At 64.5% G+C, this 217,545-nt stretch carries 231 protein-coding genes, 1 tRNA gene, 1 other RNA gene and 6 pseudogenes (1 of these 239 cut by a window edge); 139 read left to right on the top strand and 100 right to left on the bottom strand.

The features are described 5' to 3' along the window. Positions 1-574: 574 nt before the first annotated feature. The 4 genes and pseudogenes from ACV4UZ_RS10915 to ACV4UZ_RS10900 all read right to left on the bottom strand — a co-directional run bounded on the left by ACV4UZ_RS10915 (position 575) and on the right by ACV4UZ_RS10900 (position 2,472). Positions 575-1,072, bottom strand: a complete 498-nt coding sequence (locus tag ACV4UZ_RS10915; protein ID WP_491600854.1) for a bacteriohemerythrin — start codon at positions 1,070-1,072, stop codon at positions 575-577. Further along, complete coding sequence (locus ACV4UZ_RS10910; protein ID WP_491600853.1) at positions 1,035-1,595, bottom strand: EAL domain-containing protein; 561 nt, start codon at positions 1,593-1,595, stop codon at positions 1,035-1,037. Before ACV4UZ_RS10910 ends, ACV4UZ_RS10915 begins: the two co-directional genes overlap by 38 nt. Before the next feature lie 152 nt (positions 1,596-1,747). Next, positions 1,748-1,924, bottom strand: a pseudogene (locus ACV4UZ_RS10905) (nitrate- and nitrite sensing domain-containing protein); the annotation flags it as partial. 41 nt (positions 1,925-1,965) lie between these two features. After that, positions 1,966-2,472, bottom strand: coding sequence for a nitrate- and nitrite sensing domain-containing protein (locus ACV4UZ_RS10900; RefSeq protein ID WP_491600852.1), 507 nt, complete (start codon positions 2,470-2,472; stop codon positions 1,966-1,968). Positions 2,473-2,926: 454 nt separating this feature from the next. Here ACV4UZ_RS10900 and ACV4UZ_RS10895 point away from each other — a divergent pair. Next, positions 2,927-4,171, top strand: a pseudogene (locus ACV4UZ_RS10895) (ISL3 family transposase). 100 nt (positions 4,172-4,271) lie between these two features. Here ACV4UZ_RS10895 and ACV4UZ_RS10890 read toward each other — a convergent pair. Then, positions 4,272-4,592: pseudogene (locus ACV4UZ_RS10890) on the bottom strand (plasmid pRiA4b ORF-3 family protein); the annotation flags it as partial. A 64-nt stretch (positions 4,593-4,656) separates the two neighbouring features. On the opposite strand from ACV4UZ_RS10890, the gene ACV4UZ_RS10885 reads away from it, so the two are divergent. Beyond that, positions 4,657-5,667 (top strand): IS30 family transposase, encoded by a 1,011-nt coding sequence (locus tag ACV4UZ_RS10885; RefSeq protein ID WP_491599453.1) that lies wholly within the window; start codon positions 4,657-4,659, stop codon positions 5,665-5,667. Here ACV4UZ_RS10885 and ACV4UZ_RS10880 read toward each other — a convergent pair. The 3 genes from ACV4UZ_RS10880 to tnpB (ACV4UZ_RS10870) form a co-directional block, all read right to left on the bottom strand. After that, entirely contained in the window at positions 5,571-5,918 is a 348-nt protein-coding gene (locus ACV4UZ_RS10880; RefSeq protein ID WP_491600849.1) for a plasmid pRiA4b ORF-3 family protein, read from the bottom strand. The genes ACV4UZ_RS10885 and ACV4UZ_RS10880 overlap by 97 nt on opposite strands. Next, positions 5,915-7,462 carry an IS66 family transposase gene (gene tnpC, locus ACV4UZ_RS10875; protein WP_491600542.1) on the bottom strand — a complete coding sequence of 516 codons (1,548 nt, stop codon included), beginning with the start codon at positions 7,460-7,462 and terminating at the stop codon, positions 5,915-5,917. Before tnpC (ACV4UZ_RS10875) ends, ACV4UZ_RS10880 begins: the two co-directional genes overlap by 4 nt. 87 nt (positions 7,463-7,549) lie before the next feature. Next, a complete protein-coding gene (gene tnpB, locus ACV4UZ_RS10870; protein ID WP_043744949.1) occupies positions 7,550-7,897 on the bottom strand; it encodes an IS66 family insertion sequence element accessory protein TnpB in 348 nt (115 codons plus the stop codon). A gap of 272 nt (positions 7,898-8,169) precedes the next feature. Between tnpB (ACV4UZ_RS10870) and tnpA (ACV4UZ_RS10865) the strand changes: the two genes are divergently transcribed. The 6 genes from tnpA (ACV4UZ_RS10865) (at position 8,170) to ACV4UZ_RS10840 (ending at position 12,353) form a co-directional block, all read left to right on the top strand. Beyond that, on the top strand, positions 8,170-8,520 hold the full coding sequence (gene tnpA, locus ACV4UZ_RS10865) for an IS66-like element accessory protein TnpA (protein ID WP_158303983.1): 351 nt from the start codon (positions 8,170-8,172) through the stop codon (positions 8,518-8,520). Beyond that, positions 8,517-8,864 (top strand): IS66 family insertion sequence element accessory protein TnpB, encoded by a 348-nt coding sequence (tnpB, locus tag ACV4UZ_RS10860; protein WP_043744949.1) that lies wholly within the window; start codon positions 8,517-8,519, stop codon positions 8,862-8,864. Before tnpA (ACV4UZ_RS10865) ends, tnpB (ACV4UZ_RS10860) begins: the two co-directional genes overlap by 4 nt. An 87-nt stretch (positions 8,865-8,951) precedes the next feature. Then, positions 8,952-10,499 carry an IS66 family transposase gene (tnpC, locus tag ACV4UZ_RS10855; protein WP_491600542.1) on the top strand — a complete coding sequence of 516 codons (1,548 nt, stop codon included), beginning with the start codon at positions 8,952-8,954 and terminating at the stop codon, positions 10,497-10,499. After that, on the top strand, positions 10,496-11,086 hold the full coding sequence (locus tag ACV4UZ_RS10850; RefSeq protein WP_011385681.1) for a plasmid pRiA4b ORF-3 family protein: 591 nt from the start codon (positions 10,496-10,498) through the stop codon (positions 11,084-11,086). The genes tnpC (ACV4UZ_RS10855) and ACV4UZ_RS10850 overlap by 4 nt, the downstream gene beginning before the upstream one ends. 218 nt (positions 11,087-11,304) lie before the next feature. Further along, positions 11,305-11,841 carry a biliverdin-producing heme oxygenase gene (locus tag ACV4UZ_RS10845; protein ID WP_491600851.1) on the top strand — a complete coding sequence of 179 codons (537 nt, stop codon included), beginning with the start codon at positions 11,305-11,307 and terminating at the stop codon, positions 11,839-11,841. A 251-nt stretch (positions 11,842-12,092) separates the two neighbouring features. Continuing rightward, the gene (locus ACV4UZ_RS10840; protein ID WP_491600850.1) at positions 12,093-12,353 is read left to right on the top strand and encodes a transposase; all 261 of its coding nucleotides are present in this window, start codon (positions 12,093-12,095) and stop codon (positions 12,351-12,353) included. Here ACV4UZ_RS10840 and ACV4UZ_RS10835 read toward each other — a convergent pair. From ACV4UZ_RS10835 to tnpA (ACV4UZ_RS10820), 4 genes are all read right to left on the bottom strand, one after another. Then, a complete protein-coding gene (locus ACV4UZ_RS10835; protein WP_011385681.1) occupies positions 12,304-12,894 on the bottom strand; it encodes a plasmid pRiA4b ORF-3 family protein in 591 nt (196 codons plus the stop codon). The two genes, ACV4UZ_RS10840 and ACV4UZ_RS10835, sit on opposite strands and share 50 nt — an antisense overlap. Then, a complete protein-coding gene (gene tnpC, locus ACV4UZ_RS10830) occupies positions 12,891-14,438 on the bottom strand; it encodes an IS66 family transposase (protein WP_491600542.1) in 1,548 nt (515 codons plus the stop codon). The genes ACV4UZ_RS10835 and tnpC (ACV4UZ_RS10830) overlap by 4 nt, the downstream gene beginning before the upstream one ends. 87 nt (positions 14,439-14,525) lie before the next feature. Next, the gene (tnpB, locus tag ACV4UZ_RS10825) at positions 14,526-14,873 is read right to left on the bottom strand and encodes an IS66 family insertion sequence element accessory protein TnpB (RefSeq protein WP_043744949.1); all 348 of its coding nucleotides are present in this window, start codon (positions 14,871-14,873) and stop codon (positions 14,526-14,528) included. Then, positions 14,870-15,220, bottom strand: coding sequence for an IS66-like element accessory protein TnpA (tnpA, locus tag ACV4UZ_RS10820; protein ID WP_158303983.1), 351 nt, complete (start codon positions 15,218-15,220; stop codon positions 14,870-14,872). The genes tnpB (ACV4UZ_RS10825) and tnpA (ACV4UZ_RS10820) overlap by 4 nt, the downstream gene beginning before the upstream one ends. Before the next feature lie 272 nt (positions 15,221-15,492). Between tnpA (ACV4UZ_RS10820) and tnpB (ACV4UZ_RS10815) the strand changes: the two genes are divergently transcribed. The 3 genes from tnpB (ACV4UZ_RS10815) to ACV4UZ_RS10805 all read left to right on the top strand — a co-directional run bounded on the left by tnpB (ACV4UZ_RS10815) (position 15,493) and on the right by ACV4UZ_RS10805 (position 17,819). Continuing rightward, entirely contained in the window at positions 15,493-15,840 is a 348-nt protein-coding gene (gene tnpB / locus ACV4UZ_RS10815; protein WP_043744949.1) for an IS66 family insertion sequence element accessory protein TnpB, read from the top strand. Between the two features lie 87 nt (positions 15,841-15,927). After that, a complete protein-coding gene (gene tnpC, locus ACV4UZ_RS10810) occupies positions 15,928-17,475 on the top strand; it encodes an IS66 family transposase (RefSeq protein WP_491600542.1) in 1,548 nt (515 codons plus the stop codon). Continuing rightward, the gene (locus tag ACV4UZ_RS10805; RefSeq protein ID WP_491600849.1) at positions 17,472-17,819 is read left to right on the top strand and encodes a plasmid pRiA4b ORF-3 family protein; all 348 of its coding nucleotides are present in this window, start codon (positions 17,472-17,474) and stop codon (positions 17,817-17,819) included. The genes tnpC (ACV4UZ_RS10810) and ACV4UZ_RS10805 overlap by 4 nt, the downstream gene beginning before the upstream one ends. On the opposite strand, the gene ACV4UZ_RS10800 is transcribed toward ACV4UZ_RS10805, so the two are convergent. Continuing rightward, positions 17,723-18,733, bottom strand: a complete 1,011-nt coding sequence (locus ACV4UZ_RS10800; protein WP_491599453.1) for an IS30 family transposase — start codon at positions 18,731-18,733, stop codon at positions 17,723-17,725. The two genes, ACV4UZ_RS10805 and ACV4UZ_RS10800, sit on opposite strands and share 97 nt — an antisense overlap. Positions 18,734-18,797: 64 nt before the next feature. Between ACV4UZ_RS10800 and ACV4UZ_RS10795 the strand changes: the two are divergent. Next, a pseudogene (locus tag ACV4UZ_RS10795) lies at positions 18,798-19,118 on the top strand (plasmid pRiA4b ORF-3 family protein); the annotation flags it as partial. A 100-nt stretch (positions 19,119-19,218) separates the two neighbouring features. Here the strand turns inward: ACV4UZ_RS10795 and ACV4UZ_RS10790 are convergent. Then, positions 19,219-20,463: an ISL3 family transposase gene (locus tag ACV4UZ_RS10790; protein ID WP_491599533.1), complete on the bottom strand. Its 1,245-nt coding sequence runs from the start codon at positions 20,461-20,463 to the stop codon at positions 19,219-19,221. Between the two features lie 455 nt (positions 20,464-20,918). Between ACV4UZ_RS10790 and ACV4UZ_RS10785 the strand changes: the two genes are divergently transcribed. Continuing rightward, positions 20,919-22,355 carry a nitrate- and nitrite sensing domain-containing protein gene (locus ACV4UZ_RS10785; RefSeq protein ID WP_491600848.1) on the top strand — a complete coding sequence of 479 codons (1,437 nt, stop codon included), beginning with the start codon at positions 20,919-20,921 and terminating at the stop codon, positions 22,353-22,355. Continuing rightward, entirely contained in the window at positions 22,318-22,815 is a 498-nt protein-coding gene (locus ACV4UZ_RS10780) for a bacteriohemerythrin (protein WP_148207459.1), read from the top strand. Before ACV4UZ_RS10785 ends, ACV4UZ_RS10780 begins: the two co-directional genes overlap by 38 nt. 105 nt (positions 22,816-22,920) lie before the next feature. On the opposite strand, the gene ACV4UZ_RS10775 is transcribed toward ACV4UZ_RS10780, so the two are convergent. Next, positions 22,921-23,184 (bottom strand): hypothetical protein, encoded by a 264-nt coding sequence (locus tag ACV4UZ_RS10775; RefSeq protein WP_491600847.1) that lies wholly within the window; start codon positions 23,182-23,184, stop codon positions 22,921-22,923. 263 nt (positions 23,185-23,447) lie between these two features. Next, a protein-coding gene (locus ACV4UZ_RS10770) for an IS3 family transposase (protein WP_491599535.1) occupies positions 23,448-24,583 on the bottom strand; the annotation gives its coding sequence in 2 pieces (ribosomal slippage) (positions 23,448-24,316 and positions 24,316-24,583; 1,137 coding nt in all). 145 nt (positions 24,584-24,728) lie between these two features. Between ACV4UZ_RS10770 and ACV4UZ_RS10765 the strand changes: the two genes are divergently transcribed. After that, a complete protein-coding gene (locus ACV4UZ_RS10765; protein ID WP_491600846.1) occupies positions 24,729-24,956 on the top strand; it encodes a hypothetical protein in 228 nt (75 codons plus the stop codon). Between the two features lie 12 nt (positions 24,957-24,968). Here the strand turns inward: ACV4UZ_RS10765 and ACV4UZ_RS10760 are convergent, their stop codons facing one another. Together ACV4UZ_RS10760 and ACV4UZ_RS10755 are read right to left on the bottom strand one after the other, a co-directional pair. Continuing rightward, positions 24,969-25,451: a hypothetical protein gene (locus ACV4UZ_RS10760; protein ID WP_491600845.1), complete on the bottom strand. Its 483-nt coding sequence runs from the start codon at positions 25,449-25,451 to the stop codon at positions 24,969-24,971. A 524-nt stretch (positions 25,452-25,975) separates the two neighbouring features. Beyond that, positions 25,976-26,587 carry a hypothetical protein gene (locus ACV4UZ_RS10755; RefSeq protein ID WP_491600844.1) on the bottom strand — a complete coding sequence of 204 codons (612 nt, stop codon included), beginning with the start codon at positions 26,585-26,587 and terminating at the stop codon, positions 25,976-25,978. 174 nt (positions 26,588-26,761) lie between these two features. Between ACV4UZ_RS10755 and ACV4UZ_RS10750 the strand changes: the two genes are divergently transcribed. From ACV4UZ_RS10750 to ACV4UZ_RS10725, 6 genes are all read left to right on the top strand, one after another. Further along, a complete protein-coding gene (locus tag ACV4UZ_RS10750) occupies positions 26,762-27,490 on the top strand; it encodes a hypothetical protein (protein ID WP_491600843.1) in 729 nt (242 codons plus the stop codon). A 660-nt stretch (positions 27,491-28,150) separates the two neighbouring features. Continuing rightward, positions 28,151-29,032 carry an SH3 domain-containing protein gene (locus tag ACV4UZ_RS10745; RefSeq protein ID WP_491600842.1) on the top strand — a complete coding sequence of 294 codons (882 nt, stop codon included), beginning with the start codon at positions 28,151-28,153 and terminating at the stop codon, positions 29,030-29,032. A 79-nt stretch (positions 29,033-29,111) separates the two neighbouring features. Then, a complete protein-coding gene (locus tag ACV4UZ_RS10740; protein ID WP_491600841.1) occupies positions 29,112-30,635 on the top strand; it encodes a hypothetical protein in 1,524 nt (507 codons plus the stop codon). A 33-nt stretch (positions 30,636-30,668) separates the two neighbouring features. Continuing rightward, a complete protein-coding gene (locus tag ACV4UZ_RS10735; RefSeq protein ID WP_491600840.1) occupies positions 30,669-32,813 on the top strand; it encodes an SUMF1/EgtB/PvdO family nonheme iron enzyme in 2,145 nt (714 codons plus the stop codon). A gap of 1,066 nt (positions 32,814-33,879) precedes the next feature. Then, a complete protein-coding gene (locus ACV4UZ_RS10730; RefSeq protein ID WP_491600839.1) occupies positions 33,880-34,668 on the top strand; it encodes a hypothetical protein in 789 nt (262 codons plus the stop codon). A 48-nt stretch (positions 34,669-34,716) separates the two neighbouring features. Continuing rightward, the gene (locus tag ACV4UZ_RS10725; RefSeq protein WP_491600838.1) at positions 34,717-35,487 is read left to right on the top strand and encodes a hypothetical protein; all 771 of its coding nucleotides are present in this window, start codon (positions 34,717-34,719) and stop codon (positions 35,485-35,487) included. 89 nt (positions 35,488-35,576) lie between these two features. Here ACV4UZ_RS10725 and ACV4UZ_RS10720 read toward each other — a convergent pair whose 3' ends face one another. From ACV4UZ_RS10720 to ACV4UZ_RS10655, 14 genes and pseudogenes are all read right to left on the bottom strand, one after another. Then, a complete protein-coding gene (locus tag ACV4UZ_RS10720; RefSeq protein WP_491600860.1) occupies positions 35,577-37,553 on the bottom strand; it encodes a caspase family protein in 1,977 nt (658 codons plus the stop codon). 114 nt (positions 37,554-37,667) lie between these two features. Beyond that, positions 37,668-38,672 carry a formylglycine-generating enzyme family protein gene (locus ACV4UZ_RS10715; RefSeq protein WP_491600837.1) on the bottom strand — a complete coding sequence of 335 codons (1,005 nt, stop codon included), beginning with the start codon at positions 38,670-38,672 and terminating at the stop codon, positions 37,668-37,670. A 41-nt stretch (positions 38,673-38,713) separates the two neighbouring features. After that, positions 38,714-39,196 carry a hypothetical protein gene (locus ACV4UZ_RS10710; protein WP_491600836.1) on the bottom strand — a complete coding sequence of 161 codons (483 nt, stop codon included), beginning with the start codon at positions 39,194-39,196 and terminating at the stop codon, positions 38,714-38,716. Between the two features lie 4 nt (positions 39,197-39,200). Next, the gene (locus ACV4UZ_RS10705; protein WP_491600835.1) at positions 39,201-39,830 is read right to left on the bottom strand and encodes a hypothetical protein; all 630 of its coding nucleotides are present in this window, start codon (positions 39,828-39,830) and stop codon (positions 39,201-39,203) included. Then, positions 39,827-41,068 (bottom strand): tetratricopeptide repeat protein, encoded by a 1,242-nt coding sequence (locus ACV4UZ_RS10700; protein WP_491600834.1) that lies wholly within the window; start codon positions 41,066-41,068, stop codon positions 39,827-39,829. The genes ACV4UZ_RS10705 and ACV4UZ_RS10700 overlap by 4 nt, the downstream gene beginning before the upstream one ends. After that, positions 41,065-41,880, bottom strand: coding sequence for a DUF4384 domain-containing protein (locus ACV4UZ_RS10695; protein WP_491600833.1), 816 nt, complete (start codon positions 41,878-41,880; stop codon positions 41,065-41,067). Before ACV4UZ_RS10695 ends, ACV4UZ_RS10700 begins: the two co-directional genes overlap by 4 nt. Continuing rightward, a complete protein-coding gene (locus tag ACV4UZ_RS10690) occupies positions 41,873-42,844 on the bottom strand; it encodes a hypothetical protein (protein WP_491600832.1) in 972 nt (323 codons plus the stop codon). Before ACV4UZ_RS10690 ends, ACV4UZ_RS10695 begins: the two co-directional genes overlap by 8 nt. Before the next feature lie 323 nt (positions 42,845-43,167). Then, the gene (locus tag ACV4UZ_RS10685; protein WP_491600859.1) at positions 43,168-43,725 is read right to left on the bottom strand and encodes an SUMF1/EgtB/PvdO family nonheme iron enzyme; all 558 of its coding nucleotides are present in this window, start codon (positions 43,723-43,725) and stop codon (positions 43,168-43,170) included. Next, a pseudogene (locus tag ACV4UZ_RS10680) lies at positions 43,629-44,246 on the bottom strand (RNA-directed DNA polymerase); the annotation flags it as partial. The gene ACV4UZ_RS10685 and the pseudogene ACV4UZ_RS10680, both read right to left, overlap by 97 nt. A gap of 230 nt (positions 44,247-44,476) precedes the next feature. After that, on the bottom strand, positions 44,477-44,719 hold the full coding sequence (locus ACV4UZ_RS10675; protein WP_491600831.1) for a DUF2442 domain-containing protein: 243 nt from the start codon (positions 44,717-44,719) through the stop codon (positions 44,477-44,479). Then, positions 44,694-44,936 (bottom strand): DUF4160 domain-containing protein, encoded by a 243-nt coding sequence (locus ACV4UZ_RS10670; RefSeq protein WP_491600830.1) that lies wholly within the window; start codon positions 44,934-44,936, stop codon positions 44,694-44,696. Before ACV4UZ_RS10670 ends, ACV4UZ_RS10675 begins: the two co-directional genes overlap by 26 nt. Positions 44,937-44,988: 52 nt before the next feature. Beyond that, positions 44,989-45,390 carry a diversity-generating retroelement protein Avd gene (avd, locus tag ACV4UZ_RS10665; protein ID WP_491600829.1) on the bottom strand — a complete coding sequence of 134 codons (402 nt, stop codon included), beginning with the start codon at positions 45,388-45,390 and terminating at the stop codon, positions 44,989-44,991. Positions 45,391-45,498: 108 nt separating this feature from the next. Then, the gene (locus ACV4UZ_RS10660) at positions 45,499-46,890 is read right to left on the bottom strand and encodes a formylglycine-generating enzyme family protein (RefSeq protein WP_491600828.1); all 1,392 of its coding nucleotides are present in this window, start codon (positions 46,888-46,890) and stop codon (positions 45,499-45,501) included. 76 nt (positions 46,891-46,966) lie between these two features. After that, positions 46,967-47,818, bottom strand: coding sequence for a hypothetical protein (locus ACV4UZ_RS10655; RefSeq protein ID WP_491600827.1), 852 nt, complete (start codon positions 47,816-47,818; stop codon positions 46,967-46,969). Between the two features lie 80 nt (positions 47,819-47,898). Here ACV4UZ_RS10655 and ACV4UZ_RS10650 point away from each other — a divergent pair, with 80 nt between their 5' ends. The 3 genes from ACV4UZ_RS10650 to ACV4UZ_RS10640 are packed head-to-tail and all read left to right on the top strand — an operon-like array spanning position 47,899 to position 49,948. Next, positions 47,899-48,990, top strand: coding sequence for a sigma-70 family RNA polymerase sigma factor (locus ACV4UZ_RS10650; RefSeq protein WP_491600826.1), 1,092 nt, complete (start codon positions 47,899-47,901; stop codon positions 48,988-48,990). 25 nt (positions 48,991-49,015) lie between these two features. Next, positions 49,016-49,687: a hypothetical protein gene (locus tag ACV4UZ_RS10645; protein ID WP_491600825.1), complete on the top strand. Its 672-nt coding sequence runs from the start codon at positions 49,016-49,018 to the stop codon at positions 49,685-49,687. A gap of 36 nt (positions 49,688-49,723) precedes the next feature. Further along, positions 49,724-49,948, top strand: coding sequence for a hypothetical protein (locus ACV4UZ_RS10640; protein WP_491600824.1), 225 nt, complete (start codon positions 49,724-49,726; stop codon positions 49,946-49,948). A gap of 47 nt (positions 49,949-49,995) precedes the next feature. On the opposite strand, the gene ACV4UZ_RS10635 is transcribed toward ACV4UZ_RS10640, so the two are convergent. The 7 genes from ACV4UZ_RS10635 to ACV4UZ_RS10605 form a co-directional block, all read right to left on the bottom strand. Further along, positions 49,996-51,549, bottom strand: coding sequence for a trypsin-like peptidase domain-containing protein (locus ACV4UZ_RS10635; protein ID WP_491600823.1), 1,554 nt, complete (start codon positions 51,547-51,549; stop codon positions 49,996-49,998). A gap of 138 nt (positions 51,550-51,687) precedes the next feature. Next, positions 51,688-52,452 (bottom strand): glycerophosphodiester phosphodiesterase family protein, encoded by a 765-nt coding sequence (locus ACV4UZ_RS10630; RefSeq protein WP_491600822.1) that lies wholly within the window; start codon positions 52,450-52,452, stop codon positions 51,688-51,690. A gap of 77 nt (positions 52,453-52,529) precedes the next feature. After that, positions 52,530-52,919 (bottom strand): hypothetical protein, encoded by a 390-nt coding sequence (locus ACV4UZ_RS10625; RefSeq protein ID WP_491600821.1) that lies wholly within the window; start codon positions 52,917-52,919, stop codon positions 52,530-52,532. A 30-nt stretch (positions 52,920-52,949) separates the two neighbouring features. Next, a complete protein-coding gene (locus ACV4UZ_RS10620; RefSeq protein WP_491600820.1) occupies positions 52,950-53,840 on the bottom strand; it encodes a hypothetical protein in 891 nt (296 codons plus the stop codon). A 50-nt stretch (positions 53,841-53,890) separates the two neighbouring features. Then, entirely contained in the window at positions 53,891-54,706 is an 816-nt protein-coding gene (locus ACV4UZ_RS10615; protein WP_491600819.1) for a hypothetical protein, read from the bottom strand. Positions 54,707-54,795: 89 nt separating this feature from the next. Further along, a complete protein-coding gene (locus ACV4UZ_RS10610; RefSeq protein ID WP_491600818.1) occupies positions 54,796-55,245 on the bottom strand; it encodes a hypothetical protein in 450 nt (149 codons plus the stop codon). Between the two features lie 9 nt (positions 55,246-55,254). Next, positions 55,255-55,701: a hypothetical protein gene (locus ACV4UZ_RS10605; RefSeq protein WP_491600817.1), complete on the bottom strand. Its 447-nt coding sequence runs from the start codon at positions 55,699-55,701 to the stop codon at positions 55,255-55,257. Between the two features lie 157 nt (positions 55,702-55,858). Between ACV4UZ_RS10605 and ACV4UZ_RS10600 the strand changes: the two genes are divergently transcribed. Genes ACV4UZ_RS10600 through ACV4UZ_RS10590 form a run of 3 tightly spaced genes read left to right on the top strand, consistent with a single transcriptional unit; the run spans position 55,859 to position 58,640 of the window. Beyond that, a complete protein-coding gene (locus ACV4UZ_RS10600; protein WP_491600816.1) occupies positions 55,859-57,265 on the top strand; it encodes a FliG C-terminal domain-containing protein in 1,407 nt (468 codons plus the stop codon). Beyond that, positions 57,262-58,059, top strand: coding sequence for a MotA/TolQ/ExbB proton channel family protein (locus ACV4UZ_RS10595; RefSeq protein ID WP_491600815.1), 798 nt, complete (start codon positions 57,262-57,264; stop codon positions 58,057-58,059). Before ACV4UZ_RS10600 ends, ACV4UZ_RS10595 begins: the two co-directional genes overlap by 4 nt. Continuing rightward, the gene (locus ACV4UZ_RS10590) at positions 58,056-58,640 is read left to right on the top strand and encodes an HD domain-containing protein (protein WP_491600814.1); all 585 of its coding nucleotides are present in this window, start codon (positions 58,056-58,058) and stop codon (positions 58,638-58,640) included. The genes ACV4UZ_RS10595 and ACV4UZ_RS10590 overlap by 4 nt, the downstream gene beginning before the upstream one ends. Positions 58,641-58,755: 115 nt before the next feature. Here ACV4UZ_RS10590 and ACV4UZ_RS10585 read toward each other — a convergent pair whose 3' ends face one another. Continuing rightward, positions 58,756-59,112: a hypothetical protein gene (locus ACV4UZ_RS10585; RefSeq protein WP_491600813.1), complete on the bottom strand. Its 357-nt coding sequence runs from the start codon at positions 59,110-59,112 to the stop codon at positions 58,756-58,758. A gap of 8 nt (positions 59,113-59,120) precedes the next feature. On the opposite strand from ACV4UZ_RS10585, the gene ACV4UZ_RS10580 reads away from it, so the two are divergent. Continuing rightward, positions 59,121-59,642 (top strand): isochorismatase family protein, encoded by a 522-nt coding sequence (locus ACV4UZ_RS10580; protein WP_491600858.1) that lies wholly within the window; start codon positions 59,121-59,123, stop codon positions 59,640-59,642. A 41-nt stretch (positions 59,643-59,683) separates the two neighbouring features. Beyond that, positions 59,684-60,742: an alkene reductase gene (locus ACV4UZ_RS10575; protein WP_491600812.1), complete on the top strand. Its 1,059-nt coding sequence runs from the start codon at positions 59,684-59,686 to the stop codon at positions 60,740-60,742. Between the two features lie 186 nt (positions 60,743-60,928). Here ACV4UZ_RS10575 and ACV4UZ_RS10570 read toward each other — a convergent pair. After that, positions 60,929-61,789 (bottom strand): annotated as a pseudogene (locus ACV4UZ_RS10570) (IS5/IS1182 family transposase); the annotation flags it as partial. Positions 61,790-61,980: 191 nt separating this feature from the next. Beyond that, positions 61,981-62,409 carry an organic hydroperoxide resistance protein gene (locus tag ACV4UZ_RS10565; protein WP_011385664.1) on the bottom strand — a complete coding sequence of 143 codons (429 nt, stop codon included), beginning with the start codon at positions 62,407-62,409 and terminating at the stop codon, positions 61,981-61,983. Between the two features lie 193 nt (positions 62,410-62,602). Here ACV4UZ_RS10565 and ACV4UZ_RS10560 point away from each other — a divergent pair, with 193 nt between their 5' ends. Beyond that, on the top strand, positions 62,603-63,964 hold the full coding sequence (locus ACV4UZ_RS10560; protein ID WP_148207457.1) for a DcaP family trimeric outer membrane transporter: 1,362 nt from the start codon (positions 62,603-62,605) through the stop codon (positions 63,962-63,964). Between the two features lie 5 nt (positions 63,965-63,969). Then, entirely contained in the window at positions 63,970-65,370 is a 1,401-nt protein-coding gene (locus ACV4UZ_RS10555; RefSeq protein ID WP_491600811.1) for a diguanylate cyclase, read from the top strand. A 52-nt stretch (positions 65,371-65,422) separates the two neighbouring features. Here ACV4UZ_RS10555 and ACV4UZ_RS10550 read toward each other — a convergent pair whose 3' ends face one another. Further along, the gene (locus ACV4UZ_RS10550) at positions 65,423-66,226 is read right to left on the bottom strand and encodes an EAL domain-containing protein (protein WP_491600810.1); all 804 of its coding nucleotides are present in this window, start codon (positions 66,224-66,226) and stop codon (positions 65,423-65,425) included. 16 nt (positions 66,227-66,242) lie between these two features. Then, entirely contained in the window at positions 66,243-66,482 is a 240-nt protein-coding gene (locus ACV4UZ_RS10545; RefSeq protein ID WP_491600809.1) for a hypothetical protein, read from the bottom strand. On the opposite strand from ACV4UZ_RS10545, the gene ACV4UZ_RS10540 reads away from it, so the two are divergent. From ACV4UZ_RS10540 to ACV4UZ_RS10515, 6 genes are all read left to right on the top strand, one after another. Next, a complete protein-coding gene (locus tag ACV4UZ_RS10540; protein WP_491600808.1) occupies positions 66,483-66,995 on the top strand; it encodes a hypothetical protein in 513 nt (170 codons plus the stop codon). A gap of 33 nt (positions 66,996-67,028) precedes the next feature. Continuing rightward, complete coding sequence (locus ACV4UZ_RS10535; protein WP_491600807.1) at positions 67,029-67,343, top strand: hypothetical protein; 315 nt, start codon at positions 67,029-67,031, stop codon at positions 67,341-67,343. A 33-nt stretch (positions 67,344-67,376) separates the two neighbouring features. Next, the gene (locus ACV4UZ_RS10530) at positions 67,377-68,453 is read left to right on the top strand and encodes an IS5 family transposase (RefSeq protein ID WP_491598929.1); all 1,077 of its coding nucleotides are present in this window, start codon (positions 67,377-67,379) and stop codon (positions 68,451-68,453) included. A 1,171-nt stretch (positions 68,454-69,624) separates the two neighbouring features. Next, entirely contained in the window at positions 69,625-69,954 is a 330-nt protein-coding gene (locus ACV4UZ_RS10525; RefSeq protein WP_148207455.1) for a hypothetical protein, read from the top strand. A gap of 10 nt (positions 69,955-69,964) precedes the next feature. Further along, on the top strand, positions 69,965-70,795 hold the full coding sequence (locus tag ACV4UZ_RS10520; protein WP_491600806.1) for a hypothetical protein: 831 nt from the start codon (positions 69,965-69,967) through the stop codon (positions 70,793-70,795). Positions 70,796-70,831: 36 nt separating this feature from the next. Then, the gene (locus ACV4UZ_RS10515; RefSeq protein WP_011385659.1) at positions 70,832-71,311 is read left to right on the top strand and encodes a Ros/MucR family transcriptional regulator; all 480 of its coding nucleotides are present in this window, start codon (positions 70,832-70,834) and stop codon (positions 71,309-71,311) included. On the opposite strand, the gene ACV4UZ_RS10510 is transcribed toward ACV4UZ_RS10515, so the two are convergent. The 3 genes from ACV4UZ_RS10510 to ACV4UZ_RS10500 form a co-directional block, all read right to left on the bottom strand. After that, positions 71,312-71,677 (bottom strand): HVO_A0114 family putative DNA-binding protein, encoded by a 366-nt coding sequence (locus ACV4UZ_RS10510; protein WP_043744907.1) that lies wholly within the window; start codon positions 71,675-71,677, stop codon positions 71,312-71,314. Beyond that, a complete protein-coding gene (locus tag ACV4UZ_RS10505) occupies positions 71,670-72,035 on the bottom strand; it encodes a toxin-antitoxin system TumE family protein (RefSeq protein WP_043744903.1) in 366 nt (121 codons plus the stop codon). The genes ACV4UZ_RS10510 and ACV4UZ_RS10505 overlap by 8 nt, the downstream gene beginning before the upstream one ends. 133 nt (positions 72,036-72,168) lie before the next feature. Next, entirely contained in the window at positions 72,169-73,623 is a 1,455-nt protein-coding gene (locus ACV4UZ_RS10500; protein ID WP_491600805.1) for a site-specific integrase, read from the bottom strand. A gap of 393 nt (positions 73,624-74,016) precedes the next feature. Here ACV4UZ_RS10500 and ACV4UZ_RS10495 point away from each other — a divergent pair, with 393 nt between their 5' ends. Beyond that, positions 74,017-74,331 (top strand): nucleotidyltransferase family protein, encoded by a 315-nt coding sequence (locus ACV4UZ_RS10495; protein ID WP_491600804.1) that lies wholly within the window; start codon positions 74,017-74,019, stop codon positions 74,329-74,331. Beyond that, the gene (locus ACV4UZ_RS10490) at positions 74,321-74,668 is read left to right on the top strand and encodes a HepT-like ribonuclease domain-containing protein (protein ID WP_491600803.1); all 348 of its coding nucleotides are present in this window, start codon (positions 74,321-74,323) and stop codon (positions 74,666-74,668) included. The genes ACV4UZ_RS10495 and ACV4UZ_RS10490 overlap by 11 nt, the downstream gene beginning before the upstream one ends. Before the next feature lie 96 nt (positions 74,669-74,764). On the opposite strand, the gene ACV4UZ_RS10485 is transcribed toward ACV4UZ_RS10490, so the two are convergent. The 16 genes from ACV4UZ_RS10485 to ACV4UZ_RS10410 all read right to left on the bottom strand — a co-directional run bounded on the left by ACV4UZ_RS10485 (position 74,765) and on the right by ACV4UZ_RS10410 (position 86,173). Beyond that, positions 74,765-75,934: a hypothetical protein gene (locus ACV4UZ_RS10485; RefSeq protein WP_491600802.1), complete on the bottom strand. Its 1,170-nt coding sequence runs from the start codon at positions 75,932-75,934 to the stop codon at positions 74,765-74,767. Then, positions 75,931-76,419 (bottom strand): nitrous oxide reductase accessory protein NosL, encoded by a 489-nt coding sequence (locus ACV4UZ_RS10480; RefSeq protein ID WP_491600801.1) that lies wholly within the window; start codon positions 76,417-76,419, stop codon positions 75,931-75,933. Before ACV4UZ_RS10480 ends, ACV4UZ_RS10485 begins: the two co-directional genes overlap by 4 nt. A gap of 128 nt (positions 76,420-76,547) precedes the next feature. Further along, positions 76,548-77,153, bottom strand: coding sequence for a nitrous oxide reductase accessory protein NosL (locus ACV4UZ_RS10475; protein WP_491600800.1), 606 nt, complete (start codon positions 77,151-77,153; stop codon positions 76,548-76,550). A gap of 23 nt (positions 77,154-77,176) precedes the next feature. Continuing rightward, the gene (locus ACV4UZ_RS10470) at positions 77,177-77,866 is read right to left on the bottom strand and encodes a sulfite exporter TauE/SafE family protein (protein ID WP_491600799.1); all 690 of its coding nucleotides are present in this window, start codon (positions 77,864-77,866) and stop codon (positions 77,177-77,179) included. Beyond that, on the bottom strand, positions 77,867-80,275 hold the full coding sequence (locus tag ACV4UZ_RS10465; protein WP_491600798.1) for a heavy metal translocating P-type ATPase: 2,409 nt from the start codon (positions 80,273-80,275) through the stop codon (positions 77,867-77,869). After that, positions 80,275-80,949, bottom strand: a complete 675-nt coding sequence (locus ACV4UZ_RS10460) for a hypothetical protein (RefSeq protein ID WP_491600797.1) — start codon at positions 80,947-80,949, stop codon at positions 80,275-80,277. Before ACV4UZ_RS10460 ends, ACV4UZ_RS10465 begins: the two co-directional genes overlap by 1 nt. Before the next feature lie 34 nt (positions 80,950-80,983). Beyond that, positions 80,984-81,223 carry a hypothetical protein gene (locus ACV4UZ_RS10455; RefSeq protein ID WP_491600796.1) on the bottom strand — a complete coding sequence of 80 codons (240 nt, stop codon included), beginning with the start codon at positions 81,221-81,223 and terminating at the stop codon, positions 80,984-80,986. A gap of 50 nt (positions 81,224-81,273) precedes the next feature. Then, entirely contained in the window at positions 81,274-81,438 is a 165-nt protein-coding gene (locus ACV4UZ_RS10450) for a heavy metal translocating P-type ATPase metal-binding domain-containing protein (RefSeq protein WP_491600795.1), read from the bottom strand. Next, complete coding sequence (locus tag ACV4UZ_RS10445) at positions 81,435-81,923, bottom strand: TlpA family protein disulfide reductase (RefSeq protein ID WP_491600794.1); 489 nt, start codon at positions 81,921-81,923, stop codon at positions 81,435-81,437. Before ACV4UZ_RS10445 ends, ACV4UZ_RS10450 begins: the two co-directional genes overlap by 4 nt. Further along, on the bottom strand, positions 81,920-82,972 hold the full coding sequence (locus ACV4UZ_RS10440; protein WP_491600793.1) for a hypothetical protein: 1,053 nt from the start codon (positions 82,970-82,972) through the stop codon (positions 81,920-81,922). Before ACV4UZ_RS10440 ends, ACV4UZ_RS10445 begins: the two co-directional genes overlap by 4 nt. Continuing rightward, positions 82,972-83,649, bottom strand: a complete 678-nt coding sequence (locus ACV4UZ_RS10435) for an ABC transporter ATP-binding protein (protein ID WP_491600792.1) — start codon at positions 83,647-83,649, stop codon at positions 82,972-82,974. The genes ACV4UZ_RS10440 and ACV4UZ_RS10435 overlap by 1 nt, the downstream gene beginning before the upstream one ends. 139 nt (positions 83,650-83,788) lie before the next feature. Beyond that, positions 83,789-84,922 (bottom strand): ABC transporter permease, encoded by a 1,134-nt coding sequence (locus ACV4UZ_RS10430; protein WP_491600791.1) that lies wholly within the window; start codon positions 84,920-84,922, stop codon positions 83,789-83,791. After that, positions 84,919-85,212 carry a hypothetical protein gene (locus ACV4UZ_RS10425; protein ID WP_491600790.1) on the bottom strand — a complete coding sequence of 98 codons (294 nt, stop codon included), beginning with the start codon at positions 85,210-85,212 and terminating at the stop codon, positions 84,919-84,921. Before ACV4UZ_RS10425 ends, ACV4UZ_RS10430 begins: the two co-directional genes overlap by 4 nt. Continuing rightward, complete coding sequence (locus ACV4UZ_RS10420; protein WP_491600789.1) at positions 85,212-85,400, bottom strand: hypothetical protein; 189 nt, start codon at positions 85,398-85,400, stop codon at positions 85,212-85,214. Before ACV4UZ_RS10420 ends, ACV4UZ_RS10425 begins: the two co-directional genes overlap by 1 nt. Positions 85,401-85,460: 60 nt before the next feature. Then, positions 85,461-85,781 (bottom strand): DUF2946 family protein, encoded by a 321-nt coding sequence (locus ACV4UZ_RS10415; RefSeq protein WP_491600788.1) that lies wholly within the window; start codon positions 85,779-85,781, stop codon positions 85,461-85,463. Between the two features lie 315 nt (positions 85,782-86,096). Beyond that, positions 86,097-86,173, bottom strand: a tRNA-Arg gene (locus ACV4UZ_RS10410). 269 nt (positions 86,174-86,442) lie between these two features. Between ACV4UZ_RS10410 and ACV4UZ_RS10405 the strand changes: the two genes are divergently transcribed. Continuing rightward, the gene (locus ACV4UZ_RS10405; protein ID WP_491600787.1) at positions 86,443-87,192 is read left to right on the top strand and encodes a hypothetical protein; all 750 of its coding nucleotides are present in this window, start codon (positions 86,443-86,445) and stop codon (positions 87,190-87,192) included. A gap of 343 nt (positions 87,193-87,535) precedes the next feature. Here ACV4UZ_RS10405 and ACV4UZ_RS10400 read toward each other — a convergent pair whose 3' ends face one another. The 5 genes from ACV4UZ_RS10400 to ACV4UZ_RS10380 all read right to left on the bottom strand — a co-directional run bounded on the left by ACV4UZ_RS10400 (position 87,536) and on the right by ACV4UZ_RS10380 (position 93,107). Then, positions 87,536-88,612, bottom strand: a complete 1,077-nt coding sequence (locus tag ACV4UZ_RS10400) for an IS5 family transposase (protein WP_491598929.1) — start codon at positions 88,610-88,612, stop codon at positions 87,536-87,538. Positions 88,613-88,656: 44 nt separating this feature from the next. Then, the gene (locus tag ACV4UZ_RS10395; RefSeq protein ID WP_491600786.1) at positions 88,657-89,496 is read right to left on the bottom strand and encodes an LAPAL motif-containing putative phage structural protein; all 840 of its coding nucleotides are present in this window, start codon (positions 89,494-89,496) and stop codon (positions 88,657-88,659) included. A gap of 735 nt (positions 89,497-90,231) precedes the next feature. Further along, positions 90,232-91,074, bottom strand: a complete 843-nt coding sequence (locus ACV4UZ_RS10390; RefSeq protein ID WP_491600785.1) for a hypothetical protein — start codon at positions 91,072-91,074, stop codon at positions 90,232-90,234. A 12-nt stretch (positions 91,075-91,086) separates the two neighbouring features. Further along, positions 91,087-91,521: a hypothetical protein gene (locus ACV4UZ_RS10385; RefSeq protein WP_491600784.1), complete on the bottom strand. Its 435-nt coding sequence runs from the start codon at positions 91,519-91,521 to the stop codon at positions 91,087-91,089. Between the two features lie 593 nt (positions 91,522-92,114). Then, positions 92,115-93,107 carry a site-specific integrase gene (locus ACV4UZ_RS10380; RefSeq protein ID WP_491600783.1) on the bottom strand — a complete coding sequence of 331 codons (993 nt, stop codon included), beginning with the start codon at positions 93,105-93,107 and terminating at the stop codon, positions 92,115-92,117. Positions 93,108-93,263: 156 nt separating this feature from the next. Between ACV4UZ_RS10380 and ACV4UZ_RS10375 the strand changes: the two genes are divergently transcribed. Beyond that, on the top strand, positions 93,264-95,048 hold the full coding sequence (locus ACV4UZ_RS10375) for a hypothetical protein (protein WP_491600782.1): 1,785 nt from the start codon (positions 93,264-93,266) through the stop codon (positions 95,046-95,048). Between the two features lie 335 nt (positions 95,049-95,383). Here ACV4UZ_RS10375 and ACV4UZ_RS10370 read toward each other — a convergent pair whose 3' ends face one another. Continuing rightward, complete coding sequence (locus ACV4UZ_RS10370; protein ID WP_491600781.1) at positions 95,384-96,022, bottom strand: hypothetical protein; 639 nt, start codon at positions 96,020-96,022, stop codon at positions 95,384-95,386. Positions 96,023-96,419: 397 nt separating this feature from the next. Between ACV4UZ_RS10370 and ACV4UZ_RS10365 the strand changes: the two genes are divergently transcribed. The 14 genes from ACV4UZ_RS10365 (at position 96,420) to ACV4UZ_RS10300 (ending at position 111,226) form a co-directional block, all read left to right on the top strand. Continuing rightward, entirely contained in the window at positions 96,420-96,563 is a 144-nt protein-coding gene (locus tag ACV4UZ_RS10365) for a hypothetical protein (RefSeq protein ID WP_491600780.1), read from the top strand. Next, on the top strand, positions 96,560-96,832 hold the full coding sequence (locus ACV4UZ_RS10360; RefSeq protein WP_491600779.1) for a hypothetical protein: 273 nt from the start codon (positions 96,560-96,562) through the stop codon (positions 96,830-96,832). Before ACV4UZ_RS10365 ends, ACV4UZ_RS10360 begins: the two co-directional genes overlap by 4 nt. A gap of 148 nt (positions 96,833-96,980) precedes the next feature. Continuing rightward, positions 96,981-98,369 (top strand): 3'-5' exonuclease, encoded by a 1,389-nt coding sequence (locus ACV4UZ_RS10355; RefSeq protein ID WP_491600778.1) that lies wholly within the window; start codon positions 96,981-96,983, stop codon positions 98,367-98,369. Beyond that, the gene (locus ACV4UZ_RS10350; protein ID WP_491600777.1) at positions 98,366-99,808 is read left to right on the top strand and encodes a DUF294 nucleotidyltransferase-like domain-containing protein; all 1,443 of its coding nucleotides are present in this window, start codon (positions 98,366-98,368) and stop codon (positions 99,806-99,808) included. The genes ACV4UZ_RS10355 and ACV4UZ_RS10350 overlap by 4 nt, the downstream gene beginning before the upstream one ends. Positions 99,809-100,022: 214 nt before the next feature. Beyond that, positions 100,023-100,304: a hypothetical protein gene (locus ACV4UZ_RS10345; RefSeq protein ID WP_491600776.1), complete on the top strand. Its 282-nt coding sequence runs from the start codon at positions 100,023-100,025 to the stop codon at positions 100,302-100,304. Further along, a complete protein-coding gene (locus tag ACV4UZ_RS10340; RefSeq protein ID WP_491600775.1) occupies positions 100,301-100,894 on the top strand; it encodes a tetratricopeptide repeat protein in 594 nt (197 codons plus the stop codon). Before ACV4UZ_RS10345 ends, ACV4UZ_RS10340 begins: the two co-directional genes overlap by 4 nt. A 66-nt stretch (positions 100,895-100,960) precedes the next feature. Next, entirely contained in the window at positions 100,961-101,221 is a 261-nt protein-coding gene (locus ACV4UZ_RS10335; RefSeq protein ID WP_491600774.1) for a DUF4212 domain-containing protein, read from the top strand. Beyond that, complete coding sequence (locus ACV4UZ_RS10330) at positions 101,221-103,314, top strand: sodium:solute symporter family protein (protein WP_491600773.1); 2,094 nt, start codon at positions 101,221-101,223, stop codon at positions 103,312-103,314. The genes ACV4UZ_RS10335 and ACV4UZ_RS10330 overlap by 1 nt, the downstream gene beginning before the upstream one ends. 438 nt (positions 103,315-103,752) lie before the next feature. Next, on the top strand, positions 103,753-103,956 hold the full coding sequence (locus ACV4UZ_RS10325) for a hypothetical protein (protein ID WP_491600772.1): 204 nt from the start codon (positions 103,753-103,755) through the stop codon (positions 103,954-103,956). A gap of 182 nt (positions 103,957-104,138) precedes the next feature. Continuing rightward, positions 104,139-104,645, top strand: coding sequence for an invasion associated locus B family protein (locus ACV4UZ_RS10320; RefSeq protein WP_491600771.1), 507 nt, complete (start codon positions 104,139-104,141; stop codon positions 104,643-104,645). Between the two features lie 10 nt (positions 104,646-104,655). Next, positions 104,656-106,461, top strand: coding sequence for a tetratricopeptide repeat protein (locus ACV4UZ_RS10315; RefSeq protein WP_491600770.1), 1,806 nt, complete (start codon positions 104,656-104,658; stop codon positions 106,459-106,461). Between the two features lie 3 nt (positions 106,462-106,464). Continuing rightward, positions 106,465-107,355, top strand: coding sequence for an FkbM family methyltransferase (locus tag ACV4UZ_RS10310; protein WP_491600769.1), 891 nt, complete (start codon positions 106,465-106,467; stop codon positions 107,353-107,355). Positions 107,356-107,538: 183 nt separating this feature from the next. Next, positions 107,539-110,304, top strand: a complete 2,766-nt coding sequence (locus tag ACV4UZ_RS10305) for an autotransporter outer membrane beta-barrel domain-containing protein (protein ID WP_491600768.1) — start codon at positions 107,539-107,541, stop codon at positions 110,302-110,304. An 85-nt stretch (positions 110,305-110,389) separates the two neighbouring features. Further along, positions 110,390-111,226 (top strand): alpha/beta fold hydrolase, encoded by an 837-nt coding sequence (locus tag ACV4UZ_RS10300; RefSeq protein ID WP_491600767.1) that lies wholly within the window; start codon positions 110,390-110,392, stop codon positions 111,224-111,226. Between the two features lie 164 nt (positions 111,227-111,390). Here ACV4UZ_RS10300 and ACV4UZ_RS10295 read toward each other — a convergent pair whose 3' ends face one another. The 3 genes from ACV4UZ_RS10295 to ACV4UZ_RS10285 form a co-directional block, all read right to left on the bottom strand. Then, positions 111,391-111,816 (bottom strand): hypothetical protein, encoded by a 426-nt coding sequence (locus tag ACV4UZ_RS10295; RefSeq protein ID WP_491600766.1) that lies wholly within the window; start codon positions 111,814-111,816, stop codon positions 111,391-111,393. 112 nt (positions 111,817-111,928) lie between these two features. After that, positions 111,929-112,729, bottom strand: coding sequence for an alpha/beta hydrolase (locus tag ACV4UZ_RS10290; protein WP_491600765.1), 801 nt, complete (start codon positions 112,727-112,729; stop codon positions 111,929-111,931). After that, positions 112,726-113,058 carry a hypothetical protein gene (locus ACV4UZ_RS10285; protein WP_491600764.1) on the bottom strand — a complete coding sequence of 111 codons (333 nt, stop codon included), beginning with the start codon at positions 113,056-113,058 and terminating at the stop codon, positions 112,726-112,728. Before ACV4UZ_RS10285 ends, ACV4UZ_RS10290 begins: the two co-directional genes overlap by 4 nt. 165 nt (positions 113,059-113,223) lie before the next feature. Between ACV4UZ_RS10285 and fliN the strand changes: the two genes are divergently transcribed. Together fliN and fsa are read left to right on the top strand one after the other, a co-directional pair. Beyond that, positions 113,224-113,508, top strand: a complete 285-nt coding sequence (fliN, locus tag ACV4UZ_RS10280) for a flagellar motor switch protein FliN (RefSeq protein ID WP_491600763.1) — start codon at positions 113,224-113,226, stop codon at positions 113,506-113,508. A 56-nt stretch (positions 113,509-113,564) separates the two neighbouring features. Beyond that, the gene (gene fsa / locus ACV4UZ_RS10275; protein WP_491600762.1) at positions 113,565-114,221 is read left to right on the top strand and encodes a fructose-6-phosphate aldolase; all 657 of its coding nucleotides are present in this window, start codon (positions 113,565-113,567) and stop codon (positions 114,219-114,221) included. Here fsa and ACV4UZ_RS10270 read toward each other — a convergent pair. Continuing rightward, on the bottom strand, positions 114,181-115,062 hold the full coding sequence (locus ACV4UZ_RS10270; RefSeq protein ID WP_491600761.1) for a carbohydrate kinase family protein: 882 nt from the start codon (positions 115,060-115,062) through the stop codon (positions 114,181-114,183). The genes fsa and ACV4UZ_RS10270 overlap by 41 nt on opposite strands. Before the next feature lie 40 nt (positions 115,063-115,102). On the opposite strand from ACV4UZ_RS10270, the gene ACV4UZ_RS10265 reads away from it, so the two are divergent. Beyond that, positions 115,103-116,344, top strand: a complete 1,242-nt coding sequence (locus ACV4UZ_RS10265) for an MFS transporter (RefSeq protein WP_491600760.1) — start codon at positions 115,103-115,105, stop codon at positions 116,342-116,344. Here ACV4UZ_RS10265 and ACV4UZ_RS10260 read toward each other — a convergent pair. The 4 genes from ACV4UZ_RS10260 to ACV4UZ_RS10245 all read right to left on the bottom strand — a co-directional run bounded on the left by ACV4UZ_RS10260 (position 116,323) and on the right by ACV4UZ_RS10245 (position 121,858). Beyond that, positions 116,323-117,693, bottom strand: coding sequence for a sensor histidine kinase (locus tag ACV4UZ_RS10260; RefSeq protein WP_491600759.1), 1,371 nt, complete (start codon positions 117,691-117,693; stop codon positions 116,323-116,325). The two genes, ACV4UZ_RS10265 and ACV4UZ_RS10260, sit on opposite strands and share 22 nt — an antisense overlap. After that, a complete protein-coding gene (locus ACV4UZ_RS10255; protein WP_491600758.1) occupies positions 117,690-118,367 on the bottom strand; it encodes a response regulator transcription factor in 678 nt (225 codons plus the stop codon). The genes ACV4UZ_RS10260 and ACV4UZ_RS10255 overlap by 4 nt, the downstream gene beginning before the upstream one ends. A 13-nt stretch (positions 118,368-118,380) precedes the next feature. Further along, a complete protein-coding gene (locus tag ACV4UZ_RS10250) occupies positions 118,381-119,016 on the bottom strand; it encodes a DUF6134 family protein (protein ID WP_491600757.1) in 636 nt (211 codons plus the stop codon). Positions 119,017-119,101: 85 nt separating this feature from the next. Then, a complete protein-coding gene (locus ACV4UZ_RS10245) occupies positions 119,102-121,858 on the bottom strand; it encodes an Rne/Rng family ribonuclease (protein ID WP_491600756.1) in 2,757 nt (918 codons plus the stop codon). 501 nt (positions 121,859-122,359) lie between these two features. On the opposite strand from ACV4UZ_RS10245, the gene ACV4UZ_RS10240 reads away from it, so the two are divergent. The 3 genes from ACV4UZ_RS10240 to ACV4UZ_RS10230 all read left to right on the top strand — a co-directional run bounded on the left by ACV4UZ_RS10240 (position 122,360) and on the right by ACV4UZ_RS10230 (position 127,137). Further along, positions 122,360-123,973, top strand: a complete 1,614-nt coding sequence (locus tag ACV4UZ_RS10240) for an N-acetylmuramoyl-L-alanine amidase (RefSeq protein WP_491600755.1) — start codon at positions 122,360-122,362, stop codon at positions 123,971-123,973. A gap of 129 nt (positions 123,974-124,102) precedes the next feature. Next, positions 124,103-124,435: a hypothetical protein gene (locus tag ACV4UZ_RS10235; RefSeq protein ID WP_491600754.1), complete on the top strand. Its 333-nt coding sequence runs from the start codon at positions 124,103-124,105 to the stop codon at positions 124,433-124,435. 128 nt (positions 124,436-124,563) lie between these two features. Further along, the gene (locus ACV4UZ_RS10230) at positions 124,564-127,137 is read left to right on the top strand and encodes a penicillin-binding protein 1A (protein WP_491600753.1); all 2,574 of its coding nucleotides are present in this window, start codon (positions 124,564-124,566) and stop codon (positions 127,135-127,137) included. A 138-nt stretch (positions 127,138-127,275) separates the two neighbouring features. Here the strand turns inward: ACV4UZ_RS10230 and ACV4UZ_RS10225 are convergent, their stop codons facing one another. The 6 genes from ACV4UZ_RS10225 to ACV4UZ_RS10200 all read right to left on the bottom strand — a co-directional run bounded on the left by ACV4UZ_RS10225 (position 127,276) and on the right by ACV4UZ_RS10200 (position 134,810). Next, complete coding sequence (locus ACV4UZ_RS10225) at positions 127,276-128,217, bottom strand: hypothetical protein (protein WP_491600752.1); 942 nt, start codon at positions 128,215-128,217, stop codon at positions 127,276-127,278. Positions 128,218-128,310: 93 nt separating this feature from the next. After that, on the bottom strand, positions 128,311-130,314 hold the full coding sequence (locus tag ACV4UZ_RS10220) for a hypothetical protein (RefSeq protein WP_491600751.1): 2,004 nt from the start codon (positions 130,312-130,314) through the stop codon (positions 128,311-128,313). Positions 130,315-130,723: 409 nt separating this feature from the next. Further along, positions 130,724-131,125: a response regulator gene (locus tag ACV4UZ_RS10215; protein ID WP_491600750.1), complete on the bottom strand. Its 402-nt coding sequence runs from the start codon at positions 131,123-131,125 to the stop codon at positions 130,724-130,726. Positions 131,126-131,217: 92 nt separating this feature from the next. Beyond that, positions 131,218-131,838 carry an indolepyruvate oxidoreductase subunit beta gene (locus ACV4UZ_RS10210; RefSeq protein WP_491600749.1) on the bottom strand — a complete coding sequence of 207 codons (621 nt, stop codon included), beginning with the start codon at positions 131,836-131,838 and terminating at the stop codon, positions 131,218-131,220. A gap of 11 nt (positions 131,839-131,849) precedes the next feature. Beyond that, positions 131,850-133,706, bottom strand: a complete 1,857-nt coding sequence (locus ACV4UZ_RS10205) for a thiamine pyrophosphate-dependent enzyme (RefSeq protein WP_491600748.1) — start codon at positions 133,704-133,706, stop codon at positions 131,850-131,852. 171 nt (positions 133,707-133,877) lie between these two features. Then, positions 133,878-134,810 carry a LysR family transcriptional regulator gene (locus ACV4UZ_RS10200; protein ID WP_491600747.1) on the bottom strand — a complete coding sequence of 311 codons (933 nt, stop codon included), beginning with the start codon at positions 134,808-134,810 and terminating at the stop codon, positions 133,878-133,880. A gap of 177 nt (positions 134,811-134,987) precedes the next feature. Between ACV4UZ_RS10200 and ACV4UZ_RS10195 the strand changes: the two genes are divergently transcribed. From ACV4UZ_RS10195 to ACV4UZ_RS10175, 5 genes are all read left to right on the top strand, one after another. After that, positions 134,988-136,166: an acyl-CoA dehydrogenase gene (locus ACV4UZ_RS10195; RefSeq protein ID WP_491600746.1), complete on the top strand. Its 1,179-nt coding sequence runs from the start codon at positions 134,988-134,990 to the stop codon at positions 136,164-136,166. 136 nt (positions 136,167-136,302) lie between these two features. Next, positions 136,303-137,052, top strand: coding sequence for an electron transfer flavoprotein subunit beta/FixA family protein (locus ACV4UZ_RS10190; protein WP_491600745.1), 750 nt, complete (start codon positions 136,303-136,305; stop codon positions 137,050-137,052). Between the two features lie 109 nt (positions 137,053-137,161). Further along, on the top strand, positions 137,162-138,172 hold the full coding sequence (locus ACV4UZ_RS10185) for an IS30 family transposase (protein ID WP_491599453.1): 1,011 nt from the start codon (positions 137,162-137,164) through the stop codon (positions 138,170-138,172). A 62-nt stretch (positions 138,173-138,234) separates the two neighbouring features. Further along, positions 138,235-139,173 (top strand): electron transfer flavoprotein subunit alpha/FixB family protein, encoded by a 939-nt coding sequence (locus ACV4UZ_RS10180; protein WP_491600744.1) that lies wholly within the window; start codon positions 138,235-138,237, stop codon positions 139,171-139,173. 226 nt (positions 139,174-139,399) lie between these two features. Then, complete coding sequence (locus ACV4UZ_RS10175) at positions 139,400-139,849, top strand: RrF2 family transcriptional regulator (protein ID WP_491600857.1); 450 nt, start codon at positions 139,400-139,402, stop codon at positions 139,847-139,849. A 4-nt stretch (positions 139,850-139,853) separates the two neighbouring features. On the opposite strand, the gene ACV4UZ_RS10170 is transcribed toward ACV4UZ_RS10175, so the two are convergent. Together ACV4UZ_RS10170 and ACV4UZ_RS10165 are read right to left on the bottom strand one after the other, a co-directional pair. Further along, positions 139,854-140,180, bottom strand: coding sequence for a hypothetical protein (locus ACV4UZ_RS10170; RefSeq protein WP_491600743.1), 327 nt, complete (start codon positions 140,178-140,180; stop codon positions 139,854-139,856). Positions 140,181-140,193: 13 nt separating this feature from the next. Beyond that, positions 140,194-140,682, bottom strand: coding sequence for a DUF3124 domain-containing protein (locus tag ACV4UZ_RS10165; protein WP_491600742.1), 489 nt, complete (start codon positions 140,680-140,682; stop codon positions 140,194-140,196). A 134-nt stretch (positions 140,683-140,816) separates the two neighbouring features. Between ACV4UZ_RS10165 and ACV4UZ_RS10160 the strand changes: the two genes are divergently transcribed. The 49 genes from ACV4UZ_RS10160 to ACV4UZ_RS09920 all read left to right on the top strand — a co-directional run bounded on the left by ACV4UZ_RS10160 (position 140,817) and on the right by ACV4UZ_RS09920 (position 173,286). Continuing rightward, positions 140,817-141,053: a hypothetical protein gene (locus ACV4UZ_RS10160; protein ID WP_491600741.1), complete on the top strand. Its 237-nt coding sequence runs from the start codon at positions 140,817-140,819 to the stop codon at positions 141,051-141,053. A gap of 5 nt (positions 141,054-141,058) precedes the next feature. Then, positions 141,059-141,385 carry a cell division protein ZapA gene (locus ACV4UZ_RS10155; protein WP_085372594.1) on the top strand — a complete coding sequence of 109 codons (327 nt, stop codon included), beginning with the start codon at positions 141,059-141,061 and terminating at the stop codon, positions 141,383-141,385. Positions 141,386-141,400: 15 nt separating this feature from the next. Further along, positions 141,401-141,559, top strand: a non-coding RNA gene (ssrS, locus tag ACV4UZ_RS10150) — 6S RNA. Between the two features lie 15 nt (positions 141,560-141,574). After that, positions 141,575-142,162: a 5-formyltetrahydrofolate cyclo-ligase gene (locus ACV4UZ_RS10145; protein ID WP_491600740.1), complete on the top strand. Its 588-nt coding sequence runs from the start codon at positions 141,575-141,577 to the stop codon at positions 142,160-142,162. Then, positions 142,159-142,977 carry a TIGR00282 family metallophosphoesterase gene (locus tag ACV4UZ_RS10140; protein WP_491600739.1) on the top strand — a complete coding sequence of 273 codons (819 nt, stop codon included), beginning with the start codon at positions 142,159-142,161 and terminating at the stop codon, positions 142,975-142,977. The genes ACV4UZ_RS10145 and ACV4UZ_RS10140 overlap by 4 nt, the downstream gene beginning before the upstream one ends. Positions 142,978-142,993: 16 nt before the next feature. Continuing rightward, complete coding sequence (locus ACV4UZ_RS10135) at positions 142,994-143,599, top strand: MlaC/ttg2D family ABC transporter substrate-binding protein (RefSeq protein WP_491600738.1); 606 nt, start codon at positions 142,994-142,996, stop codon at positions 143,597-143,599. Between the two features lie 82 nt (positions 143,600-143,681). Next, entirely contained in the window at positions 143,682-144,062 is a 381-nt protein-coding gene (locus tag ACV4UZ_RS10130; RefSeq protein ID WP_491600737.1) for a thioredoxin family protein, read from the top strand. 123 nt (positions 144,063-144,185) lie between these two features. Continuing rightward, complete coding sequence (locus ACV4UZ_RS10125; RefSeq protein ID WP_491600736.1) at positions 144,186-144,935, top strand: YebC/PmpR family DNA-binding transcriptional regulator; 750 nt, start codon at positions 144,186-144,188, stop codon at positions 144,933-144,935. After that, positions 144,932-145,432, top strand: a complete 501-nt coding sequence (gene ruvC / locus ACV4UZ_RS10120) for a crossover junction endodeoxyribonuclease RuvC (RefSeq protein WP_491600735.1) — start codon at positions 144,932-144,934, stop codon at positions 145,430-145,432. Before ACV4UZ_RS10125 ends, ruvC begins: the two co-directional genes overlap by 4 nt. Next, on the top strand, positions 145,429-146,061 hold the full coding sequence (ruvA, locus tag ACV4UZ_RS10115; RefSeq protein WP_491600734.1) for a Holliday junction branch migration protein RuvA: 633 nt from the start codon (positions 145,429-145,431) through the stop codon (positions 146,059-146,061). The genes ruvC and ruvA overlap by 4 nt, the downstream gene beginning before the upstream one ends. Positions 146,062-146,161: 100 nt before the next feature. Further along, a complete protein-coding gene (gene ruvB / locus ACV4UZ_RS10110) occupies positions 146,162-147,205 on the top strand; it encodes a Holliday junction branch migration DNA helicase RuvB (RefSeq protein WP_491600733.1) in 1,044 nt (347 codons plus the stop codon). Between the two features lie 106 nt (positions 147,206-147,311). Beyond that, positions 147,312-147,731 (top strand): tol-pal system-associated acyl-CoA thioesterase, encoded by a 420-nt coding sequence (gene ybgC / locus ACV4UZ_RS10105; protein ID WP_491600732.1) that lies wholly within the window; start codon positions 147,312-147,314, stop codon positions 147,729-147,731. Between the two features lie 5 nt (positions 147,732-147,736). Beyond that, positions 147,737-148,462 carry a protein TolQ gene (tolQ, locus tag ACV4UZ_RS10100; RefSeq protein WP_491600731.1) on the top strand — a complete coding sequence of 242 codons (726 nt, stop codon included), beginning with the start codon at positions 147,737-147,739 and terminating at the stop codon, positions 148,460-148,462. Further along, on the top strand, positions 148,462-148,929 hold the full coding sequence (gene tolR, locus ACV4UZ_RS10095) for a protein TolR (protein ID WP_491600730.1): 468 nt from the start codon (positions 148,462-148,464) through the stop codon (positions 148,927-148,929). The genes tolQ and tolR overlap by 1 nt, the downstream gene beginning before the upstream one ends. 9 nt (positions 148,930-148,938) lie before the next feature. After that, positions 148,939-149,874 carry a TonB C-terminal domain-containing protein gene (locus tag ACV4UZ_RS10090; protein ID WP_491600729.1) on the top strand — a complete coding sequence of 312 codons (936 nt, stop codon included), beginning with the start codon at positions 148,939-148,941 and terminating at the stop codon, positions 149,872-149,874. Further along, positions 149,871-151,202, top strand: coding sequence for a Tol-Pal system beta propeller repeat protein TolB (gene tolB / locus ACV4UZ_RS10085; protein ID WP_491600728.1), 1,332 nt, complete (start codon positions 149,871-149,873; stop codon positions 151,200-151,202). The genes ACV4UZ_RS10090 and tolB overlap by 4 nt, the downstream gene beginning before the upstream one ends. Before the next feature lie 168 nt (positions 151,203-151,370). Further along, positions 151,371-151,856: a peptidoglycan-associated lipoprotein Pal gene (pal, locus tag ACV4UZ_RS10080; protein WP_491600727.1), complete on the top strand. Its 486-nt coding sequence runs from the start codon at positions 151,371-151,373 to the stop codon at positions 151,854-151,856. Between the two features lie 168 nt (positions 151,857-152,024). After that, complete coding sequence (gene ybgF, locus ACV4UZ_RS10075; RefSeq protein ID WP_491600726.1) at positions 152,025-153,023, top strand: tol-pal system protein YbgF; 999 nt, start codon at positions 152,025-152,027, stop codon at positions 153,021-153,023. 147 nt (positions 153,024-153,170) lie between these two features. After that, positions 153,171-154,502: a tRNA lysidine(34) synthetase TilS gene (gene tilS / locus ACV4UZ_RS10070; protein WP_491600725.1), complete on the top strand. Its 1,332-nt coding sequence runs from the start codon at positions 153,171-153,173 to the stop codon at positions 154,500-154,502. A 96-nt stretch (positions 154,503-154,598) separates the two neighbouring features. After that, positions 154,599-156,461 carry an ATP-dependent zinc metalloprotease FtsH gene (ftsH, locus tag ACV4UZ_RS10065; protein ID WP_491600856.1) on the top strand — a complete coding sequence of 621 codons (1,863 nt, stop codon included), beginning with the start codon at positions 154,599-154,601 and terminating at the stop codon, positions 156,459-156,461. Continuing rightward, complete coding sequence (folP, locus tag ACV4UZ_RS10060; protein WP_491600724.1) at positions 156,454-157,605, top strand: dihydropteroate synthase; 1,152 nt, start codon at positions 156,454-156,456, stop codon at positions 157,603-157,605. Before ftsH ends, folP begins: the two co-directional genes overlap by 8 nt. 200 nt (positions 157,606-157,805) lie before the next feature. Continuing rightward, a complete protein-coding gene (rpsJ, locus tag ACV4UZ_RS10055) occupies positions 157,806-158,114 on the top strand; it encodes a 30S ribosomal protein S10 (RefSeq protein WP_002725423.1) in 309 nt (102 codons plus the stop codon). An 11-nt stretch (positions 158,115-158,125) separates the two neighbouring features. Continuing rightward, the gene (rplC, locus tag ACV4UZ_RS10050; protein ID WP_491600723.1) at positions 158,126-158,815 is read left to right on the top strand and encodes a 50S ribosomal protein L3; all 690 of its coding nucleotides are present in this window, start codon (positions 158,126-158,128) and stop codon (positions 158,813-158,815) included. A gap of 12 nt (positions 158,816-158,827) precedes the next feature. Continuing rightward, the gene (rplD, locus tag ACV4UZ_RS10045; RefSeq protein WP_491600722.1) at positions 158,828-159,448 is read left to right on the top strand and encodes a 50S ribosomal protein L4; all 621 of its coding nucleotides are present in this window, start codon (positions 158,828-158,830) and stop codon (positions 159,446-159,448) included. Continuing rightward, positions 159,445-159,753 (top strand): 50S ribosomal protein L23, encoded by a 309-nt coding sequence (locus tag ACV4UZ_RS10040; RefSeq protein ID WP_085374940.1) that lies wholly within the window; start codon positions 159,445-159,447, stop codon positions 159,751-159,753. Before rplD ends, ACV4UZ_RS10040 begins: the two co-directional genes overlap by 4 nt. Before the next feature lie 4 nt (positions 159,754-159,757). Further along, a complete protein-coding gene (gene rplB / locus ACV4UZ_RS10035; RefSeq protein ID WP_085374941.1) occupies positions 159,758-160,585 on the top strand; it encodes a 50S ribosomal protein L2 in 828 nt (275 codons plus the stop codon). Positions 160,586-160,598: 13 nt separating this feature from the next. After that, positions 160,599-160,877: a 30S ribosomal protein S19 gene (gene rpsS, locus ACV4UZ_RS10030; protein WP_008615453.1), complete on the top strand. Its 279-nt coding sequence runs from the start codon at positions 160,599-160,601 to the stop codon at positions 160,875-160,877. A gap of 3 nt (positions 160,878-160,880) precedes the next feature. Continuing rightward, positions 160,881-161,267 carry a 50S ribosomal protein L22 gene (gene rplV, locus ACV4UZ_RS10025; RefSeq protein ID WP_491600721.1) on the top strand — a complete coding sequence of 129 codons (387 nt, stop codon included), beginning with the start codon at positions 160,881-160,883 and terminating at the stop codon, positions 161,265-161,267. 4 nt (positions 161,268-161,271) lie between these two features. Continuing rightward, positions 161,272-161,958, top strand: coding sequence for a 30S ribosomal protein S3 (gene rpsC, locus ACV4UZ_RS10020; protein ID WP_068433077.1), 687 nt, complete (start codon positions 161,272-161,274; stop codon positions 161,956-161,958). Between the two features lie 17 nt (positions 161,959-161,975). Beyond that, positions 161,976-162,392: a 50S ribosomal protein L16 gene (rplP, locus tag ACV4UZ_RS10015; protein WP_008615450.1), complete on the top strand. Its 417-nt coding sequence runs from the start codon at positions 161,976-161,978 to the stop codon at positions 162,390-162,392. A 2-nt stretch (positions 162,393-162,394) separates the two neighbouring features. Continuing rightward, complete coding sequence (gene rpmC / locus ACV4UZ_RS10010) at positions 162,395-162,598, top strand: 50S ribosomal protein L29 (RefSeq protein WP_008615442.1); 204 nt, start codon at positions 162,395-162,397, stop codon at positions 162,596-162,598. Positions 162,599-162,612: 14 nt separating this feature from the next. Then, entirely contained in the window at positions 162,613-162,852 is a 240-nt protein-coding gene (gene rpsQ / locus ACV4UZ_RS10005) for a 30S ribosomal protein S17 (protein WP_491600720.1), read from the top strand. A 31-nt stretch (positions 162,853-162,883) separates the two neighbouring features. Further along, entirely contained in the window at positions 162,884-163,252 is a 369-nt protein-coding gene (gene rplN, locus ACV4UZ_RS10000; RefSeq protein WP_068489803.1) for a 50S ribosomal protein L14, read from the top strand. A gap of 2 nt (positions 163,253-163,254) precedes the next feature. Then, the gene (gene rplX / locus ACV4UZ_RS09995; RefSeq protein ID WP_085374944.1) at positions 163,255-163,575 is read left to right on the top strand and encodes a 50S ribosomal protein L24; all 321 of its coding nucleotides are present in this window, start codon (positions 163,255-163,257) and stop codon (positions 163,573-163,575) included. Between the two features lie 17 nt (positions 163,576-163,592). After that, complete coding sequence (gene rplE / locus ACV4UZ_RS09990; protein WP_491600719.1) at positions 163,593-164,132, top strand: 50S ribosomal protein L5; 540 nt, start codon at positions 163,593-163,595, stop codon at positions 164,130-164,132. 15 nt (positions 164,133-164,147) lie between these two features. Further along, positions 164,148-164,453 (top strand): 30S ribosomal protein S14, encoded by a 306-nt coding sequence (gene rpsN / locus ACV4UZ_RS09985; protein WP_009868554.1) that lies wholly within the window; start codon positions 164,148-164,150, stop codon positions 164,451-164,453. Positions 164,454-164,466: 13 nt separating this feature from the next. Next, positions 164,467-164,865: a 30S ribosomal protein S8 gene (gene rpsH, locus ACV4UZ_RS09980; RefSeq protein ID WP_491600718.1), complete on the top strand. Its 399-nt coding sequence runs from the start codon at positions 164,467-164,469 to the stop codon at positions 164,863-164,865. Positions 164,866-164,880: 15 nt separating this feature from the next. Beyond that, positions 164,881-165,414, top strand: a complete 534-nt coding sequence (gene rplF, locus ACV4UZ_RS09975; RefSeq protein ID WP_491600717.1) for a 50S ribosomal protein L6 — start codon at positions 164,881-164,883, stop codon at positions 165,412-165,414. A gap of 11 nt (positions 165,415-165,425) precedes the next feature. After that, positions 165,426-165,788, top strand: a complete 363-nt coding sequence (gene rplR, locus ACV4UZ_RS09970; protein WP_491600716.1) for a 50S ribosomal protein L18 — start codon at positions 165,426-165,428, stop codon at positions 165,786-165,788. A 12-nt stretch (positions 165,789-165,800) separates the two neighbouring features. Then, on the top strand, positions 165,801-166,442 hold the full coding sequence (rpsE, locus tag ACV4UZ_RS09965; RefSeq protein ID WP_082700437.1) for a 30S ribosomal protein S5: 642 nt from the start codon (positions 165,801-165,803) through the stop codon (positions 166,440-166,442). Positions 166,443-166,459: 17 nt separating this feature from the next. Beyond that, positions 166,460-166,663 carry a 50S ribosomal protein L30 gene (rpmD, locus tag ACV4UZ_RS09960; RefSeq protein ID WP_491600715.1) on the top strand — a complete coding sequence of 68 codons (204 nt, stop codon included), beginning with the start codon at positions 166,460-166,462 and terminating at the stop codon, positions 166,661-166,663. Between the two features lie 56 nt (positions 166,664-166,719). Further along, positions 166,720-167,196 carry a 50S ribosomal protein L15 gene (gene rplO / locus ACV4UZ_RS09955; RefSeq protein WP_491600714.1) on the top strand — a complete coding sequence of 159 codons (477 nt, stop codon included), beginning with the start codon at positions 166,720-166,722 and terminating at the stop codon, positions 167,194-167,196. Positions 167,197-167,357: 161 nt separating this feature from the next. Beyond that, complete coding sequence (gene secY / locus ACV4UZ_RS09950; protein WP_491600713.1) at positions 167,358-168,701, top strand: preprotein translocase subunit SecY; 1,344 nt, start codon at positions 167,358-167,360, stop codon at positions 168,699-168,701. A 27-nt stretch (positions 168,702-168,728) separates the two neighbouring features. Continuing rightward, the gene (locus ACV4UZ_RS09945; protein ID WP_491600712.1) at positions 168,729-169,382 is read left to right on the top strand and encodes an adenylate kinase; all 654 of its coding nucleotides are present in this window, start codon (positions 168,729-168,731) and stop codon (positions 169,380-169,382) included. 162 nt (positions 169,383-169,544) lie between these two features. Continuing rightward, positions 169,545-169,922, top strand: a complete 378-nt coding sequence (rpsM, locus tag ACV4UZ_RS09940) for a 30S ribosomal protein S13 (RefSeq protein ID WP_085374952.1) — start codon at positions 169,545-169,547, stop codon at positions 169,920-169,922. A 12-nt stretch (positions 169,923-169,934) separates the two neighbouring features. Beyond that, positions 169,935-170,330, top strand: a complete 396-nt coding sequence (rpsK, locus tag ACV4UZ_RS09935; RefSeq protein ID WP_002725469.1) for a 30S ribosomal protein S11 — start codon at positions 169,935-169,937, stop codon at positions 170,328-170,330. Between the two features lie 102 nt (positions 170,331-170,432). Next, on the top strand, positions 170,433-171,449 hold the full coding sequence (locus ACV4UZ_RS09930; RefSeq protein ID WP_085374953.1) for a DNA-directed RNA polymerase subunit alpha: 1,017 nt from the start codon (positions 170,433-170,435) through the stop codon (positions 171,447-171,449). Positions 171,450-171,641: 192 nt separating this feature from the next. Continuing rightward, on the top strand, positions 171,642-172,064 hold the full coding sequence (gene rplQ / locus ACV4UZ_RS09925; RefSeq protein ID WP_068433093.1) for a 50S ribosomal protein L17: 423 nt from the start codon (positions 171,642-171,644) through the stop codon (positions 172,062-172,064). Positions 172,065-172,179: 115 nt separating this feature from the next. Then, on the top strand, positions 172,180-173,286 hold the full coding sequence (locus ACV4UZ_RS09920) for a methyltransferase domain-containing protein (RefSeq protein WP_491600711.1): 1,107 nt from the start codon (positions 172,180-172,182) through the stop codon (positions 173,284-173,286). Here ACV4UZ_RS09920 and ACV4UZ_RS09915 read toward each other — a convergent pair. From ACV4UZ_RS09915 to ACV4UZ_RS09900, 4 genes are all read right to left on the bottom strand, one after another. Then, positions 173,273-173,983 carry an ATP12 family chaperone protein gene (locus ACV4UZ_RS09915; protein ID WP_491600710.1) on the bottom strand — a complete coding sequence of 237 codons (711 nt, stop codon included), beginning with the start codon at positions 173,981-173,983 and terminating at the stop codon, positions 173,273-173,275. The two genes, ACV4UZ_RS09920 and ACV4UZ_RS09915, sit on opposite strands and share 14 nt — an antisense overlap. Positions 173,984-174,015: 32 nt before the next feature. Next, complete coding sequence (locus ACV4UZ_RS09910; RefSeq protein ID WP_491600709.1) at positions 174,016-176,037, bottom strand: AsmA family protein; 2,022 nt, start codon at positions 176,035-176,037, stop codon at positions 174,016-174,018. Continuing rightward, positions 176,034-176,723, bottom strand: a complete 690-nt coding sequence (locus ACV4UZ_RS09905; protein ID WP_491600708.1) for an HAD-IA family hydrolase — start codon at positions 176,721-176,723, stop codon at positions 176,034-176,036. Before ACV4UZ_RS09905 ends, ACV4UZ_RS09910 begins: the two co-directional genes overlap by 4 nt. Before the next feature lie 97 nt (positions 176,724-176,820). Further along, positions 176,821-177,813, bottom strand: coding sequence for an RluA family pseudouridine synthase (locus tag ACV4UZ_RS09900; protein WP_491600707.1), 993 nt, complete (start codon positions 177,811-177,813; stop codon positions 176,821-176,823). A 210-nt stretch (positions 177,814-178,023) separates the two neighbouring features. Here ACV4UZ_RS09900 and ACV4UZ_RS09895 point away from each other — a divergent pair, with 210 nt between their 5' ends. Then, positions 178,024-180,183 carry a methyl-accepting chemotaxis protein gene (locus ACV4UZ_RS09895; RefSeq protein ID WP_491600706.1) on the top strand — a complete coding sequence of 720 codons (2,160 nt, stop codon included), beginning with the start codon at positions 178,024-178,026 and terminating at the stop codon, positions 180,181-180,183. A gap of 106 nt (positions 180,184-180,289) precedes the next feature. Here ACV4UZ_RS09895 and ACV4UZ_RS09890 read toward each other — a convergent pair whose 3' ends face one another. The 3 genes from ACV4UZ_RS09890 to ACV4UZ_RS09880 are packed head-to-tail and all read right to left on the bottom strand — an operon-like array spanning position 180,290 to position 184,679. Further along, positions 180,290-181,270 carry a lysylphosphatidylglycerol synthase domain-containing protein gene (locus ACV4UZ_RS09890; RefSeq protein WP_491600705.1) on the bottom strand — a complete coding sequence of 327 codons (981 nt, stop codon included), beginning with the start codon at positions 181,268-181,270 and terminating at the stop codon, positions 180,290-180,292. Then, positions 181,267-182,133, bottom strand: a complete 867-nt coding sequence (hpnK, locus tag ACV4UZ_RS09885) for a hopanoid biosynthesis-associated protein HpnK (protein ID WP_491600704.1) — start codon at positions 182,131-182,133, stop codon at positions 181,267-181,269. Before hpnK ends, ACV4UZ_RS09890 begins: the two co-directional genes overlap by 4 nt. Beyond that, positions 182,130-184,679 (bottom strand): MMPL family transporter, encoded by a 2,550-nt coding sequence (locus ACV4UZ_RS09880; protein ID WP_491600703.1) that lies wholly within the window; start codon positions 184,677-184,679, stop codon positions 182,130-182,132. Before ACV4UZ_RS09880 ends, hpnK begins: the two co-directional genes overlap by 4 nt. Before the next feature lie 183 nt (positions 184,680-184,862). On the opposite strand from ACV4UZ_RS09880, the gene ACV4UZ_RS09875 reads away from it, so the two are divergent. After that, the gene (locus ACV4UZ_RS09875; RefSeq protein ID WP_491600702.1) at positions 184,863-186,830 is read left to right on the top strand and encodes a YgiQ family radical SAM protein; all 1,968 of its coding nucleotides are present in this window, start codon (positions 184,863-184,865) and stop codon (positions 186,828-186,830) included. Here the strand turns inward: ACV4UZ_RS09875 and ACV4UZ_RS09870 are convergent. The 5 genes from ACV4UZ_RS09870 to ACV4UZ_RS09850 all read right to left on the bottom strand — a co-directional run bounded on the left by ACV4UZ_RS09870 (position 186,793) and on the right by ACV4UZ_RS09850 (position 194,087). Next, complete coding sequence (locus ACV4UZ_RS09870) at positions 186,793-188,763, bottom strand: PAS-domain containing protein (RefSeq protein WP_491600701.1); 1,971 nt, start codon at positions 188,761-188,763, stop codon at positions 186,793-186,795. The two genes, ACV4UZ_RS09875 and ACV4UZ_RS09870, sit on opposite strands and share 38 nt — an antisense overlap. Before the next feature lie 67 nt (positions 188,764-188,830). Then, positions 188,831-191,443 (bottom strand): bacteriohemerythrin, encoded by a 2,613-nt coding sequence (locus tag ACV4UZ_RS09865; protein ID WP_491600700.1) that lies wholly within the window; start codon positions 191,441-191,443, stop codon positions 188,831-188,833. 116 nt (positions 191,444-191,559) lie between these two features. Beyond that, complete coding sequence (locus ACV4UZ_RS09860) at positions 191,560-192,474, bottom strand: diguanylate cyclase (protein ID WP_491600699.1); 915 nt, start codon at positions 192,472-192,474, stop codon at positions 191,560-191,562. Next, on the bottom strand, positions 192,471-193,625 hold the full coding sequence (locus ACV4UZ_RS09855; RefSeq protein WP_491600698.1) for an EAL domain-containing protein: 1,155 nt from the start codon (positions 193,623-193,625) through the stop codon (positions 192,471-192,473). Before ACV4UZ_RS09855 ends, ACV4UZ_RS09860 begins: the two co-directional genes overlap by 4 nt. A 90-nt stretch (positions 193,626-193,715) precedes the next feature. Beyond that, on the bottom strand, positions 193,716-194,087 hold the full coding sequence (locus ACV4UZ_RS09850; protein WP_491600697.1) for a hypothetical protein: 372 nt from the start codon (positions 194,085-194,087) through the stop codon (positions 193,716-193,718). A gap of 157 nt (positions 194,088-194,244) precedes the next feature. Between ACV4UZ_RS09850 and ACV4UZ_RS09845 the strand changes: the two genes are divergently transcribed. From ACV4UZ_RS09845 to ACV4UZ_RS09835, 3 genes are all read left to right on the top strand, one after another. After that, entirely contained in the window at positions 194,245-194,661 is a 417-nt protein-coding gene (locus ACV4UZ_RS09845; RefSeq protein WP_491600696.1) for a bacteriohemerythrin, read from the top strand. 136 nt (positions 194,662-194,797) lie between these two features. Further along, positions 194,798-195,184: a hypothetical protein gene (locus tag ACV4UZ_RS09840; protein WP_491600695.1), complete on the top strand. Its 387-nt coding sequence runs from the start codon at positions 194,798-194,800 to the stop codon at positions 195,182-195,184. A 97-nt stretch (positions 195,185-195,281) separates the two neighbouring features. Continuing rightward, the gene (locus tag ACV4UZ_RS09835) at positions 195,282-195,764 is read left to right on the top strand and encodes a copper chaperone PCu(A)C (protein ID WP_491600694.1); all 483 of its coding nucleotides are present in this window, start codon (positions 195,282-195,284) and stop codon (positions 195,762-195,764) included. Between the two features lie 196 nt (positions 195,765-195,960). On the opposite strand, the gene ACV4UZ_RS09830 is transcribed toward ACV4UZ_RS09835, so the two are convergent. Together ACV4UZ_RS09830 and ACV4UZ_RS09825 are read right to left on the bottom strand one after the other, a co-directional pair. Next, positions 195,961-196,539: a TlpA family protein disulfide reductase gene (locus tag ACV4UZ_RS09830; RefSeq protein ID WP_491600693.1), complete on the bottom strand. Its 579-nt coding sequence runs from the start codon at positions 196,537-196,539 to the stop codon at positions 195,961-195,963. Then, positions 196,536-197,159: an SCO family protein gene (locus ACV4UZ_RS09825; RefSeq protein WP_491600692.1), complete on the bottom strand. Its 624-nt coding sequence runs from the start codon at positions 197,157-197,159 to the stop codon at positions 196,536-196,538. Before ACV4UZ_RS09825 ends, ACV4UZ_RS09830 begins: the two co-directional genes overlap by 4 nt. Before the next feature lie 267 nt (positions 197,160-197,426). Here ACV4UZ_RS09825 and nosZ point away from each other — a divergent pair, with 267 nt between their 5' ends. From nosZ to ACV4UZ_RS09760, 13 genes are all read left to right on the top strand, one after another. Continuing rightward, positions 197,427-199,631: a Sec-dependent nitrous-oxide reductase gene (gene nosZ / locus ACV4UZ_RS09820; protein ID WP_491600691.1), complete on the top strand. Its 2,205-nt coding sequence runs from the start codon at positions 197,427-197,429 to the stop codon at positions 199,629-199,631. 255 nt (positions 199,632-199,886) lie between these two features. Beyond that, positions 199,887-200,501 carry a c-type cytochrome gene (locus ACV4UZ_RS09815; protein ID WP_491600690.1) on the top strand — a complete coding sequence of 205 codons (615 nt, stop codon included), beginning with the start codon at positions 199,887-199,889 and terminating at the stop codon, positions 200,499-200,501. 58 nt (positions 200,502-200,559) lie between these two features. After that, positions 200,560-201,315: a c-type cytochrome gene (locus tag ACV4UZ_RS09810; protein WP_491600689.1), complete on the top strand. Its 756-nt coding sequence runs from the start codon at positions 200,560-200,562 to the stop codon at positions 201,313-201,315. A gap of 100 nt (positions 201,316-201,415) precedes the next feature. Then, entirely contained in the window at positions 201,416-202,087 is a 672-nt protein-coding gene (locus ACV4UZ_RS09805; protein ID WP_491600688.1) for a hypothetical protein, read from the top strand. Between the two features lie 39 nt (positions 202,088-202,126). Further along, complete coding sequence (gene nosD, locus ACV4UZ_RS09800) at positions 202,127-203,782, top strand: nitrous oxide reductase family maturation protein NosD (RefSeq protein ID WP_491600687.1); 1,656 nt, start codon at positions 202,127-202,129, stop codon at positions 203,780-203,782. Next, positions 203,772-204,542 (top strand): 4Fe-4S dicluster domain-containing protein, encoded by a 771-nt coding sequence (locus ACV4UZ_RS09795; protein WP_491600686.1) that lies wholly within the window; start codon positions 203,772-203,774, stop codon positions 204,540-204,542. The genes nosD and ACV4UZ_RS09795 overlap by 11 nt, the downstream gene beginning before the upstream one ends. Next, on the top strand, positions 204,542-205,504 hold the full coding sequence (locus tag ACV4UZ_RS09790; protein ID WP_491600685.1) for a NapH/MauN family ferredoxin-type protein: 963 nt from the start codon (positions 204,542-204,544) through the stop codon (positions 205,502-205,504). The genes ACV4UZ_RS09795 and ACV4UZ_RS09790 overlap by 1 nt, the downstream gene beginning before the upstream one ends. Before the next feature lie 96 nt (positions 205,505-205,600). Then, positions 205,601-206,446, top strand: a complete 846-nt coding sequence (locus ACV4UZ_RS09785; protein WP_491600684.1) for an ABC transporter ATP-binding protein — start codon at positions 205,601-205,603, stop codon at positions 206,444-206,446. 11 nt (positions 206,447-206,457) lie between these two features. Further along, a complete protein-coding gene (locus ACV4UZ_RS09780) occupies positions 206,458-206,955 on the top strand; it encodes a hypothetical protein (RefSeq protein ID WP_491600683.1) in 498 nt (165 codons plus the stop codon). Positions 206,956-207,091: 136 nt separating this feature from the next. Next, positions 207,092-207,919: an ABC transporter permease gene (locus tag ACV4UZ_RS09775; protein WP_491600682.1), complete on the top strand. Its 828-nt coding sequence runs from the start codon at positions 207,092-207,094 to the stop codon at positions 207,917-207,919. Next, positions 207,916-208,647: a bifunctional demethylmenaquinone methyltransferase/2-methoxy-6-polyprenyl-1,4-benzoquinol methylase UbiE gene (gene ubiE / locus ACV4UZ_RS09770; protein WP_491600681.1), complete on the top strand. Its 732-nt coding sequence runs from the start codon at positions 207,916-207,918 to the stop codon at positions 208,645-208,647. The genes ACV4UZ_RS09775 and ubiE overlap by 4 nt, the downstream gene beginning before the upstream one ends. Next, positions 208,644-209,591, top strand: coding sequence for a 1,4-dihydroxy-2-naphthoate octaprenyltransferase (gene menA, locus ACV4UZ_RS09765; RefSeq protein ID WP_491600680.1), 948 nt, complete (start codon positions 208,644-208,646; stop codon positions 209,589-209,591). Before ubiE ends, menA begins: the two co-directional genes overlap by 4 nt. Further along, positions 209,588-210,448: a bile acid:sodium symporter family protein gene (locus ACV4UZ_RS09760; protein WP_491600679.1), complete on the top strand. Its 861-nt coding sequence runs from the start codon at positions 209,588-209,590 to the stop codon at positions 210,446-210,448. Before menA ends, ACV4UZ_RS09760 begins: the two co-directional genes overlap by 4 nt. Here the strand turns inward: ACV4UZ_RS09760 and ACV4UZ_RS09755 are convergent. Then, complete coding sequence (locus ACV4UZ_RS09755; protein ID WP_491600855.1) at positions 210,438-211,412, bottom strand: MDR family oxidoreductase; 975 nt, start codon at positions 211,410-211,412, stop codon at positions 210,438-210,440. The two genes, ACV4UZ_RS09760 and ACV4UZ_RS09755, sit on opposite strands and share 11 nt — an antisense overlap. 175 nt (positions 211,413-211,587) lie before the next feature. On the opposite strand from ACV4UZ_RS09755, the gene ACV4UZ_RS09750 reads away from it, so the two are divergent. The 6 genes from ACV4UZ_RS09750 to ACV4UZ_RS09725 form a co-directional block, all read left to right on the top strand. After that, positions 211,588-213,270 carry a methyl-accepting chemotaxis protein gene (locus ACV4UZ_RS09750; RefSeq protein WP_491600678.1) on the top strand — a complete coding sequence of 561 codons (1,683 nt, stop codon included), beginning with the start codon at positions 211,588-211,590 and terminating at the stop codon, positions 213,268-213,270. Positions 213,271-213,327: 57 nt separating this feature from the next. After that, positions 213,328-214,404, top strand: a complete 1,077-nt coding sequence (locus tag ACV4UZ_RS09745; RefSeq protein WP_491600677.1) for a YjgN family protein — start codon at positions 213,328-213,330, stop codon at positions 214,402-214,404. A gap of 2 nt (positions 214,405-214,406) precedes the next feature. Then, positions 214,407-215,474, top strand: coding sequence for a M48 family metallopeptidase (locus tag ACV4UZ_RS09740; protein ID WP_491600676.1), 1,068 nt, complete (start codon positions 214,407-214,409; stop codon positions 215,472-215,474). Positions 215,475-215,673: 199 nt separating this feature from the next. Continuing rightward, entirely contained in the window at positions 215,674-216,600 is a 927-nt protein-coding gene (msrP, locus tag ACV4UZ_RS09735) for a protein-methionine-sulfoxide reductase catalytic subunit MsrP (RefSeq protein ID WP_491600675.1), read from the top strand. Between the two features lie 166 nt (positions 216,601-216,766). Beyond that, complete coding sequence (msrQ, locus tag ACV4UZ_RS09730) at positions 216,767-217,429, top strand: protein-methionine-sulfoxide reductase heme-binding subunit MsrQ (RefSeq protein ID WP_491600674.1); 663 nt, start codon at positions 216,767-216,769, stop codon at positions 217,427-217,429. Beyond that, on the top strand, positions 217,393-217,545 hold the 5' end (the start) of the coding sequence (locus ACV4UZ_RS09725; protein WP_491600673.1) for a hypothetical protein. Its footprint extends 312 nt past the window's final position; the window shows 153 of its 465 coding nt (coding positions 1-153); the start codon lies at positions 217,393-217,395; its stop codon lies beyond the right edge, outside the window. Before msrQ ends, ACV4UZ_RS09725 begins: the two co-directional genes overlap by 37 nt.

Genomic DNA, 217,545 nt, shown 5'->3' with positions numbered 1-217,545 from the left:
AGGCCACCCATCGGCATATCGCGACAGAAACCGCAGGAGATCCACTTAGCCGACGACCAAATCTGTCCGAACAAACCCGGCCACCTCTCATCCACACACATATGGAGCGTTCGTTATCTATTTCCACGCCTCCGGTTGCGTCAAAAAGATCGACGGTCCGGGATAGACGGATACAATCATTACCGTCGCCGGAAGAGGTCTCAGGATGAGGTGTTTGAAGAGACGGTGACGGTGACGGAAAATTCCAGGGGAGTAAAGTTCCGGAAGCGCGGTTATCTATCTGCCGATTCGCGAGCTTCGGCCCAGTTGCGCGAAATTCGTCAATTCCGATTTTATCGTCCAGGCAGGTTATTTGTACGGCCGCCTGCATCAGAAAAACGTCGAGATTAAACGGGTGGTTATGGTGGATCCGAGCACCGGTCGGACGGCCATACGGGATTTCACGGTTCCAACTTCAACAGCCTATTGACGGGCCAATTGAAATTTGTATCCAGTCTGGTCACCCGTTCCACTTATGTCTTCCGATCTTTCTCACTGGCTGCATCACCTGTCGCAGCCCCCCGAAGATCCAACATCAATCAATGACTAGCACGGCAAAGTTAGATCGTTGAGCCAGATATTCAGCGAGTTTTTGGTCTTCCATCTTGATGTGTCCGGTAACCCAGTTTCTCAAGGATTGAACCTCGCTCCCAGATAACTTCGAATGGCCCTCTCGTCTCACACGTGCGATTAGTTCAGAAAGTACCCGGATCAGCCCCCTGTGAACCGCCGCATGTTCCTCCCTGTCAGGGTAGTCGGTTTGCTTCATCACATCTTCTTCGCGCTCGAAATGGACACGGGTGAAGTCCGCCAACTCGGACAGTACCGCGTTGATACCTTCATCCGTTGATGGCCCCGCCAACCGGATCACCAAGAAGTCCATCATGGACGCAATCTGGGCATGATCCTGGTCGATGAAGTCCACCCCGAGTTTCTTGCCGTCAAACCATTCCGGTGCCGTCTGTTCCATAGTTGGACCTTTGTTTGAATGGGTGTTAACGGGGAAAATCATTGGCGGCGACAGGCCGACCAAGGAGGTAGCCCTGGGCCTCGTCGCAACCAAGATGCCTGATCAGGTCCATCTGCTGCTCGGTTTCGATCCCTTCGGCCACTACCTTCAACCCCATGCGGCGTCCCAATTGGACGGAACTTTCGACGATGGCCAGCGATCCTTCCTCTTCCAGCGCCTTGGCGATGAAGGACTGATCGATCTTCAATTCGGTAAACGGTCCGTGTTGAAGTTGCTTCAATGACGAATAGCCGGTGCCAAAATCGTCGATAGACAGGGCGAATCGCCGCATCCGCAACCGGGTCAGGATAGCTCCCATTTCGTCACCCCGTTCGGTTCCGCCCACAATCACCGAAAAATCGTTGGCTGACAGTCGCTCCATGGTACCCACCAGTGAGCCGATGGCCGATGTCATCTGGCGCACCACAGCCCATGCCACAGCCAGCGCCACAGCCGCCGCCGCGAGCACACCGAAAATGGTTGCTCCCAGTACGCCGTGGGCGTCTGAGCTAACTCGCGAGGCCAGGGCAAGAACATCGGCGGCCATACGGTCTTCGACCGTTTTAAGGAGGTTGATCCGTTCGGTAGCGGCAGCAAACCAGCGGGGCCTGTGACATCTCCCACATTGCCGGTGGCCGTGCTCTCCAGGCCGATCTTGCGCATACGATCCACCGTCTGAGTAGCAGGGCTGTCCAGGGTCGAACGATAAAATTCCACCTGCTCAGGCGCAGCACTGGCCTGGAATTCGGTAAGGAACTGCCTCTGCTCAGCCACGATGGATACAAAGCGCAGGTAGACGTCGGGCCCAAACTTTCCCGCAGCAAAGGCGCCAGCAGCGGTTGCTCGCTCCTGCCCGGCCTTCTCCTTGCCTTCCATCAGCTTAAGGTAGGCACCAACCATGCTGTCCTACCCAGATGTCACTCGACAAGAGAGATATCTGGCTGACTACGTCCAATTGCAACCGAATAGTCTCGGTGAAGTCGCCGAACGAGGTTCGGGGCGTCAATGGAAAGCGCATCGATGGCATCGCGGGAAGTGACCAGAGCTTCATAGCGCTTGGCGGCAGCCTCAACCTTGGGAGGAAAACTGCGTCCAAGCGCCGTCAGGTCGATGCTGGACACCGAGCGTTCGAGCTTGGCACGGGCCTCATCGGTCAACTTGCGCTGTGCCTTTAGCTCGTCGCGAAATTTTTCGCCCTTGCTCCCGATGAACACCGCCGAGGTACCGCGCTCCTTCTGCACTTCGTGCACTAGGGCGCTGATGTCTGCGGTGAGCGGTGCAATGGCCGCTAGGGCTGCTGTCTCAGATACCACCCGCGCCTTGTCACTGATAACATAGGCGGCCAAGCCAAAAATTAGTGCGGCGGGAAACAGGAACGAGAGGGTGATCTTTCCAGAAATCTTGAGATCAGTAAGCCGGATCATGTACTCCCCCTGTTATTATTTTAGGCATTAGGCATTATCATCATTATCGGCGCTATTTGCTTACCGTAGTTCGCGGGATACCATTTCAATGGCACAGAGGTGCCTGGCGCGTCGCTCTATCCAAAATGATAGGGGCAACAAATGATCCGCGTTACCACTACTACGCCACGGAAAGCCGCCACTGAATTGGTCGACAAGTGAATTGCCTCTTCGACGTTGGAAGTGGAATTGCGCCGGTTCCGGCGTGAGCGCCCTGCCTACCTGTAGCTGAATATCCCCTTGTTCGATTAATCCGCTGACCATCCCCTCGTCCCGACCTGCCGTCTGGCAGGCCATCGAGCGGAGCGGTGGTCAGGGATGGCCGCAGGCCACCGCGTCAGCGGCGTGGGACGCGTCCTTGACCGGCGTGAGCACGATGGCACTCTGCGGTGGTCTGGGAGGAGAGGAGATCGACGTGGACGCCAATACGATCATGGCTTTGGGGCTGGGCGTTTCCCCGCCGTGGAAACTGGTCGAGCAGCGACTGGACACGACGGTTCATCCGCACGTGCTGCACCTGGAGATTGCGGTCGATCGCGGCACCATGTTTGCCTGTCCCCAGTGTGGCCGAGCCTGCAAGGCGCACGACTTCGCGGAGTTCACCTGGCGGCACCTCAACTTCTTCCAGCACCATTGCCACATCACCGCCAAGGTGCCGCGCACCGACTGTCCGGAGCATGGTGTGCTTCGGATCGGCGTGCCGTGGGCGAGAGAAGGCAGTCAGTTCACTCTGCTGTTCGAGCAGGTGGCGCTGGTTCTGGTCCGCGAGGATGCCGGTGCTGGCGGCGGCTCGCATCATCGAGGTCACTGACAACCGTCTATGGCGGATCGTTCATCATTATGTCCGCAAGGCGGTGGAGCGCCTCGACCTGTCCAAGCTCGCCGCCGTCGGCCTTGATGAAACCGCCGCCAAGCGCGGCCATACCTATGTCACCGTGTTCATCGATCTCGACCGCAAGGACAAGCCGGTGGTCTTCGTCACCCCCGGCCGGGGCAAGGAGACCGTCACCGGGTTCAAGGCGTTCATGATGGACCATGGCGGCCAGCCGGGCCGCGTCGTCGAGGTGGTCTGCGACATGAGCCCCGCCTTCATCGCCGCCATCGGGGAAACCTTCCCAACGCCGCCGTCACCGTGGACTGGTTCCATGTGGTCCAGTTGTTCACCAAGGCCCTCGACGAGGTCCGACGCGCCGAAGCCAGGAGCAACAAGCTGCCCAAGGCGCTGCGCTGGGCCATCCTGAAGAAGGCCGACGGCAAGATGACCGAGGCACAGGCAGAGGCTCTGGCCGAACTGGAAGCCTCCGACCTGTTGACCGCCATCGCATGGCGGCTCAAGGAGAAACTCCGCTGGGTGCGCAAGGCCGACACCGTCCAGGCTGCCCGCTGGCGGATCACCAACTTTCTGCGCCATGCACTCGAGGTGATCGGCGACAACACCATCCTCGATCCCGTCCGCAAGGCGTTGGGAACCGTCGAGCACCACCGCCAACGCATCCTCGAACGCTGGACATCAACCCACAGCAACGCCCGACTGGAGGGCTTCAACGGCCTCTTCCAGGCGGCACGCGCTCGCGCCAGGGGCTACCGCAATACCACAACCTTCGCGACCATGATCTACCTGATCGCCGCCCCACTCGGGGATCTCTTCAAATCCATTTGAGGCGTCGAAGAACCAGTGAATTTCAGGCAAAGCACCCTTTGTTCCACCCACTCAAAAGTGGTAGGCGACATATACCTTATGGGTAACCGTCCTCTGACGGCTACGGCGTTGCCTTGGGTTTCCGCTTACGCCGATTGGCAAACTTGGTGAATTCCTTGCGGATAGCGGCTTCGTCGATGGTCGATGGATCAAATCCGGGGCCGCGCCATTCGATCATGTTGTCATGGTCTTCATGGTCGGGATCGGCGATGACTTCGAGGTAATGGGCGTAGCCCCAGGGCCCGCCGCAGTCTTCTGGCGGGCAGGCGCCTTGGGCGTCCAGCAAGCGGGGATAGCTGACCTCGGGATCGGCTTCGGCGAGAGCTTCGAGTTTCACCGTATGCATCCAATCGTCGCCGAAATCGTAAACGTATTGGAATGTTTTGTTCCGTTTGAGGTGGAGGAGGAGATCCTAAGCTCACGATCGAAGTGCAACACCCGCTATAATGGGTGCTGCGATGGGACAACGATACAATCAGCTCAGTCTGGATGAGCGGTGCGAGATTTACCGTCTGCATGCAGACGGTAAATCTCGGCGAGCCATTGCCCGGGCCTTGGGCCGGGCGGCGTCAACAATCAGCCGAGAGCTGGAGCGCAACAGTGGCGCCCAAGTCGGCTACAAGGTGGATTGGGCGATGATCCAGGCCCGCGCCCGGCGGCGGCGCAAGCTTTACAAACTGGAGCGCTCGAGCGCGCTCAGGAAACTGACCTTGGACGGCCTTGCGATGGGATGGTCCCCGGAGCAGATCGCCGGGCGGCTCGAGCTTGAGCAAGGTAGGCCGGTGATCAGCCACGAGTCAATTTACCGCTACATCTACTGGCGCGTGAACAGCCACAAGGACTATCTGCACCGGCTGCTGCCGCGCGCCAAGTTTCAGCGTGGCTGGCGTGGCCGCAAGGGCGGCAGCTCGGTGCATTTCATTCCCCAGCGAGTGCCGGTAGCCGAGCGTCCCGCCGAGGTCGCCGACCGGCGCCAGACCGGCCACTGGGAAGCCGATCTGATGCTGTTCTCCCGCTATCGCCAAGCCGTCCTGGTGGCGCACGAACGTAGCTCGCGCCTGCTTCTGCTCCGGCATCACCTCAGCAAAGCCGCCGAGCCAATCGCCGACAGCCTGACCGCCATGCTGCGGCGATTTCCTGCCGAGCAGCGCCGCACCATCACCTTCGATAACGGCTCTGAATTCGCGGCCCATCGCCGCCTGAAGACAAGGCTTCGCATGAAAACCTATTTCTGCGATCCCCATAGCCCCTGGCAGAAGGGCGGCGTCGAGAACGCCATCGGGCGAATGCGGCGGGGACTGCCGCGAAAAACAGATCTCGCGGCAGTTTCCCAGGCCGATCTGGACGACCTGGCCATGGACTACAACCTCACCCCGCGAAAGTGCCTCGGATATCGAACTCCGCTTGAGGCTTTCCTCGGAAAAGCCATCGATCTCGGTGTTGCACTTGAAATGTGAGTCCATCGATCGGCCAGGGTCGCCGTTTTGGCGGAGAGGGTGTTTGAGTCCGGCCAATCCGGGTCGGGAATGCCATAGGCGACGGCGCGGCCGACGCGGAATTCGTAGAGGTGATAGTTTTCCCAGCCCATGGCGATCTGGATGACAAGGTGCAGATCCGCCAGACGCATGGTGAGTGGCACTTCGATCCGCCGGATCACGGGCAGGTCCATGTCATCGAGTTGGATCTTGAGGCGGGCAATCTCGGTCATGGTGCGATGTTCCAGGGCAGCAGGGCGGCGATGCGGTTTACCGGGTGGTCGGCAATCCGCGTCAGAACATCGCGCAGATAGGCCTCCGGGTCGAGGCCGTTGAGCTTGGCGGTCTCGGTCAGAGTGTAGATGGCGGCGGCGCGGTCGCCGCCGGCATCGGAGCCGGCGAACAACCAGTTTTTTCGGCCCAGTGCCAGCGGGCGCATCGCCCGTTCGGCGGCGTTGTTGCTGATCTCCAGGTGGCCATCGTCGAGATAGCGGGTGAGCGCTGACCAGCGCGAGCGGGCATAGCGGATGGCGGCGGCCAACTCGCTTTTGCCGGAGATGCGGGTCAGGCTGGCGTCGAGGTAGCCTGCCAGATCTCCCATGATGGGACAGGCCTCGACCTGTCGGATGGCGCGACGCTGGTCGGGTGGGATGCCGACAATGGCGCGCTCGACGGCGAACAGGCGACCGATACGTTCCAGCGCCTCCGCGGCGATCGGTGCCGTGGTGGCGACATGGACATCGTGGAATTTGCGGCGTACATGCGCCCAGCAGGCGACCTCCGTCACTGGCGGTGGTTTGCCCTCCTTGGCCAGGTACAACTCGCCGAAGCCGGCATAGCCATCGGCATGGAGGTGGCCACGGAAACCGGCGAGATGCTTCTGTGGACGCTCGCCCTTGCGGTCTGGACTGTAGCGGTAGGCCACGGCGGGTGGAGCCGGTCCATCCCAGGGCCGCTCGTCGCGCAGATACGCCCATAATCGGCCGGTTTTGGTCTTGCCGATCCCCGGCGCCAGCACGGGCACCGGCGTGTCGTCACCATGGATCTGGCCGCCGGCCATGGCATGGGCCTCGGCCGCGTCCACCAGGGGACGGACCAGGGTGGCGGCCTTGCCGACCCACTCGGCCAGGAGTCCACGGTCGAGATCGACGCCATCGCGGGCATAGATCCCCGATTGGCGGTAGAGCGGCAGGTGATCGCAGTATTTAGACACCAGCACATGGGCCAGCAAGGCGGCGGAGGGCAGACCGCGCTCGATCGGCATCGAGGGCATCGGCGCCTGGACCATGCCCTCGCAGGCTCGGCAGGAATAGGCGGGCCGGATGTGGCGGATCACCTGAAAGCGGCCGGGGACGTAATCGAGGATCTCGGTGACGTCTTCGCCGACCTTGCGCATCGCTCCGCCGCAGGAAGGGCAGGTACAGGCGCTATCGTGGACCACCTCGGTGCGCGGCAGGTGTGGCGGCAGCGGCCGCCGGGCACGATTGCGCTTCGGCGCGGGGCCGTCGCTCGCACCGTCCTCGGCTGGCGCCAAGGCGGCGGCGGCACTCGATTCGACCTCCTCCAGCATCAGCTCCAACTGATCGGCGGCGCGGCTGATTTTCTCCGACGAGCGGCCGAACTGCATCCGGCGCAAACGGGCCAGCTCGATCCGCAGCTTCTCCACCTCCAGCGTCTTGCTCATCAGGCCGGCCTGGGCGGCGGCCAACGCATCCGCCTGGGTGGCGATGATGGCCTGTAGCGCGACGATATCGGTGGGCAGGGCGTCTGGAACCATGCCGTCGATTCTACCGTCAGAAGCAGATTCCGACCAGCGCCAGCCCCTCATTTTGTGAGGATTCCCGCCGGGTGTGGCGGGAATGACTCACCCCGCCGATTGCGGCTTCCAGGTGCGGATCGGCATCCTCCAGTCGATCCCCTCCAGCAGCATGCCGAGTTGCGCCGGAGTCAGCCCGACGATGCCGTCCGCCGGCGACGGCCAGACGAAGCGGCCCTTCTCCAGACGCTTGGAAAATAGGCAAAGACCTTGGCCGTCCCACCACAACACCTTGATCAGATCGCCCCGCCGCCCCCGGAACACGAAGACCTGGCCGCCGAAGGGATCGCGAGACAGCTTCGCCTGCACCAGCATCGCCAGCCCGTCAAAACCTTTGCGCATGTCGGTGTGCCCGGAAGCCAACCACACCCGCGTCGACGTCGGCGGCACGATCATCCCAGCGCCGCCAGTACCCGGCGTAACGGCTCGGTCGCCACCTCCGGCCCCACCCGGACCATCACGCCAGTGGGCAGCACGATTTCAATCCGCCCGCTATCGTCCGGCACCACAGCCGGGGGCTCCGAAACCGCGATCGCCAGAAAACCACCATCAGCGATCCCAGTAGCGGCCGCCAGCAATTCCGTAACCGTCCTCTGACGGCTGCCTTGTGCGGCGGGGCGAGTTGAGGCCAAGTGCCAAGCATTATGGTGACTTTAATGCGTGGCACGATGACCCAGGTCGAGGTGATCACGTCGGTTCAGCGCCGTCGGCGTTGGAGTGCGGCGGACAAGCAGCAGATGGTGGCGGAGTCGGCGATGCCGGGCCGGACAGTGTCCAGCGTGGCCCGGCGCCATGGGATCGCGCCACAGCAGTTGTTCACTTGGCGGCGGGAGTTGCTGGCGGCCGCTACTGGGATCGCTGATGGTGGTTTTCTGGCGATCGCGGTTTCGGAGCCCCCGGCTGTGGTGCCGGACGATAGCGGGCGGATTGAAATCGTGCTGCCCACTGGCGTGATGGTCCGGGTGGGGCCGGAGGTGGCGACCGAGCCGTTACGCCGGGTACTGGCGGCGCTGGGATGATCGTGCCGCCGACGTCGACGCGGGTGTGGTTGGCTTCCGGGCACACCGACATGCGCAAAGGTTTTGACGGGCTGGCGATGCTGGTGCAGGCGAAGCTGTCTCGCGATCCCTTCGGCGGCCAGGTCTTCGTGTTCCGGGGGCGGCGGGGCGATCTGATCAAGGTGTTGTGGTGGGACGGCCAAGGTCTTTGCCTATTTTCCAAGCGTCTGGAGAAGGGCCGCTTCGTCTGGCCGTCGCCGGCGGACGGCATCGTCGGGCTGACTCCGGCGCAACTCGGCATGCTGCTGGAGGGGATCGACTGGAGGATGCCGATCCGCACCTGGAAGCCGCAATCGGCGGGGTGAGTCATTCCCGCCACACCCGGCGGGAATCCTCACAAAATGAGGGGCTGGCGCTGGTCGGAATCTGCTTCTGACGGTAGAATCGACGGCATGGTTCCAGACGCCCTGCCCACCGATATCGTCGCGCTACAGGCCATCATCGCCACCCAGGCGGATGCGTTGGCCGCCGCCCAGGCCGGCCTGATGAGCAAGACGCTGGAGGTGGAGAAGCTGCGGATCGAGCTGGCCCGTTTGCGCCGGATGCAGTTCGGCCGCTCGTCGGAGAAAATCAGCCGCGCCGCCGATCAGTTGGAGCTGATGCTGGAGGAGGTCGAATCGAGTGCCGCCGCCGCCTTGGCGCCAGCCGAGGACGGTGCGAGCGACGGCCCCGCGCCGAAGCGCAATCGTGCCCGGCGGCCGCTGCCGCCACACCTGCCGCGCACCGAGGTGGTCCACGATAGCGCCTGTACCTGCCCTTCCTGCGGCGGAGCGATGCGCAAGGTCGGCGAAGACGTCACCGAGATCCTCGATTACGTCCCCGGCCGCTTTCAGGTGATCCGCCACATCCGGCCCGCCTATTCCTGCCGAGCCTGCGAGGGCATGGTCCAGGCGCCGATGCCCTCGATGCCGATCGAGCGCGGTCTGCCCTCCGCCGCCTTGCTGGCCCATGTGCTGGTGTCTAAATACTGCGATCACCTGCCGCTCTACCGCCAATCGGGGATCTATGCCCGCGATGGCGTCGATCTCGACCGTGGACTCCTGGCCGAGTGGGTCGGCAAGGCCGCCACCCTGGTCCGTCCCCTGGTGGACGCGGCCGAGGCCCATGCCATGGCCGGCGGCCAGATCCATGGTGACGACACGCCGGTGCCCGTGCTGGCGCCGGGGATCGGCAAGACCAAAACCGGCCGATTATGGGCGTATCTGCGCGACGAGCGGCCCTGGGATGGACCGGCTCCACCCGCCGTGGCCTACCGCTACAGTCCAGACCGCAAGGGCGAGCGTCCACAGAAGCATCTCGCCGGTTTCCGTGGCCACCTCCATGCCGATGGCTATGCCGGCTTCGGCGAGTTGTACCTGGCCAAGGAGGGCAAACCACCGCCAGTGACGGAGGTCGCCTGCTGGGCGCATGTACGCCGCAAATTCCACGATGTCCATGTCGCCACCACGGCACCGATCGCCGCGGAGGCGCTGGAACGTATCGGTCGCCTGTTCGCCGTCGAGCGCGCCATTGTCGGCATCCCACCCGACCAGCGTCGCGCCATCCGACAGGTCGAGGCCTGTCCCATCATGGGAGATCTGGCAGGCTACCTCGACGCCAGCCTGACCCGCATCTCCGGCAAAAGCGAGTTGGCCGCCGCCATCCGCTATGCCCGCTCGCGCTGGTCAGCGCTCACCCGCTATCTCGACGATGGCCACCTGGAGATCAGCAACAACGCCGCCGAACGGGCGATGCGCCCGCTGGCACTGGGCCGAAAAAACTGGTTGTTCGCCGGCTCCGATGCCGGCGGCGACCGCGCCGCCGCCATCTACACTCTGACCGAGACCGCCAAGCTCAACGGCCTCGACCCGGAGGCCTATCTGCGCGATGTTCTGACGCGGATTGCCGACCACCCGGTAAACCGCATCGCCGCCCTGCTGCCCTGGAACATCGCACCATGACCGAGATTGCCCGCCTCAAGATCCAACTCGATGACATGGACCTGCCCGTGATCCGGCGGATCGAAGTGCCACTCACCATGCGTCTGGCGGATCTGCACCTTGTCATCCAGATCGCCATGGGCTGGGAAAACTATCACCTCTACGAATTCCGCGTCGGCCGCGCCGTCGCCTATGGCATTCCCGACCCGGATTGGCCGGACTCAAACACCCTCTCCGCCAAAACGGCGACCCTGGCCGATCTCCTCCTCCACCTCAAACGGAACAAAACATTCCAATACGTTTACGATTTCGGCGACGATTGGATGCATACGGTGAAACTCGAAGCTCTCGCCGAAGCCGATCCCGAGGTCAGCTATCCCCGCTTGCTGGACGCCCAAGGCGCCTGCCCGCCAGAAGACTGCGGCGGGCCCTGGGGCTACGCCCATTACCTCGAAGTCATCGCCGATCCCGACCATGAAGACCATGACAACATGATCGAATGGCGCGGCCCCGGATTTGATCCATCGACCATCGACGAAGCCGCTATCCGCAAGGAATTCACCAAGTTTGCCAATCGGCGTAAGCGGAAACCCAAGGCAACGCCGTAGCCGTCAGAGGACGGTTACGCAATTCCGGCGGAAAGTGAGCGAAGTGAGACGGGTTTCTTGACAAAAACGGTGACGCCCGCATCCAGAGCGACCGCGCATTCAAGCCGATCCTGCATCATCTGCGACGTTAACTCACTGACGATGGCGCATCGGCTCATGGCCACGCCCGCGACATGGATCAGCTTGATGCGCTATGCCGGATAGACCATCATCCATTGATGCGGCATCTGATTCAAGAAGGGCTTACGTGTCGTGTATATGGAGATATTTTAGTTGCTCTTTATACGTTACACGCCCCAACTGAACGGGCGCTCTTGGAGTTTGTGCCGGAAACTGATGTCCCGCGTCGCAGTGATCTTTTGATGTCAGATATTGAAGAACTTGGAAGAGTTAGTGATCTTGTTACGCCAAGTGTCCCCCAATGGGACCGAAAGGCCCCATTAACACTAAATGATTATATTGGGATGCGGTATGTTATTGAAGGCTCTGCCATGGGAGGTCGTGCTATTCGAGAGAAGTTGATGGTTAATTTAGAGTGCAGCTGTAAGCATGTAATGAGATTTTTTGATGGTCAACATGACCACTCGCATTGGCAACGGTTCTGGGTTTATGTTGATCAATTGGACAGTTTAGATGCGACCTTAACCGCGAGTGCATCGAACGAATTTTTTCATGAAATCAGTGAGTTGTTTGATCGGCATCTGACCTATCGGAACAACCTATTAACGGCGGGATTTAAGCCGAGTTCAGAATAAGCGTATCCCCCTCGTAACGGCCATCTATTTGAGCGGCCCTTGCTCTGAGATTCTTCGTACCCCTCCGGTGACGCTTCCAATTACCCACATTTTGACGGTTTGGCTTGAACCGTTTTAAATGTGACGAATTACAGCGTAATGAAATTTCCTAACTCATCCATTTGAAAAATGCAAAAAATTACCATAAGGGTAACCGTCCTCTGACGGCTGCCTTGTGCGGCGGGGCGAGTTGAGGCCAAGTGCCAAGCATTATGGTGACTTTAATGCGTGGCACGATGACCCAGGTCGAGGTGATCACGTCGGTTCAGCGCCGTCGGCGTTGGAGTGCGGCGGACAAGCAGCAGATGGTGGCGGAGTCGGCGATGCCGGGCCGGACAGTGTCCAGCGTGGCCCGGCGCCATGGGATCGCGCCACAGCAGTTGTTCACTTGGCGGCGGGAGTTGCGTAACCGTCCTCTGACGGCTACGGCGTTGCCTTGGGTTTCCGCTTACGCCGATTGGCAAACTTGGTGAATTCCTTGCGGATAGCGGCTTCGTCGATGGTCGATGGATCAAATCCGGGGCCGCGCCATTCGATCATGTTGTCATGGTCTTCATGGTCGGGATCGGCGATGACTTCGAGGTAATGGGCGTAGCCCCAGGGCCCGCCGCAGTCTTCTGGCGGGCAGGCGCCTTGGGCGTCCAGCAAGCGGGGATAGCTGACCTCGGGATCGGCTTCGGCGAGAGCTTCGAGTTTCACCGTATGCATCCAATCGTCGCCGAAATCGTAAACGTATTGGAATGTTTTGTTCCGTTTGAGGTGGAGGAGGAGATCGGCCAGGGTCGCCGTTTTGGCGGAGAGGGTGTTTGAGTCCGGCCAATCCGGGTCGGGAATGCCATAGGCGACGGCGCGGCCGACGCGGAATTCGTAGAGGTGATAGTTTTCCCAGCCCATGGCGATCTGGATGACAAGGTGCAGATCCGCCAGACGCATGGTGAGTGGCACTTCGATCCGCCGGATCACGGGCAGGTCCATGTCATCGAGTTGGATCTTGAGGCGGGCAATCTCGGTCATGGTGCGATGTTCCAGGGCAGCAGGGCGGCGATGCGGTTTACCGGGTGGTCGGCAATCCGCGTCAGAACATCGCGCAGATAGGCCTCCGGGTCGAGGCCGTTGAGCTTGGCGGTCTCGGTCAGAGTGTAGATGGCGGCGGCGCGGTCGCCGCCGGCATCGGAGCCGGCGAACAACCAGTTTTTTCGGCCCAGTGCCAGCGGGCGCATCGCCCGTTCGGCGGCGTTGTTGCTGATCTCCAGGTGGCCATCGTCGAGATAGCGGGTGAGCGCTGACCAGCGCGAGCGGGCATAGCGGATGGCGGCGGCCAACTCGCTTTTGCCGGAGATGCGGGTCAGGCTGGCGTCGAGGTAGCCTGCCAGATCTCCCATGATGGGACAGGCCTCGACCTGTCGGATGGCGCGACGCTGGTCGGGTGGGATGCCGACAATGGCGCGCTCGACGGCGAACAGGCGACCGATACGTTCCAGCGCCTCCGCGGCGATCGGTGCCGTGGTGGCGACATGGACATCGTGGAATTTGCGGCGTACATGCGCCCAGCAGGCGACCTCCGTCACTGGCGGTGGTTTGCCCTCCTTGGCCAGGTACAACTCGCCGAAGCCGGCATAGCCATCGGCATGGAGGTGGCCACGGAAACCGGCGAGATGCTTCTGTGGACGCTCGCCCTTGCGGTCTGGACTGTAGCGGTAGGCCACGGCGGGTGGAGCCGGTCCATCCCAGGGCCGCTCGTCGCGCAGATACGCCCATAATCGGCCGGTTTTGGTCTTGCCGATCCCCGGCGCCAGCACGGGCACCGGCGTGTCGTCACCATGGATCTGGCCGCCGGCCATGGCATGGGCCTCGGCCGCGTCCACCAGGGGACGGACCAGGGTGGCGGCCTTGCCGACCCACTCGGCCAGGAGTCCACGGTCGAGATCGACGCCATCGCGGGCATAGATCCCCGATTGGCGGTAGAGCGGCAGGTGATCGCAGTATTTAGACACCAGCACATGGGCCAGCAAGGCGGCGGAGGGCAGACCGCGCTCGATCGGCATCGAGGGCATCGGCGCCTGGACCATGCCCTCGCAGGCTCGGCAGGAATAGGCGGGCCGGATGTGGCGGATCACCTGAAAGCGGCCGGGGACGTAATCGAGGATCTCGGTGACGTCTTCGCCGACCTTGCGCATCGCTCCGCCGCAGGAAGGGCAGGTACAGGCGCTATCGTGGACCACCTCGGTGCGCGGCAGGTGTGGCGGCAGCGGCCGCCGGGCACGATTGCGCTTCGGCGCGGGGCCGTCGCTCGCACCGTCCTCGGCTGGCGCCAAGGCGGCGGCGGCACTCGATTCGACCTCCTCCAGCATCAGCTCCAACTGATCGGCGGCGCGGCTGATTTTCTCCGACGAGCGGCCGAACTGCATCCGGCGCAAACGGGCCAGCTCGATCCGCAGCTTCTCCACCTCCAGCGTCTTGCTCATCAGGCCGGCCTGGGCGGCGGCCAACGCATCCGCCTGGGTGGCGATGATGGCCTGTAGCGCGACGATATCGGTGGGCAGGGCGTCTGGAACCATGCCGTCGATTCTACCGTCAGAAGCAGATTCCGACCAGCGCCAGCCCCTCATTTTGTGAGGATTCCCGCCGGGTGTGGCGGGAATGACTCACCCCGCCGATTGCGGCTTCCAGGTGCGGATCGGCATCCTCCAGTCGATCCCCTCCAGCAGCATGCCGAGTTGCGCCGGAGTCAGCCCGACGATGCCGTCCGCCGGCGACGGCCAGACGAAGCGGCCCTTCTCCAGACGCTTGGAAAATAGGCAAAGACCTTGGCCGTCCCACCACAACACCTTGATCAGATCGCCCCGCCGCCCCCGGAACACGAAGACCTGGCCGCCGAAGGGATCGCGAGACAGCTTCGCCTGCACCAGCATCGCCAGCCCGTCAAAACCTTTGCGCATGTCGGTGTGCCCGGAAGCCAACCACACCCGCGTCGACGTCGGCGGCACGATCATCCCAGCGCCGCCAGTACCCGGCGTAACGGCTCGGTCGCCACCTCCGGCCCCACCCGGACCATCACGCCAGTGGGCAGCACGATTTCAATCCGCCCGCTATCGTCCGGCACCACAGCCGGGGGCTCCGAAACCGCGATCGCCAGAAAACCACCATCAGCGATCCCAGTAGCGGCCGCCAGCAACTCCCGCCGCCAAGTGAACAACTGCTGTGGCGCGATCCCATGGCGCCGGGCCACGCTGGACACTGTCCGGCCCGGCATCGCCGACTCCGCCACCATCTGCTGCTTGTCCGCCGCACTCCAACGCCGACGGCGCTGAACCGACGTGATCACCTCGACCTGGGTCATCGTGCCACGCATTAAAGTCACCATAATGCTTGGCACTTGGCCTCAACTCGCCCCGCCGCACAAGGCAGCCGTCAGAGGACGGTTACGGAGTTGCTGGCGGCCGCTACTGGGATCGCTGATGGTGGTTTTCTGGCGATCGCGGTTTCGGAGCCCCCGGCTGTGGTGCCGGACGATAGCGGGCGGATTGAAATCGTGCTGCCCACTGGCGTGATGGTCCGGGTGGGGCCGGAGGTGGCGACCGAGCCGTTACGCCGGGTACTGGCGGCGCTGGGATGATCGTGCCGCCGACGTCGACGCGGGTGTGGTTGGCTTCCGGGCACACCGACATGCGCAAAGGTTTTGACGGGCTGGCGATGCTGGTGCAGGCGAAGCTGTCTCGCGATCCCTTCGGCGGCCAGGTCTTCGTGTTCCGGGGGCGGCGGGGCGATCTGATCAAGGTGTTGTGGTGGGACGGCCAAGGTCTTTGCCTATTTTCCAAGCGTCTGGAGAAGGGCCGCTTCGTCTGGCCGTCGCCGGCGGACGGCATCGTCGGGCTGACTCCGGCGCAACTCGGCATGCTGCTGGAGGGGATCGACTGGAGGATGCCGATCCGCACCTGGAAGCCGCAATCGGCGGGGTGAGTCATTCCCGCCACACCCGGCGGGAATCCTCACAAAATGAGGGGCTGGCGCTGGTCGGAATCTGCTTCTGACGGTAGAATCGACGGCATGGTTCCAGACGCCCTGCCCACCGATATCGTCGCGCTACAGGCCATCATCGCCACCCAGGCGGATGCGTTGGCCGCCGCCCAGGCCGGCCTGATGAGCAAGACGCTGGAGGTGGAGAAGCTGCGGATCGAGCTGGCCCGTTTGCGCCGGATGCAGTTCGGCCGCTCGTCGGAGAAAATCAGCCGCGCCGCCGATCAGTTGGAGCTGATGCTGGAGGAGGTCGAATCGAGTGCCGCCGCCGCCTTGGCGCCAGCCGAGGACGGTGCGAGCGACGGCCCCGCGCCGAAGCGCAATCGTGCCCGGCGGCCGCTGCCGCCACACCTGCCGCGCACCGAGGTGGTCCACGATAGCGCCTGTACCTGCCCTTCCTGCGGCGGAGCGATGCGCAAGGTCGGCGAAGACGTCACCGAGATCCTCGATTACGTCCCCGGCCGCTTTCAGGTGATCCGCCACATCCGGCCCGCCTATTCCTGCCGAGCCTGCGAGGGCATGGTCCAGGCGCCGATGCCCTCGATGCCGATCGAGCGCGGTCTGCCCTCCGCCGCCTTGCTGGCCCATGTGCTGGTGTCTAAATACTGCGATCACCTGCCGCTCTACCGCCAATCGGGGATCTATGCCCGCGATGGCGTCGATCTCGACCGTGGACTCCTGGCCGAGTGGGTCGGCAAGGCCGCCACCCTGGTCCGTCCCCTGGTGGACGCGGCCGAGGCCCATGCCATGGCCGGCGGCCAGATCCATGGTGACGACACGCCGGTGCCCGTGCTGGCGCCGGGGATCGGCAAGACCAAAACCGGCCGATTATGGGCGTATCTGCGCGACGAGCGGCCCTGGGATGGACCGGCTCCACCCGCCGTGGCCTACCGCTACAGTCCAGACCGCAAGGGCGAGCGTCCACAGAAGCATCTCGCCGGTTTCCGTGGCCACCTCCATGCCGATGGCTATGCCGGCTTCGGCGAGTTGTACCTGGCCAAGGAGGGCAAACCACCGCCAGTGACGGAGGTCGCCTGCTGGGCGCATGTACGCCGCAAATTCCACGATGTCCATGTCGCCACCACGGCACCGATCGCCGCGGAGGCGCTGGAACGTATCGGTCGCCTGTTCGCCGTCGAGCGCGCCATTGTCGGCATCCCACCCGACCAGCGTCGCGCCATCCGACAGGTCGAGGCCTGTCCCATCATGGGAGATCTGGCAGGCTACCTCGACGCCAGCCTGACCCGCATCTCCGGCAAAAGCGAGTTGGCCGCCGCCATCCGCTATGCCCGCTCGCGCTGGTCAGCGCTCACCCGCTATCTCGACGATGGCCACCTGGAGATCAGCAACAACGCCGCCGAACGGGCGATGCGCCCGCTGGCACTGGGCCGAAAAAACTGGTTGTTCGCCGGCTCCGATGCCGGCGGCGACCGCGCCGCCGCCATCTACACTCTGACCGAGACCGCCAAGCTCAACGGCCTCGACCCGGAGGCCTATCTGCGCGATGTTCTGACGCGGATTGCCGACCACCCGGTAAACCGCATCGCCGCCCTGCTGCCCTGGAACATCGCACCATGACCGAGATTGCCCGCCTCAAGATCCAACTCGATGACATGGACCTGCCCGTGATCCGGCGGATCGAAGTGCCACTCACCATGCGTCTGGCGGATCTGCACCTTGTCATCCAGATCGCCATGGGCTGGGAAAACTATCACCTCTACGAATTCCGCGTCGGCCGCGCCGTCGCCTATGGCATTCCCGACCCGGATTGGCCGGACTCAAACACCCTCTCCGCCAAAACGGCGACCCTGGCCGATCGATGGACTCACATTTCAAGTGCAACACCGAGATCGATGGCTTTTCCGAGGAAAGCCTCAAGCGGAGTTCGATATCCGAGGCACTTTCGCGGGGTGAGGTTGTAGTCCATGGCCAGGTCGTCCAGATCGGCCTGGGAAACTGCCGCGAGATCTGTTTTTCGCGGCAGTCCCCGCCGCATTCGCCCGATGGCGTTCTCGACGCCGCCCTTCTGCCAGGGGCTATGGGGATCGCAGAAATAGGTTTTCATGCGAAGCCTTGTCTTCAGGCGGCGATGGGCCGCGAATTCAGAGCCGTTATCGAAGGTGATGGTGCGGCGCTGCTCGGCAGGAAATCGCCGCAGCATGGCGGTCAGGCTGTCGGCGATTGGCTCGGCGGCTTTGCTGAGGTGATGCCGGAGCAGAAGCAGGCGCGAGCTACGTTCGTGCGCCACCAGGACGGCTTGGCGATAGCGGGAGAACAGCATCAGATCGGCTTCCCAGTGGCCGGTCTGGCGCCGGTCGGCGACCTCGGCGGGACGCTCGGCTACCGGCACTCGCTGGGGAATGAAATGCACCGAGCTGCCGCCCTTGCGGCCACGCCAGCCACGCTGAAACTTGGCGCGCGGCAGCAGCCGGTGCAGATAGTCCTTGTGGCTGTTCACGCGCCAGTAGATGTAGCGGTAAATTGACTCGTGGCTGATCACCGGCCTACCTTGCTCAAGCTCGAGCCGCCCGGCGATCTGCTCCGGGGACCATCCCATCGCAAGGCCGTCCAAGGTCAGTTTCCTGAGCGCGCTCGAGCGCTCCAGTTTGTAAAGCTTGCGCCGCCGCCGGGCGCGGGCCTGGATCATCGCCCAATCCACCTTGTAGCCGACTTGGGCGCCACTGTTGCGCTCCAGCTCTCGGCTGATTGTTGACGCCGCCCGGCCCAAGGCCCGGGCAATGGCTCGCCGAGATTTACCGTCTGCATGCAGACGGTAAATCTCGCACCGCTCATCCAGACTGAGCTGATTGTATCGTTGTCCCATCGCAGCACCCATTATAGCGGGTGTTGCACTTCGATCGTGAGCTTAGGATCTCCTCCTCCACCTCAAACGGAACAAAACATTCCAATACGTTTACGATTTCGGCGACGATTGGATGCATACGGTGAAACTCGAAGCTCTCGCCGAAGCCGATCCCGAGGTCAGCTATCCCCGCTTGCTGGACGCCCAAGGCGCCTGCCCGCCAGAAGACTGCGGCGGGCCCTGGGGCTACGCCCATTACCTCGAAGTCATCGCCGATCCCGACCATGAAGACCATGACAACATGATCGAATGGCGCGGCCCCGGATTTGATCCATCGACCATCGACGAAGCCGCTATCCGCAAGGAATTCACCAAGTTTGCCAATCGGCGTAAGCGGAAACCCAAGGCAACGCCGTAGCCGTCAGAGGACGGTTACCCATAAGGTATATGTCGCCTACCACTTTTGAGTGGGTGGAACAAAGGGTGCTTTGCCTGAAATTCACTGGTTCTTCGACGCCTCAAATGGATTTGAAGAGATCCCCGAGTGGGGCGGCGATCAGGTAGATCATGGTCGCGAAGGTTGTGGTATTGCGGTAGCCCCTGGCGCGAGCGCGTGCCGCCTGGAAGAGGCCGTTGAAGCCCTCCAGTCGGGCGTTGCTGTGGGTTGATGTCCAGCGTTCGAGGATGCGTTGGCGGTGGTGCTCGACGGTTCCCAACGCCTTGCGGACGGGATCGAGGATGGTGTTGTCGCCGATCACCTCGAGTGCATGGCGCAGAAAGTTGGTGATCCGCCAGCGGGCAGCCTGGACGGTGTCGGCCTTGCGCACCCAGCGGAGTTTCTCCTTGAGCCGCCATGCGATGGCGGTCAACAGGTCGGAGGCTTCCAGTTCGGCCAGAGCCTCTGCCTGTGCCTCGGTCATCTTGCCGTCGGCCTTCTTCAGGATGGCCCAGCGCAGCGCCTTGGGCAGCTTGTTGCTCCTGGCTTCGGCGCGTCGGACCTCGTCGAGGGCCTTGGTGAACAACTGGACCACATGGAACCAGTCCACGGTGACGGCGGCGTTGGGGAAGGTTTCCCCGATGGCGGCGATGAAGGCGGGGCTCATGTCGCAGACCACCTCGACGACGCGGCCCGGCTGGCCGCCATGGTCCATCATGAACGCCTTGAACCGGGTGACGGTCTCCTTGCCCCGGCCGGGGGTGACGAAGACCACCGGCTTGTCCTTGCGGTCGAGATCGATGAACACGGTGACATAGGTATGGCCGCGCTTGGCGGCGGTTTCATCAAGGCCGACGGCGGCGAGCTTGGACAGGTCGAGGCGCTCCACCGCCTTGCGGACATAATGATGAACGATCCGCCATAGACGGTTGTCAGTGACCTCGATGATGCGAGCCGCCGCCAGCACCGGCATCTCGCGGACCAGAACCAGCGCCACCTGCTCGAACAGCAGAGTGAACTGACTGCCTTCTCTCGCCCACGGCACGCCGATCCGAAGCACACCATGCTCCGGACAGTCGGTGCGCGGCACCTTGGCGGTGATGTGGCAATGGTGCTGGAAGAAGTTGAGGTGCCGCCAGGTGAACTCCGCGAAGTCGTGCGCCTTGCAGGCTCGGCCACACTGGGGACAGGCAAACATGGTGCCGCGATCGACCGCAATCTCCAGGTGCAGCACGTGCGGATGAACCGTCGTGTCCAGTCGCTGCTCGACCAGTTTCCACGGCGGGGAAACGCCCAGCCCCAAAGCCATGATCGTATTGGCGTCCACGTCGATCTCCTCTCCTCCCAGACCACCGCAGAGTGCCATCGTGCTCACGCCGGTCAAGGACGCGTCCCACGCCGCTGACGCGGTGGCCTGCGGCCATCCCTGACCACCGCTCCGCTCGATGGCCTGCCAGACGGCAGGTCGGGACGAGGGGATGGTCAGCGGATTAATCGAACAAGGGGATATTCAGCTACAGGTAGGCAGGGCGCTCACGCCGGAACCGGCGCAATTCCACTTCCAACGTCGAAGAGGCAATTCACTTGTCGACCAATTCAGTGGCGGCTTTCCGTGGCGTAGTAGTGGTAACGCGGATCATTTGTTGCCCCTATCATTTTGGATAGAGCGACGCGCCAGGCACCTCTGTGCCATTGAAATGGTATCCCGCGAACTACGGTAAGCAAATAGGCGCCAATAATGATGATAATGCCTAATGCCTAAAATAATAACAGGGGGATTACATGATCCGGCTTACTGATCTCAAGATTTCTGGAAAGATCACCCTGTCGTTCCTGTTTCCCGCCGCACTAATTTTTGGCTTGGCCGCCTATGTTATCAGTGACAAGGCGCGGGTGGTATCTGAGACAGCAGCCCTAGCGGCCATTGCACCGCTCACCGCAGACATCAGCGCCCTAGTGCACGAAGTGCAGAAGGAGCGCGGTACCTCGGCGGTGTTCATCGGGAGCAAGGGCGAAAAATTTCGCGACGAGCTAAAGGCACAGCGCAAGTTGACCGATGAGGCCCGTGCCAAGCTCGAACGCTCGGTGTCCAGCATCGACCTGACGGCGCTTGGACGCAGTTTTCCTCCCAAGGTTGAGGCTGCCGCCAAGCGCTATGAAGCTCTGGTCACTTCCCGCGATGCCATCGATGCGCTTTCCATTGACGCCCGAACCTCGTTCGGCAACTTCACCGAGACTATTCGGTTGCAATTGGACGTAGTCAGCCAGATATCTCTCTTGTCGAGTGACATCTGGGTAGGACGCATGGTTGGTGCCTACCTTAAGCTGATGGAAGGCAAGGAGAAGGCCGGGCAGGAGCGAGCAACCGCTGCTGGCGCCTTTGCTGCGGGAAAGTTTGGGCCCGACGTCTACCTGCGCTTTGTATCCATCGTGGCTGAGCAGAGGCAGTTCCTTACCGAATTCCAGGCCAGTGCTGCGCCTGAGCAGGTGGAATTTTATCGTTCGACCCTGGACAGCCCTGCTACTCAGACGGTGGATCGTATGCGCAAGATCGGCCTGGAGAGCACGGCCACCGGCAATGTGGGAGATGTCACAGGCCCCGCTTGGTTTGCTGCCGCTACCGAACGGATCAACCTCCTTAAAACGGTCGAAGACCGTATGGCCGCCGATGTTCTTGCCCTGGCCTCGCGAGTTAGCTCAGACGCCCGCGGCGTACTGGGAGCAACCATTTTCGGTGTGCTCGCGGCGGCGGCTGTGGCGCTGGCTGTGGCATGGGCTGTGGTGCGCCAGATGACATCGGCCATCGGCTCACTGGTGGGTACCATGGAGCGACTGTCAGCCAACGATTTTTCGGTGATTGTGGGCGGAACCGAACGGGGTGACGAAATGGGAGCTATCCTGACCCGGTTGCGGATGCGGCGATTCGCCCTGTCTATCGACGATTTTGGCACCGGCTATTCGTCATTGAAGCAACTTCAACACGGACCGTTTACCGAATTGAAGATCGATCAGTCCTTCATCGCCAAGGCGCTGGAAGAGGAAGGATCGCTGGCCATCGTCGAAAGTTCCGTCCAATTGGGACGCCGCATGGGGTTGAAGGTAGTGGCCGAAGGGATCGAAACCGAGCAGCAGATGGACCTGATCAGGCATCTTGGTTGCGACGAGGCCCAGGGCTACCTCCTTGGTCGGCCTGTCGCCGCCAATGATTTTCCCCGTTAACACCCATTCAAACAAAGGTCCAACTATGGAACAGACGGCACCGGAATGGTTTGACGGCAAGAAACTCGGGGTGGACTTCATCGACCAGGATCATGCCCAGATTGCGTCCATGATGGACTTCTTGGTGATCCGGTTGGCGGGGCCATCAACGGATGAAGGTATCAACGCGGTACTGTCCGAGTTGGCGGACTTCACCCGTGTCCATTTCGAGCGCGAAGAAGATGTGATGAAGCAAACCGACTACCCTGACAGGGAGGAACATGCGGCGGTTCACAGGGGGCTGATCCGGGTACTTTCTGAACTAATCGCACGTGTGAGACGAGAGGGCCATTCGAAGTTATCTGGGAGCGAGGTTCAATCCTTGAGAAACTGGGTTACCGGACACATCAAGATGGAAGACCGAAAACTCGCTGAATATCTGGCTCAACGATCTAACTTTGCCGTGCTAGTCATTGATTGATGTTGGATCTTCGGGGGGCTGCGACAGGTGATGCAGCCAGTGAGAAAGATCGGAAGACATAAGTGGAACGGGTGACCAGACTGGATACAAATTTCAATTGGCCCGTCAATAGGCTGTTGAAGTTGGAACCGTGAAATCCCGTATGGCCGTCCGACCGGTGCTCGGATCCACCATCACCACCCGTTTAATCTCGACGTTTTTCTGATGCAGGCGGCCGTACAAATGACCTGCCTGGACGATAAAATCGGAATTGACGAATTTCGCGCAGACTGGGCCGAAGCCATCGCGAATCGGCAGATAGATAACCGCGCTTCCACGGAACTTTACTCCCTGGAACTTTCCGTCACCGTCGCCGGTCTGTTCAAACACCGCATCCTCAACCTTCTTTCCGGCGACGGTAATGATTGTATCCGTGTCCGGACCGTCGATCTTTTTGACGCAACCGGAGGCGTGGAAATAGATAACGAACGCTCCATATGTGTGTGGATGAGAGGTGGCCGGGTTTGTTCGGACAGATTTGGTCGTCGGCTAAGTGGATCTCCTGCCGGTTTCTGTCGCGATATGCCGATGGGTGGCCTCATGCAGGGAGGGCGTAGCCCGACTGGAATGAGGCCACCCATCGGCGGCAAAAATCATGCTGCCACCGCCTGGGGCAGTTTGTCAAAGTAGGCCCGGTCCGGCGTCTGCCGTCCCAAGCTCGAATGCGGTCTCCGTCCATTGTAGAAGTCGAGATAGCGGCCAATGGATGCCCGCGCTTCGCTGACGCTGTCGTAGGCCCGAAGGTAGACCTCCTCGTATTTGACCGAGCGCCACAACCGCTCGACGAAGACGTTGTCCCGCCATGCCCCTCGACCGTCCATGCTGATGGCGACGCCGTTGTCGCGCAGCAGACCGGTGAAGGCGGCGCTTGTAAATTGGCTGCCTTGGTCGGTGTTGAAAATCTCCGGCTTGCCGTACTTGGCCAGAGCCGCCTCGACCGCTTCGAGGCAGAAATCCACCTCCATGGTGATCGACACCCGCCAGGACAGAACCCGCCGGCTGTACCAGTCGAGCACCACGGCGAGGTAGACGAAGCCCCGTGCCATGGGAATGTAGGTGATGTCCATGGCCCAGACCTGATTGGGCCGCTCGATCTTCATCCCCCGCAGCAGGTAGGGATGAATCTTATGGCCGGAGGCTGGCTTCGAGGTGTTGGGCCGGCGATACAGCGCCTCCACCCCCATCCGCCGCATCAGGGTGATGACGCGACAGCGGCCGATCTTGAAGCCTTCGGCCCGCAGGAAATCGCGCAACATCCGGCTGCCGGCGAAGGGGAACTCCAGGTGCAACTTGTCGATCCGGCCCATGATCGACAGATCCTCCGCCGACACCGCCTGCGGTTGATAATAGAGACTGCTGCGGCTGAGCCGGAGAACCTGGGCCTGCCGGGTCAGCGGTAGATCGTGGTCACGGTCGATCATCGCTTTGCGCTCAACATGCCGGCCTTGGTGAGCGCGCCGGACAAAAAATCGTTTTCCAGCGCCAACTGACCGATCTTGGCATGCAACTCTTTCAGATCCACCGCCGGGGCCGCCGAGGCCTCGGACGGGCCGGCGCCGAATACTCCCGCCGCCCCCTCCAGCAATTGGCCTCGCCAGGTCGTGATCTGGTTCGGGTGCACATCAAACTGCTGTGCCAACTCCGCCAGCGTCTTGTCGCCCTTGATCGCAGCCAAGGCCACCTTCGCCTTGAAAGCCGGTGTGTGATTCCGTCTCGTCCGCTTCGTCATCTTGCCTCCTGAACTCGCGGTATCATCGCCGCTGTCAGGCAGGAAATCCACTTAACGCCCTGTCCGAATTTCCCAGGCCGGCTCTGATGTAAATCTTTTGCTCTCATGATAAATATTTATACAAAACATAAACGCAGGAGACACAATGAGACTTAATGACTTTGATGGTTTTTATGATGACTTCATCCCTCCTTCGGAGGGTATAGATGTTGGCAATGCCAATGATCAGCACCCAACTTTGATGTACGACGTCAACAAGGCATTTGACGCGATGCGACAGTGCCTGGCGCGGGTCGAACGACTGATCGACCAAGCGGAGCGGAAGCTGGCCGATTCACAACTTCCAGTCGGAATCAGGGTTGTTGAGCGGTAGGCGGGCATCCCCTCAGGCCGCCGCATCTATTTGCACCTGCAACAAGTCCTTGATCATGGACTGCAGTTCAAGGGCGTCATCGTCCTGCTGCCCCTCAAGCGCCTGAAGAACGCGGTGGAGAAGGCGGTCAGATAGACGAAAGGGCAAGCTCGATGACTGCTCTGAAGACATGGCATTGCCATCACGCATCCGCCGGATTTCAGCCAATTTTGTCCTGTCAGATTCGGTCGGGCCGCTTTCTCGCGACAGGTACTGCTTGCCGTAGGCCGAGATGATGGCGGTGGCGCCGCCTTGAGCGTCAAACCATGTGGAAAAATCCTCAGGTTTTACGCCATGTTCGCCCGCCCAGCGGATGATCCGCACAGAGTAGTCCGTCAGCCGTTTAACGTTGATCTCCTTCATGGCCGCTCTGGTCAGATTTCCTGTGTCCTTATTTGGTTGGCTCAGGGTTGTCAGATCGAGCTTGATATCGTGTGTCACGGTCTTGGCCAGCACGGTGAAAAAGTACCGAACTGGTAGCTGGTATGGGTGCTTTGGGGCCTTCACCCGAGCTGTGCAAATAGCCTTGAAGCCGTCTGGATCAGTGTTAATTGCGTGCCAGACGAATGAGTACAACAAGGCGTGGCGGTCTCTGGACGTCGCATGGCGCGACTTCCACTCATTGCACACGTGGGATGTCCACCGCTCAATAGCGCCAACCTCAAGGTCCTTGAGCTTTACAGGGAGATGGATTCTGCGGGGTGGATCATCAAACACCGGCTGGTCACTCGGCGGAGTTTGAACCACTGATGAGCAGCTCGGATCTGGCGCAGTTATAACGCAGGCCGATGACTGAGCCTGAGAGAGCGGAAACCGCTTATAGTATTGTCCGGGCGACGAGCCATGCATCCGGACGTGCCGCTCAAGTGAGGCACGGGATGGGTAGCTTTTCTTGCAGACTTGACATTCTATTGCCATTGCAGGATCCCCTTACCAGGGCTGTGAGCGCGACGGTCTCAGAACCATCGCGCTCACAGCGGTCACCACCAGTTCGCCATCTCTTTCAAGTGGTAAGGGACCTTTTCCGGAGGCAGTGCCGCAACAACCTCTTCAGGAGTTTTATTGAGGGCGTAATGCCGGTAACCATAAGGTAGAGATGAATGCTCACCCAGTAGAAAGCGGTACATGTCCGGTGACCCGCACACATCCCCTGAAGGCCAATCCCCCCAGTTTGATTGGGCGAAATGCCGAACAAGATCCTGGGTGGCGCCCCAGTCGATACCCTGAAGTGACACAATTGGCGACGTTTCGATAATTTCCAGATCTAATGCGTTGATCCACTTGGTAACAGTATCGGTCAGTTCGCTTTGACGCCCCACAATGTGAATGTCACCGAATCCCTCTTCACGACAAATATCCACCGAGGCAATGAACGTATTATCTGCATCCTCACAGGCATTGATTGCCGCCCTGACGGATACTACATTTCCTTGCGCAACAATCAGCGTGTTCCGTCGAATCGTGCATCGCGCAATTTCTTGCGACTGTCGGATCACCTCATCCGGCTGTGTGGTTCTCAAGCGAATCTCCGGTTGACGATATCCGGATCCTTTAAAGTCGTAAGGACTTCCATAAAAAGATGTATCCAACATGGCTCTCTCCTCTGTGTGTTCGCCGTTGTTGAAACAACTGGCATCACCAGGATTAAGCGCTGGAGTTGAATGTAGCAATTCAATGACCTGACAGAGGGGGGTGTGTCAGCGGAGCCATCTATTTGATTTTTTTGGAAATGGTAATCTCCAGGGCTCTCTTGAGGATTGTTCGGCATGGAACCACCTTGGCTGATTGGATACATATTCCCGCCACTCGGCGATATCGTCGGGCAGGAAGCCCGTTGCCGTGCTATTGCGGATCGATTGCGAAAGCCCATCCAGATAGTGGTGGAGCAGGATCCTGAGACGCGGGGCTCAATAATCCGCGCAACAACCATCGACAATGATACGCCAAGTATAACAATATCTAGCCTTGACGTTTGCGGCATTTCAAACGTTATCGATGCCGCATCTCTCGGAGAGATGATAATAATCACACCAAATGAGAGTGTTGCTTTATACTCCTGGCGGATGTGCTCCCACCTAAAGCTGTCGTTAATTAATTTCGTCCAGGCAGACCTCTTGCATGAGCGGATTCATTCCAAGAATTTTATAAGCATTTTCAATTCAAATATGATTGAAATGAGTTCAAAACTTGATGGCGTGATGAACAATACAAATCTTCGCAAAATGCAGAAGTCTGAAGAAGAATACGTAAATTTATCTCGAATGGTTTTCGATATAATACTAGAATATCGACCAACCAATATTGATAATGTTGTATATTTAGCGGAGTCTATGCCAGAGTTTCTTGGCAAGAAACCTGGCGCGATAAGGAAGAAGATAGATCGCGCGCTTGATCATACATTTAGAAAAAGTGATGTGCAGGCTCGACTGAAAGCTAACCTGGAGGATTGGCATCGTGAAAACGGCAAAGTCCCCCCTCCGGCTAAGGTCCGGTGAATGGACCATGGGCGCATCGTGAGGAGCGATTTTGCGATGGCCTAATCGGTGCCGCGGTCCAGGCGGCCTAATGGCATCACATCTTGTACGCGGTGATCGCTATGGCGAGGATCGCAAGCACCGCCATCAGCGCCAGCCGATTACGGCGGGCACGCTGCTGCTGAAGGCGGGATGGTCTGGGCCGCAAGGTCCAAGCCACGGCTCTCCGCTGTTGCTGGAAGATGGGTTCGGAACCATGTACGCTGAGACTTGATTGACATTGGACATCCAGCATGCCGCCGAGAAAAATCCCGGCGACGGGTTATCCGTCGTCAAGTCCGGTTGTCGCGCGAGCTCGGCGCGCTCCGCCGCTTCCGCGATCATCCCTGCCTCCGACCTCTGCCGGAGTACAGATGAACTTTTGCAAGAACCCCCAGTGCGCCAACTACGGCGTTCCGGTGCCCATGCAGAGGACACCGGGCGTAAAGGGAACCTACTGGATAAAAAGATGACTGAGACTACCATCGGCATCGACATCTCAAAAGACAGCCTCGATGCCCACCAGTGCCGCCCTTCTGGCAGGTATGGAAAACTGAGGGATGGTGAGTTTGCTACTGTTCAGCTCCCTTTGCAGTAGCCGGAGGATTTGCTAACCTGCACGAAAGTATCAGGAGGGGACGAATGATTAGAAAGAGTGCTGCTGCCATATCCGTTGTCGCGTTGCTCTCAACGACGGGCTGCCAGACCGACAACATTACCAAACAGGATGTCGGCACTGCAGTCGGCGTCGGTGCCGGCTTGTTGATCGGCTCGCAATTGGGGGGAGGAACTGGCCGCTACGTCGCCATGGGTGTCGGCGCGCTGATCGGCGGCTATCTCGGAAATCAGCTTGGCAAGATGCTGGACGAGAAGGACCAGCAGGCGGTTTCCGCGCAAACAGCCAAGGCCCTGAGTGAATCGAAGGACGGGCAGAGTGTCAGTTGGAGCAATCCGGAAACCGGGGCCAAGGCAAAGATCACCCCGATCAGTACGGCGAGTGAGCAGCGTTCGGTGGCGGTTGTCAGGGAAAAGAGGGTGGCTCCGGTTCCGGCCATGGATCTGATCGGAGAAACCTATGTAGCGAACAAGAGTGCCAATTTACGTGCGGCGCCTAACCAGAGCGCCGATACCCTTGGAGGGCTTCATGCCGGTGAGCGGTTCCAGGCTGTCGGCAAGGTGAGTGGTTCGGATTGGATCATTGTCGGCAAGGACAAGCGCACGGTGGGCTATGTCCACACTTCGCTGGTCAAGAAGGCGCCTCCGCCACCACTGCCCGCACCCGCCCAGTTGCCGTCGGAAGTCGCCACTGACCAGCCCTCTCAGCTAACGAAGCCGGTCAATCTGGATGAGGTCAAAGCCACCGAGGTCGCCGACCTCGATAAGCTTGGTCTGGTTGCCGAAATGGTTCCGGCCAAGACTACCTGCCGGACGGCCAAGATGGAGGTTTCAGGCAAAGGGGAAAGCACCAACAACACGGTTAAATCCTGCAAGGGAACCAATGGGATGTGGGAAGTTCAGATTTGAATGATGGCGGAAGCGCCGTCTCCAGGGCGCCAACCCCTGGGGACGGTGCTGCGGGATGTTTTTGTATACGAGGGGGCGGATGTTTGTGCTTTTGAGGGGGCTCGCAGCCGTATTGATGGTCGGCTTGTTCGGCTGTCAGGTATTCGCCGCAAGTGGTGAGGAGCGGATCGCTGCGTCCGAGAAACTAGGTGTTGCCGTATTTGTTCCAGCGAACGGCGGCGGCTGGTGCAGAAGCACACTCATCTTGAAGGTCGTTGCCAAGGAGATCAGCTTCTTCCAGGGGCGCGGCATGGAAAGCCTTCTGCCGATTCTGCGGACTTCTGTTCTGCCAGGCGCCAGATGTCTGGACGTAAACTCGATGAGCTTTGAAGGTGTCGTGGGGGATGACGACTTCGCCATCCCGGTTTATCGGGCTCAGGCCAGCCAGGAGCAGAATTGGACATTGGTCGTGACAAAACCCGCCCCCGTACCGAAGGCGACTGAAGAGAAAATTGCTGTGGCAAACCTTGCCAAGGTGGAAACTGTGCCGCTGCCTGCCCCCAAGCATTCCGGAATCAATATCGACAGCCTGCCTGCATCTGTTTCGGCAGCCTCGGCGGCAAGCGCGGAGGCTGGTCCTGGGAGCTCATCGCTCGGAGGGCTCATGATGGGCATGATTGTCGCAATGGGCGGCCTCGGGCTTGCCGGCGGCACATTTGTAATGCTGCGTCAACGTCTGCCGCAGAGGTACTTGTTGATAGTGGTCGCAGCTATCACCATTGGGGGCACAGGGGCCGGGGCGGCCCTGTGGCACTCGGCACCACCTACTAGCCGGCTCTCCCCGGTTCAGGAACAACCCGTTGCCGCGGCTATTGCCGTCAGAAGCGATGCATTGCCTCTGGTTGTGATGCCCACTGTCGTGACAGCTGAAGTGTCGCCGCAAGTGGCAGTCGACGCCCCCACCCCCGCTCCGGTGAGTCTAGACACCGTCGAGAAGATCGCCGCACCGGACGCGGTTCCGGAGGGAATGCGTGAGTTGCAAACCAGGGAGGGCTGCCGGGTCGCCGAATACCCAGCCTACTATTCTCCACAGGAGGCGAAGGATATCCGGGAGATTACCTGGAATGGCTCTTGTTCCGGCCCTCGCCGTATGGTCAGCGGAACCGGCGTTCTTCATTATCAAATGAACAATGGCAAGATGTCCTATGACGGCGATATGGTCGATGGCATGCGCGACGGGATTGGAACCTTCACCCTGAGTGGGCAGTTTACCGCCATGGCGCGGTGGGCCAAAGGGCGAGTTTCGTCGAAGGTCGCACTCGATGCGGGCGGGACAAAGCTCACATGCGTCGCCGACGGGCAGACACAAAATCTGGTCGATTGCTATGGGGCGGGCGAGCGTTTCGGAACCGGAGGTGGCAAGGCTCTGGCCGAAAAGATGGATCGCTACGTCAAGAGCGTCGTCGATCAGACCAAGAAAAACTGGCAGGACTATGCGGAAACTGAACGCAATGCTCCTGCCGCCTGTAAAGAGCGTCGGTCTCAGTGCGAGTCACAATGTGGCTCCATCGACGGTTGCTCAACAAAGTGCTACGAGGCGTTTTTGTATTGCGCCAAGCAATAGGCTTGTCGCAGGGCGCGGTTGCGGGGGAATCCAATGGCTAGATTGCTGAAGTTTGTTGCAGCATCCGTTTTGCTGGGCTTATGGCACGGTCCCTCGTTGGCTGCTGCTGGCAATCAGCAAATTGCTTTCTCGCAATCACCCGCTTTTCGCGTCATCGCTGTTGATGGCGGCGGTGGATGGTGCAAGCCCGCAGTCAACCTCACGGTGACGGCCAGCGAGGCTGCTTTCTTCCAAGGTCCAGGGATCACCCGACTGGCGGTTGCACTGGGGAACACCATTCTGCCCGACCTCTGCCCCGAAGCCTCATCAATGGTGATGGATGGTGTTGCTGGCGTAGACGGTCTGATCTTTCAGGGAACCGCGAGCCGGCAGGACGCCTGGAAGCTTAATGTCACAAAAGCCCAACAAAGCCACCCTTCTCCTGAAGTTAACACTCCGACGGTAAAGGCATCTCCACCCCCTGTAGGGCCGGAAATGTTGAGCATATCCCGTTCATCTTCAATGTTTCCCGAGGGGGTTCTAGGGGCTATTGGAGTCATTGGGCTTTTGGGGGTAATTGCTTCGGCAGCGTACAAATCATTTCCGCTTCGTAAAATGATAATGATGGGGTCTTTTCTTCTAACCTTTGGAGCTCTCGCAGGGACTGCTCTGTGGTCGCCGGAGGACACGTCGTTGCTAAACTCTGGAGGCAAGACTTCTGTCGCGAAGTCGTCGTTAAAAGAAGGGCGTCCCTCCCCAAAAGCCGAGGCGAATTGTCCAGATTGCCCGGAAATGGTCGTGATCCCTGCGGGCAGCTTCATGATGGGAAGTCCTGATGGCGAAAAAGATCGGAGTGCTTCCGAGGGGCCGCAGCATAGGGTGACCTTCGTCTCACCTTTCGCCATGGGTAAGTACGAGGTTACGCAGGAAGAGTGGAACGTGCTGATGGAGTATAATCCTAGCAAGTTTCCAGGGGGGCAGCGCCCAGTAGAGCAAGTTAGCTTTGAAGACGTCCAGGAGTTCATTAGACGTTTAAACGCAAACACTGGGAAGGAGTATAGACTCCCAAGTGAGGCTGAGTGGGAATACGCTGAACGGGCTGGCTCGATAACTCCGTGGCCATGTGGAGATAACAAAGAATGTCTAGATCGCATAGCCGTTTATAGAGAGAATAATGATGACCTGAACTTTCCGGTCGGAAGCAAGCAGCCAAATGCCTTCGGACTTTACGACATGACTGGCAATGCTATCGAACTTGTTGCTGATTGCTTTCACGATAATTATCATGGAGCGCCAACCGATGGCAGCGCTTGGATAGGAGATGAGAAATGCATGCGGGTCGCCCGCCACGGCATTCCACGCTCGGCGAGCCGTTATGGATACTCAGGCTATAACCCAATAAGCTTCCCTTACGGGCTCAAGAATGTCGGTTTCCGCCTAGCCATGACGCTTCCGTTGGATCACGGGGCCCAAAATACCACCATGATTGACGGACGAGATAGGGTGAGACCCCTGTGCAAGAATGGTCAGAAGCCTGAAGACTTGAATGTTGGGCTGCAATTGGCAGCCCTCCGGAGAGTCCCATCAGAAATAAATGCATGCGTAAAAATGGGTGCGGATCCCAACGCTTTTCTCAATAACAGCAGTAGAAAGGCTGCTTTCTCGCCGCTATACTACGCCATTAAAGGTGGAGACATGCCAACAATTAAGGCGCTGATTGATCTTGGCGCTGATTACAAGAAGGTAAATCAATGGGAGGATGGTGCTGGCGAATCCGCATTGTTTACAGTCTCATTCTTTACAAACAATAAAAACAGATACGACATAATCTCATACTTACTTAGTATTGGGGCAGACCCAAACCAGCCACAACATAATGGATTCACACCATTAGGCCTCACCCTAGAGTATGAAGACAATCCTGACATAGCCATCAAAATTGTCGATCTGTTCATCAAGCATGGCGCCAATGTGAACAAGCATTTGATAGCCCAGGGATGGCGCCCTCTTCATATCGCTGTCATGAACAAAGCCCTTGCAAAGGATGGGAGGGTAATCCGAAGCTTGCTTAACGCTGGCGCAGACCCAAACAAGCGGGACAAACTTGGCTGGGGAACACCGATTGAAATTGCCGAAAAAGAAGCGAAATCAGATAAAGGCTTCATAATCGTTCTCGATATGCTGAAGGGGCGCAGATGATTTGTCTAACTTGAATTTATTGGGGGGTGGGAGTATGAATGCAAATTTTTTAAGAATGATGGTGGCGTGCGCCATAGCATTGTTCAGCACCAACGCATTCGCAGGAAAATGCTTATCTTCATTTGAGAAATCAAAGTTAATTTCAGAGAAAATATGCGCTGATTTATTTTCTAATAAATCAGACCTTGACCAATGCCGGAGTGGAATTGCAATTTCCATGCAGACTATTTCATACGCATGCCTTTCCGGAAAAAGTAATCGACAAATTATAGATTCAGAACGACGCCGCTGCAATGAACCCGACTTCAAGGATGATCCCGATATGAAGGGATGTCGGATTCTTTTGGACGCATCAACAAGCGCCCCAAAACAAGAGGCATCGTTCAGGACGCTGCAGGGCCTTGGATTCGTCAACTACTTCGTCAGGTGCAAACCCGGAGCATTGGAGCGGCGAGTTGTCGTCTACAACAATATGCAGGTCGTTTATGACTACGATGGGACACAGCGACGGTACCAATACAGAGAACGGCCAGATGATGATGAGATTATCGAGAAACTGTGTTCACAAGATGATTTTGCCTATCGGGCATGCTACATGAAAAACAAAACAAAGAGTTCAAGTCCACCAACCGGAGCTATATCACAATATTGCGGGCAATGCGCTAACAACCCATCAGAATCTGTGTGCTGCAGCTTGTCATTCAAGAGTGGGAATGAGATGTGGAGTTGCTGGCCGCCAAACTCTGATTCGGAGAGTCTTGATCGGGCCGTCTCCTCTGCATGCAAATGTCAATAATACTGGCAAAAATATTTTCTATTGTAGCGCATCACTACGCTGGAGGTGTTTATGGAGATTATATCGTCAAATAAATCATCATGGACAAGGGGAGGTTCCTTCGCTTGTGTATTTATAGTTGTCATTGCGCTCTTGTCAGGATGCGTGACTAATACCACGGGGCGTCCTCAGACTTCATCAGGCGATTGGGATTTTGATAGGAAACTTCCTCCCGTAGGTGATTGCACCCAGGTGGATGGGCTATCCAACATTTGTTCAGATCAGAAGACTATGAGGCGGATTGTTGCCGCACTGGTCGATTATCATGACGCCTCGTTCCGAAAGAACTACAATAGCAATATGAAGGAAGTAATTAAGAATATTGATGAAATACAAATCTCAAAGAAAGGTGGCATATTCGATGTCAGTATCAAGTATGCTTATGGGGTCATCCGGTCAGGGCGGCAAAGTGGCAATGATTCCCGTACAAGTCGTCTATTCAGCACCGATTCCGATTTCACGGTGACATCGATGGGTGGGCACGGCAGCGGGCGTTTCGTTCGGCCTCCCCGCGTTTCGAGGGAACAGGAGCGGACGTCAACAGAGCGTTCCAACCCGACAAGAGAAAATCGTGCGGCTTCACGTGATCGAGTGGTCCCCGATGTATCGACGTCTGAAACGACGCGACCGGTGGAAAGTTCTCCCGCCCCGGCAGCCCCCCCCAAGCCAATGTACGAGCCGGGAGAGGTGCGGCTTATCGCCCAAAATGTAGATGACATTATGGAAATCTTCCTCGATGACACCAAGGTTGCGGAATGTCGCTGGGCTGGCACTGGCTGCGGCGCAGGTTGGAAGGGCGTCTTGAAGGATCGCCACAAGGTGCGCTTCAAGTTGACCAATGTCCCATACACCGGATTCTGCATGACGCAGCCTTGCGGCAAATGGTCCGCCGATATGTTGGTCATGGTCGAGGACAAGAAGATTTGGTCAAACGGCGTGTTCGGCAGGGAGAACGATGCCAGCGTGAAGTATGACGTCACCTTGACCTGCGACTTCACCAAAGGTCTTTGCATCGAGTGAGTTCTGCTTTTGTTGTTGTATCGCTCGGGCCAAAGTCGGAGGGGGAATATGAAGAATGTGAAGGCTGGAGCGGCTTTGTGCCTTCTCTCTCTGTTGGCGGGTACAGCCGCTTTGGCTGGTCTGCCTAAAAGTGAGGTCGTTGCCTACAGTTCCTCCTTGGGATTGGAGGCGGTTGGCTTAGACCCAGGAGGGGGATGGTGCCGGGATGAAGTCTCGCTCGTTGTTCAGGCCAAGGATGCTGCCGCCTTTGCCGCAGATACCTTCAAGACCTTTATGGTGTCGATGGGACAGAAGGCAATGAAGACTCTCTGCCCCGAGGCCCGTTCTGCCACCTTTACCTATGGTGTTGCTGGGGGGGGACGCCCCTTCCGAGTGCTTGGCGAAGGCCGGATGAGGGCCGCCAACGATTGGGTGGTCACCATGGCTGCCACGACAAGTCAGACGACCAAGGCGAGCCAACCGGAACCAGTGGCGGCGAGTGCCGTCAAGGAAATCCGGAAATGCTCGGAGGAGCCTTACAGCGAGAATCCCAAGCTGTTCGCCTGCGGTGGGAAATATGACATTGATGTCGGATATTCCTCCACGTATCGCGGCAGAGTCCGCTTGATTTTTTGCGATGATGGACAGGGACCCTGGCAGCGGGAAATCATCCAAGGCAACGATCAATGGAACCTACCCATATCCAAGATCGGACCGGGAATGCTTGAATTCACAGTTGTTGATCTCTGGCCGATCACGGGGACTCGCGGCGTAACGGTAGATGAGGCTGCACAACGTGTCTGCATGATAGAAAAAGACTTTGCGCCCAAGACACGATGATTCGATTGATGCAGCGCGTTTGGCCTCGGCCATGGCGATGTTTCTGGGCAGCAGTTCGGCGACACGGTTGACCGGGAAGAACCGTCCACTCACCACGCCACCAGCACCTTGTCTCCACCGCCGATCAGGGCCGGAGTCTGCTCGCGGCCCTTGCGGCTGGCCTCGCGGCGGACGTGGCGTTCAGCATAGGCGTGGAGTTCGCCCAGCGTGATGCGGCGGTCGCTGTCGGCATCGGCCTCGCCCATCAAGCCGCGCATCAGGTAATAGCTGAACAGGCCGTGGCGGGCGGCGGCGAAGGAGGATGACCACTGGTCGTTGCGCGATGCGGCCAGCACGGCGGCGGGGCTGGGGACCTCGCCCTCCCTGGCGCGGATGATAACGGGTCGGATATCGGCGATCAGGGTGTCGTTGCCGCGTGTCCCGCCGGAATAGCAGGTGTCGAGGAACAGGGTCAGCGACCTGGCCCCGGCCTTCAGGATGGTGTCGATGGCGGCGGTACGGTCGATGGCGCTTTTCTCCAGCAGGGCGCGGTCGCCGTCATAGGGAAAGAGATAGAGGTTGCGGCCGTTCTCCGAGGCCAGCCCGTGGCCGGAGAAGAAGACGTAGACGTCGGTGGCGCCGTCCCTGATCTCGGGCGCCAGCCAGGTGTCCAGAGCCTTTTCGATGTCCAGCAGACGGGCATCGGCGCCGACCAGCAGCTTGACCCGATCAGGGGCGATGCCGAGACCGTTGACGGCGAAGTCGCGGAAGACACGGGCATCGCGGGCGGCGAACTGGGCGGCGGGCAGGCGCTGGTATTCCTCGACCCCGATGATCAGGGCGATGGCGTCGGATTTGCGCTTGCCCAGCAGGCGGGAGGGATCGAGGGGCGGCAGCTGTTCGGTCATGGCCTCGGCGATGGCGGTGCCCCTGGCATCGCGCAATTCGGCCTCGGGCGTGAAGGCTGCGGCCTGGGCCTGGGCGCGGCCGAGTTCGGCGGAATCAAGACGGCGGGCGATGTCGTCGCGGCGGGCGACGGCCCGGCGGTGCAGCCCGTCGCGCGACTGGGCAGCGGACAGCGAGGCCCAGACATAGGCCTGGGTCTCGTCCCTTGGTCCACGCGTCTCCTTCAACAGCAGTTCGGCCAGGGCCAGCTGGGCCTCGGGCTGGCCCTGGCGGGCGGCGCGCTTCAGCCAGCGTTCGGCCTCGGCATGGTTCTGGGGCATGCCCTGGCCATCGCGGTATAGGTCAGCCAGCAGCATCTGGGCATCGGCATCGCCCAGTTCGGCGCCCAGGCGGAAATGACGGGCGGCGGCGGGAAAGTCCGAAGTGCGCACCGCGCCCCGGCCCCGTTCGGCGGCATGGGCGGCAGTCAGGCGGCGCAGGGCGGCGGTCTCGACGGCGGGCAGGTGGATGCTGGTCTCGGTGGGGCGGCCATCCAGCATCACGCGGGCGCGGACATGGACGGACTCCCGGTCCAGCAGCAAGGCCGGGCGGTCCACCAGTTCATAAAGGTTGACCGACAGGTTGCCGTCGGCATCGGCGACGATCTCGGTCGAGGGCGCGTCCTCGACCAGCACCGCGACGCGGGCGCCGGGCCAGGGGGCGCGGCTGGTGCCGTCGCGGCCCAGCGGCTTGCCCTCGCCGCCGGTGCGGGCGACCACGTTTTCCTTGCGGCCCAACTCGGTGCCGGCCAGGGCCTCGGTGGTGGTCTTGCGCAGCTTCTCGTCGAAAGGCGACAGCACGATGGCCAGGGCGGCGGCGGGACCGCCCAGCAGGAAGCCGACCGGGTTGGGATCCTTGGACTTCACCTTGACGGTGGCCTCGTCATAGGATTCGTACTGGTGCAATTCGCCGCTGAATTCCCTGGCTGCCGACAGGGCCAGGATTCCACGGGCGGCATCATAGCGACCGCCCAGCAAGGCCCGGACCGACCGGGCCTTGGCCTCGGGCACCAGATCGACGGTAACCAGGTTGCGCTTTTCCACGTATTCCGACCGGCTGATGCCGCCGCAGGATTGCAGGGCCAGCAGGGCGGCGGCGAGAAGCACCGCCGCCGGGGGAAGGGATCGCCGTTGCAGGATCATGGACGTCACCGATCACATCGATTCCGATTCACCGCCTGCGGCGGCCAAAGGGGGCAAGCCCCCTTTGGAAACCCCCAGGAGGTAAAGAGGTTAAGATTCAAGAGGAAAACGCTCCTATGGGAGCGTCCTGGCGAGACGGAACCCCAAAAGGTTGAGCCGGTCGACTGGGGAGTCGTAGTTGCGGAGGGCGGAGCGGAGGTAACTCGGATTGAGGTACCAGGAGCCGCCCCGGATGACGCGATCGCAGGAATTTGATCCTGTCCATGCGCTGCCGTCACTCGGCGCACCGCTGTAATTGTCATGCCAGCAATCCTGGGTCCATTCCCAGACATTGCCGTGCATGTCGTAAAGGCCGAAGGCATTAGCCGATTTGCTCCGCACCGGCTGGGTCTGGTTACCGGAATTGGCGGAATAGACCGCCGCCGAGGACAGGCAGGATTCCGAGCCGCCGCATGACCATGGCGTGGTGGTCCCGGCACGGGCCGCGTATTCCCATTCCGCCTCCGATGGCAGGCGATAGCGCTTACCGGTCTTCTCGTTCAATTTCCGAATGAACACCTGGACATCATCCCAACTGACCTGTTCCACCGGGCGGTTGGCGCCGCGGAACTTGCTGGGGTTGCTGCCCATCACCGCCTCCCACTCTGCCTGCGTCACCTCATTCTTGCCCAGGGCGAACGGGGCGGAGATGGTCACACGGTGCTGCGGGCCTTCGGAACTGTTCCGGTCCTTCTCCCCCTCCGGGCTCCCCATCATGAAACTGCCCGGCGGAATGATCACCATCTCCGGGCAGGTGCTGCAATCCTTGAAGGCTTGCCCGACCTTGATGCCGCTCTTGGCGAAGGCCTCCGCCGATTTGGCCGCCTCGTACTTGCCGATGGCGGTTTCCATGAATTTCCGCCGCAATTCGGCCTTGGCCGCCTTGTCGTCGTAATTGGCCCTGGCCCGGTCCAGTTCGATCTTGGCCTGATCGGCCTCGGCCTTCGACTGGTCGAAACGCTCTTTGGCGGCATTCATCTCCGACTGCGCCGTCCCGACATCGTCGGCCGACCAGGCCGGCTGGCCCCAGGCCAGCAGGACCAGTATCGCGGCCGCCACTCCCTTGATCACGGATTTCATAGGACGGTTCTCCCCTTCATTTGCAAGGATGATGGTGGTGGTCATTGTTTCGGCACCCGGACGAAGCGGCCGCTGCCCTTGCCGCCCATGGAGGTGACGGAATAGCCGCCGTCCAGGGTGAACAGGCGGGTTGAGCGGCTGTCGCCGGTTCCCACCGGCTGGCCGGAGCGGACATTGCCGTAGGCGTAGCGAATGCTGACGTCGAAAGCGCCGCCCTTGGGGGCGATCTGCATGACGTCGATATGCTTGATCACTTCGCGCGTCTGGGAATACGGCAGCTTGCGGAACACCGATTCATGATGGCCGACGATGGCGGCAACCATGCGGCGCATGGTCTTGCCGTCGGCACAGAGAGCGGTCTGGCCATCGGTCTGGCTGCATTCCGCCACGGGGGGCAGCTTCTCGCCGAAATCCCAGTCGTCGCCGTTATCGGCCCCAACACGGGTGCCGGGGGCGCAGCCGGCCAGGGCCAGCGGCAGCAGGATGCCCAATCGCCCCATCCAGGGCTGATATCGGCTCATCATGGCGCTACGGCTTTCCGCCACGGGCGGCCTGGATATCCTTTTCCAGGTCCTGGAAGGCCTTGGACGCCCGCAGCTTGCTGTCCAGCAGGTCGCTCTTCCTGGTCTGATCGACCATGATGCGGTTGGCCTCGCCCAGGGGATACTGGACCAGCACATAGGCGCGGTACTGGGTGCCCTGGGGCTTGATCTCGGACTTCACCGCCTGATAGCCGGCCATGTTGGCCTCGGTCACCACATTGGTGGTGACGCGCTCGACCTCGCTCATGACGCGGGTATCCTCGCCCGCCCCACTTTCGCTGGCGAAGTCCTTCATCTTGGCCGAGAGCAGGCTTTTCAGCCGGTCGGCAACGTTGCGCTTGCCCGCCAGCGTCGCCTTGTCCACCGCCATCTGCATGTCCGACGAGGTGGCGGTGCCGGGGGCGTAGAGGCTAAAATCGTCCTTTGGCGGCGCGGTGAACCAGGACGGCGCGTCGGAGACGGTGTCCTTGACCTGATCGGCCCGCCTCTCCTGCTGCTTCTGGTGGGCCAAAGCGGCGGCGGCGGGCGAGCCCGGTTCCGGGGTGGCGCATCCGGCGACCAAAGCGGGCGCGGACAGGGCCAGGATGACGGCCAGGACGGAGCGAAGACGGGTCATGAGGGTTTCTCCCCGGATTGTGCGCCGAGCGCGGTTTCTATCGTATGGATTTCACGGCCCAGGTCCATACCTTGGTCGTGCTGGGTTCTGAGATCGACCAGGGCGCGCCCGGCCATGCCGGGATCGCCGCGCTTGAGATAGGCCAGGGCTGCGCCGTAAAAGGCATCAGCGGCCGGACGGATCCGGCCCTGTCCCAGCAACAAGACGCCCGTGTTGTACCAGGCGAAGCCGTCGGCGGAATCGGCATTGATGGCCATGGCATAGGCGGCCAGCGCCCGCTCGGCCCGCCCGGCCAGGGCGTTGACGTGGCCCAGGCCGTCGAGATAGCGGGCATTGCCGCCGTCCAGCGCCACGGCGCGGATCATGGCCGGTTCGGCCTCCGCCGCCCGGTCCAGCTTGACCAGCATGCGGCCCATCAGGAAGTGAGCGGCGGCGCGGTCGGGATTTTCCCCGGCCAGCTTTTCCGCCGCCGCCAGCGCCCCGGCATAGTCGCCACGGGCGGCCAGGGCCTCGGCCTGGACCATGGCATCGGGGGATGCGGGCGGAGCGGCCTGGGCCAGTTTCGGCGCCTCGGCCACCGGGTCGTCCAACTCGGCCCAAGGCTGATCGGGAATGGTGGAGGCGAGGCGCCGCGCCAAATCATCGGTGACCCGCAGGCGCTGTTCCTCAGTCAGATGGGTGGCGGCATCCAGGATGCCCATGGCGACACCGATGGGAGACAGGGGGACCGAGCCACCATGGCTGGAGGCCACATGCTCGCCCTCCCACAGGACTTCGCCATCGGCGGCGCGGGTCAGGCGCAGCCGCACCCCCACGGCGACGCGGGAATAGATGCCGAAGAAATCGCTGCCCGCCTGGGTGATCCCGCCCGCCAGCATCGCGTCGCAGGACAGGGCGGCGCCCAGCTTGCCCATATCCTTGCGCTCGGCCTCGGGCATGGCCGCCAGCACATGATCGACACGGGCCAGCGGCACCTGTCGCCGTCCCTGGGGGGCGAGATGGGCGAACAGCACCCGGCGCACGGCGCCGGCGGCCTCGGGCGGGCTGCCCTCCAGCGGCAGCAGGGCGACGCAGCGGGGTGGCGAAGCCCGGAAGGCATCGTGCAGGGTGAACACCACCTGATTGGGCCAGATCTCCGAGGCGGTCTCGCCCTTGCCCCGGTCCACATAGCTGGGGGTGGCGCAACCGCCCAGGGCGGCCACGAACGAGAGCAGAACCACGGCGCGAGCGGCCTTCATTGCGGCCTCACGATGGCGTAGCCCTTGCGGACCAGCCGGGCCTCGGAGCGCGGGATCTCCAGCAGCAGGGCCTTGAACTCCTCCAGCCCGTAAGAATCGCGGAACTCGATCCTCTTGCGGCTGCCCACCGCCAGCAGGTATTCCGACACCAGCGGCGCGTGGGCATGCCCAGCCTTGGGAAATTCCATCCCCAGGGAATAGCGCCGGGCGCCGTCGGGGCTGGGGATGGTGGCGCGGCCGGTGATGCGGTCGTTGGCGTCCATGGCATTGGGGAACAGGCGCTGCACCTGACGGTCGCGGCGTTCATAGGGCAGCCACTGGAACAGGGCCAGATGCATGGGCTGACTGGGCTCCACCGTCACAATCATGGCCTCACCATCGCGGAAGGCGGTCTGGTTGAGGATCAGGGCGAACTGGAAGCTGGGGTCTGGCTCGCCCCGCCAGCGGACCACGTCGGCCTCCAGGCTGACCCGGCACTGGCGGATTCCCGGCGTCGCCGTGGCGATGGTGATGGAGCGCAGGTCGCGCAAGCCCCGCACCTCGCCCTCGGATGCGGCCCAGACCAGACGGCCCAGGGCGCAGGAAGCATCCTCGGCCCGTTCCCGGCAAACTTCGATGTCATCGACGGCCAGACGCTCGCCCAGCACCCGGATCAGGGCGGCCTGCTTGGCCTTTTCCTCGGCGATGCGGCAGGCCTCGGCCTCCGGCATCTGGGCGGGAAACAGGTATTCGCCCACCCCCGGCGACCATTCCGCCTGGGCGGCGGGGGCGAGCAGCAGCGCGGCCAGGGCCAGGGCGGCACGCTTAGCCATGATGTGGTTGGTCCATGGGGAACAGCCCCGGACCGTCCAGCATGGCCGTGACCAGACCGGCGACCAGGGCCGAGGCGCCCAGATGGTCCTCGGCCCCGATCTCGGTATTCTCCTTCAACCGAGCGGCCACCTCCTTGACGACCGATGGCGGGATCGCGGAGAGGATGCGGTCGGCAATCCGGGGCTGAGCCGCCACCCGCACCGCCCCGGCCAACTGCCCCGCGTCGAGGGGGGCGACGGCCTTCGCGATGGCCGGGGTGAAGCGATTCAGCAGATCGCACAGCGCGCGGGCCAGCCATTGTCGGCGGAAGGCCAGTTGACCGTGGCTCAGCCCGTCCAGGCACTCATGCGCCACCCGCAGGAACGCGATCCCCAAGGGATCGGCCACCAGGACCCGGTTGGCCAGGGTCAGCTTCAATTCAGGGCCGGAGCGGGTGACGGTGATGGCGGGTGCCTCGTCGGCACGAAAGGTCGCGGCCAGATCGATGCCGCTCAACCGGCCATTGCGTTGCATGTGAAGGGCGATGCCCTGCGCCCGGCGGAAATGCAGGATAAGGTCGCCGGTCTGGCGCTCGAGATTGCTCATGCGCTCCCACTGGACCAGCAGGTCCAGTTCCCGCCACCCGGATTCCGTCGCGGCGGCCTTGAACGCGGACGCCACGGCGGGATCGTCGAGGCTGCGGGCCAGAACGATGGTCAGGGTGTTGTCACCCACCCCGTTGGGGCACAGCGCCAGGAACTCCGCCAGATCGAACGACGGCGCCGATGCCAACCGCCGCATCCAGGCCCGCGCCCCATCACTGTCGAAGGCCACATGATCGGGGCGCCAACCCAGGGCCTCGGCCACCGCCCGCGCCGACATCATCAGGTCGTGGGGGCTGATCTCGACAGTGATACCCCCCAGGATCAACGCCAGACGGCCGTTCCCACACGACAGCAGCCGGGGCGGATCGATGGTCTGCATGGCTTTGCTTCTCCCTGAATGCCGAGGCCGGTTTCTCCCGTCCTCTCCCCATATCCCCTATGACGGGCAGACCCAATTTTTTGCCCCCTGAATTTTTTGGATGATCTCACTATTCGCGTGGGATACCTTTCCCCGCCTACGGCGGCTAAGAGAGGGGAAGCCGGTGGGCCACACCCGCGCCTCCGGCCTCGGTTTGCCGCCGTTGCCGGCTCCGTTCCTTCCGATGGTCCCGGCGCTTGATGGAGCCCGGTCTCCAAGGAACAAGAATGCCGTGGGGAGGGCACCAAAACCAAGACCGGTGGGTGGCCCCCGTCACCTCGCGGTCAAGACGGGGGCCACCCCTTGATCACCATGGCCGACCCTGGACGCTCCGTGACACGCTTGCGCCATCCGTAAATGAGGCAATTCCGGCATCGGGACGTACTGGCGAGACGGAACCCCAAATTGTTGTTCCGGTTGTCTGGGGTGTTGTTGTTGCGGTTGGCGGAGCGGAGGTTACTCGGATTGTTGTTCCAGGAGCCGCCCCGGTTGACGCGGTTGCAGGCGGGGGTCGGACAAGCCCCCTGGCCGGGTCGAATATCCCGCCCAGGAAGATCGCATGGCGCAGGCGCCACGTATGGGCATGGTCGGCGTGGGCGATCCAGGCGCCGATTTTCTGGTTCACCTCCTCCATCCCGACGGTTCCTGCGCGCCAGCGGTCGCGCAAGGACCGCAGCCGTCCCCGGAAGCGGCTCACATTGTCCTCGGGCAGGCGTCGGTGGTCGGGATGCAGGACATAGCCGAGGAACGGTGCTGGTTCTCTTGTCGGCAGGATTTCGGTCTTGTGCGGATGCAGCGACAACCGTCGCCGCGCCAGATAGATTGCCAACCGATCCCGCCATTCCGCCAACACCGCTGGATCATCGTGGAACAGGGCAAAGTCATCGACATATCTCACATAGCCCTTGGCCCGCAGCACCTCCTTGACAAAATGGTCGAGACCGTCGAGATACAGGTTGGCGAAGAACTGGCTGGTGAGGTTGCCGATGGGCAGGCCGCGCTGCCGGGTCAGCGGCGCCAGCAGGTCGTCGCCGGGATAGTAGAGGTTGACCGGCTCTTGTGGATTTGAGCCGTCGATGATGGCGTCCAGCAGCCACAAGGTATCGGCACAGGCGATGCGGCGGCGCAAATCAGCCTTCAGCACCGCGTGGTCGATGGCGGGGAAATAGCGGAAGATGTCGCAACGCAGCACATGGGCATGACGGTCGCGGAAGTGTTCGTAGCGATCCACCGCCCGGTGGGTCCCCTTACCCTCGCGATTGGCGTAGCTGTCTGGAATGAAGCCGGCCTCGAAAATCGGCTGAACCACGGCGCACAGGGCATGATGCACCACCCGGTCGCGGAACGGTGCCGCCGAGACCATGCGCGGTTTGGGGTCCTTGACCATGATGGTGACATAGCCGCCGGGACGCCAGACGCGGGAGGCCAATTCCCGCTCCAGCCGCAGCACTTCGCGTTCCAGATTGGCCATGAAGGCGGCTGGAACCTGCTTGGCTCGCTTGCCCTTGATCGCCTTGCGGGCGGCGGCCAGAAGGGGCTGGAACCCGGCGATGCCACCGAACAGGCTATCGTGCTGCCGGGGCACGCTCCCTCCTACCGGGCACGCATAAGGGTTTCGACGGCGATGTCCTCATCGACCCGTGGCCAATGGACACCGATTCCCTGGCCGATCAGGCGCCAGTCACGCCGTTCCTCGATTGAGGCGTCGCGCAGGCGAGGAAACCAGACCAGCGGAGCGGCGATCTCCCGGCCGTCGGCCAGGACGAAGTGAAGCATGGCATCATCGACGACCACGTCCACCGCACGCGGATCAAGACTCAGGGCCAAAATGCTCATTCCACTTCTCCAGGCAAAGCAGGCGATGCTCGATCACCACCGCCCTCAAACGCAACAACTCATGCCCTCGAAATCCCTCAGACATCGCCAGTTCCACCGGAACCAGCCAGAACTTCGCCAGCTTGTCGCCGTATTCGACATGAACATGCGGCGGTTCGTTGCCTTCACGGCTGAAGAAGAACAGGCGATAGCCCCTGACGGTGACGACGGTCGGCATCGGCCTTGTTCTCACGCCCTGGAAACTGCCGACACCATAGCACGGATGCCCGTCATGGTGGGAGCGTTCCTTCATCGTCCTCGGTCATCTCACGATACCCCTTGTCCACCCTGGCCCAGCCCCCGACCAGTCGCCCCACTTCGTCCAGCGAGCGGGCGGCGTATTCGTAGCGGCGCAGGTCCAGGTAGCGCAGATCCATGGCCAGGCGGACCAGGAAACGCATCTTCTCCAGCCCCAGATTGGCCGCCATCAGGTGGTGCTGTCGTCTGCGGGAATAGGTGGCCTCGATCAGGTGTTCCAGCACATCCAAGGCGGTTGCCTGAATGCGGTCGCCCAGCAGGAACTTCTGGCTTTTGGGGAACTTCTCGACCGTTGGCACCCGCCACAGCAGGAAGCGATAGTGCGCCTCCAGCGCCGGTCCCGTTCGCCGTGCTCCGTCCCGATCCGGTTTCATGGATTTTCCGATTCGATTCACCGCCTGCGGCGGCCAAGGGGAGGGAGACCCTCCCCTTGGATCCCCACCCAAGAGGTAAAGAGGTTAGGATTCAAGAGGAAAACGCTCCTATGGGAGAGTCCTGGAGAGGCGGAAGCCAAGAGCACCGCTGCGGCCACCTGGGGTGTCGGCGTAGCGGCTGGCGGAGCGGAGGTACTTCGGATCGTCGCCCCAGGAACCGCCCCGGAAGACGCGTTCACAGGAATTTGATCCTGTCAATGCGCTGCCGTCACTCGGGGCGCCGCTGTAATTGTCATGCCAGCAATCCTGCACCCATTCATGGACATTGCCATGCATGTCGAAGAGGCCGAAGGTGTTAGCCGACTTACTGGCCACCGGCCTAGGCTCCCCTCCTCCAGAAATGGGTCTATACCCAGAATTACCGCTATAGGTGGCGACTGAGAGTAGGCACCCCTCCGACCCGCCACACGACCACGGCGTTGTCGTTCCTGCCCGCGCCGCGTATTCCCATTCCGCCTCCGACGGCAGGCGATAGTGCTTGCCGGTCTTCTCGTTCAATTTCCGGATGAACACCTGCACATCGTTCCAGCTCACAATTTGCACTGGGCGGTTGGCACCGCGCAAATCGCTGGGGTTGCCGCCCATCACCGCCTCCCACTCTGCCTGCGTCACCTCATTCTTGCCCAGGGCGAACGCCGTCCCGATGGTCACCCGGTGCTGCGGGCCTTCGGAAGTCCGCCGGCCCATTTCGCTCTCCGGACTGCCCATCATGAAGCTGCCCGGCGGGATGATCACCATCTCCGGGCAAGTGGGACAATCCTTGAAGGCTTGGCCGAGCTTGAAGCCGCTCTTGGCGAAGGCCTCCGCCGATTTGGCGACGTCGTAATCACCCGCCGCCTTGTCCAGGGCCTGTTTCATCCGATCAGCAAGGGACTGCTTTTCCTGTCGCGCCGCCTTGGCCTGCTCATAGGCCACCTTGGCTCGCTCCTCCGGTCCCTTGGCGGCCTCCACCTCGGCCAGCGCCCGGTCATGCTCCCCCTTGGCCGAGTCCAGCCGCGCCTTGGCCGTCTGAACCGCTTCCTCCTCCCGCGCCGTCGAAGGGGCGGAACGGGGAGGCGCCACCTTCGCCGGAGGGGCGGGCTCCGGCTGGGGCCGCGCCACGGATGCGGTGGAAGAATCGGCCCAGGCCCAGTTCCTGGCCGCGACGATGCTGCCGTGCCGGGAACTGGCCGCATCCCCGGCCACGCCATAGACGAAGTTGGCGGTTTTGGCCGATGGGCACTCGCCTGCCAGCACGCGCTGTCCCACGGTGGTCATTAACCGGGTGAAATCATCCCCCCGCAACGCGTCCGCTGATTTCGCCACCACCCGCAGATTGACGGTTTCCCCGCACCAGGCGCCGTTAGTCCGGTTGGCATAGACGTCGATCTGCTTCTGGCTGTGATAGGCGATCCTCACCTCGTCCGCCATGGCGGCATGGACCATGGCCAGAATTGCCACCAGGGATATCCCAAGGATTTTCATACAAGTCTTCATGTTCTCCCCCCCGTTTATGGCGGATGCCCCGCCATCCGTCCTATTCCTTCTTGCACGCCGGCGTGCAGGCGAGATCCGACCGCGAATCGCATTCCTCGCCGAAGTCTTTATCGACGATTCCGTCGCCGCAATAGTGGAAGTGGATATTCTGGCAGGCCGACGGGAACATCTTGAGATCGCTCCACCTGCGATAACGCTGATCAGGGATGTTCGTCTTCTCTGCCACTTTTTTCCCTGAATAATTTGTGTCGTATGGCGAAATGGCAGGCCTGACGAAGTAGAAATATTCCGTGTCGGCGGGCGGCGGTTCGTCGTTGTAGCCAAGCTCCGTCTTATAGGCGACGTCATAGCGGATCTGCACATCGGGTAACGACGGATCGCGGCGCTTGACCGCTGTGAAATCGCACCCTTCGGTGCCCATTACCACATAATCGGTGTCGCGGGGTTCCAGCACGCCATCGGATGGAACGACATTGGAACTCCGGAACCAGTTGGCGCAAGATCCGTCGGCGATAGCACCAGGGGAATTTTCCCAAATGGTGACCTTCGACTCGCCAGCCCGTATGAACCACAGGCCCGGATCCTGGTCGCGGCTTCCCCGATGGATGGCATCGAACGGGAAGGCGCGGGTGGGCTTGTCCGGTCGGATATACAGGTCAAGCCGGTGATTGGTCTCGCATTTCGAGAATAGATCCGTACGCTTGACCTCGATAGCCTGGGCAGCCTGACACAGCCCCCCCAGGAACACCCAGGACGCGGTGAAAAGCCGGAGTCTTCCAGATAAGGTCATGACCATTCCTTTCATGTTTCCCGCATGCGCCGATGGCGGACGCCTTTCCCCCATGACGGCCATGGAAGAAAAATTTCTCACACTTTCCATTGAATCGGCCATGCCGTCTATCCCTGGACGAAGCGCTTGGATACAGTAGCCCCCGTGAATGGCGTGACAGGTTTGGGATGTCCGGGTGGACGATGTGGCTTCCGGCTGGTGATGACCGACAGTTGATGCGGGCGGTGGTGGACGGCGAGCCCCAGGCGTGGGACCATCTGGCTGGCCGTGTCGGCGACACCGTGTGGACCGCCTGCCGCCTGCTGATTCCGGCCGAGGCCGAGGCGCGGGAGGCCTTCGCCGAGGTGATCACGGCGCTGCGCGACGACGGCTTCCGCCGCCTGAAGGCCTTCAACGGCGCCAGCCGGGTCGAGACCTTCATCGCCCTGATCGCCCGCGACATCCTGGCCCAGCGATTACTGCGCCTGTTCCAGGCGGGGGACCGCGACCGGGCTTGGATCGCCTTCGAGGCTTTCTTCAAGGCTGATCTTCGCCGCATCATCGCCAACCGCCTGCCGGGGCCGGAGCGCGAGGACATGCGGGCCGACGCCTATCAGGACGTCTGCCTGGCGCTGATCGCCGAGGATTGCCGCCGCCTCAAGGCCTATAGCGGCGCGGGCAGTTTCTCCGGATTCGTCCTGCATGCCGTCGACCGGCTGCTGATCGACTTCATCCGCCGCCACCTCCCCCGCCGCCGCCTGCCCGCCGCCATCACTCGGCTGGGGCCGCTGGATCAGGCGGTGTTCCGTTATGTGCATTGGGAGCGGATCGCCCCGCAGCCCGACGCCCTTCTCTCCATGGCGGCGCAGGAGTTCGATCCGCCCCCGTCACCCGCCGACATCGCCCAGGCGCTGGAGCGGATCGCCAAGGCCCTGCCCGATGGCTATGAGCCGGGTGTGGCGGGATCGGCGCCGATTTCCCTGGGCGATTGGGGCGAGACGCTGCCCGATGACGGCCCGACGCCGGAACAGGCGGTACTGGCGGCGGAGGAGACACGCCTGCTGACCCTGGCCTCCGACGCCTTGCGGGTGGCGAGCGAGGGGTTGAGCGATACCGAACGGCTTTACATCATGGTCGCGCTGGGGCATGGCCAGCCCCTGAGTGCGCGGGAGGTGGCGCACCGGATGCGCCGCCCGGTGGAAGAGGTCTATAAGCTGAAGCAGCGGGTGATGGGACGGCTGCGCAAGGCCATCGAGGACCACCCCGCCGTCAAACAATGGCTGGCGTCCGTCTAATGGGGTGCAAGGAGAGTAAGCGACCGTGACCCGTGAAGACCTGCATGCCCTGATCGACAGACTGCTTGGCGCCACCGACGCTTCCGCCGCCGGTGATGCGGAGCATGCGCGTCGGGCAGCCCATCTGGCCGCCCTGCTCGACCGGGCGGGAGAGATGGACTTCGCCGGTGATGCCGATACCGCCACCGCCCTGCTGGCCGCCTATCTCGACGGCGGCCTGACGCCGGACGAGGCCGCAGGGCTGGAAGCTCGCCTTGCCGGGTCGCGGACGCTGATCCTGGAGGCCGATGCCGCCCTCTCCTTCGTTGAAACCGTTAAAGGGCAACCCCAGCCGGTTCCGCTGGACCTGCTGGCCGCCGCGACCGCCCCGGTGCCGGTGCCCAAGCCCGAAAGGCGCGGTCGCCGCTCGTGGTGGCTGCCCGGCCTCGCCCTGGCCGCCGCCGCTGCCGTTGTGGCCGGTCTGCTGCTCACCCGCTCACCCCCAATCCCCACCGATGCCAAGGCCCCGATGATGGCGGCGCCGCAGCCCGCGCAGGAGGAGCGGCCCGCACAGGTCGCAGTTCCGCAATCCACGACGGAAGCGCCAAAGACCGTCCCCGTGGGAAACGATACCGTCATTCCGGAGGCCAAATCGCCGCCTCCTCGCGTGGTTCCAATGGATTCGGTGGAAACCATGCAGCCTCCCCGGAGGCATTGACCAAGAGCGATTATTGTTCAACCAGGAGGAAACAGCATGAAGACCCTGATGATCGCCGGACTGGCCGTTGCCGCCGTTTTCCTGTCCACCGAAGCCCGGGCGGATTCGTGGACCTGCTACCGCATGGTGGACGGCAAGGGCGACGGCGGATTTGTGAATGTGAATGCCGGATCACAGGCCGAGGCCGTCGCCAAGGCCGTCGCCATGTACAAGGACATGGGCAAGCGGGTCGATACCGCCGATTGCCGCCGGAAAATATAAAGGCTGACCTCCCCATGGTCCTTACATCGGGGCCATGGGGAGGCGTCCTACTTCTGCCCCGCCACCAGCACCGCGCGGGGCAGCATGACCTGATAGAGGTCTTCCAGGTTCATCTCCGCCGCGCCATCCCCGCCGGTTCCGGCATTGGCCTTGCCAAGGAACCGGGTCAGGCGGCTGGCCTTGATGGCGATGTTCATGTCCTCCACCGGGGTGGCGCTGGCGCGTGACGCCTGGGCCGAGTCCATCTTGCCGACGGTGATGCCGATCAGGCGGCCGCGCTTGTCGAAGACCGGCCCGCCGGAATTGCCCTTGTTGATCTTGGTGGTCATCTGGAAGGTGTTGGGATCGTTGCCGAGGCCGATGGTCTTGGCGACGATGCCCTCGGTCAGCGCCGGCTGCTCGTCACCCAACAAGCCGATCAGGGGAAAGCCCATGACGATGGCGGCGCGGCCCGGCGCCGGATCGACGATATCGCCGAAGGACACCACCGCGCCCTCGGGGAACGGCCGCTCGATCTCCAGCAGGGCAAGGTCGTCGTCGGAGGACATCAGCACCACCCGGGCGGCACGCACATGGCCGGTGCCGTTGCGCACGGCGATGGTCGTCATGCCGTCCACCACATGGCGGTTGGTGACGATCTGCCGCCCGCCCTCCAGAACGATGCCGCTGCCGGTATTGATGGGCGAGCCGGGAGCGAAGGGCAGCGGCTCCGGCGAGGGCAGCACCGAGGCTGGGACGGCCTTGCGGATCGGCACGACCTGGACGGGCCTGGGCTCGGGCGGCGGCAGTGGCGCGGCCTCTACAGGCTTAGGGGGAGCCGGTTCCGGCCTGGGCGGTTCAACAATGGCGGGGGCGGATGGACGGGGTGGCTCCACCGCCTTCAGCCAAGCTGTCATGGCGTCGGCGCGGCCGGTCTGCCCGCGCTGACGATAGGTTTCGGCGGCGGCCTTTCGGGCCTGGATGGCTTCGGCCTTGCGCCCCAGGCCCCACAGCATTTGTCCCTGAAGGTCCAGCACCCCGGCGGCGGTGGGATGGGCGGCGATAAAGGCGCGCAGCTCGGCCAGGGCGGCGTTCGGTCCCTCGCTCTGGGCGAGATAGCGGGCCAGCACCAGGGCCACGTCCTCGGACTCGGGCCGGTCGGCGCGCAGACGGCGCAGCCGCGCCATAGCCTCGGCCCCGTTGCCGACCCGCAGATCGGCCCGCGCCAGCACCAGATGGGCGGCGACCTGATCGGCATCCACCTTCAGCGCCATCTGGGCATTGCGCCGGGCATGGGCGAGATCGCCCAGGGCCAACCGCGCTTCGGCCAGGCCGAGATAGGACTCCGCCTCGGTCTCCATGGCGGCGAAGGAGGCATGCTCGAAATGGTCCAGCGCTTTCCCCGGCTTGCCCAGCGAGAGATAGATGCGGCCCAGCAGAAGATCGACCCGCGCCGCCGTGGGACCGTCGGTAATCTCCACGCTTTTCAGGACCTCGACCGCCTGATCGAACTGCTCCGCCTCGACCAGCCCCCGCGCCAGATCGATGGAGGGCGCCGCCAGGGCCGAAGCCGGAAGCCATAGGGACAGGAGCAGAACCGCCGCCCGACCACGCCGCATCATGGTGTCTCTCTCCCCCCCCTATCACCGGCCGTCAACCGGCATCCCCAGCATAGACAGATATGAAGGCAGGCCCCATGCACTCCACTTACGACATAACAAATGTGTGTAGAATGCAGTTTAAAAATCTCAAAGAACCTACTAACAAGCAGAAGAGTTAGTCGCCGGAAAGTCACAGAATACTGCTGAACAGTATTGAAACTTATTCTGAATATATTTATACTCACTGTTTGTTTTTGCGGAAAATATCCAAAGTTTTAATTTTTTAATTGAACAATAATCCTCTATAGTTTTTCCAGATGATAACTTTCCAACACAAAATCCGCCACCAGAACCTGATATTACCCTCACCATTTCATCTGGGTACTGCCCACAGACTGAAAATACATTTAATCCGACAAGGGGGCGCCCGGCTCCATCATAGCTACTCGCCCCGCACAATAATTTGAATCCAAGAAAACGCTTCTCATTTAGAAAATTAAATTTTCTTTCTGAAAACGGGATGTGAACATGTGAGAAAAAGGAGGTATACCCAATTTTTGCCATATTAAATGCAACAGAAGGAACCCATGAAATAAATATAACCCGACCACAGAGGCCAAATCTTACAACCTCAAGCTCGTGACGGCGCTCACTCCCGCCATCTTTTATATCTATACATAAAATTTGCGTACTGTCAGAGTTTAATGAAAATGCCATAAGCACAGATGAGAGTGTCGAAATATTATTCAAGAAACGAGATTTAATATAATTGATTGGGTTATGGCAACAATAAATCACACCATCACTACCAATCCTTGTATCAACTTCAATATATTTCACCCCTGCATGACACGCTGACGCAACAGCATCAGCTGTATTTTCTTTGTGACCATACCCTCTGGCCCTATGAGAAATACACTCCATGCAAAACATCCATAAATAGGAGTGCTTACCCCCCCCCTCATTACCAAGGCGAGAGGGGGGGGCGACTGATGGAAATCCTACTTGCAATAAGCTATCGCGTGGACGGTTCTGGAAAAAATTGGCATGGCTGCCATGTCAATATTCATTGACTCCTGCTCTTTTGATCCAAGGGAAAATCCCTGCGTCCCGCAGGCCCAGCCAATTTTTTGAGAAGATGTGTCAACAAATCCAGCAAGAACCACGCCATCAATATCCCTCTGCGTTTTATTCTTAATTTTCACAGACATTCTTGATCCAGATATACTGTAATCTATAACCTGAATGGCATCACACCGCTTTAGCCCTTTCCCTTCTAACTCAGCCTCGACATTTCCAGATCCAAACCCTTGCCCACACCCTGCAAAAGCGTGAGAAGTAAGCGCGATGACCAACGTAACGGCAGTGCAGATTGTGCGAGATACAGACATGGTTAAGCTCCCCTTCATTTTGCTAAAGGCCTAAAGGTTGCAGTTGCTATTTAAGTGCTCAGTCACCCCTTGAATTGCATCTCCATATGAACTGTACTCTTTTGAAAAAAGCAAACCCTCCGACGTTGACCAGCTTTTGTGTTTTGAATGCTTTGTTAATCGTATTGTGTACGGTTTATTTGGGCACGACATCTCACAGATCTGTTCTACGCCAATATCAGTTAGGCCCGGCCCTCGACATTTCACCTCATACCTTGCAGGCTTCGAGGATACGTCCCCTCCAGGCGGGGGAGGAGAGCAATCTGTTTTTGAGCAAACGTAGCTCATATAGCCTTCAAATGCCTTTGCCAGTCCACGTGCCCCGATATAGGCGGCTCCGAGGAATGCTATAAACTCCTCTTCTTTATCTGTTAGTACGTGTTTATTTTCACAACCGTCAAAGTCAAAATCCTTGTCAGCACTAAAACACTCTATGAGCATTTTATTGCTTCCTTTTGATAAATGTATCTGGACTGGACCAATTGTTACACCGTTTTTCCACTTTCCCTTAAATGAAATCGTTCTTTTCTCTCCATCAGGAAAGTCAACCATCTGAAGCGCAGCAACGCCATCTGGCCTTCCTGCATTCATTTTTCCAATATACTGAAGTGTTTTTTCATCATTTGTTAGGGAGCCAAATCCGGTTGCCATGCCGTCTTTACAATCACCATTCCATTTTAGTGGCCCAGCCTTATATCTCCCGAGAAAATTCTTCATTACAACGGAGCAGCTAGTTGAATTTGCTTCAGGTGCTGCAGATAATTCCGAGGAAAGTCCTGCGCAAGCACATAAAACAATGGCTGCACTTATTGACCTTATATGCATCCCCCTCCCTCCCATTATTACGATAAAAATGTTACCGCGTGCATTAGCAAAGTTCAACACACTTTGGCAATCTACATAACGGACGCGGATGGAGCTTTTCATGAACATCATTGGCGTGACAGACCCAATGCCTTGATCCGCCCGCCATTCAGGGCGATGAAGTCCCTGGCATACAGATTCTCCGCCGCGAACAACCGCCCCGCCTGCCGAAGGAAGGTATCCAGCCCGGCGGCGTCCCCCCGCCAGCCATCGGCGACGGTCTTGCGCAAATCGGCGCCGTTGCCGCTTTCCACCAGGGCGAAGACCAGCCCCCACAGGGCCAGGGGCACGCCATCCCGTATCGGGGCGGCCTCCTCCCAGATTGCCGCCAGCCCCTTGGCATCGGTGCAGGCTAGGCCGTGGGACCGGCAGATATCCGCAACCACCCGGCCGACCGGACGGCGCAGGCCGCCCAGCTTCGGCCGCAGCCCGGTGGCCGGCACATAGCCCAGCGGCACCAGGGAGACGAAGGCGGCATAGGGGTAATCATCCTCGGCCCCCAGGGAGCGCGGCAAGAAAGTCGATGGCGTCAGGAATTCCGGTCCGTCATCGCCGTCCACATCCTTGACCGTGTCGGCACAGGGCTGCCAGGACGGATAGGCCTGGGTCTCCAGCCGCTTGCCCGGAATTACCAGGGTGCAGGTATTCGGCACCCGCCCCCGGATGTCGGCGGACTGAATCAGCACGGCGCCGGGGGCGATGCGGGGCAGCGTCTTGGCGACCTTGCACTCGGTTTCCTCGCGGTCGCCCTCGCTGGGGACGCAGGACCACAGGCGCGTGCCATCCTTCCTGATTTCCAGCAGACCGCCGGAGACCGGACGCAAGCTATAGCTGCCCCCCAGCTGGGGCGTCTCGGCCGCCAGGGCCGAAGCGCCCCAAAGCATGCCGATCACTCCGACGACGACGAAGCCATGGCGCATAATGACGGTGGCTCTCCCCTGCCTCTTGGGAATGGTAGGCGGACGGTCGTCGATTATTGCCCCGTTGGCGCGGAAATTTCATTTGGAGCTGCTGCGTTGCGCCGCTCCAATGATTTCCGCCAGGCAAGCCAGGCCAAACCACCGCCGATCAGGAACCCCACCATATGGCCGGGCGTCGGAATGATCCCGAGAACGACCATGCCCAAGGCCGCCGAGATCAGATTGCCGATCATCAGGGACAAGGCGGCGATCACCCACCAAGACCGAGGTTGAAGAAAGGCCATGACGTGGACCGAGGCCAGGGCCAGCGGCGTGACCAGCGCGAGAACGGGCAGGGAATTGGCGATGCCGGCAACGGCCCAGCCCATGGCCCCCAGAACCGTGATACCGCAATAGAGGCGGGCGGCGATGCCGCCGCGCGCCCGCCACCTCGACAGGGCGCGGCCAAATATCATGCCGGAAATCACCAGCCACGCCAGGATGGAAAGCAGGGGCAGCAGCATTATTCATCCTCATTGTTGGGCGAATTGACCCGCGAAGAGAGCCAGAACGACAACCAGAAGCGGGACGAAAATCACTACGGCAAGGGCTATTCCCAACCCGATCGGCAGCCTCTGCGGAGGCTTTGGTCTGGTTGGGGTCAGGGCGGCGATGAATTCAGCCAAGGTTGCGCAGACATAGCCGTCGGGGTCGGCAAGGTCGTCGGCGGAAAAGCCCTGCCGCTCAGCCTGAAGAGCATCGCACACGGCCCGGCGAAATTCATCCCAGGTCTCGCCCTGGCTGGTTGAGATGACTCTGTCTGCGACCTCGTGGGCCAGCTTCACCGACTGCCATGGACTGCCGTGGCGTTCCGGCACGTAATAGGCTGAGCCATAGGCCTCCTTTAGCCGATGGGCAACGGCGGCGATGGTGTCCGAAATCCGCCCTCGCCATCTCCAGACCTCGCCCTGGCTTGCCATCGCGGAGGGCCTCCCTTGCCGTACATGGATCGCTGCCAGGGTAGACGGACGGTCGCCGATTATTGCCCGGATTTTTCTCAAGGATAAAGTCCAGAGCCTGTCCGTCAATTCCTGAAATTCGGATATCATCTCCGGCACCAAAGAGGGGAGAATTGGAATGGCATCGTCACCGGAGGACTTCCTCGCCCAGGCTCCGACCAGGGAAACAGCGCGCGACCTCTGCCTGCTGATCAACGATTTGTGCGCTCTGGACAAGATCCGGCAGGTCGTCGTCCTGGAGGATACGGTGGATCACCCCGAGCGCAGCCTGCTGTTCTACGCCTATCGCCAGGTGCGGGACCGCCCCTGGCTGGCGGAGCCAGTGCGCGACATGTTCCGCTATGTCACCTACGGCTACGGCCTGAGCGAAATGGCCCAGGTCGATCGGTTGATCGAGTCCCGCATCGCGACCATGGCCGAGGAAGACCGCCGCGAAATCCGCGACATTCTTACCCAATGGGCCGATGAGAAGACGCGGGAAGACCTGCGTGAGCGGCTGAATGACGTCGCAGCCGACAAGATTCTGATGCTGCGCGCCTTGCGCAACGGCTTGACGGGCCATATCGGAGGCGCGGCCCCGCAGGTTTCGGCCGATAATGCCCGTTTCTCCCAGCCGCAGCACCTGCGGCTGGACTATCTTGAGCTTCTCGCCGACATCATCAACTCGGTGGGCAAGCGTGTTCAAAGCCCCAATGAACTGCTGCTTCCCGTCGATCCCATCGATCCCGCCACCACCGATTACGACGACCGGATGGCCCGTCGGCTCGGGGAGAATTTCGAGGACGACGAGGAGGAGGACGAACCGGCCGAGGCCCCGCCTGATCTGGAGACCAGACTGGACACCATCGCCCAGGGCTGGGCCAGTGACGATCCCGACTGGCGGCAGTCTGTCGAGCGATTGGCCGAATCCCTCCGGATGATCAACAAACCCGCGCTGATGGAGCTGCTGCGGCTGGTTGACAAGAATGATTGGGCCATCGGCCTCCTGGGGCTGCCCACCCCGGTGGTCGCCCGGGTCTTCGGACTGATGAGCAATCGCGCCCAGGCGCTGCTGCTGCGGGACATGGAAGAGCAAAGCGATTTCGACGGCCTTTGCCTGACCCATGGCGCCGTGTCCAAGGTGCGCGAAAGCATCCTTGATGTCATCGAGCAACGGGGCCTGGCCGATGGCGGCGCCACGCTGCTGAAGACATTCATGCACCCCCATGTGGGCTGCCAGGCCTTCGACGCACTGGCCCAGAAGGATGATGACGAATTGAACGCGTTGTGGCGCAATATTGAGAGGGATCGGATGGGAATTGCGCTGCTGGGCACCACCCCCGAGGTGGCGGTGCGGTTCCTCGGCCGTCTGAGCGAGAATGCCCGCCAGATGATGCTGGATGACATGAAAGCCCTGTCCGGTTCGGTCACGGCCGCCGATATCGAAAAAGCTCAAAATGAGATCGCAGGATTCAAGGGCAACAATCAGACAATGGATGACGTCTTGGCCGAAATAAAGGCCATGCTCGCCGGACCGAAAGCATGAGCGGGATTGCTTCGATCCGCGCCTTGATCCGCGAGGCCCCGACACGGCAAACCGCCCAGGCATTGCTGCTGTGCCTGCACGACCTGTGGGCGTTTGCCAGGGACAAGGGCGATCTTGCGTTGGAGGCCCATGTGGAGGCGCCTCTCTCCCGTTCCCTATTCCTCAGTCACAAGGCCGTGTGCGATCTGCCCTGGCTGCTGACGCCGTTGGTGGATTTCGCTCGGCGGCTGACCCTGGGCTCCAACAATGCCAAACAGGCCCGGCGCCTGTTGCTGGCCTATCGGGAGACTGAGCGGCGTGCCCAGGAGCAGGTTCTGCGGCAGGCGTCGCTGGTCTGGCCGCTGGGACTTTATCTGTGGCTCGCCGGTCTGGCGGTGCTGGGTGAGACGGGCATCACGGCGCTGGCTTGGTGGGGGGCGTCGCTGTCTGCTGCTGGCGTGGTCACGGGAGTCTGGCTGGTCCGCCTTCGCGCAATCGTTGATCAACGCCTCGGCGTTCTCGACGCCATGATCGAGGGATGCCTGTCCTATCTGAACGGCTACGTGCCTCGGGTCTGCGCCGAGAATGCCCGGTCCGTCCTGCCGCCGGCCCTGAGGCCGAGCTTCTTCGACCTGGACGAGGCCCTTGGCGTGAACAGCACGTCCATCCCCGCCGTTGGCACGGTCGCCGCCCGGAGTAAGGTGCTTGATCTGCTTGGGGCCAAGGCCGATTCCGGGGAACCTGCCGTCGGAACCAAGGAAGAAGAAGACCTGCTGGCCCTGTGGAAGCGGATGAGTGGAGAAGAAAAGACATGATGGCGGACAGCCCCTGGTCCCAGGACGCCTTCCTGACCACCCTGGCCTTTGCCGCCGAACGGCACGGCGACCAGAAGACGCCAGCCGGATTTCCCTACGTCACCCACCTGACGTCGGTGGCCCAGGAGGTGATGGCCGCCCTGGCCGCGGAGCCCGGACGCAATGGCACACTGGCGGTGACGGCGGCCCTGCTCCATGACGTGATCGAGGATACCGCCACCAACCCCGAGATGGTGGCGGAGCGGTTCGGACCCGATGTTCTGGCTGCGGTCATGGCCTTGACCAAGAATGCCGATCTTCCCAAGGAACGTCGGATGCCCGACAGTTTGGAGCGCATCCGGGCTCAGCCGCCGGAAGTCTGGATGGTCAAGCTGGCCGATCGCATCGTCAATCTCGGCCCGCCGCCCGCCCACTGGACACGGGACAAGATGGCCGCCTACCGGGCCGAGGCGGAGACCATCCTGACCGCCCTCGGCGACGCCAGCCCGTTCCTTGCCCGCCGGTTGGCTCGGCGCATTGCCGAATACGGGCTCCATTTGGATGGCACCGGATTGGCCGATCTACCGCCCACGGCTAGGTGACACAATGAAACCTGGGTGACCTCGGTGGGCATGTCCAGTTTCGACGCCCTACCATCGTCTTTGGTGCCGCCGTCCAGCCTGGCAAATGCTTCAGGTCACCGCTATGAGAAATCCGCTAAGGAACGAAAGCAAGGATGTCCGCGTAATCGATGGGCGCCCGGGCCAGGCCAAGGCGCATTGCCGGCGTCTTTCCGTCCTTATCGCTCGGCCAGACATAGTTGTGGCACACCCTGACGATCTCGATGAGGCGCATCGTCTGGGCGGGGTCGTAGGCCGAGTAGGCTGACCAGACCCGCCCCGAACCGCTGGCCGTGTGGATCGGCCTCTCCAATAGCCTCGATCTCCGGCGCATCTGGTTGAACAGGCTGTCCACGCCGTGCAGGCTGGCCATGGCGTAGAGCGCGGCGGCGTGGTCGGGAGTAATGGCCGGTCGCTCGGTGAGCCAAGAGATCGCCTTCTCCGGTTCGCTCATGCTGGGGTATCGACCGCGATCTTGCCGCCAAGCAGTCGATCGCCCTGGCCAAGATGGCGAAAATCCTGAACATGCCGGTGGTGATCACCTCCAGCCAGGAAGATCACGCCCAAGGCCCCATTCTCCCCGGAATCGCCGAAATCCTGCCGGAAGCGCATGCGGCACGGGTCAAGCGTCCCGGCGTTGTCAACGCATGGGCCTATGCCGACTTCCGCAATGCGGTGCTAGCCGCCGGGCGCAAGAACCTGATCATGGCAGGCGTCACCACCGATGTTTGTCTTATCTTTCCGGCTATTGATGCCGCACTCGAAGGCTTTGCCGTACAGGCCGTGATGGATGCTTCGGGCTCGCCCAGCGATATTTCGGAAGAGTTCTCACGCCAGCGGATGCACGACGCAGGTGTCGTCCTGACCGCCACTAATACGCTGATGGCGGAAATTGCCCAGGACTGGTCCACGCCCGCCGGGCAGCAACTGATCACCCTGTTGTTCACCGATGTCTTCCCGGCCCTGGGTGCCGGCATCGTCTAGGTCAGAAATCAATCGCAGATCACGAATACGGAGCCCCCATCATGACCAAAGATCTCTTCCAGCCCCTGCGCTTGGGCGAACTTACCCTGCCGAGCCGCATCGCCATGGCCCCCATGACCCGCTCACGGGCCGATGACGACGGCGTGCAGCCCGAGATCGCCGCCACCTATTACGGCCAGCGCGCCGGGGCTGGCCTGATCATCTCCGAGGGCATCTACCCGTCGGCCATGGGCAAGGGCTATGTCCGTACTCCGGGCCTTCACACCGACGCCCAGGTGGCGGCCTGGAGCCGGGTCACCAAGGCGGTGCACGACAAGGGCGGGCGCATCTTCGCCCAGCTGATGCACACCGGCCGGGTCGCCGTTCCCGCCTTCCTGCCCGGTGGCGCGCTGCCGGTGGCGCCCTCGGCTATCCGCGCCGAGGGTCAGGCCTACACCGATCAGGGCATGGTGCCGATGGTCACGCCGCGCGCCCTGGAGACCTCGGAAATCGCCGGTGTGATCGCCGAATACCGAGACGCCACCCGCCGCGCTCTGGAGGCCGGCTTCGACGGCGTTGAACTGCACGCGGCATCGGGATACCTACCGGAACAGTTCCTGTCGTCCAAGAGCAATCAGCGCACCGATGTCTATGGCGGGTCCATCGCCAACCGCGTTCGCTTCGTGGTCGAGGTGCTGGAAGCCATGATCACGGTGGCGGGCTCTGGCCGCGTCGGCATCAAGATCTCGCCGGAGATGAACTTCAACGACGTAGCGGACGACACCCCGCAGGAGACTTACCGCTATCTGGTCGAGCGCATCGCGCCCCTGAACCTCGCCTATCTGCACGTGGCGCTGTTCGGCACACCCACCGATTATCATGGCCTGCTGCGTCCCCTGTTCAAGGGAGCCTATCTGGCTGGCGGCGGCTTTACCGGTGACACCGCCGAAGCCGCCCTGGCCCAGGGCCGCGCCGATGCCATCGTCTTTGGTGCCGCCTTCATCGCCAACCCCGATCTGCCCAAGCGGCTGGCGGAGGGGTTGCCCCTGGCCGAACCCGACAAGGCGACTTTCTACGCGCCGGGACCGCAGGGCTACATCGATTACCCACCGGCGGTGTGACGGAGTTGGAATGAAGATCGCCCGCGACGGTGGCGCGGATATCTAAATGAGGCGGCCGGCCAGGACATCCCCCTGGCCGGCCGAGTTTCGTCTTGGCAATTGCTCTGGTTGCCGCCGTGTCAGCCTCCTTCGGACACACGCACCCTACGAGTTCAGAGAATCCAATATGGTGGGCGTGGTGGCGGGTCCCCGGTCATGCACCAGCCATTGGAGCGTTTCCGCCGAGCCGTAGGCCGTGTCGGCGGCCAAGCGTTCCGGGTAGAGATCAAACCGTTCGTCGGCCCGCTCGATCATGGTCTTGGCCGCCGACACCTCGGCCTGCCGCACCGCCGTCGAGGCCTCGACATCGACGATGACCGCATGGTCGAGAACAATCAGGTAGTTGGTGGAGTAGGCAAAGAAGGCTTGCCCTCCATGGGCGGCGGTCCAGCGCGCAGCCGGGTCCGCCGGTGAGACAAACTTCGGCGTCACCTCACTGGCGGCACCGAAAGCGGCATCGTCGAGCACAGAAAGATATTCATCAATGGCGCGGCTGGTCGCTTCGGGCGGCAGCCCTCGTGAGCCTTCGACACCCTTCTGTCGGCTGGCGTCGGCCTTGATCAAGCTGGCATCGACCGCGAAAGCCTCGCCGCCGACCAGTCCCTCCTCCATGCAGCGCTGGACGCTTTGCTCGAAGAGATGACGCAACAGATCGCTGTCGCGGAAACGTCCGTGCCGGTTCTTCGAGAAGGTCGAATGGTCGGGCACCTGTCCTTCAAGGCCGAGCCGACAGAACCAACGATACGCCAGGTTGAGATGGACCTCCTCGCACAGCCGCCGCTCTGACCGAATGCCCTGGAAATAGCCGACGATCAACATCCGTACCATCAATTCTGGATCGATCGATGGCCGTCCCATCGAACTGTAAAACGGCTGGAGATGAGCCCGTAAACCCGAAAGGTCGACGAAGCGGTCAATCGACCGCAGCATATGATCGGCAGGGACATGTTGTTCCAGATTGAAGCTGTAGAACAGCGCCTCCTGCATCACCGTTCGCTCGCCCATCATAATGCATGATCAAGTAGTTTTACTCTACTCGATTGAATCATAGGCTCGCCTAACGGGCAAGGCCGAGTCTTTCAACAGAATCGACCCACATAAGACATTTGGTTTTTGCCCAACAGCTCCCCCGATCAGTGAACGTGTGGCAGGGCGGTGAGTTGTGTTGCACACGGCCCCACCGCCCGCATAACTCTGGATTAGGCGAGGATAAGTACGACGTCGATGTTACCGCGAGTGGCGTTGGAATAGGGGCAGACTTGGTGAGCCGCCTCCAACAGTTCCTGGGCGACTTGGCGGTCCATGCCCGGCAGGCTGATCACCAACTGCGCGGAGATGCCGAACCCTTGTGGAATGGGGCCGATGGACACGCTGGCGTCGATGGCAGCGTCGGCGGGCACGGTGATCTTCTTAACCCCTGCGACAAACTTGAGCGCTCCCATGAAGCAGGCAGAATATCCGGCGGCGAATAGTTGCTCGGGATTGGTGGCGTCACCGGCGCCGCCCATCGCCTTGGGGGGGCTCAGCTTGACGTTGAGCAGACCGTCATCGCTGACCGACCGGCCATCGCGGCCGCCGGTTGTGTGGGCCTTCGCGGTATAGAGAATCTTTTCCAACTTCGTCACCATGCTTAGTTCTCCTGAGCTGTGCGGTACAAGAGACGTCACCGACAAGATGACTCTTGCCCTGTAGAGGTATAGCAACGAGGGCAACCGAAAAGATTGTTACATTTTGTTTATATGCCTCCACACCAAAGTATGGCACCTCCTCAAGCGCAAGTGCTGCCTGAGCTATGGGCGGTAGCGGACATGGGGTGAAAAAATGCGGCTTCTGTCTTTGGCGCAGGTGCGGAAACTCTCCGTACTGATGCTTGCAACCGCAATTGGAATTCATGCAGAACCGGTAAAGGCAGACCGAATTTCTGATTTGGAAGATCAGGTTCGGGTGTTGCAGGAATCCCTATCCCGCATCCAGGTACAGCTGCAGGCAGAACGCGGCCAACCTGCCCCTCGCTCCCCGAATACAACAGTCTCCACCGCGACTTCGTCAGCCACCCAGTCCACCCATCCTACAAACACCGCCGCTCCGGCGTCCCCCGAAGCACAGGAGCAGCCAGCCTGGCCGAAAGGCTACATCCCGGTCCCTGGGACCAGCACCGCCGTCAAGTTTGGAGGAGCTATCCGTGCCGAGGTTTGGGATGACGTTCAATCGACCCAGGGAGGACGAACGGACGACGCCACCGCCATCCCGGCCCGCGGCACTGCGAAAGCAAACCGCAATGGCGCTCTGAACGGATCCATTTCGGGTTCGCGGTTTAATTTCGGGACGTTGAGCCACACCGAAATCGGTGACATGAAATCGTTCCTTGAATTCGATCTGGGGACAGATGCCTCGCCCACATTCAGGCTTCGTCATGCGTATATCGCCAATGCCGATTGGCTGGCCGGGCAGACCTGGTCAACTTTCATGGACATGGACAGCCTGCCGGACCTGCTATCGGCGGGGGGATCGGTCGGTTACAGCTGGCTGCGCCGTCCCCAGGTTCGATATTCCATTCAGACCGGCGATCGGGACAAATTGGACATGGCCGCCGAAGTGCCGACGTCCGACTATTCCGCCCCTTCGGCGATCAATACCGCTCCGGATCTTGTGCTCAAATACACGGCCGGGCAATCTTGGGGGCATTATGCGCTAGGCGGCATGGTCCGCTATCTGCGGTCAGACACCGGGACTGGCGACAAGGCCGACCAGATTGTCTGGGGCTTTCTCGGCGGCGTGAGTATCAAGACCTTCGGTGACGACATCCTGACCCTCCAGACAGTGAATGGAACCGGTGTGGGAGGAGCCCTCAACCAAGGGACCGGCCTTTCCGCGGCCGTGGTCAACAACTCATTCCGGACATTCGACGCCTTCGGTGGCTCCATGGCCTACAAGCATTATTGGAATCCGAAGCTGCGCTCGACCCTAGCGGTCGGCTATGACCAATTTGCCAACGCCAGCCGGAATATCGGCACCAATGGCTTGGGCATTCGCAGCCTGGCTTCGGTCCATGGCAATATCGTCTACAGCCCAATCGCCCCCTTGGATGTCGGCATCGAATATGGCTACGAGGCATTCACCGCCAGCCCAACCGGAACCGGAACCGCCTCGCGGGTGCTGGGCGTGGTGAAATACGGATACTGACGCCCATGCGCTCGCTCTCGTCCATCACCTGGCTTGTGGTCTTGCTGCTTTGCACGGCAGCGTGGTCGGCGGGGGCTGCCGAGTTGACCGATAGCGACCGCGCCTATGCGGCTTCGCTGGGAAAGGTGAGTTTTTGCGTTGATCCGGACTGGGAGCCATTCGAGATTATTTCACCGGCAGGGCAGCATCAAGGCATCGCTGCCGACCTACTTCGACTGGTGACCGGCCGGGCGGGGTTGAGCCTGGAGTTGGTGCCGACCACGGATTGGGATGAAAGCATCGCCACCTCCAAAGCCGGTCAGTGCACCTTGCTGAGTTTTCTCAACCAGACTCCGAAGCGGGACGAGTGGCTCTTGTTCACCGAACCCCTGTTCACCGACAGCAACGTCTTCATCACCCGCGAGGAACATCCTTTCATCATTGATCCGGCGATCCTGAGCGGGGAAAGTATCGCCCTGCCTAGCGGTACCTCGATGGAAGAACGCATCCGTCGGGACTATCCAAATCTGCGCGTAATCATCACTGACAGTGAAAAATCGGCCATCGATATGGTCTCGACGAGACAGGCATCGATGACTCTGCGCTCGCTGATTGTCGCGGCCTACACCATCCGGAAGGAAGGGCTGTTCAATCTGAAGATTGCCGGCCAGATGCCCAATTACTCAAACAATCTGCGAATCGGAGTCCTCCGCGACCAGCCGAGGCTGCGCGATATCCTGAACAAGGCCATCGCCACGATCACCCCCACCGAACGGGGCCAGATCATCAACCAGCACGTCGCAATTCAGGTCCAGACCGGCATTGACTATGCCCTGACCATCAAGATCGCACTGGGCCTGAGCGCCGTCCTGGCGGTGGTGGCCTACTGGGGATGGCGGATGCGCAAGCTGAGCCGGGAACTCGACAGGCTTTCACAGACCGACAACCTGACTAACCTGCCCAACCGGACCCGACTGAACCTGCAGTTTCCCATCGAATTGGCCCGGGCCCGCCGCCTAGGGCAGGGGCTGTCGCTGATCATGATCGACGTCGATCACTTCAAACGGATCAACGATGAATTCGGGCATCTGGTCGGAGACAAAGTCCTGATCGCCATGGCGGATCTCGTTCGCCGCTCGGTGCGTGCCATCGACCTGCCTGCCCGCTGGGGTGGCGAGGAACTTGTGGTACTGTGCCCGGATTCCCACCTGGATCAGGCCCTGATCCTTGCTGAACGTATCCGCCAGGCGGTGCGCGATCATGACTTCGACACTGGTCGGCGACAGACTGTCAGCATAGGTGTCGCTACCCTCGGACCATCTGACGATATCGACCAATTGCTGAACCGCGCGGATCAGGCCCTCTACATAGGCAAGAGCAGCGGTCGCGACCGGGTCTGCTCGGAAGCCGACCTGACAGACACCTGAGGCCGGTCCGTGATCCCTTGCAATCACGGCCGCCAGCCCTGTTAGGCCGCCGTCAATTGGCCAAGTGCTCGGCGAGGGTCCGGGTGGGCATGGGATGGATTGCGGTAGCGTGCGCCGTCAGCGACGGGCCTGGAGCGTGAACGGCCCAGGGCTTGCTTTGTGGGACGGGCATCCGTGGTGCATCCGACAGGACTGATGCCAGCGCGGATGCGGTCATGGGGCGATGGTAGAGATAGCCTTGAATTCGGTCACAGCCTATGCCACGCAGGAAGCGCTGTTCCTCTACCGTTTCAACGCCTTCGGCGACCGATGCCACATCGATAGTCCGCGTCAAATCCACGATGGTCTTGCAGATGGCGGCATGCTTGGGAGAAAGCTGGGATTTGCGGATGAACTCGCGGTCTATCTTCAGCACGTCGATGGGCATCTCCGCCAGATGCGTGAAGGAAGAATATCCCGTCCCAAAATCGTCCAGATAGATTTTAACTCCTCGACCGCGAAGGCGGTCCAAAGTTTGAAGGGCATGGGGCGTCGCACCCAGAAAGGCAGTTTCCGTCACCTCTATGTTCAATGCGAAGGAGCGAGGCACCAACAGCAGCGTGATCAGGTCGTCGTCGCCTATATCGGCCAAGGACAGATTGACCGTCACGGGAAGACTGAGCCTATGCTCTCGATAATCGACCTCCACCATCCTGACAATGGCGCGACTGAGATAGGCCTGTAGCCCATGCTCCTCAACCTCAACCAGAAATCGGGCCGGGGCCATGGGCTTGTTTTCGTTATCCAGGACGCGCAGCAACGCCTCGCACGATACGACCTCGCCCGAATCCATGTCCAGTATGGGCTGGTACGCCATGACCAACCGCCCACGATCAATGTCTTTGCGGATAAGGGCCGCTGAGGCTTCCCGAATCACCTTCTGACGTCTGCGGCTCGCCGTCAATCAGCTCGCGGATCCGCGCGTCGTAACGGGCACGACTAATGACGCCGACTTTCATGCCGAAATTACGCAGCAGCCCCCGGATGCTGTTCTCGACGTCCAGAATCCGCGCCTGGAGAAAGCGCCGACCGTTGAGCAACGTCCTGATCTGCTGGCTCGCCAGGGTCTTCACATGCACGGGCCGATAAAGGCCGACACCCACGGCGCCTATACCGATACGCTGACCGGCATGGGCGGCGCGGTGGGCAGCGATTTCGCCGACACCATCATTGGCGGCACGGGGGCGGAATACCTGGATGGCGGCTTCGGAGCCAATACCGTCACCGGCGGTTCTGGGGTGGACACCTTCGTTCTGCATTCCTCAACCAGCGCAACCGCCACCCAGAGCATTACCGATTTCGCCGGTGATCAGTTTTCGCTGTCCGACCGCGAGTTCGGACTGGGCAGCAGCGGCACCCTGGCGGCTGCCAACTATGCCGAAGGCACGGCCACCGTCTCGGGGTCGGCCCAGGATTTTGGCAATGTCAACGCGGGCATCGTGGCCATCCAGAACGGCGCCAACGTGGAATTATGGCACACCACCAACATGGATGCGGCTACGTCCAGCAATTCCCATCTGGTCGGCACGCTGGAGAACATCAATACAAGCGCCCTGGATAATACCAATTTTCATTTAGCCATCTGACCGAATAGGGCATCACCGCATCGAAATCAGGTCATGAACGGTCAGATCACCGTTCGACAGCATTATCCGCTTTACATGTTCAACACTAAAAAGACGAGCATCAGGCTTTGCCCCCCCCCTAGCCGGACAATCCTGATTGGAGAAATGAGTGACCGTTCGTGGCGGATATTGTTGAAAAAAACTCAGCAAAACCAAAAATATTTAAACAACATTGCGGGTTGGGATCGCAAATATATATTTTTGCGAATGACGATATGTAATTTTGAATATAACAATATTTTGCCTGACTTCGTTTTTCTCAATGCAATCGGACGCCTCCGGAAACTGGCGGTTCTGACGGTTTTGTGATTCGATTCTCCCTGGGATCACCGGGAGGTCGAGATGAAGGGGCAAGCCGGTTTCTGGGATTTCGAGCACAGCCTTGAGGCTCTGTCGGCGGAAGGCGATCCGCTGGAGCAACTGGAGCGGACGGTTCGCTTCGAGCAATTTCGCCCGGCGCTGACCAAGGCGGTTCGGCGCTCCGATCCGTCGAAGGGCGGCCGGCCCGGGTTCGACGTGGTGCTAAAATTCAAGATGCTGGTCCTGCAAGGGCTGTATGGCCTGTCGTTGCAGCAGACGGCGTTTCAGGTGCGGGATCGCCTGACCTGGCTGCGGTTCTGCGGCCTGCGCCCCGGAGACGCGGTGCCCGACGCCAACACGCTGTGGGATTTCCGCGAGGCGCTGATCAAGACCAAGGCGCTGGACCGGCTGTTCAACACGCTCGACCAGGCGATTTCCGCTGCCGGCTATTTGGCCATGGGCGGCCAGATCATCGACGCCACCCTGGTAGCGGCGCCCAAGCAGCGCAACAGCGATGGCGAGAAGGAGGCGATCAAGGCCGGTCAGATCCCCGAGGCGTGGACGGACAAGCCGGCCAAGCTGCGGCAAAAGGATCGAGATGCCCGCTGGACGGTGAAATTCGCCAAGGCTAAGCCGACGGCGGATGGCAAGCCGCAGATCGACATCGCCATTCCGGTCTTCGGCTACAAGAGCCATATCTCCATCGACCGCCTGCACGGCATCATCCGCCGCTGCATTGTGACCGACGCGGCGGCGGCGGACGGTGCCCGACTGCGGGAGGGGCTGATCGATCCGAACAATACCGCCTCACCGGTGTGGGCCGATACCGCCTACCGCTCCCAGGCCAACGACGATTTCCTGGCCGACCATGGCCGCGTCAGCCACATCCACCGCAAGAAGCCGAGAGGCAAACCAATGGCCAAGGCCACGGCGAGAGCCAATGCGGTCAAATCCAAAATCCGCGCCCGCGTCGAGCACGTCTTTGCCGAGCAGAAGGACCGCATGGGGCTTTTCATCCGAACCATCGGCAAGGCCAGGGCCGAGGCGACGATCACCCTGGTCAATATTGCCTACAATATGAAACGGTGGTGCTGGCTGGAGAAAACGGCCGCCGCATGACCCCAAGGAAGGGGAATGCCGAGGCAATTCAACCTCAGAATTGGACCAAAAGTTCCTCTTCAGATCACGGCCAGGCCGGAACGCGCCCACGCCGACCGTCTCTGAACGTCAGAAATCGAGTTTCCGGAGGCGTCCAATCGGTGCAAATTCGCCGCGCCATCGGACACACGCACCCTACGAGTTCAGAGAATCCAATATGGTGGGCGTGGTGGTGATCTGGACCTGCGGTCTGGTGTGGTGTCACCTCCCAGATGCAGCTGCATTCTGTAGGCAAAGCTTCCCCTTCCGCTTGCCCGGTAAGACGATGCTTTAGTTATTGGAATCTAAAATCTGATCCCAAAAACACGTCTTGCAACTTGCCAATATCGGATTCTGACAAGTCCCAGTTTACCTATTAAGTCCGCGTATAGCTTAGGTGCCTTTGATCTGCTATCTCTTTAAAAGATAACCCTGAGCGCCAATCTCAGTCCCGGTTCCACACTATGGCAGTGGAGGCCACTATTTCTCACCGTACACTTTGCCTAAGTTTTCCCTCAGATCGATAAAAACCATTCGGGGGATCGGAAGCTCTGTTTTTCACAGGTGAAGTTCTCCCGCAGACCATTCTGATTATTATAAACGTCCAGAATCACGACGCCTTGTTATTGATTTGCCATCGCAGGCTAGGTGAGAATAAACAACATACCACCTTATTTTGCTTTATCGATTCGGGCGACCATAACGTCATTAACCCTTCGACTTGCTGCGAACTCAACAAATCCGTCATCACGGATCGACATGGAACAGTTCGCAAACCCACCGTGTCTTTTGTATTTATACAAAATACCAAATACCCTCGCAAATAACAATTTATGTGATTTCCAGACCAGACGAATTGCTCATATTCATGTGTCTTTGTAGTGCTGTGTATTTGTTGATAGCCGACAGCATGATTAACGTCCAAGAGCAATACCTGACCTTCCATGGCGGACTGCGCCACCAGTAATCAATCTCAGGCGCGGCTGTTTTACATCATATCTGGCGTCGCTGAATTGATAAATACTGAAAAGTGCCGCCCAATGGAATGGTGAGGAGGCGCGACTACTTTTGTATACATGATGAAATGAATTAATGAAAAAGGTGCGGGGCGGGCATATCGTCAGGTCATGCCCAATTGCACAAGGAGACAATCATGGGTGTTACAAATGTAGTTGGAAACTATATGGCAAAGCTGTGTTCTGCTAATTACGCAATGGCGACGCTTGATCCAGAGCTATTTTCATTGGCGTCTCCGCCAGTCTTTGACGGGCTTGATGTTATTATTATAAGGCTTAGCAATGATGCTGCGGCCGAATTGCTTCGGTCGGCCCGTCGCCGCGGCGATGTCATCCGGCGAGCGAGCACTGGTCAGCGGTGGATGGGCGCCGTTGAGGATGTCTGTCTGATCACCGCTAATCCAGGGCGTAGAAGTGAATTGGCTGCGATTGGGAAGACAATTTCTGACAATATAATAAATCTATAGGGTGGCAAAAATGAATGACTATGTGAGTGTGCGAAATATAAGTCATTATGAAGTGGGGCGTGTGCAGAAGAATTGCGGGTGTTTTATTAAAGATCTTGGTCGCATATTTATGCATGACATGATTAATATGCAAGCTAGCGGAAGAGTGCTTCTGGCAATCCCACTGTATGAGGATGGGAGCGATAATTATCACCTTGTTTGCAATTTAATTATAAAGTTAAAAATATACGTCGGAATTGCGCACGTTGAAAAATGGAAAATATTACGCCATTTATCAGGTCGCTTTGGTGTCGCGCCTACTTATTACAAAGTATGTTGCGATTTTTGGCTTTTGTCGTTTGATTCGAAACGTGATGCTGTACGATTCCGCCTAAAATACCCCGAGAGCGACTTAGAGCCATTCAAGCCGCATGGCATCATAGACCGCGCTAAGATGCGCAGCCGTGTTCAAAATGCCGGAAGGGTCCGGCGTGGCCCAATTTATTCCGTTGAGGAGCAAGCGAGGCGTGACGTTGCAGACGGTGGACTGCGATTGGTTATGCTGGGAATACGGGGTGAAGTTAAAAAATGGGCGACCGTGAATCGGCGCCATCATACGTTAGACTTACGACGGGCTGTAAGAGATTACATTGAGACAAAAAATACGGAGTTGATCATAGCGGAGTTAGCATGTTTTGCTAAGATGGGGCATAATATTGATAATATAGTACAAATATTGATAGATGCAGGGATCAATGTCGCCGATCCTCTTCGGAGGAAGATAGACGATGACAAAGTTAGTGCAAAAAAATCTCAGACGCTTATGGATATGATAAGGCAGGCGGTCGCAACGTCGTTATGACGCGTTAATTTGCTTGGCATCTCAGGGAGAAATGTAGTGGTTGATCAAAAGATGTCTCTTGCTGCTCGGATTGCAGCTGCCTATTTGCGAAATCACGAGATCCCCATCACCGATCTCCCTGAGCTCATCAAGGCTACCTACGCAGCCTTGGCCGGTACCGATGCTCCGCCCTCAGTTGATGCGGATCGTCCCATCCCGGCGGTGCCGATCAAAAAGTCGATAACGCCCGATGCCGTCACCTGCTTGGAATGCGGGAAGAAGCAAATGATGCTAAGGCGCCATCTGTTGACATCGCATGGCCTGTCGGTCGATGCGTATCGATCCAAATGGGCTTTGCCTGCCGATTATCCCATGGCCGCCCCCAACTATTCGCAAAAGCGCTCGGAGATGGCCATCCAGATCGGCCTTGGGCGGAAACCCAAGGCTGCAGCGGCAGAGGCCTCCTCTGATACGGCGGGGGCAGAGAAGGCACCCCACACTTATCCTGCGTCGAGATGGGCCAAGCCAACGGGCTGATTACCCAACGATGCTCAAGTCCATCTGAACCCCGCGTACCAGCACCTCGGGGGCAACAGAGCCACGCTTGCCTGGCACCAGCCTGACTAGGCCGTATTGGCTCATGGTTTTAAGGGTTCTGGAGAGATTGCTGGCCTTACGGCCGCTCATCACCTCCAACTCGGCCAGCGATGCCGGGTGTTGTTCATCAATGATCCGCAACAGCCTGCGATTTGGCTCCGAAAGCACCTTCGCCAACGACTCAAGGGACGTGAACCAAATCTTCGGTTCATCAGGCAGGCGCCGACGTTCACCGCGAGCGATCTGCAAGGCGCGCTCACGAAGCTCATTGTGGGTGGCGATGCCGACCTTGGTCTTTTCAGCCATCGTGTTGCTCCTTCAGGATGCGCTCGATCTCATCAAAGAAATCGGCAATCAGCTTCTCGGCTGTCACAAACTGGTAGGGCCGACCCTCATCGGATTCGTCGCGGTGCCAATGGTCGAAGGCGGTCTGGCGTTCGACAAACTTGCCGCCACGATGCCCAACGCCATGGGCATTGTCGTATCCCATCAACCGGCGGCCATCGCGGGAATGGAAGGTCAGCGAATACGAAACGCCGTGGGGTTTTTCAGCCGTAGCTTCGATCGCCTTGGCCTTGAATCGGGCGACATAACCGTCATCGTAGATGATCTCTTCACCATCAAGATCCAGCAGATATGTGAGGGTCTGATCAGCATGTGGCATGCCTACGTTCATATCAGTTAGTGATATGGGTTGGCAAGTTCAGGGCTGAGAGGGAGTGACAATGGAAGGCCAATTTGGCGATAGAGTGTTTTTGCCGACTCATTTAAAAGTTAGGTATGGAGGCGTAGTCCAGCTACTTATCGGATTTCTTTTCTGAACTCATTTGGCGAAGGCGCTCCCGTCGTTCTCGTTCCTGCCGACGTGCTCGGACTCCCAGTGCGTGGTTGTATGTCTTGTCCAGCATGGCAATGCTGGTGCCTGCCCAGGTCGCGATTACGCCAGGGTTCAGATCGCTCGTTTCAATTTCTTCCGTAATGGTTGTGTGGCGGATGCTTGTTAGGTCGAAATCATGGCCGTACACATTGTGCGTCAGTTTTGCGGAATCCAAAAGGCTATCAAAGCTTTTGGCGAATGAGCCAATCGCACTGCCATCCCTGTGCATCCATAAGGGGTCATTGGCAGTGGGCTTTCTGCCAAATTGGGCCTCGTAATACGCGGGCAACGTCTTCAGCAGGATTGTCGATATTTCCTGCCGCATGTGATCGATAGGTTCCACCGTGCGCGGCTTGACCAGTGACTTCACGGCGTTGACGTGGAGCTTCACATAAATTTCCTCACCATCAGGGCCGACGTCGGGGAGGAGGGAGGAAAATTTCAATTGGTATCCCTCGGCCACACGTAAACCGTATGCCCGGAGGGTAAGGCAGCACCACCAGCAAAGTTGGCGATGGCGCCGATTATCTCCTACCAGCTTTGGAGGGTTAAGCCAGTTGGGAATAACCTCCAACAAATGCATCCAGTCAGTCTGGGTGAAGTGCGGAGTAGGACTGGACGCTGATGAAGGCGTGTCCGTGGTCGTGGGGGCATGGTCGGGGATCGATGTCACATGTCGCTGCCTACGAGCAAATTTGAAGACCGCCCGCAGATAGGACCATTCTTTGCTCTTTGTTGTGCCCGCAGGAATCGTTTTTTCCTTGGCGGTTATCCGCCGAACAAATGGCTCGCCATTACGCAACGACTCTATGGCATCGATTTGGGCACCTTGGCCACTGACCCAATAGGTGTCTCGCCAGCGTTGCCAAACAGCCAGATCGACCGTATCGATCTCATCAATTGGCTTCTTCTGGAACAGATCGTATCGGGCGACATACCGCGTGATAAAACTGCGGTGATGCTCATATTTCGTCCAACTGACCTGCCCGCGACCTTGCAACTCCAGCAAGTCGTCAAGGTAATCCTCGGCGGCCTCGGCCAGGGTTGGAGTCCGGCGCGAGTTCAGGCGTTTGCCTTTCCCAACCTGCTCGCGATAGCGATAGAGGATGCGCTTGCCAAATTCGATGATCTCTTCAGGCGGGCCGTTTCGCTTGACCGTTTCAAAATCGAATTCCCTACCTGCCGTCGCGAGATGCATAGGGCTATATCGGAATTCGGCGGCGACTAGTCCCTCTTTACGCGGCTGACCTAAGATCTGGAGGCGAAAGTAGAACCGCCCCTTGGAGCGCGACGACGGGCGCTGGAAGAGGATGAGTTGGCCGGTTTCGTCGTGCCATTCAGTTTCATAAGCGGGCATGGGGGCGGGCTCGGACATGGTAGGTGGGGGGCAACTTGCCCCAAACTTGCCCCAAAATCTTAGTCGCAGTGTCCGTGACTCGCAAGTTTTTGAGAACAAAGAGAAAATAGAAGCTAATTGCATCAGCGGCCGTTTGGGGCAAGTTGTTATATTTCAATGCATTAGCTTGCGGCGGCATCTGCTGAAAATCGCAGTGTCGGTGGTTCGATTCCGCCCCTGGGCACCATTTAAGGCCCTGAAACCGAACAGGTTTCAGGGCCTTGCCATTTCAAACGGCATCCAAAATCCTTCTTCCAGGTAACGCCCCAGGTAACACGGTTTGGCGCGTGGTATTTGGTTCGCTGTGCGGCCTTGCTGCACTTCGTTTAGGGGTATGGTAGGGTCTGCGTACCAGTATGCCCCGGAAAGGCCATGCATCACCTCATCGAACAGCACCGCACCGAGATCGCCGCAACGTGCCGCCGTTATGGCGTGCGGCGGCTGGAGGTGTTCGGCTCGGCCGCGCGCGGCGAGGATTTCGATCCGGCGCAAAGCGATGCGGATTTCCTGGTGGCGTTCGACCCGGCGGTGTCCGGTCTATCGCCGCTGGAGCAATATTTCGGCCTCGCCGGGGCGTTGGAACACCTGCTGGGGCGGCCGGTCGATCTGGTCGAGGCTGGAGCGCTGCGCAATCCATTCGTGCTGGCCTCCGTCAACCAGACGCGCGAGGTGGTTTATGCGTCGTGACGCACGGGCCTATCTGTGGGATATCCAGCAGGCGGCCGAAGCGATCATCCGTTTTCTGGACGGGCTCGACGCCACGACCTTTGCCGAGAACGAATTGGTTTACTCGGCGGTCGAGCGGAAGTTCGAGATTATCGGCGAAGCCTTGGGCCAGTTGGCGAAGGCCGATCCCGATTTGGCCCAGCGTATCCCCGACATGCGCGACATCATTGCCTTCCGTAATGTGCTGATCCACGGCTATGCCGGTATCGAACATCGCCGCGTATGGGATATTGCCCAAAGCTCACTGCCGGGGCTGCGAACGGTCGTTGCCGAACTGCTTGAAGAGCTTGGGCAATAATGCACCGTATATAGGGCATTCCCCGGGCACCATTCTAAGCCCCTGAAAGGTAACGCCGTTCGGGGGCTTTCCATTTTGGATTGCCGGGATGTCGCCTCAGTCCACGAAGACCGGGGCGAAGCCGCCGCCCGGGGTGCGGAAGTTGGTGGTCTGGCCCTGGTACAGGCGGGCGGCCAGCTGGACGATGCGGCCTTGCCAGGCATTGGCCCGGATGTCCACCTTGAGGTCGTCTCCGGCGTGGTCGAGGCGCAGGCGCGTCGGCGGCACGTAATGCTGGGCCACGTAGGGCGAGGCCAGGACCAGCGGCCAGGTGGAGCGTGACAGCTTCTCGCCGCGATAGACCGCCTTGCCGGCGTGGCCCTTGGCCGGCTTGAAGAACCAGCGCCTGCGCCCGGCCCACAGCTCCTCGGCGTTGGCGGCGGTGACCGGCACCGTGGGCGGCACCACCCGGGCCACGCTGGCGGCGATGTCGGCGCGCACGCCGATGGAGCGCAGCGCCTGCTCGTCGGACAGCAGCGCCATCACCCGCTTGTCGGAATAGAGGAAATGGGCACGCGGATCGGGGGTAACCACGGTCCGGCCCTCCCGCCAGGCCTCGGCCAGTGCCGCATGGGCCGCCGAATCCAGGCTGAAATCCACCAGCCGGTTATAGACCATGTCCACCGTATCGGCGCGGAACCGGCCGGGATCGATGATTTCAGCCTGATAGCCGGCCCGCTGGAACAGGGCGCGGTAGAGCTGGAACTCGGGCTCCAGGTACTGGCTGGGCGGGTCGTCGTCGATGATCGCCACCCGGCGGAGCGGAGCGTCGCCGCGCTGGCGTTCCCATTCGTCGCGGAAGGCGTCCAGCGCCATCGCCTCCACCTCGGGGGGCTCGCCCAGCTCGGGCCGGCGGGCGGCCAGGGCGCGGGCCTGCGCCGCCACCGCCAGCATGCCGCCGGGATTGGTGTTGATCTCGATCAGGCGCGGCCCGTCGGGGGTCAGGTGGAAGTCGAAGCCCAGCATCCAGCCGCCCAGGCCATGGTCGGGCAGGCCCTCGCCCCGGGCGATCTCCAGCGCCGCCCCGACCAGGACGGGATCGGCGAAGGCGGCGTCGAGGGCGTGGACCGCCCGCTCGATCCGCTCGACTTCGTGACGGGGAAGCAGGACGGCACAAGGCGACAGCAGGCCCTGGCGTCGCCGCAGGCCCACGCCGATGGCCGGGTCCGGCGATTGGGCGTCGATGGCCGCCCACATCTCGTCTTCGGGAACGGAAAGCGCCCTCACTTGATCTTGCCCGCGTCGAGCCCCTTCAGGAGTTCGGCGTTCACCTGCTCGAAGAGCACGATGCGCTTGCCCTTGTGATCGGCCATGAACTCGTCGGCGTCCTGCCTGGTGGCCAACGGCACCAGCTCATGGCCCATGGGGCCCAGCACGTCGGAGCCCACCACGAAGAACGCGCCGCGTGCGTCGATGGTCCGGACCCCATAATAATCGGTGACCGCGACGATGGCGATGTCGGCGGCCGTATGGCCGGGATCGAAGCGGCCCACGTCCCGCAGGAACTTGAACAGGTCCTTGGCGCCGTCGAAGTAGTGGGCGTGGCCGTCCTTGAACACCGCCGCCGCCACCCATTCCGGATACTTGGCGACGAACATGCCGCAGACCGGGCAGACGGAATTGGGTCCGGGCGGCGCCACCACCACCTCGCCCGCCTGGGCGCGGGCGGACAGCAGGAAAAGGGTCAGCAGCAGGGCGGTGAAAAATCGCATCGCGCGTCCTTATGAGTTCTTGGCGTCATTCCGAGCATGGCGAGGACTCCCCGCCTGCCCGCATGGTTCGGCACCGGCAGGGCAGACGGGGATCCCTCGCCACGGCTCGGGATGACGTTATCGGCCGGTCAGCCCTTATGCATCTGATGATCGCCCATCATCATCTTCCTGCGGCGTTCCTCCCGCTTCATGCGGATCATCATGGTGTCCTCGGCCATGCCCATATAGGCGAGCATCAGGGCCTTGTCGAAGTCGACCACCTCGCCGCTGCCCTTGGCGGCCTCGGCCGCCACCTTGGAGGCGAACGAGGTCTTGGGCTTCTTGGTCATGACGCCGCGATGGTCGCCGCCGATGACGTAGGACGCCGCCTCGGCGTTGGTCAGCGGCTTGATCGCCTCGCCCGAGCCGTTGTCAGGGGCGTAGATGGCCTTGGGCATCCGGTCCAGGTTGACCGACAGCGACACGGCGGCGCAGTGGATGGAACAGGTGCCGTCCACCAGATCGTCCGAGTAGTGAATCAGATGGCGGCTGAAATGGTACTCCTTGCGGTCCATGCCGCAATAGGGGCACTTCGGGTACTTGGCCAGTTCGTCCACCAGGGGAGTGGGGTCCTTGGGCTTCTTGGGGACGAACTGCAGAGGCGTGCCGTCGCCCTCGGCGGCGGAAACGGGAGCGGCGACCGTGGCGGCAACACTGAGGGCGGTGCCGGCCGCCAGGAACTTACGACGATTCATGTTGTTCTCCTCTCCAAGACAACTCACCAGTTTGCAAGGTTCCGCATCACCGCGAAGAAGCGCAGCCCCTGCATCAGGGTGGCCACGCCGAGCGCGATGACCACCATGGCCGCGCTCTTCAGCAGCCATCCGCGTGCCCGCGCCCCCAGGCGCGCCAGCACGAAGCTCACGAACAGCATGGAGGGCAGGGTGCCGAGGCCAAAGGCCAGCATCAGCCCGCCGCCCTGCCAGATTTCCGGCGCCGTGCTGGCCTTGACCGCCACGGCCAGGGTCAGGGCGCAGGGCATCAGCCCGTTCATCAATCCGGCCAGGGCGGCGCCCTTGGCGGCCCCCTTCGAGGCGGCGGCGAAGTAGTAGCGGCCGAAGGCGGCCATGGGCACGCCGATCAGCGGCAGCCGTCGGGGCAGCCAGCCCAGGATGTCGAGCCCCAGCAGGATCACCACCAGCCCGGCGACGATCTGCAGGATGCCCTGGACCTTGCCGACGATGCCGGTGGACACCAAGGCAAGGCCGAGCGCGGCGGCGATCAGGCCGACCAGCACGTAGACCGAGACCCGCGCCCCGTGATAGGCCAGGGCCGGCACCATTCCCCGGCCCGTCTCGCCCATGCGCACGAAGCAGGCCGACACCAGCGAGCCGCACATGCCGACGCAATGGCCGCTGCCCAGGATGCCGGCCATGAAGGCCAGGGTGTAGTCGATCTCGCCCGCCACCTATCTGTCCTTCTGCAGCCGGAGCGAGTTGGTCACCACCGACACCGAGGACAGCGCCATGGCGCTTGATGCCACCATGGGGCTGAGTTCGCCCAAGGCCGCGCCGGGAATGGCGATGGTGTTGTAGCCCATGGCCCACACCAGATTCTGGCGGATGATGCGCATGGTCTTGCGGGAAAGCTCGATCATCTCGGCCACCTTGGCGATGTCGCCGCCCACCAGGGTGACGGGGGCCGCCTCGATGGCCACGTCGGTGCCGGTGCCGATGGCGAAGCCCACGTCGGCCGCCGCCAGGGCGGGGGCGTCGTTGATGCCGTCGCCGATCATGCCCACCGATTCGCCGGCGGCGCGCAGCTCGGCGACGATCTCCTGTTTCCGGGCAGGCGAGGCCTGGGCCACCACCTCGGGAATGCCCACCTCGGCGGCGATGGCCTGGGCGGCGCCCTCCACGTCGCCGGTCACCATGATGGTGCGGATTCCCAAGTCGTGCAGGCGGGCGATGGCCGCCGCCGAGGTGGGGCGCGGCCGGTCGGAAATGGCGAACAGGCCGGCGAAGCGCCCGTCGATGGCGGCCAGCACCGGGGTCTGCCCGGCCAGGTCCGGCAGCGGGGCGGCGATTCCCCGCTCGGCCAGGAAGGCGTGGCTGCCCACCAGCACGGCTTGTCCGCCCACCTTGGCGGTGATGCCCTTGCCGATCGCGGCGCAGACCTCGTCGGCGCGGAGCGGCTCGACACCCAGCGAGCGGGCGTGGTCGATGACGGCGCGGCCCAGATGATGCTCGGAGCCCATTTCGGCCCCGGCCACCAGGGCCAGCACCCGCCCCCGCTCGAAGCCCGGGGCGATGTCCAGGCGCGACACCACCGGGCGGCCCTCGGTGACCGTGCCGGTCTTGTCGAACACCAATACGGTCAGGCCCGAGGCGGTTTCCAGCGCCTCGCCGTTGCGGATGTAGATGCCGCGCCGCGCCGCCTGTCCGGTGGCGGCCATGATGGCGGTGGGAGTGGCGAGGCCCAGGGCGCAAGGGCACGCGATCAGCAGCACCGAGACGGCGTTGCCCAGCGCGGTGGACAGCCTCGCCCCCTGGGCAAGCCAGGTGGCGAAGGTCACGCCGGCCACCGCCACCACGCCCGGCACGAAGACCGAGGAGACGCGGTCGGCCATGCGCTGTACCGGCAGCTTGGTGGCCTGGGCGTGATCGACCATGCGGACGATGCCGGCCAGCACGGTGTCCTGGCCCACGGCCCTGGCAGTCATGCGGAAACTGCCCGCGCCGTTGATGCAGCCGCCGATCACCGGATCGCCCGGCCCCTTGACCACCGGCATGCTTTCGCCGGTGACCATGGATTCGTCGATGGTGGTGCGGCCGCCCAGCACCTCGCCGTCCACCGGCACGCGCTCGCCGGGGCGCACCACCAGCACGTCGCCGACCACCAGATCGTCGACGGGGACCACCACCTCGACTTCGCCCCGCACCAGAGTGGCGGTGGGCGGCTGCAGGTCGAGCAGACGGCGGATGGCGTCGCCGGCCTTGCCCTTGGCGCGCTCCTCCAGCCAGCGGCCCAGCAGCACGAAGGAGACGATGCCCGCCGCCGCCTCGAAATAGAGGTGGTGGCGCCCGGCCAGCAGCGAGGCCACCGAATGGCCATAGGCCGCGCCGGCCCCCAGCGCGATCAGGGTGTCCATGTTGGCGGCGCGGTTCTTCGCCAGCTTGGCGGCGCGGGTGAAGAACGGCCGCCCCGCCCCCAGCACCACCGGGGTGGTCAACGCGAATTCCACCACGTGCCAGAACCGCGAACGCGGCATGGCCATGCCGATGGCCATCACCGGCAGGCTGAGAAGACAGGACACCATGGCGCGGCGCCGCGCCTCGCGCACATGCCGGCGTTCGCGCTCGACGATCATCTTGCGCTGGCTGAGCGTGTCCATGGGCCGGGCCTGATAGCCCAGCGCCCCGATGCGGGCCTCCAGCGCCGGCCGGTCGAGGGTGCCCACCACCGTGGCGGTGCCGGTGGCGTAATTGACGCTGGCCGAGCGGACCATTGGGTCGCGGTTGAGGCTCATCTGGATCAGGGCGGCGCACGAGGCGCAGGTCATGCCCTCCACCGCCACGCTGACCTCGCCCGCCGCCCCTTCGGCGCAGTCCACCGGCGGCGGCGCCTGTTTGGGGGCGCGGGCCACGTTGCCCGCCACGGTGTCGAGCAGTCGCAGCAGGTTGTCGGCCGGCATCAGCCTGGGGTCGAACCGCACCGCCAGCGAGGCGATGGCCGGCACCACCCGCACGTCCTTGATGGCGGCGTGCTTCCGGAGCAGGATGTCCAGCAGGCACAGGCGCTCGTCCTCGCCCTTCAGCGCCGGGACCAGGACGCGGACCCGGCGCCGCAACTGGTGGACGACCTGGATGGCTTCCATCACGTCTTCACCTTGGGCACCGCCCCCTTGCGATAGCGGACCAGCAGGAAGGTGAGGTAGATCACCGTCATCCACTGGTAGCGGAAGGCCCAGGGCCGGGGCAGCCACTGGCCGATGATGCGGTCCCAGTGGCTCCGGATCAGGTAGAAGGCCACCAGGTCGTTGAGGAAATGGATGATCCATTCCTGCAGATCGACCCCGCCGGGAATGGGCTTGCCGGTCTTGATGGCGACGATCTGGCGCACCACGTCCGCCTTGGCCTTGAGATCGTCGTAGCGCTGGCGAACGGCGCGGACCGGGGCCGCCGCCTTCAGCCGGTCGAGCCAGGAGGGCTCCACCGGTTCCTCGCCGGGGGCGGGCGGCTCCCGGTCCAGGTCCACCGCCTCGGCCACCAGCCCGGCCAGCAGCCGGGCGATGTCCGAGAGCGTGCAGACATCCTCGAACCAGCGGATGGACAGCTTGCCCGCACCGGTGAAGACATGGACGCGGTAGACGCCGTCCATGGCCTCCAGCCCGCCGGTCAGCACCGCCGCCGCTTCTGGCGTCCGCAGTGGTTCCGGCAGGTCGAAGCGTACATGGCCGGTCGAGCGGTGACGGATGGTCATCGCCTGCCACAGCACCCTGGCGCGGGCCTCACGGGCGGCCCGGGCCGCCTTCCCCCTTCCACCGATCATGCCATTCCTCCGATCACGGCGAAGACTCCCCCCGCTATTCCTTGGCCTTGGCTTCCTCGGCCTCGCGGGATTCCTCGACCAGATCGGCCAGGTTCTCCTTGGCGTTCAGAACCATGTCCTTGCCCATGTCGCTGGCCTTGGCCATTGCGGCGGTGATCTCCTTCCTGTACTTGAAGCCGAGATAGCCGATGGCGATTCCCGCCCCCAGCATCACCACCGGATGACCCAAAAGACGTCCGAACAGGCTCTTGCCCGCCACATATCCAACAGCCATGACGGCCCCCTTTCCCAGTTCATGTCCAAGATGGTTGGTTTCGTTGTTCATCATTGCTTGTCCCCTTTGTCTTTCACGGCATCCGGGTTCAGCATCACCCAGATGCCCCGGCAGCCTTCACAGCAGAACGCTTTGTCCTCTTCCCCGGCCTTCAAGTGTATGCCGTCCTTGGGCACCGGCAGCCCGCAAAGGTCGCAGGTCTCCGCCTCGCTCATAGAAGCTCCTCCACCTTGCGGCGGAAGGTGGCCTCGTCGGTCTCGCCCAGGATGCGGCCCTTGATCTTGCCGTCGCGGCCCACGAACAGGGTCATGGGCAGGCCGGTGACGCCGTACTGGCGGGTGGTCTTGGAGCCGGGGTCGAGCAGCACCGGATAGGCGATTCCCAGCTTGGCGATGAAGTCGGCAATGTCGGCCTTCTCCTGGCCGGCATTGACGGCCAGCACCTCCAATCCCTTGTCGCGGGACTGGCTCCAGACGGCCTGGATCATCTTCATCTCGTCCTTGCAGAACGGGCACCAGGTGGCCCAGAAGCGCAGGACCACCACCTTGCCGGCCAATTGGGCGGGATAATCTACCGTGCCGCCGTCCAGGGCGGACAGCTTGAAGGCCGGCGGCGCCTCGCCCACGTGGGGGGCCTTGGCCCCGCCCTCGCCGCAGGCGGACAGCAGCAGGAGGACGGCCAGAAGACGGAATACTTTCATGGCTGGCCTCCGGACAGGTTCAACAAGATGGAGTTGACGGGCGATTCCTCGACCAGGATCAGGATCAGGTGCGAGCGGAGGATCAGCCAGACCGTCACCGCCGCGAACAGGCCGAACCCAGCCATGGAGGCGCCGACGCAGCGGCGCGCGATGCGCGGTCCGGCCTCGGCCAGGCTGGGAATGCGTGAAGCCGGTGCCGCCACGCCGCCGCCCAGACCCAGCGCGGCCGCCGCGAACAGCGGCAGATAGAGGGCGTAGCCCACATGGCCGTACTCGCCCTTCAGGATGCAGAACGGGCAATGGTGCTGGGGCATTTCGTAGACGTAGACCGAGATGGCCGCCACCACCGCCTCCAGCGCCACCACGAAGGCGAGAGCCGAGGCCGCAGCATAGAGAATAGCGCCCTTGCCCGAACGCAGCACCCGGCGCCCCAGCAGCATCACCGCGCCAAGAGCCAGGACCAGGGCGGCCAGGGCGGCCTCGGGCGACACGGCGTTCAGCTTGTCGCTGGTCACCTGGGTATTGCCGGAAAACAGGGTGGAGCAGCACGACGCGATGACGTCGGCGCGCAAGCCCAGGAAATAGGCCAGCTGCACCCCGGCCGCGCCGGCCATCAGCGGCGCCAGGGCCAGCAACGCCCCGTACTTCACCCGCACCAGCGGATAGTCGTAGCCGCGCGAATCCACGTGGTTGAGCACCAGCCAGACGCTGGCGGCGAAGAACACGGTGATCTTGAGGTAAAGGGCGGGAAAGCCGAACTCGTTGACGTTCAGCGTTCCCACCGCGCACATGGCGCCGACGAACAGCGAGGACATGCGGTCGGCGTTGAACACGAACAGCACCAGCGAGGCCAGTTCCGAGGCCAGCACCACCACCAGCAGGGTGGAAACCAGATAGGTGCGCTTTTCCATCTCCAGCTGGGCCTCGGACCCGCTGGCGGTGTCCCAGCGTCGCAGCACGCCGATTGCGAAGGGCATGGAGGCGACCACCATCATGGTGCCGACCAGCGAGGCCAGCAGCAGGGCGATGATGGCCGGCTGGAACAGCATCAGCGCGCCTCCACCAGCTGGCCGTCGCGCAAGCTGACCACGTGATCGACCACTTCGGTGTCGCAGACCAGGGGGTCATGGCTGGTCATCAGCACGGTCTTGCCCGACGCCTTCAGGGTCTCGACGATGCCGAGGAACTGCCTGGACCGCTCGCTGTCCAGATTGGCGGTGGGCTCGTCGGCGATCACCACCTCGGGGTCGTTGATCAGGGCGCGGGCGATGGCGACGCGCTGGGCCTCGCCGCCCGACAGCCACTCGGCCATGGAATGGGCCTTGGCCCCGATGTCGAGACTCTCCATCAGGGCGTGGGCGCGCGCGCTCAGCTCGCCCCGGTCGGCGCCTAAGGGATAGGCGGGGATCATCACGTTCTCGTGGGCGCTGATGCCCTTCAGCAGGTTGAACTGCTGGAACACGAAGCCGAAGGTGGAGCGGCGGATGTCGGTGAGGAACCGCTCGGGCAGGCCCGAGATGTCGCGGTCCTTGAGCCGCACCCGCCCCGAGGTGGGCCGCGCCAGACAGCCCACCAGGGTCAGCAGCGTGGTCTTGCCCGAGCCCGACGGCCCCCGGAATACCGTCACCCTGCCGGCCCGAACCGTGAGGTCGATACCCTTCAGCGCCCAGAACTCGTTGGCCTTGCCCTGGTTGAAGGCCTTTCGCACGTCGGAGAGGTGGATCATCGCGAACCTCCGCCTGTCATCCCGACGACCATCGGGAGGGGGGATCTCGTCCTGATCCGGCTTTTCCATCGCGGCATAGCCGGAGCAGACGGAGATCCCTCGCTTGCGCTCGGGATGACAATGGGGCTTGTGGGGCGGCTCATCGCATCACCGTATCCGGATCGACGATGGCGGCGCGCCAGATGGGCACCACGGTCGCGATGGTGTAGGGAAACACCGTGAAGAAGAACAGGGTGGCCACCTGCAGCTCGTCGACGAAGGGTGTCAGCCGGTACTTGGGATACAGCACCGCCCAGCCCTTCAGCACCGGCTCGAACAGCCCCGCGCCCAGGTGGAAGACGTGGGCATAGGCCAGCAGGTAGCCGACCAGGAAGGCGGAGAGCGACACCACCAGGCCTTCCATCATCTTGAGGCGGATGACGTCGCCGGTTTCCCAGCCCACCGCCTTCAGGATGCCGATCTCGCGCCGCTCCTCGGCCGACAGGCCCGACGCCTTCTCCCAGGCGAAGATGCCGAAGGCCAGGATGGACCCCGCCAGCAGCACCAGCAGCATGCCTTCGCGCCAGTCGAACACCGATTCATAGGTGCGCAGGATCTCGTCCCTCAGCACGATGCGGGTGTCGGGCAGGGCCGCGTCGATCTTCTCGGCGATCTTGCCCACCTCGCGCGGGTTGCGCACCGAGACGGCCAGATCGGTGAACAGCCCGGCGGGAATGCCGAACAGGCGGCGGAAATCCTCTTCCGCCACCAGGAACAAATCGGCGGAGACCAGGGCGGAGTCCCGCGAGATGGCGCTTTCCACCTTGAACTGGACCAGCGAGCCGTCATGGGCGCGAAAGCCCATCAGATCGCCGGGATCGGCGTTGCGCGCCCGCACCACGCCATCGCCGATCACCACCTTGCCCGGCTCGACGCGGGGATTGGTCGGCACCATCAGGGTGTAGTTGGCCGCCGCCGCCGGATCGAACAGATAGCCCCACAGCCTCCCTTCCGCCGATTGCACGCCCCGGATGCCCTTGATGGCCTCCAGGTGACGGGCGGGGATCAGGTCGTGGCGTCCGGCCACCATGCGCTGGACCAGCACTTCCGGGCTCTTGGCCAGCACCAGCGCCGCCTCGCGCCGCACCGCGTGGGAGAACAGCATCACCGAGGCCAGCACGAAGACGATGGCGGTATAGACCGCCAGCATGCCCAGCGTCTTGCCCCGGCGGCGCGACAGCGACGACAGGCTGAAATCCAGCAGATTGCGCTGCCTGTTGAGCCAAGCCCTCATGGCCGCGCCTTCTTCATGGGCGGCGGCAGCAGCGATCCGGTGGGGAAATGATCCATGGCGAAGGGATGATCCTGAAAGGCGGAATGCAGGTCGGCCATCGCGGGGTGGCGGGTGTAGCGGGCCTCGGTGAACAGGACCAGGTCGGTGAGCCCGAGGCGCTCCACCAACTCGGCCCTGGAGTCCAGCGCCCGCGCCTCGCGGACGCGCCCAAAGGCGGCGTCGGCGAAGCTGGCGCCCAGCAGGACCAGCAACGCCGCCGACAAAAGCAGAAAGGCGTCTGATTTTCGCATCAGACTCGGGCCGCCGCCTTCATCAGCACCACGCGCAGCGCGCCGGTCAGGCTGGGCCCCACCCCCAGGCTCTGCGACAGGGCGGGAACCAGGATCAGGGATGCGACGGTCAGGCCGGTGCCCAGCACCAGCGACCCCAGGCCGGGGTGACTGGCCTTGTCCGCGCTCTTGACGGTGGAAGTGCTCATGTCTCGTCCTCCAGACTCCATGACGGCAAAAGGCGACCGGCGGTCGCCACGGGCGTAAGGTCAGGAGTGGGAGGGTGGCCCGCGCTGGCTTTGCGGCAGATGGACGGAAGGCGCGACCCCGTCCGCGTCCATGGGCGGAAGCAGGGTGAACAGCACGCCGCGGGGCAGGACCGGTCCGATGGGCGCCGGGGGCGTCAGCAGCTTGATGCCGGCCTGAAGCTGGCAGAACTGGCAATGGTCGTGGACGAACTTGGCCGGAGCCGGCGCATCGGACTCGGACGAGGAATGGCAGATGGACGCCGCCAGATCCAGCTCGAGGGCCGCCGCCTGGGCCGGAGCCATGGGCAGCAGCAACTGGAAGGCCAGGGCCAGGACGGCCAAGCACGCCCCGAGCCGCCCAAGGCCGCTCGACCGCTTCGCCGTTCCTGCCGCTTCGCCTCGAACCAAAACCTTCGCCCCTCCGGGCCGATCTGATTTTGCTAAATTAGCACAGCGCCGCGACACGTGTCACCGCCCTCATGCCGGGTGTTCCGGCGGGGCGTCCCTGGAACGGCGGCGCCATTCCAGGGGGCCATGCTGAGGCCTTTTCAATCCTGGGGCGTTGATCTTGGTCAAAAGACGCCGTGCCGAAATTCCACCGTCCCGACTCCGGGGCGGGGAGGGTAGGGTCCATCGGACATTCGACGACAAGGAGATTGGCGCAACCGGTAGGATTCGAACCTACGACCTCTGCCTTCGGAGGGCAGCGCTCTATCCAGCTGAGCTACGGCTGCGCGGGTCTCGACATGCGAGAGGGGTTGATATAGCGCAGGACGGGGCGGATGGCAAAGGGGGAAACGCGGGCAGACCCCTTCGGCGGAACGTTGCAGGTTGGTGTGCCGGCGGGGCGCGGTGTCGCACGGGTGTGGCGGGCGTGTGCCGGGGGAGCAGCGAAGTAGCACCACCCATAAACACCCGCGTCAGAACGGGCTGGACAGGCACAGGGCTGGCGCGCAGGCTTGGGCCGATAACCAAGTTCGAGTTGGCAGCCCAGAGAGAGACCATGAGCCAAGTCTCGCTTTTCGGTAAAATACGCGAGCACGTGAACCTACTGCGCGGGATCAGTCGCTCCCCGACCCAGATAGCTCAGCAGCTTGCAAGCAACGCTTTCGTGGTGGTGCCGCACCAAGACGACGCGCTGGCCTTTCTGGTTTCCGCCGACTTGCTCGCTTACTTCCAGGGCGTTGGTCAGATGCCAGACGGTGAGAGCGTTATCGCGCTTTACCGCAGGGCCCTGACCGATGGCGGTCACTTCGAGGACGCCAAAACTAAGCCAGTCAGGTTCAAGGGCGAGTCCTATTTCAAGGACCCCGTGCTTGATCCCTTCGCCGCCTCGCTCAAACTGCCGCAGGCCAAAGGGCTGACTAGAATGGCGTTCACCAGCGACGTGGCCGAGGCTCTGCTTGCCACGCTCGGCGATGCCATGAATATGGAGGTCTATTGGGAACGGAACAGTCAGCGCCAGTATGGGGTTGATGTCACATTCGCGCGAGACACTTCGCACGCCATTTGTCTGCAGCCTAAAATGACGGTCAAACCGCCTTATGCCCAAAATAGCACGGACTGGCGAAAGGAGCACCGCCGGATGCAGGAGAACAAGGGCAGGCTCCGCAGACACAACCGTCTAGTCCGGCAGGCCGAGGACGTAGACTTCATTGCAGTGTCCAATGCCGAGATACACCCTGAAGAAATTGAGCGGATGAAGCGCAGTAGTATCGGAGTATTTTACCTGCACACATATTGCGTCGATTAAGGGGCGAGGAGGTCGTGGGCAATCGGTCCTTCAGGTGCATATCCCGAGGATCCCAAACAGCCCAGGGGTCGCTATCTTTTCTCCCCAGCCTCAGAGTCAATTTCCAGCGTATGTTGGAGTGGACCGTGCCATACACGATGGACTTCTAAGACTTTATAGCGGTTCTTGAACGCTCCCTTCTTGGTTCTGGCTTCCGTTATCTCAAGTTGGACGCCTCCGGAAACTCGATTTCTGACGTTCAGAGACGGTCGGCGTGGGCGCGTTCCGGCCTGGCCGTGATCTGAAGAGGAACTTTTGGTCCAATTCTGAGGTTGAATTGCCTCGGCATTCCCCTTCCTTGGGGTCATGCGGCGGCCGTTTTCTCCAGCCAGCACCACCGTTTCATATTGTAGGCAATATTGACCAGGGTGATCGTCGCCTCGGCCCTGGCCTTGCCGATGGTTCGGATGAAAAGCCCCATGCGGTCCTTCTGCTCGGCAAAGACGTGCTCGACGCGGGCGCGGATTTTGGATTTGACCGCATTGGCTCTCGCCGTGGCCTTGGCCATTGGTTTGCCTCTCGGCTTCTTGCGGTGGATGTGGCTGACGCGGCCATGGTCGGCCAGGAAATCGTCGTTGGCCTGGGAGCGGTAGGCGGTATCGGCCCACACCGGTGAGGCGGTATTGTTCGGATCGATCAGCCCCTCCCGCAGTCGGGCACCGTCCGCCGCCGCCGCGTCGGTCACAATGCAGCGGCGGATGATGCCGTGCAGGCGGTCGATGGAGATATGGCTCTTGTAGCCGAAGACCGGAATGGCGATGTCGATCTGCGGCTTGCCATCCGCCGTCGGCTTAGCCTTGGCGAATTTCACCGTCCAGCGGGCATCTCGATCCTTTTGCCGCAGCTTGGCCGGCTTGTCCGTCCACGCCTCGGGGATCTGACCGGCCTTGATCGCCTCCTTCTCGCCATCGCTGTTGCGCTGCTTGGGCGCCGCTACCAGGGTGGCGTCGATGATCTGGCCGCCCATGGCCAAATAGCCGGCAGCGGAAATCGCCTGGTCGAGCGTGTTGAACAGCCGGTCCAGCGCCTTGGTCTTGATCAGCGCCTCGCGGAAATCCCACAGCGTGTTGGCGTCGGGCACCGCGTCTCCGGGGCGCAGGCCGCAGAACCGCAGCCAGGTCAGGCGATCCCGCACCTGAAACGCCGTCTGCTGCAACGACAGGCCATACAGCCCTTGCAGGACCAGCATCTTGAATTTTAGCACCACGTCGAACCCGGGCCGGCCGCCCTTCGACGGATCGGAGCGCCGAACCGCCTTGGTCAGCGCCGGGCGAAATTGCTCGAAGCGAACCGTCCGCTCCAGTTGCTCCAGCGGATCGCCTTCCGCCGACAGAGCCTCAAGGCTGTGCTCGAAATCCCAGAAACCGGCTTGCCCCTTCATCTCGACCTCCCGGTGATCCCAGGGAGAATCGAATCACAAAACCGTCAGAACCGCCAGTTTCCGGAGGCGTCCAGTTTGACAAAATAAACGTCTCGGGTCGTGGTATATCCGCGATTAATAAATTCTTCGACAATTTTAGTTTCGCTGACATCGGCTGCGATTATTCGATCACCATGCCGGAATTTGAGGACCTTTGTGCCCGTGTCGTAGATCGGAGCATGCAGGATTAGGCGCGCATCTATATATTGCGGCTGCAGAGGCGCGCAATCATCTGGGGGAGCGCACGCTTCCTCTAACTTTGGGACGTCCTCACGGCCGAGCAGTGGCACCGGATCGCCTTCGTCCTCCTCACCAAATATTTCCAGTTTATCTATGCCAGGACGGGCGACCGTGCGCCCCACTTCTCCAATGGATGCTCTAACTGCGGGGCTCTCGCAGAGTTGGTAAACATTGCGATTAATAGTATAAGTATTTCCGCTTCCTAGAGTGGTGATTACGTTGTTGCCGTCGATCGCTGATTTCTCGACTTTTGCAATCGGCTCTGCCCCCTTTTCCTTCAAGAACTGGATGGCGCCAATGCCAGCCCCAGCTCCGGCACTTAACAGTCCGAGATAAAAGAGTATTTGCTTTGGTGGGATCCGCGCCAACAATGGCGCGGCTTGATCTACTAGCTTGTTTAGGTTCAGGTGAACCTTGAAGCATTTATGTTCGAAGTTGGCGCTTACGGACAGTTGCATGGGCGCGTTTGGCCCATTTAGCTCAATATTGGCGGTATTGATTAGACGATTGAGGGCTGCGAGGGCGGATGCGAGATCTTCGGCCTTCATCAGGCCGTTTCGAACGGCCGCGCCTTCATAGGCCACGCTGAATTTGGCAGCATCCATGGGAGATCCGAAGCTCCTAATGATTGAGCGAGGTTCTCACTGCTAAACGCGCATGGCAAGGGGGGAATTACAACCCTTGTTCGCTTATTTGCGCCGCGCGCACTCGGCGCCGGTGCAGTTCTTACACCGCGCTGACCTTGTTGGCCGATTTCCTGGTAGCTGCCCTATAAGCCAATTTTCTGTTTCGCTCGCGCTCACAGCAAAGCCGCGTTCTGACCGCCATTTTGGTGGTCGCTGGCTGGGGTTGGCGCAGTCGCTGCTACCTCGCCCATTTTGGCTCAGTTTGCCAGCCAGCGACCATCTGGGCGCGACCGGGCGCGCTTGCCCGAAAAATTTTTCCGAGGAAATGCGGTGGAATTTCGTTGAATTGGCGTGACAGGGATACCACCACCGCCGGAGGCGCCTGTATAAGGATGGGTGCAGCGTTGCTTGCAACAGTGCCGCCACCCCCGTCCCGGGGAGCCCATTTTTCTAGGACTTCGCCCTCCTCCCGGGGCGGGTAGAAAAATGTCCGTCGCCCGCGCTTTGCGACAAGGGGGCGGAGCCCCCGCCGGAGCGGAGCGCGAGCGACGAACTATTTGCTTGATGAACCTGGGGGACTTGATCACCTGTAACCCTACTAACCTATAGCGCCCCGGGGAGCGTTAAAGTGCAGTCAGGTCAACGGGTTGCTGGAAGTGGAGCCAAACGCTTTGGTGCCACCAACCAGACCCCGTCCACCCAATGCTCATTCGCCTACCGGACCAGCGGCCCGAAGTGCTTCCTGATCGTCTCCATCTTGCTCTTGATGGCACCCCGCGAGAGGCGCCTGCCAGTAATCAGCTCGAACCAGCGCGCGACTTCCGTCGGGGAAGTCGTCTGCTCCGCACCGGGGTAGCTCGGCTCCATCGCGATTGCGGTGGCCAGCGACAGATCGCCCCACTCCTCCATGTGACGGGCAAGGTGGGGTTTCCTGCGGCGAAGCCCCATCAGGGCACGCTCGAAATCCTCAACCTCCCCCCGCAACGCCTTCCACCGTTCACGGATGCCGTCGTCCTGAAGGGTGGCGAGTTCCCACTGCTCGGGCCAACTGATACCCAGATCGGCAATTTTCGCCTCCCGACGCCACTTCGTAGCGGCCAACTCGGCTGCCAAGTCGAAGTTGAACGGGCTCGTGAGATAGAGGTCCCGGAACCGGCCGGTCGCATTCCTCCGGCCCGTGACATACAGCCAGTGGAGATCGATCACCTGCAGGTCATTTGCCAGCAGCGCGTCGCCCTCCGGGTATTGCCCCTTCAGGCGAGGCCTTGGGCGCCGGTTGGGCCTGAACCGAGGGGCAACGTGGTGCCATTCATTCAGGGCCACATTGAGCGACACGATCTCTGACCGATGGTGCTGGTATTCGAGCTTCTCGCGACTGATCGTCTGCAGCCTGATCAGAACCTGCTGCGGCTTTGCTTCTGGGCAGTCGAGAGGGGTGGGGAAGCGGTATTCCGCTTCCCCGGCTTCCGTGTCCGGGAGGGCGTCGCTTCCCGGGCGAGCTTCCTCCGCCCAAGAGGCGATGAACTCATCCAGCGCGCTGCCATCCAGTTCGCTCATGCCAGGGCCTCCTTACGCTGCGCAACGGGTCGAGGCGTCGCGGATGACGCAGTCAGCCACGTTGAGGATCTCGCGAGCGAACTGGACCGCGTCGTCAGGGCTGAGAGTGACAGCGTCCAAGCCCCCGAAGAAGGTGATGCACGGCGGGGATATCTCGCCCAACACAAAAGGCACCTGGTCAAAAGGAAGCTTCTTCAGCTTGCTCTTCTTCGGCTTGGGCTTGCGAGCGCCGATGAGCGCAAGCAAATCGCGCCTGCGGTAATAGACCTGCCGCCCGATGACCTCGTAGGGAATGTAGCCGCAGTGCCGGTTGCGGCCCCGACGAAGATCGGAGAGCAAATGGGTGATATCGATGTCGGGAATATGGGGCGACAGGAACTTCACGGCCTCCGAAACCGGCAGGAGGCCTTCCATGTAGGTGCTGGTGTGGGCGTGATGATGGGTCATTGTGTTGTCCTCCATTGTTGGTGCCGTGATCGGCTGAGGACACCTATTTATCCCTCACTATTGGGCTTCGCGCGTGTCGGTGAATGGTGTTCCATTGGCGGACACCTTGGGAAAGGGAGGTGAGGCAGTGCGCCGGGCGCGGAAGACAATCACCCTGAGCGAATATCAGCACCAACTGCTGAAGCGTGTTGCTGATGCGTATGGGTGCGGCATCACGGAAACCCTGCACCGCCTGTTGGAGCAGGAATGCCAAAGACTGCCCGAAGTTCGGAGGCCAATGCCGCCGGGCTGGGAATTGTCGGTGAAGGGCGACAATTTGCTGGTTAGCTCGCCAGTCGGGGAAGCGGCAATACCGCTCAAATTCTGTGCGGCTATAGCTGACAAGATCGAAGAAGAGATCAACAGCGACCCCAATTCGTATCGCTTGGTATGCGCCTACGATTTCGAATCCCGTGAGGGCTTCCATTTTGGCGCCCTCATGAAAATTGGGAAGGGTATTTCGTTAAAGGTGGGGCAGGGACGAGAAAGCACGGGCCTATCGTTTCCGGAGGTGAAGCTTCTGCTGTCCCTTATTCGGAGTTATGCCTTGCCCTCTAACCAAGCCGGGCCACCAAGTCCTCGGCCCGCAGGTGGGTGTAGCGCTTGAGCATGGTCAGCGTTTTGTGGCCGCTGATGGTGCTGACTTCCATGATGTCGAGGCCCTTCTCGAACAGCCGCGAGACGGCTTCGTGGCGCAGGTCGTGGATGTGCAGGTCGCCCACCCCGGCGCGCTGGCGTAGATGCTCCCAGGCGAGGCGGATGGCGTTGCCCGAGACGGGGAAGACGCGCTCGGCGTCGCGGTCGGGTTGTTGCATCAACCCGGTCAACGTCTCGACGGCCCGCGACGACAACGGCACGTCCCGGCTCTCCCCGTTCTTGGTGATCGACAGATGGGCAATGCGGCGCTCCAGGTCCACGTTCTCCCACCGCAGCCCGAGTATCTCGCCCCGGCGCATCCCCGTCTCGACCGCCAGGATGATCAGGGGTTTCATCCACGGGTTCCGGCCCTCGTCGGCTGCAGCCAGCAGCTTGACCTCCTCGTCGCCCTCCAGACGGCGGGAGCGGCCCTTGGGTGCGCTGGGACGACGAACCAATTTGGCGGGGTTGCGGGCGAGGTGGATGCCCCATTCCCGCTGGGCCACGTCGAGGGCGTGGCTGATGGTGTTCAGCTCGCGGATCACCGTCGCCGGGGCCACCGTCTTGAGGCGTTCGTCACGATAGCCGGCGAGGTCAGTGCTGGACAGCAGGGCCAGGGTGCGATGGCACACGTCCCGACGCAGCATGGCGTTGATGCGGATCGTTTCGGTTTTGGCTGAGCGCTTGGTCGGGGTGATCTCATCCTGGTAGCGGGTGAGGATGTCGCCCAGGGTGGTTTGTTCGGCGACCTTGGTGTCCGGGACGTAACCGGCGGCATCGACCTGGGCTTCCAGGTCGCGCGCCCATTTCTCGGCGTCGGACTTCTTTTCGAAGCTCTTGCTGCGAGGCGCAATGCCCTTGCGTCGCACCATCGCCTGCCACTTGCCCCGGAGCTTCCTTATCGTCGCCATCGTCCTCGTCCCTTGTGGTCGTTATCGGCACGGGTAGTGAAGGACGCCGCCGAGTCGGTGCCAAGGGCGGTAGTTCGGCAAACGATCGATGAACTGCAAGTCTGGACGATAACTTAGGGGCGCCATATGATCAGGGCGACGTCTCAGGAGTTGACCATGCTCCCTCCTACCGCTGCCGGCAGTGCGGGCTCGCTTTCGGATTTGAAGCCCTACATATCCGCTCTTCTTGGAAAACTGTCTGCGACGGTGCCGGCTGCTACGCTGGCTGGCTATGTCGATGCGCTAATGTCGCAGTTTGTTGGATACGCCCGAAATGGGAGAGGGAGAAGCCGAATAAGGGCTGGCGCACCTTCAGGTGCAATCAGTATCAATGGCCTCCAAGTTGCCAGCTTAAAATATATTCGCCGATCACCTGTGAGCTGGACGACAAGCAATCTCCACCACCTCGAGCACCATCTATTGCTGGTGCTTGGCTCACCTTCATTTGTGGCAATTCATGCAACCGATGAAAAACTGCGCGAAGATATTGGAGAGCATCTTCGCCTCGGCATTTCGGTTCCGTCATACCCTGATTTATTCAGGGTTAGTGAACAACTGATGTCCGAACATCTAGTGCTAGGAAACACGAGCACAATATGGTTGTCGGGCACGCATGGAGCATCACCATTAAAGGCGAGCAGCAAAATATTAGCCGGACCAAATATAGAGTATGCCCTGGATCCTCTAGAGGATCAGAGTTTTTGCTTTCGGGCGGCGCGTTGTCGCCATCCAAATCTAACAAAACTACTGGGTGTTGCACCAGAAAATGCGCGTATCTGGCTAGGTCCCGCATCGGATGTGCATGAGTTTGCTGCTATTGTCGATGGTATTTTTTCTGAACTGAGCCAGGCCTCTACCGGGCGAGTGCCTTACCCGCGCTTAGCTCAGAAGGTTCGTCATATAGCGGCAAACCAAGTCGCGGGGGCCTTCGAGTTTAGCTTGGTTCCTCCGGATTTATTGGAATACGTCCCGCCATCGGTCGCAGCCAATCCTGGCATAGCATCTGTAATTGACGGCGCGTCGTTTCGTGTTACTGCGCTAGCATCGCCAGACCTTCAGGTGGAAGCCGTGTTCGATGGAACCCCTGTCGGAAGGTTTGATGTTTTAGTTAACATTTCTCCAGATGGCGGCGTTGCCATCGATCTGCGCAACCATGTGCATTATGGCGTTAACAATAATGCCTTTGATGAGATCTTGGTCTATTGCTCAGATAAAAGCCTCATAAACATAAGATACGACTCTTCGCACAGCGTCTCTGGCAATAGTTTGTTTAAAATAAATTTTCGGTCAGTCCAATTTGACGGCTTTGTTCCAACGCCAGGTCTTAATGGGCTAATGCCGGAAAAGCCAACCCCTATAACAGCAATTGGAAGTGGGAGCAGTATATTCTGCTGGGTTCTCAACCACTTCCAATCAGGGTGGCTGATGTGTGACGACGGAGCCCTGGAAAAAGCGGATTTTATCCACATTGACCCAGCTACTCGCCTCCTAACGATTATCCATGCAAAGGCTGGGCAAAGTGCGGCTCAAAATATATCCGTGAGCGCCTACGAAATCGTCGCAAGCCAAGCAGTTAAAAACCTCCAGTGGATAGATAGGGTGCAACTTGTTTCATCAATAAGCGCTGTGAATAGGCCAAGCACTAGATATTGGTATAACGGCCATCCGCAGCCAACCTCGCATGGGTTTATGAATGCGGCAACAGCACTCGGGGCAAATTATTTCACGAAGGTGATGATCATTCAGCCTGATTTGTCATTCTCCGCTCGAGCCACTGTTTTGGGGGGCGCGCCAGGAACTGCAAACCGCAGGCGACTGGATCAGCTTCACACGCTGTTGGCCAGCGCGGAAAGCACATGCAGGGGCCTCGGCGCCGATTTTGAGGTTCTTTGCGCCCCCTGATCGGATCAGCCGATGTGGCTGGTTCGTGCCGCGGGCGACGCCGCTGCAGCCAGCCGCAACATCACATCCCCGGCAACGTCGCGGGCGGCAAGGGGCGGTGTCTTGGGAAGGGTGGCCTATCCGTCCACCTTCGGAGGGCAGCGCTCTATCCAGCTGAGCTACGGCTGCGCGGGTCTCGGGTGAACGAGAGGCGAGGTTTATAGCGCAAGGCCGCCGGTGTGGGAAGGGGGAAGGTGCTGACGCGAGCAACGCCCTCCCGCGGCCTCGGTCGTCGGTTCGAATCCTACCGGCTGCGCGCCGTGCCGGGAGTGAATAGGCCGCCTCTCCGTCTCTCGCTACGAACGACCCTGCAGGATGACGCGGACCTCTTGCTCGCCGTCCTCGCCCTGGTCGATGACCGGCCGGACCTTGAAGCCGGTGAGCACGACGATCAGGAACGGCACGATGAAGCTGCCGAAAATCGCCAGGAAGACGGCAAGCGCGAGACCGGCCCCGAGGGTCGAGAGAATCTGGTGGAAGCCATCGACAATCAGCGCCCAGATGACCGCGGCGAGGGAGAGGAGCACCGGTCCGATCAAGCCCATGTCGGCGATACGCCGCTCCAGCGGGGTGGGGCGGGTGTTGCGCGAGAAGTCGAAGAACCAGAACCGCTCGCCCCATATGCGGATCGCCAGCCCGATCAGCGGGGCCGACAGAAAGGCCCAGGCGAGCCAGACGATAACGGTGGCGGCGCACGCCGTTTGCCAGCCGACCCAGTAAAGCAGTCCGGCGATGGCGGGAAGGATGCAGGTGGGGGCGCGCCAGAACAGCATGTGGGTCTTGGAGTGGATGCGGTAGTTGAGCACCCACGGGGATGACCCGCGCGACAGCTGGTTGAACTCCAGCGACACCAGGGGAGCGTCGTTCCTGTTTCCCGAGGCCCCATCGGCCCCAGTTGTCGTTTGGCGGAAGGAATGTTCCGTGCGTCGAGTCATGCCCGGCTCTCCGATGTCGCGTCGGCGGGCGGCATATTCGCCCAGAACCGGGCCGATGACAAAGAGGGAAGGCGAGGGCGCCGGCCGATCCCTCCGAAGGCACATCGGCGGCGAAAATGCGGGATCTCCATTGAAGGCCTTGCGATCTTCCCGCCACACTGGAATGTTGTCGCGCAGGGGAGGCCGTGGCCGGAAGGGGAAAATGGGCGAACTGGATGTCGGGCGGGAGCGGGGGACGGCCAGGGCCGTCCGGATGGTCACCTCCTGGCCCATTGTGCTGCTGACCATGGCCGGCACGCTGGGCGGCGCCTGACTGACCTTCCTGATCGGCGGTGCCCTGCTGTTCTCGGGCAAGCCCCAGCCGACGCCGTTCGCGCTCTATCCCGGCCTGGCCCTGGTGGCGCTGCTCCTCCCCATGCTGGTGTCGGCCATCCTGCGCGTCCTCGGGCGGGGGCGTTCGGTGGTCGTGGCAACGCAGGGGGCGTCGTTGCTGGCCAATGGCCTGTTCTGGCTGGGGATACTGCTGGAGTTCACGCCGTGAGACTGATGATCCGGTTGGTCGGCTTTGCCGCCGTGCTGTTCGGGCTGGGATTGGCCGGGGCCACGCTGTTGGTGGATGCGGGCGAGCTTCAGGTGCTGTTCGGGGTCTTCGCCCTGGGCGGCCTGCTGATCGTCCTGGTCGGGGGAGCCCTCCTGGGAATCGGCGCCCTCATGGGGCGGGGCAAGACGAAGGCGTCCGGCCCCCGCCTCACGCCCGAGCAGCAGCAGCTTCTGGACGCCCGGGAGTTCCAGGCCACCCGCCGCGATTGACCGGCGGCGCGGATCAATGACCGGGCGAGGGGACGTGTCCCGCGATTGCGCCCCGATTCGTTCCCGCTTGTATGTCCAGCCTGTCAGGCGTTAAACCAGAAAGAAAAAGCAAAGTATCGGAGCGCCGCTTGTCGTTGGGGGGGCGTCGATGGATTCCATCCGGTTTCACAGGGTCAGCCTGATCGTCGGCTGGCTGGCGGCCGTGCTGCTGGGGCTGGCCGCCGCCGCGCTGATGCCGCATTTCGTGCCCGGTCTGGTCGTGCCCGCCTGGGCGGCCGGCCTGCTGCTGGTGGTGGGCTGGCTGTCGCTGATCGTCATCCACGAGGCGGTGCGCTCCCACTTCGAGCGGCTGCGCCGCCTGCGCTCGGGGATCGAGGCGGTGGCCCACGGCCAGCTGTTCCCCCAGGCCATCGCCGAGCGGATGGAGCGCGACCAGGGCCCCATGGGCGAGATGGCGCGGCTGGTCGCCGGGCTGTCCGAGCGCCGCCACCACGAGACGGCCAAGCCCGACCGGCGGCTGGCCGCGGTGCTGAGGGCCATTCACGACGGCGTGGTGGTGATCACCGAAAGCGGGCTGATCAGTCTGGTCAACGGACCGGCCAAGCGGGTCCTGGGGGGCGGCCACATCGCGGTGGGCGGCTCCATCTACGCGGCGGTGGACCGCAACAGCCTGCTGCCCGCCCTGCAGCGGGGCTCGCGCTCGGGGGGCAAGCCGGTGGAGGCCGATCTGGTCCTGCTCGACGGCCTGGCCCATCGCGTCTCCCTGCTCGACCTGGGCGAGCACCGGGGATCGGTGATCATCTTTCCCTCCGACGAATCCGACGCCGGCCACGAGGTGGAATTCGCCCTGGACCTGCACGACCAGCCGCCCGCCGCCCCGCCGCCCGCCGACGGCACGCTGCTGGCCGAGCTGCCGGTGGTGGTGCTCGACACCGAGACCACCGGCCTGGACAGCAGCCGGGACGCCATCATCTCGGTCGGCGCGGTGCGCTGCCACGGGGCACGGCTTTACCGCTCCACCGTGCTGGACCTGCTGGTCAATCCGGGCCGCCACATTCCGGCGCGCTCCACCGCCGTGCACGGCATCAGCGACGCCATGGTGGCAGGCAAGCCGGCCATCGGCGAGATCCTGCCCGAGGTGATGGCCTTCATGGCGGATTCGGTGGTGGTCGGCCATTCCATCGGCTTCGACCTGGCCCTGCTGGAGCGCGCGGTGCGGGGCGCCGGGCTGGACTGGCGGCCGCCGCACCGCCTGGACATCCTGCTCCTGGCGGCGGCGCTGTCGTCGGAGGAGACGGGCTTCGAGATCGACGACCAGGCGGCGCGCATGGGCATCAACATCACCGGCCGCCACACGGCCCTGGGCGACAGCCTGGTGACGGCGGAAATCTGGATACGCCTCGTTCCGCAACTGGAGCGCCGGGGAATCCGCACCCTGGGCGAGGCGCGGGCCTTCTCGCGCAAGGCTGCCGGCCAGTGGTCGCGCCAGAAGGAGATGGGCTGGGACGAAGACACTCAGATGAGGGGAGCACCATGAGCGACGAATCGTCTTTGGAGCGGATCGACAGCTTCGCCTATCGCCACCGTGTTTCCGAGGTCATGGGCACGCCGCTGGCCACCTCGCGGCCGGGGGCGACCATCGCCGAGGCCGCCAAGGTGATGAGCCTGAAGGGGGTCAGTTCCCTGGTGGTGGCGGACGAGGCCGGCCGGCCGGTGGGGATCGTCACCGAGCGCGACGTGCTGAAGGCGGTGGCCGCCCATCGCAACGAGGCCGCCGACGTGCCTCTGGGCGCGGTGATGTCCAGCCCGGTGGCGACGGTGCGCGCCGACGCCTTCACCTATGTGGCCATGGGGCGCATGGACCGGCTGAGGCTCCGCCATCTGGTGGCGGTGGATGAAAAGGGAATCGGCATCGGGGTCGTCACCCTGCGTGGCCTGATGCACATGCGCTCGTCCACCGCCCTGCTGGTCGGCGACGAGGTCGAGGCCGCCCGTTCGGCCGCCGATCTGGCCTCGGCCAAGGCCAAGCTGCCGCGCCTGGCGGCCGAGCTGCTGGCCGAGCACGTGGAGGCGCTGGGCATCGCCGCCGTGATCAGCTCGGTGCTGCGCGCCATGACCGAGCAGGCGGCCCGTCTGGCCGAACAGGGCATGGCGGCGGAGGGATGGGGAGCGGCGCCGGCGCCCTGGTGCCTGCTGCTGCTGGGCTCGGGCGGCCGGCGCGAGGGCCTGTTCGGGGCCGATCAGGACAACGCCATCGTCCACGCCGGCAGCCCCGACGACGATCCCTGGTTCGCCGAACTGGGCAAGCGCATCTCGGACACCCTGAACGCCGCCGGCATTCCGTTCTGCAATGGCGGGGTCATGGCCAGCAACGCCGAATGGCGCCACGACATCGCCGGCTGGGACGCCCAGATCCAGCGCTGGATTCGGGGCGCCGACGGCAAGGAACTGCTCAACGTCCACATCTTCGTCGATTTCCGCCCGGTCCACGGCGACATCGAGCTGGCCGCCGAACTGAGGCGGCGCCTGACCGAGCAGGCGGCGCGCTCGCCCCAGTTCCTGCACGCCATGGCCCAGGCGGCCGGCGACATCAAGGTCCCGCTGGGCATCCTGGGGCAGTTCATCACCCGGAACGGGCGGCTCGACATCAAGATGTCGGGATTGCTGCCGCTGACCTCGGCGGTCCGCGTGCTCGCCCTCAAGCACCGCATCACCGCCACCGGGACCGGCGACCGTCTGAGGCTGCTGGCGGAGGCGGGGCATATGTCGGCGGCCGAGGCCGCCTCGTTCAGGGAAAGCCACGAGCTGATGGTGCGCATCCTGCTGGAGCAGCAGCAGGCCGACCTCGCCGCCGGGTTGCCCCTGTCCAACGCCATAGACCCAAAGCGCCTGAAATCGGCGGATCGGGACCGGCTGAAGTATGTATTCAAGGCGATAGGAGCCCTAACCTGGAGTATGAAAAACTCCTTATCTTAGGTATGAGTAGTACCGCCCGATCTTGTTCCGCCGCATTGCAACAATCCGCCGGGAATCAATTTGTTGCGCGCCAAGTAAATGTCGGATAGCTTACGGAAAGCTGACAAACGCTTCTGAGCGTTACATTCGCATCTGCGAACAAGTTTTTGCACTGCAGTATTTGCCCGTTTTCCCAGGCTAGCTGCGGCCGGCCGATGAGTTGGGGGTGGTGTGAATGCAGTTTGCCTTGGCGTTGCTTCATGAACTGGTCAAGTTCGCCGGACTTCTGCTCCTGGGGCAGCTTCTGGTCTATGCGTTGAGCTTCGGCCGGCACGAAAACAATCCGATCTACCGCCTGTTTCGCTTTCTGACCTCGCCGGTGGTCAGGACGGTGCGGCGCATCACGCCGGCCAAGGTGGCCGACCGGCATGTGCCGGTGGTGTCGTTCCTGCTGCTGTTCTGGCTCTGGGTGCTGCTGATCTTCGTCCGCTACGACCTGATGCAGGGGGAGGCATGAACAAGGGATTCGAACTCTGGTACTGCCACAAGATGGCCATTCTCTGCCTGCTGGTCAGGCGCGAGGAGATGGCCGTCCATTACTGGGAACGGGCCCGGGCCATCGCGCCCGGCGAGGCCCGGATCGTCGCCTCCATCGCCCATACCAGGGCGGGGCAGGGGCGGGCGGCGGAAGCCGTGGCCCTGTTCCGTCAGGCGCTGGAAATCGATCCGGCCCAGCCGGCCACCTGGTTCAACCTGGGCTATCTGCTGGAGGAGGAAGGCGACAGCGCCGAAGCCGCCATCGCCTTTCGCCGCGCCGTCGAGCTGGATGAGAAGCTGGACCGCGCCTGGTACGGCCTGGCCCTGGCCCTGATCAAGTCGGGACAGGTGGAAGAGGCGGTCCGCGCGCTTAAGCGCAACACCGAACTGCAACCCATGAGCCCCTATGGCTGGTACCAGCTGGCTCATGCCTATCTTCGCCTCGGCCAGCGCGACAAGGCCGAAGGCGTGGTTCACCGGCTCGCCAAGTTCGAGCCCAAAGTCGCACTCCAGCTCGAGCAAGAGACGGGGATCAAGGCGGGAGTCAACCTGCCGACAGGACGTTTCTGAGTTTCCGAAGTCTCATGTTGCATAACAAACCCGAGGAAATTTCGGGGGGACAATTTGGGAGGACTCATGCAGCTCACTCAAAAACATGAAGAATACTGGCACAGGAACCTAAAGATAACCGCAGTCCTGCTGGGAATCTGGTTCTTCGTGACCTTCATCATCGGCTGGTTCGCCCGCGAACTCAGCTTCTCCTTCATGGGATGGCCGTTCAGCTTCTGGGTCGGGGCCCAGGGCGCGCTGATCGTCTATGTCTGGATCATCTGGTACTACGCGAAATACATGAACGCGCTGGACCAGGAATACGGGGTCGAGGAGGGAGAGGACTAATGGCTGGCTTAGCAGGCGATGCGCCCAGCGGGGCGCCCACCCAATCCATCAAATCCTTCACGCAACAGCTGACCAAGGTCTACGGTTTCTATACCGGCGGCTTCCTCGGCTTCGTCATCCTGCTGGCCATCGCCGAGCAGATGGGGATGTCGAGGGCGTGGATCGGCTACTGCTTCCTGGTGATGACCGTGCTGCTCTATGCCGGCATCGGCATCATGAGCCGCACCAGCGACGCCGACGAATACTACGTGGCCGGACGCCGCGTTCCGGCGGTGTTCAACGGCATGGCCACCGGCGCCGACTGGATGAGCGCCGCGTCGTTCATCGGCATGGCGGGAACCCTCTACCTGACCGGCTATTCCGGCCTGGCCTTCATCATGGGCTGGACCGGCGGCTATTGTCTGGTGGCGCTGTTCCTCGCGCCTTACCTGCGCAAGTTCGGGCAGTTCACCATTCCCGACTTCCTGGGCGCCCGCTATGGCGGCCACGGCCCGCGCTTCGTCGGCATCTGCATCGCCATCCTGTGCTCCTTCACCTATGTGGTGGCGCAGATCTACGGCGTCGGGCTGATCACCACCCGCCTGTCGGGGGTGGACTTCACGCTGGGCATCTTCGTCGGCCTGGGCGGCATCCTGGTCTGCTCGTTCCTGGGCGGCATGCGCGCCGTCACCTGGACCCAGGTGGCCCAGTACATCATCCTGATCATCGCCTATCTCACCCCGCTGGTGTGGCTGTCGGTCAAGCAGACCAGCTTCCCCATTCCCCAGGCGGTCTACGGCTTCCAGCTGCAGAAGGTCACCGAGCTGGAGAAGAAGCTCAACGCCGACCCCAAGGAACTGGAGGTGCGCGGCATCTTCAAGGCCCGGGCCGACGAGGCCAAGGCCAAGCTGGCCGACATTCCCAAGGCCATGACCGAGGGTAAGGTGGGCCTCGAGGCCAAGCTGGCCGAGGCCAAGGCGTCGGGCAACGCCGATTCGGTGAAGAAGGCCGAGGACGCGCTGGCCAAGTTCCCCAAGGACGAGGCGGCGGCCAAGGCGGCCTGGTCCAAGGATGCCGCCGTGGCGGCCAGGGCCAATCCCATCGCCGCCCACGGCGAGGCCTTCGCCGCCAAGGACGAGAACGCGCGGGCCATCGCCAAGAAGAACTTCCTGGCGCTGATCCTCTGCCTGATGGTCGGTACCGCCGCGCTTCCGCACATCCTGATGCGCTACTACACCACGCCCTCGGTGCGGGCGGCGCGCGCCTCGGTGACGTGGTCGCTGTTCTTCATCTTCCTGCTCTACTTCTCCGCCCCCGCTTTGGCGGTGCTGGTGAAGTTCGTGGTCTACAACGACGTGGTGGGGACCGCCTTCTCGGCCTTGCCCGCCTGGGTGGCCAACTGGTCGGCGGTGGATCCATCGCTGCTGTCCGTGGCCGACATCAACAAGGACGGCATCGTCCAGCTGGCGGAAATCGCCATCGGCGGCGACATCGTGGTGCTGGCCACCCCGGAAATCGCCGGCCTGCCCTACGTCGTCTCGGGCCTGGTGGCCGCCGGCGGTCTCGCCGCCGCGCTGTCCACCGCCGATGGTCTGCTGCTGACCATCGCCAACGCGTTGAGCCACGATCTCTATTACAAGATGATCGATCCCAACGCGCCGGTGGCCCGTCGTGTCATGCTGTCCAAGACCCTGCTGCTGATCGTCGCCGTTCTGGCGGCCCTGGTGGCGGCCCAGAAGCCCGCGGACATCCTGTTCCTGGTGTCGGCGGCCTTCTCCCTGGCGGCGGCCGGGTTCTTCCCGGCGCTGACGCTGGGCATCTTCTGGAAGCGTGCCACCGGCATCGCCGCCACCCTCGGCATGGCGGCGGGCGTCGGCATCACCTTCTACTACATGGCCACCACCCAGCCCTGGCTGCGCGAGATGTTCTTCGGCATCCCGCGTGCGGTTCCCCCGAACCTCTGGTGGGACATCAACCCGATCTCGGCCGGCATCTTCGGCATTCCGCTCGGGTTCCTGGTCATCATCGTGGTCAGCATGTTCACTCCCGCCCCGTCGCAGGAGATCCAGCATCTGATCGAGGACGTCCGCTATCCCAACCTGAAGCGGGCCTGATAGGTAAGTATTGGGAAGCCGTGCCTGCAGAAATGCAGGCACGGACTCCTGTTGTGGTTCGGTAAACCTACAAAGCATCGCGCGTATTATTGATATATTGTTTGCATATTCCATCGCGACTCATTTTATATTTACATTGGTGCTGGCTTAGTATATGGTTCTCGCATTGAAGTATTTTGTTTTGTCTCACCTTGACTCCGACGCCTTTCGCAACCCCGGCCCCGTGTCGGGGTTGCTTTGTCCTAAGCCGGCGTGGCCCGTGCGGCCCATCTCCCCCGCCTTCGTTTTCGCTGGGGCGGCGAAAGTTGCCGGCCACGACATTTGTGCATCGCAGCATTTCCGCATGGCGGGGATGTGATCTTCGGGAACCACTTCCGTCCTGAAAACGGGCAGAACGGAAGGGGCGCGGCATGCCGCCGCGAAGAAAGGAGATCGGGGATGCCGAAATTTCTTGTTTCCATCGTCCGCGGCGTGGCCCGTCGCGAAGTGCTCGAGGTCAACGCCGACAGCGCGGAGGAAGCCCGCTGGATCGCGCTTTCCAGCTGCGATGCCTGGATGGAGGTGGAGAGCGGCACGGTCACCGTGGCGCCGGCGGCGGGCGAGGCCGTGCCGGACGTGTCCGCGCTGAGGAGCGCCGCCTGAGGCCGTCCGTCCGCTGAACCGGCGTGATGCTCCCGACGTTCGCTTCCACTCGTTCCCCGGATCGGCGGTCGCCGGATGCCGGCTCGCCCGGTCTCCGGACGGGGTCCTGGCTCACTCGTTATTGAACCCGTGGGGGAAGTAGGCTATTCAGCCCTCTGATGGGTTTATCGGGCGAGGGTGGAATGAGCGGAAAATTCTTCAGTGCGGCGGTTGCGGGTCTCGCGGTCGTCGCGGGCGGTCTTCACACCGCGGATGCCGCTCCCCAGAAGGGCAAGGTCTTCGACAATTGGGGCGTGGCCTGCGAGAGGCAGCCCGACGGCAAGTCCGAGAAATGCTTCGCCCAGCAGGTTCAGACCGCCAACGAGGGCGGCGGACGCCTTCTGATGGTCGCGGTGGGGCGTTTCGGCGCCAACCGCGAGCCGGCGGTGGTCATGCTGCTGCCCCTGGGCGTCGATCTCAAGATCGCTCCCGCCTTCAAGGTGGACGACGCGGCCCAGATTCCCATGGCGTACCAGACCTGCCTGGCCGAAGGGTGCCGGGCGGTGGCTCCGCTCAATGACGCGACCATGAAGGCGCTGGCCAACGGCAAGCAGATGTCCGTGGGCATCGTTCCGTGGGGCGGGGCGCAGACCGCCGTCATTCAGGTTCCGCTGAAGGGCCTGTCGGCGGCCCTGGCCGCTTCCGAATAGGATCCGGCCGATGAACAACGCGCCCGACATCCAGTTCAACGCCGGCCATTGCTTCACCTGCCTGCACGAGGGCCGCTACGACGATCTCAGCGAGTACTTCATTTCCATCCTGAACCGGTTCAATACCTGGGAAGTGCGAGAGGTCACCGAGGAGACGGTGGTCTTCTTCGATTCGTTCATGATGACCCTGATGACCTGCATGGCCTACCAGCCCTACGTCATCGAGCGGACCGACATCGCCACCCGCTTCATCATGCATAACGAGAACCTGTCGAATCTGGCCGCCATGACCAGCTTCAAGAACACCGACGCGGCCCTGCGGGTGGTGCTGCGCCAGACCAACAATCTGGCCAAGGTGCTGATCCTCTATTCGGCGCGGAACACCTTCCGCATCGACATGAAGCAGTTCTTCGACGCCAACGCGGACGTGGCCTCGGTCTGGTATTTCTCCTTCATCGGCTGGGATTTCGGCAAGCTGGCGGACAAGAACGCGCTCGAGCATCTGCGCCACCATTTCGCCACCGCCGATTCGCGGCTGCGTCCGGCGGTTTACGATCTGCAGCACGCCTATTTCTGCGTGACCTACGCCGCGCCGGACTCCGAGGCGCGGATCAAGCGGCTGATCAACACCATCACCCGCAAGTACTACACGCCCTTCGCCAAGCCGCTGAAGAAGCGCCCGAAGCCCGACCCCAAGCATGTGGCGGTGCTCAGCGCCCACTGGTTCTCCCAGCATTCGGTCTACCGCACCAACTCCAAGTTCGTCGAGGCGTTGCGCGACAAGTACAAGATCACCCTGGTGGCCATGGCCAACACCACGCCGCCCGACCTGTCGCTGGTGGACGAGGTCATCCACTGGCAGGACATTCACGACTACACCCCGTTCCAGGACCTGGACGCCATGGTGGCGTTCTATCCCGACGTGGGCATGAGCATGCATTCCATCGCCCTGGCCAATTTCCGCCTGGCGCCGATCCAGATCATGAGCTGCGGCCATCCGGTCAGCACCTTCGGCTCGGAGATCGACTACTTCCTCAGTGGCGACGACGTCGAGACCAACGAGACCGCAAGGAAGTACTATTCCGAACGGCTGGTGCTGATCCCCGGCCGCGGGGTGGTGGCCAATCCGCTGGCCTATCCCCGCGACATTCCGGAAAAGCACGACGAGCCGGTGCGCATCCTGCTGTCCTGGGCGTCGCAGAAGGTCAATTACGACATGCTGTGGGCGCTGCGTCGGGTGGCGGACCGCTGCGCCAAGAAGGTGGAGTTCCACTTCCTGTCGGGTCTGGGCCTGCGCTTCCTGGGACGTCCGGCCTTCCTCGACGCCATCAATGAGATTCTTGGCGCCGACCGGGTGGCGATCCACCCCCATGTGGATCAGCCCGCCTATTTCCAGGTGATCTCCCACATGCATATCGCGGCCGATTCCCATCCGTTCGGGGGCTTCAACACGGTGGTGGACCCCATCTACATGGGCGTGCCGGTGGTTGGGTTCGAAGGCGACCGCGCCTTCGCCAAATACGGTCCCCATCTGCTGCGCACCCTGGGGCTGGACGATCTGGTGGCCACCAACGTGGACGAATACGTCGATCGTCTGGTCCGGCTGGTCGATGACGTCGAATGGCGCTCGGCGTGCGAGCAGCGCATCCGCGCCCTCGACCTCGAGGCCACCATGTTCGCCGAAAGCAATGGCGGCTATTTCCTCGAGGTGGTGGATCACCTGATCGCCAACCACGACCGCCTGTCCAAGGAGCGGGTCCGCACCCCCATCCGCATCGGTACCGCCCCGTCGGCGCGCGCCCGCAGGAAGGACTAGGACATGGCCCAGTACCTTTCCGCGCTGATCAACAAGAAGCCGCCCAAGGTGGAGGTGCTCGACATCGGCGCCATGCCCGAAGGCACGGACCGCTACCAGATCCTGGTGGACCAGGGACTGGCGCGGGTCACCGGATTCGAGCCCAATCCCGCCCACGCGGAAAAGCTCAACCAGCGCAAAGGCCCCTATACCTATCACCCGGTCTTCCTGGGCGACGGGGCCGAGGCCACCTTCCACATCACCCGGTTCGCCGGCTGCTGCTCGCTGCTGGAGCCCGATCCGGCGGTCATCGACCTGTTCACCGCCATCGGCGCCACCGACGAGGACGACAATTTCCGGGTGGTCTCCACCGAGAGGGTCGCCACCACCCGGCTGGACGAGGTACCCGGCCTGGCTCCGCCCGATTACATCAAGATCGACGTCCAGGGGGCGGAACTGCTGGTCCTCAGGCATGGGCTGCGCACGCTGGGCTCGGCCCTGGTGGTGGAGGTGGAGACCGAATTCGTCCCTCTCTACAAGAACCAGCCGCTGTTCGGCGACGTCCAGCTGTTCATGCGCGACAACGGCTTCATGCTGCACAAGATGATCGATTGCGCCGGCCGGTGCTTCCGCCCCATCACCCAGCCCAACCCCTATCAGCCCTTAAGCCAGATGCTGTGGGCCGATGCGGTGTTCGTGCGTGATTTCACCCGCCTCGAGCGCTATGACGACGAAGAGTTGCTGAAGGCGGCCCTGATCCTGGCCGACGTGTACCGGTCCTGGGATCTGGTCTATCGCCTGGTGGCCGAATACGACCGCCGCCGGGGCGGCGGCCTGATCCAAAGCTTCGACCGGAACGTGGCCAAGGGCGAGGTGCTGCCGATGCTCTACCTGACTCAGCGGCTCACCCCCTGAACGAACGCCATATGTGGGGTCTGTGGTGTGCCATTTTTGCCGCAGACAGCCCAAAAGTAGCCGAAGGGGGCTTGCGGCGATGGCTGGGTTCCTGTAGGAAGTGAACAAATTTGTATTCATATGGCTCGCGATGGGCCGCATCCCGTGATGTTGATAAGGGGGCAAGCGATGAAGATGTTGAGTGTGAAGTCCGTGCTGCGGACCGGTGTGTCGGTGATGGCGCTGTCGATCTCCATGGTCGGAACCGCCCACGCGGTGACGCAGAATGTTGGCACCGGCTATACCGCCGCCGCCGACCAGACCGACCTCGACTTCGATAACGCCGGTGCTCAGACCCTGGTGGTCAACGCGGGCGTCAACATCACCGGTGCCGCCGGTGTGGCGATCGCTTCCTCTGGTGGCAACAACCTCGGCACCGTCAACTTCCTGGGCAACAGCACCGTGACCGGCTCGGTCGGTAACGGCACCCACACGCTGGCCGCCATCAACCTCAACACCACGGCCACCGCCGTCACGCTGTCGTCCACCGCCAACGTGACCGGCAACGTCACCACCACCGGCACCGCCAACCTGACCATCACCGGCGCCAGCGCCATCGGCGGCAGCCTGGTTCTGGAGGGCGCGGGCAACGTCACCCTGACCGGCGGCTCGGCCATCACCGGCAGCGTGTTGAACAGCAACGCCACCAGCGGCCTGGGTAACGTCAGCTTCGGCGCCGCCTCGTCCGCCGCCGCGATCGGTAACGGCACCAAGGCCCTGAACATCGTCACCATCAACAACACCGGCACCAACTCCCTGTCGGGTGCCACGGCCCTGAACTCGACCACCACCAACTTCGCCGCCGACGGTACCCTGCAACTGTCCAACGGCAGCGCGCAGGCGACCTCGACCGTCACCGCGACCACCAACAATACCGGTAACCTGTCGTTCAGCGGCAGCGGCGGCACCAACAACCTGACCGGTACGGTCGGTAACTCCACCAACATGCTGAAGACCATCTACATCGATGGCACCAGCACCACCGGCGTCAGCGGCAACATCTTCCTGGGTGGCTCGGTCAACGTGACCGCCGCCGGCACCCTGATCGCCAGCGGCAACCTCACCGCCGCCGGCGCACACTTCACCGCCAACGGCACCGTGCGGGTGGCCGGCGTGTCCAACCTGACCGCCGCGGTGACCTCCAACGCCAACGGCACCGGTAACCTCAACACCACCGGCAACGTCACCCTGGCCGGCGCCGTGGGTAACAGCACCAACGGCCTGAGCACGGTGACCTTCAACGGCACCCAGAGCCTGAATGCGACCACCAGCATCTACGCCAACACCCTGACCCTGGGCAGCGCGTCGAACACCACCCTGACCGGCAACGTCACCGCCGCCATCGGCCGTGGTGGCGCGGGCTCCACCTCGCTGGCGGGCGGCGCCCTCAACCTGTCCACCTACACGCTGACCCTGAACAGCACCAGCACCAACACGCTGTCCACCGCGGCCAATTCGACCCTGGCGATCACCATCGGTTCCTCGGCCAACGGTAAGATCGTCACCAACGGCACGGTCAACATCGCCGGCGGCGGTCTTGTGACCATCACCCCGAGCACCATCTCGGGCATTAAGATCAACAATGGCGACAAGTTCATCGTCATCGACAACACCGGCACCCAGACCAGCAGCAACGTGACCACGGCGTCCAGCGCCAACACCTCGCTGCGGACCTGGGCGGCCAGCGTCTCCACCGTGACCACCACCGATTACTACGGCAACACCATCAACGCCAACCAGGACACCATCCTGACGGCGACCGTGAACAGTGCCTCCTCGGTGATCGGCTCGGCTTCGTCCGCGGCTCAGAGCACGGTCGACGCCCTGAACGCCTATACCGGCACCAACACTCAGCTGGTTGCCCTGCAGAACGCCGTCCAGAACCTGACCAGCGCCACCGAAATCGCCAAGGCGGGCGAGCAGCTGAAGCCCAGCGGCAATGCCAACGCCTCGACCTTCGCCGGCGCCATGCAGGCCACCACCGGCACCCTGACCACCATCGCGGCCCGCACCGACAGCATGCGTCTGGCGGCCAATGGCGGCAGCGGTATCAACAGCGGTGACGTCATGCGCGGCGTGGGTGTGTGGGGCGAAGGCTTCGGCAGCATGGCCCAGCAGGATACCCGCAACGCCGTGACCGGCTTCAACTCCCGCACCGCCGGTCTGGCGCTGGGTGCCGACGCCAAGGTGGCCGAGGGAACCCGGGTCGGCGTGGCCGTGTCCTACGCCCGTACCGGCGTGGACGGCATGGGCAACAACGCCGCCGACAACACCCTCATCAACAGCTACCTGGGTACCGTGTACGGCAGCTACACCGGCAAGCCCTGGTACGTGAACGGTGCCGTGTCGGTCGGTGTCCACCAGTACGACACCACCCGCACCATCAGCTTCGCCGGTTTCGCCGACAAGGCCCAGGGTGACCACCTCGGCATGCAGTACACCGGCAAGATCGATGGCGGTTATCCGGTCCCGGTCGGCCGGTTCGTCCTGACCCCCGTCGCCGGCTTGACCTACACCTACCTGAACCAGGATGGCTATACCGAAAGCAGCAACAACGGTGCCGCTCTGAAGATCGCCAGCCAGGACACCTGGTCGCTGCGCTCGCAGCTCGGCGCCAAGGCCGACACCACCTTCAAGCTGTCGGGTGGCGAGACCCTCACCCCGCAGGTTCGTGCCAGCTGGCTGCATGAGTTCCACACCTCGGCGCTCAACACCAACGCGACCTTCGCCAACGGTGGCTCCAGCTTCACCGCCAACGGCCTGAAGGGTACCGCCGAGGCCGCTCTGATCGGTGTGGGCCTGACCATCGACGGACCGAGCATGCTGAAGGTCGATCTGGGCTACGACGCCGAGATGCGCTCCGATTACCTGAGCCATACCGGTCGTCTGCAGCTCCGCTCGGACTTCTAAGGACGGCTTGATCCAAGCATCGTGACGGCGGGGGCTCCGGGACTATCCCGGGGCCCCCGTTGCCTTTCAGCCAAGGGGATACGGAATGCGCGGCGCAGCCAGGCGGGTACTTTCACTGCTGATTCCTCTCTCGATCCTGTCCGGATGCGCCATTCACGACCGGCAGGGGACGGCCGAGAAGTTGGCCGCCCAGGGCCGCTTCGTCCGCAGCCAGATTCAATCCGATCCCTTCGTGTTGACCGCTTTCGTCCGTCGGGGCGCGCGGGGAACACCCCTGACCGTCTATATCGAGGGTGACGGCCTGGCCTGGCTGGACACCAACCGGGTTTCACCCGATCCCACCCCCATGACTCCCACGGCCCTGGCGCTGGCGGCGGGCGATTCGTCACCCAACGTCGCCTATCTCGCCAGGCCCTGCCAGTACACCGATCGCCGCCTCAACCCCCGTTGCTCGGAAACCTACTGGACCGACCGGCGCTTCGCCGAGGAGGTGGTGGTGTCCATGAACCGGGCCATCGATACGCTGGTTCGCGATACGCAGGCTCCGTCGGTCCATCTGGTGGGCTATTCGGGCGGTGGGGCCATTGCCGTGCTGGTGGCGGCGCGGCGCGGCGACGTCGCCAGCCTGCGCACCGTGGCGGGAAATTTGGATCACAAGGCGGTCAACGCCCATCACAAGGTCGACCAGCAGCGAGGCTCGCTGAACGCCATCGACGTGGCGTCCGCTCTTGCCCGCCTTCCCCAACGCCACTTCTATGGTACGGAAGACAAGACCATTCCGTCCTTTGTCGCGCGCTCCTATGCCCAGGCGGCGGGGAATGGCCCCTGTGTCAAGGTGACGCCGGTCAGCGGGGCCAGCCACGCCACCGGTTGGTCGGATCTCTGGCCGCAGCTGCTTCGTCAGCCGCTGGACTGCCAGTGACGAGGGGCCTTCGCCCGAGTTTTGAGCCTGCGGCGGCAAAAGGGGGCATGCCGTCATCCCGGGCGCCGGTCAAAAGACCCTTCGGCAATGCCCCAAGGGTGACGGATTGTCTTCGACTGAGTGCTGAATGGGCCGGCGGACGGGAGACGCCGGGCCTTGAGGGATCAGAACAGATAGTTCATCACGCTGCCGGGCTTGACCGAGCCGGGCGAGGTGATACGGATGTTCTGCTCGTAGGTGCCGACGCCGCGCAGGACGTCGTTGAGGAAGATCCTGGACGAGGTCGGGTCGCTGCCGTCCTCGGAGGTGTCGGTGCCGTATTCGAAGATGCGCAGCGAGGTCTGCGGGGCGAAACCGCCCCTGTCCTCCCGCTGGCGACGGCCGCCATCGGGGTTGATGCCGTTTTCCTGCTGGAACCGGAGGATCGATTCCTCGTTCAGCCCCATGTGCTGGGTGTAATCCAGCCGCTCCACATCGGGTCGGGTCGAGGAAGCGACATTGCGCCCGCCATGACCGATACGGGCCGTCGCCGCCGCCACGCTGGACGCCGCCGCCGATGCCGATCCGATCTGTTTGGTGCTCAATGCCATGATGGGCCTGGATACACAAAGCCTAGATTAATCCAACGTTAAGCATACCCTCGTGGGATCATGAAGGGAAGCGCTATCATAACGCGCCGCGAGGCCGCCCTGAGTGCGGTCCTCAGAAATCCTCGGCCGCCAGCCAGGACAGAATCCGCTCCGCGGTCGGCTGCCACCAGCAATCGTCGAGCATCAGTCCGTGGGGCGCGCCGGTCAGCAGTGACAGGTCCGCGCCGAAATAGGTGGCGGTCTCCATCATGGCGGCGGCGGGGACCAGAACGTCGCGGTCTCCTCCCAGCACCAGGATGGGCGGGCGGACCTGCCCCAGGGGCAGGCGCGGACGCTTGGGATTGAGCAACTCGACGCAGATGCGGTGGGATTCCTTCTGCAGCCGGGGCAGCAGATGGGCCAGGGTGTCGGTCGGGGTGGCGTCGGAGAAGAAGGCGCGGCGGATGACTTCGCCCTTCACCACCGACGGTCCCAGCGCCTGCAACAGCCCGAACTGCAGGCAGACGTCCGGTGAGAAGACCGAGAGATGCAGCGCCGACGACATCAGGCCCGATGGCGGCACGCTGGACATCAGCACGGCGGCCTGAACGCGGTCGTCTTCCGCCAGGCAGTGCTGGACCAGCAGGCCGCCCATGGAATGGCCGACCAGAATCATCTCGCCGCCCACATGGGCCATGGCCGAGTGGATGTCGGTGAGGTAATCGGCCAGCGAGGCATAATTGAAGCCACCCTCGCTTTCGCCGTGCCCGCGCAGCGACACCGCGTGGCTGGACCAGCCGTGGCGGGCGAAGAACGGCATGAAGCGCTCGGCCCAAACCCAGGCACCGCAATAGGAGCCGTGAACGAACAGCAGGGACGGCCGCCCGGGGGCGGGGCCTTCCGGCGGATGGCAGTGCAGCAGTTCCAGTTTCACTTGAGGCCGATCATTTTCATCAGCCGGGCCAGCAGGCCGGGCTTGGGGGCGGGCTTTCTGGCGGGCATCGCCTTGCGGGCCGGGCTCTGCCCTCCGGCCGGCCGGGGCTTGGGCGCCGGCTTGCAATGGGGATTGGTGTAGGAAAAGAACATGCGGAACTCGCCATCGGCGGCGACCTTGTAATAGGCCACCTTCTTGATGGTCGGGTCGAGCTTGCAGCGGCGCTTGGCATCCGTCTCGGCGGTCTCGCGGTCGTCGATGTCGGAATAGTCCAGCTTGCCCTGCTTCAGTTCCTGGCCTTCGCGGCAGGAATAGATTTCCGTGCTCATGCGCCCTTCCTCTGCCCGGCCGGATCATAGCGGGGCGGGAGGCGTAATCGCAACTGTCTCCAATATGCAGATTGAACATGCGGCTTTTAACCGGATGTTGGGAAATGCCGGCTATGCTACATATTGTGAAGGCCCGCGCGACCAGGGCCAAAAGGATGAGGCGACATGGCCGACGACGACGCGATCAACGCAGCCCTGGGTCTGGGAGACAACCGCGAGGCGGTCTACGACGTCTCGGTGGAGCTGTCGGCGGTGCTGGGCACCGCCAATCTGCCCATCGCCCAGCTGCTGAAGCTGGGTCGCGGCGCCGTGGTGGAACTGGACCGCAAGGTCAACGACCCCGTCGATCTCTACGTCAACCGCAAGAAGGTCTGCCGCGCCGAGGTGGTGGTGGTCGAGGATCATCTGGCGGTGACCATCACCGAGGTGCTGAAGCGCGCGGCTGATTGACGCCCGCCGCCTCCCTGGTAGTCTGTGCCCCGCAATTCCAGGAGCAGGGGCCTTTCATGAAGTTCTTCATCGATACCGCCGAAGTCGCCGAGATCCGCGAGCTGGCCGCCACCGGGCTGGTGGACGGCGTCACCACCAATCCCTCGCTGATCGCCAAGTCGGGGCGCAAGATTCTCGACGTGATCGCCGAGATCTGCGACATCGTGCCCGGCCCCATCTCGGCCGAGGTGGCCGCCACCGATTTCGACACCATGCTGGCCGAGGGCCGCAAGCTGGCGGCGCTGCGCCCCAACGTGGCGGTCAAGGTGCCGCTCACTCCGGCCGGCCTCAAGACCTGCAAGGTGCTGGCCGACGACGGCGTCAAGGTCAACGTCACCCTGTGCTTTTCGGCCAATCAGGCCATTCTGGCGGCCAAGGCCGGCGCGGCTTTCATCTCGCCCTTCGTCGGGCGCCTGGACGACATCGGCCAGGACGGCATGGAGCTGATCGCCGACATCGTCGCCATCTACCGCGAATATCCGGCCTTCCGCACCGAGGTGCTGGCCGCGTCCATCCGCCATCCCATGCATGTGACCGACGCGGCCCGCATCGGCGCCCACGTGGTCACCATGCCGCCATCGGTTCTTCGCCAGATGGTCCAGCACCCGCTGACCGACAAGGGGCTGGCCGCCTTCATGGCCGATTGGGCGAAGACCGAACAGTCGATTCTCTGATCAGATCGCGGACGGTGTCGCGGTCGAGGAACGATCCCATGTGGGTCACCTTGGCCGCGCCCCAACGCACCGCCAGGGGCAGGGCATGGGCCATGTCCAGCCCCAGCGCCAGGGCATGGGCCAATCCGGCGGCAAAGGCATCGCCTGCCCCGGTGGTGTCCACCGCGTCCACGTCGGGAGCCGTGGCTCGCAGGTGCTGGCCTTCCACGCCGAAGGCCTCGGCCCCCTCCTCGCCGTGGGTGATCACCACCCAGCGCAGCACGTCGCCGGCCAGTTTGCGTCCCTCGGCCACGGGGGCGGCCAGGACCCGCCCGTCCACGTCGCCATGCGAGCCGACCAGCACCTGGACGGGCAGCATTCCTTCCGCCGCCGACCGGATCTGGGCGACGATGGGGCACAGCTTGGCCTTGGCCCGCAGCAATTCCGCCAGGTCCTGGCCATTGGTGCGGACATAGACGCAATCGGCGTCGAGATTGAGCAGGCGCTGCGGCGGACGGGCCTCGCGCGCCCGGGTGAGGTTGATGATGGTGCGCTCGCCCTTCGGGTCCAGCAGCACCAGCGAGCGGGTGCTGGCCCCCGAAATGCGGGTGACCGGACCGACGTCCACGCCGTGGCGTGAAAGCTCGGCCAGCAACTCGTCGGCCAGGGGATCGGTGCCCAACGCCGCCACCAGCGACACTTCGTGTCCGGCGTGGGCCAGGGCGATGGCGGTGTTGGCGCCGCCGCCGCCCAGGCGGGCAACCGGCGGCGTGCCCTGCAGATGCCGTCCCTCGCGCAGGTTTTGGTCCAGATGGATGACTTCGTCGCGGGCAATGCTGCCCAGGACAACGATTCGGGCCATCGCGCCCTCCTTGTCTCATCCGTCAGGATAGCTCCAAAGCGTGGGTGATGCCATGATCACCGTCATGACCGATGCCGATGCCAGACCTCGACGATTACCTTGGGCAAGTGCCCTGCGCCACCGGGGGTATCGCCTGTTCTTCTGCGGCCAGGCGGTGTCGCTGATGGGGTCGTGGATGCAGATGGTGGCGCAGAGCTGGCTGGTCTACCGCCTGACCGGCTCGGCCGAGATGCTGGGGCTGGTGGCCTTCGCCGGGCAGGGGCCGGTCTTCGTCCTCGGCCTGCTGGGCGGCGCGGTGGCCGAGGGCCGCTCGCGGCGCCGGCTGATCCTGATCACCCAGACCGCCTTCCTGGTCCAGGCGGCGGCGCTGGCCGCCCTCACCCTGGCCGGGCGGGTCGAGGTCTGGCACGTTCTGGTCCTGGCCGTGGCGTTCGGCATCATCAACGCGGTGGACATTCCGGCGCGGCAGGCCTTCACCGTCGATCTGGTGGGCAAGGCGGACCTGGGCAACGCCGTGGCCCTCGACGCCTCGGTCTTCAACGCGGCGCGGCTGGTGGCGCCGGTCCTGGCGGGCGCGCTGGTGGCCCGGGTGGGGGAGGGCTGGTGCTTCGCGCTCAACGCCGCCAGTTTCCTGGGGGTGCTGGCCGCCCTGGCGCGCATGCCCGAGCCGGCGGCCGGAGCGGGCCTGCCGTCGGGTGAACGCATGCTGGTCCGGGTGAGGGCCGGCCTCGCCTTCGTGGCCGGACACCGCCCCATCCTGGCCCTGATGGCCATGCTGGGCCTGTCGGGGCTGATGGGCATGTCCTTCTCGGTGCTGATGCCGGTCTTCGCCGACCGGGTGCTGGGCGGCGGGCCGGAGACGCTGGGTCTGCTGACGAGCGGGGCGGGGGCGGGCGCCCTGCTGGCCTCGCTGGCGGTGGCCGGACCGGCGGGCGGGGCGTCGCGGGGGCGGGTGGCCTGGGGCCTGTGCGCCTTCGGGGCCGCCCTGGTGGCCTTCGCGCTCTCCACCGAGCCGGCTCTGTCGGTGGGGGTGCTGGCCCTGGCCGGCATGGCGCTGGTGGCCCACAACACCGCGTCGCAGACCCTGGTCCAGACCCTGGTTCCCGATACCTTCCGGGCGCGGACCATGGCGCTCTATACCATGACCTTCATGGCGGCGACGCCGCTGGGCTCGCTGCTGGCGGGGTTTCTGTCGGAACGCATCGGCCCCCAGCCCACCGTCGCCCTGGGCGGAGCCGCCTGCATGCTGGGCGCCCTGGCCTATCGCCGCTGGGCGCCCTGATCGGCGAAGACCAGCGAGAACACCGCGCCGCCGCCGGGCCGGTCGTCCACCTCGACCCGGCCGCCATGGGCCTGCATGATCTCGCGCACGATGGCCAGACCCAGGCCCGAGCCGCTCTTGCGCCGTTCGGCCCGCCAGAAGCGCCGGAAGATGCGTTCGCGCAACTCGGCGGGAATGCCGGGGCCGCGATCCTCGACCCTGAGGGTGAGCGGCGCCTCCACCCGGACGGTGACGGTGGTGCCGGGCGGGGTGTGGGTGAGCGCGTTCTCCACCAGATTGCGCAGCGCGCCGAACACCGCTTCGGCATTGGCGGCCACCGGACAGGGGGCGGGGGCTTCGACCACCTCGATCATCCGCCGGTGCCGGAGGGCCATGGCCGCCATGAACGTCCCCACGTCCACGGCGATGGCGTTGAGATCGGCCTGATCATCGGTGGCCACGGTCAGCGCCTCGGCGCGGGCCACCGCCAGCAACTGGCCGACCAGCCGGGTCATGGATTCCACGTCGCGGGTCAGGGCCTCGCGGGTGGCGGGGTCTGGCAGGGTCTCGATATGGGCGCGCAGCACCGCCAGCGGCGTGCGCAACTCGTGGGCGGCGTCGGCGGTGAAGTCCCGCTGGATGCGAAATCCCGTCTCGATACGGTCGAGGGCGCTGTTGACGGCGTGGACCAGGGGCAGAATCTCGCGCGGGACCTGGGTCTCGGGCAGGCGGATGTCGGTACTGGCCGGGCCGATGGCGGCGGCCTGCTCCGACAGGCGTTTGAGCGGCAGCAGCGAGTTCCGGATGGTGACCAGGCTGACCAGCAGCATGGCGAACAGGAAGGGGGCGCCCAGCCAGCCGCCTTCCTCGGCGAAGCGTTCGATCAGCGAACGGGTCATGGCGTCGAAATCGTTGCCGCTCTCCTCCACCTGAACCACCATCTCGTTGCCCGGCTCACCCATCATGACGGCCGCGCCGAACATCAGGATGGGACCCGGCCCGTCGGGGTCGTGCTCGTAGAGCCTGGGGCCGTCGCCCATCTCCGGCACCGGCCCCACCTCGTCGCCGCCGTGGATCAGCACCTTTCCGCTGCGCCAGTCGCGGACGGCGAAGCGCAGATTGCCCTCGGACGAGGTGTAGGCGGCCAACTGGGTGGCCGGAATGTTGAGGGCGATGTCGCCGTTCTCGAGGATGTCGATGTGGTTGCGGATGGAGACCGCCTGCTCGATCAGATAGGTATCGCGCATGATGTCGGTGACCGAATGGTACTTCCACCACAGCCAGGAATAGGCCAGGACGATGGCGACCAGGGTGGTCAGCGACAGCCGGACGACGATGCGCCACAGGATGGCCGGCGGCTGGCCGGTCAAGGGGCGCCGTCCGCCAGCATGTAGCCGATGCCCCGCAGCGTGTGGACGGTGGCCTCGGCGCCCGATTGCTGCAGGCGCTTGCGCAGGCGCGACACCAGCACTTCCACCGAATTGGGGGTGACGTCGTCGTCGAAGCCGTAAAGGCTTTCCTCCAGCGAGCGCTTGGACACCACCTTGCCCGAACGGCGCAGCAGGTGCTCCAGCATCTCCATCTCGCGCCGGGGCATGGAGATCAGCCGGCCGTTGACCCGTACCTCGCGCCCGGCGGTATCGAAGGAGAGGTTGCCCAGGGACAGCTCCACCGACAGCGCGGCGCCGGGCCGCCGCAGGATGGCGCGCAGCCGGGCGATCAGCTCCTCCATGGCGAAGGGCTTCAGCAGGTAGTCGTCGGCTCCGGCGTTCAGGCCCGAGACCCGGTCGCTGAGCCCGTCCCTGGCGGTCAGCACCATCATGGGGCATGGCGCGGCCTTGGCGCGCTGGGCGCGGATGATGTCCAGCCCGTCGCCGTCGGGCAGGCCGAGGTCGAGAATGGCCGCCTGGTAAGAGGCCGAGTCGAAGGCGGCGACGGCGTCGGCCACGGTGCCGAACACGTCGGGCACGAAGCCGGCGCTCTTCAGCCCGGCGGAAATGAACTCGGCCAGACGGTCATTGTCCTCGACCAGAAGAATGCGCATGGGAACCGTCCGCCTATTTGAGGACGTAATAGATGTCCGAACCGTCGTCGCCCCTGATCCACACCTGCACCAGGGCCTGGCTGGCATCGTACCACAATTCGCGGCGCAGCCCGTCGTCCCACAGCCAGCGTGTGGTCGGAGTCGGCTTGCCGCGCACCATGATGGTCTCCTCCCCCAGCATCTGGACCTTCAGCGGCACCGGATTGCCGTCGCCGGGGTCGAGCATCATGGTGTGGGCGGGCGAGGGCGGATACCACAGCGAGCCGGGAATCATCTCGGGATGGCTGGTGGCCGGCTTGCCGTCCACCGAGACCCGCAGCTTGCCCCCCGCCATTTCGGCCCTGACCGCGTGGCGGGTGCCGTCGTCATTGGTGACGTAGTCCAGAGACTTGAGCCGGCCGTTCTCCCAGATTTCGACGCCCTGCTGTTCATAGACGAAGAAGGGAATGAACAGGATGCTCACCCGGATGTCGGCCTCGACGCGGACCTCGAAGCCGCCCTTGCGCGGCCGGAAGGCATAGGTGTGGTAGCCGATGGCCCCACCGTTGCGGGTGACTGCGAAGGCCAGGGTCTGCTCGGGCTGGTTGGCCAGGAAGGCGGGCATGGCCGCGACGGTCTTGGCGGAGACAAGCAGGACCAGGGCGGCCATGAAGAGATAAGGAATCCTCATGCGCGGCGGGTACCTCTGCGGCGACGGCCGGCCCCCGCGCCAGGCGGGGGCCGTACACGTCGAATCAGGACATCAGGCGGTTCCACCAGCCCTTGCGCGGCGGCTTGGCCGGCGCGGGCGGCTCGGGTTCTGCCGCCGGCTCGGCCGTCACCACCGCTTCGGCCATGGCGGGAGCAGGCTCCGGCTGGGGCGCGGGAGCGGGCTCCTCGACCAATGGGGCGACCGGTTCGGGGGCGCCGGCAGCCGGTTCCTCGGCGACCGCGGCCTCGGGCGTGGAGGCGGCGTCGACGGGGGCTTCGTCGGTCACGGCCTCGGCCTTCTTCCTGGCCGGGGCGCGCTTGCGCTTGGGCTTTTCAGCGGGAGCGGCCTCCTCGGCGGCGGCTTCCGGCTTGGCCTCGGCCTTCTTCCTGGCCGGGGCGCGCTTGCGCTTGGGCTTCTCGGCGGGAGCGGCCTCCTCGGCGGCGGGAGCGGCCTCGGCGGGTTCGGCGGCGTCAGGCTCGACCTGGGCCTCGGCCCCCTCGGCCGGAACGGTCTCGGCGACGTCCGGTTCAGCGGTCTGGGTCTCGGCGCCGGCTTCGGCCTCTTCGGCTCCGCCCTCGCCCTCGCCCTCGCCCTCGGCGCCCTCGCCATCGCGGCGGCGGCGGCGGCGGCCGCCCCGGCGGCCCCGGCGGCGCTTGCGCGGCTGGTCGTCGTCGCCGCCCTCGGCCCGGACGCCCTCGCCCTCGCCCTCGGAATCGCCGTCGTCATCGCCGGCTTCCGCCGATTCGCCCTCGCCAAGGGGCTGTTCGTCGCCCTGGGGCGCGTCACCCTCGGCCTGTTCCGGGCGATCGTCGCCGGGCTTGCGGCGGCGGCGGCGGCGGCGGCGGCGCTTGCGGCCCTCGCTGTCCTCGCCCTTGTCCTCGTCGTTACGCTCGTCCCGGGGGCGCTCGTCGCGGCTGCGGCCCGAACGCTCGGGCTGGGCTTCCTCTTCCTCGTCCTCGTCGTCCTCGGCCTCTTCCGGCTCGGCCTCGGCCGGCGGACGGTGGGCGGTGTCATCCATGGAGATGGCGGTGCGGGCCGGCTCGTCGGGGCGGAACTCGGCCTTGACCTTGTCCATGCGGAAGGCCGGCGGAATCAGGGTCTCGTCGCCCGACAGGAACACGTCGAACTCGTAGCGCTCCTCGATGGCGGCCAGCGCCGAACGCTTCTGGTTGAGGATGTAGAGCGCGATGGCCGGCTGCACGTGCACGGTGATCTCGGACGAGCGGCGGCGGATGCCCTCTTCCTCGATGGCGCGCAGGATGTGCACGGCCGCCGATTCCACCGACCGCACCAGGCCGGTGCCGCCGCAATGGGGGCAGGGGCTGAAGGTGGTTTCCTGCAAGCTGGGACGCAGGCGCTGGCGCGACAGTTCCAAAAGGCCGAAGGCGCTGATCTTGCCCACCTGGATGCGGGCGCGGTCGTTCTTCAGGGCTTCCTTGAGGCGACGCTCGACCGCATGGTTGTTGCGGTTCTCCTCCATGTCGATGAAGTCGATGACGATCAGGCCGGCCAGGTCGCGCAGGCGCAGCTGGCGGGCCACCTCGTCGGCGGCCTCCATGTTGGTCTTGAGCGCCGTCTCCTCGATGTGGCGCTCCTTGGTGGCGCGGCCCGAATTGACGTCGATGGCGACCAGCGCCTCGGTCTGGCTGATGACGATGTAGCCGCCCGACTTCAGCTGCACCACCGGCGAATGCATGGCGTCCAGCTGGGCTTCCACCTGATAGCGGTGGAACATGGGCATCACCGGGTCCTTGTAGGGCTGGACCTTCTTGGCATGCGAGGGCGTCAGCATGCGCATGTAGTCCTTGGCGAGGCGATAGCCCTCGTCGCCGTCCACCAGCACCTCGTCGATGTCCCGCGAATAGAGGTCGCGGATCGAGCGCTTGATCAGGCTGGCCTCTTCGTAGACCAGGGCCGGGGCGCTGGATTTCAGCGTCAGTTCGCGCACGCTGTCCCACATGCGCAGCAGGTATTCGTAGTCGCGCTTGATCTCGGTCTTGGAGCGCTCGGACCCGGCGGTGCGGATGATCACCGCCATGCCGTCGGGAATGTCCATCTCGTTGGCGATGGCCTTGAGCCGGCGGCGGTCGGTGGCCGACACGATCTTGCGCGACACCCCGCCGCCCCGGGCGGTGTTGGGCATCAGCACGCAGTAGCGGCCGGCCAGCGACAGGTAGGTGGTCAGCGCGGCGCCCTTGTTTCCGCGCTCCTCCTTGACCACCTGCACCAGCATGATCTGCCGGCGCTTGATCACTTCCTGGATCTTGTAGTTGCGCAGCAGGCGGGCGCGCCGGCGCTCGTTCTCGGCGTCGTCGTCGCCGCCCACGGTCTCCACGTGGCGCTTGCGGGGCGCGGGCTCGGCCTCGGCATCGCCGTTCTCGGGGCCGTTCTCGGGATTGGGGGCGTCCTCGACGGTGGTTCCGTCCACCTGCTCGGCCACCGCCTCGGCGGCCAGATGGCCTTCGCCCACCGGCTCGGCCTCGTCGCGGTCGTTGGTGGCTTCCCGCATCACCTCGGCGCGCTGGGCGGCCAGCAGCGCCTGACGGTCGGCCACCGGAATCTGGAAGTAGTCGGGATGGATTTCACTGAAGGCGAGGAAGCCGTGACGGTTGCCCCCGTACTCGACGAAGGCGGCCTGCAGCGAGGGTTCGACCCTCACCACCTTGGCCAGATAGATGTTCCCCTTCAGCTGCCGCTTGGTGGATGTCTCAACATCCAGTTCTTCCAGGCGGGTTCCATTGACCACCACGACCCGGGTCTCCTCCGGGTGGGTGGCGTCGATCAACATACGCTTGACCATTAAGGCGATCTCTCCGTGGCGCCGCCCGCGACGATGCGCAAGGCGCGTGCGAGCGGCTGTCTGATCCAGCGAAGCCGGCGCGCAGGCACGGGCGATCGATCGGTTTGCCGCTGGAACCAGCGGCGCCTCGGAAAATGCCCGCGCGTCCGACAGCGGACACGGGCCTCATTCGGGGGAAACCTGATCGCGGGCGGATCCGCCCGGCTTCGAATTCTAGGCTGGCGTCGCGATCCGAGCCATGGCGCATCCCCGGGTCCGCAGTCATTGCGAACCACCGTGACGCCATCGTCCCGCGAGGGACTATCGGATCATGCGAGCTCATGGGCAGTCAAAATAGCCTTGCTCCGTCCTTTCGACAACGATCTTGTTGCAGCCAGCCCACACGGCGGTGAAATCGACGGGAAGAGTCTGGTGAATCAATGCGTTTTGGGTTGAGCTTGAGTCCGCGTCTGGGCTATAGCTGTCCCTGTGATTCACAATCGGCCCGCGACCATGAGGCAGATGAGGACCAGACCGCGTTTCCTGTCGGCATTGACGGCCCTGGCGTTGCTCTGGGGGCTGGGCGGCGCGCCGGACTCCCTGGCGGCGACGGCGTCGGGCGCGCGGCTGGGCATTCATGCCGAGGGGGTGACCCGCTTCGTCCTCGACCTGTCCGATCAGGTGGGGTTCAAGGTCACGCCCCTGGCCGATCCCTACCGCATCGCCATCGAGCTGCCGGGGGCCGATTACGCCGGTCCGGCCGGAATTGCCAAGCCGTGGGGCGCGGTCAACGCCATGCGCCTGGACGGCGGGCGGATCGTCCTCGATCTCAGGAAGCCCGCCCTGGTGAAGAGTGCCTTCATCATTCCGCCGCGCGACGGGCTGGGGCATCGTCTGGTGGTCGACCTGTCGGAAACCACCCGCGAGGCCTTCCTGGCCGCCGCCGGCGGCGCCAAGGCGCCGGTGCTGAAGCCGCCGCCCGCCGCCGCCAAGGCCGTTCCGCCGCCGCCGCCCGCGCCCAAGCCGGTGGAGGAATTCCGCCTGCCCGAGGCCGTCCCCGCGGTCGCTTCCGCCCCGGCACCCGCTGCCGCCAACCGCATCGTGGTGACCAGCCCCAACGCCCCGGCGGCCACCAACGCGGCGGTCGAGAGCGTGCCGCCCGAGCCGGTGACCGCCGCGCCGGCGGCCCAGGCTCCGGTCAACCTGATTCCGCCGCCCATGCCGGTGGAGCGCCCCCAATCGGCCGACGCCAAGGCGGCCGACGCCAAGGCTGGGCGACCCATGCTGTCGGCGCCCATGCCGCCGCCGCCCGAGCGTCCGGCCCCGCCGCCGCCCGTCACGCAGCCCGCCGCCCCGCCGCAACCGGCGCCGCCGCCGCAGCAGGCGGTGCAGCCCCCGCCACCGGCTCCGCCCATGGAGAACGTGGCCAAGGCCAAGGACGGCGTGCCGGTGATCGTCATCGATCCCGGCCACGGCGGCGTCGATCCCGGGGCCACCGGCGTGTCGGGCACCTACGAGAAGCACATCACCCTGGCCATGGCCCGCGAACTGAAGGCCATGCTGGAGCGCAGCGGGCGCTACCGCGTGCATCTGACGCGGGACCGCGACGTGTTCATCCGCCTGCGCGAACGCATCGCCATCGCCCGCGCCCAGGGCGCCGACCTGTTCATCTCGCTGCACGCCGACGCGGTGCAGAACCCGCAGATCAGGGGCCTGTCGGTCTACACCCTGTCGCGCACCGCCTCGGACTCCGAGGCGCAGGCCTTGGCGGAAAAGGAAAACAAGGCCGACCTCATCGCCGGCATCGACCTCACCCACGAATCCGCGGACGTGGCCAACATCCTGATCGATCTGGCCCAGCGCGAGACCATGAACCGTTCGGCCGGCTTCGCCACCGAACTGGTGGACGAGGTGGGCCAGGAGATGGACCTGCTGGGCAACACCCACCGTTTCGCCGGCTTCGCCGTGCTGAAGGCTCCCGACGTGCCGGCGGTGCTGGTGGAGATGGGCTACCTGTCCAACGAGGCGGAGGAAAGGATGCTGCGCCAGCCGCAGTACCGCGCCCGCCTGGCCAAATCCATCGCCAAGGCGGTGGAGCGCTTCTTCCCGCCCAACCTCAAGGCCAAGCGGCCGTAGGGACGATGTGTCATTCCGACGACCAACGGGAGGGGGAATCTCGTTCCGGACCGGGGGGGCGGCGGGAATGGCGCCGCCCGGGCGGGCGGAGATCCCTCGGCTTCGCTCGGGATGACGGGGCCCTTTGAGATGAGGCGTCTTTTCGCCCTGGCCGTCCTCGCCCTCGCCGCTCCGGCGCTTCCCGTCCATGCCGAGCCCAAGCCGGCCGTGCCCTGCCTGACCTGTCCCCGCACCGTTCCCGCCTGCTGGATGGTGGTCTACCGCTGGACCGACTACAACCTGCGCTCCGGCCCCGGCAACCACATGGTGGTCACCAGCGGGGCGCCGCCGACGCGGCCCGAACTGGCCCAGGCCACCCAGGACATTCTGCGCGGCATGCCCAAGGGCATGACCGCCGCCCTGGTGGGCACCAGCCGCATCGACTGCCCCGAAGCCATCAAGGCGGCGTCGCGCAAGCCATGACGGCCCATATGCCGGCCCCGCGCATATGACAGTGGACAGCGGCGCCCATCGCCTGCATCTTCCCCTCACTTGACGCCGGAGACCGCGTGGCGGTACCACCGTGTCCGACCCCTGAGGCACCCGATTCCATGTTCCGCTTCCTGCTTGGACTGTTCAGCCTGTTGATCCTGCTGGCCATCGTCGGCGCGGGCGGCGTGCTGTTCGTCTTCTGGCATTACGGGCGGGGGCTGCCCGACTATCACCAGCTGGCCCATTACGAGCCGCCCATCACCACCCGCGTCTATGGCGGCGACGGCCGTCTGGTGGCCGAATACGCGGTGGAGAAGCGGGTCTTCGTGCCGCTGTCGGTGATTCCCCAGACGGTGAAGGACGCCTTCCTGTCGGCCGAGGACAAGAATTTCTATTCCCATGCCGGCATCGATCCGGTGGGCATCGCGCGCGCCATCATCGTCAACCTGAAGAACCGGGGCAAGGGCGCCGACCGGCGGCCGGTGGGCGCCTCGACCATCACCCAGCAGGTGGCCAAGAACTTCCTGTTGACCAACGAGGTGTCCATCGAGCGCAAGGTCAAGGAAGCCATCCTGGCGCTGCGCATCGAGCGGACCTTCACCAAGGACCACATCCTCGAGCTTTACCTCAACGAGATCTATCTCGGCGGCGGCGCCTACGGCGTGGCGGCGGCGGCGCTGAACTACTTCGACAAGGGCCTGGACGAGCTGTCGGTGGCCGAGGCCGCCTATCTCGCCGCCCTGCCCAAGGCCCCCAACAACTACAACCCCCATCGCCATCCCCAGGCCGCCAAGGAGCGCCGGGACTGGGTGATCGGGCGCATGTTCGAGGACGGCAAGATCACCCAGGCCGAGTATCAGGCCTTCGTCGCCATGCCGCTGGAGGTCCGCTCGCGCAAGGAGATGCAGGCCACCCAGGGCGCCGATTACTTCGCCGAGGACATCCGCCGCGAGATCATGGCCAAGCATGGCGGCGAAACCGCCCTGTACAAGGGCGGGCTGGTGGTGCGCGCCTCCATGGATGCCCGGCTGCAGGCGGTGGGCTCGAAGGTGCTGCGCCAGGGGCTGGCCACCTATGACCGCCGTCACGGCTGGCGCGGTCCCATCACCCGCATTCCCGCCGCCGCCGGCTGGGGGCCGCTGCTGGCCGCCGTGCCCAAGCCCGGCGGCGCCGACGAGGCGTGGCAGACCGCCGTGGTGCTGGCGCTGAACGACCAGGAAGCCACCCTGGGCCTGGTGGGCGGCAAGGTGGGCCGCGTGCCCTTCGCCGAGATGAAGTGGGCGCGTCCCGCCCTGGAAAAAGCCGCCATGGGGCCGTTCCCCCGCCGCCCCGCCGACGTGGTGGCGCTGGGCGACGTCATCCTGGTGGAGCCGGTGGCCAAGAGCGAGGACGGCAAGGCCTATCCCGCCAATTCCTTCAGCTTGCGCCAGATTCCCAAGGTCGAGGGCGCCCTGGTGGCCATCGATCCCCATACCGGGCGCGTCCTGGCCATGGTGGGCGGCTGGTCCTACGGCAAGAGCCAGTTCAACCGCGCCTCCCAGGCGCTGCGCCAGCCGGGCTCGGCCTTCAAGCCGTTCATCTATCTGGCGGCGCTGGAAAGCGGCTATACGCCGTCCTCGCTGGTGCTCGACGCTCCCATCGCCCTGCCCCAGGGACCGGGCCTGCCCCTGTGGCGGCCCAAGAACTACAACGACGACTATCTCGGCCCCACCACGCTGCGCGTCGGCCTCGAGAAGTCGCGCAACCTGATGACCGTGCGCCTCGCCCAGGCCATCGGCATGGACAAGGTGGCCGATTATTCGGGACGTTTCGGCATCTACGACACCCTGCCGCGCCAGTTGTCCATGGCGCTGGGCGCCGGCGAGACCACGCCGCTGAAGCTCACCGCCGCCTACGCCATGCTGGTCAATGGCGGAAAAAGGGTGCGGCCCACCCTGATCGACCGCATCCAGGACCGTAACGGCAAGACCCTGTTCAGCCACGACCTCAGGTTCTGCGACGGCTGCTCGGCGGGCCGCTTCACCGGCCAGGACATGCCGGTGCTGCCCGACATCCGCGAGCAGATGGTCGATCCCGTCTCCGCCTATCAGATGGTCAGCATCATGGAAGGCGTGGTCCAGCGCGGCACCGGCACCTCCATCAAGGCGGTGGGCAAGCCCCTGGCCGGCAAGACCGGCACCTCCAACGATTCCAACGACGTGTGGTTCGTCGGCTTCTCCCCCGATCTGGCGGTCGGCGTGTTCGTCGGCTTCGACGATCCCTCCACCCTGGGGCCGAAGGAAACCGGCGGCTCCATCGCCGCGCCCATCTTCCGCGACTTCATGATGGAAGCGCTGAAGGACAAGCCGCCGACGCCCTTCCGGGTGCCGCCCGGCGTGCGGCTGGTGCGCGTCAACGCCGCCACCGGCAAGCCGGCCATGCCCGGCGATGCCAAGGCCATCTACGAGGCGTTCAAGGGCTCGGACCGCATGCCCGGCGATGACGAGGACGTGCTGGAAGGCTCGGGCGGCGTGGACGCCGGTTTCAGCTTCGCGCCCTTCCTGGGGGCGGAGGAGGGGGGGGGCTCGGGCAATGTCCAGCTGACCCCGCCGCCCGGCGTGGCCCCGGCGTCCGACGGCGGCACTCCGGCCATGCCGCCGGTCCAGGCTCCGCCGGTGACGGGACCGGCTCCCTCGGCGGGCGGGCTGTATTAGGGATTTCTGAATCGAAAGTTCGAGGAACTCCCGGACCCGTGCGGCGCCTTTTCGTGCCGACAAGGGCCCGGAGTGCTTCTGCGTGACGCTGATGCATTCCGGGCCCCCGGCCCCCACTGCCGGTGGGGCGGACCCGGGCTATGACGCCGGCGCCACCTGCTGCGCGGCCACCGTCTGGGTCACGGTGGTGAAGCTGACCTTGATCATGCGCGCCGCCCATTCCTGCATGGCGGCATTGCCCGACGCCGCCCAGTCGTCCGGGCTGGCGTTGGCGGCATCGGCCACCTGGGACCAGTCGGACTGCAGAGTGTTCAGGGCCTGCATGGCCGCCGAGGTCTGGCCCAGGATGCTTTCCAGCTGGTTGCAGGCCAAGGTGACCTGCGTCAGCAGGATGCTTTCCTGATCCAGGGCCTGCCACGCCGCTTCCAACTGCTGCAGGGTATCGTTGATGCTGGAGGTGAGGACCAGTTCGCTGACGATGTCCTCGCCGATCTTGGTCACGCTCTTGATCAGGGGCTGGATTTCCTCGCCCTCGGTCCCGACCGCCACGGCCAGGTTGATGGCGGTGGCGACCACGTCGAAGGCCGACGAGATGGCCTTGTCGGTCAGCTGGTCTTCCTGGGCCGAGAACTGGTCGTTGAGGGACTGGGCCAGGCCGAGCAAGGCGTTCACTTTCGCCTGATCGGCGTTCTTCAGGGACTGGGCGACGGCGTCAAGGCTGGTGACCAGGGCATTGCCCGAGGCGACGAGGTTGGCGACGTCGTCGCACTGGGACACCACGGTGGGGACGCTTGGCCCCGAATTGTACAGAATCGACTGGATTTCGGACTGATTGGCGACATTCAGTGTGTAGAGGTTGTTGATTTCGGCGGCTTGCGCCGAGAGGCAGGAATCCAGGAGCCCCAGATAGTACTGGTCCCACAACTGGCTTTGCCATGTGGTGAAGCTCTCGGCCAGGGTCTGGTAGTTGGGGTCGGAGGCGATGGACGCGGGAAGCCGAACCATGGTGGAGGCGCGCAGATAGCTGTTGAGGGTGATCACGTTGTTCAGGAGGTCGATCACGGGCAAGGGATTGGACATGGGATTTCCCCTTCTGGTGCGATGCTGTCGGTGGACGGGTGCGCCGGGTTCGCGGCCGTCCCGCGAGGGAGGGCCGGAACCCGGAGCCAGTGATCAGCCGCCCGGGGTCGGCAGCGCGGGAAGCAGGGTCCAGGTATTGTTGGCCAGATTGTTCAGCCGGTAGGCGTCACCGGTGTTGTCGGTGTAGTAGACGAGGTCGGTGTCGCTGATCGCCACTCCGATCACGTTGGACACCATCAGGGTCTTCACGACCGACGTGCCCTGGGTGTTGAGGTAGTAGAGGTTCTGGCTGGAATCGATGGCGAACTGGTCGCCATTGGACATCTGAGCCACCTTGAGCGTCGAGCCCATGGTGGCCGTGGTGTTGCCCGTGGCAACGTCGTAGACCGAGGCGTTGCCGTTTGAATCCAGCAGAGCCAGCTTGCCGCCATTGGCCGACATGGCGTTGTACAGGCTGGAGCCGATCTGGATCCAGGTCGATCCCACATACATGTAGAGCAGGCTGCTGTTGTTGGCGATGGCGAACAGCTTGCCGCCGGCGACCGCCAACTGGGTCGGAGCGTCGGAGTTGGGCATGGCGGACAGGGGGGTCCAGTTGGTGCCCGTTCCGGAGTAGCTGTAGGCCTGACGATCGGACTGGTCCTGCTTAATGGCGTAGATACTGGTTCCGTCGGTGGCGATCTGCGCCGCGGCGAAGGTCGAGATGTCGGTCCAGCTGTTGCTGGAGGCATTGTAGGTCTTGACCAGATAGTCGGTGGTGTAAGGCGTGGGCGAGACATTGGCGCCGTCCGCCGGCGCACCGTTGATTCCCACGACCAACGAGCCGCAGGCGATCACCGAAAGGGACTTGTCGGCCACCTGCGACCAGGTGTTGCCGCCGGTGGAATAGGTGTAGACCTGGCCCGAGACGCTGATCGTGTAGACGCTGCCGCCGCCGGCGGAGAACGAGGTCGGATTGGTGAGCAGAATGGGGGTCGGCCAGACATAGGCCGTGACGCCCGTGAGGACGCCGGCGGTCTGGACGATCAGATTCCACTCCGCCAGGGCCTCGCTGAGCTGGTTCTGGTTCAGGTCGGTCAGCGCCGTGGTGATGTCGTCGTAGAGCGTCTGGTACAGCGTTTCCAGCGTGGTCAGTTCCTGCTGGGCGGCGGCGTTGAAAGTGACGAAGCCGCTGACCTGGTTGCTGAAGGCGGCGACCGAGGCGGCAGCGGCGGTATCCGTGGCCTTCCAGGCCTCGTCATTCTGGATGACCCCTCTCAGCTCGGCGATCTGGGCCTTCAGCACCTCGATCTCGGTGATGGCGTAGTAGGCACCGACGGCGCCGCCCGCCATGAAGATCCAGCCGATGGGGTTCCACCAGTTCAGCAGCCCGATCAGGCCGACGACCAGGGAGACGCCGGCGCCGAAGCCCAGGCCGACGATCTTCTTGTCGTCGGCGTCAATGGTGGCGTTGGCGTTCGCGATCGCGGTGTTGAGAGCGGCGATTTCCGAGGCATAGGCCTGCTGCAGCTGATAGAGCACGCCGGAGGTCGCCGCGTCGGTCAGGGTGGTTGCCGCCGATCCCAGCGTGTTGCCGAGGCTCTGCATCTGGCTCTTCAGACTGGATATGGCGGGTTGTTCCGCCCCGATCATGTTCTTCAGCTTGGTCAGGATAGAGGTGTAGCTGGAGCTGCCCACGGGCAGTGCGGCAAGCAGCGCGAACTGCCCTTGAACCGTCTGGTTGATGCTGTTGAAAGTATCGGGGATGGTGATCAACTGCGAGAAGATGCTGGGGGTGGAGGTGCCGGGAACCACATCGACCCAGCCCGCCGCCTCGCCCTGAACAATCGCGAGGTCGGTCTGGAATTGCGTGTAGGCGGATTGCAGGCTCTGGACACTGAGCTGGGTGCCGGGCGGCGGAGCCTGGAAGTGAATCACGGGCGCCGCCGCCTGGGTCAGCGCGGCGACATAGGCGGAAATCGAGGCGATGCTGATCAGCGCCGTCGAAGTGCTCAGCGCCAGGTTGAGGGCCACCGAACCCAGCTGGGTCTTGGGCTGGACATTGGCCAGCGGATGTCCGCCGGCCGCCAGATTCACGAAGTGATTGGGCCCAACCATGACGTTTCTGGACCTGGCTGTGCAGTTCAATACGGGCGTTGCTACCGACATGAAGTCCTCCTAACGTGCTGCGTGCGTAAAATGCACAATGTAAAGAGGTAATCTTATACAAATGACTCTCATTGAGAGTTCTAATATTTATTTCGAATTGTAACGATTGTCGGTAATCGCGCCTGCCGGCCGGTGTGGACGAGGGTGGGGCCGATGGGGGGCCGTGGCCTGACAGGAGGCGGCGATGCTCGCGTCATCCCGAGCCTTGGGCGGTCCCACAGGTGAGGCGGGCTACCGGCATGCAAGGCTTACGGCGACATCCTCGAACGGAGGCCGGATGGCGTTGAGGCCTGAGCGGATTTTCGCCCGTGGAGGACCTGGGGCCGCCAGGACCGGGATCGCCCCGGGGTGCGGAGCCTCAGCCCCGCGCGTCGGCCACCACCTTGACGATCTTTTCCTTGAGCGCCGGGGGCAGGACCGGCTTGGCCAGGAAGGCGTCGACGTCCAGTTCCTTGGCGCGGCCCACGGTGGCGGCGTCGGTGTGGGCGGTCAGCATCACCACCGGCAGGGTGCGGCCGAAGGGCAGGGCGCGGAGCATCTTGACGAAGCCGAAGCCGTCCATGGGGCGCATCTGCACGTCGCAGATCACCACGTCGGGGCGTTCGCGCTCGGCGGCGTCCAGGCCTGAATTGCCGTCATGGGCCTCGACCACCTGGCCGATTCCCACCTGCTGCAGCATTTTCTTGACGATGGTTCTGACGAATTCCTGATCATCGATGATCAGCACCTTCAGCGCACCAAGATCCACGGCAGCGGGCATCTGACTGTTCCCCTGGAAATGACATTCTCACCGGTTCGTCGAGGCTAGCAGAAGCCGGTGAGAATGCCAAAGGTGGAAGCCGTATATATAACTCAGGCGGCCGAGGTCTTGGTCTTGGCGCTGTTGGCGGCATTGCGGCCGGCGGCGAACGCCTTCTGGTTGACCTCCACCATGGCGGGCTTCCTTTCGCGGAAGCGGCCGACGATCTGTTCTTCCAGCTCGGCGGCCGGGAAGGGCAGGTAATCGGCGATGGCGCCCAGCATGATGGTGTTGACCAGACGCAGATCGCCCAGCTCGCGGGCGATGGCGCCGGCGTCGAAGTCGTAGACGGTGACGCCCGCCGCCCGCATCTGGGCCACCGGATCGTCCGGATACTTGAACAGTCCGGCCGAGACCACCGGGGGAACCAGGCGGATGGTGTTGACCATGGCCACGCCGCCGGGACGCAGCATGTCCGCCCAGCGCGAGCCCTCGGCCACCTCGAAGGCGACCAGGATGTCGGCGGTGCCGGGCGTGATGACCGGCGACCACACGCGCTTGCCGAAGCGGACATGGCTGGTGACCACGCCGCCGCGCTGGGCCATGCCCGCCACTTCCGACTTCTTGCAGTCCAGGCCGCGCGCCATGGCCGCCTGGGACAGGATCTCGGCGGCGGTCATCACGCCCTGGCCGCCGGTGCCGCACACGAGAATGTTGGTGATCACATCGCTCATGATGTCTTCCCTCACTCAGCCGCCTGGGCGGGCTTGGCCTTGACGATGGCGTTGGGGCCGCACGATTCCACGCACATGTGGCAGCCGGTGCACATGGCGGTGTCGATGGTGGTGAATTTCAGCTCGTTGACCTTGCCGTCGGCGCGGGTCTTGGATTCCGAACGCTTCACCGTGATGGCGGGACAGCCGACGTTGATGCAGTTGCCGCAGCCGGTGCAGTCGTCGTCCACCACCTTGTAGGGTTCGATCTTGGTGTAGAACTCGGACAGCACGCAGGGACGGTCGGTGATGATCACCGAGGGTTCCGGGATGGCGGTTTCCTGCTTGATGGTCTTGAACACCACCGGCAGCTGGTAGGGGTCGATCTTCTTGATGCGCTCGGGCTTGACGCCCAGCGCCTCGACCAGCTTGACGAAATCGACGCGGGGCGTGTCGTCGCCCTTCAGCCCCTTGCCGGTGCCGGCATGGTTCTGGCCGCCGGTCATGCCGGTGGTGCGGTTGTCGAGGATCAGGGTGGTGACGTTGCCGCGGTTGTAGACGATGTCCAGCATGCCCTGCATGCCCATGTGCAGGAAGGTGGAGTCGCCGATGACGGCGACCACGGCCTTGTCCTTGGTCTCTTCCGAGCGGGCCTTGTCCATGCCGAGCGCGATGCCCATGGAAGCACCCATGGAGATGGTGGTGTCCAGCGCGTTCCAGGGATGGCCGGCGCCCAGGGTGTAGCAGCCAATGTCGCCGGAGATCTGCACGCTCTTCCTCATGCGGGCCAGCGAGTAGTAGACGCCCATATGGGGACAGGCGGCGCACATGGTCGGCGGCCGGGGGAAGGGATCGAACTTGGGGTAGGTGGTGGTGGGCGGCACCGGCTCGCCCAGGAAGGTCTTGATGGCCGGGATCAGCACGTTGGGGGTCAGCTCGCCCAGGCGGGGCAGCAGATCCTTGCCGTGGATCTTCAGCATGCCGGCGGCCTTCAGCTCCTGCTCCATCAGCGGCTCGGTCTCCTCGACCACCACCAGATGCTCGACCTGGGACGCCAGCTTCTCCACCAGCGCCACCGGCACCGGATAGGTGAAGCCCAGCTTCAGGACGGGGGCGTCGGGGAAGCACTCGCGCACGTGCATGTAGGCGGGCCCCGAGGTGACGAAGCCGACACGCTTGTCCGGGCCGTCCTCGAAGACGTTCAGGGGCGAGGCCTCGGCCAGCGCCTGCAGCTTGCCCTCGCGGGCGATCTGGGCGGGCAGCAGGCCCTTGGCGTTGGCGGGCGTCATCACCCAGCGCCTGGCGTCGGACTTGAAGCCGCCGATGTTGTGGCTGACCTTCTCGCCCACCTGCACCACCGCCTTGACGTGGCAGACGCGGGTGGTCAGGCGCAGGATGACGGGGGTGTTGTAGGCCTCCGACAGCTCGAAGGCGTACTTGGCCATCTCGTAGGCTTCCTGGGAATCGGCGGGCTCGAGCACCGGCACGTGGGCGAAGCGGCCCCAGTAGCGCGAATCCTGCTCGTTCTGGGAGGAGCTCATGCCCACGTCGTCGGCGACCGCGATCACCAGGCCGCCGATCACGCCGGCCACCGTCACGGTCATGAAGGCGTCCGAGGCGACGTTCAGGCCCACATGCTTCATGGCGCAGAACGAGCGGGCGCCCGACATGGAGCCGCCGATGGCCACCTCCATGGCGACCTTCTCGTTCACCGACCATTCGGCGTAGAGGTCGGGATAGAGAGACAGGCTCTCCAGAATTTCGGTCGACGGGGTGCCGGGATAGGCGGCGGCCACCTTGGCGCCGGCCTCCCACACGCCCCGGGCGATGGCGTCGTTACCCGACAACAACAGCCGCGATTGCGGCTTGGCCTGAACGGCTGCGGACATGAACAAGCTCCTCACGCTCTCCGGTATCATCCGCCGGCGCGGGGGCTTCGCCTCTCTTTGCCGCGGAACGGGGCGGAGACTAGCATCCTCGGGGGCTTCACCGGAAGAAGAATGCGCATTCAGCCTACGCCAATGCGTTACGAAGCGATACTTATAATACGATTGTGCGTATCAGTTCCACCGGCCATCGGTGGTCAGCCGGTCGAGGTGCTCGACGGCGATGGCGTGGACGGCCCGGGCGGCGATGGAGAGCGGCCGACCCAAGGCATGGGCCAGCGAGATGGTCCGCTCGATCTCCGGCGCGACGATGGGCGCCGCGTCCAGGTTGGCGGCTTCCGGCCCGAAGCGGGCATAGCGCTCCGACAGCACGGTATAGCCGGCGCCCGCCGCCACCAGGGATTTGATCTGCTCCAGCGCGTCGATCTCGATCACCACCCGGGGCTCGGCTCCCAGGGTGCGGGCGGCGCGCTCCACCTCGGCCCGCACGCCGTGGGGGCGGCCGGGCAGAATCAGCGGCAGCATCAGGGCGGTGGTCAGGTCGATGGTCGGGCGGTCCCGCAGCAGCCGGTCTCCCTTGGGGCCCACCAGGGCCAGGCGCTCGCGGGCGATGAAGCGGGTGGCAAGGCCCGGCGGGTGCTCCGAGCCGAACACCAGCGCCATGTCCACCGAGCCCGACAGCACCCATTCCAGCATGTGTCCCGACAGCCCCTCCACCACCCTGAGATGGATGGAGGGATGGCGGCGGCGCACCGCCAGCGCCAGGGGCACGGTCAGCACCGGCCCCAGCGAGGTGGGAATGCCGATCACCGCCGGACCGGCCGGGGCGGCTTCCAGTCCCCGGATCTCATCCTTCAGGCTGGACATGCGCTCGACCAGCACGCCGGCGCGCACGGCCAGGCGCATGCCGCTTTCCGTGGGCACCACGCCGCGCGCCGTGCGGTGCACCAGCGGGCAGCCGAATTCCTCCTCGAGGCGCTTGAGGTGCAGGGACAGCGCCGGCTGGGCGACGCGCAGCGCCTCGGCCGCCTTGGAGAGCGAGCCGTGTTCGACGATGCCCAGGAAGTAGCGGAGTTGCCGGATGTCCATGGCTATCTCTTTCGCCACCGTCACCCCCGGACTTGATCCGGGGGTCCATGGATGGCCGGGTCAAGCCCGGCCAAGACGGGTTTGATTACCATGTATAATTATCCGTTATGGCATCCATAGAAAATATATTTTTCCCATGATGGCTTTGATGGGGCATGGTGCCTGAAGTGCCATTCATCACGTGGGAGACGTATTGTGCAGCAGTTCAAGTGGGACGACCCCTTCCTCCTCGAAGACCAGCTTTCCGAAGACGAGAAGCTGATTCGCGATTCGGCGCACGCTTATTGCCAGGAAAAGCTCCAGCCCCGCGTGATGAAGGCGTTCCGCGACGAGACCTTCGACCGCGAGATCATGAACGAGATGGGCGAGATGGGTCTGCTTGGCCCCACCATCCCCGAGGAATACGGCGGTCCCGGCGTCAACCACGTGGCCTACGGCCTGATCTCGCGCGAGGTGGAGCGGGTCGATTCCGGCTATCGCTCGGCCATGAGCGTGCAGTCCTCGCTGGTGATGCATCCCATCTACAGCTACGGCACCGAGGAGCAGAAGAAGAAATATCTGCCCCGCCTGGCCACCGGCGAGATCGTCGGCTGCTTCGGCCTGACCGAGCCTGACGCCGGTTCCGATCCGGCCGGCATGCGCACGCGGGCCAAGAAGGTGGACGGTGGCTACCTGCTGACCGGCTCCAAGATGTGGATCACCAATTCCCCCATCTCCGACGTCGCCATCGTCTGGGCCAAGTCCGACGCCCACGAGGGCAAGATCAAGGGCTTCATCGTCGATAAGGGCACCAAGGGCTTCACCACCCCCAAGATCGAGGGCAAGCTCAGCTTGCGCGCCTCCATCACCGGCGAGATCGTCCTGGACGAGGCCTTCGTCCCCGACGAGAACCTGCTGCCCAACGCCCAGGGGTTGGGCGGTCCGTTCGGCTGCCTCAACAAGGCGCGCTACGGCATCGCCTGGGGCGTCATCGGCTCGGCCGAGTTCTGCTGGCACGCGGCGCGCCAGTACATGCTGGACCGCAAGCAGTTCGGCCGTCCGCTCGCCGCCAACCAGATCCCCCAGCTGAAGCTGGCCAACATGATGACCGAGATCACGCTGGGCCTGCAGGCCTGCGTGCGCGTCGGCCGCATGATGGACGAGGGCACCTGGGCGCCGGAAGCCGTGTCGCTGATCAAGCGCAACAATTGCGGCAAGGCGCTGGACATCGCCCGCATGGCCCGCGACATGCACGGCGGCAACGGCATCTCGGAAGAGTTCCACGTCATCCGCCACATGGTGAACCTGGAGACCGTGAACACCTACGAAGGCGCTCACGACGTCCATGCCCTGATCCTGGGCCGCGCCCAGACGGGGATCCAGGCGTTCAGCTAAGGGTTTGTTATCCTGACGACCGAAGGGAGGAAGGATCTTTCAGCCTGAGGCGGCCGCCGCTGTCGCGTGAAAGATCCTTCGCCCGAGGCTCAGGATGACAACTGAGCTCCCTGCCAACTAAGGGATTGAAAGACAAATGAAAGTCCTGGTCGCGATCAAGCGGGTGATCGATTACAACGTCAAGATCCGGGTGAAGTCGGACGGGTCCGGGGTCGAGACGCAGAACGTCAAGTTCTCCATGAATCCGTTCGACGAGATCGCGGTGGAAGAGGCGGTTCGCCTCAAGGAAGCCGGCAAGGCCACCGAGGTGGTGGTGGTGTCGGTCGGCCCGGCGGCGTGCTCCGAGACCCTGCGCACCGCGCTGGCCATGGGCGCCGACCGGGGTGTTCTGGTGCAGACGGACGACGAGGTGCAGCCGCTGGGCGTCGCCAAGGTGCTGAAGGCCCTGGTGGCCAAGGAATCCCCCGGCCTGATCATCCTGGGCAAGCAGGCCATCGACGACGACAGCAACCAGACCGGCCAGATGCTCGCCGCCCTGCTGGGCTGTGCCCAGGGCACCTTCGCCAGCAAGGTGGAGATCGGCGCCGATGCCGTCACCGTGACCCGCGAGGTCGACGGCGGCCTGGAGACGGTGACCCTCGTGCTGCCCGCCGTGGTGACCACCGACCTGCGCCTGAACGAGCCGCGCTACGCCAGCCTGCCCAACATCATGAAGGCCAAGAAGAAGCCCATCGACACGGTCAGCCCGGCCGATCTGGGCGTCGACGTGGCGCCCCGCCTGGTGACGCTGAAGGTGGAAGAGCCGCCCAAGCGCAAGGCCGGCATCAAGGTGGCCGACGTGGCCGCCCTGGTGGACAAGCTGAAGAACGAAGCGAAGGTGATCTGAACAGCCTCTTGCCGTCACCCCCGCGCAGGCGGGGGTCCATGGAGCCGCAAGCATCTCGTGTCAGGCATGGATTCCCTAAGCTCACGATCGAAGTGCAACACCCGCTATAATGGGTGCTGCGATGGGACAACGATACAATCAGCTCAGTCTGGATGAGCGGTGCGAGATTTACCGTCTGCATGCAGACGGTAAATCTCGGCGAGCCATTGCCCGGGCCTTGGGCCGGGCGGCGTCAACAATCAGCCGAGAGCTGGAGCGCAACAGTGGCGCCCAAGTCGGCTACAAGGTGGATTGGGCGATGATCCAGGCCCGCGCCCGGCGGCGGCGCAAGCTTTACAAACTGGAGCGCTCGAGCGCGCTCAGGAAACTGACCTTGGACGGCCTTGCGATGGGATGGTCCCCGGAGCAGATCGCCGGGCGGCTCGAGCTTGAGCAAGGTAGGCCGGTGATCAGCCACGAGTCAATTTACCGCTACATCTACTGGCGCGTGAACAGCCACAAGGACTATCTGCACCGGCTGCTGCCGCGCGCCAAGTTTCAGCGTGGCTGGCGTGGCCGCAAGGGCGGCAGCTCGGTGCATTTCATTCCCCAGCGAGTGCCGGTAGCCGAGCGTCCCGCCGAGGTCGCCGACCGGCGCCAGACCGGCCACTGGGAAGCCGATCTGATGCTGTTCTCCCGCTATCGCCAAGCCGTCCTGGTGGCGCACGAACGTAGCTCGCGCCTGCTTCTGCTCCGGCATCACCTCAGCAAAGCCGCCGAGCCAATCGCCGACAGCCTGACCGCCATGCTGCGGCGATTTCCTGCCGAGCAGCGCCGCACCATCACCTTCGATAACGGCTCTGAATTCGCGGCCCATCGCCGCCTGAAGACAAGGCTTCGCATGAAAACCTATTTCTGCGATCCCCATAGCCCCTGGCAGAAGGGCGGCGTCGAGAACGCCATCGGGCGAATGCGGCGGGGACTGCCGCGAAAAACAGATCTCGCGGCAGTTTCCCAGGCCGATCTGGACGACCTGGCCATGGACTACAACCTCACCCCGCGAAAGTGCCTCGGATATCGAACTCCGCTTGAGGCTTTCCTCGGAAAAGCCATCGATCTCGGTGTTGCACTTGAAATGTGAGTCCATCTTCCCGCTTTCGCGGGAATGACGGACAAGAAAATGGCAAGAAAGAGGACGAACGAATGACCATTCTGGTTCTGGCAGAGCATGAAGGCGGCGCTCTCAAATCCGCCACGCTGAACACCGTCACCGCCGCGACCAGGATCGGCGGCGAGGTCCATGTGCTGGTGGCCGGCTCCGGCATCGGCGCGGTGGCCGAGGCCGCCGCCAAGGTGGCGGGCGTCGCCAAGGTGCTGAGCGCCGATTCCGCCCTCTACGCCAACCATCTGGCCGAGCCCCTGGCCGCCCTGGTGGTCAGCCTCGCCGGCGGCTACAGCCACGTCCTGGCCCCCGCCACCACGTCGGGCAAGAACGTCAGCCCCCGCGTCGCGGCGCTGCTGGACGTGGCGCAGATTTCCGAGATCACGGCGGTGGTGTCGCCCGACACCTTCGTGCGTCCCATCTATGCCGGCAACGCGCTGGCCACCGTGCAGTCCAAGGACGCGGTCAAGGTGATCACCGTGCGCGGCACCGGCTTCGAGGCGGCCGCCGCCACCGGTGGCTCCGCCGCGGTCGAGAGTGTCGCGGCCGCCGCCGATCCCGCCCTGTCCTCCTTCGTGGACAGCCAGCTCAGCAAGTCCGAGCGCCCCGAACTGACCAGCGCGCGGGTCATCATCTCGGGCGGGCGCGGCATGCAGTCGGGCGACAACTTTCCCCTGCTGGAAGCGGTGGCCGACCGCTTGGGCGCCGCCGTGGGCGCCAGCCGCGCCGCCGTGGACGCCGGCTTCGTGCCCAACGACTTCCAGGTGGGCCAGACCGGCAAGATCGTCGCCCCCGACCTCTACATCGCCGTCGGCATCTCGGGCGCCATCCAGCACCTGGCCGGCATGAAGGATTCCAAGGTCATCGTCGCCATCAACAAGGACGAAGAGGCCCCCATCTTCCAGGTCGCCGATTACGGCCTGGTGGCGGATCTCTTCAAGGTGCTGCCTGAATTCACCGCGGCCCTCCAGTCTCCCTGAGGCCGCAACCTGGCGGGGGCGGGCCCGGCACAGGCCCGCCCCTGCATTTTATTGGTTATTTCAGCCCCTCAATCGCCGGGCGGGTCGCCTCCGCGACCCTTGGCTTTCACGCCATAAGGCGCGCGGCCCCTTGGGCCTAGCCAGGTCTCGATAAGACTTGGCATGACGTGTGTTGACACCGTCCCCCTGATCCCCTTCTCTATAGCTCTATGGATTGGGTGTGGTGATGCTGTCGAGCAAGGCGAAATACGGCCTGAAGGCCATGGTCCATCTGGCCCGCCATGAAGGGCTGGGGCCGGTGCTGATCGCCGACATCGCCGCGTCGGAGCGGATTCCCAAGAAATTCCTCGATGCCATTCTGCTGGAGATGAAGAACCAGGGCCTGCTGTCGTCCAAGAAGGGCAAGGGCGGCGGCTACATCCTGGGCCGGCCGGCGGCGCGCATCATGGTCGGTGACATCGTGCGGGTGCTGGACGGGCCTCTGGCTCCGGTTCCCTGCGTGTCGCGGACCGCCTACCGGCGCTGTGACGATTGCGTCGATGAAGCCGCCTGCGCCATCCGCGCCGTCATGCAGGACGTGCGCGACGCCATCGCCGCCATTCTCGACAACACCACCCTGGCCGACATGTGCAACCGGCGCGGCGCGGTGGAAACGGTGCTGATGTACGATATCTGACCGGTCAGCCTTCCAGCCGCGCGCCCATCTGGCGGGCGATATGGTCCAGTTTGCCCCTGACGCCGTCGGCGAGATTGCTCACCCGCACCAGCGGCACTCCCGCCCGCAGCGCCGCCAGGGCGAGGCCCGGGGCATCGCCGCAATCGAGCGCCGCCTCGATTTCGCGTTCGGGGAATTCCGCCGCCAGGGCCCGGGTCAGGGCCAGCCACCAGCCGATGCCGTGGAAGCCTGCGGCTCCGGGCGGGCTTTGCAGTCCGACCGGTCGGTCGGCGGCGGCCGCCGCCACGACGGCGCGGGCCTGATCCAGGGAATGGATGGTGGCCCGGGTCACGGATTGGCCCGGGTCACGGATTGGGGTGAATGGGGCGGCCGGGGCTGGTGAAGGCCACCGACTGGGTGCCGAAGAAATAGGCGTTGACCGTTTCGACCAGGGGCGGGTTGACCGCCCGCTCGGCCTTCCACTCCACCACGAAATTGGCGCCGCTGCCGCCGCTCTTGTCCTTGTGCTCGACGAACAGCTCGGACGAGCCCATGGGGCCGAGCACCAGCGGCTTGGGCAGGTACTCGCGCAGCAGCTTGCCGTCGGTGTCGTAATAGCGCGCCGAGGTGACGGTGATGGAATGGGCGAGGTCGGTGTTGCGCAGGCTCAGCATGGAGGACAGCAACAGTTCCGAGGGCTTGCCCCGACCGTCCAGGTTGCCGTGGGAGATGTGGGAATAGACCGGCACGTACAGGGTCTGGCCCTTGGACAACGGCAGGGGCTGCTCGGCCGAAACCGCCACGGGGCAAAGGATCGCGGCGGCGAACAGGGCGGCCTTCAGGGCGGAGCGCATGGTTTCGATCCTTCGCGGAAGCGGGGAAAGGCCAAGGGTATCCTGCGCCTTGCCGGCGATCAACCCGGCCTTTGTTGACTCGGGTGCCCTTCGGCCATACCTTCGGTTTCGATTCCAGAGCATGGGGATGGATCGTGGAACAGCGTCAGGGGCAGAGCTTGCAACGCACCGAAGAGGCCATGCGCCGCCTGGGCGCCGCCATCGACCGTCTTGAATCCGCCTCGGCCCGGGTGGGCGCCGGAGATCTGCTGCTGGCCGGCGAGCTGCGCGGCGCCCGCGACGACTACGCCCGGCTGGAGGAAACCACCCGCGTGGTCTCGACCCGGCTGGACGCCGCCATCGACCGCCTGCGCGACCTGCTGGAGGAGTAAGCGCCGTGGCTGTCGTCAACGTCACCATCAACGGCCGGGTCTACGACATCGCCTGCGACGATTCCCAGGTGGCCCGGGTCCATGTCCTGGGCCGCGAGGTGGACGCCCGCGCCCAGCACCTGCTGTCCTCGGTGGGCTCGGTCAGCGATTCCCGCCTGCTGGTCATGGTCGGCCTGCTGCTGGCCGACGAACTGGCCGAGGCGCGGGAGGAACTGTCCAAGATCGGCGGCGAGGTGGGCGCGGCGGCCGAGGGCGACGCCAAGCTGGCCGGGCTGATCGACTCGCTGACCCGGCGCATCGAGGCCATTGCTATGCGCCTCGAAAGAGCCTAGCTTCAGCAACGGAGCGGTCTGCTGCGCGGTGCGTCAGGCAGCCAATGTCCCTGGGGCCAATAACTTCCTCTCGGGGGCTGTCCCTGTCGGAGCCCTGGTTCCGGTATATGGCCACCCACCTGCGTAAGCAGGCCACGGAGGACTTGCATGGCCAACGGCCGAGGCGGCGCCGCTCCACATAGCCCCGACATGACCGACGCCGCCACCCCTTCCGCCGACAAGACCCCGATGCGCGCCGCCGCCCGCCGAAAACGGCGCGACGCCGCCCTGTCCCACGGCCCCGCCGCCGCCCGCGCCCTGGCCGGGCTGGCGGGAGCGCTGGGCCTGCCCCAAGGCGGCGTGGTGGCCGGCTATTGGCCGCTGGAAGGCGAGATCGACCCCTTGCCGCTGATGGAGGCCCTGGCTTCGCTGGGACATGTCCTGGCCTTGCCGGCGGTGACCGAAACCGGCGGCGTCCTGGAATTCCGCCGCTGGAGCCCCGGCGACGGCCTGGAAGCCGGGCCGCACGGCACCCGCCACCCCGCCGAAGCCCCGCCCGTCGTTCCCGCCGCCCTGCTGGTGCCGCTGCTGGCCTTCGACAGAAGGGGGTTCCGTCTGGGCTATGGCGGCGGATATTATGACCGGACCTTGGGCGATCTGCGCCGGGGCGGGGCGCTTCTCGCCATCGGCCTGGCCTTCGCCGTCCAGGAGGTGGACAGGGTTCCCACCGATCCCTGGGACGTGCCATTGGATATGATAGCCACGGAGCAGGGCGTGATCGTGACGGCGGGCAAATGAGACTTCTGTACATGGGCGACGTGGTCGGGCGTTCGGGGCGCGACGTGATCGCCGGGCGCCTGGCCGAGATCAGGAACCGCCTGTCTCCCGACTTCATCGTCGCCAACGGCGAGAACGCCGCCCACGGCTTCGGCATCACGCCCAAGATCTGCGAGGACTTCTTCGCCATGGGCGTGGACGTGATCACGCTGGGCAACCACACCTGGGACCAGCGCGAGATCATCCCCTATCTGGACGCCGAGCCCCGCGTGCTGCGCCCGCTCAACTATCCCGCCGGCACGCCGGGACGTGGAACCGGCACCTATGCCGGCCCTCGCGGGCGCAAGGTGATGGTGGTCCAGGTCATGGGCCGGCTGTTCATGGACGCCCTGGACGATCCCTTCGCCGCGCTGGAGGCGGTGCTGGCCAAGGCCCGCATGGGGGCCGGCGGCGTCGATGCCATCGTCGTCGATGTCCATGCCGAGGCCTCCAGCGAGAAGATGGCGCTGGGCCACCTGTCGGACGGCCGCGCCAGCCTGGTGGTGGGCAGCCATTCCCACGTGCCCACCGCCGATTGCCAGATTCTGGGCAAGGGCACCGCCTACCAGACCGATGCCGGCATGTGCGGCGACTACGATTCGGTGATCGGCATGAAGAAGGACGCCGCCATCTTCAAATTCGTGCGCAAGATTCCCGGCGAGCGCCTGTCGCCCGCCGAGGGGCCGGGGACGCTGTGCGGCGTGATGGTGGAAACCGACGACCGCACCGGACTGGCGCTGCGCGCCGCGCCATTGCGTCTGGGAGGACGCCTGGCCGAGTGCTGGCCCGATTGGTAGAAGGGGGGGGAGAACGATGAAGGCTGTGGTTTCCATGGCTCTGGCGATTCTGTTGTTGGCCGTCCAGCCCGCGCGGGCCGCCGGCGGCCCCGAGGCCGAGGCCCTGGTCCGGCAGGCGGTCGCCGACGCGGCGGCCACCTTCGCCGGCGGTCCCTTCAGCCACGAAATCAGCCGCGACAAGGTCGCCACCCTGGTGTCGAAATACGGCGACATCGCCTATGAATCCGAACTGATCCTGGGACGCCACTGGCGCAAGGCGACCCAGGCCCAGAAGGACACCTTCGTGTCCCTGCTGATCCCCTTTTTCGTCGCCACCTATGCCGAACTGATCGACAATTCGTCCGGCTCGACCCAGGTGGAGGTGCTGGGCAGCGAGGAGCGGGAAGACGGCGTGCTGGTCAAGGCCCGCATGATTCTCCCGCCCCAGGACAGCGTGATCCTGTCCTTCGTCATCACCCGCAGCCCGGCGGGACGGCTGGTGATCACCGACGTCATCGCCGAGGGGGCGGGATTGCTCACCACCATCCGTTCCGACTTCACCTCGGTGGTGCGCAATGCCGGCGGCAACATCGAGGTGCTGTTCGACGCCATGCGCAGGAAGATCGACGCCCAGGCCCGGTGAGGAAACGTTCGGGCCGGGCTAACCTTTTCCCGCCACGGGACGAAATGGGGAAGACGCTCTGTTTCTATTCGGAGGATTCCCCATGGCCCGCCTTCTTTCCCGCCTGACCCTGCTGTTCGCCCTGGTTTTCGCCGCGCCCGCCGCCCAAGCCGCCCAGATGTGGGACAAGGTGGCGTTCGACGCCGCCCAGGCGGCCGGCTCGCCCATCTTGGTCCATGTGACGGCCCCCTGGTGTCCCACCTGCAAGGCGCAGAAGCCCACCATCGACAAGCTGGAATCCTCGAACCCGGCGCTCAAGGTGTTCTCGGTGGATTTCGACAGCCAGAAGGACGTTCTGGCCCAGCTCGGAGTGAAGAGCCAGAGCACCCTGATCACCTATCGCGGCAAGATGGAAATGGGGCGTTCCATGGGGGTGACCGACCCGGCCGCCATCACCGAGATGGTGGTCCGCGCCAGCCATTGACCTCCTATTCCAAGCCATGCGCAGGGCATCGCGCCGTCCCGGCGGCGTGATGCCTGTTGCTTTGCCACAACATGTGGTATAGGCACCGGTCGATCCTCCTTCCATCGGAATTGGTAGCGGAATATGGCCGGGCATTCACAGTTCAAGAACATCATGCACCGCAAGGGGGCGCAGGACGCCAAGCGGGCCAAGGTTTTCACCAAGCTGATCCGCGAGTTGACGGTTTCGGCCAAGACCGGCCTGCCCGACCCGGCCATGAATCCGCGCCTGCGCGCCGCCATCATGGCGGCCCGCGCCGCCAACATGCCCAAGGACACCATGGAGCGCGCCATCAAGCGCGGCGCCGGTGGCGACGACGGCACCAATTACGAGGAAGTGCGCTACGAGGGCTATGGTCCCGGTTCGGTGGCCATCATCGTCGAGGGGCTGACCGACAACCGCAACCGCACCGCCACCGAGGTGCGCACCGCCTTCAACAAGAACGGCGGCGCCCTGGGCGAGACCAATTCCGTGTCGTTCATGTTCGACCGGGTCGGCGCCATCCGCTACCCGGCTTCCGCCGCCGGTGCCGAGGCCATGTTCGAGGGCGCGCTCGACGCCGGCGCCGACAACGTGGAATCCGACGAGGACGGCCACGAGATCACCTGTGCCCCCGATGACCTGGGCGCGGTGCGCGACGCGCTGGAAGCCAAGTTCGGCACGCCGGAATACGCCCGCCTGGACTGGAAGCCCCAGACCACCGTGCCGGTCTCCGACGAGGAAACCGCCCGCACCCTCTTGAAGCTGCTGGACATCCTGGAGGACAACGACGACGTCCAGCGCGTCCAGGCCAATTTCGAGATTCCCGACGAGATCATGGAAAAGCTGGGGTGAGAATTTTGGGGTTGGACCCGGGGTTGCGCAATACCGGCTGGGGCGTCATCGACGCCGTGGACAACCGGCTGCGCCATGTGGCGGACGGAGTGATCCGTCCAGCCACCGAAGCCCCGCTGGCCGAGCGCCTGGTCCAGCTCCATGACGCCATTCTTTCGGTGATCGCCGAATTCGGCCCCGACGAGGCGGCGGTGGAGGAAACCTTCGTCAACATGAACCCGGCCAGCACGCTGAAGCTGGGCCAGGCCCGGGGCGTGGTGCTGCTGGTCCCCGCCAAGGCCGGCTTGCCGGTGGGCGAATACGCCGCCACCCTGGTCAAGCAATCGGTGGTCGGCACCGGGCGCGCCGCCAAGGAGCAGGTGGGCATGATGGTGCGCACCCTGCTGCCCGGCTGCCTCGCCGCCACCCCCGACGCCGCCGACGCCCTGGCGGTGGCCATCTGCCACGCCCATCATCGCGGCACTCAGCAGAAGCTGGCGAAGGCGGTGGCGCGATGATCGCCAAGCTGAAGGGCCTGATCGATTCCCTGGGCGACGACTGGGCGGTGGTGGATTGCCACGGCGTCGGCTATCTGGTGGCCTGTTCGGCCAAGACCCTGGCGCGGCTGGAGGTGGGAGTCGCCGCCACCCTGTTCGTCGAGACCCAGGTGCGGGAAGACGCCATCTCGCTGTTCGGCTTCCTGGAAACCGGCGAGCGCGACTGGTTCCGCCTGCTGACCACGGTGCAGGGGGTGGGGGCCAAGGTGGCCCTGGCCATCCTGTCGGTGGCCTCGCCCGAGCAGCTTTTGCAGATCATCGCGGCGCAGGACAAGGCGGGGCTGACCCGGGCCAACGGCGTGGGGCCGAAGCTGGCTTTGCGCATCCTCACCGAGTTGAAGGACAAGGCGGGCAAGATCGCGCTGGGCGGCTTTCATGCCGCCGCCGGGGCCGTGGCTTCCGCCGCGCCGCTGCCCGCCGGTTCCGGCCGCATGGAGGATGCCGTCTCCGCCCTGGTCAATTTGGGCTACAAGCGCCTCGAAGCCTTCCAGGCGGTGGGGGAAACCGCCCGCGAGCTGGGTGACGACGCCGAGTCCTCGGCCCTGATCCGCGCCGCGCTGAAGCGCCTGGGCAAGGGGCTGCTGGCATGATGGGGGTCTGTCATCCCGAGGCGAAGCCGAAGGATCTTTCAGCCGCAGTGCCTGAAAGATCCCTCACTGCGTTCGGGATGACATGTTCGGGAGGCTGCTCATGACTCCCCGCATGGTCTCGCCCGAGCAGAATTCCACCGATGCCGAGACCTCGCTGCGGCCGCTGTCGCTGGATGATTTCGTCGGCCAGCGACAGGTGTGCGAGAACCTCAAGGTGTTCATCACCGCCGCCCGCGCCCGCGGCGACGCGCTGGACCACGTGCTGTTCCATGGCCCGCCCGGCCTGGGCAAGACCACCCTGGCCCAGATCGTCGCCCGCGAGCTGGGGGTGGGCTTTCGCGCCACCTCCGGCCCGGTGATCCAGCGGGCCGGCGATCTGGCTGCGCTCTTGACCAATCTCGAGCCCAACGACGTCCTGTTCATCGACGAAATCCATCGCCTTAATCCTGCCATAGAGGAGGTTCTCTATCCTGCGATGGAGGACTTTCAGTTGGATCTGATCATCGGTGAAGGGCCGGCGGCCCGTTCCGTGCGCATCGATCTGCCCCGCTTCACCCTGGTGGGGGCCACCACCCGCTCGGGCCTGCTGACCACGCCCTTGCGCGAGCGTTTCGGCATTCCCTGCCGCATGAATTTCTACGAGCCGGCCGAGCTGGAAAGCATCGTGTCGCGCGGCGCCCGCGTGCTGGGCTTCGATCTCACCCCCGACGGCGCCGCCGAGGTGGCGCGACGCTCCCGGGGCACGCCGCGCGTGGCCGGCCGCCTGCTGCGCCGGGTCAGGGATTTCGCCGCGGTGGCCGGCAAGTCGCCGGTGGATGCCGCCATCGCCGACGCGGCGCTGAACCGCCTGGAAGTGGACCGCATCGGCCTGGACGCCATGGACCGCCGCTACCTGCGTTGCATCGCCGAGAATTACGGCGGCGGGCCGGTGGGGGTGGAAACCCTGGCCGCCGCGCTGTCGGAAAGCCGCGACACCCTGGAAGAGGTGGTCGAGCCCTATCTGCTGCAGCAGGGCATGATCCAGCGCACGCCGCGCGGCCGCATGCTGTCGGCCTCGGGCTTCAAGCATATCGGCCTCAATCCGCCCAAGGATCTGCTGGTCCAGCTGGATCTGCTCACCCGCATGGACGAGGAGGGGGAATGAGCGGGGCGCACACCCTTATTGTTCCGTCATGCCCGGACTTGATCCGGGCATCCATGGATCGCCGGGTCAAGCCCGGCGATGACGGGAAAAATAATGGGGGCAGGCCATGACCCACACCTTCCCCATCCGCGTCTATTACGAGGATACCGATGCCGGCGGCATCGTCTATCACTCCAACTACCTGAACTTCGCCGAGCGGGCGCGCACCGAGCTGGTGCGCGAGTTGGGCGTCAGCCAGCGGGCCATGCTGGAGGACGGCGAGGGAACCGCCTTCGCGGTGCGCTCGGCCAACATGGACTTCCGGCGCCCGGCCAGGCTGGACGACCTGCTTTCGGTGGAAACCGAGGTGACTTCCATCGGTGGCGCCAGTATTGAACTGGACCAGCGGATCATCCGCGCCGACGACGGAACTGAATTGGTGCGCATCGGGGTGCGCCTGGGCTATATCACCCTGTCCGGCAAACCGGCCCGCATTCCGGCGCCGGTCAGGGAATTGTTCGCGAAGCGGATCAGCGAAAGGCGGTAGGTGTCATGGATCCTTCTCAGGCAGTAGGCGCGGCCGGAGCGGCGGCGCAGATGGACTTGTCCATGTGGGCGCTGTTCATGCGCGCCGATATCATCGTCAAGCTGGTGATGATTTCCTTGCTTGTGGCCTCGTTCTGGTGCTGGGCCATCATCTTCGACAAGCTGATGAAGGTGCGCCAGCTCACCACCCGGGCCGACCAGTTCGAGGAGGCCTTCTGGTCCGGCGGGTCGCTGGAGGAGCTTTACGACCGCATCGGCGCCCGGCCCATGGACCCCATGTCGTCCATCTTCGTCGCCGCCATGCGCGAATGGCGCCGTTCGGCGGCCAAGGGGCTGGCCGACCGCGATTCGACGCGGGCCAGCCTGCCCCAGCGCATCGACCGGGTGATGAGCGTGACCTTGGGCCGCGAGATGGAGCTCTTGGAGCGCCGCCTGGGCTTCCTGGCCTCGGTGGGCTCGACGGCGCCGTTCATCGGCCTGTTCGGCACGGTGTGGGGCATCATGAACTCGTTCCAGTCCATCGCCGCGACCAAGAACACCTCGCTGGCCGTGGTGGCGCCCGGCATCGCCGAGGCGCTGTTCGCCACCGCGCTGGGCCTGGTGGCCGCCATTCCGGCGGTGATCGCCTACAACAAGATCTCCAACGACCTGGACCGCTATTCCAAGCGTCTGGAGAACTTCGCCGGTGAATTCGGCGCCATCCTGTCGCGCCAGCTCGAGGAGAAGGCCTGATGGGCGCGTCCATCGGCGCCCGCAAGGGCGGGCATTCCCGCCGCTTCCGGCCGGTGGCCGAAATCAACGTCACGCCGCTGGTGGACGTCATGCTGGTGCTGCTGGTGATCTTCATGGTCACCGCGCCGCTGCTCACCGCCGGCGTGCAGGTGGACCTGCCCAAGACCTCGGCGGCGCCCTTGAAGGGCGACGACCAGCCGCTGTCGGTGACCATCGACGCCCACGGCAAGATCTGGATTCAGGAAACCGAGGTGCAGATCGACGAACTGGCTCCCCGCCTTCAGGCCATCACCGCCCAGAAGCCCGAGACCCGCATCTTCGTGCGCGGCGACAAGGGCATCGATTACGGCCGCGTGATGGAGGTGATGGGCACGCTGGGAGCCGCCGGCTTCGCCAAGGTCGCCCTGGTCACCGAGGTCAAGGGCGCTTCCGAGCCGGCCAAGCCCGCCAGGAAGGGAGGTCGCTAGGCTCCCGTCATGGAAATGCGGCGCGAAAGCTACGTCTTCTCCGGTCTTCTGCATCTGGCGCTGTTCCTGCTGGCGGTGTTCGGCCTGCCGCAGTTCTGGCGCGAGCTGCCGGTGGAGGAAGCGCCCATGGTCGTCGATATCGTCCCCATCGGCGCCAAGACCAACCCGCCGCCGCTGCAGGACAACAAGCCGCAGCCCGAACCGCAGAAGGCCGAGCCCGAGCCGCCCAAGCCCGAGCCCCCCAAGCCCGAGCCGCCCAAGCCCGAACCGCCCAAGCCGCCGCCGCCGCCCACCCCGGCGCCGCCTCCGCCGCCCGCGCCCGCGCCTCCGCCCCCCAAGCCGGAGCCGGCACCCATGCCGAAGCCGGAACCCAAGCCCGAGCCCAAGCCCGAGCCGCCGCCGCCCCCCAAGCCCGAGCCGCGCCCCGAGCCGCCCAAGAAGCAGAAGGACGTCAAGGACGAGCTGGATTCGCTGCTGAAGTCGGTGGACAAGAAGAAGCCCACTCCCCAGGAGGAACTGGACAAGCTTCTCAAGTCCACCGAGAAGCTCAAGCCCTCGGTGCCGGAAAACAAGACCGCCACCCAGACCGCGCCGCAATCGGTCAGGGGCTCGGCGTCGCACAATCCCCTCGAGCCGGTCTCCATGACCGAGCGCGACCGTATCCGCGCCCATATCGAGCGGTTCTGGAACGTGCCGGCCGGGGCCAAGGACGCCGACAAGCTGGTGGTGCAGATCAAGGTCTCGGTGCTGCCCGATGGAACGGTGACCGCCGCCGACGTGGTCGCCGACCCGCTGATGATGCTCAACCCGTTTTATCAGGCCGCCGCCGACAGCGCGCGCCGCGCCGTGCGCGCCGCCAGCCCGTTGCCTATTCCGGCGGACAAGTACGAGCAGTTCAAGGATTTCACGTTGGCCTTCAACCCCAAGTTCGCGGCAGGAAGATGATCCCCATGACTCGCATCCGCTCGCTCTTGGCGCTTTGCGCCTTCGTCGTCCTCGGGGTCCTGGCGGCTCTGCCCGCCAATGCCGAGGTGCGCATCGACATCACCCGCGGCCAGATGAAGCCGCTGCCCATCGCCATTCCCGACTTCGCCGGCGATGCCCGCATCGGCGCCGACATCGCCCGGGTGGTGTCCGCCGATCTGGAGCGGTCGGGCCTGTTCCGGCCCATCGATCCCAAGGCGTTCATTCAGACGGTGGCCAGCCTGCAGGCCGGGCCGCGTTTTCCCGACTGGAAGGCCATCAACGCCGAGGCCCTGGTCAGCGGCAAGGTGGAAAGCGGCGCCGACGGGCGCATCCGGGTGGAATTCCGTCTGTGGGACGTGTTCAACGAAGCCTACATGACCGGCTGGACGCTCTCGGCCTCGCCCCAGGACTGGCGGCGGCTGTCGCACAAGGTGGCCGACGCCATCTACAAGCGGGTGACCGGCGAGGACGGCTATTTCGACACCCAGATCGTCTACATCGCGGAATCCGGTCCCAAGAACGACCGCAAGAAGCGCCTTTCGATCATGGACCAGGACGGCGAGAACCACCGCTTCCTCACCGACGGATCGGAATTGGTTCTTACGCCGCGCTTCTCGCCCAGCGCCCGCGAGATCACCTACCTGTCGTATTTCAAGGGCGTGCCCCGGGTCTACATCTTCAATCTGGACACCGGACGGCGCGAATCCCTGGGCAACTTCCCCGGCATGACCTTCGCGCCGCGCTTCTCGCCCGACGGCAACAAGGTCATCTTCAGCATGGCCGAAAGCGGCAATACCGAAATCTACGAGATGAACCTGCTGACCCGTCAGAAGAAGCAGCTGACCTTCAGCCCGGCCATCGAGACGGCGCCCAGCTATTCCCCCGACGGCCAGCAGATCGTCTTCGAATCCGACCGCAGCGGCGGCCAGCAGATCTACGTCATGGGGGCGGACGGCTCCAATCCGCAGCGCATCAGCTTCGGCGACGGCCGCTACGCCACGCCGGTCTGGAGCCCCAGAGGCGATCTCATCGCCTTCACCAAGCAGAAGGGTGGGCAATTCTTCATAGGTGTCATGCGCACCGATGGTTCGGGCGAGCGCCTGCTGGCCGAGGGTTTCCTGGTGGAAGGCCCCACCTGGGCGCCCAACGGCCGGGTCCTGTCCTTTTTCCGCGAATCTCCTTCGGATGAGCGCGGGCGGGGCCAGGTGGTGCGTCTGTACACCATCGACCTGACCGGCGTTAATGAAAGAGTGCTCTTGACCCCCATCGACGGGTCGGATCCTGCGTGGTCCCCCTTGATTCCCTAGAATTATGTTTGTATAGTCCGCGCCGATTAGGATTTAATCCGGTGACATCGGGTCCCATCGCTAACGGTGTCATTGGTGGGGCGTGTCGTCCTTGATCGGACGGCGCGGAGTCTCTAAGGTCCGATCTTATTTCCATTCCCGCGTCGCATTGAGGGGGAGTCCTCAAATATGAAACTGCGTTTCCTGACCATCGTTGCCGCCGCCGCTCTGCTGGCCGCTTGCGAATCCGCTCCTTCCGATACCGGTGCCAAGGGTGGCGCTGGCCAGACCTCTCCGGCCGTTTCCTCGGGCATCGTGAAGGGCTCGAAGGAAGACTTCGTCGCCAATGTCGGCGACCGCGTCTTCTTCGACTTCGACAAGTCCAGCCTGCGCGCTGACGCCAAGGCCACCCTGGACAAGCAGGCTGCCTGGCTGAAGGCCTATCCGAACTACTCGCTGACCATCGAAGGTCATGCCGACGAGCGCGGCACCCGTGAGTACAACCTGGCTCTGGGTGAGCGTCGCGCCAATTCGGTCGCCGAGTACCTGAAGGCCGCCGGCGTCGCCGCCGCTCGCGTCAAGACCGTCTCCTACGGCAAGGAGCGCCCCGTCGCTCTGGGCTCGAACGAGGCCGCCTGGTCGCAGAACCGTCGTGGCGTGACCGTCCTGAACTAATCAGGCCGTTTACGGACGAAAAGAATGGGGCGCCTGCCTCCGCTTCGGCGGGGCAGGCGCCTTATTTGTTTTTCCGGGATGTCACCATCCGGGATTCCTTGCCTTGCTCTTGCCTTGATCGCGTTCAATAGTCATTCTTCCGCATCCGTTTCGAAGATGAGGTAGGCCGTGCGTCGTCTGGTTCTTGCCACCGCCTTTTGCGCGCTGATGCTCGGCGCCGGTTCCGATCCCGCCTCGGCCCAGGCCGACACCAGGGCGCTGTACGACCGCATCGAGCGGCTGGAACGCGATCTGATGACCATGCAGCAGCAGGCGGCGCGCGGCACCACCACGGTGGTGCGCTCCAACGACGGCAGCGTGGCCGGCACCATGGCGTCGCGCCTGGAGGACCGCATCAACGAACTGGAGGAAGCCAACCGCTTCCTCACCGGCAAGATCGAGGAGGCCAATTTCAAGGCCTCGCAACTGGCCAAGCAGATGGAGCGCATGCAGGCCGATCTCGACCTGCGCTTCAAGGATCTGGAGGCGGCGCGCGGTTCGGCCCCGTCCTCGTCCACCGCCCCCGCGCAGCCCCAATCCCTGTCCATGCCGGCGGCCGGCGCCACCACGCCCAGCGGCGCCCCGGTGCTGATTCCGCCCAAGGGCGTCAAGCCCGGCGCCAATTCCGCCGACAACGAAGGCCCCGCTCCGGGGCCGCAGACCCTGGGCTCCATGCCGGCCGGCGCCCTGAAGAAGGGCGAGGCCGAATCGCAGCAGCAGGCGGCCAAGGCCCCTCCGAAGGATGCCCAGTCGGCCTATGAGGAGGCCTACGGCCTGCTGCAGAAGGGCGATTACGACGGGGCGGAGCGCGGGCTGCAGGCCTTCCTCAAGGCCCACCCCAACCACCAGCTGGCGGGCAACGCCCAGTTCTGGCTGGGCGACATCGCCTTTTCCCAGAAGAAGGACTTCGCCGCCTCGGCCAAGCTGTTCGGCGAGGCCTACAAGAAGTACCCCAAGCATACCAAGGCCCCCGACATGCTCTATAAGCTGGGCGCCTCGTTCGGCCATCTGAACATGAAGGACCAGGCCTGCCGCACCTACGCCCTGCTGTTCGCCGAGCATCCCGACATGGCCGACCGCATCAAGCGCGCCGTCCAGGGCGACAAGCAGCGCCTGGGCTGTAAGTGACCTTGCATTGGGCTGCCGCCCAAACCCGCTTGGAGGCGATGCCTCCAAGCCTCCCTTTGTCTTATCGATGAAAAAGAATGGGGGCCGGGGCAAACGCCCCGGATGGGTTCGGGCGATAGCCCGATATGTTGGGGACGCCTGAAGACCATGTCCGTCCTGCCGCTGACATCCGACGAGTTTTCCCGCCTGATGGCGCCGATGGGGCCGTTCGAATCCGCGCCGCGCCTGGGGGTCGCGGTGTCGGGCGGCGCCGATTCCATGGCGCTGGTCCTGCTGGCTGCCGATTGGGCGAAGGAGCGGGGGGGCGAGGTGGTGGCGCTGACCGTCGATCACGGCCTGCGCCCCGATTCCGCCGCCGAGGCCGAGCGGGTGGGGCACTGGCTGGACGACCAGGGCATCGCTCGCCGTATCCTGGCCTGGACGGGGGAAAAGCCCCGGGCCGATCTTCAGGCGGCGGCGCGAACCGCCCGCTACCGCCTGCTGGGTGGGGCCTGCGCCGCCCGGGGCATCCTGCATCTGCTGCTGGCCCATCACCGCGACGACCAGGCCGAGACCCTGCTGCTGCGCCTGGGGCGCGGCTCGGGGCTGGAGGGGCTGTCGGCCATGGCGCCCGAGCGCCCCACCCCCTGGGGCCGCCTGCTGCGGCCGCTGCTGACGGTCCCCCGCGCCCGGCTGGAGGCCACCTTGCGGGAGAGGGGCCGGGAGTGGATCACTGATCCCTCCAACGCCAATTCCGCCTTCGCCCGGGTGCGGCTGCGCCGTCTGGCCCCCGCCCTGGCCGCCGAGGGGCTGAGCGGCGAGCGTCTGGCCGCCACCGCCCGCACCCTGGCCCGCGCCCGGGAGGCGATCGACACCATGGTGGCCGAGGCGGCTCTCCGCCACGTGGTCCTTGATGCGGCCGGCTATGCCCGCCTCAACTCCCACGCCCTCGCCGGGCTGCCCGACGAGGTGGGACTGCGTCTGCTGGCCCGCCTGCTGCTGGCGGTGGGCGGCGAGGCGCACACTCCCCGGCTGGAACGGCTGGAACGGCTGTACGGTGCCTTGCGGGACGGTCCGGCGACGGCCCGCACCCTGGCGGGCTGCCGCGTCGTGCCCCAGGGCTCGGGCGTGGTGATCTGCCGCGAGCCGGAGCGGGTGGAGGGCATGCTGCCCCTGATTCCGGGGGCGCGAATTCGCTGGGACGGGCGGTTCGAGGCGGTGGTGGCCCCCCATGCGCCGCCGGGCTTGAGCCTGGGGGCGCTGGGGTCGCAGGGGCGGCGAAAGGTGGCGGATCTGCTGGGCCGCGCGCGGCCGGAGCCGGTGCCCGCCTGCGCCTGTCCCACTTTACCTGCGCTTTACGATGAGCGGGGTATTCTCGCGGCGCCGCACCTCGGCTATAACCGGGAGGAGGCCGGGCGCCTGCTGATCGGCTTGCGCGCCGCGCCGCTCCATGTTCTTACCGTTTCCGCTTGTGCCGGCGGGAATCGGCACTATGTGTAGACGACTTGGTCCGGTACAGCACTTGACGGGAAGGACGCTACCTTGAATTTCAGCAAGAACCTGGCGTTGTGGGTCATCATCGCCGTGCTGCTGGTGATGCTCTTCAATCTGTTCCAGGCATCCTCGCCGCCACGCGGTCCGGGCCAGACCTCCTATTCCGAATTCCTGGCCGACGTGGATCGCGGCGCCGTCGCCGACGTGACCATCCAGGGCAGCGTGGTCAACGGTCATTTCACCGACGGCCGCCCCTTCACCACCTACATGCCCCAGGACGTCAACATCGTCGACAAGCTGCGCGCCCACAACGTGCGCATCACGGCGGTGCCGCCGTCCGACGACGCGCCGACGCTGTGGAGCGTGCTGGTGTCGTGGTTCCCCATGCTGCTGCTGATCGGCGTCTGGGTGTTCTTCATGCGCCAGATGCAGGGCGGCGGCGGCAAGGCCATGGGCTTCGGCAAGTCCCGCGCCCGCCTGCTGACGGAAAAGACCGGCCGCGTCACCTTCGAGGACGTCGCCGGCATCGACGAGGCCAAGTCCGAGCTGGAGGAAATCGTCGAGTTCCTCAAGGACCCGCAGAAGTTCCAGCGCCTGGGCGGCAAGATTCCCAAGGGCTGCCTGCTGGTCGGCCCGCCCGGCACCGGCAAGACCCTGCTGGCCCGCGCCATCGCCGGCGAGGCCAACGTGCCGTTCTTCACCATCTCGGGCTCCGACTTCGTCGAGATGTTCGTGGGTGTCGGCGCGTCCCGCGTGCGCGACATGTTCGAGCAGGGCAAGAAGAACGCCCCCTGCATCATCTTCATCGACGAGATCGACGCGGTGGGCCGCCATCGCGGCGCCGGCCTGGGCGGCGGCAACGACGAGCGCGAGCAGACCCTCAACCAGCTGCTGGTCGAGATGGACGGCTTCGAGTCCAACGAGGGTGTCATCCTGATCGCCGCCACCAACCGTCCCGACGTGCTGGACCCGGCGCTGCTGCGTCCCGGCCGCTTCGACCGTCAGGTGGTGGTGCCCAATCCCGACATCCTGGGCCGCGAGAAGATCCTCAAGGTCCACATGCGCAAGGTCCCCCTGGCCCCCGACGTGGACGCCAAGATCATCGCGCGCGGCACCCCCGGTTTTTCCGGCGCCGACCTGTCCAATCTGGTCAACGAGGCCGCCCTGCTGGCGGCGCGCGCCGGCAAGCGCGTGGTGACCATGGCCGAATTCGAGGCGGCCAAGGACAAGGTCATGATGGGCGCCGAGCGCCGCTCCATGGTGATGAGCGACGACGAGAAGAAGCTGACCGCCTATCACGAGGCCGGCCACGCTCTGGTGATGATGCACGTGCCCGGTCACGAGCCGCTGCACAAGGTGACCATCATTCCGCGCGGCCGGGCCCTGGGCGTCACCATGTCGCTGCCCGAGCGCGACCGCTACTCCCTGTCGCTGAAGCAGATCAAGGCGATGATCGCCTCGTTCTTCGGCGGCCGCGTCGCCGAGGAGATGATCTTCGGCCTGGACGCGGTGACCACGGGGGCCTCCAACGACATCCAGCGCGCCACCGACCTGTCGCGCAAGCTGGTGACCGAGTACGGTTTCTCCGAGAAGCTGGGGCCGTTGCGCTACAACGACAACCAGGAGGAAATCTTCCTCGGCCATTCGGTGACCCAGCACAAGAACGTGTCGGAAGCCACCGCCAGCCTGATCGATTCCGAGGTGCGCCGCTTCGTGGAGGAGGGCGAGAACACCGCCCGCGAGATCCTCGCCAAGTACCGCGCCGAGCTGGAGATCATCGCCAAGGGCCTGCTGGAATACGAAACCCTGTCCAAGGACGACATCGACGCCCTGATCCGGGGTGATTCCATCAACCGCGACGGCAACGAGTGGCGCCCCAAGGACCCGCCGCGCCGCTCGTCGGTGCCCTCGTCCGGCCCCGGCTCGCGTCCCGGCTATGATCCGGAGCCGCAGCCCGGTGCCTGACGTGTCGGTGTCGTCCGCCTTCACCCGAAGCCCCGCCCTGCCGCGGGGCTTCGACGTCTCGGGAGGCGGCCTCCATCTCCTGCCCACCGGTCTGGTGTGGGGCGAGCAGGCCGCCGCCGCGATCATCTCGGGCAATGGCTGGCCCCTGGCCGACGGCTGGGCCGCCTTCACCGCGCTGGGGGTGATCACCCGGCGGGCGGGGGGAGGGGCCGCCCTGGCCGTGGCCCCCTTCGCCGAGGTGGTGGACTGGGCCGAGGGCGAGGACCCGGCGCTCGCCCGCCTGGTGGCCGAGACCATTCATCGCATGGGCGCCCGTCGCCGGCCCTGGGGTGGGCTGGAGATGGACCGGCCCCGCATCATGGGCATCGTCAACGTCACCCCCGACAGCTTCTCCGACGGCGGCGAGGTGTTCGAGGCCGACGCCGCCATCACGCGCGGCCTCGCCCTGGCCGAGGCCGGAGCCGACATCATCGACGTGGGCGGCGAATCCACCCGGCCCGGCGCCGACCCGGTCGGCCCGGAGGAGGAGGCGCGCCGCGTGCTGCCCGTGGTGCGCGCCCTGGCGGAAAAGGGCCTGTGCGTCTCCATCGACACCCGCCACGCGGCGATCATGGGGGCGGCGGTGGAGGCGGGGGCCAGGATCATCAACGACGTCACCGCCCTGCTGGGGGATTCCGAGTCCCTGACGGTGGCGGCCCGAAGCGGCGCCGATCTCTGCCTGATGCACATGCAGGGCGACGACCCCCGCACCATGCAGGCGGCGCCGGTCTACGCCTCGGCGCCGCTCGACGTGTTCGACCATCTCGCCGCCCGGGTGAGGGAATGCGAGGCGGCCGGCATTCCCCGCGAGCGGATTTGCCTCGACCCCGGCATCGGCTTCGGCAAGACGCCGGAGCATTGCGTCCAGATCCTGGGGAGCCTGGCCGTGCTGCATGGCCTCGGCCTGCCGCTGCTGCTGGGGGTCAGCCGCAAGAGCTTCGTGGCGCGGCTGTCCCGGGGCGAGGCGGCTTCGGCCCGCCTGCCCGGGACGCTCGCCGCCAATCTGGCCGGACTGGACGCCGGGGTTCAGGTGCTGCGCGTCCACGACGTGCCCCAGACGGCGCAGGCGGTGGCCATCTGGAAGGCCATGCGGGCCGGCGGATAAAGTCCGCGGATCATGCGGAAGAGTCCTGTTGCCAAGCCCCATGAGTCTCTGTATAAGGCTGCCTTCGGCTTCGGCCTCATTCCGTAAGAGCGGCTGCGCTACTGGCAAGGCGGCTAACTGCGGGAGGCTCTTTGAATTGACTGTTTTCACCGATCGGCGCTCCGATGGGGCGCCGATCCGATTTGACGGATGACTTGAACATGGAAAGCCAGAACATCCGCATCCGCCTCAAGGCGTTTGATCATCGCGTGCTGGACCAGTCCACCCGCGAGATCGTCAACACCGCCAAGAGGACCGGGGCGCAGGTGCGCGGTCCGATCCCGCTTCCCTCGCGGATCGAGAAGTTCACCGTGAACCGTAGCCCGCACATCGACAAGAAGTCGCGCGAGCAGTTCGAAATTCGGACTCACAAGCGGCTTCTGGATATCGTCGACCCGACCCCGCAGACCGTGGACGCGCTGATGAAGCTCGACCTGGCCGCCGGCGTCGATGTCGAGATCAAGCTCTAAGGAACCTAACAATGCGCTCTGGTCTCATCGCCCAGAAGGTCGGCATGACGAGGATCTTCACCGCTGACGGCACCCATGTGCCGGTCACCGTGCTGAAGGTCGACACCTGCCAGGTGGTCTCGACCCGCTCTGTGGAAAAGGACGGCTACGTCGCCGTTCAGCTTGGTGCCGGTACCGCCAAGGTGAAGAACGTGAGCAAGCCTGCTCGCGCCAACTTCGCCAAGGCCAAGGTCGAGCCCAAGAAGAAGCTGGTTGAATTCCGTGTCGCGCCCGAGAACGTTCTCGAGGTCGGCACCGAACTCTCCGCTGCCCATTTCATCCCCGGTCAGTACGTGGACGTGACCGGCACCACCATCGGCAAGGGCTTTGCCGGCGGTATGAAGCGCTGGAACTTCCGTGGCCTCGAGGCCACGCACGGCGTTTCGGTGTCGCACCGCTCCCACGGCTCCACCGGCCAGCGCCAGGACCCCGGCAAGGTGTTCAAGGGCAAGAAGATGGCCGGTCATCTGGGTGATGAGCAGGTGACTACTCAGAACCTCACCGTGGTGTCCACCGACGCCGATCGCGGCCTGATCCTGGTCAAGGGTTCGGTTCCCGGTCACGAGGGGTCCTGGGTGCTCGTCCGCGACGCGGTGAAGCGCAAGCTGCCTGATGGCGTGCCGTTCCCGGCCGGCGTCAAGGCCGCGGCCTCGGCCGAGTAAAGGATCAAGGCGATGAAGACGAACGTAATCAGCCTGGACAACCAGACCGTCGGCGAAATCGAACTGGCCGACGAGATCTTCGCCGTGCCGGTGCGTGGGGACATCCTGTTCCGCGCCGTCAACTGGCAGCTGGCCAAGCGCCAGTCCGGCAATCACAAGACCAAGACCATCAGCGAGATTTCCGGCACCACCAAGAAGCCCTTCGCGCAGAAGGGTGGCGGTCGTGCCCGTCAGGGTTCGCTGCGCTCCGCCCAGTTCCGTGGCGGCGCCACCATCTTCGGCCCCGTGGTGCGCTCGCACGCCCACGATCTGCCCAAGAAGGTCCGCAAGCTGGCCCTGAAGACCGCCCTGTCGGCCAAGGTGGCCGACGGCAAGCTGATCGTGGTGGACGCGGCCAACGCCGGTTCGCCCAAGACCAAGGACCTGGCCGCCCGCCTGGCCAAGCTGGGCCTGAGCTCGGTGCTGTTCATCGACGGCTCCGCCGTGGACGGCAACTTCGCTCTCGCCAGCCGCAACATCCCCTTCGTGGATGTGCTGCCGAGCCAGGGTGCCAACGTCTATGACATCCTGCGCCGTGAAACCCTGGTCCTGACCAAGGACGCGGTCGCCGCCCTGGAGGCTCGCCTGAAATGAGCAAGCTCGTCATCAGCAAGGAGCGGATGTACGACGTCGTCCGCGCCCCCGTGATCACCGAAAAGGCGACCATGGGCTCCGAGTACCGTCAGGTCACCTTCAAGGTGCCGCTGGACGCGACCAAGCCGGAGATCAAGGCCGCTGTCGAGGGTATTTTCGGGGTGAAGGTCACCGCCGTGAACACCCTGATCGCCAAGGGCAAGGTCAAGCGCTTCCGCGGCCGTCCCGGCGTGCGTTCCGACGTCAAGAAGGCGGTCGTGACGCTGGCCGAGGGCCACTCCATCGACGTGACCACGGGAGTCTGAGACCATGGCACTGAAGACTTTCAAGCCCACGACTCCGGGCCGTCGCCAGCTGGTCCTGGTCGATCGCTCTGAACTGTGGAAGGGCAAGCCCGAGAAGGGCCTGACCGAAGGCCTGCGCTCCAAGGGCGGCCGCAACAACACCGGTCGGGTCACCGCCCGGTGGCGTGGCGGCGGGCACAAGCGCCGCTACCGCATCATCGACTTCAAGCGCAACAAGTTCGACGTTGCCGCCACGGTCGAGCGTCTGGAGTACGATCCCAACCGTACCGCCTTCATCGCTCTGGTGTCCTACGCCGACGGCGAGAAGGCCTACATCATCGCCCCGCAGCGTCTGGCTGTCGGCGACCAGGTGATCGCCTCCGAGAAGGCCGACATCAAGCCGGGCAACGCCATGCCGCTGAAGAACATCCCCGTGGGCACCGTGGTGCACAACGTGGAGCTCAAGGTGGGCAAGGGTGGTCAGCTGGCCCGTTCGGCCGGCACCTACGTCCAGCTGGTCGGCAAGGATCAGGGCTACGCCCAGCTCCGCCTGGCCTCGGGCGAGCTGCGCATGGTTCGCGGTGAGTGCATGGCCACCATCGGCGCCGTGTCCAACCCGGACCAGCAGAACGTCTCGCTGGGCAAGGCCGGCCGCGCCGTGTGGATGGGCCGTCGCCCCTCCGTCCGCGGTGTCGCCATGAACCCGATCGACCACCCGCACGGCGGCGGCGAAGGCCGCACCTCGGGCGGCCGTCATCCGGTCACCCCGTGGGGCAAGCCCACCAAGGGCAAGAAGACTCGCAGCAACAAGAAGACGGACCGGCTCATCATGCGCCGCCGTCAGACTCAGTAGGAGGGGCTGAAACATGGCTCGTTCCGTTTGGAAAGGCCCCTTCCTCGACGGCTACATGCTGGGAAAGGCCGACAAGGCCCGCGCCAGCGGCCGCAACGAGGTCATCAAGATCTGGTCGCGTCGTTCGACCATCCTGCCGCAGTTCGTCGGTCTGACCTTTGGCGTCTACAACGGCCAGAAGTTCATTCCGGTGCTGGTGACCGAGAACATGATCGGACACAAGTTCGGTGAGTTCTCGCCGACCCGCACGTTCTACGGCCACGCGGTCGACAAGAAGGCGAAGAGGAAGTAAGCCATGGGCAAGAAACCCGCAGACAGGGTCCTGGCGGAGACCGAGGCCAAGGCTTTCCTGGCCACCATCCGCACCAGCCCGCGCAAGCTCAACCTGGTTGCCGAAAGCATCCGCGGCCTCAAGGCCGACGTGGCGCTCAACGCCCTGACCTTCTCCAAGCGGCGCATCGCCGTGGTGGTGCGGTCGGTGCTGCAGTCCGCCATCGCCAATGCCGAGAACAACCACCAGCTGGACGTCGACCGTCTCTATGTCGCCGAGGCCCACGTGGGCAAGGCCATGGTGATGAAGCGTTGGAAGGCGCGCGCCCGTGGCCGCGTCGGCCGGATCGAGAAGCCGTTCAGCAATCTGACCGTCATCGTGCGCGAACGCGCCGAAGCGGCGGGGGAGTAAGCAGATGGGTCAGAAAGTCAATCCGATCGGCCTGCGCGTCGGCATCAACCGCACCTGGGATTCCCGGTGGTTCGCGGACGAGACCTACGCCAAGCTGCTGCACGAGGACCTGAAGCTCCGCAAGTACCTGCGCGAGAAGCTGGCCCAGGCCGGCGTGTCGCGCGTGGTCATCGAGCGTCCCGCCAAGAAGGCCCGCATCACCATCCATACCGCCCGTCCGGGCGTGGTGATCGGCAAGAAGGGCGCGGACATCGAGGTGCTGCGCAAGGAGCTCTCGAAGATGACCGGTGGCGAGGTTCACCTCAACATCGTCGAGATCAGGAAGCCCGAACTGGATGCCCAGTTGGTGGCCGAGTCCATCGCCCAGCAGCTCGAGCGCCGCGTCGCCTTCCGTCGCGCCATGAAGCGCGCCGTGCAGTCGGCCATGCGTCTGGGCGCCCAGGGCATTCGTATCAACTGCTCCGGCCGTCTGGGTGGCGCTGAAATCGCCCGCATGGAGTGGTACCGCGAAGGCCGCGTGCCGCTGCACACGCTGCGTGCCGACGTGGATTACGGCGTGGGCACCGCCCGCACCACCTACGGCACCTGCGGCGTGAAGGTTTGGGTGTTCAAGGGCGAGATCCTCGCCCATGACCCCATGGCCCAGGACAAGCGCGCCGCCGGGGAAACCGCCCCGGCCGAACGCCGCTGATTTGAGAGGGAAGAGAGATGCTTTCTCCCAAGCGTACTAAGTTCCGCAAGGCCCACAAGGGCCGGATCAAGGGGGTCACCAAGGGTGGTTCCGCCTTGAATTTCGGCGCCTACGGCCTCAAGGCCCTGGAGCCCGAGCGCATCACCGCCCGCCAGATCGAGGCCGCCCGTCGCGCCCTGACCCGTCACATGAAGCGTCAGGGCCGCGTGTGGATCCGCATCTTCCCGGACCTGCCGGTGTCGTCCAAGCCTGCCGAAGTCCGCATGGGCTCCGGTAAGGGCGCGCCCGAGTTCTGGACCGCCCGCGTGGCTCCCGGCCGCATCCTCTTCGAGGTGGATGGCGTCGCCGAGGAAATCGCCCGTCACGGTTTTGCCCTGGCCGCCGCCAAGCTGCCGATCAAGACCAAGTTCATTTCTCGGATCGGGGATATCTAGCCATGGCGACCAAGGCTGCCGATCTGCGCCAGAAGAGTGTTGACCAGCTGAAGGAGCAGGTCATCGCGCTCAAGAAGGAGCAGTTCAATCTTCGCTTCCAGCGGGCCTCCGGCCAGCTGGAGAATACCGCCCGGGTGCGTGCCGTGCGTCGCGAGATCGCGACCATCAAGACGCTGCTCGGCGAGCGCGCCAAAAGCGCGTCCTAAGGAGGCCCATTCAAATGCCGAAGCGCATTCTTCAGGGCGTCGTGGTGAGCGACAAGATGGACAAGACCGTGGTGGTCAGCGTCGAGCGGCGCGTGATGCACCCGATCTACAAGAAGTTCATCCGTCGTTCCAAGAAGTACCACGCCCACGACGAGAACAACGTCTGCAAGACCGGCGAGACCATTCGCATCCGCGAATGCGCGCCGATCTCCAAGACCAAGTGCTGGGAAGTGATCGTCGAGCCCCAGGCTTGACGGTCGCGACTGGATATAAGGAAGAGACATCATGATCCAGATGCAAACCAACCTGGACGTCGCCGATAATTCGGGTGCCCGCCGGGTGCAGTGCATCAAGGTGTTGGGCGGCTCGCACCGGACCATCGCCACGGTGGGCGACGTCATCGTCGTTTCCATCAAGGAGGCGATTCCGCGTGGCCGCGTGAAGAAGGGTGACGTGCACCGCGCCGTCATCGTTCGTACCGCCAAGGAAATCCGTCGTCCCGACGGCTCCGCCATCCGGTTCGACACCAATGCAGCCGTCCTGATCAACAAGCAGGGCGAGCCCATCGGCACCCGTATTTTTGGCCCCGTCACTCGTGAGCTTCGCGGCAAGAAGTTCATGAAGATCATCTCTCTGGCTCCGGAGGTCCTCTAATCATGGCTTCCATGAACGTGAAGAAGGGTGACCGGGTCGTCGTTCTCGCCGGCAAGGACAAGGGCAAGAAGGGCGAGGTCATCGCCGCCATGCCGTCCGAGCAGCGCGTCATCGTCTCCGGCGTCAACATGGTGAAGCGCCACACCCGTCCCTCCGCCACCTCCCAGGGCGGCATCGTGGAGAAGGAGGCGTCGATCCACGTCTCCAACGTCGCCCACGAGGACCCCAAGGACGGCAAGGCGACCCGCATCGGTCACAAGATCCTCGAAGACGGTCGGAAGGTGCGCGTTGCGCGTCGCTCCGGCGAAGTCATCGACCGGTAAGCCGAAGGAACAGACAGATGGCACGTCTGCGCAAGCACTACGATACGGTCGTCAAGCCCGCCCTGCAGAAGGAGTTCAACTACGCGAACCCCATGCAGGTGCCGAAGCTCGAGAAGATCGTGATCAACATGGGCGTCGGTGAAGCCGCCCAGGATTCCAAGAAGATCGAGTCGGCCATTGCCGAGTTGACCATGATTTCCGGCCAGAAGCCGGTCAGCACCAAGGCCAAGAAGTCCATCGCCCAGTTCAAGCTGCGCGAAGGCCAGGTCGTGGGCTGCAAGGTCACCCTGCGGGCCGAACGGATGTACGAATTCCTCGACCGCCTGATCAACATCGCGCTGCCCCGCGTCCGCGACTTCCGTGGCGTTCCGGGCAAGAGCTTCGATGGCCGCGGCAACTACTCGCTGGGCCTGAAAGAGCAGATCGTCTTCCCGGAAATCAACTACGACAAGGTTGAGACCATCCGCGGCATGGACATCATCTTCGTCACCACGGCCAAGTCCAACGAGGAGGCCAAGGCCCTCCTCAAGGGCTTCGACATGCCGTTCGTGGCCTGATTGGAGATTTAGGCAATGGCTAAGATCAGCTCGGTCGAGCGCAACAAGAAGCGTGAGCGCATGGCGGCCCAGTTCGCCGCTCGCCGCGCCAAGTTGAAGGCGATCGCCAACAACCGTGAAGCCAGCCCGGAGGAGCGCTTCGAAGCCTCCCTGAAGCTGGCGGAGCTGCCCCGCAACTCGTCCAAGATCCGCGTGCGTCTGCGCTGCGAGGTCACGGGCCGTTCGCGCGGTAACTATCGCAAGTTCAAGCTGTGCCGGAACAAGCTGCGCGAGCTCGCCTCGCAGGGCCAGATTCCCGGCATGGTCAAGTCCAGCTGGTAAGGGAGGACGATCCATGTCCATGACCGATCCTCTCGGCGATCTGCTGACCCGCATCCGCAACGGCCAGCGGGCCAACAAGTCCACCGTTGTCTCGCCGGCGTCCAGCCTGCGCGCCAACGTCCTCGAGGTGCTGAAGCGCGAAGGCTACATCCGCGGCTACTCCAAGAGCGAGCTGCGCCCCGGCGTCGCCCAGCTCAGCATCGAACTGAAGTATCACGAGGGTCAGCCGGTGATCCGGGAAATCTCGCGCGTGTCCACTCCGGGCCGCCGCGTCTATTCCAAGATCGCCGACCTTCGCCGCGTCGCCAACGGGCTGGGGATCACCATCCTCTCGACCCCGCGCGGCGTCATGTCCGACTCTGAGGCTCGCACTCAGAACGTCGGCGGCGAAGTCCTCTGCGAAGTGTTCTAACGGAGGGACCTGAAAATGTCGCGAGTCGGCAAATATCCCGTCTCGGTGCCGTCGGGTGTCACCGTTCAGATCACCGGACCCGAAGTCACCGTCAAGGGCAAGCTGGGTGAGTCGACGCTCACCCTCAGGGACAACGTCGAGGTCACCCTCGACGGCAACCTGATCTGGGTGAAGCCCAAGAACGAAACCAAGCACGCCCGCATGATGTGGGGCACCACCCGCGCGCACCTGAACAACATGGTCAAGGGCGTGTCGGAGGGGTTCACCGTCAACCTCGAGATCAACGGCGTCGGTTACCGCGCCGCGGTCGAGGGCAAGTCGCTGAAGCTGCAGCTCGGCTATTCGCACGACATCGAATATCCGATCCCGGCCGACGTGACCATGAAGTGCGACAAGCCCACCGCCATCTCGATCTCCGGCCGCGACAAGCGTCAGGTCGGCCAGATCGCGGCGGAGATCCGCGCCTTCCGTGGTCCCGAGCCCTACAAGGGCAAGGGCATCAAGTACGAAACCGAGACTATCCTCCGCAAGGAAGGTAAGAAGAAGTAAGGGGCTCCGCCATGATGACGCCGAAGAATCTTTTCGAGCGCCGCAAGCGGCGCGCCCGCCAGAGCATCAAGGAGAAGGGCAACGGCCGTATCCGTCTGTCCGTCTTCCGCTCCGGCAAGAACATCTACGTCCAGGTGATCGACGACCTCAAGGGCGTCACCCTGGCCGCCGCCTCGACGCTCGACAAGGAGCTGAAGGGCAATTTGAAGACCGGCGCCGACAAGGAGGCTGCGGCCGCCGTCGGCAAGCTGATCGCCGAGCGGGCCAAGGCGGCGGGCGTCACGGAAGTGGTGTTCGACCGCGGCGGCTACATCTACCACGGTCGGGTCAAGGCCCTGGCCGATGCGGCCCGCGAAGGCGGCCTGTCTTTCTGAGGATGATGAGCAATGGCACGTACTCCCTCTTCTGATCGTCCCGAGCGCGGCCGTGGCGGCGAGCGCGGCGAACGCGGCGACCGCCCGAATCGCGGTCGCGGCGGCGCCGAGCAGACCCCGCGCGAGCGCGAGGAATCGGAATTCGTCGATAAGCTGGTCCACATCAACCGCGTCGCCAAGGTGGTGAAGGGTGGCCGTCGCTTCGCCTTCGCCGCCCTGGTCGTGGTGGGTGACGCCAAGGGCCGCGTCGGCTGCGGTTCGGGCAAGGCCCGCGAAGTTCCGGAAGCCATCCGCAAGGCCACCGAACAGGCCAAGCGCAACATGATCAAGATCGCGCTGCGCGAGGGTCGCACCCTGCATCATGACGCCTTCGGCCATTTCGGTGCCGGCCGCGTCATCCTGCGGGCCGCCCCGGCCGGTACCGGCATCATCGCCGGCGGCCCGATGCGCGCCGTGTTCGAGACCATGGGTGTCCAGGACGTCGTGGCCAAGTGCCTCGGCACCTCCAACCCGCACAACATGATCAAGGCGACCTTCGACGCCCTGATCAACCTGGCTTCTCCCCGCCATGTCGCCGCCAAGCGCGGCAAGAAGGTGGGCGAGATCATCGGTCGTCGCGACGGTGCCGCCGCCGCGGCCGCCGCCGGCGCTTGATCGGGAGGACATTGAACATGGCCGCCAAGAAGACCACCGCCGCCAAGGCGACCGTCAAGGTCACCCAGATCGGCAGCCCCATCGGCCGTCCGGCCGACCAGGGCGCCACGCTGATCGGCCTGGGCCTGGGCAAGATGCACCGCACCCGTGAGCTGGAGGATACTCCGGCGGTGCGCGGCATGATCACCAAGGTCCGCCATCTGGTGCGCGTCGAAGACTAGAACATCCGGGGGCCGGGGCTGAATGCCCCGGCCGACCGTGACGAGGACGAAAAGAAATGAAGCTCAACGAACTTCGCGACAACGAGGGCGCGCGCTACCAGTCGAAGCGCCTCGGCCGTGGCATCGGCTCCGGCAAGGGCAAGACTTCGGGCAAGGGCGTGAAGGGTCAGACCTCGCGCACCGGCGTGGCGATCAACGGCTTCGAAGGCGGTCAGATGCCCATCTACCGCCGTCTGCCCAAGCGCGGGTTCAACAACCCGAACGCCAAGCACTTCGCCGTGATCAATCTCGGCCGCCTGCAGAAGGCCATCGACGGTGGTCGCATCGATGCCGCCAAGCCCATCAACGCCGAGGCCCTGTCGGCCGCCGGCCTGATCGGCAAGGTCCTGGACGGCGTCCGCCTGCTGGGCCATGGCGAGATCAAGGCCAAGGTCGCCATCGAGGTGACCGGTGCCTCGGCCGCGGCCATCGCCGCCGTCGAGAAGGCCGGCGGCTCGGTCACCGTGACCGCGCCCAAGGCCGCTGCCGAGTGAATTGGGAGGTGAGGGGCCGCGCGCCCCTCACGCTCTTTCACGCGTCGAATCCCCAGCCCGGGGCGATTGACCCGGGTCAAGGGCTGGATCAAGGATTTGTGGTGCGGTGCCGGCCCCCGAGGGGGCAAGCCGCCCCGCGCCACCGAACCCCGGAGTAAGGCATGGCCTCCGCTGCCGAGCAGCTCGCCGCGAATCTGAACTTTGGCGTTCTCGCCAAGGCCACCGATCTCAAGAAGCGCATCTGGTTCACCCTGTGGGCCCTGGTCGTCTATCGCCTGGGAACCTGGATTCCCATGCCGGGCGTCGATCCGCAGGTGCTCGGCGACCTGTTCAAGCAGTCGGGCGGCGGCATGCTCGGCATGTTCGACATGCTGGCCGGCGGCGCCCTGAGCCGCATGACCATCTTCGCGCTCAACATCATGCCGTACATCTCGGCCTCCATCATCCTCCAGCTGATGACCACGGTCGTCCCGTCGCTGGAAGCGGTGAAGAAGGAAGGCGAGGCCGGACGCAAGAAGATCAACCAGTACACCCGTTACCTCACCGTGGTCATCGCGGTCATGCAGGCCTACGGCATCGCCGTCGGCCTGGAGAGCATGACCAGCACCCGGGGCAGCGCGGTGATGATGGACAGCTCCCTGCTGTTCCGCTTTTCCACCGTGGTGACGCTGACCGGCGGCACCCTGTTCCTGATGTGGCTGGGCGAGCAGATCACGGCGCGCGGCATCGGGCAGGGCACCTCGCTGATCATCATGGCCGGCATCGTGGCGGAATTGCCGTCGGCCATCGGCAGCACCCTGGAACTGGGCCGCACCGGCGCCATTCCCGTGCTGGTGATCATCGGCATCCTGCTGATGAGCGTCGCGGTCATCGCCTTCATCGTCTACATGGAGCGCGCCCAGCGCCGGATCATCGTCCAGTATCCGAAGCGCCAGGTGGGCAACAAGATGTTCGGCGGCGAGTCCTCGCACCTGCCGCTCAAGGTCAACACCTCGGGCGTCATTCCGCCGATCTTCGCCAGCTCCATCCTGCTGATGCCGGTGACCATCGCCCAGTTCTCGGCGGCCGGCGGGCCGGAATGGCTGACCACCTTCACCGCCCTGATGGGCCGGGGCCAGCCCCTGTACCTGGCGCTGTATCTGGGCCTGATCGTCTTCTTCTCGTTCTTCTATACCGCCGTGGTGTTCAATCCGGTGGATACGGCCGAGAACCTGAAGAAGTATGGTGGCTTCATTCCGGGCATCCGCCCGGGCAAGAACACCTCGGACTATCTCGATTACGTGCTGACCCGCCTCACGGTGGTGGGCGCCGCCTACCTGTCGGCGCTGTCGGTCCTGCCGGAAATCCTGATCAGCAAGTTCGCGGTGCCGTTCTACTTCGGCGGCACCTCGCTGCTGATCGTGGTGTCGGTGACCATGGATACCGTGGCTCAGGTCCAGTCGCATCTGCTTGCGCACCAGTACGAGGGACTCATCAAGAAGTCCCGGCTGCGCGGGCGGCGTTAACTGCCAAGAAGAAAGAGGGGACATCCGATGAATCTCGTTCTGTTGGGGCCGCCGGGTGGCGGCAAGGGAACCCAGGCCAAGCGTCTTCAGGACAAGTACGGCCTGGTTCAGCTCTCCACCGGCGACATGCTGCGCGCCGCCGTGGCGTCCGGCTCCGAGGTGGGCAAGAAGGCCAAGGCCGTGATGGACGCCGGCCAGCTGGTGTCCGACGAGATCGTCATCGCCATCATCGACGAGCGCCTGGACCAGCCCGACGTGGCCAAGGGCGCCATCTTCGACGGTTTCCCCCGCACCGTGGCCCAGGCCGAGGCCCTCGACGCCATGATGGCCAGGAAGGGCAAGAAGCTGGATTTCGCCATCGAGATCCGCGTGCCCGACGCCTACATCGTCGAGCGCATCACCGGCCGCTACACCTGCGCCAAGTGCGGCGCCGGCTATCACGACAAGTTCCAGCTGCCCAAGATCGCGGGGACCTGCGATTCCTGCGGCGGCACCGAGTTCGCTCGCCGTCCCGACGACAACGTCGAGACCGTGACCAAGCGTCTCGACGCCTATCACGCCCAGACCGCTCCGCTGCTGCCCTATTACGACAAGAAGGGCGCGCTGAAGCTGGTGGACGGCACCATGGACATCGCCGATGTGACCAAGGCCCTGGAAGGGATTCTGGACGCGGCGAAGTAATGTGTTTCTATAGGGCGAGACGGTTGACTCTTGATCGAATCGCCCTATAATCCCGCACCTTCGGTTTCCCCCGTCATGGGCGAGGCCAGGGGCGCGTTTTTGGTTAACGGCTCCGGGTCATCTTGTGGCGCGGTCTTTTATCTGGTGAAGGAGTAACCAGCTTTGGCTCGTATCGCTGGCGTCAATATTCCGACGAACAAGCGCGTTCTGATCGCGCTGACCTACATTCATGGCATCGGCCGCGCCAAGGCGGCGGAGATCACCACCTCGCTGGGGATTCCCGCCGAGCGTCGCGTCAATCAGCTGACCGACGACGAAGTGCTCAAGATCCGTGAGCTCATCGACCGTGACTACCAGGTCGAAGGCGACCTGCGTCGTGCGGTGGCCATGAACATCAAGCGTCTGATGGACCTGGGCTGCTATCGCGGTCTGCGTCATCGCCGCGGCCTGCCGGTTCACGGTCAGCGGACCCACACCAATGCCCGTACCCGCAAGGGTCCGGCCAAGCCGATTGCCGGCAAGAAGAAAGTTACCAAGTAAGGAACACCTCCGATGGCTAAGCCCGCTGCTGCCGCGCGTCCTCGTCGCCGCGAGCGCAAGAACATCACCTCGGGCGTGGCGCATGTGAATGCCACGTTCAACAACACCATGATCACCATCACCGATGCCCAGGGTAACACCATTTCCTGGTCCTCGGCCGGCATGCAGGGCTTCAAGGGCTCGCGCAAGTCGACTCCGTACGCCGCCCAGGTGGCTGCCGAAGATGCGGGCCGCAAGGCGTCCGAGCACGGCATGCGCACCCTGGAGGTCGAGGTGAAGGGTCCTGGTGCCGGTCGCGAGTCCGCTCTGCGCGCTCTGCAGGCCGTGGGCTTCCAGATCACGTCGATCCGCGACGTCACGCCGATCCCGCACAACGGGTGCCGGCCGCGCAAGCGCCGTCGCGTCTGATCGGGTTTCCTTGGATCGGGATGCCGCCGGCTTCCTCGGCTAGGAGGAGGTTCGGCGGCGTGCCCGTTTTCGTTTTCCTTTGTTCAGCATGAGGTCACGCTCGTGATTCAGAAGAACTGGCAGGAACTGATTAAGCCCAACAAGCTCCATGTGGAGCCCGGGGCCGATGCCCAGCGTACCGCGACCGTGGTCGCCGAGCCGCTGGAGCGCGGCTTCGGCATGACGCTGGGCAATTCCCTGCGCCGCGTGCTGCTGTCGTCGCTGCAGGGTGCCGCCGTCACGGCCATCCAGATCGACGGCGTTCTGCACGAATTCTCGTCGATCCCCGGCGTGCGGGAAGATGTCACCGACATCATCCTGAACATCAAGACTCTCGGCCTGCGCATGCACGGCGAGGGCCCGAAGCGCATGCACCTGCGTGCGGTCGGCCCGGGTGAAGTCACCGCCGGCCTGATCGAGGTCGGCCACGACATCGAGATCATGGACCCCGATCTGGTGCTGTGCACCCTGGACGAGGGCGCCAAGCTGAACATCGAGTTCACGGTCGAGACCGGCAAGGGTTACGTCCCGGCCTCGCAGAACCGTCCCGAGGATTCGCCGATCGGCCTCATTCCGATCGACGCCATCTTCTCGCCGGTGCGCAAGGTGGCCTACAAGGTGGAAAACACCCGCGTGGGCCAGGTCACCGACTACGACAAGCTGTCCATGACGGTGGAGACCAACGGCGCGGTCACGCCGGATGACGCGGTGGCCCTGGCCGCCCGCATCCTGCAGGACCAGCTGCAGCTGTTCATCAACTTCGAGGAGCCCACCGCGGTCGTCGAGGAAGAGAAGAAGGACGAACTGCCCTTCAACAAGAACCTGCTGCGCAAGGTGGACGAGCTGGAACTGTCGGTCCGTTCGGCCAACTGCCTGAAGAACGACAACATCATCTACATCGGCGATCTGGTCCAGAAGACCGAGGCCGAGATGCTGCGCACTCCCAATTTCGGCCGCAAGTCGCTGAACGAGATCAAGGAAGTGCTGGCGCAGATGGGTCTGCACCTGGGCATGGAAATCGCCAATTGGCCGCCGGAGAACATCGAAGAGCTGGCCAAGAAGCTGGAAGAGCCCTACTAAGTCCTCATCCTTTTTCGTCATGGCCGGGCTTGACCCGGCCATCCCTGGACCCCCGGGTCAAGCCCGGGGGTGACGATTTGAGAGGGATGTTTATCGGACCATCCGGTCCACCCGCCCGTTCTCCCCTGATGGAGGCGACGCGGCAGTCCAATCGGCTTCGCCCGGCGAGGCCAAGCGACGAGGAGAGTTGTTATGCGTCATGGTATGTCCGGCCGTAAGCTGAACCGCGACAAGTCGGCCCGTAAGGCCCTGTTCGTCAGCTTGTCCAACGCCCTCTTGAAGCACGAGCAGATCAAGACCACCCTGCCCAAGGCCAAGGACCTGCGTCCGGTGGTCGAGAAGCTGATCACCCTGGGCAAGCGCGGCGACCTGCACGCCCGCCGTCAGGCCTATGCCTTCCTGCGCGACGACAAGGTGGTCGCCAAGCTGTTCGCCGTGATCGGCGAGCGCTACAAGACCCGCAACGGTGGCTACACCCGCGTGCTGAAGGCCGGCTTCCGTTACGGCGATTGCGCCCCCATGGCCATCATCGAGCTGGTTGACCGCGATCCGGCCGCCAAGGGCACCGATTCCGGCCCCACCGCCGACAAGAAGGCCGATGCCGACGAGGAATAAGCCTCCTCCGTCGTGGCTGAGATGACGAAGGGGCCGTCCCGGGAGGGACGGCCCCTTTCGCGTGACAGGGCCGGAGCGGCGGAGTACCAATGACCAAACCTTTCGGAGCGGCGCGATGACCTTCGAGGAGTTCATTCAACATGGTGTCGGCCTCGCCCGTCAGGGGGACTTCCCGGGGGCGCTGACGGCATTCCAGGGGGCGGAGGCGCTCCGGCCCCGGGACCCGCTGCCGCGCAATCTCATGGGCAAGGTCTATCTGGCCTGCGGCCGCGACCAGGACGGCATCGAGGCGATGGTCGAGGCGGTGCGCCGCGATCCCCAGGCGGATCTGCTGTTCGATCTGGTCCACGCCCTGTCCCATCTCCACGCCCATGCCGACGTGGAACGGGTCTGCGCCCATCACGAGGCTCAGATCGCCGGCGACTGGCGCTTTCTGCCCTATCGCGGCATGGCCCAACTGCAGACCAGGAAGTTCCAGGCCGCCATCGACACACTGACGCTGGCCCAGGCGGGCGATCCCGACAACCCGGCCCATTGCCACAACCTGTCCATGGCCCTTCTGGGCGGCGGGCGGGCGGAGGAGGCGGTGGAGTGCTTCGGCCGGCTGCTCCCCGATTGGGACGGCACCGCCGGGGAGGCCACCACGGTGGAGCGGCTCGACGCCATCGCCGACGGCTACGACGGCAACGACCTGCACAATTTCTTCAGCGACCGCATGCTGCGCCTCTATCAGGAGACCTTCCCCGGCCGAAGGCTGCGCCGCGTGCTGGAACTGGGCACCGGGACCGGCCTGCTGGCCGCCAAGCTGCCGGCTTCCGCCAGTTCGGTGACCGGCATCGAGCGGTCACCGGCCATGCTGGTCCAGGCTCGGGCCCGCAACACCTACGACACCCTGGTCGAAGGCTGCCTGCCCGATGCGCTGGCCGGCATCGACGGCCCGTTCGAGACCATCTTCGCCTCCTGCGTGCTGTACTACTTCGCCGATCTGCGGCCGTTCTTCGTCCAGGCCGCCCGCTTGCTCGAGGCGGACGGAGCGTTCCTGTTCTCGGTGGATCCCCTGGGCGATCCCCGCCGGATCGCCGTGACCAAGCCGGGCGAATACGCCCACAGCCGCGCCTATCTTCGCCGGCTGGCCGCCGAGACCGGATTTCGCGAGGCGGCCATCGAGATCGACCGCCACCGTGGCCCGCCCGGCTTCTGGTGCGCCTTCAGGAAGGGGTGAACAGCCCGAGGAAGCGGGCGGCGGCCTCGATGTCGGCCTTCAGCGCCGCCCGGCGGTCGGCGGCCTCCCAATCCTCGCCCCATTGCTCGATCTGGTAGGTTTCGTCCACCTGCGAAGCCTGGAAGGCCGCCTCGGCGTCCAGGCGCCCCTCGGTGAGGGCGAGGCCGAGAATCAGCGAGCCCATGGCCGATGTGGCCGATTGCAGCGCGGTCAGGCGCCAGTCGTCATAGGCCTCCACCCGAATCCGCAGGGCGGCCAGCGAGGCCTCGGGCTGGGGCAGGGCGGTCAGCCCGGTGGTGACGGCGAGGGGCGCGTCCAGCACCTGGGCCGCCCAATCCAGCAGCGGCTGCCAGGCGGCGCTCTGGCGCGCCACCAGATCGGCGGGCGTTTCGGCGCGATAGCACAGCAGGTCGGTGCCGGCGTAGTTCATCAGTTGCTGGACCATGTGGGGACGCTCGGGGCCGACGCGGTCGAGAGCGGTGCTGGCCAGCTGGGTCATGGGCATGGTGGAGGGCAGCACCATGTCGCCCTGGTCGCGCCACTCGCCGGCGATGGCCTCGGCCAGGGCGAGGGCGGGGACGGCCAGGGGGCGGGCGCCCGGGGTCTTGATCGCCTTGCCGTCCAGCAGGATGGCGAAGCCGCCGTCACGGGGGGTGACCGCCGATTCCTTGTAGAAGCGCTTGATGGACTTGAGCACGGGAACGAAGCCTTCTCGGATGGTGTGTTGCTTTAACGGGGAAGGCGGCGGGCCTGGGCCGTGCGGCAGGGGGCGGCGTCGGCGGCGCCCTTGCCCGCTCCTTCCGGCGTGACCACCGGATTTCCCAGCATGCCCTTGACCTTCAGCGGCGGGGCGCTCCGGCTGACGACCGTGACGTCCAGGGCCTCGGTCCGCAGATCGATGCTGCCCATGGCCATGGCGGCGGCGGCGGCGGTCTCGGCGCCCAGGCCCTTGTCCAGGCCGATCAGCCCGGCCTTGACCGGCAGGCGGGCCACCAGGCAGCGCAGGCGCAGCCCCTCGGCCTCCTGGGCGCGCGGGTCGATGTCGCGGGCCAGCCGGGCGGCCAGATCGCCGCCGGCCTTGCCGGTCAGCACGGTCTCGCCCAGGGCCAGGGACAGGCTGCCCTCGGCGCTGCCGGCAAGATTGCGCGGATTGGTGCCCTGGGCCTTGAGGTCGACGGCGAAATCGGCCTTGGCCCCCTTCAGGGCGCCGCCGGTCAGCAAGGCGGGGTCGGCGGCGGCGGCGGACAGGCGCAGCGTCAGAAGCGGCGTCCGGGCGGCGGCGTCCAGCTTCATCTCCCCCGCGAGCCGTCCCTCGCCCGCCCGGGCGGTGAACCCGGTCAGCGCCAGACGGCCGGCGGCCATGTTGAGTTCGACGGCGGCATCGGACAGGGTGACCGGTCCCCAGGGCAGCCGGGTGGCGGCCAGCGACAGCGAGGCATCCATGTCGCGGACCAGATCGAGGAGCAGAGGGTCGGTGCCCAGGATGCGGCCGTCATCGATGGGGATGGCCGGCCGCTGTGGCTGCGAGGCCTGGGCCGGCGGCCCGCCGCGCGGCGGCGGCAGCGAGAAGTCGCCCGGATTGAGCAGGGCGGCGCCCAGCCGGCCGTAGAGGCGGGGACGGGGCGTCAGCACCAGGGACAGTTCCCCGGCCAGATCACTGCGGCCCAGGGTGCTCTTCAGGCCGGTGAGGCGCCAGCCGCCCTCGATGTCGGTCAGGCGGGCCGACAGCTTGACCGGCCCGGCGTTGGGCAGGTCCAGGCCCAGGCCCAGCAGGCGCGTCGCGCCGGCCAGGGAATCCGCCTCCAGGCCGAAGGCCAGATCGACGCCGGCCGGGCCGGTGGCATCGGCCACATGACCCTTGGCGGTGATCAGCAGGGATTCCCGGCGGCCGATGATGGCGTCGATATCGGCCAGCGCCAGGGGGCCGGCGGAATCGGAGAGGCGGGCGGCCAGCTTGAAGGGGCCGAAGGTCCGGCTGGGCGGCGTGCCGGGGCGCAGGCGCAGCAATTCGGCCAGTTCCTCGCCCTGGGCGCGGATGTCGAACTCCAGCCCCTTGGCGGCCAGGGGCGATGCCATGGTGCCGCGCAGGGTCAGGGTGGCGCCGCCCAGGGTGCCCTTGAACTGGACGGGATAGGGCTTGGCGCCGGCCAGGGCCGACAGTGGGCCGACCACGCCGGTCAGGTCGAAGCCCTTGTCCTGCCAGCGGCCGTTCACCTGCAGCGACAGGGGGCCGCCGGCCTCGCTTTCCGGACGGATCGTCGCCTTGGCCACCTGGACGGTGCCGCCGCTCCAGCGGATGGCGGCGTCCTCGATTCCCACCTCGGACAGGGCGAGGCGGGTCAGCGGAGCGCCGGCCGGCGGAGCGGTGACGTCCGGCGGCGTCATCCGGCCCAGCCGAGACAGGTTCTGGGCGTGCAGCACCGGACGGAAGAGGCCGAGGCTTTCGAGGCGCAACTGGCGGAGCGCCAGCGGCACCAGGGCGACGCGTGCCTCGATGCGGTCGATGTAGAGGATTTCCGCTCCCTTGCCGGCGGAGAGGGTCACGCCGGTGAAGCTGAGCACCGGCGACGGCCCCAGCTTCAGCTTGGTGGCCCCGGCGAAGGTGAGGTCGAGGCCGGTGGCCTCCCGGACCCGTTCGGCGAGGAAGGCGTTGTAGACGTCGGATTTGAGGGATTTGCCGGCCGCGATCACCGCGACCACCAGAACCAGGATCAGACCGGCGACGATCCTGGCGATCGTGCCTGGCTTCATGCCCCGTCCCCGGACTTGTCTCCGGTCAGCGCGTCCAGCACCTCGGTCAGGTTGTCGAAGGTGTCGAGCACCACCTGGGCGCCGGCCCGCTGCAGCTCGTCCAGGGAATGGTAGCCCCAAGACACGCCGACGGCGGCGGTGCGGGCGGCGGCGGCCATGGCCATGTCGTAGGCGGTGTCGCCGATCATGACGATCTCGCCCGGCTCCAGCCCGCAATCGGCGGCGGCGCGGCGCAGCATGGCCGGGTTGGGCTTGCTGGGGTTGTCGTCGGCGGTCTGGATGGTGACGAAGCGGCCCTTGAGATCGTGGGCCTCCAGCAGGGAATCGACGCCGCGTCGCGACTTGCCGGTGGCCAGACCCAGCAGCCAGCCCTCGCCCTCCAGGCGGTCGAGGGCCTCCTTCACGCCGGGAAACAGCGGTTCCATGGTGTCGGGCAGCAGGCGCATGGCGCGGAAGGCTTCCTTGTAGGCATCGGCTACGGCGCGGTGAACGGTGGGGTTGGCCCAGGGCAGCAGCACCGCGCAGGCGTCCACCAGGGACAGGCCGATGATGCGGCGGACCTGCTCGGGCCGGGGGATGCCCAGGTTCAAGTTGCCCCACGCCTCGGTCATGGCCGAGACGATGTTGTGCTGGCTGTCCACCAGGGTGCCGTCCACATCGAAGACGGCAAGGCGCAGATGGGACATCGGACTCCGGCGCGCTGCTCGTATTTTTCGTGGGGTTATCTTACCCCATCGGGCCTCGGCAACCAACCGCCGGAATGCGGCGGAACGATGAAGGATTCTATTCTTCCTCGAAGGCGGCGAAAGGCGGGCCGGACTCGCCCTCGGTGAAGCCGAAGAAGTCGAAGCTGGCCTTGATGTGGGGCGGCAGCGGCGCCACCACTTCCAGCGGTCGCCCGGTGCGCGGATGGGGCAGCCGCACGGCGCGGGCGTGCAGGTGCAGCTTGCGCGACACGCCGGTGCCCTCGATCAGGGCCTCCTTGCCGCCATACTTGCCGTCGCCCATGATCGGCGTGCCCAGCAGCAGGCAATGGGCGCGCAGCTGGTGGGTGCGTCCGGTGCGGGGCTCCATCTCCAGCCAGGCGGCCCGCTTCAGGGTGGAATCCACCACCCGGTAATAGGTGACGGCGTGCTTGCCGTCCTCCTTGTCCACCGCCACCTTCTCGCCGGCCTTGCCGGGCAGCTTGGCCAGCGGCGCGTCGATGCGGCCCTGGGGATAGCGCGGCACGCCGGCCACCAGCGCCCAGTAGCACTTGCGCGCCGAGCGGCTCTTGAAGGCGGCGGCCAGCTTGGCGGTGGCGTTGGCGGTGCGGCCCAGCAGCAGCACGCCCGAGGTGTCCTTGTCCAGGCGGTGGACCAGCTTGGGCCGGCCCGCCCCGAAGCTCAGCGCGTCCAGCCAGGCGTCCAGGTGCTTGTCGGCCATGCCGGTGCCGCCCTGCACCGCCAGTCCCGCCGGCTTGTTCAGCGCGATGACGTCGTCGTCCATGTAAAGGACGGCGTCTTTGAGCATGCGCGCCGTCTTGTCGTCCACCGGAACGGGCTTGGCCTCGCGCGGCGGCGCCTCGGCGGCGGGCTGGGGCGGCACGCGGATCGCCTGTCCGGCTTCCAGGCGCTGGTTGGACTTGGCGCGCTTGCCGTCCACCCGGACGTTGCCGGCGCGCAGCCACTTTTCCAGCAGCCCGTGGCCGATGGCGGGAAAGTGGCGCTTGAACCAACGGTCGAGGCGGATGTCGGCCTCGTCCTCGGTGACGGTCAGGGTCTGGACTTCGCTCATGGGGCGGACCCTAGCGGCGGGATGGGGGAGGGCACAACAGAAACTTTTCCCCCTTTTCCCACCGTCACGCTGGGAAATTTCATTAGCAGCCTTGAATACGTAAAGTAACGTACCATTCTAAAGGCTTGGGCAATTTATGTCGTAGGGCGTGGATAATTGTGCAAGGATTCCATCCTGCCCGAATGACGTGCGGCCAGAGGGAGAGCGACGATGCGTGACAATGGACCGATCACCAACCGCGAGGTGGAACTGAAGGACGGCGACATGCTGGTGTCGCGCACCGACGCGGGCGGGCGCATCACCTTCGTCAACAAGGCCTTCATCGACATCAGCGGCTTCACCGAGCAGGAATTGCTGGGCTCGCCCCACAATCTGGTGCGCCATCCCCACATGCCCAAGGAGGCCTTCGCCGATCTGTGGGCCGCCATCAAGGCCGGGCGGCCGTGGGAAGGCTATGTCAAGAACCGGGCCAAGAACGGCGACCATTACTGGGTCCGGGCCAATGTGACGCCCATCATGGAGAACGGCCAGATCGCCGGCTACGTCTCCATCCGCTCAAAGCCGTCCCGCGCCCAGGTCAACGCCGCCGAGCAGGCCTATCAGCTGTTCCGCGAAGGAAAGGCCCAGGGTCTGGCCATCCGGGACGGGCGGGTTATCTCCACCGGGCTGGCCGGCCGGCTGGCCGTACTGAAGAATTCCATCGCCGGCCGGCTGGGCGGCGTCATGGCCGTGCTGGGTATTCTGATGCTGATCGTCGGTGGTCTGGGCATCAACGGCGTGCGGAGCATGGGCAACGATCTGCGGGTGGTTTACAAGGAAAACACCACGGCCGCCATCGAGCTGGCCGAGATCGTCGATCTGCTGCAGGAGAATTACCGGCAAGTCGCCACCATCGAGTTGCAGATGCTGACCAATCAGCATTGGCGGCCGGTGGCCGAGCGTCTCGCCGCCATCGAGGCCAACGCCGCCACCATCGACAAGAAGTGGCAGCAGTATTCCGAGGGCTCCCATCCCGACGAGGAGAAGGCGCTGATCGACAGGTTCACGACGACGCGGTCGGCCTTCCGGGACCAGGGGCTTGTTCCCGCCATGGACATGGCGCGCAGGAACGATGCCGCCGCTCTCGCCCGGCATTTCGGCGAGACCATGCGGCCCCTCTTCAACGCGACCCATGCCGCGCTCAAGGATCTCATCGCCTTCCAGAACAGGGATGCGGGCAAGACCTTCGCCCTGGCCGAGCAGCACGTGTCGTCCCTGACCATGATGGTGGCCGCCGCCCTTGTGGCCGCTCTCGTCCTGGGCTTCGTCCTGGCGGTGTGGATCCTGGGCGGCATCCGCAGGCCCATGATGGCCATGGAACGCCATTTCGACGCCATCGCCGCCGGCAATCAGGCCCACGAGATTCCGGTGGCCGACGTCCATGAATTCAGCCAGCTGCACGCCCTGCTCCGGGCGCTGAAGGCCAAGATCGGCTATTCCGCCCTGGAAAAGGCCGAACTGGACCGTCAGGCCGAGGAAAGCCGCAAGGCCGAACTGAACCGTGTCGCCAAGTCCCTGGAGGAGCGGGTCAAGGGCGTGGTCGATCTGATCGACGTGTCGTCGGGCTCGCTCTTGGGCAATGCCCAGACCCTGTCGGCCAACGCCCAGCAGACCATGTCCCAGGCCGGCAACGTCACCGCCATGACCGGTCAGGTCACCGCCAACGTCCAGTCGGTCTCGGCCGCGACCCAGGAACTGTCCTCCTCGGTGACCGAGATTTCCCGTCAGGTGGCCCATGCCGCGACCATCTCGGGCGACGCGGTGCGTCAGGCGGGCGAGACCGACCGCATGGTCCGCTCTCTGGCCGAGGCGGCGCAGAAGATCGGCGACGTGGTCAACCTGATCACCGACATCGCCTCCCAGACCAATCTGCTGGCGCTCAACGCCACCATCGAGGCGGCCCGCGCCGGCGAGGCGGGCAAGGGCTTCGCCGTGGTCGCCAACGAGGTCAAGCATCTGGCCAACCAGACCGCCAAGGCCACCGAGGAGATCGGCCAGCAGGTCACCGCCATCCAGACCGAGACCCGTTCGGCGGTGGACGCCATCCGCTCCATCTCGGATACCATCGGCAACATCAGCGAGTTGTCATCGGCCATCGCCGCCGCGGTGGAGGAGCAGGGCGCGGCCACCGCCGAGATCGCCCGCTCGGTGGAACAGGCCGCCCACGGCACCGCCTCGGCCGCCGAGAACGTCCAGGTGGTGTCGGACGCAGCCGAGGAGACCAAGCTGATGTCGGATCAGGTCTACGACGCCGCCAACGGCCTCAAGGGCGCCTCCAACCAGCTGGCCCAGGAGGTGGCGGGCTTCATCAAGGAAATCCGCAGCGCTTAAGGGCGGGCGGGACGCCCGCGCTCCCATTAACCTTTCGGAGCGCGGGCGCCCCGCCCGCAACGTATCGGAAGGCGCTCCTTTCGGAGCGCGGGCATCTTGCCCGCAATCAGGCCCCGGTCTTCTCGGCCGGGGCCTTCTGCTTGGCGGTGGAATGCTCGATGTAGTGCCAGGCGAACAGGGCGGGCAGCCCCATCAGCAGCTCGCGGCCGCGCTTCAGGAGCGAGACCGCCAGGGCGATCTCGGTGGGCAGGCCGAGGACGGCGCCCACCAGCATGTAGCCGCCTTCCTGCAGCCCGATGGCGCCCGGCACCACGAAGGCCACCGAGCGGATGGCGTAGATGATGCTTTCCAGCGCCAGCACCTCGGCCAGCCCCATGGGGTAGCCCAGCAGCCACAGCGCCACCCAGGCCTCGATGGCGCCCGCCGCCCAGGCCAGGATGTGCCAGAACACCGAGCGGGCGAACCGCCGGTGGTCGGAATAGAGCGTCAGCACGGCGGCGTGCACCCCGGCATCGGCCTCGGGGGCGTCCCAGGCATGGGGCATGATCCGGGCCGGCAGGGTCTCCAGGAAGCGCATCACCACCGAGCGCTGCAGCGCCACGAAGATGGCGAGGCCGGGAATGCTGACCCCCAGCGCGATCAGCGCCCAGCGGGTGACCTCGGCCTCGGGGTAGAGGTGCAGCCACAGGGCGACGCCCAGGATGCTGAAGAAGAACTGGGCGATGGCCTCGGCGGTGACGTCCACCATGACGATGGCGGTGGAATCGGCGACGCGGAAGCCGTAGCGGGTCATCAGGCGGATGGCCGCCATCTCGCCCGACAGCGGCAGGATGCCGGCCAGCTCGCCCACTCCGTCCTTGATCCAGCGGGCCACCGAGAACTTCCAGGTGGGAATCTCGTCCTGCAGCAGGCCCCAGGCCACCCCGCACAGCGCCACCGGCAGGACGTGGGTCAGCGCCATCAGCACCACGCCGCCCCATCCGGCGGTCTCGAGCGCGCCGCCCACGTCGCCGAAGCCGTCGCGCATGTACCAGGCCGCGGCGATGATCAGGACGATGACGCCAAGGCGCAGCAGGTTGGCTTTCATCGGCCGGCGGCCTCGGCGGCGAAGGTGGTGAGACGGATACCCAGTTCGGCGACCTTGCGGCGGTTTTCCGGGGCGATCAGGGCCTGGTACTCCTCGTCGATGCGATAGTGGGGCGGCATGGGGCGCGGCGCGCTCCAATGGGCGGTGGCGGGATGGCAGTAGATCTCCGACAGGCCATCGGGCAGCACGTCCAGGAACGAGTTCACCTTGGCGGCGTCCATCTGGCCGGAATCGTTGACGCCGAAGGCCCGCTGGTTGACCAGCAGGCCGCGCGACCGGGCCTTGGCGGCCATGGCGTGGTTGCGCCGCCAGTGGAAGATGCCGTTGAACAGCCGGGTGCCCAGCCGGTCGCCCCGCGCCCGATAGGACAGCAGCGGCGGCTCCCACGGGATGCGGATGCCGGGCGCGCCGTACTCCACCGCCAGATCCAGCACCAGATCGAACACCGTCGGGTGCTGGTGGTAGTGGTGGTGGAAGTCCACATGGGCGAGTTGCAGACCGGTGGCCTTGAACAGCTCGAACTGGGCGCGCATCTCGGCCGTCACCTGCCGCTGGGTGGCCTTCGACAGGAAGATGCGGGTGCCGAGGCGCACCAGGTCCAGGGTGAACATCCCCCGCTGATCCACCAGATCGGGAATCTCGGCGGGAGGCAGGGCGGGAATGCCGTCCACCAGGGTGACGTGCAGGCCGACTCCCAGGGTGGGGAGCCGGCGGGCGCGCTCGACCGCGTCCTCGACCGCGCCCTCGGTGACCATCAGGCTGGCGGCGGTAAGGATGCCGTTGGCGTGGCCGTCCTCCACCGCCCGGTTGACCTCGACGGAACGGCCGAAATCGTCGGCGGTGACGATAAGGCGCCGGGTCATCTGGGCTTGCCGATCAGGTGGAAGATGGCGGGCAGCAGCACGAAGGTGGACAGAACCGTGATGCCCAGCGACAGGAACAGTAGCATGCCCATGGAGGCGGTGCCCAGATGGGGCGACACCGCCAGGCTGCCGAAGGCCACGCCGGTGGTCAGCGCCGAGAACAGCACCGCCCGGGTGGTGGGCGACGACAGGTGATCGACGATTCCGGCCCGCCAGTTGACCACGTAATAGATGTTGAAGGCCACGCCGATGCCCAGCAGCAGCGGCAGGGCGATGACGTTGGCGAAGTTCAGCTCGATGCCGGCCAGACGGGCGGCCACCACCGTGGCCAGCGCCCCCAGCACCAGGGGCGACACCACCAGCACCGAATCCAGCACCCGACGGACCATGAAGCCCAGCAGCAGGCCGATGGCCGCCAGGGCGCCCATGGCGGCGATGGCGAAGGCCCGGATCACCACCTTGCCGGCCTCTTCCATGGAGATGGGGGCGCCGGCCACCTCGGGGGTCACCGCCGAGACGGCGGCGATGAAGCGGCGGCGAAGCGTCTCGTCCTGGATGTCCACCTTGGGCAGAACCTGGACCCGGACCCGTTGGCCGTCGACGGCGATCCATCCCTGCTTCAGCTCGGCCGGCAGGGTGTCGAGGCTGACCGGCTCGGCCTCCAGCGAGCGCCTGATGCTGGACAAGAGGGCCGGCAGGCCGGCGGCGGCCTTCTGGTAATCCTCGGCGGCCCGGGGCCCCTTGGCGGCGACCGCCTTCAGATGCCTGGCCAGGCGCTGCGACGGCGGGTGGTCCGGGGCGGCGGTCTCCAGCTGGCCGGCCAGCCGGGTGATGGCGGCCAGCACGTCGTCGGGCGAGGGCGGGGGCAGAACCTTGGCCGGGTTCAGCGTCGGACCCAGCACCATGGCCACGTCGCCGATCAGGGCCAGCTTCTCGTCCTGGCCCTCGGGAATGAAGGTGGTGACCGTCATCGCCCGGTGGACTTCGGGCAGGCCGGACAGCTTGTCCGCCAGGGCGCGGGCCGCTTCCACCGACGGAGCCAGGGTGTCGAGGTTGTAGACGCCGTTGTCGGGGTCCTTGGCCAGATCCATGAAGGTGGCCACCGCCTCGGCCTTGGGGTCCTGCAGGTGCAGCGGGTCGAAATCCATGGGCACCACCGGCAGCAGCACGGCGCCCACCAGTCCGATGGCGCAGGAAACGGCCACGATGGGCTTGGCATGGCGGCGCAGGGCCGCGTCCGAGGCTTGCAGCGGGAACCCCACCGGCTCCATCTCCGCCGGCGGGTTGACCAGCGCCAGCATGGCCGGCAGCAGGGTGAAATTGACCACGACCGCGATGATCATGCCGGCGCCGGCGATCAGTCCAAGCTGGGACACGCCGGTGTAGTCGGTGGGCATGAACGACAGGAAGCCGACGGCGGTCGCCACCGCCGCCAGGGTCAGCGGCGTCGCCATGGCGCCGGCCGCGCCGCGCGCCGCGCCGTCGGGCGGCATCTCCATGTGGCGCTGGTTGCGGTAGGCGGTGACGAACTGGATGCTGAAATCCACGGCGATGCCGAGGAACATCACCGCGAAGGCCACCGAGATGGGATTGAGGCTGCCCACCGCCCAGGCGGCGAAGGCGGCGGTCCACACCAGCCCGACCACCAGGCAGAGCATGATGGCCCACACCACCCGGGCCGAGCGCACGCCCCAGAACAGCAGCAGCGCCACCCCCAGGAAGGAAAGCGGCGCCGACAGTTCCACCCCCTCGGCCACCGTGGCGAAATTGGCGTCGGCCAGGGCGAGGCCGCCGGTGATGCGCACGCGGTAGCCCTGCTCGGGCACCAGGCCCAGGTCGCGGGCGGTGGCGCGCACCGCCTTGATCAGGTCGGCGGCCGGCTCCAGCGCGCCGTAATCGAGTGCGCCATGGACCATCAGGAAACGGCGCGGCGCGTCCTTGGCCGGGCCGCCCGACATCAGCGCCTGCCAGTCCACCGGCCTGGGCGCCCGGCCGGCGGCGATGGCGGCGGCCGGCGCTTCCAGCTGGGCCAGCAGCGGCTCGATGTCCTTGGGCACCGCCTGACCGTGGCTGATGCCCTGCAGCACCAGATCCACCGCCGACAGCAGGCCGCGCAACGAGGGGTCCTTGGCGATGGAACCCAGCAGCGGCTGCGCCTGGACCAGCCGCTCCACCACCTGCTCCAGCTCGGCGGCGGGCAGGAACAGGAGGCCGTTCTTGCGGAAGTACATTTCCTCGGGCGGCCGGGCGGCATCGTGGACGATGCCCTTGTTGGCCACCGGCAGGGCCTGGGCCAGTCGTTCCACCGCGTCCTCGGCCAGCTCGGCGGTGGGGGCGTCGATGACCACCGCCAGCCGGTCGGTGGAGTGGGGAAAGGCCCGGTCGATGGTCTTTTCCACCTTGCGGTAGGGCAGCTCGGACGAGATCAGTTTGCTCTCGTCGGTGTCCAGCGACAGGTGGGTGGCGGCGTACCAGCCGAACAGAACGGTGGCGGCCAGCGAGACGGCCACCACCGCCCAGGCGTGGCGCCAGCACCAGTCAACCACTCGAACCGCCAAATCGCGAACCATCGTCTTCGGGCTTTCCGGAACCGCCGGGAACAAAGCCGGGAATGTGCCTGGAAGTGGGGGGACAGGGCAAGCGACATCGCTGCATTGCTGGAAATCAGATGTTGCATCCAGGGGCCAAAGGGGAGGAAGAGAGGGAAGCGGCAACACCCGGGACCGACCATGACCACCCCCCTTTCCTTTCCCCGCCGTCCGGCGGCGCCCTTCCTGCCCATGAGCCGGGCCGAGATGGAGGCGCTCGGCTGGGACGAATGCGACGTGGTGCTGGTCACCGGCGACGCCTATGTGGACCATCCCAGCTTCGGCATGGCCATCGTGGGGCGCCTGCTGGAATCCCAGGGCTTTCGCGTGGGAATCATCGCCCAGCCCGACTGGAGCGGGCCTGATCCTTTCCGCGCGCTCGGCCGGCCCCGCCTGTTCTTCGGGGTGACGGCGGGCAACATGGATTCCATGGTCAACCACTACACCTCGGACCGGCGCATCCGCAGCGACGACAATTACACCCCGGGCGGCGAGGGCGGCAGGCGGCCCGACCGCGCCGTCATCGTCTACGCCCAGCGCTGCCGCGAGGCCTTCAAGGACGTCCCGGTGGTGATCGGCGGCATCGAGGCGTCCTTGCGCCGCATCGCCCATTTCGACATCTGGTCGGAAAAGCTGCGGCGCTCGGTGCTGATGGACGCCAAGGCCGACCTGCTGGTGTTCGGCAACGCCGAGCGGGCCATCGTCGAGATCGCCCGCCGGACGGTGGCCGGCGAGGCCCCCAAGGCCATGCGCGATATCCGGGGAACGGTGTTCGTGCGCGACGCCGTGCCCGAGGACTGGCGGGTGGTGGATGCCTCCGACATCGACGTCGCCCAGCCGGCGGTGAAGGGCGACAAGGTGGTGGTGCGCCTGCCGTCCTTCGAGCAGGTGCGGGACGATCCCGTGCTCTACGCCCAGGCGTCGCGGGTGCTGCACCAGGAGAGCAATCCGCTCAACGCCCGGCCGCTGGTCCAGCGCCACGGCGACAAGGAAGTGTGGGTGGCCGAGCCGCCGCTGCCGCTCTCCACTCCCGAGTTGGATGGCGTCTACGACCTGCCCTATGCGCGGGGACCGCATCCCTCCTACGGCGAGGCCAGGATTCCCGCCTGGGAGATGATCCGCTTTTCCATCAACATCGTGCGCGGCTGTTTCGGCGGCTGTTCCTTCTGCTCCATCACCGAGCACGAGGGCCGCATCATCCAGAGCCGCTCCGAGGCCTCCATCGTGCGCGAGATCGCGGAGATCAGGGACAGGACCAAGGGCTTCACCGGCACCATCTCCGATCTGGGCGGGCCCACCGCCAACATGTGGCGGCTGGGCTGCCGCGAGCCCGAGGTGCAGAAGGTCTGCCGGCGGCTGTCCTGCGTCTATCCCGACATCTGCAAGACGCTGGGCACCGACCACGACCCGCTGATCCGGCTTTACCGCGCGGCGCGGGCTGTCCCGGGGGTGAAGCGGGTCAGCATCGGCTCGGGCGTGCGCTACGATCTGGCGGTGACCAGCCCGGCCTATGTGGACGAACTGGTCCGCCACCACGTGGGCGGCTACCTCAAGATCGCCCCCGAGCATACCGAGGACGGGCCGCTTTCCAAGATGATGAAGCCGGGCATCGGCTCCTACGAACGCTTCAGGGAGATGTTCGAGAAGGCGGCGGCCCGGGCGGGCAAGAAGCTCTACCTCATCCCCTATTTCATCGCCGCCCATCCCGGCACCACCGACCGCGACATGCTGAACCTCGCCCTGTGGCTGAAACGGAACGGTTTCCGGCTGGATCAGGTGCAGACCTTCCTGCCGACGCCCATGTCTCTGGCCACCGCCATGTACCACAGCGGCCGCGACCCCATCCGGCCGGTGCGCCGCGAAGGCGAGGAGGTGTTCACCGCCAAGGGGCTGCGGCAGAGGAGGCTGCACAAGGCCTTCCTGCGCTGGCACGATCCCGAGAACTGGCCGATCCTGCGCGAGGTGCTGCAGAAGATGGGGCGCGCCGACCTGATCGGACCGGGCAACCACCAGCTGGTGCCGCGCGGTGGTCAGGCCGCCGGAGGACCGCGTCCGGCGGCGCTGGCCAAGCCTAAGGCGCGATGCACGATTCGGGGAAATAGACGCTGACCGTGGTCCCCTTGCCGGGGGTGGAGCGGATGTCCAGGCTGCCGCCGTGCAGTTCCGCCAGGGATTTGGCCAGGGGCAGGCCCAGCCCGGCGCCCTCGAAGCGGCGGTCGAGGCCGGTATCCACCTGACCGAAGGGCGACAGGGCGATGGCTATGTCGGCCTCGCTCATGCCGATGCCGGTATCGGCCACGTGGAAGGCGACGCCGCCCGAGGTGAGCCTCTCTCCCCTGAGGGTGACCGAGCCGCCCGGCGGCGTGAACTTCACGGCGTTGCCCAGCAGGTTGATCAGGATCTGCTTGCTCCGCCTGGCGTCGATCAGCAGGTGGGGCAAGGTGTCGGGCAGATCCTCGGCCAGCCGGATGTCGCCGGCCTCGGCGCGGGTGCTGACCAGGCGCAGGCAGGAATCGGCCAGCTCGTGCGGATCGACCGGCTCGATGCACAAGGTGAAGGCGCCGATCTCGATGCGCGAGATGTCCAGGATGTCGTTGATCATGGCCAGCAGGTGCTGCCCGGCGGAATTGATGTCCTGGCCGTAGGCGCGGTAGCGCTCGCCCACCGGCCCGAACATCTCGCGCGAGATGATCTCGGAAAAGCCCAGGATGGCGTTCAAGGGCGTGCGCAGCTCGTGGCTCATGGCGGCCAGGAAGTCGGTCTTGGTGCAGTTGGCCGCCTGGGCCAGCGCGGTGGCCTCGCGCAGGCGCTGTTCCGCCTGGTGGCGGTGGGTGACGTCGTGGGCGATGACCATCACCCGGGGAATGCCGTCCTGGTCGATGGGGTAGGGGGTCATGGTGGTTTCGAACCAGCGGCCGTCGCGCTCGTCCTCGAAATAGACGGCGCGACCCTCGAACACCGCCTGCTGGGCGTGGGCGAAGCGCCGTTCAGCCACCCGGGGCGGCATGGAGGTGAAGATGTTGCTGCCGATCATCTCGTCCTTGCCGGCCCCCAGGCCGCGCGCCGCCTCCTCGTTGAGATCGACGATGGTTCCGTCCAGGCGGATCAGCAGGACGATCAGCCCGGGCGCGTCCAGCATGGCCCGCGCCATGGTGGCGGCCTCGCGCAGCGATTCCTCGGCCCGCGCCCGGGCGGTGATGTCGGTGAAGGTGCTGATGAAGCCGCGCCCCGGGATGGGGTTGCCGCGCACCTCGATCACCGTGCCGTCGGGCCGGGTGCGGTCGAAGGCGTGGGGCTCCATCTTGCGGGCCTGCTCGACCCGCTGGTCGGCCAGATCCGCCGGGTTGCCGGGGCCGTACTCGCCGCGCTGGGCGTTGTAGAGCATGAATTCGCGGAAGTTGATGCCCTTGACGTTGAAGCCGGCGGGAATCTGGGTCAGTTCGAAGAAGCCCTTGTTGGCGACCACCAGGTTGAGGTCGTTGTCGAACAGGCAGACGCCCTGGGGCATGTTCTGGACGGTGGCTTCCAGGAATTCGCCGTAGGCGCGGTGGCGCTCCTCGCTTTCCCGCAGGGCCTGGGTGCGGCGCTCGACCATCTGGTCCAGACGGTCGTTGGAAAAGCGCAGGTTCTCGGCCACCTGCCGGTTGACCGTCACGTCCGAGTAGGTGGTGACGAAGCCGCCGCCCGGCAGCGGGTTGCCGATGATGTCCAGGGTGGTGCCGTTGGGCCGGGTCCGTTCGAAGCGATGGGGGCGGAATTCCAGGGCCGATGCCACCCGGGTCGCCACATAGGCCTCGACGTTGCAGTCGCCGTACTCGCCGCGTCGGGCGTTGAAGCGGATGATGTCCTCGAAGCTCAGTCCGTGATGGAGAAAGCCTTCGGGAAAGTCGTGAAGGTCGGCGAAGCGCTGGTTCCACAAGATCAGGCGCAGGTCGCCGGAAAACACGGAAATACCCTGATCAAGACGATCGAGCACGCCCTGCATCATGGTCATGTCGATGTCGCGATCGGGTGGAGCGCCCTCCCGGCCCTCATCCATCATCCAGCGTCCTCCCGGGGGCTGCTTCTTGTTCTGTCTGCTCGAGGCGCCCTTTCATAGGGCATTGACCTTAGTATACGCCCTTTGAATTGATGAAGGGGGCGTAGCGTCTGTCTTCCATCAGTATGTGGTTGACGATCCAGTCCTGCAGGAAGGTCAGGACCTCGCCGGCGGTGATGGCCGACGCGGCCAGACGTTCCTCCAGTTCGCGGATCTGGGCCATCAGCCGTCGGTGCTTGGCGGCATGGCCCCCGCCCTCGGGATAGCCGTAGCGCTCCAGCAGCGCTTCCTCCTCGGCGAAATGGTACATGGCGTAGCCCATCAGCAGGTCCAGCGCCTCGCCCATCTCGGTCTTGCCCTTGCCGAGGCGGACCGCCTCGATCAGGCGGTTGGCCATTTCGAACAGGCGGCGGTGGTGGTTGTCGATGCGCTGGATGTTGACCGAATACTCGTCGCGCCAGACCAGATCGTCGGTGGTGACGATCTGGGCCTCGGCGCAGGCGCGGGTGCGGCGGTGGAAGGTCTCGAACAGCTTCCAGCGCACGCCGGGGATGTCTTGCAGCGTCCGGGCCGGCACCACGTAAAGCTCCATGGGCTCCGACGAGACGATGCGCGACAGCCTGGGCGTCTCGAACACGGCGGTTTCCTCGCCGAAGAAGTCGCCCGGGCCCAGAATCTCCAGTTCCTGGTCGCCCACCAGACGGCGAGCCGACCCGACCCGGATCAGGGCGACATTGCGATCACCCACCGACAGCACCTCGCCGGCGGCGACGGCGCACGGGCGCATGTCGGTGGCGATGCGGTTGAGGGTTCCGGTGGACACCACTTCGCCGAACAGCCAGGTGTGGCTGAGGAATTCGCGGATCTCCATCAGACGTGAGATGGCGGCGAACAGGTCGTGGCGCTTGACGAATTCCAGGTAGAAATCGGCGGACAGGCGAAGGGCCTGGACGTAGGAGGTGGCGCGGTAGGTCTCCATGGACGGCAGGCCATGCAGCCCGGCCAGCTCCCCCAGCAGGGCGCCGGCCGACAACAGCGAGCGCACCTGGCTGTCCGAGGACAGCATCTCCACCTGGCCGGCCAGCACCAGGTAGATGGCGTTGCCCACCACGCCCTCGCGGATCAGGATGGTTTCGGGGTTGAAGCTTTCCAGCGGGCAATTGAGCAGCACCTGCAGGTGGGCGTCGCCGACCTCGGGGAAGTAGCCGGCCAGATGCTCGTAGGCCGAGCGCCGGGCGAAGTCGCGGTAGCTGCGCACCAGCACGTCCACCGTGCCGAACGAGGCGCCCGAGCCGATGCGCTTCTGTTCGTCGGTCAGTTTCAGGGCGGTGTGGGACAGGATGATCTTGCGCGACTGGTCCTCGGCGAAATCCTGGGCCACGCCGTGAATCAGGCCGCCGCCGATATCCACCTTCTTGACGTCGGCCGGTTCGAAGTAGTCGGCGACGATGCGTTCGAACCAGGCGAGCGACAGGCCCGGCTTGTCCGGGTCCTCGGAGATCATGCCTTCCAGGATGTCGAGCCCGGAAATGTCGGCCATGTGCGCGTAGGTACGGTAGCCGCCCTCGGCCAGGACGCGGAAGTAGAAGGGCGTGGTCTCCACCGGATGGGGCGAGAAGATGGGGCGGACTTCCAGGCTGCCGGCGTCGTTCCACTCGCCCATCACCAGGTCGCGGACCTCGAAATAGTCGGAAAAGTCCTCCTCCTCGATGGAGAGCAGGGCGGCCAGCTTCTTGGTCACCGCGGCGCGGACCATGGGGGTGGCGAAGTACTTGATGCGCCGGTCGGCGCGGATCAGGGTGGTCAGGCCGGCGAAATGGTCGTCATGGGAATGGGTGTGGAAGATGCCTTCCACCTCGTTGATGCCGATGCCCAGCGAATTGAGGGAGTAGATCAGGTTGGGGCCGGCGTCGATCAGGTAGATGCGCCCCTGGAACACCAGGATGGCGCCCATGCTGGGGCGCCGGATGTCCCAACCGTCGCCGTCGCCGGAATGGATGACGGCGAAGTATTCGCGCGGGATCTGGTGGAAGCCCAGGGTGTAGGGGCACTCATGGATCTCGAAGGGCGGCAGGTTGAGGTCGACGCTCACCCGCTCGCCGCCATAGGAAAACTCGAATTGGTTGAGCGCGGTGCGGCGAAGCAGGACGCCGTCGGCGATCTCGATGGGCTCGTCGGCCAGGGCCTTGGTGTCGAGCAGTTCGCGCGGATGCTGGATGCGGCCGAAGGCGAAACGCAGCTTGAGGCGCATCATCTCGCGCGCGGTGGCCTCGTCCAGGCCGGCCTCCATCAGTTCCTCGACGGAAATCAGGCCGTAATTGCCGCGGTAGATGTACTGGAACTGGGCCTGGAGCTGCTCGTTGCGGCCGATCAGCAGGGGGCGGCGCCCGGTGTTGTTGGGGTGGCCGGGCAACAGCATGCCCTGGCGGTAGAACATCTGCAGCACGGGAAATTCGGCCAGATTGCAGAAGGCGCCGTTCTGAATCATCACGTCGGAGAGCAGAATGGCCGAAGGGCCGGTCTCGCAGCGGATTCCCCCCACCTCGGTGGGGCGGATCAGCCCGCGCAGCATCATGTGCTTGACGGAATCGGCGGGACAGCCGCACAGCACCCGCAGATCGCGATCGGGGATTTCGACCCACGACAGGCCGGCGGCGATGTCAACCTTGATCAAGCCGGCCATGGCGCCCCCCATCCACGCAACGGGGCCGGGCGAGACGACCTCCCTCCCGACCTAGCTTTCGATAGGAGAATGATACCCCAATAGTTTGGGGTGTCCAGCCATCGTGTCGGCCGCCTTCAGGCCGGGCCGTCGCCGCACCACACCGTCACCCGGTTCCGCCCGCCGCGCTTGCCGTCGTAAAGCGCGATATCGGCGCGGTCGAGGGATTCCTCCACCGACAGGTCGGCGGACAGTTCGGCCAGGCCGAAGGTCGCGGTGACGGGAATGGGCCGGCCCGAAGCCGTGGACAGGTTCAGTCCGGCAATGGCGGCGCGCATGCGTTCCAGCACGTGCAGGCCGTCCGTCTGGGTGGCGGCGGGCAGGCAGACCAGGAACTCCTCGCCGCCATAGCGGTACAGCACGTCATAGGGCCGGACGGTGTTGCGCAGGACTTCCGCCACCGCGCGGAGCACCCGGTCGCCCACCGCGTGGCCGTGGGTGTCGTTGATCCTCTTGAAATGGTCGATGTCCACCAGCCCGACGCAGCAGGGCTGCTTCAGGCGGATGGCGCGGTCGCGCTCGCCGATCAGGTGGCTCATCATGGTCTGGCGGTTGCCCAGGCCGGTCAGGGCGTCCACCGTCGCCAGGGTGCGCCAGGTGTCGCGTTCCAGCCCCTGGGCGGTGGTGCTGAAGGCCAGGACCAGGGCCATCATGGACTCGTAATCCGAGGTGGTGACGGTATGTCCACCCGCCGCCCGCTCGGTGATCTGCTCGGCCTTGGAATGAATTTCGCGGTGCAGCTTTCCCAGTTCGCCGAAGGCGGGATAGCCGGCCAGCGCCGACTGGCCGGCGCCATCGTACCATTCGGTGAAGCGGCAGTGCTCGGCGGCCGGGTTGGGGCGGGCCTGGTCGTCCCAGTTGAGAACCGAGCTGTACCAGGATTGCAGCCAGTCCACGTGGCTGGTCAGGGCGTGCTGGTAGGCGGCCAGACTGGCGAACACCTGTTCGGCCTGCACGTGGATGTGGGTGGCATCGTCGGGTTCGCTGGTCATGACGCCTGTTTCCGCAGGGCCTCGTCCACGGCGGCGGGGGCGGCGAAATGGGTTCCCTGGCCCAGGGTGAAACCCAGTTCCAGCAAGCTGGCCGCGGTCCGCTCCGATTCGATGCCCTCGGCGATGACCTCGATGCCGAGGCGGGCGCACAATTCCCTCAGGCCCTCCAGCACGCCCCGCTGGCGGGCCGAGGACTCGATGCCCTCCACCATGGAGCCGTCGATCTTCAGGGTGTCGATGGGCAGGCGGTAGAGGAAGGCCAGCGGCGAGAAGCCGGTGCCGAAATCGTCCAGCGCGACGCGGATGCCGCAATCGCGCAATTCGGCCAGCAGGCAATCGGCGTCGGAGGTCTCGTCGATCAGCATGGTCTCGGTGATCTCGACGCAGACCCGCCGCGGCGGCAGGCGGTGCTGGGCCAGCATGCGCTTCAGGGTATCGACCAGGGTGCGGTCGCGCAGGTGCCAGGCCGAAATGTTGATGGCCACGTAGGGGGCGTCCTCGTCCCGTCCGAAGCCGGCGCAGATGTTCAGCGCCCGGTCGGCCATGGTCAGGTCGATGCGGCGGATCAGGCCGGTCCGCCGCGCCAGCGGCAGGAAGGCGCAGGGCGTCATCAGGCCGAATTTGTCGGAGCGCCAGCGCGCCAGCGATTCATATCCCCGGATGGCGCCGGTCCGCAGATCGACGACGGGCTGGAGGAAGGGCTCGATCTCGCCCCGGATGATGCCCTCGGCGATGTCGCGCTCGCGCAGGATGTCCTCGAAGCCCGGACCGAAGCCCGAGCTTTGCAGGTCGGCCACGATTTCGGCCTCGCCCTTGGTCCGCGAGTTGCGCAGCCGTCCGACCAGCTTGCGCATCAGTTCCGCGAAGAACGGGTCGGAGCGGGCGATGGATTGCTGGATCTTCTCCGCGCTTACCGTGACCAGCCGGGCCGAAGTCTGGGCGATTGCGGTGGCCGAGCGCGGCTCGCCGTCGATGACGCCCAACTCACCGAACACCTCGCCCGGTCCCAGCAGGGCCAGGGGGCGGGCTTCGCACTCGGCCGCGCCGTCATGGCGAATCTGGATGGTGCCCGACTCGATCAGATAGGCCATGTCGGCGGCATCACCCTGGCGGAAGATCACCTCGCCCGCCGCAACATCCCTGGTCAGCATACCCTCGTCAGCTCCGCGAAACGTCCGGTAGATGATCGGCCAGTGAACCATGCCCAATGGCAGGGGGGCAAGAGTAAGGTGAATTACGTATCAACCCGGGGGCGGTGGCAGGGTGATGCGCACCGGCTGGCCGTCCTGCAGCGCCGCCCGCGCCAGCAAGGTGTTGACGGCGTCCATGGCGCGGTCCACCGCCCAGCGGATCTGGGCCTCGCCTCCCTGGTTGCCGTGGGCCACGGCCTCGGGAAGGATGCTCTTCTGCAGGAAGGCGGCGAAGCCGGCCAGGGCGCGGGCGGCCAGTTCCAGCCCGTCGCCGGGGATTTCGAAGTCGGGGTCGCGCTCCACCGTGTCGGCGATGCGGCGCAGGATCGCCATCATGTCGGCCGTCCGCGAGTCCGAAGCGGTGGCGGCGGTCTTGGCGGCCACGAACCGAAGCATGGCGGAGAAGAAGGCGTATTGGCTCATGGATTATGGCTTTCGGAATGCTTGGCGAAGTCTTGTAGGCTGATCGGCTTGAATTTGACCATAAACCGTCATTTTGACGCGGGAAAGCGTCACAGAGTGGCGTTTGTTCGTTCGCGGAACTTGAGGGACTATTTCCTTGTACTTCCAGGGGGGAGACATGGCCGCGAGCTACCGCATCGGACACCAGGGACTCGACGACGACCATGATCGCATGATCGCCGTCTGGCGTGAACTGGAAGCCAGCCGGACGCTCGATGCCGCCAAGTCGGCCGCCGCGCGGCTGATGGCCGAGGCGGGGGACCATTTCTCCCGCGAGGAGCAGCTGATGCTTCAGTGCGGCTTTCCCGACTATCACCGGCACAAGGCGCTGCACGCCGAGATGGCGGCCGCCCTGCGCCGCGTCCTGCTGCTGCCGCTGCTGTCCGGCATCAGCCACGAGGATTTCGTGTCGGCGGTCCGCAGCCTGATGGAAAAGTGGGTGATGGCCCACATCCTGGGCGAGGATTCCAGGCTGGCCCCCTATGTGCGGGCCCGGGCGGTCGCCGCCCGCCGTCCCGCCGCCGCTCAGGGTTGAACAGCGCCTTGCTCCGGACTTGATCAGGGTCAATGTCGGCGATCGCCGGGCGTGCGTTCCTGTAGGACCCCCGAGGAGGACCGCCTTGCGTTCTGTCCCTGCCGTCCCGTCGCTCTTCCGCATCGGCCGCCGCCCCATGGCGCGGCTGCTGGCGGTCGCGCTGGTGGCGGCGGGATTCGTCTTCCAGGGGTTGCTGCCCGGTCTCGATCTGGCGTTCAGGGGGGAAACCTTCCTGGTGACGCTGGCCGCGCGGACCGGCATCTGCCACGCGTCGCCCGCGGGCGGAACCGAGCGTACGGCGGTTCCATCCCCCCTGGGCGAGGAGGGGCAGTCGGAAAGTCACGGATGCTGCCTGGTGTGCCAGGCCGCGTCGCCGGCGAAAGGGGCATTGCCGTCCCCAACCTTCAAAGTACCCACCGCAGGTACGGCAGGGCTTCGCATCGCCGCGACCGGTTCGACACACAGGGACGGGCAGGCATCCCGCCACCAGCTCGCCCGCGGCCCTCCGATCGCGGCGGCTTGACGTCGCCCGCCGCCATCCCTGAAATTCCCCATCGTGATTTTTCGCCGTCCCCCTCGTCCGGGGGCGACAGCACCTGTCTACTGTCTGGAGTTTCCCGATGAAGTCCATTGCCATTGCCGCCGCCCTGCTGCTGGGGCTGTCCGTCGCCGGAGAGGCGGCCGCCGCCGATATCGAGGTGGTCAATCCGTTCATGCGGGCCGCTCCCATGACCGGCGGCACCGGAGCCGCCTTCATGACCATCCGCAACCACGGCGGCGCCGACCGGCTGGTGGCGGCCGAGGCCGGCATTTCCAAGAGCGTCGAGCTGCATACCCATGTGAAGGACGGCGACATCTACCGCATGCGCAAGGTGGACTCCCTGGCGCTGCCCCAGCATGGCACGGTGGACCTGAAGCCGGGCGGCGACCACATCATGTTCATCGGGCTCAACGCCCCGGTGAAGGAAGGCACCACCGTGCCGGTGACCCTGAAATTCGAGAAGGCCGGCGCGGTCATGGTCCAGGTTCCGGTGCAGGCGCCGGGCGCCATGGCGCCGGGCTCCGCCATGCCGGGCGGCATGATGCACCACGGCCACAAGTAGCCGCCGCTTCGCTCCGTCCGCGCGTCCGCCAGGGCGCGCGGGCCTTTTAAAGCATCGAGCGTCAAATCAGAGACGGATTGTCACCCTGAGCCTTGGCGAAGGGTCTTTCAGGCACCTGCGGCAGCCGCCTCAGGCTGAAAGATGCTTCGCCGGCGCTCAGCATGACAGCCTGTTTCATATTTGACGCTCGTCGTTCTTAAGGCGCCGCGCCCATCTTGACCGGGGGCGGCGCCATGTCCGGGGTCGGGCGGCTTCCCGTCGCCAGGGCGTCCAGCAGGCGGGCCGCGTCGGGGCCGTCCCACTCGGCGGCCCCGATGAAACGCGCGACCTCGCGCCCCTGGGCATCGATCAGCAGGGTGACGGGCAGGGCGGGCGCGTCCAGCTTTTCCGCCGCCGCGCGGTTCTCGTCGGTATGGATGCCCAGGTTCTTGATGCCGAGGCGGGCGAAGGTGTTGACCACCGTCAGCTTGCCGCCCCGGTCCAGCGACAGGGCGACCAGGGCGACGCCCTTGGCGTCGAGGGCGGGCTTCAGGCGGTCCAGCGCCGGAAGCTCGGCGACGCAGGGCATGCACCAGCTGGCCCACAGATTCAGCAGGATCGGCTTGCCTTTCAGGGTTTCAAGCCCGGCAGGCCGGGAATCCGCATCCCTGATGTCCAGCGCCGCCACGGGCCGGGGCTGGTCGTGGATGACCAGGCCGCGCTGTCCCTTGGGAGCGGCCCAGGCGGGGCGCGCGGCCAGGGCGGCCGCCGCCAGGATGAAGGCGCGGCGCTTCATTGCCGGTCCTCGGCCCTGCGGGGCGCAAGGTACGAACGCACCCGGTCGGCCACCCGGTCCGGCGCGGCCATATGCGGCAGCTTGGCCAGGAAATTGCCCTCGCGGTCCATGATGTAGATGGAGGCGGTGTGGTCCACGGCATAGGTTTTGGGATCGTCGCCCTCGGGCTTCTGACGCTCGTAGCGGACCTTGAAGTTGCGCGCGGCGGCGGCAACCTGCTCGGGCGTGCCCGACAGGCCGGTGATGTCGGGGAAGGCGTTCAGGTATTCCTTGAGATGGGCCGGGGTGTCGCGCTCGGGGTCGACCGAGATGAACAGCGTCGCCACCTTGGCCTTGTCGGGGCCCAGATGGTCCAGCGCCGCCGACAGGGTGTTGAGGACGGTGGGGCAGATGTCGGGGCAGAAGGTGTAGCCGAAGGTGACCAGGCGGACCCGGCCCCGGTACATCTCGTCGGTGACGGTCCGCCCGTTCATGTCGGTCAGCAGGAAACGCCCGGAAACCCTGGAATCCTCCTGGGCGCGGGCTGCCGGAATCACGGCCAGGCACATCAGAAGGGTAAGCAGCAACCGTCGCATGTCCATCGATCCCTTGTCCTCGTGACGCTCCTTGATGCCGCTCATCGGGGCATTTGGGAAGCGCGATCATAGCCCGGCGGCCATGCCGAGGGCGCGCGGAATTTACGTGGGCTTTCTTGACGAAAGTTAAGGCTTTTGCCCCGCCCCGGTCCCATCGTCTTCGGCGAAGGTTGGGTATCATTTTGTTCAGTTTCAACAATTCAAAAGGTGGGGAAGATGCATAGAAGCCGCAAACTGGCGACTCTGCTCGCTACTGTCAGCTTTGGCGCCCTTGTGGCCAGTGCCGCCTCGGCGGAGACGCTGCAGGATGTGATGAAGCGCCGTGGTCTGACCGAAAACGATCTGATGGCCGCCGCCAAGACCTATCATCCGACCGGCAAGATCGACGAATTCGTGGTGTTCAGCTCGGGTGGCCAGAGCGGTCAGGTGATCGTGTACGGCGTGCCCTCGATGCGCATCCTGAAGTACATCGGCGTGTTCACTCCCGAGCCCTGGCAGGGCTATGGCTACGACGACGAATCCAAGGCCGTGCTGAAGCAGGGCTCGGACGTCCAGGGCCGCACCATCCTGTGGGGCGATACCCACCATCCGGCCATCTCCGAGACCAACGGCGAGACCGACGGCCAGTGGCTGTTCATCAACGACAAGAACACGCCCCGCATCGCGGTGGTCGACCTGCGCGACTTCGAGACCAAGCAGATCGTCCAGAACCCGATCATGCAGTCCGAGCACGGCGGCGCCTTCGTCAGCCCGAACACCGACTACGTGATCGAGCCCGCCCAGTACGCCGCCCCGCTGGGCGGTGAATTCGCTCCGCTGGAGCAGTTCAACGAGAAGTATCGCGGCGCGACCACCTTCTGGAAGTTCAACCGCGAGCATGGCCGCATCGAGCCCGAGAACTCGTTCTCCCTCGAACTGCCGCCCTACAGCCAGGACCTGTCCGACTTCGGCAAGGGCCCGTCGGACGGCTGGGCTTTCGTGAACTCCTTCTGCACCGAGCGCTACGTCGGCGGCATCGAGCGCGGCCGTCCGCCCTTCGAGGCGGGCTGCTCGGCCAAGGACCACGACTACCTGCACGTGATCAACTGGAAGAAGGCCGCCGAGCTGGTCAAGGCCGGCAAGGCCAAGAAGATCAACGGCCACAACGTGCTGACCATCGAGACCGCGGTCAAGGAAGGCATCCTGGTGCTCATCCCCGAGCCCAAGAGCCCCCACGGCGCCGACGTCACCCCCGACGGCAAGTACGTGATCGTGTCCGGCAAGCTGGACAGCCACACCACCGTCTACGACATCGCCAAGATCGAAGCCGCCATGAAGGCCGGCAACTATGCCGCCAAGGACGAGTACGGCATTCCGATCATCGCTCTCGAGACCGTCGCCCACAAGCAGGTGGCGCTGGGCCTCGGCCCGCTCCACACCCAGTACGACGCCAAGCCCTGCGTCGCGTACACCTCGCTGTACGTGGACTCCATGGTGGCCAAGTGGGACTACTGTGAAGGCAAGGTGCTGGACAAGGTGTCGGTGCACTACAACATCGGCCACCTGATGGCCATGGAAGGCGACACCGCCAAGCCCAAGGGCAAGTACCTGATCGCGCTGAACAAGCTGGCCATCGATCGTTTCGCCCAGGTGGGTCCGCTGCATCCGCAGAACCACCAGCTGATCGACATCTCCGGCGACAAGATGCAGCTGCTGTACGATATGCCGCTGCCGCTGGGCGAGCCCCACTACGCCGTGTCCATCGCGACCGAGAAGCTGAAGACCAACGTCCGCTATCCGTTCGGCACCGACTCCCGTACCGAGAAGAAGTCGCCGTTCGCGGTGCGTCCCGGCCAGGAGCGCGTCGAGAAGAAGCCGGGCAAGGTCGAGGTGTTCGGCACCGTGATCCGCTCGCACATCACGCCGGAAATCATCGAGGCGAACGAGGGTGACGAAATCACCGTCCACCTGACCAACCTCGAGCGTGCCCAGGACGAAACCCATGGTTTCGCCATCTCCAAGCACAACGGCAACCTGTCCATCGAGCCGGGCAAGACCGCCTCGCTGACCATCAAGGCCAACAAGGCCGGCGTGTACCCGTACTACTGCACCGAGTTCTGCTCGGCGCTGCACCTCGAGATGGAAGGCTACCTGCTGGTTCAGCCCGCCAACTACAAGGCGACGGGTGCCAAGGCCAAGGAAGGCCAGGTCTACGGCCAGAAGGAGTACGACGCCCGCGTGAAGGCCAACAACGACACCCAGGCCGTCATCAACAGCGTCGTCGGCTACATCACCAGCGTGAACTTCAAGGACTTCCCGCAGGTGGTCGCCATGGTCGAGGACGCCACCGAGCAGCTGGGCTACGCCGAGCAGAACAAGAAGAAGTCTGAGGAATTCGCCGCCAAGGGCGACTTCAACAGCGCCTTCCTGTGGGCCGAGCAGTGGTTCCAGTATCAGGTCAAGGCCGCCGATATCGGCCTGCGTGCCAAGACCTTCCTGGAGCAGAACGGCGCCAAGAAGGTGGAAGCCGCCAAGTAAGCGGTTGCGGTATGGCCGGGGCGGGTTCTCCCGTCCCGGCGGACCGCGGAAAGGATCAGGCGGGGTGGGCTTGCCCGCTCCGCCTTTTTTCATGGCCGGGGGCCTCGTTCGTGACGCGCATCACGCCGGCACCCCGAAAAGTCAGATACTTAACCAAAGTCATGGGGACGGTCGCGCCCCGCGCGTAGTTTCCGTGGCAATTCGGGGGCGGGCCGGTCCATGTCCCTGGTCGTACCGAGCTGGAGAGGATCAGACATGTTCAAGACCATCAAGCGGCAGCTTCCCGTCATGGCTTTGGCCGCCGCCTTCGGCGCCGTTTCCCTGGGGTCCGCGCTCGCCGCCGATGGCAAGGCGCTCTATGCCGACAAGGGCTGCGCCGCCTGCCACGGCGAGGACGCCAAGACCCCGCTGCAGGAAGGCTTCCCCAAGCTGGCCGGCCAGAACGCCGACTACATGTTCAACCAGATGAAGGACATCAAGTCCGGTGCCCGGACCAACGGCCAGAGCGTCGATTCCATGAAGCCCATCGTCGAGGATATGTCCGACGACGACATGAAGGCGGTCTCCGCCTATCTGGCCAGCCTGAAGGAGGAGGCCGCTCCCGCCGCCGCCGCCGGCGCGCCGCATCCGGGCAAGACCCTGTTCCTGACCAAGACCTGCGTCGCCTGCCACGGCAAGGAGGCCAAGAAGCCGCTGCCCGGCTATCCCGCCATCGCCGGCCAGGACAAGGCCTATATTCTGGCCCAGACCAAGGACATCAAGACCGGCGCGCGCGCCAACGGCAAGGCCAACGCCATGCAGCCTGTGATGCACTTGGTCAATGATGACGAAATCGCCCAGATTGCGGAATACTTGTCCACAGTCAAGTGAGGCCGGACCGGGCCGCGCTAGTGTGCGGCCCAGTTTGCTAGACCCTGGAGATAGAACCATGTTGAAGCTTAAGCACAGCCTGGCCGTGATGGCCGCTGTTTCCGCCCTGCTCGCCGGTGGCGCCGCCATCGCCGCCGGTGGCGCCGTTCCCACCAAGGGCAAGTCGCTCGGCGAGGAAGGCTACCAGTGGCATGCCGGCGGCGGCGAGGAGGACGAGGCCCTCAAGCTGAAGCCCGACCTGAAGAACGGCCGCGAGGTCTACGAGGTGTGCTCCGCCTGCCATCAGATGGAAGGCTGGGGCCTGACCGACGGCACCTTCCCGCAGCTGGCCGGCCAGCATCCCAAGGTCACCATCAAGCAGCTGGCCGACATCCGCGCGCTGAACCGCGACAACCCCACCATGTACCCCTTCGCCCTGCCGTCGCAGATCGGTGGCCCGCAGGCCATCGCCGACGTGGCCGCCTACATGGCCAAGCTGCCCATGAACCCCGAGCCCGGCGTGGGCGACGGCAAGGATCTGGCCCACGGCAAGAAGCTGTATGAAGAGAACTGCACCCGCTGCCACGGCGCCGACGGTGCCGGCGACAACGACAAGTTCTATCCCCGCATCCACGGTCAGCACTACGAGTACCTGATGCGCCAGTACCAGTGGATCAAGGAAGGCAAGCGCCGCAACGCCAACCCCGACATGATGAAGCAGATCCAGACCTTCACCGAGCGCGACACCAAGGCGGTGCTGGACTACACCTCGCGTCTGAAGCCCCCGGCCAACATGATCGCGCCCAAGGGCTGGAAAAATCCTGACTTCCAGTAGATTTTTCTGATATAAGGTGGACAATGGGGCGGTGTCCGGATTTCATCCGGGGCGCCGCCCTCCCTCCGATCCACCTGACCAGCCAACGGGGTTGATTTCCATGGCCAACAACAACAGCAAGAGCAAGCCGGCGCTCGTGCGGATTCTGACCGTGATCGCCATGCTTCTTATCGGCGGCGCGTATTTCTCGCCCATCTGGTGGGTGGCCCTGAAGGCGCCCAACTACCCGGCCGAGACCTTCCCCGACGGCATCCGCATTCACTTCCACGTCAACGGCGTGTTCAACGGCTGCACCAGCCAGGATAAGCCGAAGGACGCCAAGAAGGCGGCCTGGGGCGACGAGGAGGGCGGCCTCGACTGCGTCGAGGAAATGAACGTCATCAACCACTTCATCGGCATGGAGCCCATCGAGGTGGGCGCCAAGTACGAGATCATGGCCGCCCCCTACCTGTTCTCGCTGGTGGGCGTGATGCTGCTTGCCTTCCTGTTCTATGCCGGGCCGTTCTGGTGGACGCTGCCCCTGTCGGGTATCGTCATTCCGGTGGCCTTCGTGGTCGATTATTCCGCCTGGCTGTGGTGGTTCGGCCACAACCTGCGCCCGTGGGCGGCCTTCTCGGTCAAGCCCTTCATGCCCACCGTGTTCGGCGAGGGCAAGGTGGCGCAGTTCGGCACCTTCTCCTACCCCCATTACGGCTTCGGCCTGCTGGTGGCGGCGTCGCTGTGCCTGATCGTGGCGCTGCTGCTGCAGCGCAAGGCGCTGAAGTCGGAATAGTCCCGTTCGCAACCCGAAGACGGAGCGGAGACGAGGTCCATGGTTGTTTGGTTCAAGACCTTTTCCAAGTCTAGACTGGCGACACTGGCTTTCGTCTTCGCCGCCGGGCTGTCCACCGCCGGGGCGGCCCCCCAGGGGCAGGAGCCGGAACCGCTGCTGGATTCCGCCCTGCTGCAGGCCCTGATCGACATCGCCCAGCCCGGCCAGGTGATCACGCCGCCGCCGGGGCGCTACAAGTCCCATCTGGTGGTCAGCAAGCCGATCATCTTCGACGGCAAGAACCAGGTGACCCTGGACGGCGAGGGGGTGGGGTCGGTCCTGTGGATCAAGACCGACGGCGCCACCGTGCGCAACTTCCGCATCACCAATTCGGGGCCCAGCCACGCCAAGCAGGATGCCGGCATCCAGGTGCGCGGCAAGGACAACCTGATCGAAGACGTCCGCATGGACAACGTGCTGTTCGGATTCAGCCTGGAGCAGTCCGAGCGCAACACCGTCCGGCGCAACGTGGTGGAGGGCAAGAAGATCAGCCTGGGCAGGCGCGGCGACGGCATCAAGCTGTGGTACTCGCACCATAACCTGATCGAGAACAACCAGTTCATCAGCGGCCGCGACATCGTCTTCTGGTATTCCAACCACAACCGCTTCGTGGGCAACCGCCAGAGCGGCGGGCGCTATGGCCTGCACCTGATGCAGGCCCAGTACAACATCGCCGAGAGCAACTACTTCTTCGACAATTCCACCGGCATCTCCATGATGTACGACACCGGCGACGAACTCCGGAACAACGTCATCGCCAAGGCGGTGGGAGCCCAGGGCGTCTGCATTTCGCTCAAGGAAAGCAGTGACGTGGTGATCGAGAACAACGACATTCTCTATTGCTCGCAAGGCATTTCCATCGACGTGGCACCCTACGAGCCCGACAGCAAGAACCATCTGCGCGGCAACCGCATCGCCTACAACGACATCGGCATCGCCTTCCTCAACGACTGGAAGGACAACGAGTTCACCGGCAATCTGTTCACCGGCAACATCACGGAACTGGCGGTCTATGGCGGCGGCAGCGCCAAGCGCAACGTCTGGGACGGCAACCGCTGGGAGGATTACCAGGGCTTCGACCGCGACGGCAACGGCGTCGGCGACAAGCCGCACCGGCTGTACAATTACGCCGGCCGGGTGTGGATGGACAAGCCCAACACCCGTTTCTTCAAGGGTACGCCACTCCTGGAGGTGCTGGATTTCCTCGACCGCCTGGCGCCGTTCTCCGAGCCGGTGATGATGCTGGAGGACAAGCATCCCCTGGTGGCGTCCGACGCCAAGGTCCGCGCCGGCTCGACCCTGGAGACCACCGAGGAGCTGACCAGGAATGCCGACCGCCCCAAGCCGGCCGGCGAGGTGCCCGTCGCCCATGAGCGCGGTTCCAGCCTGTCGGATCGTCCCTCGTCGGCCATCTTCGCGCCGACCCTCGACGCCCAGCCCTATACCCCGCCGCCGGCTCCCGTCGCGGCCCCGCCGCCGGTCGCGGTTCCGCCGCCCGTTCCCGCTCCCGCCGCGGCTTTGCCCGCGCCGGCCGCTCCGCCACCCGCCGCCCTGGCCCCCGCCGCGCCTTCCGATGCCGCGCCGGTATTCCAGCGGCGTCGGGGAATTGCCGAACCAAACCGCCCCTCCTCCGCTGGGAGCAAGGATGATGACTGACGAGGACGGCACGCCCAAGCCGGCGGCCCCGGTGCCCCATGCCAACAACAAGACGCGGCGCATGGTGATGCGCTCCATCGCCATGGGTGGCGCGGTGGTCGGTGCCTCTCTGTTCGGATTCTTCCCGGTGCTGCGCAAGTGGACGCCCCGGCTGCGGCCGCCGGGCGCCATCGACGAGGCCGAGTTCCTGGCCGCCTGCATCAAGTGCGGCCAGTGCGTCCAGGTCTGCCCGGTGCGGGCCATCTATCTCGGCGACCTGGACGAGGGCTTCGGGGTCGGCGTGCCCTACATTCCGGCCCGGGACCAGGCCTGCGACTTTTCCTGCGACGCGGTGCAATGCGTGCTGGCCTGCCCGACCGGGGCGCTCAGCCACAAGATCAGCAAGAAGGAAGAGGTCCGCATGGGCCTCGCCCGCCTGGACCGCCCCAACGCCTGCCTGGCGCGCAAGGGCGAGGGCTGGAAGGGGCCGGCGCGGCCCGCCCCGTTCAAGGGGGTTCACCGCTATCCCGAGATCGACCGCTGGAAGCCGGTCAAGCTGGCGGAATACAAGTACGACCTGGAGCTTTGCGACCTGTGCGTCCGCGAATGCCCGGTTCCCAACGCCATCAGCCTGGAGCCCATGAGCAAGGACCCCGCCGACAAGCGCAGGACTCCGGTGGTGCACGAGGCCTGTGTCGGCTGCGGCATGTGCGAGATGATCTGCCCGACCGAGCCGGCCTCCATCGTCATCGACATCCGGCGCAAGTGGGGAGACGCGTGATGAAGCTCCTCTCCTCGCTGAGGATCATGCTGGGCGCCCAGCCGCAGAAGCCCACCAGCTACACGCCCGAGGCCCTGGCCATGATGGAGGCCAGGCGGCAGGTCAAGGGGCCGGAAAAGGCCCGCCAGATCAAGGCCGCCCACGCCGAGAAGCACTCCCACAAGTGGCGCAACATCCGCTGGGCGACGCTGATCATGGTCAACATGATCTTCGTGCTGTCCTTCGGCTTCGACGTCCAGCTGGTGGAAGGCTCGCTGACCGCGTCCCGCGTCATCGGCTTCCACTTCGCCGACCTGAATTCGGCCATCCAGGTGATGCTGGCCTATAAGGTCATCCTGATCAATCTGGTGATCGGCACCGGCACGGTGCTGTTCATGTGGTGGCTGCTGGGCGGGCGGACCTTCTGCTCGTGGACCTGCCCCTACCACCTGCTGGCCGAGATCGCCGAGAAGATCCATCTGGCGCTGGCCAAGCGCAAGATGGTGGTGGACTACCCCCTGCATCGCGCCTCACGCACCGTGCTTTACGTGGTGTTCGCCCTGCTGGCGGTGGTCAGCGGCTATACGGTGTTCGAATCCATCTCGCCCACCGGCATCGTCAGCCGTGCCCTGATCTACGGCCCCGGTCTGGCCATGATCTGGGTGCTGGGCCTGCTGGCCTACGAGATCATCTTCATCCGCCGCATGTGGTGCCGCTACATCTGCCCCATCGGGCTGACCTACGGCTTCGTCGGCGCGGTGTCGCCGCTGCGCGTCACCTACAATATGGAGAATTGCCTGAACGAGGGCGATTGCCGCAAGGTCTGCCTGGTGCCACACGTGCTGGACTGCACCAAGAAGACCTATGCCGAGGACGTCAACGTCGCCATAGGCGCCGACTGCACCCGCTGCGGCCTGTGCATCGACGCCTGCCCGACGGGGTCGCTGAGGTTCGAGGTCAAGGGTTTGGACAAGCTGTTGTAGGCTATCATAATCGTCATTGCCGGGCTTGACCCGGCAATCCATGGATGCCCGGATCAAGTCCGGGCATGACGGTAAATCTGGGGATTCATGGCTGGAATGATCGTTTTCGAGAACGTCTCCAAGACCTTCAAGCGCCACCGGGTGCTGGACGGCGTCAGCCTGTCCATCGACAAGGGCGAGCGGATCGCCCTGGTGGGCTCCAACGGCGCGGGCAAGACCACCCTGATCCGCTGCCTGCTGGGCGAGTACCTGCACGAGGGCAAGGTTACCGTCAACGGCGTGCCGCCGCGCGGCAACCGCAAGGCCGTGCTGTCCCACGTGGGCTTCGTGCCGCAGATTCCGCCGCCGCTGAAGATGCCGGTGGGCGAACTGGTCAACTTCTCGGCCGCCGTCTGCGGCTCGGACCCCGAGCGCATCATCTCCATGGTGCGCGAACTGGGCCTGGACTGGGACATGGTGCGGGGCCGCCCCTTCGTGAAGCTGTCGGGCGGCATGAAGCAGAAGATGCTGATCGGCATCGCCTTGGGCCGCGATTCCGACCTGCTGATCATGGACGAGCCCGCCGCCAATCTGGACCCCGAGGCGCGGCACATCTTCTTCCACCTGCTGCACGAGCGTAAGGACAACGCCGTCATGCTGATCACCAGCCACCGACTGGACGAGGTGGCGGCGCTGGTCAACCGCGTGGTGGAGATGGACCAGGGCAAGGTGGCGCTGGACGACCGCGTCGCCGACGACGTGGAGATGACGGCGCGCCTCGATTGCCTGGTGCGCCTGACCCGGGCCGAGCCCGCCTTCGCGCGCGCCATGGGCGATTGGCATTTCCAGCCCGAGCAGGACGGCACGGCGTGGCGCGGCGTGGTCAACGGCCCCGACCGGTTGCGCTTCCTGGGCGTGCTCGCCCGCTACGCCGGTCTGGTGGCCGGCATCGAGATGAAATAGGAGCGGATGCCATGTGCGAGCATCATAGCGTGAATCGCCGCCGCTTCCTGGCCCTGGTGCCGGGCATGGTCATCGCCGTGTCGGCCTGCGGCCAGCAGACCACCGGACCGGTGGAGATCAAGTGGGGCCGCGAGACCTGCGAATATTGCGGCATGATCATCGACGATCCCCATTTCGCCGCCCAGGTACGGGGCAAGGACGGCAAGGTCCGCAAGTTCGACGATCTGGGCGACGCGGTGTTGTGGATGGCCAAGCAGGGCTGGGCCGACGATGCCACCGTCGAGTTCTGGGTCGGCGGCGTCGAATCGGGCAAGTGGATGGATGGCCGGAAGGCCTTCTACATCGACGGCCAGCATACCCCCATGGCCCACGGCTTCGGCGCGCTGGACCAGGGACGAAGCGGGGCCGCCGATTACACCGCCATGAAGAACGCCGTGCTGGCCCGGGGCTCCACCAGCCGCTGCGAGCCCTCGGGAGCACCCGCCAACACCACGACGCGAGACGGCTGATGACTCTGTTCGTGTCATCCCGAGGGCGCAACGCGGCCGAGGGATCTCATCCTGGCACGCTGTGCCTAAATCGGTCGAGCCGGTCCAGGCGGGGATTCCTCGACTTCGCTCGGAATGACATCCCTGGAGGGGCGGCATGAACGCGCTTTACCTCACCGCCCGGCTGGACATCGCGGAATCGCTGCGGTCCCGCTGGTTCATGTTCTACTCCATCGTGTTCGGCGGCATCGTGGTGCTGCTGTTCGTGTTCGGCCTGACCGAATCGCGCATCCTGGGCTTCACCGGCCTGTCGCGCCTGCTGGTGACCTATATCCAGCTGTGCGTCGCCATCCTGCCGGTGTTCATCCTGATCACCACGGTAAGATCGGTGGCGGGCGACCGCGACGCCGGCGTGTTCGAGTACATGCTGTCCCTGCCGGTGCCGCTTTACGCCTGGTTCTGGGGCAAGATGATCGGCCGTTTCGTGGTGGTGTTCCTGCCCGTGTTCGGCGCCATGGCGGTGGCCGCCATCTATGCCGCGCTGCGCGGTATCCAGGTGGATTGGAGCCTGTTCGTGCTCTACACCGCCCTGCTGGTGGCGCTGGCCTGGGCCTTCCTCGGCATCGGCATGCTGATCTCCACCCTGGCGCGCACCCCCGACGTGGCGCAGACCGGCGCCTTCCTCACCTGGCTGGTGCTGCTGCTGTTCCTCGACCTGATCCTGCTGGGGCTGATGATCCGCGAAAGGCTGCCCTTGGAGCTGATCGTCGGCATCGCCGTGGCCAATCCGCTGCAAAGCTTCCGCACCGCCGCCATCCTGCTGTTCGATCCGCAGATGGTGGTGCTGGGGCCCAGTTCCTATGTGATCCTCGACGCGCTGGGCCGCAGCGGCTATCTTACATTCGCACTTGCTTATCCAGTGGCGCTGGGCACCGTCAGCGCCGGAATCGGCTACTTCCTGTTCCGTCGGGGTGATCTTCCTTGACCTCATCGCTGTCCGGCACCTTCGGCTTCCAGTCGGTCACGCCGGAAGAGCGTGAGCAGCGCATCCGCGCCGTGTTCAATGCCGTGGCGCCGCGCTACGACCTGATGAACGACGTGATGAGCTTCGGCATCCATCGCCTGTGGAAGCGGGCGATGGTGCGGGCCGCCCGCCCCTGGGCGGGACAGGTGATCGTCGATCTGGCCGGTGGAACCGGCGATGTGGCCCGCCTGCTGGCGGCGCCCGACCGCCGGGTGATCGTCTGCGATCCCTCGCCCGAGATGATGGCGGTGGGGGAGAGACGCTGCCGGGGGCTCGGCATCCAGTTCGTGGAAGGCAAGGCCGAGGCCATGCCCTTCGAGAGCAATTCGGTGGACACGCTGACCATCGCCTTCGGTCTCAGGAACGCCACCAGCCCGGAAGCCGCCCTGGCCGAGATCGTCCGGGTGCTCAAGCCCGGCGGCTGGTTCGTCTGCCTGGAATTCTCCAGGCCCTGGGCGTTGCTGCGTCCGTTCTACGACGCCTATTCCTTCCACGTGATTCCGCGCCTGGGCGCCTGGATCGCCCGTGAGCCCGCGGCTTACGCCTATCTGGTGGAATCCATCCGCCGCTTTCCCGACCAGAACGGGATGGCCGGGCTGATGCGGGCGGCGGGATTCGAGCGCGTCGCCTGGCGCGATCTGTCGGCGGGCATCGCCTGCCTGCATTCCGGCGTGAAGCCCGCCTCATGAAGCTCGAATCCGGCCAGCCCGAAAAGCCGTCGCTGGTCATCGATGGACAGCGTGCCAGCCGGGTCGATCAGCCGCCGGACGGCTGGCGGTTGTGGTGGCTGGCCATCCGGCCCAAGACCCTGACCATTTCCGTGGCCCCCGTGGTGGCGGGCAGCGCGCTGGCCTTCGCCGATACCGGCGGCCTCGATCCCCGGCCCTTCGCCGCCTCGCTGCTGGGGGCGCTCGCCATTCAGGCGGGCACCAACCTCTACAACGACGTGGGCGACGCGCTTCGGGGCGGCGATCAGCCGCTGCGCCAGGGGCCGCCGCGCGTCACCGCCTTGGGATGGGCGACGCCCGAGCGGGTGCGGCGCGCCGCGCTGGTCAGCTTCGCCCTGGCCGCCCTGGTCGGCCTCTATCTCGTCTGGCTGGGCGGCTGGCCGATCATCGCCCTGGGGCTGGCCTCGCTGCTGGCCGGCTGGGCCTATTCCGGCGGGCCCCGTCCCATCGCCTACACCCCCACCGGCGAGGCCTTCGTCATCGCCTTCTTCGGTGTCGGCGCGGTGGGCGGCACCTACTACCTGCAGACCCTTTCCCTGACCGGTCAGTCGATCTTGGTCGGCATGGCCATCGGCGCGGTGGCGGCGGCGGTGCTGCTGGCCAACAATTACCGCGACATGGAGGCGGACCGGCTGGCCGGACGCCGCACCCTGGCCATCCGCGCCGGCATCGAGGCCTCCAAGGCCGTCTACGGCATGCTGCTGCTCACCTCCATCGCCGTGCTGGCCTCGCCCCTGGGGCCGGCTGGGGGCTGGCTGTGCCTGGGGGCGCTGCCCTTCGCCCTGTGGCTGATCCTGCGGTTCGCCACCAGTGCGCGCGGCCCGGCCTTCAACGCCATCCTGGCCTCCACGGCGCGATTCCAACTGGTGCTGGCGGGGTTGCTCGCCGCAGGCGTGCTGCTGTGATCACCCAGGCCGCCTTGCCGCTGGCGCTGGCCTTCATCATGTTCGCCATGGGTCTGACCATGGACGGGCGCGACTTTCGCATCGTGTTCGGCCGGCCCATGGCCATGGCGGTGGGGCTGGCGGCCAAGCTGCTGCTGCTGCCCGCCCTGGGGCTGGCGCTGGTGCTGGCCTGGAGGCCGGAGCCCGACTTCGCGGTGGGCATGATCCTGCTGGCCGCCTGTCCCGCCGGGGTGACCTCGGCCCTGCTCACCCATCACGCCGGCGGGCGCATCGCGCTGGCCGCCACCATCACCGCGCTCACTTCCCTGGCCGCCACCGTGACGGTGCCGCTGCTGGTCAATTTCGGCCTCGCCCTGTTCGCCGGCTATGACCGGGCCGTCGAGCTTCCGGTGGGCAAGATGACGCTGGGCATCTTCCTGGTGGACACGGTGCCGCTGGTCCTGGGGCTGGCCATCCAGCGCCTGCGGCCGAAGCTGGCCGAGCGCATGGGCCGCGTCGCCCGTCCCCTCGCCACCTTGCTGTTCGCCCTGATCGTGGTGGGGGCCTTCGTCAGCCAGCGCCAGGCGCTGATCGACCATGTGGGCGACGTGGTTCCCGCCGCCCTGGCGCTCAATCTGGCGGCCATGACCGGGGCCTGGGCGCTGGGCGCCCTTGCCCGCCTCGATCTGGCCGACCGCATCGCGGTGGTGATGGAGAACGGGCTGCAGAACGGGGCGCTGGGCATCTTCGTGGCGGTGACGCTGCTGGGCAACCCGGCCATGATGGTGCCCAGCATCGTCTACGCCTTCGTCATGAACCTGACCGCCATCGCCTTCATCCTGGCGGTGAAGCGGCGGCGTCGGATGGTCACCGGTTAGGGTCGACCACCACGCGGCCCTTGACGTCGCCCTTGAGGATTTTCGCTCCCATCTCGGGCAATTCGGCCAGCCGGATCTCGGTGGTCAGCGCGTCCAGCTTGTCCAGCGGCAACAGTTCGGCCAGACGTTTCCAGGCGACGATGCGCCTGGGCTTGGGACACATCACCGAATCGATGCCGAGGATGCTGGCGCCCCGCAGCAGGAAGGGCAGCACCGTCATGCCGAACTCGACGCCGCCGGCATTGCCGCACGAGGCCACGGCACCGCGCATGCGAAGCGAGGCGACGGTGTTGGCGAGCGTCGCGCCGCCCACCGAGTCCACGGCCGCCGCCCAGCGTTCCGACAGCAGCGGCTTGGCCGGCGGCGCGCCCACCTCGGCGCGGTCGATGATGGACGCCGCCCCCAGCGAGCGCAGGTACTCGCTCAGGCTTTCCCGCCCCGTCGAGGCCGCCACCCGGTAGCCCAGCCTGGACAGCAGCAGCACGGCGACGCTGCCCAGGCCGCCGGCGGCGCCGGTGACCAGCACCTCGCCCTCATCGGTGGTGCGCAGGCCGTGATCCTCCAGCGCCATCACCGCCAGCATGGCGGTGAAGCCGGCGGTGCCCACCGCCATGGCCTGGCGGGTGGAAAGGCCGGCGGGCAGCGGCACCAGCCACTCCGCCTTGACCCTGGCCTTGGCCCCATAGCCGCCCCAGTGGGTCTCGCCCACCCGCCAGCCGGTCAGGATCACCTTGTCGCCGGGCTTGAACTCGGACGACTCGCTGGCCTCGACGGTGCCGGCGAAGTCCACGCCGGGCACGTGCGGATACTTGCGCACCAAGCGGCCCAGGCCGCCCAGGATCATGCCGTCCTTGTAGTTGAGCGTGCTGTACTCGACCTTGACCAGCACCTCGCCCTCGGGCAGGTCGGCCTCGGTCAGCCGGCGGATGGAGGCGGTCACCTTGCCGCCGGTCTCGTCAAGCATCAGGGCGGGAAAGTCGCTCACAGTCGCCTCCTGGATCGGTCAATCCGGCGCAGTGTAGCAGCGGCGGGACGCCGCCGCATGTCCCGCATGACCTGCGGAAACCACCTATATACAAAGGTCTGAATCGCTGTCTAACTATCCTATTCCAATGGTCCCTTGTGGGGAAAGGTGTCCCATGTCGCTGAGCAATATGAAAATCGGCAGCCGTCTCTATCTGGCGTTCACCGTGATTCTCGTGCTGGTCGGCGGGTTGGGCTGGCGGTCGCTGGAGGTCGTCGATGGCGTCGCCGATCTGACCACCAAGATGTACGACCACCCCTACACGGTGACCGTCAACCTGCTGGAGGCCAAGAGCGACCTCATCGCCATGCACCGCAGCATGAAGGATGTCGCCCTGTCCCAGGATGCCGCCCAGATGGACGCGGCGGTGGCGGCGGTGAACGCCTCGGAAAAGGAAGTTTTCCAGCATCTGGAGATCGCCGCGCCGCGCTTTCTCGGCGACAAGGCCAAGATGACCGCGCTGCGCAAGGCCATCGAGGACTGGCGGCCGATCCGCGAGCGGGTCATCGTCCACATGCGGGCCGGGCAAAGGGCCGAGGGCGCCGCCATCACCCGCGCCGAGGGCGCCGTCCAGGTCAAGCTGATCAGCGATCTGTTCGAGGAGATCGTCGCCTTCTCCAAGGGCAAGGCGGAAAGCCTGTCCAAGACCGCCGAGGCGACCCACCAGTCGGCCAGGACCACCATGACGGTCTCCCTCCTGGTCCTGGCGGCCCTGCTGGGCGGCGTCGCCCTGCTGATCACGCGGAGCATCACCGGCCCGCTGGGCGGCCTGCGCGCCGCCATGGAGCGCATGGCCGGGGGTGATTACGGAATCGAGGTTCCCGCCCAGAAGCGGGGTGACGAGGTGGGCGACATGGCCCGCACCGTCGAGGTGTTCAAGGAGAACGGGCAGGCGGTCAAGCGCCTGGAGGCCGAGCAGGCCGCCGCCAAGTCCAAGGTCGAGGCCGAGCGCAAGGCCGCCATGAACGCCCTGGCCGGCGAGTTCGAGGGGCACGTCAAGGCGGTGGTCGATCACGTGGCCAGCGCCGCCACCAAGATGAGCAGCACCGCGTCGTCCATGTCGGCGGCCGCCGAGCAGGCCTCGCGCCAGGCGGGGGCGGCGGCCGACGCGGCCGAGCATGCCTCCTCCAACGTCCAGACCGTGGCCTCGGCCGCCGAGGAACTGTCGGCCTCCATCGCCGAGATCGCCCGGCAGGTGGACACCTCGTCCACCACCACCAACCATGCGGTCACCAAGGCCGAGCAGACCGGCGCCATCGTCCAGAGCCTGGCCTCGGCCGCCCAGCGCATCGGCGACGTGGTCAGCCTGATCAACGACATCGCCGCCCAGACCAACCTGCTGGCGCTCAACGCCACCATCGAGGCCGCCCGGGCCGGCGACGCCGGCAAGGGTTTCGCCGTGGTGGCCAACGAGGTCAAGAACCTCGCCAACCAGACCGCCAAGGCCACCGAGGAAATCTCCAACCAGATCGGCGAGGTGCAGGGCGCCACCGGACAGGCGGTGGGCGCCATCCAGGACATCCTGTCCACCATCAGCGAATTGTCGCAGGTGACCTCGTCCATCGCCTCGGCGGTGCAGCAGCAGCAGGCCGCCACCGCCGAGATCGCCCGCAACGTGGAGCAGGCCGCCCAGGGCACCGAGGCGGTCGCCACCAACATCGTCGGCGTCAGCGCCGCCGCCCGTCAGGCCGGCGACACCTCGGAAGAGGTCTTGCGCGAATCCAGGGACCTGACCGAGCAGTCCGACGTGCTGGGCCGCGAGGTCAAGGGATTCATCGACAAGATTCGCGCCGGCTGAGGTTTTCATGGCCGCCCGGCCGGGTTACCCTCTCGGTGATCCGGCCGGGAGAAAGCCATGAGCGATACCGCAACCCTGCAGCGTCCCTTCACCCATTCCACCGGAAGCGGGACGATGGTCCGGCTGGCCCTGGTCAATCTGGTGCTGTCCATCCTGACCCTGTCGCTCTACCGCTTCTGGGGCAAGACAAGGGTGCGCCGCCTGCTGTGGGGCGGCACCCGGGCCTGGGACGATCCGGTGGAGTACACCGGCACCGGCAAGGAGCTGTTCATCGGCTTCCTGCTGGTCCTGTTCCTGATCTACCTGCCCATCGTCGCCGGCTTCGCCTGGGCGCAGATGCTGGTCACCGCCGGCAATCCGCTGGGCGGGGTGGTGGTCTCTGCGCTCTACCTGCTGACCGTGCTGCTGGTGGCGGTGGGGCTCTACCGGGCGCGGCGCTACCAGATGAGCCGCACCCTCTGGCGCGGCATCCGGGGCGGCCAGACCGGCTCGGGGTGGAGTTACGCGCTCCGCTCGCTGCTGGTGTGGATCGCCGTCCCCCTCAGCCTGGGCTGGGCCTGGCCCGCCGGTGAGATGTGGCTGGCCCGCTACCGCTTCAACAACACCAGCTTCGGCGATCGCCATCTCAGGTGCGATGCGACGGCGTCGGGTCTTTACCGGCGCTTCCTGCTGGTGTGGATCAGCGGATTGGTGTTCGCGGTGGTGGTTCTGGTCCTGGGCGGCGCCATGGTCGCCCTGGTCGAGCAGGGGGAAGTGGACGAGGCGGCGGCCGGGCTGGGCTTCTCGCTGATTCTGGCGCTGGCGGCGGTGCTGATCCTGGCCCTGCCCTGGGCATGGTACCGGGCCGGCTTCTACCGCAATCTGGCGGCGGGAATGGAGTTCGCCGGCAGCCGCTTCGCGGCCGAGACCGGGGCGTGGCGGCTGATGCGGCTGGTGGCGGGCAACATGGCCATCTCGCTGTTCAGCCTGGGGATTCTGCGCCCCTGGGCCAGCTTGCGCACCTTCCGCTACGCCTGCGCCGTCATCGGCGTCGAGGGCGAGCCCGATTTCGCCGCCGTGCGTCGCTCGGGCGAGGCCGGCCCCTCCACCGGCGAGGGACTGGTGGCCGTCCTCGACGGGGCGGGCGAGTTCTGACCATGGAGGCCGACCGCCCGGGACGGTTTTCCGATGGCCGCAGCGCGGCGGCGCGCAAGGTGGTGGTTCGCGTGCTGTCTTCCGGCCTGGAGATCCGGGGGGTGGACGGCTTCCTGATCGCCGTGTGGAAGACCGCCGACCTGCTGGCCGATGGCGAGTGGCCGGAAAAGCGCGGGGTGCGCCTGCGCTGCGCCTCCGAGCCCGACGCGAGGCTGGCGGTGGAGGATGCCTATGTCATCCGCGAGGTGCTGCCCCAGGCCCCCAGGCCGCGCCGCTCGCGGCACACCGGGCTGGTGCTGGCCTGCCTGCTGGGGGCGGGGGTGCTGATCGGCCTGATGGTCGGGCTGGCGCCGGTGTCGCGGCTGGCCGCCCATCTGGTCCCCGCCGGGCTGGAGCGCCAGTGGGGCCAGTCCATCGCCGCCGGCCTGGAAGGGCAGATGAAGGCCTGCGAGGGCCGCGACGGGGCGCGGGTGCTCGATGCCCTGGCCCGGCGGCTGGCCGAGCCGCTGCCGCCCGAACGCCGCCAGGTCGCGGTTCATGTGCTGCGTTCCCGCGACGTCAACGCCCTGGCCCTGCCGGGCGGCGAGATCGTCCTGTTCTCCGGCCTGATCGACAAGGCCGAGGGGCCGGATGAGCTGGCCGGGGTGCTGGCCCACGAACTGACCCATATCGGCGAGCGCCACGTCACCGCCGCCATGATCCGCGCGCTCGGCGTCGGCGTGTTCGCCACGCTGATCACCGGCGACGCCTCGGGGCTGGTGGCCAGCGGCCTGGGCGCCGTCATGGCCGGCGCCTATTCCCGCGAGGATGAAACCGCCGCCGACCTGGGGGCGCTGGCCCTGCTGGACGCGGCGGGCATCGGCTCGGACGGTCTCGCCCGGTTCTTCCGCCGCCTGGAGGCCATGGAGGGCGGGCAGGGGACGGTGCTGGCCTGGCTGGGGACCCATCCGGATTCGGCCAGCCGCGCCGCCGCCATCGAGGCCCGGCGGCTGCCCGCCCCCCGGCTGCCGGCCCTGTCGGAAGCCGATTGGCAGGCGGTGAGGCGGATGTGTTCCAAAGCGAAGCCGTGATCCCCATGTAACCTCCCGAAGGCGGGCGGCGAACCTGGAGAGAGTGGTCCGCCGCCCAAGTCATCCCGAGCGAAGTCGAGGGATCCCGTCCTGGTCCGGCGTGCCCGATTCGGAACCGCCGTTCCAGGTGGAGATCCCTCCGCTCAAGGCGTCGGGATGACAGCCTGGGCCGGCCGAGACGCCATAGGGAGTGACGAACATGCTGATCAGGTCCGGCGGCGGCTTGCGCCCATCCGAGGTGACCGACAAGGCGCTGTGGCTGGACCGCCGGCGCTTCCTGGCGTTGGGTGCGGCGGGTGCCCTGGCGCTGTCCGGCCTTCCGGCCGAGGCGGGGCTTCCCACCGTCAAGGGGCCGTTCTCCACCGACGAGCCGCCGACGCCCAGGAAGGACGTCACCACCTACAACAACTTCTACGAACTGGGGGTGGACAAGTCCGATCCCGCCCAGCTGGCGCCCAGCTATTTCGGCAAGCCCAAGCCGTGGAGCGTCACCATCGCCGGCGAATGCGCCCGGCCGGGCACCCTGGGCTACGAGGATCTGATCAACCCCCACAAGCTGGAGGAGCGCATCTACCGTCTGCGCTGCGTCGAGGCGTGGTCCATGGTCATTCCCTGGGTGGGCATTCCCCTGGCCGACGTCCTGAAGCGCTTCGAGCCCAATTCGCGCGCCAAATACGTGGAGTTCACCACGCTGCAGGACCCCGAGCGCCTGCCCGGCCAGCGCGGGCGGGTCATCGACTGGCCCTATGTGGAGGGGTTGCGCATCGACGAGGCCATGCATCCGCTCACCCTGCTGGCGGTGGGCCTCTATGGCGAGGAGCTGCTGCCCCAGAACGGCGCGCCCATCCGTCTGGTGGTGCCGTGGAAATACGGCTTCAAGTCCATCAAGTCCATCGTGCGCATCCGCTTTGCCGAGACTCCGTCAAAGACCGCCTGGATGAAGGCGGCGCCCCGGGAATACGGCTTTTACGCCAACGTCAATCCGGCGGTGGACCATCCGCGCTGGAGCCAGGCCAGCGAACGGAGGATCGGCGAGTTCTTCCGCCGCAAGACCCTGCCCTTCAACGGCTACGCCGATCAGGTGGCGTCGCTGTATTCCGGAATGGACCTGGCGGTGAATTATTGATGTCTGTCCGGCATAAGCTGAAGCGATCCCACTCCTTGCGTCATCCCGGCCTTGAGCCGGGATCCAGGGGGGCCAGCTTCAAGCGCCGTCTTTTGCGACTCCTGGGTCCCGGGTCGAGCCCGGGACGACGGGGCAAACCGCTTCCATTTCAACCGGATAGATGCTGATGGACAAACTGTTGCGCAAAGCCTGGGTCAAGCCCGTCCTGTTCGTCCTCTGCCTCATTCCTCTGGGTCTGCTGGTGTTTCGGGCGACCAGCGGCGGGCTGGGGGCCAATCCCATCGAGGCCACCAACCGCTTTCTCGGCGACTGGGCGTTGCGCTTCCTGCTGATCGCTCTCGCCGTGACGCCCGTGCGGCAACTGACCGGCTGGACCGCCGTGGGGCGCTGGCGGCGCATGCTGGGGCTGTTCGCCTTCGCCTATGTGCTGCTGCACCTGGGGTCCTATGTGGGCCTCGACCAGTTCTTCGACTGGAACGCCATCGGCCGCGAGATCGTCAAGCGGCGCTACATCACGCTGGGCATGCTGGCGGTGGTGCTGCTGGTGCCCCTGGCCGTCACCTCCACCGATTCCATGGTCCGGCGCCTGGGGGGGCGGCGCTGGCGGGCGCTGCACCGGCTGGTCTACGTCATCGCGCCGCTGGGGGTGACTCATCACTGGATGATGGTCAAGAAGGACATCACCGAACCGGCCATCCATGCCGCCATCCTGGCCGTGCTGCTCGGCTGGCGGGTGGCGGCCTGGGCGCGGCTGCGGCATACTGCCCGGGCATCCACCACCAGGGCCGACCCATGTTCCGCGCCGCAATCGTCCTCGCCCTCCTCCTGAGCCCGGCCGCCGCCCTGGCGGCCAAGCCCAAGAAGTGCTTCTCCACCGCCGAGATCAAGGCGGAGCAGGAGGTGCGCCAGGGCATCTTCCTGCGCGAGGCCGCCAATCGCTGCAAC

This window comes from Paramagnetospirillum sp. (genome assembly GCF_058402745.1).
The sequence above is the reverse complement of the archived record's forward strand: the minus strand, read 5'-3'. Positions and strand labels throughout refer to the sequence as shown.

Bases quoted from the DNA above. Each gene is read 5' to 3' on its own strand.
- ACV4UZ_RS10520 (WP_491600806.1), top strand. From the start codon at position 69,965: ATGAATGACTATGTGAGTGTGCGAAATATAAGTCATTATGAAGTGGGG.
- ACV4UZ_RS10430 (WP_491600791.1), bottom strand. From the start codon at position 84,922: ATGAGGGCTTGGCTCAACAGGCAGCGCAATCTGCTGGATTTCAGCCTG.
- ACV4UZ_RS10850 (WP_011385681.1), top strand. From the start codon at position 10,496: ATGACCGAGATTGCCCGCCTCAAGATCCAACTCGATGACATGGACCTG.
- ACV4UZ_RS09850 (WP_491600697.1), bottom strand. From the start codon at position 194,087: ATGAGCCAATACGCCTTCTTCTCCGCCATGCTTCGGTTCGTGGCCGCC.
- ACV4UZ_RS10420 (WP_491600789.1), bottom strand. From the start codon at position 85,400: ATGAGCACTTCCACCGTCAAGAGCGCGGACAAGGCCAGTCACCCCGGC.
- ACV4UZ_RS10715 (WP_491600837.1), bottom strand. From the start codon at position 38,672: ATGAAATCCGTGATCAAGGGAGTGGCGGCCGCGATACTGGTCCTGCTG.
- ACV4UZ_RS10270 (WP_491600761.1), bottom strand. From the start codon at position 115,062: ATGGCCCGAATCGTTGTCCTGGGCAGCATTGCCCGCGACGAAGTCATC.
- ACV4UZ_RS10295 (WP_491600766.1), bottom strand. From the start codon at position 111,816: ATGGCATTGAGCACCAAACAGATCGGATCGGCATCGGCGGCGGCGTCC.
- ACV4UZ_RS10880 (WP_491600849.1), bottom strand. From the start codon at position 5,918: ATGACCGAGATTGCCCGCCTCAAGATCCAACTCGATGACATGGACCTG.
- ACV4UZ_RS09890 (WP_491600705.1), bottom strand. From the start codon at position 181,270: ATGAAAGCCAACCTGCTGCGCCTTGGCGTCATCGTCCTGATCATCGCC.
- rpsE (WP_082700437.1), top strand. From the start codon at position 165,801: ATGGCACGTACTCCCTCTTCTGATCGTCCCGAGCGCGGCCGTGGCGGC.
- ACV4UZ_RS10550 (WP_491600810.1), bottom strand. From the start codon at position 66,226: ATGGCGTACCAGCCCATACTGGACATGGATTCGGGCGAGGTCGTATCG.
- ACV4UZ_RS10565 (WP_011385664.1), bottom strand. From the start codon at position 62,409: ATGGTGACGAAGTTGGAAAAGATTCTCTATACCGCGAAGGCCCACACA.
- ACV4UZ_RS09840 (WP_491600695.1), top strand. From the start codon at position 194,798: ATGGCGCGGCTGCTGGCGGTCGCGCTGGTGGCGGCGGGATTCGTCTTC.
- ACV4UZ_RS10605 (WP_491600817.1), bottom strand. From the start codon at position 55,701: ATGGCAAGCCAGGGCGAGGTCTGGAGATGGCGAGGGCGGATTTCGGAC.
- ACV4UZ_RS10445 (WP_491600794.1), bottom strand. From the start codon at position 81,923: ATGAAAGTATTCCGTCTTCTGGCCGTCCTCCTGCTGCTGTCCGCCTGC.
- ACV4UZ_RS09805 (WP_491600688.1), top strand. From the start codon at position 201,416: ATGGCCAACAACAACAGCAAGAGCAAGCCGGCGCTCGTGCGGATTCTG.
- ACV4UZ_RS10210 (WP_491600749.1), bottom strand. From the start codon at position 131,838: ATGAGCGATGTGATCACCAACATTCTCGTGTGCGGCACCGGCGGCCAG.
- ACV4UZ_RS09910 (WP_491600709.1), bottom strand. From the start codon at position 176,037: ATGAAGCCAGGCACGATCGCCAGGATCGTCGCCGGTCTGATCCTGGTT.
- ACV4UZ_RS10350 (WP_491600777.1), top strand. From the start codon at position 98,366: ATGAGCGACGAATCGTCTTTGGAGCGGATCGACAGCTTCGCCTATCGC.
- ACV4UZ_RS10250 (WP_491600757.1), bottom strand. From the start codon at position 119,016: ATGGCCGCCCTGGTCCTGCTTGTCTCCGCCAAGACCGTCGCGGCCATG.
- ACV4UZ_RS10335 (WP_491600774.1), top strand. From the start codon at position 100,961: ATGCAGCTCACTCAAAAACATGAAGAATACTGGCACAGGAACCTAAAG.
- ACV4UZ_RS10495 (WP_491600804.1), top strand. From the start codon at position 74,017: ATGCATCACCTCATCGAACAGCACCGCACCGAGATCGCCGCAACGTGC.
- ACV4UZ_RS09775 (WP_491600682.1), top strand. From the start codon at position 207,092: ATGAACGCGCTTTACCTCACCGCCCGGCTGGACATCGCGGAATCGCTG.
- tnpC (WP_491600542.1), bottom strand. From the start codon at position 14,438: ATGGTTCCAGACGCCCTGCCCACCGATATCGTCGCGCTACAGGCCATC.
- ACV4UZ_RS10530 (WP_491598929.1), top strand. From the start codon at position 67,377: ATGAAGGGGCAAGCCGGTTTCTGGGATTTCGAGCACAGCCTTGAGGCT.
- rplE (WP_491600719.1), top strand. From the start codon at position 163,593: ATGGCACGTCTGCGCAAGCACTACGATACGGTCGTCAAGCCCGCCCTG.
- ACV4UZ_RS10345 (WP_491600776.1), top strand. From the start codon at position 100,023: ATGCAGTTTGCCTTGGCGTTGCTTCATGAACTGGTCAAGTTCGCCGGA.
- tnpC (WP_491600542.1), top strand. From the start codon at position 15,928: ATGGTTCCAGACGCCCTGCCCACCGATATCGTCGCGCTACAGGCCATC.
- ACV4UZ_RS10425 (WP_491600790.1), bottom strand. From the start codon at position 85,212: ATGCGAAAATCAGACGCCTTTCTGCTTTTGTCGGCGGCGTTGCTGGTC.
- ACV4UZ_RS10750 (WP_491600843.1), top strand. From the start codon at position 26,762: ATGGAACCACCTTGGCTGATTGGATACATATTCCCGCCACTCGGCGAT.
- rplB (WP_085374941.1), top strand. From the start codon at position 159,758: ATGGCACTGAAGACTTTCAAGCCCACGACTCCGGGCCGTCGCCAGCTG.
- rpmC (WP_008615442.1), top strand. From the start codon at position 162,395: ATGGCGACCAAGGCTGCCGATCTGCGCCAGAAGAGTGTTGACCAGCTG.
- ACV4UZ_RS10310 (WP_491600769.1), top strand. From the start codon at position 106,465: ATGGCCCAGTACCTTTCCGCGCTGATCAACAAGAAGCCGCCCAAGGTG.
- tolB (WP_491600728.1), top strand. From the start codon at position 149,871: ATGATCCCCATGACTCGCATCCGCTCGCTCTTGGCGCTTTGCGCCTTC.
- ACV4UZ_RS09945 (WP_491600712.1), top strand. From the start codon at position 168,729: ATGAATCTCGTTCTGTTGGGGCCGCCGGGTGGCGGCAAGGGAACCCAG.
- ACV4UZ_RS10400 (WP_491598929.1), bottom strand. From the start codon at position 88,612: ATGAAGGGGCAAGCCGGTTTCTGGGATTTCGAGCACAGCCTTGAGGCT.
- ACV4UZ_RS10215 (WP_491600750.1), bottom strand. From the start codon at position 131,125: ATGCCCGCTGCCGTGGATCTTGGTGCGCTGAAGGTGCTGATCATCGAT.
- ftsH (WP_491600856.1), top strand. From the start codon at position 154,599: ATGCTCTTCAATCTGTTCCAGGCATCCTCGCCGCCACGCGGTCCGGGC.
- ACV4UZ_RS10405 (WP_491600787.1), top strand. From the start codon at position 86,443: ATGAGCCAAGTCTCGCTTTTCGGTAAAATACGCGAGCACGTGAACCTA.
- nosZ (WP_491600691.1), top strand. From the start codon at position 197,427: ATGAAGCGCCGTGGTCTGACCGAAAACGATCTGATGGCCGCCGCCAAG.
- ACV4UZ_RS10525 (WP_148207455.1), top strand. From the start codon at position 69,625: ATGGGTGTTACAAATGTAGTTGGAAACTATATGGCAAAGCTGTGTTCT.
- ACV4UZ_RS10765 (WP_491600846.1), top strand. From the start codon at position 24,729: ATGAGACTTAATGACTTTGATGGTTTTTATGATGACTTCATCCCTCCT.
- rplF (WP_491600717.1), top strand. From the start codon at position 164,881: ATGTCGCGAGTCGGCAAATATCCCGTCTCGGTGCCGTCGGGTGTCACC.
- ACV4UZ_RS10165 (WP_491600742.1), bottom strand. From the start codon at position 140,682: ATGCGCTCCGCCCTGAAGGCCGCCCTGTTCGCCGCCGCGATCCTTTGC.
- nosD (WP_491600687.1), top strand. From the start codon at position 202,127: ATGGTTGTTTGGTTCAAGACCTTTTCCAAGTCTAGACTGGCGACACTG.
- pal (WP_491600727.1), top strand. From the start codon at position 151,371: ATGAAACTGCGTTTCCTGACCATCGTTGCCGCCGCCGCTCTGCTGGCC.
- ACV4UZ_RS10560 (WP_148207457.1), top strand. From the start codon at position 62,603: ATGCGGCTTCTGTCTTTGGCGCAGGTGCGGAAACTCTCCGTACTGATG.
- tnpB (WP_043744949.1), bottom strand. From the start codon at position 14,873: ATGATCGTGCCGCCGACGTCGACGCGGGTGTGGTTGGCTTCCGGGCAC.
- ACV4UZ_RS10205 (WP_491600748.1), bottom strand. From the start codon at position 133,706: ATGTCCGCAGCCGTTCAGGCCAAGCCGCAATCGCGGCTGTTGTTGTCG.
- rplV (WP_491600721.1), top strand. From the start codon at position 160,881: ATGGGCAAGAAACCCGCAGACAGGGTCCTGGCGGAGACCGAGGCCAAG.
- tnpC (WP_491600542.1), bottom strand. From the start codon at position 7,462: ATGGTTCCAGACGCCCTGCCCACCGATATCGTCGCGCTACAGGCCATC.
- rplC (WP_491600723.1), top strand. From the start codon at position 158,126: ATGCGCTCTGGTCTCATCGCCCAGAAGGTCGGCATGACGAGGATCTTC.
- ACV4UZ_RS10685 (WP_491600859.1), bottom strand. From the start codon at position 43,725: ATGGCGGGATCGGTTGGCAATCTATCTGGCGCGGCGACGGTTGTCGCT.
- ACV4UZ_RS10435 (WP_491600792.1), bottom strand. From the start codon at position 83,649: ATGATCCACCTCTCCGACGTGCGAAAGGCCTTCAACCAGGGCAAGGCC.
- fsa (WP_491600762.1), top strand. From the start codon at position 113,565: ATGAAGTTCTTCATCGATACCGCCGAAGTCGCCGAGATCCGCGAGCTG.
- ACV4UZ_RS10465 (WP_491600798.1), bottom strand. From the start codon at position 80,275: ATGGAAGCCATCCAGGTCGTCCACCAGTTGCGGCGCCGGGTCCGCGTC.
- ACV4UZ_RS09920 (WP_491600711.1), top strand. From the start codon at position 172,180: ATGACCTTCGAGGAGTTCATTCAACATGGTGTCGGCCTCGCCCGTCAG.
- rpsK (WP_002725469.1), top strand. From the start codon at position 169,935: ATGGCTAAGCCCGCTGCTGCCGCGCGTCCTCGTCGCCGCGAGCGCAAG.
- ACV4UZ_RS10535 (WP_491600807.1), top strand. From the start codon at position 67,029: ATGAACGGTCAGATCACCGTTCGACAGCATTATCCGCTTTACATGTTC.
- ACV4UZ_RS10460 (WP_491600797.1), bottom strand. From the start codon at position 80,949: ATGATCGGTGGAAGGGGGAAGGCGGCCCGGGCCGCCCGTGAGGCCCGC.
- ACV4UZ_RS09855 (WP_491600698.1), bottom strand. From the start codon at position 193,625: ATGCTGACCAGGGATGTTGCGGCGGGCGAGGTGATCTTCCGCCAGGGT.
- ruvA (WP_491600734.1), top strand. From the start codon at position 145,429: ATGATCGCCAAGCTGAAGGGCCTGATCGATTCCCTGGGCGACGACTGG.
- ACV4UZ_RS09780 (WP_491600683.1), top strand. From the start codon at position 206,458: ATGTGCGAGCATCATAGCGTGAATCGCCGCCGCTTCCTGGCCCTGGTG.
- ACV4UZ_RS10395 (WP_491600786.1), bottom strand. From the start codon at position 89,496: ATGGATGCTGCCAAATTCAGCGTGGCCTATGAAGGCGCGGCCGTTCGA.
- menA (WP_491600680.1), top strand. From the start codon at position 208,644: ATGAAGCTCGAATCCGGCCAGCCCGAAAAGCCGTCGCTGGTCATCGAT.
- rplR (WP_491600716.1), top strand. From the start codon at position 165,426: ATGATGACGCCGAAGAATCTTTTCGAGCGCCGCAAGCGGCGCGCCCGC.
- ACV4UZ_RS10845 (WP_491600851.1), top strand. From the start codon at position 11,305: ATGCGGCATCTGATTCAAGAAGGGCTTACGTGTCGTGTATATGGAGAT.
- tnpB (WP_043744949.1), top strand. From the start codon at position 8,517: ATGATCGTGCCGCCGACGTCGACGCGGGTGTGGTTGGCTTCCGGGCAC.
- ACV4UZ_RS10595 (WP_491600815.1), top strand. From the start codon at position 57,262: ATGAGCGGGATTGCTTCGATCCGCGCCTTGATCCGCGAGGCCCCGACA.
- ACV4UZ_RS09870 (WP_491600701.1), bottom strand. From the start codon at position 188,763: ATGATGGATGAGGGCCGGGAGGGCGCTCCACCCGATCGCGACATCGAC.
- msrQ (WP_491600674.1), top strand. From the start codon at position 216,767: ATGGACAAACTGTTGCGCAAAGCCTGGGTCAAGCCCGTCCTGTTCGTC.
- ACV4UZ_RS10885 (WP_491599453.1), top strand. From the start codon at position 4,657: ATGGGTGCTGCGATGGGACAACGATACAATCAGCTCAGTCTGGATGAG.
- ACV4UZ_RS10585 (WP_491600813.1), bottom strand. From the start codon at position 59,112: ATGAGCGAACCGGAGAAGGCGATCTCTTGGCTCACCGAGCGACCGGCC.
- ACV4UZ_RS10355 (WP_491600778.1), top strand. From the start codon at position 96,981: ATGGATTCCATCCGGTTTCACAGGGTCAGCCTGATCGTCGGCTGGCTG.
- ACV4UZ_RS10285 (WP_491600764.1), bottom strand. From the start codon at position 113,058: ATGAGCACGGAAATCTATTCCTGCCGCGAAGGCCAGGAACTGAAGCAG.
- ACV4UZ_RS10640 (WP_491600824.1), top strand. From the start codon at position 49,724: ATGAAGACCCTGATGATCGCCGGACTGGCCGTTGCCGCCGTTTTCCTG.
- tnpA (WP_158303983.1), bottom strand. From the start codon at position 15,220: ATGACCCAGGTCGAGGTGATCACGTCGGTTCAGCGCCGTCGGCGTTGG.
- ACV4UZ_RS09900 (WP_491600707.1), bottom strand. From the start codon at position 177,813: ATGAGCGAAGTCCAGACCCTGACCGTCACCGAGGACGAGGCCGACATC.
- rplD (WP_491600722.1), top strand. From the start codon at position 158,828: ATGAAGACGAACGTAATCAGCCTGGACAACCAGACCGTCGGCGAAATC.
- ACV4UZ_RS10375 (WP_491600782.1), top strand. From the start codon at position 93,264: ATGCTCCCTCCTACCGCTGCCGGCAGTGCGGGCTCGCTTTCGGATTTG.
- rplN (WP_068489803.1), top strand. From the start codon at position 162,884: ATGATCCAGATGCAAACCAACCTGGACGTCGCCGATAATTCGGGTGCC.
- ACV4UZ_RS09815 (WP_491600690.1), top strand. From the start codon at position 199,887: ATGTTCAAGACCATCAAGCGGCAGCTTCCCGTCATGGCTTTGGCCGCC.
- ACV4UZ_RS10475 (WP_491600800.1), bottom strand. From the start codon at position 77,153: ATGAATCGTCGTAAGTTCCTGGCGGCCGGCACCGCCCTCAGTGTTGCC.
- rplP (WP_008615450.1), top strand. From the start codon at position 161,976: ATGCTTTCTCCCAAGCGTACTAAGTTCCGCAAGGCCCACAAGGGCCGG.
- ACV4UZ_RS10235 (WP_491600754.1), top strand. From the start codon at position 124,103: ATGAGGCGTCTTTTCGCCCTGGCCGTCCTCGCCCTCGCCGCTCCGGCG.
- ACV4UZ_RS09835 (WP_491600694.1), top strand. From the start codon at position 195,282: ATGAAGTCCATTGCCATTGCCGCCGCCCTGCTGCTGGGGCTGTCCGTC.
- ACV4UZ_RS10175 (WP_491600857.1), top strand. From the start codon at position 139,400: ATGCTGTCGAGCAAGGCGAAATACGGCCTGAAGGCCATGGTCCATCTG.
- ACV4UZ_RS10745 (WP_491600842.1), top strand. From the start codon at position 28,151: ATGATTAGAAAGAGTGCTGCTGCCATATCCGTTGTCGCGTTGCTCTCA.
- ACV4UZ_RS10480 (WP_491600801.1), bottom strand. From the start codon at position 76,419: ATGCGATTTTTCACCGCCCTGCTGCTGACCCTTTTCCTGCTGTCCGCC.
- ACV4UZ_RS10440 (WP_491600793.1), bottom strand. From the start codon at position 82,972: ATGCTGTTCCAGCCGGCCATCATCGCCCTGCTGCTGGCCTCGCTGGTC.
- ACV4UZ_RS10225 (WP_491600752.1), bottom strand. From the start codon at position 128,217: ATGTCCAATCCCTTGCCCGTGATCGACCTCCTGAACAACGTGATCACC.
- ACV4UZ_RS10505 (WP_043744903.1), bottom strand. From the start codon at position 72,035: ATGCCACATGCTGATCAGACCCTCACATATCTGCTGGATCTTGATGGT.
- ACV4UZ_RS10135 (WP_491600738.1), top strand. From the start codon at position 142,994: ATGAAGGCTGTGGTTTCCATGGCTCTGGCGATTCTGTTGTTGGCCGTC.
- rpsQ (WP_491600720.1), top strand. From the start codon at position 162,613: ATGCCGAAGCGCATTCTTCAGGGCGTCGTGGTGAGCGACAAGATGGAC.
- ACV4UZ_RS10720 (WP_491600860.1), bottom strand. From the start codon at position 37,553: ATGATCCTGCAACGGCGATCCCTTCCCCCGGCGGCGGTGCTTCTCGCC.
- ACV4UZ_RS09795 (WP_491600686.1), top strand. From the start codon at position 203,772: ATGATGACTGACGAGGACGGCACGCCCAAGCCGGCGGCCCCGGTGCCC.
- ACV4UZ_RS10230 (WP_491600753.1), top strand. From the start codon at position 124,564: ATGTTCCGCTTCCTGCTTGGACTGTTCAGCCTGTTGATCCTGCTGGCC.
- ACV4UZ_RS10735 (WP_491600840.1), top strand. From the start codon at position 30,669: ATGGCTAGATTGCTGAAGTTTGTTGCAGCATCCGTTTTGCTGGGCTTA.
- ACV4UZ_RS10385 (WP_491600784.1), bottom strand. From the start codon at position 91,521: ATGACCCATCATCACGCCCACACCAGCACCTACATGGAAGGCCTCCTG.
- ACV4UZ_RS10320 (WP_491600771.1), top strand. From the start codon at position 104,139: ATGAGCGGAAAATTCTTCAGTGCGGCGGTTGCGGGTCTCGCGGTCGTC.
- ACV4UZ_RS10390 (WP_491600785.1), bottom strand. From the start codon at position 91,074: ATGAGCGAACTGGATGGCAGCGCGCTGGATGAGTTCATCGCCTCTTGG.
- ACV4UZ_RS10840 (WP_491600850.1), top strand. From the start codon at position 12,093: ATGGTGACTTTAATGCGTGGCACGATGACCCAGGTCGAGGTGATCACG.
- tolR (WP_491600730.1), top strand. From the start codon at position 148,462: ATGGGCGCGTCCATCGGCGCCCGCAAGGGCGGGCATTCCCGCCGCTTC.
- ACV4UZ_RS10255 (WP_491600758.1), bottom strand. From the start codon at position 118,367: ATGCGCATTCTTCTGGTCGAGGACAATGACCGTCTGGCCGAGTTCATT.
- ACV4UZ_RS09830 (WP_491600693.1), bottom strand. From the start codon at position 196,539: ATGAAGCGCCGCGCCTTCATCCTGGCGGCGGCCGCCCTGGCCGCGCGC.
- ACV4UZ_RS10900 (WP_491600852.1), bottom strand. From the start codon at position 2,472: ATGATCCGGCTTACTGATCTCAAGATTTCTGGAAAGATCACCCTCTCG.
- rpsJ (WP_002725423.1), top strand. From the start codon at position 157,806: ATGGAAAGCCAGAACATCCGCATCCGCCTCAAGGCGTTTGATCATCGC.
- ACV4UZ_RS10140 (WP_491600739.1), top strand. From the start codon at position 142,159: ATGAGACTTCTGTACATGGGCGACGTGGTCGGGCGTTCGGGGCGCGAC.
- ACV4UZ_RS10240 (WP_491600755.1), top strand. From the start codon at position 122,360: ATGAGGACCAGACCGCGTTTCCTGTCGGCATTGACGGCCCTGGCGTTG.
- ACV4UZ_RS10130 (WP_491600737.1), top strand. From the start codon at position 143,682: ATGGCCCGCCTTCTTTCCCGCCTGACCCTGCTGTTCGCCCTGGTTTTC.
- tnpB (WP_043744949.1), bottom strand. From the start codon at position 7,897: ATGATCGTGCCGCCGACGTCGACGCGGGTGTGGTTGGCTTCCGGGCAC.
- ACV4UZ_RS10370 (WP_491600781.1), bottom strand. From the start codon at position 96,022: ATGACTCGACGCACGGAACATTCCTTCCGCCAAACGACAACTGGGGCC.
- ACV4UZ_RS10575 (WP_491600812.1), top strand. From the start codon at position 59,684: ATGACCAAAGATCTCTTCCAGCCCCTGCGCTTGGGCGAACTTACCCTG.
- avd (WP_491600829.1), bottom strand. From the start codon at position 45,390: ATGAAACCGGATCGGGACGGAGCACGGCGAACGGGACCGGCGCTGGAG.
- ACV4UZ_RS10245 (WP_491600756.1), bottom strand. From the start codon at position 121,858: ATGGTCAAGCGTATGTTGATCGACGCCACCCACCCGGAGGAGACCCGG.
- ACV4UZ_RS09755 (WP_491600855.1), bottom strand. From the start codon at position 211,412: ATGCTTGACGAGACCGGCGGCAAGGTGACCGCCTCCATCCGCCGGCTG.
- rpmD (WP_491600715.1), top strand. From the start codon at position 166,460: ATGGCCGCCAAGAAGACCACCGCCGCCAAGGCGACCGTCAAGGTCACC.
- ACV4UZ_RS10590 (WP_491600814.1), top strand. From the start codon at position 58,056: ATGATGGCGGACAGCCCCTGGTCCCAGGACGCCTTCCTGACCACCCTG.
- ACV4UZ_RS10705 (WP_491600835.1), bottom strand. From the start codon at position 39,830: ATGACCCGTCTTCGCTCCGTCCTGGCCGTCATCCTGGCCCTGTCCGCG.
- ACV4UZ_RS09865 (WP_491600700.1), bottom strand. From the start codon at position 191,443: ATGGCCGGCTTGATCAAGGTTGACATCGCCGCCGGCCTGTCGTGGGTC.
- ACV4UZ_RS10805 (WP_491600849.1), top strand. From the start codon at position 17,472: ATGACCGAGATTGCCCGCCTCAAGATCCAACTCGATGACATGGACCTG.
- tilS (WP_491600725.1), top strand. From the start codon at position 153,171: ATGTCCGTCCTGCCGCTGACATCCGACGAGTTTTCCCGCCTGATGGCG.
- ACV4UZ_RS09875 (WP_491600702.1), top strand. From the start codon at position 184,863: ATGACCACCCCCCTTTCCTTTCCCCGCCGTCCGGCGGCGCCCTTCCTG.
- rplX (WP_085374944.1), top strand. From the start codon at position 163,255: ATGGCTTCCATGAACGTGAAGAAGGGTGACCGGGTCGTCGTTCTCGCC.
- ACV4UZ_RS10800 (WP_491599453.1), bottom strand. From the start codon at position 18,733: ATGGGTGCTGCGATGGGACAACGATACAATCAGCTCAGTCTGGATGAG.
- ACV4UZ_RS10380 (WP_491600783.1), bottom strand. From the start codon at position 93,107: ATGGCGACGATAAGGAAGCTCCGGGGCAAGTGGCAGGCGATGGTGCGA.
- ACV4UZ_RS10125 (WP_491600736.1), top strand. From the start codon at position 144,186: ATGGCCGGGCATTCACAGTTCAAGAACATCATGCACCGCAAGGGGGCG.
- rpsS (WP_008615453.1), top strand. From the start codon at position 160,599: ATGGCTCGTTCCGTTTGGAAAGGCCCCTTCCTCGACGGCTACATGCTG.
- ACV4UZ_RS10300 (WP_491600767.1), top strand. From the start codon at position 110,390: ATGCGCGGCGCAGCCAGGCGGGTACTTTCACTGCTGATTCCTCTCTCG.
- ruvB (WP_491600733.1), top strand. From the start codon at position 146,162: ATGACTCCCCGCATGGTCTCGCCCGAGCAGAATTCCACCGATGCCGAG.
- ACV4UZ_RS10625 (WP_491600821.1), bottom strand. From the start codon at position 52,919: ATGTCTGTATCTCGCACAATCTGCACTGCCGTTACGTTGGTCATCGCG.
- ACV4UZ_RS10340 (WP_491600775.1), top strand. From the start codon at position 100,301: ATGAACAAGGGATTCGAACTCTGGTACTGCCACAAGATGGCCATTCTC.
- ACV4UZ_RS09740 (WP_491600676.1), top strand. From the start codon at position 214,407: ATGGAGGCCGACCGCCCGGGACGGTTTTCCGATGGCCGCAGCGCGGCG.
- fliN (WP_491600763.1), top strand. From the start codon at position 113,224: ATGGCCGACGACGACGCGATCAACGCAGCCCTGGGTCTGGGAGACAAC.
- ACV4UZ_RS10185 (WP_491599453.1), top strand. From the start codon at position 137,162: ATGGGTGCTGCGATGGGACAACGATACAATCAGCTCAGTCTGGATGAG.
- ACV4UZ_RS10330 (WP_491600773.1), top strand. From the start codon at position 101,221: ATGGCTGGCTTAGCAGGCGATGCGCCCAGCGGGGCGCCCACCCAATCC.
- tnpA (WP_158303983.1), top strand. From the start codon at position 8,170: ATGACCCAGGTCGAGGTGATCACGTCGGTTCAGCGCCGTCGGCGTTGG.
- ACV4UZ_RS10835 (WP_011385681.1), bottom strand. From the start codon at position 12,894: ATGACCGAGATTGCCCGCCTCAAGATCCAACTCGATGACATGGACCTG.
- ACV4UZ_RS10635 (WP_491600823.1), bottom strand. From the start codon at position 51,549: ATGATGCGGCGTGGTCGGGCGGCGGTTCTGCTCCTGTCCCTATGGCTT.
- ACV4UZ_RS10450 (WP_491600795.1), bottom strand. From the start codon at position 81,438: ATGAGCGAGGCGGAGACCTGCGACCTTTGCGGGCTGCCGGTGCCCAAG.
- ACV4UZ_RS10555 (WP_491600811.1), top strand. From the start codon at position 63,970: ATGCGCTCGCTCTCGTCCATCACCTGGCTTGTGGTCTTGCTGCTTTGC.
- ACV4UZ_RS10180 (WP_491600744.1), top strand. From the start codon at position 138,235: ATGACCATTCTGGTTCTGGCAGAGCATGAAGGCGGCGCTCTCAAATCC.
- ACV4UZ_RS10600 (WP_491600816.1), top strand. From the start codon at position 55,859: ATGGCATCGTCACCGGAGGACTTCCTCGCCCAGGCTCCGACCAGGGAA.
- msrP (WP_491600675.1), top strand. From the start codon at position 215,674: ATGCTGATCAGGTCCGGCGGCGGCTTGCGCCCATCCGAGGTGACCGAC.
- ACV4UZ_RS09845 (WP_491600696.1), top strand. From the start codon at position 194,245: ATGGCCGCGAGCTACCGCATCGGACACCAGGGACTCGACGACGACCAT.
- ACV4UZ_RS09895 (WP_491600706.1), top strand. From the start codon at position 178,024: ATGCGTGACAATGGACCGATCACCAACCGCGAGGTGGAACTGAAGGAC.
- ACV4UZ_RS10220 (WP_491600751.1), bottom strand. From the start codon at position 130,314: ATGGTTGGGCCCAATCACTTCGTGAATCTGGCGGCCGGCGGACATCCG.
- ACV4UZ_RS10145 (WP_491600740.1), top strand. From the start codon at position 141,575: ATGACCGACGCCGCCACCCCTTCCGCCGACAAGACCCCGATGCGCGCC.
- rplO (WP_491600714.1), top strand. From the start codon at position 166,720: ATGAAGCTCAACGAACTTCGCGACAACGAGGGCGCGCGCTACCAGTCG.
- ACV4UZ_RS09810 (WP_491600689.1), top strand. From the start codon at position 200,560: ATGTTGAAGCTTAAGCACAGCCTGGCCGTGATGGCCGCTGTTTCCGCC.
- ACV4UZ_RS10040 (WP_085374940.1), top strand. From the start codon at position 159,445: ATGAGCAAGCTCGTCATCAGCAAGGAGCGGATGTACGACGTCGTCCGC.
- hpnK (WP_491600704.1), bottom strand. From the start codon at position 182,133: ATGACCCGGCGCCTTATCGTCACCGCCGACGATTTCGGCCGTTCCGTC.
- ACV4UZ_RS10510 (WP_043744907.1), bottom strand. From the start codon at position 71,677: ATGGCTGAAAAGACCAAGGTCGGCATCGCCACCCACAATGAGCTTCGT.
- ACV4UZ_RS10785 (WP_491600848.1), top strand. From the start codon at position 20,919: ATGATCCGGCTTACTGATCTCAAGATTTCTGGAAAGATCACCCTGTCG.
- ACV4UZ_RS09745 (WP_491600677.1), top strand. From the start codon at position 213,328: ATGAGCGATACCGCAACCCTGCAGCGTCCCTTCACCCATTCCACCGGA.
- ACV4UZ_RS10700 (WP_491600834.1), bottom strand. From the start codon at position 41,068: ATGAAGGCCGCTCGCGCCGTGGTTCTGCTCTCGTTCGTGGCCGCCCTG.
- ACV4UZ_RS10675 (WP_491600831.1), bottom strand. From the start codon at position 44,719: ATGAGCATTTTGGCCCTGAGTCTTGATCCGCGTGCGGTGGACGTGGTC.
- ACV4UZ_RS10690 (WP_491600832.1), bottom strand. From the start codon at position 42,844: ATGCAGACCATCGATCCGCCCCGGCTGCTGTCGTGTGGGAACGGCCGT.
- ACV4UZ_RS10730 (WP_491600839.1), top strand. From the start codon at position 33,880: ATGAGGCGGATTGTTGCCGCACTGGTCGATTATCATGACGCCTCGTTC.
- ACV4UZ_RS10540 (WP_491600808.1), top strand. From the start codon at position 66,483: ATGCACGGGCCGATAAAGGCCGACACCCACGGCGCCTATACCGATACG.
- tolQ (WP_491600731.1), top strand. From the start codon at position 147,737: ATGGATCCTTCTCAGGCAGTAGGCGCGGCCGGAGCGGCGGCGCAGATG.
- ACV4UZ_RS10455 (WP_491600796.1), bottom strand. From the start codon at position 81,223: ATGGCTGTTGGATATGTGGCGGGCAAGAGCCTGTTCGGACGTCTTTTG.
- rpsH (WP_491600718.1), top strand. From the start codon at position 164,467: ATGTCCATGACCGATCCTCTCGGCGATCTGCTGACCCGCATCCGCAAC.
- ACV4UZ_RS10650 (WP_491600826.1), top strand. From the start codon at position 47,899: ATGTGGCTTCCGGCTGGTGATGACCGACAGTTGATGCGGGCGGTGGTG.
- ACV4UZ_RS10615 (WP_491600819.1), bottom strand. From the start codon at position 54,706: ATGCTTTGGGGCGCTTCGGCCCTGGCGGCCGAGACGCCCCAGCTGGGG.
- ACV4UZ_RS10670 (WP_491600830.1), bottom strand. From the start codon at position 44,936: ATGCCGACCGTCGTCACCGTCAGGGGCTATCGCCTGTTCTTCTTCAGC.
- ACV4UZ_RS10630 (WP_491600822.1), bottom strand. From the start codon at position 52,452: ATGGAGTGTATTTCTCATAGGGCCAGAGGGTATGGTCACAAAGAAAAT.
- ACV4UZ_RS09825 (WP_491600692.1), bottom strand. From the start codon at position 197,159: ATGAGCGGCATCAAGGAGCGTCACGAGGACAAGGGATCGATGGACATG.
- ACV4UZ_RS10655 (WP_491600827.1), bottom strand. From the start codon at position 47,818: ATGGCCGATTCAATGGAAAGTGTGAGAAATTTTTCTTCCATGGCCGTC.
- ACV4UZ_RS10695 (WP_491600833.1), bottom strand. From the start codon at position 41,880: ATGGCTAAGCGTGCCGCCCTGGCCCTGGCCGCGCTGCTGCTCGCCCCC.
- ACV4UZ_RS09905 (WP_491600708.1), bottom strand. From the start codon at position 176,723: ATGTCCCATCTGCGCCTTGCCGTCTTCGATGTGGACGGCACCCTGGTG.
- ybgC (WP_491600732.1), top strand. From the start codon at position 147,312: ATGACCCACACCTTCCCCATCCGCGTCTATTACGAGGATACCGATGCC.
- ACV4UZ_RS09790 (WP_491600685.1), top strand. From the start codon at position 204,542: ATGAAGCTCCTCTCCTCGCTGAGGATCATGCTGGGCGCCCAGCCGCAG.
- ACV4UZ_RS10910 (WP_491600853.1), bottom strand. From the start codon at position 1,595: ATGGCCGCCGATGTTCTTGCCCTGGCCTCGCGAGTTAGCTCAGACGCC.
- ACV4UZ_RS10315 (WP_491600770.1), top strand. From the start codon at position 104,656: ATGAACAACGCGCCCGACATCCAGTTCAACGCCGGCCATTGCTTCACC.
- tnpC (WP_491600542.1), top strand. From the start codon at position 8,952: ATGGTTCCAGACGCCCTGCCCACCGATATCGTCGCGCTACAGGCCATC.
- rpsC (WP_068433077.1), top strand. From the start codon at position 161,272: ATGGGTCAGAAAGTCAATCCGATCGGCCTGCGCGTCGGCATCAACCGC.
- ACV4UZ_RS10740 (WP_491600841.1), top strand. From the start codon at position 29,112: ATGTTTGTGCTTTTGAGGGGGCTCGCAGCCGTATTGATGGTCGGCTTG.
- ACV4UZ_RS10500 (WP_491600805.1), bottom strand. From the start codon at position 73,623: ATGTCCGAGCCCGCCCCCATGCCCGCTTATGAAACTGAATGGCACGAC.
- secY (WP_491600713.1), top strand. From the start codon at position 167,358: ATGGCCTCCGCTGCCGAGCAGCTCGCCGCGAATCTGAACTTTGGCGTT.
- ACV4UZ_RS09860 (WP_491600699.1), bottom strand. From the start codon at position 192,474: ATGACCAGCGAACCCGACGATGCCACCCACATCCACGTGCAGGCCGAA.
- ACV4UZ_RS09750 (WP_491600678.1), top strand. From the start codon at position 211,588: ATGTCGCTGAGCAATATGAAAATCGGCAGCCGTCTCTATCTGGCGTTC.
- tnpB (WP_043744949.1), top strand. From the start codon at position 15,493: ATGATCGTGCCGCCGACGTCGACGCGGGTGTGGTTGGCTTCCGGGCAC.
- ACV4UZ_RS10725 (WP_491600838.1), top strand. From the start codon at position 34,717: ATGAAGAATGTGAAGGCTGGAGCGGCTTTGTGCCTTCTCTCTCTGTTG.
- ACV4UZ_RS10490 (WP_491600803.1), top strand. From the start codon at position 74,321: ATGCGTCGTGACGCACGGGCCTATCTGTGGGATATCCAGCAGGCGGCC.
- rplQ (WP_068433093.1), top strand. From the start codon at position 171,642: ATGCGTCATGGTATGTCCGGCCGTAAGCTGAACCGCGACAAGTCGGCC.
- ACV4UZ_RS10755 (WP_491600844.1), bottom strand. From the start codon at position 26,587: ATGTTGGATACATCTTTTTATGGAAGTCCTTACGACTTTAAAGGATCC.
- ACV4UZ_RS10190 (WP_491600745.1), top strand. From the start codon at position 136,303: ATGAAAGTCCTGGTCGCGATCAAGCGGGTGATCGATTACAACGTCAAG.
- rpsN (WP_009868554.1), top strand. From the start codon at position 164,148: ATGGCTAAGATCAGCTCGGTCGAGCGCAACAAGAAGCGTGAGCGCATG.
- ACV4UZ_RS10610 (WP_491600818.1), bottom strand. From the start codon at position 55,245: ATGCTGCTGCCCCTGCTTTCCATCCTGGCGTGGCTGGTGATTTCCGGC.
- ACV4UZ_RS10090 (WP_491600729.1), top strand. From the start codon at position 148,939: ATGGAAATGCGGCGCGAAAGCTACGTCTTCTCCGGTCTTCTGCATCTG.
- ACV4UZ_RS10710 (WP_491600836.1), bottom strand. From the start codon at position 39,196: ATGATGAGCCGATATCAGCCCTGGATGGGGCGATTGGGCATCCTGCTG.
- ACV4UZ_RS09785 (WP_491600684.1), top strand. From the start codon at position 205,601: ATGATCGTTTTCGAGAACGTCTCCAAGACCTTCAAGCGCCACCGGGTG.
- ACV4UZ_RS10325 (WP_491600772.1), top strand. From the start codon at position 103,753: ATGCCGAAATTTCTTGTTTCCATCGTCCGCGGCGTGGCCCGTCGCGAA.